General features: G+C 49.0%; 201 protein-coding genes, 1 other RNA gene, 2 pseudogenes and 1 riboswitch (2 of these 205 running past the window's edge). Of the genes and pseudogenes, 88 read left to right on the top strand and 116 right to left on the bottom strand.

Going from position 1 to position 230,686, the window contains the following annotated elements; genetic code table 11:
• Positions 1-206: the 5' end (the start) of an N-acetyltransferase gene (locus tag ACJJIO_RS07010; protein ID WP_444910570.1), read on the bottom strand. 220 nt of this gene lie to the left of the window's left edge; 206 of the gene's 426 nt are visible here — the first part of the coding sequence; its start codon is at positions 204-206; its stop codon lies beyond the left edge, outside the window.
• A 141-nt stretch (positions 207-347) separates the two neighbouring features.
• The gene (locus tag ACJJIO_RS07005) at positions 348-959 is read right to left on the bottom strand and encodes a TetR/AcrR family transcriptional regulator (protein ID WP_444887253.1); all 612 of its coding nucleotides are present in this window, start codon (positions 957-959) and stop codon (positions 348-350) included.
• 138 nt (positions 960-1,097) lie between these two features.
• Between ACJJIO_RS07005 and ACJJIO_RS07000 the strand changes: the two genes are divergently transcribed.
• The 3 genes from ACJJIO_RS07000 to ACJJIO_RS06990 all read left to right on the top strand — a co-directional run bounded on the left by ACJJIO_RS07000 (position 1,098) and on the right by ACJJIO_RS06990 (position 4,701).
• Positions 1,098-2,174: an MBL fold metallo-hydrolase gene (locus tag ACJJIO_RS07000; protein ID WP_444910569.1), complete on the top strand. Its 1,077-nt coding sequence runs from the start codon at positions 1,098-1,100 to the stop codon at positions 2,172-2,174.
• Positions 2,175-2,512: 338 nt separating this feature from the next.
• Positions 2,513-3,307 (top strand): SDR family NAD(P)-dependent oxidoreductase, encoded by a 795-nt coding sequence (locus tag ACJJIO_RS06995; RefSeq protein WP_444910568.1) that lies wholly within the window; start codon positions 2,513-2,515, stop codon positions 3,305-3,307.
• Between the two features lie 554 nt (positions 3,308-3,861).
• Entirely contained in the window at positions 3,862-4,701 is an 840-nt protein-coding gene (locus ACJJIO_RS06990; protein WP_444910567.1) for an alpha/beta hydrolase, read from the top strand.
• A gap of 171 nt (positions 4,702-4,872) precedes the next feature.
• On the opposite strand, the gene ACJJIO_RS06985 is transcribed toward ACJJIO_RS06990, so the two are convergent.
• From ACJJIO_RS06985 to ACJJIO_RS06955, 7 genes are all read right to left on the bottom strand, one after another.
• The gene (locus ACJJIO_RS06985; protein WP_444910566.1) at positions 4,873-5,784 is read right to left on the bottom strand and encodes a copper resistance protein B; all 912 of its coding nucleotides are present in this window, start codon (positions 5,782-5,784) and stop codon (positions 4,873-4,875) included.
• A gap of 291 nt (positions 5,785-6,075) precedes the next feature.
• A complete protein-coding gene (locus ACJJIO_RS06980) occupies positions 6,076-6,870 on the bottom strand; it encodes a copper resistance protein B (RefSeq protein ID WP_444910565.1) in 795 nt (264 codons plus the stop codon).
• Positions 6,867-8,615: a copper resistance system multicopper oxidase gene (locus ACJJIO_RS06975; protein ID WP_444910564.1), complete on the bottom strand. Its 1,749-nt coding sequence runs from the start codon at positions 8,613-8,615 to the stop codon at positions 6,867-6,869. Before ACJJIO_RS06975 ends, ACJJIO_RS06980 begins: the two co-directional genes overlap by 4 nt.
• A 9-nt stretch (positions 8,616-8,624) precedes the next feature.
• Complete coding sequence (locus tag ACJJIO_RS06970) at positions 8,625-9,116, bottom strand: DUF411 domain-containing protein (protein ID WP_444910563.1); 492 nt, start codon at positions 9,114-9,116, stop codon at positions 8,625-8,627.
• A 115-nt stretch (positions 9,117-9,231) separates the two neighbouring features.
• Positions 9,232-9,570, bottom strand: a complete 339-nt coding sequence (locus ACJJIO_RS06965) for a hypothetical protein (RefSeq protein ID WP_444910562.1) — start codon at positions 9,568-9,570, stop codon at positions 9,232-9,234.
• A gap of 177 nt (positions 9,571-9,747) precedes the next feature.
• The gene (locus ACJJIO_RS06960) at positions 9,748-10,545 is read right to left on the bottom strand and encodes an oxygen-binding di-iron domain-containing protein (RefSeq protein WP_444910561.1); all 798 of its coding nucleotides are present in this window, start codon (positions 10,543-10,545) and stop codon (positions 9,748-9,750) included.
• A gap of 13 nt (positions 10,546-10,558) precedes the next feature.
• Positions 10,559-10,960 (bottom strand): pseudoazurin, encoded by a 402-nt coding sequence (locus ACJJIO_RS06955; RefSeq protein WP_444910560.1) that lies wholly within the window; start codon positions 10,958-10,960, stop codon positions 10,559-10,561.
• A gap of 306 nt (positions 10,961-11,266) precedes the next feature.
• Here ACJJIO_RS06955 and radA point away from each other — a divergent pair, with 306 nt between their 5' ends.
• Genes radA through ACJJIO_RS06935 form a run of 4 tightly spaced genes read left to right on the top strand, consistent with a single transcriptional unit; the run spans position 11,267 to position 15,264 of the window.
• On the top strand, positions 11,267-12,661 hold the full coding sequence (radA, locus tag ACJJIO_RS06950; RefSeq protein WP_444910559.1) for a DNA repair protein RadA: 1,395 nt from the start codon (positions 11,267-11,269) through the stop codon (positions 12,659-12,661).
• 5 nt (positions 12,662-12,666) lie between these two features.
• Positions 12,667-13,494: an ABC transporter substrate-binding protein gene (locus tag ACJJIO_RS06945; protein ID WP_252083382.1), complete on the top strand. Its 828-nt coding sequence runs from the start codon at positions 12,667-12,669 to the stop codon at positions 13,492-13,494.
• The gene (locus ACJJIO_RS06940; RefSeq protein WP_252083381.1) at positions 13,484-14,473 is read left to right on the top strand and encodes a FecCD family ABC transporter permease; all 990 of its coding nucleotides are present in this window, start codon (positions 13,484-13,486) and stop codon (positions 14,471-14,473) included. Before ACJJIO_RS06945 ends, ACJJIO_RS06940 begins: the two co-directional genes overlap by 11 nt.
• A 2-nt stretch (positions 14,474-14,475) precedes the next feature.
• Complete coding sequence (locus ACJJIO_RS06935; RefSeq protein WP_444887241.1) at positions 14,476-15,264, top strand: ABC transporter ATP-binding protein; 789 nt, start codon at positions 14,476-14,478, stop codon at positions 15,262-15,264.
• Positions 15,265-15,275: 11 nt separating this feature from the next.
• Here ACJJIO_RS06935 and ACJJIO_RS06930 read toward each other — a convergent pair whose 3' ends face one another.
• Positions 15,276-16,373, bottom strand: coding sequence for a YHYH protein (locus tag ACJJIO_RS06930; RefSeq protein ID WP_444910558.1), 1,098 nt, complete (start codon positions 16,371-16,373; stop codon positions 15,276-15,278).
• Between the two features lie 42 nt (positions 16,374-16,415).
• Positions 16,416-16,793 carry a hypothetical protein gene (locus tag ACJJIO_RS06925; RefSeq protein WP_444910557.1) on the bottom strand — a complete coding sequence of 126 codons (378 nt, stop codon included), beginning with the start codon at positions 16,791-16,793 and terminating at the stop codon, positions 16,416-16,418.
• 151 nt (positions 16,794-16,944) lie between these two features.
• Positions 16,945-17,108: riboswitch (cobalamin riboswitch) on the top strand.
• Between the two features lie 126 nt (positions 17,109-17,234).
• On the opposite strand from ACJJIO_RS06925, the gene ACJJIO_RS06920 reads away from it, so the two are divergent.
• From ACJJIO_RS06920 to cobO, 3 genes are all read left to right on the top strand, one after another.
• Positions 17,235-19,034, top strand: coding sequence for a TonB-dependent receptor plug domain-containing protein (locus ACJJIO_RS06920; RefSeq protein ID WP_444910556.1), 1,800 nt, complete (start codon positions 17,235-17,237; stop codon positions 19,032-19,034).
• Positions 19,035-19,158: 124 nt separating this feature from the next.
• Positions 19,159-19,977, top strand: a complete 819-nt coding sequence (locus ACJJIO_RS06915; RefSeq protein ID WP_444910555.1) for an alpha/beta fold hydrolase — start codon at positions 19,159-19,161, stop codon at positions 19,975-19,977.
• Between the two features lie 74 nt (positions 19,978-20,051).
• Positions 20,052-20,666, top strand: coding sequence for a cob(I)yrinic acid a,c-diamide adenosyltransferase (cobO, locus tag ACJJIO_RS06910; protein ID WP_444910554.1), 615 nt, complete (start codon positions 20,052-20,054; stop codon positions 20,664-20,666).
• 101 nt (positions 20,667-20,767) lie between these two features.
• Here cobO and ACJJIO_RS06905 read toward each other — a convergent pair whose 3' ends face one another.
• Both ACJJIO_RS06905 and ACJJIO_RS06900 read right to left on the bottom strand, forming a co-directional pair.
• Positions 20,768-21,835: an AraC family transcriptional regulator gene (locus tag ACJJIO_RS06905; protein WP_444887235.1), complete on the bottom strand. Its 1,068-nt coding sequence runs from the start codon at positions 21,833-21,835 to the stop codon at positions 20,768-20,770.
• 736 nt (positions 21,836-22,571) lie between these two features.
• Entirely contained in the window at positions 22,572-24,173 is a 1,602-nt protein-coding gene (locus ACJJIO_RS06900; protein WP_252083373.1) for an AbgT family transporter, read from the bottom strand.
• A 362-nt stretch (positions 24,174-24,535) separates the two neighbouring features.
• Here ACJJIO_RS06900 and ACJJIO_RS06895 point away from each other — a divergent pair, with 362 nt between their 5' ends.
• Both ACJJIO_RS06895 and ACJJIO_RS06890 read left to right on the top strand, forming a co-directional pair.
• Positions 24,536-25,237 (top strand): glutamine amidotransferase-related protein, encoded by a 702-nt coding sequence (locus tag ACJJIO_RS06895; protein WP_252083372.1) that lies wholly within the window; start codon positions 24,536-24,538, stop codon positions 25,235-25,237.
• A 564-nt stretch (positions 25,238-25,801) separates the two neighbouring features.
• A complete protein-coding gene (locus ACJJIO_RS06890; RefSeq protein WP_444910553.1) occupies positions 25,802-28,789 on the top strand; it encodes a TonB-dependent receptor in 2,988 nt (995 codons plus the stop codon).
• Positions 28,790-28,882: 93 nt separating this feature from the next.
• Here ACJJIO_RS06890 and ACJJIO_RS06885 read toward each other — a convergent pair whose 3' ends face one another.
• Positions 28,883-29,203 carry a hypothetical protein gene (locus tag ACJJIO_RS06885; RefSeq protein WP_444910552.1) on the bottom strand — a complete coding sequence of 107 codons (321 nt, stop codon included), beginning with the start codon at positions 29,201-29,203 and terminating at the stop codon, positions 28,883-28,885.
• Positions 29,204-30,323: 1,120 nt separating this feature from the next.
• Between ACJJIO_RS06885 and ACJJIO_RS06880 the strand changes: the two genes are divergently transcribed.
• From ACJJIO_RS06880 to ACJJIO_RS06870, 3 genes are read left to right on the top strand one after another with little or no spacing between them, the layout of a single operon-like run.
• Positions 30,324-31,511 carry an HlyD family secretion protein gene (locus tag ACJJIO_RS06880; RefSeq protein ID WP_444910551.1) on the top strand — a complete coding sequence of 396 codons (1,188 nt, stop codon included), beginning with the start codon at positions 30,324-30,326 and terminating at the stop codon, positions 31,509-31,511.
• Entirely contained in the window at positions 31,511-34,255 is a 2,745-nt protein-coding gene (locus ACJJIO_RS06875) for an ATP-binding cassette domain-containing protein (protein WP_444910550.1), read from the top strand. Before ACJJIO_RS06880 ends, ACJJIO_RS06875 begins: the two co-directional genes overlap by 1 nt.
• Entirely contained in the window at positions 34,245-36,383 is a 2,139-nt protein-coding gene (locus ACJJIO_RS06870) for an ATP-binding cassette domain-containing protein (protein ID WP_444910549.1), read from the top strand. Before ACJJIO_RS06875 ends, ACJJIO_RS06870 begins: the two co-directional genes overlap by 11 nt.
• A gap of 780 nt (positions 36,384-37,163) precedes the next feature.
• Here ACJJIO_RS06870 and ettA read toward each other — a convergent pair.
• The gene (gene ettA / locus ACJJIO_RS06865; protein ID WP_444910548.1) at positions 37,164-38,828 is read right to left on the bottom strand and encodes an energy-dependent translational throttle protein EttA; all 1,665 of its coding nucleotides are present in this window, start codon (positions 38,826-38,828) and stop codon (positions 37,164-37,166) included.
• A 181-nt stretch (positions 38,829-39,009) separates the two neighbouring features.
• Here ettA and ACJJIO_RS06860 point away from each other — a divergent pair, with 181 nt between their 5' ends.
• The 5 genes from ACJJIO_RS06860 (at position 39,010) to fnr (ACJJIO_RS06840) (ending at position 44,469) form a co-directional block, all read left to right on the top strand.
• Positions 39,010-40,116 (top strand): enoyl-CoA hydratase/isomerase family protein, encoded by a 1,107-nt coding sequence (locus ACJJIO_RS06860; RefSeq protein WP_444910547.1) that lies wholly within the window; start codon positions 39,010-39,012, stop codon positions 40,114-40,116.
• A gap of 57 nt (positions 40,117-40,173) precedes the next feature.
• A complete protein-coding gene (gene mmsB, locus ACJJIO_RS06855; RefSeq protein ID WP_444903192.1) occupies positions 40,174-41,082 on the top strand; it encodes a 3-hydroxyisobutyrate dehydrogenase in 909 nt (302 codons plus the stop codon).
• 382 nt (positions 41,083-41,464) lie between these two features.
• Positions 41,465-42,163 carry an OmpW/AlkL family protein gene (locus tag ACJJIO_RS06850; RefSeq protein ID WP_444882803.1) on the top strand — a complete coding sequence of 233 codons (699 nt, stop codon included), beginning with the start codon at positions 41,465-41,467 and terminating at the stop codon, positions 42,161-42,163.
• A 124-nt stretch (positions 42,164-42,287) separates the two neighbouring features.
• Positions 42,288-43,670, top strand: a complete 1,383-nt coding sequence (gene hemN, locus ACJJIO_RS06845) for an oxygen-independent coproporphyrinogen III oxidase (RefSeq protein WP_444910546.1) — start codon at positions 42,288-42,290, stop codon at positions 43,668-43,670.
• A 70-nt stretch (positions 43,671-43,740) separates the two neighbouring features.
• Positions 43,741-44,469: a fumarate/nitrate reduction transcriptional regulator Fnr gene (gene fnr / locus ACJJIO_RS06840; protein ID WP_444887226.1), complete on the top strand. Its 729-nt coding sequence runs from the start codon at positions 43,741-43,743 to the stop codon at positions 44,467-44,469.
• A 110-nt stretch (positions 44,470-44,579) separates the two neighbouring features.
• Here fnr (ACJJIO_RS06840) and ACJJIO_RS06835 read toward each other — a convergent pair whose 3' ends face one another.
• Entirely contained in the window at positions 44,580-45,584 is a 1,005-nt protein-coding gene (locus tag ACJJIO_RS06835) for an adenosine deaminase (RefSeq protein ID WP_444910545.1), read from the bottom strand.
• A gap of 25 nt (positions 45,585-45,609) precedes the next feature.
• Between ACJJIO_RS06835 and ACJJIO_RS06830 the strand changes: the two genes are divergently transcribed.
• The 3 genes from ACJJIO_RS06830 (at position 45,610) to fnr (ACJJIO_RS06820) (ending at position 47,689) form a co-directional block, all read left to right on the top strand.
• A complete protein-coding gene (locus ACJJIO_RS06830; protein WP_444899792.1) occupies positions 45,610-45,765 on the top strand; it encodes a hypothetical protein in 156 nt (51 codons plus the stop codon).
• A gap of 73 nt (positions 45,766-45,838) precedes the next feature.
• On the top strand, positions 45,839-46,675 hold the full coding sequence (locus ACJJIO_RS06825) for an SDR family oxidoreductase (RefSeq protein WP_444910544.1): 837 nt from the start codon (positions 45,839-45,841) through the stop codon (positions 46,673-46,675).
• A 282-nt stretch (positions 46,676-46,957) separates the two neighbouring features.
• On the top strand, positions 46,958-47,689 hold the full coding sequence (gene fnr, locus ACJJIO_RS06820) for a fumarate/nitrate reduction transcriptional regulator Fnr (protein ID WP_444910543.1): 732 nt from the start codon (positions 46,958-46,960) through the stop codon (positions 47,687-47,689).
• Positions 47,690-47,786: 97 nt separating this feature from the next.
• On the opposite strand, the gene ACJJIO_RS06815 is transcribed toward fnr (ACJJIO_RS06820), so the two are convergent.
• Together ACJJIO_RS06815 and ACJJIO_RS06810 are read right to left on the bottom strand one after the other, a co-directional pair.
• On the bottom strand, positions 47,787-48,227 hold the full coding sequence (locus ACJJIO_RS06815; RefSeq protein WP_444910542.1) for a SpoIIAA family protein: 441 nt from the start codon (positions 48,225-48,227) through the stop codon (positions 47,787-47,789).
• Positions 48,228-48,267: 40 nt separating this feature from the next.
• Positions 48,268-48,843: a hemerythrin domain-containing protein gene (locus tag ACJJIO_RS06810; RefSeq protein WP_444887222.1), complete on the bottom strand. Its 576-nt coding sequence runs from the start codon at positions 48,841-48,843 to the stop codon at positions 48,268-48,270.
• Positions 48,844-48,906: 63 nt separating this feature from the next.
• Here ACJJIO_RS06810 and ACJJIO_RS06805 point away from each other — a divergent pair, with 63 nt between their 5' ends.
• From ACJJIO_RS06805 to ribA, 12 genes are all read left to right on the top strand, one after another.
• Positions 48,907-49,089, top strand: coding sequence for a hypothetical protein (locus ACJJIO_RS06805; RefSeq protein ID WP_444910541.1), 183 nt, complete (start codon positions 48,907-48,909; stop codon positions 49,087-49,089).
• Between the two features lie 507 nt (positions 49,090-49,596).
• Entirely contained in the window at positions 49,597-50,865 is a 1,269-nt protein-coding gene (gene glyA / locus ACJJIO_RS06800) for a serine hydroxymethyltransferase (RefSeq protein ID WP_444910540.1), read from the top strand.
• Positions 50,866-51,017: 152 nt separating this feature from the next.
• Positions 51,018-51,485, top strand: coding sequence for a transcriptional regulator NrdR (gene nrdR, locus ACJJIO_RS06795; RefSeq protein WP_252083353.1), 468 nt, complete (start codon positions 51,018-51,020; stop codon positions 51,483-51,485).
• The gene (ribD, locus tag ACJJIO_RS06790) at positions 51,482-52,627 is read left to right on the top strand and encodes a bifunctional diaminohydroxyphosphoribosylaminopyrimidine deaminase/5-amino-6-(5-phosphoribosylamino)uracil reductase RibD (RefSeq protein ID WP_444887221.1); all 1,146 of its coding nucleotides are present in this window, start codon (positions 51,482-51,484) and stop codon (positions 52,625-52,627) included. The genes nrdR and ribD overlap by 4 nt, the downstream gene beginning before the upstream one ends.
• Positions 52,627-53,289 carry a riboflavin synthase gene (locus tag ACJJIO_RS06785; RefSeq protein ID WP_444910539.1) on the top strand — a complete coding sequence of 221 codons (663 nt, stop codon included), beginning with the start codon at positions 52,627-52,629 and terminating at the stop codon, positions 53,287-53,289. The genes ribD and ACJJIO_RS06785 overlap by 1 nt, the downstream gene beginning before the upstream one ends.
• Positions 53,290-53,388: 99 nt before the next feature.
• Positions 53,389-54,501 (top strand): bifunctional 3,4-dihydroxy-2-butanone-4-phosphate synthase/GTP cyclohydrolase II, encoded by a 1,113-nt coding sequence (gene ribBA / locus ACJJIO_RS06780; RefSeq protein WP_252083351.1) that lies wholly within the window; start codon positions 53,389-53,391, stop codon positions 54,499-54,501.
• Positions 54,502-54,566: 65 nt separating this feature from the next.
• Positions 54,567-55,037 carry a 6,7-dimethyl-8-ribityllumazine synthase gene (gene ribH / locus ACJJIO_RS06775; protein ID WP_152454910.1) on the top strand — a complete coding sequence of 157 codons (471 nt, stop codon included), beginning with the start codon at positions 54,567-54,569 and terminating at the stop codon, positions 55,035-55,037.
• Between the two features lie 65 nt (positions 55,038-55,102).
• The gene (gene nusB, locus ACJJIO_RS06770) at positions 55,103-55,546 is read left to right on the top strand and encodes a transcription antitermination factor NusB (RefSeq protein WP_152454909.1); all 444 of its coding nucleotides are present in this window, start codon (positions 55,103-55,105) and stop codon (positions 55,544-55,546) included.
• A 10-nt stretch (positions 55,547-55,556) separates the two neighbouring features.
• Complete coding sequence (thiL, locus tag ACJJIO_RS06765) at positions 55,557-56,504, top strand: thiamine-phosphate kinase (protein WP_444910538.1); 948 nt, start codon at positions 55,557-55,559, stop codon at positions 56,502-56,504.
• A 46-nt stretch (positions 56,505-56,550) separates the two neighbouring features.
• Complete coding sequence (locus ACJJIO_RS06760) at positions 56,551-57,039, top strand: phosphatidylglycerophosphatase A family protein (RefSeq protein WP_444882791.1); 489 nt, start codon at positions 56,551-56,553, stop codon at positions 57,037-57,039.
• 16 nt (positions 57,040-57,055) lie between these two features.
• Positions 57,056-57,691, top strand: a complete 636-nt coding sequence (locus ACJJIO_RS06755; RefSeq protein WP_444887219.1) for a retropepsin-like aspartic protease family protein — start codon at positions 57,056-57,058, stop codon at positions 57,689-57,691.
• A 17-nt stretch (positions 57,692-57,708) separates the two neighbouring features.
• Positions 57,709-58,326, top strand: a complete 618-nt coding sequence (gene ribA / locus ACJJIO_RS06750) for a GTP cyclohydrolase II (protein WP_444910537.1) — start codon at positions 57,709-57,711, stop codon at positions 58,324-58,326.
• Positions 58,327-58,464: 138 nt separating this feature from the next.
• Here the strand turns inward: ribA and ACJJIO_RS06745 are convergent, their stop codons facing one another.
• Together ACJJIO_RS06745 and pulA are read right to left on the bottom strand one after the other, a co-directional pair.
• On the bottom strand, positions 58,465-59,739 hold the full coding sequence (locus ACJJIO_RS06745; protein ID WP_444910536.1) for an amidohydrolase family protein: 1,275 nt from the start codon (positions 59,737-59,739) through the stop codon (positions 58,465-58,467).
• 151 nt (positions 59,740-59,890) lie between these two features.
• A complete protein-coding gene (gene pulA / locus ACJJIO_RS06740; protein WP_444910535.1) occupies positions 59,891-63,217 on the bottom strand; it encodes a pullulanase-type alpha-1,6-glucosidase in 3,327 nt (1,108 codons plus the stop codon).
• Between the two features lie 590 nt (positions 63,218-63,807).
• Between pulA and rsgA the strand changes: the two genes are divergently transcribed.
• The gene (gene rsgA, locus ACJJIO_RS06735) at positions 63,808-64,929 is read left to right on the top strand and encodes a ribosome small subunit-dependent GTPase A (protein ID WP_444910534.1); all 1,122 of its coding nucleotides are present in this window, start codon (positions 63,808-63,810) and stop codon (positions 64,927-64,929) included.
• Positions 64,930-65,029: 100 nt separating this feature from the next.
• Here the strand turns inward: rsgA and ACJJIO_RS06730 are convergent, their stop codons facing one another.
• Complete coding sequence (locus ACJJIO_RS06730) at positions 65,030-65,347, bottom strand: DMT family transporter (protein ID WP_252083343.1); 318 nt, start codon at positions 65,345-65,347, stop codon at positions 65,030-65,032.
• Between the two features lie 289 nt (positions 65,348-65,636).
• Between ACJJIO_RS06730 and ACJJIO_RS06725 the strand changes: the two genes are divergently transcribed.
• Positions 65,637-67,712 carry a TonB-dependent receptor gene (locus ACJJIO_RS06725; RefSeq protein ID WP_444910533.1) on the top strand — a complete coding sequence of 692 codons (2,076 nt, stop codon included), beginning with the start codon at positions 65,637-65,639 and terminating at the stop codon, positions 67,710-67,712.
• 71 nt (positions 67,713-67,783) lie between these two features.
• Here the strand turns inward: ACJJIO_RS06725 and ACJJIO_RS06720 are convergent, their stop codons facing one another.
• The 5 genes from ACJJIO_RS06720 to ACJJIO_RS06700 all read right to left on the bottom strand — a co-directional run bounded on the left by ACJJIO_RS06720 (position 67,784) and on the right by ACJJIO_RS06700 (position 74,497).
• Positions 67,784-69,634 (bottom strand): DUF885 domain-containing protein, encoded by a 1,851-nt coding sequence (locus ACJJIO_RS06720; protein WP_444910532.1) that lies wholly within the window; start codon positions 69,632-69,634, stop codon positions 67,784-67,786.
• Between the two features lie 130 nt (positions 69,635-69,764).
• Complete coding sequence (dxs, locus tag ACJJIO_RS06715) at positions 69,765-71,681, bottom strand: 1-deoxy-D-xylulose-5-phosphate synthase (RefSeq protein WP_444910531.1); 1,917 nt, start codon at positions 71,679-71,681, stop codon at positions 69,765-69,767.
• A 94-nt stretch (positions 71,682-71,775) separates the two neighbouring features.
• Entirely contained in the window at positions 71,776-72,669 is an 894-nt protein-coding gene (locus ACJJIO_RS06710) for a polyprenyl synthetase family protein (protein WP_444910975.1), read from the bottom strand.
• A 15-nt stretch (positions 72,670-72,684) separates the two neighbouring features.
• Positions 72,685-72,936: an exodeoxyribonuclease VII small subunit gene (locus tag ACJJIO_RS06705; protein ID WP_444882781.1), complete on the bottom strand. Its 252-nt coding sequence runs from the start codon at positions 72,934-72,936 to the stop codon at positions 72,685-72,687.
• A gap of 82 nt (positions 72,937-73,018) precedes the next feature.
• Positions 73,019-74,497 (bottom strand): DUF7133 domain-containing protein, encoded by a 1,479-nt coding sequence (locus ACJJIO_RS06700; protein ID WP_444910530.1) that lies wholly within the window; start codon positions 74,495-74,497, stop codon positions 73,019-73,021.
• Between the two features lie 801 nt (positions 74,498-75,298).
• On the opposite strand from ACJJIO_RS06700, the gene ACJJIO_RS06695 reads away from it, so the two are divergent.
• Positions 75,299-75,868, top strand: coding sequence for an HNH endonuclease (locus tag ACJJIO_RS06695; RefSeq protein WP_444910529.1), 570 nt, complete (start codon positions 75,299-75,301; stop codon positions 75,866-75,868).
• A gap of 85 nt (positions 75,869-75,953) precedes the next feature.
• On the opposite strand, the gene ACJJIO_RS06690 is transcribed toward ACJJIO_RS06695, so the two are convergent.
• The 6 genes from ACJJIO_RS06690 to ACJJIO_RS06665 form a co-directional block, all read right to left on the bottom strand.
• Positions 75,954-76,958, bottom strand: coding sequence for a D-alanine--D-alanine ligase (locus tag ACJJIO_RS06690; RefSeq protein ID WP_444910528.1), 1,005 nt, complete (start codon positions 76,956-76,958; stop codon positions 75,954-75,956).
• Positions 76,959-76,962: 4 nt separating this feature from the next.
• Positions 76,963-77,871 (bottom strand): penicillin-insensitive murein endopeptidase, encoded by a 909-nt coding sequence (gene mepA / locus ACJJIO_RS06685; protein ID WP_444910527.1) that lies wholly within the window; start codon positions 77,869-77,871, stop codon positions 76,963-76,965.
• 76 nt (positions 77,872-77,947) lie between these two features.
• Positions 77,948-79,021, bottom strand: coding sequence for a histidinol-phosphate transaminase (hisC, locus tag ACJJIO_RS06680; RefSeq protein ID WP_444910526.1), 1,074 nt, complete (start codon positions 79,019-79,021; stop codon positions 77,948-77,950).
• Complete coding sequence (locus tag ACJJIO_RS06675; protein WP_444910525.1) at positions 79,018-80,055, bottom strand: FHA domain-containing protein; 1,038 nt, start codon at positions 80,053-80,055, stop codon at positions 79,018-79,020. Before ACJJIO_RS06675 ends, hisC begins: the two co-directional genes overlap by 4 nt.
• The gene (locus ACJJIO_RS06670; protein WP_444887207.1) at positions 80,046-81,344 is read right to left on the bottom strand and encodes a S1C family serine protease; all 1,299 of its coding nucleotides are present in this window, start codon (positions 81,342-81,344) and stop codon (positions 80,046-80,048) included. The genes ACJJIO_RS06675 and ACJJIO_RS06670 overlap by 10 nt, the downstream gene beginning before the upstream one ends.
• 108 nt (positions 81,345-81,452) lie before the next feature.
• Positions 81,453-83,234: a trans-sulfuration enzyme family protein gene (locus tag ACJJIO_RS06665; protein ID WP_444910524.1), complete on the bottom strand. Its 1,782-nt coding sequence runs from the start codon at positions 83,232-83,234 to the stop codon at positions 81,453-81,455.
• 534 nt (positions 83,235-83,768) lie between these two features.
• Between ACJJIO_RS06665 and ACJJIO_RS06660 the strand changes: the two genes are divergently transcribed.
• On the top strand, positions 83,769-84,272 hold the full coding sequence (locus ACJJIO_RS06660; RefSeq protein ID WP_444910523.1) for a hypothetical protein: 504 nt from the start codon (positions 83,769-83,771) through the stop codon (positions 84,270-84,272).
• Here the strand turns inward: ACJJIO_RS06660 and ACJJIO_RS06655 are convergent.
• From ACJJIO_RS06655 to ACJJIO_RS06635, 5 genes are all read right to left on the bottom strand, one after another.
• Entirely contained in the window at positions 84,269-86,818 is a 2,550-nt protein-coding gene (locus tag ACJJIO_RS06655; RefSeq protein ID WP_444910522.1) for a protein kinase domain-containing protein, read from the bottom strand. The two genes, ACJJIO_RS06660 and ACJJIO_RS06655, sit on opposite strands and share 4 nt — an antisense overlap.
• 364 nt (positions 86,819-87,182) lie before the next feature.
• A complete protein-coding gene (locus tag ACJJIO_RS06650; RefSeq protein ID WP_444882770.1) occupies positions 87,183-88,157 on the bottom strand; it encodes an FHA domain-containing protein in 975 nt (324 codons plus the stop codon).
• 635 nt (positions 88,158-88,792) lie between these two features.
• The gene (locus tag ACJJIO_RS06645; RefSeq protein WP_444910521.1) at positions 88,793-89,359 is read right to left on the bottom strand and encodes a YceI family protein; all 567 of its coding nucleotides are present in this window, start codon (positions 89,357-89,359) and stop codon (positions 88,793-88,795) included.
• Positions 89,356-89,967 (bottom strand): cytochrome b, encoded by a 612-nt coding sequence (locus tag ACJJIO_RS06640; RefSeq protein ID WP_444910520.1) that lies wholly within the window; start codon positions 89,965-89,967, stop codon positions 89,356-89,358. The genes ACJJIO_RS06645 and ACJJIO_RS06640 overlap by 4 nt, the downstream gene beginning before the upstream one ends.
• Positions 89,968-90,239: 272 nt before the next feature.
• On the bottom strand, positions 90,240-90,905 hold the full coding sequence (locus ACJJIO_RS06635) for a hypothetical protein (protein ID WP_444910519.1): 666 nt from the start codon (positions 90,903-90,905) through the stop codon (positions 90,240-90,242).
• A gap of 357 nt (positions 90,906-91,262) precedes the next feature.
• Between ACJJIO_RS06635 and ACJJIO_RS06630 the strand changes: the two genes are divergently transcribed.
• Together ACJJIO_RS06630 and yihG are read left to right on the top strand one after the other, a co-directional pair.
• Positions 91,263-92,771: a dipeptidase gene (locus ACJJIO_RS06630; protein ID WP_444910518.1), complete on the top strand. Its 1,509-nt coding sequence runs from the start codon at positions 91,263-91,265 to the stop codon at positions 92,769-92,771.
• 122 nt (positions 92,772-92,893) lie between these two features.
• Entirely contained in the window at positions 92,894-93,799 is a 906-nt protein-coding gene (yihG, locus tag ACJJIO_RS06625) for a 1-acylglycerol-3-phosphate O-acyltransferase, YihG family (RefSeq protein ID WP_444910517.1), read from the top strand.
• A 100-nt stretch (positions 93,800-93,899) separates the two neighbouring features.
• On the opposite strand, the gene ACJJIO_RS06620 is transcribed toward yihG, so the two are convergent.
• Positions 93,900-94,337, bottom strand: a complete 438-nt coding sequence (locus ACJJIO_RS06620; RefSeq protein ID WP_252083321.1) for a host attachment protein — start codon at positions 94,335-94,337, stop codon at positions 93,900-93,902.
• 378 nt (positions 94,338-94,715) lie between these two features.
• Here ACJJIO_RS06620 and ACJJIO_RS06615 point away from each other — a divergent pair, with 378 nt between their 5' ends.
• From ACJJIO_RS06615 to fghA, 6 genes are all read left to right on the top strand, one after another.
• Positions 94,716-95,144, top strand: a complete 429-nt coding sequence (locus tag ACJJIO_RS06615) for an Hsp20/alpha crystallin family protein (RefSeq protein ID WP_252083320.1) — start codon at positions 94,716-94,718, stop codon at positions 95,142-95,144.
• A gap of 65 nt (positions 95,145-95,209) precedes the next feature.
• The gene (locus ACJJIO_RS06610; protein ID WP_252083319.1) at positions 95,210-95,626 is read left to right on the top strand and encodes a CBS domain-containing protein; all 417 of its coding nucleotides are present in this window, start codon (positions 95,210-95,212) and stop codon (positions 95,624-95,626) included.
• 166 nt (positions 95,627-95,792) lie between these two features.
• Entirely contained in the window at positions 95,793-96,368 is a 576-nt protein-coding gene (locus ACJJIO_RS06605) for a PhnA domain-containing protein (protein WP_444882765.1), read from the top strand.
• 189 nt (positions 96,369-96,557) lie between these two features.
• Positions 96,558-97,604 carry an AraC family transcriptional regulator gene (locus tag ACJJIO_RS06600; RefSeq protein WP_444903164.1) on the top strand — a complete coding sequence of 349 codons (1,047 nt, stop codon included), beginning with the start codon at positions 96,558-96,560 and terminating at the stop codon, positions 97,602-97,604.
• 153 nt (positions 97,605-97,757) lie between these two features.
• Positions 97,758-98,891: an S-(hydroxymethyl)glutathione dehydrogenase/class III alcohol dehydrogenase gene (locus tag ACJJIO_RS06595; protein WP_444903163.1), complete on the top strand. Its 1,134-nt coding sequence runs from the start codon at positions 97,758-97,760 to the stop codon at positions 98,889-98,891.
• A gap of 12 nt (positions 98,892-98,903) precedes the next feature.
• Positions 98,904-99,767, top strand: a complete 864-nt coding sequence (fghA, locus tag ACJJIO_RS06590; RefSeq protein ID WP_444887199.1) for an S-formylglutathione hydrolase — start codon at positions 98,904-98,906, stop codon at positions 99,765-99,767.
• A 99-nt stretch (positions 99,768-99,866) separates the two neighbouring features.
• On the opposite strand, the gene ACJJIO_RS06585 is transcribed toward fghA, so the two are convergent.
• The 3 genes from ACJJIO_RS06585 to ACJJIO_RS06575 form a co-directional block, all read right to left on the bottom strand.
• On the bottom strand, positions 99,867-100,298 hold the full coding sequence (locus ACJJIO_RS06585; protein ID WP_444910516.1) for a hypothetical protein: 432 nt from the start codon (positions 100,296-100,298) through the stop codon (positions 99,867-99,869).
• A 576-nt stretch (positions 100,299-100,874) separates the two neighbouring features.
• Positions 100,875-102,137, bottom strand: coding sequence for an NADH:flavin oxidoreductase/NADH oxidase family protein (locus ACJJIO_RS06580; protein WP_444910515.1), 1,263 nt, complete (start codon positions 102,135-102,137; stop codon positions 100,875-100,877).
• A complete protein-coding gene (locus ACJJIO_RS06575) occupies positions 102,127-102,786 on the bottom strand; it encodes a TetR/AcrR family transcriptional regulator (protein ID WP_444910514.1) in 660 nt (219 codons plus the stop codon). Before ACJJIO_RS06575 ends, ACJJIO_RS06580 begins: the two co-directional genes overlap by 11 nt.
• A gap of 393 nt (positions 102,787-103,179) precedes the next feature.
• On the opposite strand from ACJJIO_RS06575, the gene ACJJIO_RS06570 reads away from it, so the two are divergent.
• The 3 genes from ACJJIO_RS06570 (at position 103,180) to ACJJIO_RS06560 (ending at position 106,508) form a co-directional block, all read left to right on the top strand.
• Entirely contained in the window at positions 103,180-103,368 is a 189-nt protein-coding gene (locus tag ACJJIO_RS06570; RefSeq protein ID WP_444910513.1) for a hypothetical protein, read from the top strand.
• Between the two features lie 197 nt (positions 103,369-103,565).
• The gene (locus ACJJIO_RS06565; protein WP_444910512.1) at positions 103,566-105,767 is read left to right on the top strand and encodes a S9 family peptidase; all 2,202 of its coding nucleotides are present in this window, start codon (positions 103,566-103,568) and stop codon (positions 105,765-105,767) included.
• A 303-nt stretch (positions 105,768-106,070) separates the two neighbouring features.
• The gene (locus tag ACJJIO_RS06560; protein WP_444910511.1) at positions 106,071-106,508 is read left to right on the top strand and encodes a rhodanese-like domain-containing protein; all 438 of its coding nucleotides are present in this window, start codon (positions 106,071-106,073) and stop codon (positions 106,506-106,508) included.
• 78 nt (positions 106,509-106,586) lie between these two features.
• Here ACJJIO_RS06560 and katG read toward each other — a convergent pair whose 3' ends face one another.
• Positions 106,587-108,857: a catalase/peroxidase HPI gene (gene katG, locus ACJJIO_RS06555; RefSeq protein WP_444910510.1), complete on the bottom strand. Its 2,271-nt coding sequence runs from the start codon at positions 108,855-108,857 to the stop codon at positions 106,587-106,589.
• A gap of 534 nt (positions 108,858-109,391) precedes the next feature.
• Here katG and ACJJIO_RS06550 point away from each other — a divergent pair.
• A complete protein-coding gene (locus ACJJIO_RS06550) occupies positions 109,392-111,380 on the top strand; it encodes an alkyl/aryl-sulfatase (RefSeq protein ID WP_444910509.1) in 1,989 nt (662 codons plus the stop codon).
• Here the strand turns inward: ACJJIO_RS06550 and ACJJIO_RS06545 are convergent.
• The 10 genes from ACJJIO_RS06545 to ACJJIO_RS06500 all read right to left on the bottom strand — a co-directional run bounded on the left by ACJJIO_RS06545 (position 111,291) and on the right by ACJJIO_RS06500 (position 122,494).
• Positions 111,291-113,333, bottom strand: a complete 2,043-nt coding sequence (locus ACJJIO_RS06545) for a DNRLRE domain-containing protein (RefSeq protein WP_444910508.1) — start codon at positions 113,331-113,333, stop codon at positions 111,291-111,293. The two genes, ACJJIO_RS06550 and ACJJIO_RS06545, sit on opposite strands and share 90 nt — an antisense overlap.
• A 79-nt stretch (positions 113,334-113,412) precedes the next feature.
• On the bottom strand, positions 113,413-114,054 hold the full coding sequence (locus ACJJIO_RS06540) for an Lcl C-terminal domain-containing protein (protein ID WP_444910507.1): 642 nt from the start codon (positions 114,052-114,054) through the stop codon (positions 113,413-113,415).
• Entirely contained in the window at positions 114,051-115,634 is a 1,584-nt protein-coding gene (locus ACJJIO_RS06535) for an ethylbenzene dehydrogenase-related protein (RefSeq protein ID WP_444910506.1), read from the bottom strand. The genes ACJJIO_RS06540 and ACJJIO_RS06535 overlap by 4 nt, the downstream gene beginning before the upstream one ends.
• 227 nt (positions 115,635-115,861) lie before the next feature.
• Positions 115,862-116,464 carry a glutathione S-transferase N-terminal domain-containing protein gene (locus ACJJIO_RS06530; protein WP_444910505.1) on the bottom strand — a complete coding sequence of 201 codons (603 nt, stop codon included), beginning with the start codon at positions 116,462-116,464 and terminating at the stop codon, positions 115,862-115,864.
• A gap of 76 nt (positions 116,465-116,540) precedes the next feature.
• A complete protein-coding gene (locus tag ACJJIO_RS06525) occupies positions 116,541-116,792 on the bottom strand; it encodes an HP1242/YdcH family protein (protein ID WP_252083304.1) in 252 nt (83 codons plus the stop codon).
• A gap of 511 nt (positions 116,793-117,303) precedes the next feature.
• Entirely contained in the window at positions 117,304-117,996 is a 693-nt protein-coding gene (locus ACJJIO_RS06520; protein ID WP_252083303.1) for a TetR/AcrR family transcriptional regulator, read from the bottom strand.
• Between the two features lie 206 nt (positions 117,997-118,202).
• Entirely contained in the window at positions 118,203-119,222 is a 1,020-nt protein-coding gene (locus tag ACJJIO_RS06515) for a cytochrome d ubiquinol oxidase subunit II (RefSeq protein ID WP_252083302.1), read from the bottom strand.
• Positions 119,215-120,609, bottom strand: a complete 1,395-nt coding sequence (locus ACJJIO_RS06510) for a cytochrome ubiquinol oxidase subunit I (protein ID WP_252083301.1) — start codon at positions 120,607-120,609, stop codon at positions 119,215-119,217. The genes ACJJIO_RS06515 and ACJJIO_RS06510 overlap by 8 nt, the downstream gene beginning before the upstream one ends.
• A 199-nt stretch (positions 120,610-120,808) precedes the next feature.
• Positions 120,809-121,363 carry a GbsR/MarR family transcriptional regulator gene (locus ACJJIO_RS06505; protein WP_444887187.1) on the bottom strand — a complete coding sequence of 185 codons (555 nt, stop codon included), beginning with the start codon at positions 121,361-121,363 and terminating at the stop codon, positions 120,809-120,811.
• A 174-nt stretch (positions 121,364-121,537) separates the two neighbouring features.
• Entirely contained in the window at positions 121,538-122,494 is a 957-nt protein-coding gene (locus ACJJIO_RS06500; protein ID WP_444910504.1) for a DUF1853 family protein, read from the bottom strand.
• 216 nt (positions 122,495-122,710) lie between these two features.
• Between ACJJIO_RS06500 and ACJJIO_RS06495 the strand changes: the two genes are divergently transcribed.
• On the top strand, positions 122,711-123,613 hold the full coding sequence (locus ACJJIO_RS06495) for a bile acid:sodium symporter family protein (protein WP_444889416.1): 903 nt from the start codon (positions 122,711-122,713) through the stop codon (positions 123,611-123,613).
• Between the two features lie 7 nt (positions 123,614-123,620).
• Here the strand turns inward: ACJJIO_RS06495 and ACJJIO_RS06490 are convergent, their stop codons facing one another.
• On the bottom strand, positions 123,621-124,310 hold the full coding sequence (locus ACJJIO_RS06490) for a Crp/Fnr family transcriptional regulator (RefSeq protein ID WP_444910503.1): 690 nt from the start codon (positions 124,308-124,310) through the stop codon (positions 123,621-123,623).
• A gap of 81 nt (positions 124,311-124,391) precedes the next feature.
• Here ACJJIO_RS06490 and ACJJIO_RS06485 point away from each other — a divergent pair, with 81 nt between their 5' ends.
• The 3 genes from ACJJIO_RS06485 (at position 124,392) to ACJJIO_RS06475 (ending at position 127,469) form a co-directional block, all read left to right on the top strand.
• Positions 124,392-125,159 (top strand): class II aldolase/adducin family protein, encoded by a 768-nt coding sequence (locus tag ACJJIO_RS06485; RefSeq protein WP_444910502.1) that lies wholly within the window; start codon positions 124,392-124,394, stop codon positions 125,157-125,159.
• 217 nt (positions 125,160-125,376) lie between these two features.
• A complete protein-coding gene (locus ACJJIO_RS06480) occupies positions 125,377-126,303 on the top strand; it encodes a glycosyltransferase family 2 protein (protein ID WP_444882743.1) in 927 nt (308 codons plus the stop codon).
• A gap of 269 nt (positions 126,304-126,572) precedes the next feature.
• Positions 126,573-127,469, top strand: coding sequence for a glycosyltransferase (locus tag ACJJIO_RS06475; protein ID WP_444903147.1), 897 nt, complete (start codon positions 126,573-126,575; stop codon positions 127,467-127,469).
• Between the two features lie 38 nt (positions 127,470-127,507).
• Here the strand turns inward: ACJJIO_RS06475 and ACJJIO_RS06470 are convergent, their stop codons facing one another.
• From ACJJIO_RS06470 to ACJJIO_RS06460, 3 genes are all read right to left on the bottom strand, one after another.
• Positions 127,508-129,889: an autotransporter family protein gene (locus tag ACJJIO_RS06470; protein WP_444910501.1), complete on the bottom strand. Its 2,382-nt coding sequence runs from the start codon at positions 129,887-129,889 to the stop codon at positions 127,508-127,510.
• 17 nt (positions 129,890-129,906) lie between these two features.
• The gene (locus tag ACJJIO_RS06465; RefSeq protein ID WP_444910500.1) at positions 129,907-130,671 is read right to left on the bottom strand and encodes an OmpW/AlkL family protein; all 765 of its coding nucleotides are present in this window, start codon (positions 130,669-130,671) and stop codon (positions 129,907-129,909) included.
• 252 nt (positions 130,672-130,923) lie between these two features.
• Complete coding sequence (locus ACJJIO_RS06460; RefSeq protein WP_444910499.1) at positions 130,924-131,877, bottom strand: LysR family transcriptional regulator; 954 nt, start codon at positions 131,875-131,877, stop codon at positions 130,924-130,926.
• A gap of 112 nt (positions 131,878-131,989) precedes the next feature.
• Between ACJJIO_RS06460 and ACJJIO_RS06455 the strand changes: the two genes are divergently transcribed.
• From ACJJIO_RS06455 to ACJJIO_RS06440, 4 genes are read left to right on the top strand one after another with little or no spacing between them, the layout of a single operon-like run.
• A complete protein-coding gene (locus ACJJIO_RS06455) occupies positions 131,990-132,211 on the top strand; it encodes a hypothetical protein (protein ID WP_444903144.1) in 222 nt (73 codons plus the stop codon).
• A gap of 2 nt (positions 132,212-132,213) precedes the next feature.
• Positions 132,214-133,143: a sodium-dependent bicarbonate transport family permease gene (locus ACJJIO_RS06450; RefSeq protein ID WP_444910498.1), complete on the top strand. Its 930-nt coding sequence runs from the start codon at positions 132,214-132,216 to the stop codon at positions 133,141-133,143.
• A 6-nt stretch (positions 133,144-133,149) separates the two neighbouring features.
• Positions 133,150-133,641, top strand: coding sequence for a 5-(carboxyamino)imidazole ribonucleotide mutase (gene purE / locus ACJJIO_RS06445; protein ID WP_286036982.1), 492 nt, complete (start codon positions 133,150-133,152; stop codon positions 133,639-133,641).
• A gap of 5 nt (positions 133,642-133,646) precedes the next feature.
• A complete protein-coding gene (locus ACJJIO_RS06440) occupies positions 133,647-134,747 on the top strand; it encodes a 5-(carboxyamino)imidazole ribonucleotide synthase (protein WP_444910497.1) in 1,101 nt (366 codons plus the stop codon).
• 20 nt (positions 134,748-134,767) lie between these two features.
• Here the strand turns inward: ACJJIO_RS06440 and mnhG are convergent, their stop codons facing one another.
• From mnhG to mbhE, 7 genes are read right to left on the bottom strand one after another with little or no spacing between them, the layout of a single operon-like run.
• Positions 134,768-135,118, bottom strand: coding sequence for a monovalent cation/H(+) antiporter subunit G (gene mnhG, locus ACJJIO_RS06435; protein WP_444910496.1), 351 nt, complete (start codon positions 135,116-135,118; stop codon positions 134,768-134,770).
• Positions 135,099-135,434, bottom strand: coding sequence for a cation:proton antiporter (locus tag ACJJIO_RS06430; protein ID WP_444910495.1), 336 nt, complete (start codon positions 135,432-135,434; stop codon positions 135,099-135,101). The genes mnhG and ACJJIO_RS06430 overlap by 20 nt, the downstream gene beginning before the upstream one ends.
• On the bottom strand, positions 135,434-135,907 hold the full coding sequence (locus ACJJIO_RS06425; protein ID WP_252083285.1) for a Na+/H+ antiporter subunit E: 474 nt from the start codon (positions 135,905-135,907) through the stop codon (positions 135,434-135,436). The genes ACJJIO_RS06430 and ACJJIO_RS06425 overlap by 1 nt, the downstream gene beginning before the upstream one ends.
• 2 nt (positions 135,908-135,909) lie before the next feature.
• Positions 135,910-137,430, bottom strand: coding sequence for a Na+/H+ antiporter subunit D (locus ACJJIO_RS06420; protein WP_444910494.1), 1,521 nt, complete (start codon positions 137,428-137,430; stop codon positions 135,910-135,912).
• Positions 137,427-137,801: a Na+/H+ antiporter subunit C gene (locus tag ACJJIO_RS06415; protein ID WP_252083283.1), complete on the bottom strand. Its 375-nt coding sequence runs from the start codon at positions 137,799-137,801 to the stop codon at positions 137,427-137,429. The genes ACJJIO_RS06420 and ACJJIO_RS06415 overlap by 4 nt, the downstream gene beginning before the upstream one ends.
• Before the next feature lies 1 nt (position 137,802).
• Positions 137,803-138,222, bottom strand: coding sequence for a Na+/H+ antiporter subunit B (locus ACJJIO_RS06410; protein ID WP_252083282.1), 420 nt, complete (start codon positions 138,220-138,222; stop codon positions 137,803-137,805).
• On the bottom strand, positions 138,219-140,504 hold the full coding sequence (gene mbhE, locus ACJJIO_RS06405; protein ID WP_444910493.1) for a hydrogen gas-evolving membrane-bound hydrogenase subunit E: 2,286 nt from the start codon (positions 140,502-140,504) through the stop codon (positions 138,219-138,221). Before mbhE ends, ACJJIO_RS06410 begins: the two co-directional genes overlap by 4 nt.
• 688 nt (positions 140,505-141,192) lie before the next feature.
• Here mbhE and ACJJIO_RS06400 point away from each other — a divergent pair.
• Positions 141,193-142,350, top strand: a complete 1,158-nt coding sequence (locus ACJJIO_RS06400; RefSeq protein ID WP_444910492.1) for a flavohemoglobin expression-modulating QEGLA motif protein — start codon at positions 141,193-141,195, stop codon at positions 142,348-142,350.
• Between the two features lie 25 nt (positions 142,351-142,375).
• Here the strand turns inward: ACJJIO_RS06400 and ACJJIO_RS06395 are convergent, their stop codons facing one another.
• The 8 genes from ACJJIO_RS06395 to ACJJIO_RS06360 form a co-directional block, all read right to left on the bottom strand.
• Positions 142,376-143,071, bottom strand: coding sequence for a pirin family protein (locus ACJJIO_RS06395; RefSeq protein WP_444910491.1), 696 nt, complete (start codon positions 143,069-143,071; stop codon positions 142,376-142,378).
• A 230-nt stretch (positions 143,072-143,301) separates the two neighbouring features.
• Positions 143,302-144,198, bottom strand: coding sequence for a LysR family transcriptional regulator (locus tag ACJJIO_RS06390; RefSeq protein WP_252083278.1), 897 nt, complete (start codon positions 144,196-144,198; stop codon positions 143,302-143,304).
• Between the two features lie 609 nt (positions 144,199-144,807).
• Entirely contained in the window at positions 144,808-145,779 is a 972-nt protein-coding gene (locus ACJJIO_RS06385; RefSeq protein ID WP_444910490.1) for a glutathione S-transferase family protein, read from the bottom strand.
• Between the two features lie 78 nt (positions 145,780-145,857).
• Complete coding sequence (locus ACJJIO_RS06380) at positions 145,858-146,289, bottom strand: DoxX family protein (protein WP_444910489.1); 432 nt, start codon at positions 146,287-146,289, stop codon at positions 145,858-145,860.
• 165 nt (positions 146,290-146,454) lie between these two features.
• On the bottom strand, positions 146,455-147,192 hold the full coding sequence (locus ACJJIO_RS06375) for an OmpW/AlkL family protein (protein WP_444910488.1): 738 nt from the start codon (positions 147,190-147,192) through the stop codon (positions 146,455-146,457).
• A 290-nt stretch (positions 147,193-147,482) separates the two neighbouring features.
• Complete coding sequence (locus ACJJIO_RS06370) at positions 147,483-150,503, bottom strand: DUF2339 domain-containing protein (protein ID WP_444910487.1); 3,021 nt, start codon at positions 150,501-150,503, stop codon at positions 147,483-147,485.
• Positions 150,504-150,722: 219 nt separating this feature from the next.
• The gene (locus ACJJIO_RS06365; RefSeq protein ID WP_444910486.1) at positions 150,723-151,286 is read right to left on the bottom strand and encodes a DUF4166 domain-containing protein; all 564 of its coding nucleotides are present in this window, start codon (positions 151,284-151,286) and stop codon (positions 150,723-150,725) included.
• A gap of 49 nt (positions 151,287-151,335) precedes the next feature.
• Positions 151,336-151,695, bottom strand: a complete 360-nt coding sequence (locus ACJJIO_RS06360; RefSeq protein ID WP_252083269.1) for a hypothetical protein — start codon at positions 151,693-151,695, stop codon at positions 151,336-151,338.
• Between the two features lie 337 nt (positions 151,696-152,032).
• Here ACJJIO_RS06360 and ACJJIO_RS06355 point away from each other — a divergent pair, with 337 nt between their 5' ends.
• Both ACJJIO_RS06355 and ACJJIO_RS06350 read left to right on the top strand, forming a co-directional pair.
• Complete coding sequence (locus tag ACJJIO_RS06355; RefSeq protein WP_252083268.1) at positions 152,033-152,434, top strand: thioredoxin family protein; 402 nt, start codon at positions 152,033-152,035, stop codon at positions 152,432-152,434.
• On the top strand, positions 152,427-153,128 hold the full coding sequence (locus ACJJIO_RS06350; RefSeq protein WP_444910485.1) for a cytochrome c biogenesis CcdA family protein: 702 nt from the start codon (positions 152,427-152,429) through the stop codon (positions 153,126-153,128). The genes ACJJIO_RS06355 and ACJJIO_RS06350 overlap by 8 nt, the downstream gene beginning before the upstream one ends.
• Positions 153,129-153,310: 182 nt before the next feature.
• On the opposite strand, the gene ACJJIO_RS06345 is transcribed toward ACJJIO_RS06350, so the two are convergent.
• The gene (locus ACJJIO_RS06345) at positions 153,311-154,435 is read right to left on the bottom strand and encodes an alkene reductase (protein ID WP_444910484.1); all 1,125 of its coding nucleotides are present in this window, start codon (positions 154,433-154,435) and stop codon (positions 153,311-153,313) included.
• 36 nt (positions 154,436-154,471) lie between these two features.
• Complete coding sequence (locus ACJJIO_RS06340; protein WP_444910483.1) at positions 154,472-155,962, bottom strand: aldehyde dehydrogenase family protein; 1,491 nt, start codon at positions 155,960-155,962, stop codon at positions 154,472-154,474.
• A gap of 142 nt (positions 155,963-156,104) precedes the next feature.
• Between ACJJIO_RS06340 and ACJJIO_RS06335 the strand changes: the two genes are divergently transcribed.
• A complete protein-coding gene (locus ACJJIO_RS06335; protein WP_444910482.1) occupies positions 156,105-157,010 on the top strand; it encodes a LysR family transcriptional regulator in 906 nt (301 codons plus the stop codon).
• 196 nt (positions 157,011-157,206) lie between these two features.
• Here ACJJIO_RS06335 and ACJJIO_RS06330 read toward each other — a convergent pair whose 3' ends face one another.
• Complete coding sequence (locus ACJJIO_RS06330) at positions 157,207-158,025, bottom strand: hypothetical protein (protein ID WP_444910481.1); 819 nt, start codon at positions 158,023-158,025, stop codon at positions 157,207-157,209.
• 576 nt (positions 158,026-158,601) lie between these two features.
• Here ACJJIO_RS06330 and ACJJIO_RS06325 point away from each other — a divergent pair.
• Positions 158,602-161,409 carry an Ig-like domain-containing protein gene (locus ACJJIO_RS06325; RefSeq protein WP_444910480.1) on the top strand — a complete coding sequence of 936 codons (2,808 nt, stop codon included), beginning with the start codon at positions 158,602-158,604 and terminating at the stop codon, positions 161,407-161,409.
• Positions 161,410-161,627: 218 nt separating this feature from the next.
• Here the strand turns inward: ACJJIO_RS06325 and ACJJIO_RS06320 are convergent, their stop codons facing one another.
• The 3 genes from ACJJIO_RS06320 to ACJJIO_RS06310 form a co-directional block, all read right to left on the bottom strand.
• Positions 161,628-162,932 carry a TolB family protein gene (locus ACJJIO_RS06320; RefSeq protein WP_444910479.1) on the bottom strand — a complete coding sequence of 435 codons (1,305 nt, stop codon included), beginning with the start codon at positions 162,930-162,932 and terminating at the stop codon, positions 161,628-161,630.
• Positions 162,933-164,556: 1,624 nt separating this feature from the next.
• On the bottom strand, positions 164,557-165,753 hold the full coding sequence (locus ACJJIO_RS06315) for a hypothetical protein (protein ID WP_444910478.1): 1,197 nt from the start codon (positions 165,751-165,753) through the stop codon (positions 164,557-164,559).
• A gap of 25 nt (positions 165,754-165,778) precedes the next feature.
• Complete coding sequence (locus ACJJIO_RS06310; RefSeq protein WP_444910477.1) at positions 165,779-166,663, bottom strand: hypothetical protein; 885 nt, start codon at positions 166,661-166,663, stop codon at positions 165,779-165,781.
• A gap of 696 nt (positions 166,664-167,359) precedes the next feature.
• Between ACJJIO_RS06310 and ACJJIO_RS06305 the strand changes: the two genes are divergently transcribed.
• Positions 167,360-167,638 carry a transposase gene (locus ACJJIO_RS06305; RefSeq protein ID WP_444910476.1) on the top strand — a complete coding sequence of 93 codons (279 nt, stop codon included), beginning with the start codon at positions 167,360-167,362 and terminating at the stop codon, positions 167,636-167,638.
• A 97-nt stretch (positions 167,639-167,735) separates the two neighbouring features.
• Here ACJJIO_RS06305 and ACJJIO_RS06300 read toward each other — a convergent pair.
• Positions 167,736-167,958 (bottom strand): annotated as a pseudogene (locus ACJJIO_RS06300) (IS3 family transposase); the annotation flags it as partial.
• Between the two features lie 120 nt (positions 167,959-168,078).
• Positions 168,079-168,330 carry a hypothetical protein gene (locus ACJJIO_RS06295; protein WP_444910475.1) on the bottom strand — a complete coding sequence of 84 codons (252 nt, stop codon included), beginning with the start codon at positions 168,328-168,330 and terminating at the stop codon, positions 168,079-168,081.
• A 360-nt stretch (positions 168,331-168,690) separates the two neighbouring features.
• On the opposite strand from ACJJIO_RS06295, the gene tenA reads away from it, so the two are divergent.
• Complete coding sequence (gene tenA / locus ACJJIO_RS06290; RefSeq protein ID WP_444910474.1) at positions 168,691-169,356, top strand: thiaminase II; 666 nt, start codon at positions 168,691-168,693, stop codon at positions 169,354-169,356.
• 697 nt (positions 169,357-170,053) lie between these two features.
• Here the strand turns inward: tenA and ACJJIO_RS06285 are convergent.
• The 3 genes from ACJJIO_RS06285 to ACJJIO_RS06275 form a co-directional block, all read right to left on the bottom strand.
• Positions 170,054-170,647 carry a hypothetical protein gene (locus ACJJIO_RS06285; protein ID WP_444903121.1) on the bottom strand — a complete coding sequence of 198 codons (594 nt, stop codon included), beginning with the start codon at positions 170,645-170,647 and terminating at the stop codon, positions 170,054-170,056.
• Positions 170,648-171,040: 393 nt separating this feature from the next.
• On the bottom strand, positions 171,041-171,322 hold the full coding sequence (locus tag ACJJIO_RS06280; protein WP_444910473.1) for a hypothetical protein: 282 nt from the start codon (positions 171,320-171,322) through the stop codon (positions 171,041-171,043).
• A gap of 436 nt (positions 171,323-171,758) precedes the next feature.
• Complete coding sequence (locus ACJJIO_RS06275) at positions 171,759-172,211, bottom strand: nucleoside deaminase (protein WP_444910472.1); 453 nt, start codon at positions 172,209-172,211, stop codon at positions 171,759-171,761.
• A 1,059-nt stretch (positions 172,212-173,270) separates the two neighbouring features.
• Between ACJJIO_RS06275 and ACJJIO_RS06270 the strand changes: the two genes are divergently transcribed.
• A complete protein-coding gene (locus ACJJIO_RS06270; protein ID WP_444910471.1) occupies positions 173,271-174,347 on the top strand; it encodes a competence protein CoiA family protein in 1,077 nt (358 codons plus the stop codon).
• Between the two features lie 64 nt (positions 174,348-174,411).
• On the opposite strand, the gene ACJJIO_RS06265 is transcribed toward ACJJIO_RS06270, so the two are convergent.
• The 3 genes from ACJJIO_RS06265 to ACJJIO_RS06255 form a co-directional block, all read right to left on the bottom strand.
• Positions 174,412-174,747: a hypothetical protein gene (locus tag ACJJIO_RS06265; protein WP_444910470.1), complete on the bottom strand. Its 336-nt coding sequence runs from the start codon at positions 174,745-174,747 to the stop codon at positions 174,412-174,414.
• Entirely contained in the window at positions 174,711-175,076 is a 366-nt protein-coding gene (locus ACJJIO_RS06260; RefSeq protein WP_444910469.1) for a hypothetical protein, read from the bottom strand. Before ACJJIO_RS06260 ends, ACJJIO_RS06265 begins: the two co-directional genes overlap by 37 nt.
• Positions 175,077-175,236: 160 nt before the next feature.
• Positions 175,237-175,437: a hypothetical protein gene (locus ACJJIO_RS06255; RefSeq protein ID WP_444910468.1), complete on the bottom strand. Its 201-nt coding sequence runs from the start codon at positions 175,435-175,437 to the stop codon at positions 175,237-175,239.
• A gap of 259 nt (positions 175,438-175,696) precedes the next feature.
• Here ACJJIO_RS06255 and ACJJIO_RS06250 point away from each other — a divergent pair, with 259 nt between their 5' ends.
• From ACJJIO_RS06250 to ACJJIO_RS06240, 3 genes are all read left to right on the top strand, one after another.
• The gene (locus ACJJIO_RS06250) at positions 175,697-176,209 is read left to right on the top strand and encodes a hypothetical protein (protein ID WP_444910467.1); all 513 of its coding nucleotides are present in this window, start codon (positions 175,697-175,699) and stop codon (positions 176,207-176,209) included.
• Between the two features lie 2 nt (positions 176,210-176,211).
• Positions 176,212-176,406 carry a hypothetical protein gene (locus ACJJIO_RS06245; RefSeq protein ID WP_444910466.1) on the top strand — a complete coding sequence of 65 codons (195 nt, stop codon included), beginning with the start codon at positions 176,212-176,214 and terminating at the stop codon, positions 176,404-176,406.
• Between the two features lie 152 nt (positions 176,407-176,558).
• Positions 176,559-176,771, top strand: coding sequence for a hypothetical protein (locus tag ACJJIO_RS06240; protein WP_444910465.1), 213 nt, complete (start codon positions 176,559-176,561; stop codon positions 176,769-176,771).
• Between the two features lie 703 nt (positions 176,772-177,474).
• Here the strand turns inward: ACJJIO_RS06240 and ACJJIO_RS06235 are convergent.
• Entirely contained in the window at positions 177,475-177,645 is a 171-nt protein-coding gene (locus ACJJIO_RS06235; RefSeq protein ID WP_444910464.1) for a hypothetical protein, read from the bottom strand.
• Positions 177,646-179,165: 1,520 nt separating this feature from the next.
• Between ACJJIO_RS06235 and ACJJIO_RS06230 the strand changes: the two genes are divergently transcribed.
• Positions 179,166-179,864: a hypothetical protein gene (locus ACJJIO_RS06230; RefSeq protein ID WP_444910463.1), complete on the top strand. Its 699-nt coding sequence runs from the start codon at positions 179,166-179,168 to the stop codon at positions 179,862-179,864.
• A 225-nt stretch (positions 179,865-180,089) separates the two neighbouring features.
• Entirely contained in the window at positions 180,090-180,566 is a 477-nt protein-coding gene (locus ACJJIO_RS06225; RefSeq protein ID WP_444910462.1) for a hypothetical protein, read from the top strand.
• Positions 180,567-180,682: 116 nt separating this feature from the next.
• Here the strand turns inward: ACJJIO_RS06225 and ACJJIO_RS06220 are convergent, their stop codons facing one another.
• From ACJJIO_RS06220 to ACJJIO_RS06175, 10 genes are all read right to left on the bottom strand, one after another.
• Entirely contained in the window at positions 180,683-180,931 is a 249-nt protein-coding gene (locus ACJJIO_RS06220; RefSeq protein ID WP_444910461.1) for a hypothetical protein, read from the bottom strand.
• 361 nt (positions 180,932-181,292) lie between these two features.
• Positions 181,293-182,093 carry a hypothetical protein gene (locus ACJJIO_RS06215; RefSeq protein ID WP_444910460.1) on the bottom strand — a complete coding sequence of 267 codons (801 nt, stop codon included), beginning with the start codon at positions 182,091-182,093 and terminating at the stop codon, positions 181,293-181,295.
• Positions 182,093-182,461, bottom strand: a complete 369-nt coding sequence (locus ACJJIO_RS06210) for a hypothetical protein (protein ID WP_444910459.1) — start codon at positions 182,459-182,461, stop codon at positions 182,093-182,095. The genes ACJJIO_RS06215 and ACJJIO_RS06210 overlap by 1 nt, the downstream gene beginning before the upstream one ends.
• Before the next feature lie 15 nt (positions 182,462-182,476).
• The gene (locus ACJJIO_RS06205; RefSeq protein WP_444910458.1) at positions 182,477-182,701 is read right to left on the bottom strand and encodes a helix-turn-helix transcriptional regulator; all 225 of its coding nucleotides are present in this window, start codon (positions 182,699-182,701) and stop codon (positions 182,477-182,479) included.
• 121 nt (positions 182,702-182,822) lie between these two features.
• Positions 182,823-183,686 carry a hypothetical protein gene (locus tag ACJJIO_RS06200; protein ID WP_444910457.1) on the bottom strand — a complete coding sequence of 288 codons (864 nt, stop codon included), beginning with the start codon at positions 183,684-183,686 and terminating at the stop codon, positions 182,823-182,825.
• Positions 183,687-183,790: 104 nt separating this feature from the next.
• Entirely contained in the window at positions 183,791-185,020 is a 1,230-nt protein-coding gene (locus ACJJIO_RS06195) for a tyrosine-type recombinase/integrase (protein WP_444910456.1), read from the bottom strand.
• Between the two features lie 185 nt (positions 185,021-185,205).
• Positions 185,206-185,595: a transfer-messenger RNA gene (gene ssrA / locus ACJJIO_RS06190) on the bottom strand.
• 156 nt (positions 185,596-185,751) lie between these two features.
• Positions 185,752-187,098 carry a sodium-dependent transporter gene (locus ACJJIO_RS06185; protein ID WP_444889457.1) on the bottom strand — a complete coding sequence of 449 codons (1,347 nt, stop codon included), beginning with the start codon at positions 187,096-187,098 and terminating at the stop codon, positions 185,752-185,754.
• A gap of 39 nt (positions 187,099-187,137) precedes the next feature.
• Positions 187,138-187,617: an SsrA-binding protein SmpB gene (gene smpB, locus ACJJIO_RS06180; protein WP_152454820.1), complete on the bottom strand. Its 480-nt coding sequence runs from the start codon at positions 187,615-187,617 to the stop codon at positions 187,138-187,140.
• Between the two features lie 15 nt (positions 187,618-187,632).
• On the bottom strand, positions 187,633-189,051 hold the full coding sequence (locus ACJJIO_RS06175; RefSeq protein ID WP_252083247.1) for a sodium-dependent transporter: 1,419 nt from the start codon (positions 189,049-189,051) through the stop codon (positions 187,633-187,635).
• A 193-nt stretch (positions 189,052-189,244) separates the two neighbouring features.
• Here ACJJIO_RS06175 and ACJJIO_RS06170 point away from each other — a divergent pair, with 193 nt between their 5' ends.
• Positions 189,245-189,685 carry a type II toxin-antitoxin system RatA family toxin gene (locus tag ACJJIO_RS06170; protein ID WP_444910455.1) on the top strand — a complete coding sequence of 147 codons (441 nt, stop codon included), beginning with the start codon at positions 189,245-189,247 and terminating at the stop codon, positions 189,683-189,685.
• Positions 189,682-190,029: an RnfH family protein gene (locus ACJJIO_RS06165; RefSeq protein WP_252083245.1), complete on the top strand. Its 348-nt coding sequence runs from the start codon at positions 189,682-189,684 to the stop codon at positions 190,027-190,029. The genes ACJJIO_RS06170 and ACJJIO_RS06165 overlap by 4 nt, the downstream gene beginning before the upstream one ends.
• Positions 190,030-190,031: 2 nt before the next feature.
• Here the strand turns inward: ACJJIO_RS06165 and ACJJIO_RS06160 are convergent, their stop codons facing one another.
• Complete coding sequence (locus ACJJIO_RS06160) at positions 190,032-190,376, bottom strand: outer membrane protein assembly factor BamE (RefSeq protein ID WP_444903117.1); 345 nt, start codon at positions 190,374-190,376, stop codon at positions 190,032-190,034.
• Positions 190,377-190,653: 277 nt separating this feature from the next.
• On the opposite strand from ACJJIO_RS06160, the gene fur reads away from it, so the two are divergent.
• On the top strand, positions 190,654-191,064 hold the full coding sequence (fur, locus tag ACJJIO_RS06155) for a ferric iron uptake transcriptional regulator (protein WP_252083243.1): 411 nt from the start codon (positions 190,654-190,656) through the stop codon (positions 191,062-191,064).
• Positions 191,065-191,106: 42 nt separating this feature from the next.
• Here fur and ACJJIO_RS06150 read toward each other — a convergent pair whose 3' ends face one another.
• Positions 191,107-191,712 (bottom strand): 1-acyl-sn-glycerol-3-phosphate acyltransferase, encoded by a 606-nt coding sequence (locus ACJJIO_RS06150; RefSeq protein WP_252083242.1) that lies wholly within the window; start codon positions 191,710-191,712, stop codon positions 191,107-191,109.
• A gap of 265 nt (positions 191,713-191,977) precedes the next feature.
• Positions 191,978-193,648 carry a DNA repair protein RecN gene (gene recN, locus ACJJIO_RS06145; protein WP_444910454.1) on the bottom strand — a complete coding sequence of 557 codons (1,671 nt, stop codon included), beginning with the start codon at positions 193,646-193,648 and terminating at the stop codon, positions 191,978-191,980.
• Between the two features lie 231 nt (positions 193,649-193,879).
• Between recN and grpE the strand changes: the two genes are divergently transcribed.
• The 3 genes from grpE to dnaJ all read left to right on the top strand — a co-directional run bounded on the left by grpE (position 193,880) and on the right by dnaJ (position 197,948).
• Entirely contained in the window at positions 193,880-194,521 is a 642-nt protein-coding gene (gene grpE / locus ACJJIO_RS06140; protein ID WP_252083240.1) for a nucleotide exchange factor GrpE, read from the top strand.
• A 123-nt stretch (positions 194,522-194,644) separates the two neighbouring features.
• Positions 194,645-196,597: a molecular chaperone DnaK gene (gene dnaK / locus ACJJIO_RS06135; RefSeq protein ID WP_252083239.1), complete on the top strand. Its 1,953-nt coding sequence runs from the start codon at positions 194,645-194,647 to the stop codon at positions 196,595-196,597.
• Positions 196,598-196,823: 226 nt separating this feature from the next.
• On the top strand, positions 196,824-197,948 hold the full coding sequence (gene dnaJ / locus ACJJIO_RS06130; protein ID WP_252083238.1) for a molecular chaperone DnaJ: 1,125 nt from the start codon (positions 196,824-196,826) through the stop codon (positions 197,946-197,948).
• A 132-nt stretch (positions 197,949-198,080) separates the two neighbouring features.
• Here the strand turns inward: dnaJ and ACJJIO_RS06125 are convergent, their stop codons facing one another.
• Positions 198,081-198,536 carry a hypothetical protein gene (locus tag ACJJIO_RS06125; protein WP_444910453.1) on the bottom strand — a complete coding sequence of 152 codons (456 nt, stop codon included), beginning with the start codon at positions 198,534-198,536 and terminating at the stop codon, positions 198,081-198,083.
• Between the two features lie 238 nt (positions 198,537-198,774).
• Here ACJJIO_RS06125 and dapB point away from each other — a divergent pair, with 238 nt between their 5' ends.
• The 7 genes and pseudogenes from dapB to greA all read left to right on the top strand — a co-directional run bounded on the left by dapB (position 198,775) and on the right by greA (position 207,332).
• Entirely contained in the window at positions 198,775-199,590 is an 816-nt protein-coding gene (gene dapB, locus ACJJIO_RS06120; protein WP_444910452.1) for a 4-hydroxy-tetrahydrodipicolinate reductase, read from the top strand.
• A 149-nt stretch (positions 199,591-199,739) separates the two neighbouring features.
• Positions 199,740-200,156: pseudogene (locus tag ACJJIO_RS06115) on the top strand (ATP-dependent zinc protease family protein); the annotation flags it as partial.
• An 84-nt stretch (positions 200,157-200,240) separates the two neighbouring features.
• Entirely contained in the window at positions 200,241-201,179 is a 939-nt protein-coding gene (rimK, locus tag ACJJIO_RS06110; protein ID WP_444885930.1) for a 30S ribosomal protein S6--L-glutamate ligase, read from the top strand.
• 54 nt (positions 201,180-201,233) lie between these two features.
• A complete protein-coding gene (locus tag ACJJIO_RS06105; RefSeq protein WP_444910451.1) occupies positions 201,234-201,947 on the top strand; it encodes a YfiR family protein in 714 nt (237 codons plus the stop codon).
• A gap of 333 nt (positions 201,948-202,280) precedes the next feature.
• Entirely contained in the window at positions 202,281-203,429 is a 1,149-nt protein-coding gene (carA, locus tag ACJJIO_RS06100) for a glutamine-hydrolyzing carbamoyl-phosphate synthase small subunit (RefSeq protein WP_444899884.1), read from the top strand.
• Between the two features lie 112 nt (positions 203,430-203,541).
• Positions 203,542-206,769, top strand: coding sequence for a carbamoyl-phosphate synthase large subunit (gene carB, locus ACJJIO_RS06095; protein ID WP_444910450.1), 3,228 nt, complete (start codon positions 203,542-203,544; stop codon positions 206,767-206,769).
• A gap of 86 nt (positions 206,770-206,855) precedes the next feature.
• Complete coding sequence (gene greA, locus ACJJIO_RS06090) at positions 206,856-207,332, top strand: transcription elongation factor GreA (RefSeq protein ID WP_252083232.1); 477 nt, start codon at positions 206,856-206,858, stop codon at positions 207,330-207,332.
• 66 nt (positions 207,333-207,398) lie between these two features.
• Here greA and ACJJIO_RS06085 read toward each other — a convergent pair whose 3' ends face one another.
• From ACJJIO_RS06085 to ACJJIO_RS06015, 15 genes are all read right to left on the bottom strand, one after another.
• Positions 207,399-208,277: a hypothetical protein gene (locus tag ACJJIO_RS06085; protein ID WP_444910449.1), complete on the bottom strand. Its 879-nt coding sequence runs from the start codon at positions 208,275-208,277 to the stop codon at positions 207,399-207,401.
• A 495-nt stretch (positions 208,278-208,772) separates the two neighbouring features.
• Positions 208,773-209,663: a hypothetical protein gene (locus tag ACJJIO_RS06080; RefSeq protein WP_444910448.1), complete on the bottom strand. Its 891-nt coding sequence runs from the start codon at positions 209,661-209,663 to the stop codon at positions 208,773-208,775.
• 273 nt (positions 209,664-209,936) lie between these two features.
• Complete coding sequence (locus tag ACJJIO_RS06075; RefSeq protein WP_444910447.1) at positions 209,937-210,965, bottom strand: hypothetical protein; 1,029 nt, start codon at positions 210,963-210,965, stop codon at positions 209,937-209,939.
• Between the two features lie 582 nt (positions 210,966-211,547).
• On the bottom strand, positions 211,548-212,570 hold the full coding sequence (locus ACJJIO_RS06070; protein WP_444910446.1) for a hypothetical protein: 1,023 nt from the start codon (positions 212,568-212,570) through the stop codon (positions 211,548-211,550).
• A 447-nt stretch (positions 212,571-213,017) separates the two neighbouring features.
• Entirely contained in the window at positions 213,018-214,043 is a 1,026-nt protein-coding gene (locus ACJJIO_RS06065; protein ID WP_444910445.1) for a hypothetical protein, read from the bottom strand.
• Positions 214,044-214,721: 678 nt separating this feature from the next.
• Positions 214,722-215,753: a hypothetical protein gene (locus tag ACJJIO_RS06060; protein ID WP_444910444.1), complete on the bottom strand. Its 1,032-nt coding sequence runs from the start codon at positions 215,751-215,753 to the stop codon at positions 214,722-214,724.
• Between the two features lie 247 nt (positions 215,754-216,000).
• Positions 216,001-217,032 (bottom strand): hypothetical protein, encoded by a 1,032-nt coding sequence (locus tag ACJJIO_RS06055; RefSeq protein ID WP_444910443.1) that lies wholly within the window; start codon positions 217,030-217,032, stop codon positions 216,001-216,003.
• Positions 217,033-217,282: 250 nt separating this feature from the next.
• Entirely contained in the window at positions 217,283-218,317 is a 1,035-nt protein-coding gene (locus ACJJIO_RS06050; RefSeq protein ID WP_444910442.1) for a hypothetical protein, read from the bottom strand.
• Positions 218,318-218,681: 364 nt separating this feature from the next.
• Entirely contained in the window at positions 218,682-219,710 is a 1,029-nt protein-coding gene (locus ACJJIO_RS06045; protein ID WP_444910441.1) for a hypothetical protein, read from the bottom strand.
• A 485-nt stretch (positions 219,711-220,195) separates the two neighbouring features.
• On the bottom strand, positions 220,196-221,143 hold the full coding sequence (locus ACJJIO_RS06040; protein WP_444910440.1) for a hypothetical protein: 948 nt from the start codon (positions 221,141-221,143) through the stop codon (positions 220,196-220,198).
• 684 nt (positions 221,144-221,827) lie between these two features.
• Positions 221,828-222,379 (bottom strand): hypothetical protein, encoded by a 552-nt coding sequence (locus tag ACJJIO_RS06035; protein WP_444910439.1) that lies wholly within the window; start codon positions 222,377-222,379, stop codon positions 221,828-221,830.
• A 42-nt stretch (positions 222,380-222,421) separates the two neighbouring features.
• Complete coding sequence (locus ACJJIO_RS06030; RefSeq protein WP_444882677.1) at positions 222,422-223,294, bottom strand: CsgG/HfaB family protein; 873 nt, start codon at positions 223,292-223,294, stop codon at positions 222,422-222,424.
• 30 nt (positions 223,295-223,324) lie between these two features.
• Positions 223,325-223,744, bottom strand: coding sequence for a curli assembly protein CsgF (locus ACJJIO_RS06025; RefSeq protein ID WP_444910438.1), 420 nt, complete (start codon positions 223,742-223,744; stop codon positions 223,325-223,327).
• Complete coding sequence (locus ACJJIO_RS06020; RefSeq protein ID WP_444910437.1) at positions 223,744-224,172, bottom strand: CsgE family curli-type amyloid fiber assembly protein; 429 nt, start codon at positions 224,170-224,172, stop codon at positions 223,744-223,746. Before ACJJIO_RS06020 ends, ACJJIO_RS06025 begins: the two co-directional genes overlap by 1 nt.
• Positions 224,169-224,762 carry a helix-turn-helix transcriptional regulator gene (locus tag ACJJIO_RS06015; protein ID WP_444910436.1) on the bottom strand — a complete coding sequence of 198 codons (594 nt, stop codon included), beginning with the start codon at positions 224,760-224,762 and terminating at the stop codon, positions 224,169-224,171. Before ACJJIO_RS06015 ends, ACJJIO_RS06020 begins: the two co-directional genes overlap by 4 nt.
• 778 nt (positions 224,763-225,540) lie before the next feature.
• Here ACJJIO_RS06015 and ACJJIO_RS06010 point away from each other — a divergent pair.
• The 3 genes from ACJJIO_RS06010 (at position 225,541) to ACJJIO_RS06000 (ending at position 228,972) form a co-directional block, all read left to right on the top strand.
• The gene (locus tag ACJJIO_RS06010; RefSeq protein ID WP_444910435.1) at positions 225,541-227,022 is read left to right on the top strand and encodes a hypothetical protein; all 1,482 of its coding nucleotides are present in this window, start codon (positions 225,541-225,543) and stop codon (positions 227,020-227,022) included.
• 184 nt (positions 227,023-227,206) lie between these two features.
• Positions 227,207-228,010 (top strand): glycerophosphodiester phosphodiesterase family protein, encoded by an 804-nt coding sequence (locus ACJJIO_RS06005; protein WP_444910434.1) that lies wholly within the window; start codon positions 227,207-227,209, stop codon positions 228,008-228,010.
• 50 nt (positions 228,011-228,060) lie between these two features.
• Complete coding sequence (locus tag ACJJIO_RS06000) at positions 228,061-228,972, top strand: MBL fold metallo-hydrolase (protein WP_444910433.1); 912 nt, start codon at positions 228,061-228,063, stop codon at positions 228,970-228,972.
• A gap of 116 nt (positions 228,973-229,088) precedes the next feature.
• Here the strand turns inward: ACJJIO_RS06000 and ACJJIO_RS05995 are convergent, their stop codons facing one another.
• Positions 229,089-230,686, bottom strand: the 3' portion of a protein-coding gene (locus ACJJIO_RS05995) for an efflux RND transporter permease subunit (RefSeq protein WP_444910432.1). 1,513 nt of this gene lie beyond the right edge of the window; only the last 1,598 of its 3,111 coding nucleotides appear in the window; its start codon lies off the right edge, out of view — the gene reads right to left on this strand; it ends in the stop codon at positions 229,089-229,091.

Below are 230,686 nucleotides of genomic sequence, written 5' to 3'. Positions count from 1 at the left end.
GTATTGTCAGCTAGAGAGTAAAAGCCGGATATTTTTGAGTGTATATCATAGATATATGTTTCTGAACTCGGTATATAGATGTCGCGCATAATATCTATTTGAGACTCCCAGAAGTCAGCTGCGATAAAATTATGCGCCCTAATGGAGGCTTTTAGCCAAATATTTAAGATGGGCTCTATGTCGTTTGGGTTGTAGCTTCTAATCATTGTCAGTATATATCCTGAGCCATTAAACCTAGGCTCAATAGCCTAAGGGAAGATTAATACGATATTGACATGCCTGATTCATTTTTGCAGTTGAGTTTCCTGGGGAATCCTGATTGCTATTTAGAGCTTCCAATCTGAGTATTAAACCTGATAATGACTCAAAAACATCTCCGCAGTACGCTCCGCCAGTGCGGCTTGTTCGGTTGAGCTAGGCGGGCCGGAGAGTTGTAACATCTGTGGCCAAAAACAGCTTCCCTTAATTAAGTTGTGTATCTGCCCGCTGGCGATTTCTGGGTCCAGTGGCTTCAGTCGACCATCGGCTGCGGCGGCTTTAATCCAGCGTTGTACGCCGGTTTCATGGGCTTTGTATTTTTCCATTTCCTGACGCAGGGCTTCCGGCTGGTGGAAGAAGTAGTCGAAGGCCATACGGTTTAGTTCAATATACTGCGGGTTACAGATAGTTTTAATTTCCAGCGCCAAAAGCGTGTGTAGCTGAGCATAAAGGTCGCTATCCGGGTTGTAGTCACAGCCTGGGGATTGGGTTGCCTGCTGCCAGAGCTCGCCAATCAAAAACATCACCAAGGCTTCCTTGCTGGCAAAGTGGTTATATACCGTGCGCTTGGACACCTGGGCGCGGGCTGCCAGCTCATCCATACTGGTTCCCTGAACGCCCAGTTCCTGAAAGGCCTGCTTAGCGGCATCAATAATGGCCTGGCGCTTAATTTCGCTTCTGGTCGGCTTCTTTTCACTCATGTGACTCTCGATATCTCTGCTTGCGTCAGGAAAGCTACCTGGCGGGGAATTAATCTAAGTGATTAATTTTACACTAACTGGTTTACTTTTTCTTCTATCGATAATAAACTGCACTGTATAGTTTACTTGGTGGTATCTATGAAGAAGCGCTGGTGGTTATTACTAGGAGTGATAGGTATGTCCGTTGGTCTATTTAATAGCTGTGCTACACAGCCGCAAAAGTTTCAAAACACGGAGACCGTTTATAAAGCGGGGCTGGGTAAGATGGTGGACATCATTGCAGCCTATGCCCGTGCTGACAGGGCGGCACCGGTACCTAGAGCACCTCTTCCCCTACAGACGATCACAAAGGAAATACTCACAAATAATGAGGGTCAGCCCACGATCTATCGCCTGGGGCACTCATCCGTTTTGATCCATCTTGATGGGGAGTTTGTGCTTACTGACCCGGTATTCAGTGAGAGGGCTTCACCAGTACAGTGGATGGGGCCGAAACGTTTCCACCCGCTACCTTTGTCTCTGCAAGATTTGCCGGCGTTAAAAGCCGTAATAATCAGCCATGATCACTACGACCACCTGGATAAAACCAGCGTGCGCACCCTGGATAAGAAAGTTGAACGCTTTGTTGTCCCTACAGGGGTAGGCGATTACTTACGGGATTGGGGAGTCGCTTCAGGCAAGATTATCGAGCTGGCCTGGTGGCAGTCCTTTTCATTAGGCAGTCTGCAATTGACGGCCACTCCGGCGCAACACTTTTCCGGGCGCGGCCTTACTGATAGGGACAGAACCTTGTGGGCCAGCTGGGTAATTGCAGGACGCGAGACACGAATCTTCTTTAGCGGTGATAGTGGTTATTTCGGTGGCTTTCGGGAAATCGGGGAGCGTTTCGGGCCCTTTGATCTAACCCTGATAGAAACCGGTGCTTACAACGATCTGTGGAGTGAAGTCCATATGCTACCGGAGGAGAGTGTGCAGGCTCATTTGGATTTGCGTGGCCGTGCCATGGTTCCTATCCACAACAGTACTTTTGATCTTGCCCTGCACGATTGGTTTGAACCCCTAGAGCGCGCGTCAGTGGCCGCAGAAGCTCATGGGGCAACAGTTCTTACGCCTGTTATCGGTGCTCCGGTGAATGTGCGTACGCCCGCCCCGACACAGGCCTGGTGGAGGAAGTTTATAGCTGAAGGGCAGATCGATCTGGCTACTCAACCATAAATACGGTCTTGCCAATTCAGTTGAGTTTCTTTCAAGAGGGAAGTGCAGATGGATAAACAATTTGTATTCATAACCGGAGCTACGAGGGTTATGGGCAAGGGCTCTGACTGAGTACGGGCCGTAAAGGGTTTTTTGTCTACACACCTGCCCGATGTCGGGATTGAATGGGCGACCTAAAGGATCAAGATACTGCCCCCTTTAAAAATGGATCTCACTCGCGAATGGTTTGGCGATCGTATTTGCAGCCGGATGCTTTTATCAATGTTGCGGTAAGAGAAACTCACAGGCCGATATTTTCCTAAATAAATAGGATTTGAGTTGTATTGGGATAGTAGTAAATGAAATCAAAGACTGTATTAGTTACGGGAGCTTCTTCGGGAATCGGCGAAGCATTTGCGTATGAATGTGCTAAAAGAGGTGCAAACCTAATTTTGGTGGCTCGATCTGAAGACTCCTTATCGAATATCGCAACAAAAATTAATGAATCATACCCAGTAGATACAAGCTTTATTCCTATGGATTTAAGCGTGGAAGGATCTGCGCAAAAGCTCTTTGATAAAACTAAAGAGATGGGTATTGAAGTTGACATTCTCATTAATAACGCAGGTTTTGGCAAGTGGGGAAGCTTTGAAAGCTTCACTCTTGAAACCTATAGGGATATGTTGCAGCTGAATATTAACACCCTTACAGAGCTTTGTTACTTATATCTACCAGAGATGAGGCTTAAAAAAACAGGCGGTATCATTAATGTTGCCTCTGGAGCAGCCCTGATGCCGGTACCTTATGCTGGCGTCTACTCTGCATCCAAAAGTTACGTACTGAATTTTTCGGAAGCTCTGCACAATGAACTACAAGGAACAGGTGTAACAGTAACCTGCCTTTGCCCCGGTGGAACCAAGACAAACTTTGCTGAGGTGGCGAATAATCAAGTCAAGGTGGATGAGAGTATTTACGAAACTGCTGAGTACGTCGCTCAAATAGGGCTAAAAGCATTCTTCTCCAAAAAAAGTTATGTACTGTCAGGTAAGCAAAAATGGGCACTTGTTTTACTTTCTCGACTATTGAGCCGAGCGCAGCTGCTGCGTCTATCTGGGAAAGTATTTAAGCGTATTGTAAGTAATGAAAAGACATAAAATTTCACTATTTTACTAGAGCTGGATTATCCACTTGGCCTTGCTGTGGGCCTTATTGATAATCTGGAAGGGTTGTATTCCTGCTGACTCTGGTGCGTCAGAATACTGGGTTGCCGCTGAGTGGTATTTTTACGCTTCAGTTAGTAAAGGTTGCCTAAATTTCCGGGGTTAAAATGGTGATTCAATATTTTCTTGTAGCTGGTAACAGTAGTTTTGGGTATTGGATTTAGGCTATTTGAGAATCGGGTGTGTCGCCATATTCAACGCGTAGAGTAAAGATTAGAGTGGATCCTGGGTAAGTTGTCTCAAAAGATACAATGATGTCTTATTTTGCAAAGTTGTAGGATGTTGTGTTGGTTTATCTTTACTTGAAGCTATGAAAGGCTACACTCCGCGAATTTTTTGTTTTTAAATAAATGTGAGTTTTATGCCTATCTATTTACATGGCTATTAATTTTTGTGTCTAAGTTGACATTATGGTTTGCTCTGAATTAAAAACTGGGGTGTCGCTGATTGCATTGGTGATAGTAATTTCATTCAGCTAGGGAAAGTTTATGCGAATATTATTGTCAACGGTTGTTTTTATACTTGTCGTTTCTGTGGGGGCGGTGTCTGCAGGAACTGCCGAGCCAGTCTCTTTTACTCGTGGCGAAATATTGTCTTTTTATTACCAGTCAGACCTCTTGGCGCGTCAGTATCAAATTGATGTTCTATTGCCAAAAGAATACGATCCGGAGAACGATACCGTTAAATATCCAGTTGTTTATATGGTGGATGGTTATCTCGATTTTCCAATGATGGCTCCAAATTTCTTCAAGCAGAGTGTAACAGGAAAGATTCCGGCTTTTATTTTTGTAGGTATTGATTATGTTGATGATAGTTTGGGGAAGTTACGGCGTCTCGATTTGACACCAACTGCTGTGGAGATGGATGGGGAGATTCAGGGGGGTGGTGCGAATCAGTTTCTTGAGTTTATTAACGAAGAGTTAAAGCCCTTTATTAGCAATGCTTTCCATGCAGATCAACAGGATCAGACCTTTATGGGACATTCTCTGGGGGGATTATTTGCTCTTCATACTTTGTTTACTCAGCCAGATAGTTTTCACCGTTATATTGTAGCAAGCCCTAGTATCTGGTGGGATGATAAAGTGATTTTTGCCGAGGAACGAATTTATGCAGAAAATAATATAGATATGGAGAAGCATATATTCATGTTTGTCGGTAAGGAAGAGGGATTTATGGTGAAGGATATGAAGCAATTTGTGCGCAGGTTAGAGTCGCGCAATTATCCCAGCCTTAAATTGTCGAAAAAGGTATTTAAGGGGGAGAATCACCTAACGGTTCCAGTGGTGGGTTACAATATCGGAATTAGGGAAATATTTAAAGAAGATTAACGCTTTAGTTGCACGGTTGATCTTTTTGGCGCCTCTGTGAGTTGTTCTTATTATCCTGTTTGATGTTAGGCAATTAAAGATTTAAGGTTCATAGGATGAAGAGGATAGCTTTTCAGAGGTGCCGCTATTATTAATAGTACCAATTTTAGCTAAGGGGGAATTAGCTTTGGTTTATAACCAAGCTCGAAATCCCAGAACCCACACTGTATCGTATACTTTTTCTCCCTCTTCGCGTTCAAAATCTGCAGTTCTTCCGATATTGCGATATTGATGTATGCCAATATATGGGGAGAATTTTGGATGAAATTCATAGCGTAAACGTATGCCAATTTCTATTTCAGATAGACCAGACCCTCCGTCTGCACTTTTGTCATTTTGCCCAAAAAAATCAAATTCTGCACGGGGTGCTAAGCTAAACTTTTCTGAGAGTTTAAATGTATAAACCCCTTCTATACGAAGGGCAGTGCTGCCGCTTCTACCAAGGAAAAGTACAGCGTCCATTTCAAATGAGTAGGGGGTCTCGCCAATAATACCAATTGCAAACCAATTGCGGCTGGTATTCTCCAGGTAAAAATCATGACGAATTCCTGCGAGAATATTCCAATTAGCAGAAACTGCGTGGCTGTAAATGCCCCATAGCTCATTCTCCTCCGTCTCCCCGTTGGAGCGCTCGTAGTCTACTTCTGCGGATAGCTTGCTTTGGTCTGTACCATAGCTGATATCCCCCTCAATGGTGGCTCCGTTATTACCTTGTAATTCAAATTGATCAAGGCTGAGCTTGGCGATGGGTTTGTCTTCTCCTAGGGTTGCATCATTGTTACTTCCAGATGTGGAGTGATACTGAAGGCCATGATGTAAATCCTCTTGGGATTGTCCTTCGATAGCCAGCATCCCCATTAGTAAGGAAATAGTAATCGCTGGAGTTATTGATACTTTACGTAGAAGAATTTCACTTGCGTATCGTCTGGATTCCCGTTTATCCCACATAGGCTTGGTGCGACCTATGAGGTTCAATGAGGAGAAATCTTGCTGCAGATATGGTGAGTGAATAAAGTGTAGAGCTGAAGTGTTTATGTGCGACACTTTTTGCCCTTTCTATACCATTTTTTCCTGATGTAATAATTTCATACATTTAATAGAAGCTGTTTCAGTATTCTGCCATTTTATAAAGTTTTGAGCTTGCTTGTTGTAAGGAATATTTTCCAGTATAAGCACATTGTCTTTCTAACCTTTCAAATTTGATCAAATCTCTCTATTAATGAATCCTAAGAAAAAGTGTGAATTACAACTGTAAGCCAAGAAAATTTCTGGTTTCCTGCTGCTTTTACTTGGCGGATAGTTTGTTGTGAACAGAATGTTTTATAGAACAGGGAGCTAGAACCAGGCGCGAAAACCGACAACCCACACGGTGCTATACACCTTTTCCCCTTCTTCACGGGCAAAATCTGCGGCATTGCCCACAACTCGTTCATGGTGAACGCCGACATAGGGGGAAAATTTAGGGTGAATTTCGTAGAGTAGGCGCAAGCCTATTTCTATTTGAGACAATCCACTGCCACTGCCAGCGATTTCATCATTTTGGCCAAAGAAATTCAGCTCCAGGCGCGGAATAAGGCTCACTTTTTCTGCGAGCTTTGCATCATATTCCCCTTCCAGGCGAAAAGCTGTACTGCCGTTCCTTCCCAGAAATAGCACTGCATCCATTTCTAATGAGTAAGGGGTTTCTCCAACCAGCCCAATCGCCAGCCAATTGCGGCTGGTAGTTTCCCGCTGTAGGTCGTGTCGGAAGCCGGCGAGGAAATTCCAATCTTTGGAAATGGACCGGCTGTAGACCAGCCATCGCTCATTTTTTTCCGTTTCTCCTCCTCCCCGCTCAAAGTCTACTTCCAGCACTACTTTATTGACGTCATCTCCATAACTGAAATCGCCTTCGATTGCCGCGCCGTTCATACCGCGCCGTTCGAATTGGTCAAGGCTGAGTTTGGCTACCGGCTTGTCCCCCTCCCCGGCCATACCATTGTCCTCTCCAGCGACTGATCCTTCTGAGGGGGCTTGGAAGCTGTGGTGCTGGTCTTCCCGATTTTGCGCTTTAGCTGCTTGAAAACCCAGTTGCAAGCACAGGGTAACAATTATTATCACTGTCGCTTTGGTACAGAGAGTGCGCCTCATACCACGCGCACCTCTCGGAAAATACCGTATGTGCGATAAAGCATTTGGCAGTGTAATGCCCAGCGCCCCCGGGTATCTGCATTTACCAGGTAACTGATCTTGGCACCGGGCTGCACCATCACCGTGTGCTTGCGAGGTAGATACTCTCCGTCACCAGTTTCCAACTCACTCCATAAACCGTGCAGGTGCATGGGCTGGGTGAGTAGGGTGTCGTTCACCAGAGTGATACGTAGACGCTCGCCATAAGCCAATAATATTGGTGTGGCGTTTTTATATTTAACACCGTCAATGGACCATAGGTAACGAGCTGGATTACCGGTGAGATGTAGTTGTAGTTCTCGCTGCGGTTGGCGTTGGTCTAATGATGGTGTGAGACTGCGAAGATCCCTGTAGGTTAGGATGCGGCGGTTGTAACGCTGCTGGTGTTCACGGAGTCCAACACCGGGATCATCCATTCCATTTTGGGGAGCGAGCGCGCGCAGGGCTACGCCATGCCCCTTTTCTGTTGGCTGGTGGATGATGGGGCTATGGCTTCCCAGGCCAGCGGGGGCCAGTTTGGCATTGCCTTCTTCTGCAGTGGGCTGTCTATCAGCAGCTCTAGCACCACTGGCACGGGTGAATCCCATATCGCGCTTATCGAGAATAGGGATTGGATCCATGGGGGGAACTTCGGCAGAAAGACTCTGAGCGGGCGTTAAGGTACCGCGAGCGTAACCGCCGCGATCGATCGCCTGGGCAAAAAGGGTGTAGGCTCTGTCGCCACTGGGCCTAACTACCACATCGTAGGTTTCCCCAGTACCTAGGCGGAATTCATCCACTCTCACCGGCTGAATATTCTGGCCATCAGCAGTCACCACGGTCATATCCAGATCGGGAATGCGTAGGTCGAAGATTGTCATGGCAGAGGCGTTGATAAAACGCAGCCGTACTATCTCACCGGGGGTAAATAGGGCACTCCAATTGTCTTCCGGAGTTTGTCCATTGATCAGGTAGCTGTAGGTGTAGCCTGTGACATCAGACACATCTCGATCAGACATGCCTGCGAAGTTCCATGGGTGTCGTTCACGCCAGGTTTGCTCTATGCCTTTCGCGCGTACATCTCGCCAGAGATCTGTGGTGGTGCGGTGGCGGCGCCGGTTGTAATAGTGGCCATCTTTCTTCAGGTTTGAATAAATCCGCTGGGGGGATTCATCGCTCCAATCGGAGAGCAACACTACATAGTCCCGGTCATAGGTCACCGGGTCTCCCCCAGCTGGATCGATGACGATAGCACCGTAGAGTCCCTGCTGCCTCTGGAAGCCGGAGTGACTGTGATACCAGTAAGTTCCGCTTTGTGTGACTTTAAAGCGGTATCGAAAATTTTCCCCGGGCCTAATACCGGAGAAATTGAGCCCTGGTACACCATTCATAGGATTGGGCACCCTGATGCCATACCAGTGAATGGAAGTGTTTTTATCTAATTGGTTGAGGACATTGAGAGTGACAGTTTGCCCCTCGTGCCAGTGCAGGATTGGGCCGGGAATAGAATTGTTAACTGAAATTGCGTTGCGGGGTTGTCCGGTCAGGTTGACTGCCCTTTGGTCTACCTGCAGGGAGAAATTCTCGCCAGTTAAAGTCGTGGGAGGGGGGACTCGCGCCCTGGCGGGGGTAGGGGAGCCGGGCAGGCCCAGCAGGGCCATGCCGGCGCTGATTCCGGTTACAAAGGTGCGGCGCGAAACCGAGCCGCACCGCGGAGGTTTTGTCATCGACAGTCCTCAGAACTGTTCTCCGGCCGCGTTGATTTCTGCATAAACCACGCTGCTGCCGTCCTTGTTTAACCGCATTACCTGGTAGGGGGTAAAGCGATCGCCCATCTCCATGCCAGGGCTTCCGAGAGGCATACCGGGCACAGCCAGCCCCAGCGCACCCTTAGGCGGACTTTGCAAAAATTGCTGAATCAGCTTGGCTGGCACATGCCCTTCGAAAACATAGCCTTCCTTGGACACACTGGTGTGGCAAGACTGGTAGCGGGGTTCGATTCCGTGCTGTTTTTTGACGCCGTTGAGGTCATCGACATCCTTTGCCACCACTTCGAAGCCGCTATTGCGAGCGTGGTCCACCCAAACTTTGCAGCAGCCACAGGTAGCGGATTTATAGGTCGTTAGGTTTTGCGCTTGAGGTTCTTTAGGCTCGGTGGGTTCGGCACAAGCACTGAGGGTTAATGTAGTAACAAGCGCGGCAATTGCGGCTAAAAAAGATCGGTACATGGAATTACTCCTGTCATTCATATCAACTGACCCACCACATCGTCAGCGCAGCATAGGTGCAGCTAGTGGCGGGCAAAAAAGATTTATCGGCGAAATTTACTGCTGGAGCCGAGGCTCAGGTGGCAATAGGAGGCCGCAGGGCGCTTTCCGGATCGGGGGAAGGTTTAAATACTGTGTAAGCAGTTGCCAGGGAAATTGCCCGCAAAAAATTCGGGATATTGGCGGAGATTACGGCGAGGCTATTGCTCAATCCCGGGCAGCAGCCGCATTCGATACCACAGTCACCGCGGTGCTCACTGTGGCAATCATCGGCTTTATCCGCTTCGCAGTGGCCCTGTTCGCTGCTTTCCATGCTCAGTATATCTGCAGGTTCCGCACAGGGCACGGCCGATGCTAGGCCGGCGAAGGCCAACAGCAGTATCAGCAACAAGGTGCGAAGGTAGGCAATATACATAAAGCAGCCCAGGAGAAGTATGCCGGTCAGTGTATGTGTGGGCAGCAGGGGGCGCAAGCACAGCGAGAGATTGGAGGAGGTTAAGGGAAAGCGTCCCGCTCTCCCTTGGTTTTATGCCTGTATTGATTCGGAGCCTACAGGGTTATCGCTTGTAAATACTGTCCTCGAGACAGGTCTTTAGGGTTTCCTCAGAGGCAAGCGATAGTCCTGATGTCGCAGCAGATCGGGTCCACATTCCAACCGCTCCAACCAGCTCAGGAAGCCTTCCTTAACTTCTTCAGATGCAAAATAACCGCCGTGTTGAGGCACAATCATGGCCGGATTCAGTTCTCGCACCATTTTCACCCACAGACGACAGGCCCAGTTGCCTCCCATATAACGCTGGTGGAAACCTTCCATGGATGGAATATGCGCATCAAAATCGATGACTTCGCCCTCCTCTCCACCGAGAGAGGCGCCCACATCACCGGAAAACAGGATGCGGCTAACCGGGTCGTAGAAACTGAAGTTGCCGCAGGAGTGCATAAAGTGTGCGGGCAGGGCCCAGATTTCGCTGTCGGCAAAAGGCAGCACCTCGCCCTTGTCACTGATGGGAATGATACGATCCTGCCAACGTTCACTACCGGCACGTGAGGCGACAAAGCCAGACACTAGGTGGGGCAGGAAGCGCGACCACAGTTTGGATACCGCTACCTTGCAGCGCGAGTGCAGCATCCAGCGTGGCAGTGAGGCAATGATGTCCGGGTCCTGGTGCGAGGCCAGGATATATTCCAGGTCACTCAGGTTCAGGTGGCGGCTGAGTTCGATGGTTAGGGGTGTGTAGGTGAGATCACCGCCGGGATCAATCAGCGCACCTTGGGTGCCGCGGCGAATCACAAACTGGTTGGCCTGCACTCCATCGCTGCCATTCTGTTCTTTAACCAGATCGCAGAAACGCGCAACCAGGTGAGGGCCTTGCTCAAATAAAATGTCCACGCCGCGGCCTCTCTTATTTAATTAGGTCAAGGTACTGGCTGAGGCGCTCCTTGTTGACGGCGATACGTTCACTCATTCCTTGAGCGTGTTTCTTGGCATCTTCCAGGTTGCCGGCCTGGCCTACCTGAATTACACCGACCATGCCCAAGGGCAGGTGCGGATCGCACTGGTACAGGTAAACGCCTTCCTTATTCAAGGTCACACTGACTTTCTCGCCCATGCCGCCATTCCAACTGTCGCCATCGGCTGGGGAGAGTACGGAACGGCTGTTGTGTGCCATATCGGTGGGCAGGAAGGTGACAGTATCGCCCACTGCAACGTTTAGGAACGCGGGTTCGAAAGTCATCATGCCGTCCTTGCCCTGGTTCAGCATCTTAACTTCGTGATCTGCTGCCAGGGCGGACGTCGAGGCCATGACGAGTGCGAGAAGCGCACTGCGAAGAGTAATAGACGACATATTTACTTCCTGTTTTGAGTAGTCGGTGATGTTGTAATGACTCTGCCTATAGGAGGAGGCGAGACGCGCCGGATATTAGCCCGGTGAAAATACGAAGAATTGATCTAGATCAATCGCGCAGATCCCAGAGAAAGTGGGAAAAAGTGCCAATACACCACTTGGGTAAAGGAGAGTCATATCTGTCTGTTAAGCGCTGCCCTCTGAAGGGAGATAAGGGGTAAACTGTGCGCCAATTTGACTGGGTGACGCTTTGGGGGAATAACCTTGGCTGCTAAACGCAAAACTGCCTATGTGTGCAATGAATGTGGCGCTGACTATACAAAGTGGGCGGGGCAGTGCAGTGCTTGTGGTGCCTGGAACAGTCTTTCTGAAGTGCGTTTGGGGCCGGAGCACAAAGACAGCCGCGCGGCCAATTTCACCGATGCCCAGAGTGGCTATGCCGGCGCCGCCGGTGCAGGCAAGGTGCAGAAGCTCTCGGAAATCGACCTGAGTGAGCTGCCGCGTATTCCCACTTCCGCCTCGGAACTCGACCGGGTGCTGGGGGGCGGCCTGGTGCCGGGTTCGGTGGTGCTGATCGGCGGTCATCCTGGGGCCGGTAAATCCACGGTATTGCTACAGACTCTGTGCCACCTCGCTACTTCAATGCCGGCGCTGTATATCACCGGTGAAGAATCTCTTCAGCAGGTGGCTATGCGCGCCAAACGCCTGAGTCTGCCCACTGATTCCCTGCAGCTCCTCAGTGAAACTGATGTGGAGCGCATCTGCCTGGCGGCAAAAGAAGTCAATCCACGCGTGATGGTGGTGGACTCTATCCAGGTGATGCATATGAGCGATGTGCAGTCCGCTCCGGGCTCGGTGGCCCAGGTGCGTGAGAGTGCTGCTTACCTGACCCGCTTCGCCAAGCAGACTGGTACTGCGCTGATTTTAGTGGGCCATGTCACCAAAGACGGCAGTTTGGCAGGCCCCAAGGTGCTGGAACATATTATTGATTGCTCCATATTGCTCGAAGGTACTCACGACTCTCGCTTCCGCACCCTGCGTGCCCATAAAAACCGCTTTGGAGCGGTGAATGAGCTGGGGGTATTTGCCATGACCGAGCAGGGCCTTAAAGAAGTTTCTAATCCCTCCGCTATTTTCCTGCAGCGCGCCGAGGAGATCGCCGCGGGATCGGTGGTGACTTCCGTGTGGGAGGGCACCCGTCCGCTGCTGGTGGAACTGCAGGCACTGGTGGATGACAGCAGCCTCGGTAATCCGCGCCGGGTGGCGGTGGGCCTCGACCAGAACCGCCTGAATATGCTGCTGGCGGTGCTGCACCGCCATGGCGGCGTCTTGGTCGGCGATCAGGATGTGTTTATCAATGTGGTAGGCGGCGTCAAGGTAATGGAAACCAGTGCCGACCTGACTCTTTTGCTGGCAGTTGTTTCCAGCTTTCGCAATCGGGTGTTGCCGCGGGATCTGGTGGTCTTCGGTGAGGTGGGACTTTCCGGTGAGATCCGCCCCGTGCCCTCGGGCCAGGAGCGCCTGCGCGAAGCCGCCAAGCACGGTTTTCGCAAAGCGATAGTGCCCGCCGCCAATCGCCTGAAAAACGATATCGAGGGTATGGAAATGCACTCGGTAAAAACCCTGGCGGAAGCCCTCGCCGTGATCGACATGAGCTGAGTCGGATGAGTACCCGTACGTCCAGGCGTCATCTTCTCTGCTGGCAACTATTACTCGGTGCAGTGTTCATTCTGGCCGCGAAAGTCCAGGCCTATGAGCGCATTGCTTCGTTGAACCTGTGTCTGGACCAAGTACTGCTGAACTGGGCACAACCTGCGGATATTGCCTCCCTGACTTGGCTGTCCGCCGCCGAACAGTATCGCTCCCTGCCGATTCCCGAACACGTTCAGCTCAATCGCGCCCGCGCCGAGGAGCTGCTGCCATTAAAGCCAGATCTGGTGCTTGCCGGGCAGTACGGTGCCCAGCGTGCGGCTGAGCGGCTGCAGGCACTGGGTATGAATGTGGTGACCATCCCCGATGCCTACAGTCTGGAGCAGTTGCAACAACAACTCGGTGCTTTGCAAGCCGTACTGGGCCCGCTTCCTCCGCTGCAAGAGCAGAAACGCGCGTTGGCACAACTACTCGATCAGCCCGCTGCTAAACAGCGCGCCAGTGCGGTGATTCTCTCTGCCAATAACATCACTTACGGCAGCGGCATGCTGGAGCACCAGTTGCTGCAGCGCGCCGGTTTTGACAATCTCGCCACCACTCAGGGACTGGCACGGATCAGCCTGGAAGAGGTGATTGCTCTGCAACCGGATTTGTTGGTGTTCTATGGCAGCGAGCAGCATTTCGCACTGGCTTACCTGGCCGCGCGCCACCCGGTACTTCAGCGCTATATCGATAGCGGCCGCACCTATACCCTGCCGAAGCAGCTGAGCCTGTGCCCGGTACTGGCAGTGGTGGATACACTGCAACAGCTGATGGATAAGAGGGAAGCGCTTGTACAATAAAAACGCGGTTTTGTTATTACTGGCGGCCCTGCCGCTGGCCCTGCTCGGGGCACTGGGCAGTGGCCCGGTTTCGGTGGACCTTTCCAATGCGCTGGCTGAGGGCTGGAGTGGCCAGAGCAGCGATGCGGTGATTCTGTGGCAATTGCGACTGCCCCGTGCCCTGTTGGCAATACTGGTGGGCGCTGCCTTGGGGATGGGCGGCGCCGCCATGCAGGGGATGTTGCGTAACCCTCTGGCGGAGCCGGCGCTGCTCGGTGTTTCCAGCGGTGCGGCTTTGGCGGCGGTACTGTTTCTCTATTACGGCGCGGCCTGGAAATCCGGTTGGTTGTTGCAGGCTCTGGCTATTGGTGGTGCCTTTAGCGCGGCGGCGGCGGTGTGGTTGTTGGCGGGGCGCGGCGCCAGTGCCGGACGGCTGGTGTTGGCGGGGGTGGCCATTAACGCTTTCCTATCGGCACTGATTGCACTGGCGCTTAACTATGCGCCGAGCATGTTCGCCATGCAGGAGGTGGTGTTCTGGTTGATGGGCTCGCTGGCCAATCGCGGCTGGGACCAACTGTTTTTGGCATTGCCCTTTTTAGCCGTGGGGGTGCTGTGCCTGTTTTTCACACGCAATTATTTGCGCGCGCTGGCCTTGGGTGAAGACAGTGCGGCTTCCTTGGGTTTCCAGAGCCGCGCCTATCCCTTTCTTATTTTGCTGGGCATCGCCAGTGCCGTGGGTGGTGCCGTGGCAGTAGCTGGCACCATCGGTTTTGTCGGATTGGTGGTGCCGCACCTGGTGCGCCCTCTGGTGCGCCAGGACCCCGCCCGTTTACTGTGGATCAGCGCTTTAGCTGGAGCGCTGCTGTTGCTGCTGGCAGACATTCTGGTGATTAATTTTGTCGGCGCGCAGGAGCTGCGCATTGGCGCGGTCACCGCTTTTATCGGTGCACCTTTTTTCTTCTGGCTGATTTTGACGGCGCGCAGGGGGCAGTGGTTGTGAATATGGCTAGTGAGAAAACCATTGAGGCCGCCTGCGTTGCGCTGGAATTGCAGCGAGGGCGCAAGAGTGTCCTGCAGGGAATCCATTGTGCTTTTAAGCCCTTCGAGCTGACCGCCGTGGTGGGCCCCAACGGCGCCGGCAAGAGCAGCCTGTTGCAGTGTTTATCGGGCGTCTTGTCCCCCGATGCGGGTCATGTTGAGCTGAATGGTCTCGATGCGGGGCAATTGCCGGCATCCCAGCGCGCGAGGCTGGGGGCTTTCCTACCGCAGTCGGAAACTCCGGCCTGGTCTCTCAGTGCGGCGGATATGGTGGCCTTGGGTTTACTGCCCTGGGGACGCCTGCCAGATCGGGAGCAGAGAATTCAACAGGCGTTGTTATTGGTCGATGCGCAGGAGTTTGCCCAGCGCCCGGTCACTCAATTATCCGGTGGCGAGCTGCGCCGCGTGCAATTGGCCCGCCTGTTAGTGGGGCGGGCACCGCTGCTGATCGCCGATGAACCCACTGCGGCGTTGGATATCCGTCACCAACTTCAGCTGATGCAGAACTTCCGCAGCCTGGCCGACAGTGGCAAAACCGTGGTGTTGGCACTGCACGACCTCAGCCTGGCGGCGCGCTTTTGCGATCGGATTCTCTTGATGCTGGATGGAGAATTGTTAGCTCAGGGAACACCGCAACAGGTACTGACTCCGACGTTGATTGGCGAAGCCTACGGGGTGAGTTGTGAATTCCGTTGGCGCGACGGTATCGCAGACTTTGTACCACTGGATTTGCTGCGAAAATCCAGTGGCTAGAAATTCCTGTCTCAGCCAAATCGCCTGCGCGGGGGCTGTGGCCGCCCCATTGCGGGTCCGCGGCGGAAGTCCTCGGAGGGTGTTCCTTTGTAGCAGCGCGGAATTATTGGCCACTCCTCAGTAAGGAAATAGGCATAGATACCCTGGGGAAAATCAGGGGTGCGCACAAAGCGGCCATTGCACTCATCGAGGGAGCCCGCCCCTTCAACATATTCGTAGTCCGCCACAAAGGTGCCGTCGTAATAGCCGCCAGGTTGCTTGTTGCTTGTTGGCCGATGTCCAGATTTCACCCGATAGCTGGAGTGCATTTTTACTACATCAGTCTCCTCATTCATGCCATCGCCATAGCCATATAGTGCGTAAATGGGAAAACCATCTGCGGCCCAACCAATCAATGGTGAATGCTGCTGCGGGGTGACTTGTAGTCTTGCCAATAGTCCGGTGGGCAGACCGTGATAATGGTAGGCCCCGTTGGGCTGTACATGGGCGTAGTTGTCGTCAACGCCGAGGGGAACCGCACCGGAGAGCGCCTCATAGCGCCAGAGGCCGCGATTACCCAGGTACCACTCTGCGGCGCTGGGATCAAAGGGCACGCCGTTAATGCCAATACCAAAATTTTGCAGGCTTACTGGTGTGGATTTTTTTGCCAACTTGGGGGCTGCGGGTACTCGGTATTTGTAGCGTTGGGTTTCGATTTTGTGGGGATTGCCGGAGTTTGGGAAGGCACCGGTTTTATGGGTGGAGATACCGTTGGCTTCAATCACCCGCCAGGGCCCCTCGATTGTGACTTTAACGCGGCTGGTGGTGATTGGGTTGTGGTCGGCGGGAACCATATATTGTAATCCCTCCGACTGCACCACCCGATGCCTGCGCGCCGGTGGTCTGCCGTTAGCGCGCTCTTGAGAAGGGATTCTGGCAATAGCCAATGTGCCCGTCACACAGACCGGAGCCTGATCTTCAGATAAGCGCAAGCATTGGCCGCTACTGTGACCGATGCTACAACTGGAGCCGGAGGTTAACCCTTGGCAGGCTTCCACGGTTGTTTCCGGCAGGTGTCCCAGAGCTGCCGGGGCGACACAGGTGAGGCCCACTAATAGCCACTTTTTCATACTGCATACTCGAACTGCGAGGCCCGCAAGGGCCCCAATGATTTACTCGTTATTTTCTTTCCGATCTTTGCCCGGTCTGTGGCCTTCCATTTTTGTGGGAACACACACCAGTTGCTCTTCTCTAGGGGGCATGCGGCAAGTGCCTTCCAGGGTACCGTGCGGCGTTTCCACTTTGCAGGCATCACCCTTCGACATGGCCTTGCAGGCATCAAAGGCTTCCTGAGGAGGTTTGCGTGGCTGTGCGTTTGCAGAGGAAATCATGGCCATTAGGGCGACAGATAATAAAACCTTGTACATGGTGCTCTCCATTGAAGGCAGCTGGACAGCGCCTGCACTGAAGAGCAGGCGCGTGCGATTAGCGGCGGCCAGTATCCCCCCTTCCTGGGAGGTGTTTTTTAACCAGCCGCTGATAGCCAACATAGTTCAGGAATGCGCAAGGAATGTGGATTTTTGGTAAAGAAGTGTGCAAGCGAGTAAGGGCTGAGTGGTGTTTGAAAAACAGATTTTTATTGAAAATTACCCCGTGGATTTAACGTCTCACTTTCGCTGGGGAAGCGCCAGCCACGCTGTTATACTTGCCGCCGCTTTGGGTGCCCAGCAGTGTATTTACACTTGGCTGGGGTAAACGGGAAGTCCGGTGATGTGTATACAGAGTCCGGCGCTGCCCCCGCAACGGTAAATCATTTTTCTTTGCAAAATGATAAGCCCGATACCGGCCCTCGGCACTAAGCCGGAGTTTTTATATCTGGCCTCGAGGATAAAGCGGAGGGCTTTGTCTGGTCAGTGTGCCCGCCTGGGTTGCGCACCGATTGTACTCACCCTCCCTCAATCCGTTTTTCAGTTCGAGATTGGGGAACCACAATGAAAAAAACTTTATTAGCCGCTGCCGTCTTTGCCGCGGTGCAACCGCTATTGTCTGCGGCTGCGGACCTGGAAGAAATCACCGTGACTGCCAGCCGTCTGGATCTGCCCAAGAGCCAGCTGGGTGTCTCTGTTTCAATTCTTAATGCTGCCGATATTGAGCGATTGGGTTATACCAGCCTGCTAGATGTGATGCGCACTCTGCCAGGTGTTGCTGTCAGCAATAGCGGCGGAGCGGGTAAGGTCAGTTCCTTGTTTATCCGTGGGGAAAGTAATTTCCGCACCCTGGTGTTACTGGATGGGGTGAATATTGCCGACCCGACGGGTTTACAGGTAAGCACCCAATTGCAGCACTTGCAGGTTAGCGATATTGAGCGTATTGAAGTCCTGCGCGGGCCCCAGGGCATGCTTTACGGTGCCGGCGCCGGTGGCGTGATTAATATTATTAGCAAAAGGCCTGCTGAGAGTGTTAACGCCAGTGCCTCTGTAGAGGTGGGTCGTTACGGAAGCCAGAACACCAGTGCGAACCTTGGGGGAAGCATTGAATCCTGGTACTACGATTTGAGTGTTTCTGACTATTCCACCGATGGTTTTAATGCAACCGAAAAAGATTCTTCTGGTGAGGAAGATGGTTACGATAATTTTACCACCAGTGCACGTCTCGGTTACCAGATAAATGAAAATCTATCTCTCGAGGGTCAGTACCGCAAGGTGGATACTGAGACCGAGTACGACAACTGTTTTTCGGATTATCCTAATGATTGCATGAGTCGCTTCGACCAGGAATTTTTCATCTTTAGTAGTCATTACCAGTTTGCCAACTGGAATCATATAGTAAGCCTTTCTCAACAGGAGATTGACCGCGAAGAGGGTATCAGCCCTGGGGCCTTTCCATTTATAACAAGTGGTGAAATTCGTGAGGCAAATTATATCGGCAGCAATACCTTGAGCAGTGGAAAACTACTGTGGGGCGGAGAGTATGAACAGCAGAAATATGCTACAGAATTTGCCGATGAGGTATTGGAAAGTACTGGCTTCTTTACGGAGTGGCACAGTGATTTCGCCGAAACAGTTTTCTATACCCTAGGCTACCGTCGCGATAGCCTGGAGACTGAGGATCACAATAGCTGGCGTGTCTCTGCAGCTCTACCTGTTTCTCTAGGTGATGATCAGCAGCTTAAGTATCGCGCGAGTTTTGGAACTGGTTACCGTGCTCCGAGCCCGTACGAATATACTACCAATGCTTCTTTGGGGGCTGAAACCAGTCGTGGTTATGAGTTGGGTCTGGAATACCAGTGGGCACAATTATTACAGGCTGAGCTGACCTACTTCGACCAGGAGATCAGCGATGCTATTTTTTATAATTACACAACCTGGTCTTATGAGCAGGATGATGGTGATAGTCAATCTGAGGGGGTGGAACTGTCCTTGGGCGGCAACCTTAATAGCAACCTGGATTGGTCTATAACTGGCACTTGGCTGAACTCAGAGGACTTCACAGGCGCTCAGCGTGGCGGAGTTCCCCAGAGGGTATTTAACTTCGGTCTCAGCCAACAATGGCTGGGAGATAAGTTGACTCTGAGTGGTAACTGGCAGCGGGTTGAGGATCGTATTGATGGTTATACCGGAATTGCTCTGGAGAACTACAGTAAGGTTGATCTGAATGCCGTCTATCGGGTCTCCCCCAATATGCGGGTTAATCTACGCGGTGAAAATGTGTTGGACCGGAACTATCGCGAAGTTGCGGGTTATTACACAGCAGGCGCAGCAGTTTATGCCGGTATAGAATTTAGCCTATAAAAATGTTTGGAGAGATAGCCCCTTGGGCTATCTCACTGTTCACTCTCTTCTAACGATTCAATCCCGGTGTTTCTCTTCCCGGCGGCTACTATTGCAGCGTCTAGTTTTTTCCGGGAGCTATTTTGTGGCGGTATTTAGTAATGATGGCGTGGAATTGCATTTTGAAGTTCGCGGAAGGGGCCCGCGCTTAGTGTTTCACCCTGGTACCCTCAGTGATCTCAGAGCAGCCCCGACTATTTTCGACTCCCCGTTGGCGAATCGGTTTGAAATCTTAACCTTTGACCCCCGTGGCATCGGTCAGTCTAATTCACCCATCGATTCTCCCAATATGGCCGATTACGCCCTAGACCTTAAACGACTGATGGATCATCTCGATTGGCGGGATGCGCATCTACTGGGAGAATCATTTGGTGGCATGGTCGCTCAGGAATTTGCATTGCAATATCCCCAGTTGGTGCGAAAACTGGTTTTATTGGTAACCAGCTCCGGAGGCCGCGGAGGCGCTTCATTCCCGTTTCATCAATACGATATTGAGGCTATGAGCCTCGAGGAAAAAGTGAATCTATGGGTGACTGCAGGCGATAGCCGCCTGCAAAGTGCCGATGGTATACATTCAGAATCAGCACTCTGTGCTTTTTTAAGTAAATATTATCGCCAGGTCTGCGAACTGGCGGCAAGCAAGCCTGACGGAGCCCAGTGCCGTATCCGACAGCTTCAGGCGAGAAAAGGCCACGATACTTTTGCTCGCCTACCGACCCTGGAGGTAGAAACGCTGATCTGTGCCGGGCGCTACGATAGTGTCGCCCCTTTTGAAAATCAGCGGGCTTTATTTCGGCAGATTCCCAATTCGCGCTTGGGCATTTTTTCCGGTGGCCACAATGTTCTCTGGCAGGATGATCTGATTTGGGATTTTATTTCTGCATTTTTAGCAATGACAGAGTGAGAAGCCTCTGAATAACGACGCACACTTGAGTGCAATCTGCACGCTCCCTTTACTTTAAATGTTTGATGGTCTTTATGAGTTCAGAATCACAGGATAAAAAGAGTCGACATAAGTCACGTATGCAGAACCGTAAAAAAATTGTGGATGAGGCGGTTTCTAAAGCGCTGGAGGAGCGCGGCATAGTGATTCTCTATACCGGCGATGGCAAGGGTAAAACCACTGCGGCGATGGGCACGGTCACACGTGCCCTGGGCTTCGGTTACTCTACCGTGGTGGCTCAATTTATTAAGGGCACCTGGGAGTGTGGAGAAAAGAATCTTCTAATGGGCGCCGCCCACCCTTTACAGTGGCATCAAATGGGCACTGATTTCACCTGGGAAACCCAGGATTTTGAGGCCGATAAAGCTGCGGCAATGGCACTTTGGGAGAAGGCGCGGGAGGCGTTGCGGGATGAGCGAGTTTATCTGGTGGTTTTGGATGAGCTCACCTACGCGCTGAATTACCGCTGGTTGGACAAAGAAGAGGTAGTACAGGCGATACAGCAGCGGCCCAGGGAGCAGACGGTTGTCATAACCGGGCGTGGGGCCAAGCAGTACCTCAAGGATGTAGCCGATACTGTGAGCGAAATGTGTTCGGAAAAACACGCATTCAATACCGGTATTGCCGCTCGCAGAGGCATAGAGTGGTGATTGTGAAGTCGTGCAATGAGTAGAAGCTTTGAATAGAGGAGCTAAATAGAGACTTAAGCTGAAGCAGGGTTTACGCAGCCAAAGCCTCTTGTCAGCAGTGCTTATTCGACTTCAGCCAGCTCTTGTGCGGCTTCGCGGGCTACTATCTGTGCCATCAGCTGGCGTCTGACTCGCATTGGGGTGGTGGCAAACCAGCGATAACAGGCGCGGTTGAAAGAGCTCTGTTCGCGATAGCCCAGCATATCCGAAATCTGGGACATGGGGGGTTGTTTACCGCTTAAATAATACTCTGCACGTTCCCGGCGAATGCGATCCAAAAGATCCTCAAATACCAATTCCCGGTCCCTCAGCCTGCGCTGTAGAGTACGCTTGTGCATACCCAGCTGATTGGCGACTTCTTGTAGGCTGCACCTTTTTAAAGGCATCAGGCAATAAATCAGCTGCTGCACCTGTTCCACCAAACTGGCTTCCCCCTTTTGCAGAAGCTCTTCGATATAGGTTTTCAATAGTGGACGCAGGCTGGGATTGCATTTCTCTGTAGGTTGCAGCAGGGAGCTGCTATTCAGGATAAATGCATCAGTTTCTTTGCCGAAGTGTACGGAAACCCCAAAGAAGTTTTCGTAATGGTCATGTACGGGGCGCTCGGCTTTTAGGTGAACACTTTCCAGCTGAAAATTACTCCCACAAAGGTGTTGTAGAGCTACCAATGAAACACCGAGTAGAAACTCGCGGGATTGTTGCTGGGGGGGAGGAGCGTCCCCGGCAAGCTGAGCTTCCAGGTCATCGATACACAGAAAACTTAGATGCGTGTGTTTCCCCTTTTTTGTGAGTTCAACTCGCAGATTATAGGGAGCATTGCCTAGCTGTTTTATCGCTGTGTTAAGGAATTCACCCAAAGTAAGGGACTGTAGTACAGCAGCCCCAAGAGAACCCAGTGCGGCAGCGCCCTGACTGTAGGCAAGACGCAGTCCAAAGTCGGCGCAGTTCAACTGGCTAGCGGTCTTGTTCAGCAGCTCAGCCACTTGATCTAGTGCCAGATACCCATCAAGGCTCTCAACCTGGTGGGGGTTAATACGGGAGCTGATCAGCAGGGCTTCAGGGCTACCTTTTAATTGGCTCACCAACTCGTAAAAGCCTGTTAACAGGGTCGTTCTTATTTGTTGAGTCAATTTTTATAAATCCTGTGAATCCCCTGGAAAAATTACTTTTATACATTTCCCAGGTGGAGAAGGGTTAATCCAGCGGAATAGATCGGATCTGGGCGGACGCCAAAGATAAAAAAGAGCCATATGGCTCAATCTGTTTATCTAGTGAAGGCTTCTTTTCGACTGGTTTAAAGGACAGTCTCTCTGGCCAGGGCCTGCTCTGTGTCGACGTCCTGTAATGTCGGTAATGGAGGGCAATAGCAATCTTTACCCTTCAAAAGGGCAAGGTAGGGCACAACCACGGTGCTCGTCCTGAGCGGAAAAATGAATGATAGTTAGATCAGGGCAGGTCTATGCTGGCGATAATCCGCGTATCGATCTCCGCAAAACGTTATTACTGCGTAATGTTACTCGTTTTATTTAGGTGTTTTAAAGGCCAAAGATAACTTGGGGATACTTCCCGGAAGTAGCCCCTTGGGAAATAAGTCTTTTTATTGTTATTTTTTAGGTATTTTATCCCTAAATTTTTAATTTAAGTATTTTTTGTTTTATGACGACTGCGTCACTGGGAATATAAATTTTTTAGTCTGGACGGATAAAAAATTTAATATTGGCTCAATGGTACCAATTATATCAGGGGTCGTGGAGGATTAGATGAGACGCTCGAGATCTTTCAATTACAGAATTGAGCTTAAATGTGCATATTTCTTTCACAATTGAAAAGGCCCGCTAAAAAGCGGGCCTTTTCAATAAGTGGGTTTTAGCCACCATAATAAGTTGCTGCACCGGGACCAACGGGGAGGCCCAGGGCAAATACCCAGATATAGAACAATGCAGTCCAGCCAACAAAGAAGAAGATGGAGTAGGGGATCATTGTGGCGATCAGTGTTCCCATACCCAGATCTTTTTTATAGCGGGCGGCGAAGGTGATGATCAGACCGAAGTAGCTCATCATCGGGGTAATGACATTGGTGACCGAGTCGCCAATTCGATAAGCAGCCTGTATCACCTCAGGCGCATAGCCCAGCAGCATCAACATAGGCACAAAGATTGGAGCGGTAACGGCCCACTGTGCTGAGGCACTACCCAGCATCAGATTCACAAATCCGCACATCATGATAAAGAACAGGAATAGCAGCGGGCCTGTCAGGCCGATGCTCTGCAGGGCATCGGCGCCCAGTACGGCGAAGATAGTCCCCAGGTTGGTCACCTTGAAGAAGGCGACGAACTGCGCGGCGAAAAATACCAGCACGATATACATACCCATGCTGTTCATACTTTTGGCCATGGCATCAATGACATCACGGTCATTCTTCATGGTGCCCACCACCTTGCCATAGACAAAGCCGGGGATAGCGAAGAACACCAGGATAAGGGACACAATACCTTTCAGGAACGGCGAGCCGGCTACCAGGCCAGTTTCCGGGTTGCGCAACACACCCCACTCGGGCACAACCGTCAGGGCAAATACCGCGGAGACAGCCAGAACCGCAAGACCAGCGTACTTAAGGCCGCGTTTTTCATCGTCGGTAAGCGTACCAAGTTTGTCCTGACTCAGGTCAACGGAGGCCTCGTTGGGATCGTACTTACCCAGCTTGGGTTCAACGATGGCCATGGTGACCCAGCTGCCAACAATGGTGATCAGGAAGGTACTGACGATCATAAAGAACCAGTTCACTTCCGGGCCAACGCTGTAAGTTGGGTCAATCATATGGGCTGCAGATTCGGTGATTCCCGATAGGAGTGGGTCCACCGTCCCTAGTAGCAGGTTAGCACTGTAGCCCCCAGATACGCCGGCAAAGGCAGCAGCTAAACCGGCAAGGGGGTGGCGGCCAAGAGAGTGGAAGATCATGGCGGCGAGAGGAATAAGTACTACATAGCCAAGTTCAGAGGCTGTGTTGGAGATGATGCCGGCGAATACCACGATCACGGTGACTGTGCGCTTGGAGGCTTGCAGTACCAAGCCGCGAACGGCGGCACTCAACAATCCAGAGTGCTCGGCGATACCCACTCCAAGAAGGGCTACGAGAACGGTACCCAGTGGCGCGAAGCCAGTAAAGTTATTCACTAGACCGGTGACGATCATCCGGAGGCCGTCGCCACTTAATAGATTGAAGACCTCAATTACCCCATCGGGATCGCGTCCCGCAGCACCCACCGGGCGTGGGTCTGCTACAGAAAGGCCAAAGTAGGAGGCTATACCGCTTAGAATCACCACACCCACAGCAAAGAGCGCAAAGAGTGTAATGGGATGGGGGAGCAGGTTGCCGAGCCATTCCACCACATCCAGGAAGCGGGTAAAGGCCGTTTTGCGTCCGGGCGGGCTATCCTGCTGGTCGCTGGGGGAGGTCGTTGTGGTCATTGTGTGTCCTCAATTTCGTTGGCGAGTAGCCCTAATTGCCTCTGGGATACCCGTTAGCCCAATAATTGGCTGAAAAATGTGCTAAGTGCGCGATCATACACAAAAGTCCTTTAGGTAAGAATGCCCGCACCGGAATGTTCTTGGTTAGTGGGTCGGCAAAGTCGGAAAGCGAAAAGCCCTACGTGGAAGAGGGCTATATTGGCAGGCGGCGGGAAATGAAAAGCACCTATGGGTAGGGAGTTGAAGCTTAAGAGCTGGTATTTAACGTTTTAGATGACTTGTTCAAGCGACAGACAAGCCGCCTTTGCATTCCCGAATATGCCATAATCCGAAAACTCAGCAGTCAACCCAGCGGTGAAATAATGAAGATTGGAGTTTTAAAAACCGACGATGTGCGCAAGGAGCTGGTGGGCGAATACGGTGAATATCCGGAGATGTTCGCAGATCTATTGCGCAGCCAGGACCCCACACTGGAGTTCTCCACCTATGAAGTGCAGCACGGCCAGTACCCGGCCCAGGTCGATGAGGTGGATGCCTACCTAATTACCGGCAGTAAAACCGGTGTCTATGATGACAAGGAATGGATTCCTCCACTGATGGACTTTGTGCGCAAGCTGCATGACCAAAAAAAACCAACTATTGGAATCTGCTTTGGTCATCAGCTGATTGCTCAGGCACTGGGTGGAAGGGCTCGCAAATCTGATAAAGGTTGGGGTTTGGGAGTGCATTCCTATGAAATGCAGGAAACCCCCTCCTGGATGTCGGAGCCCACGAATAGCTTCAACCTGTTGGTTACTCACCAGGACCAAGTAGATACCCTTCCTCCAGGCGGTCGAGTACTGGCTTCCAGCGAGTTCTGCCCAATGGCGATGCTCCAGGTTGATGACCACATGCTTACCTTCCAGGCCCACCCGGAGTTTACCAAACCTTATTCCAATAGCCTGATGGAGTTACGTCGAGAAGCTTTTGGTACAGATGTGGTGGAAAAGGGCCAGGCCTCCCTGCAAAACGATATTCACGAGAATATGGTTGCAAAATGGATGCTGGAGTTTTTACGTAAGTAGCTTTATTCAAGGGGTAGATAATACTGCCCCTTGAGTTCGCCATCTAGTTTTAAATATTCTTCCTTCTTCCTTCTTCCTTCTTCCTTCTTCCTTCTTCCTTCTTCCTTCTTCCTTCTTCCTTCTTCCTTCTTCCTTCTTATTCTTAAATTGACAAGATGAATTGATGATCATCTTTCTGATGATTTAGTAAAATCTTCTCGTTTATTGATTTAGACCTGAGACGGACTATCTCTGCCTCCCTTTCTTTTTCTCTCGTGATGATTTTAAGTCCTGTTTGAGTGTTTATTTGCGTCGCTTTTAATGCTTTTAAATCATTTTATTAATTTATTTTTGTTGGGGAGGTTATAGGGGTCGATTTTGTGGCGTTAATAATATTTTTCATTTTAAATAAATTTTCATGCCTGTTGTGTTGGCTGTTTGAAGGGGAATAATATGGCTGTTTTGGTTGGTTGAATCAATATTTTATTAGAGTTGATAATGAGGTCGCTGGGGGACGATCATCGGTTTAAGTAAAGCTTGTAAATAATAAATTATAAATTTATTGATAATCAAAAGGATGGCTTTATGAAGAACTTCAAGCGAGTGCTGCTGGCTGCATCTATTAGCTTGCCGGTTATTGGGGGGCAAGCGTTGGCAGCAGGCAACGTGAATGGGTCTATTGATGGGACAGTTATTAGTAGCAGTGGTAACGACCTGAGTGGCGCTACAATTATCATAGAAAATGATAAAAATGGCTTTAGAAGGACTATGTCCACGGGTGAGGATAGTGACTTCCGTGTGAATTTGCCCACAGGCATCTATAAGGTGACTGTTCAGAAAGATGGCTACCAGCCCGCGGTGGTTGAAGCCGTTGCCGTTTCAATAGGTAGCTCTACCAAGTTGGATATACCGTTGATATTGGGAGATCTGGAGGAGGTGGTTGTAGTGGGGGAGGCGATTCCCCAGATCCGCACTGGCACGGCAGAATCTGCACTGAATATAGGCTTGTCAGATATAGAGATGTTACCGGTTGCTCGTAATATTGAATCGGTTGCTTTATTGGCTCCTGGTACTGTTTTAGGTGATTCTGGGTTTGGTGAAGATAAGGATCTTATATCGTTTGGGGGGGCTTCCGTAGGAGAAAACGCCTATTACATTGATGGCCTCAATGTCACTAATTTCCGCAACGGGTTGGGTGGATCATCGGTACCTTTTGAATTTTATGACCAGTTCCAAATAAAAACGGGGGGGTATAGTGCTGAATTTGGTCGCTCTTTGGGGGGAGTGTTCAACGCCGTTACCAAGAAAGGCTCCAACGAATTTGAATATGGTGTTGTTGCCTATTATGAGCCAGCAGCCTTGCGTTCAGAAGCACCGGACTCTCTCTCTGCAGATGGGACTCTCTATGACTTAAATTCGGAAAATGAGGAGTCCAAGTACACAACAGATTATTATGTTAGTGGCCCTATCATTCCGGATAAATTATTTTTCTATGTCCTTTACGAACAGCAGGAAACGGTTGAAGAATTCACTACAAGAGGGAGTCCAAGCAGATACAACGATAGAAGTATTGATGATGATTTCTGGGGAGTCAATTTAACCTGGAATGTAACTGATAATCATATCCTCTCTTATATGCAGTTTTCAGACAAACGCACCAGGGAAAATGATCAATTCAATTACGACTATTTTAATAGAGATAAAAAAGAGTATACGGGCACTAAGTGGGATAAGCGTGGCGGAGATAACTGGCTGGTTCGTTATGATGGTCAGATAACAGATAATTTCAGTGTTTCTATGCTCCATGGCCAGAATGAATACTCACTTACTACAATTAGTACAACTGATATGGAGTGCCCGTATGTAAGGGACTTTAGTGCCGGTGCTTTACCTGGAAATACGGATGACAGACCTGGCTGTCAAGCTAGCTCTAGAATTCAGTCTGGAGGTGATGAAAGGGTAGCTGATCGTATCGATTTTGAGTGGGTGATTAATGATCACACAATACGCTTCGGCTACGATCAGGAAACTAACTCCTCTTCGTCTAAAGAAACTTATTCTGGAACAGGTTTTAGGGAAGATGGGGGAGTGTTTTACACTTATGATTCATATAAACCTGGTGTAGAGCTTCCCAATGGCACGGTGGTTGACAATGTAAATGGTGATGGCTCTCTTGTTCATATAGTCTCTTATCGGGTTGGCGATGTAGAAGGGGACTTTGAGGTTGAGTCAAAAGCTTTTTATATCGAAGATACCTGGGATATTACGGATACACTTACTTTAAGTGCAGGAATTCGTAATGAAACTTTCTCCAATTTTAATGGAGAAGGCGATACTTTTATTGAAATTGATGATCAGTGGGCGCCACGGCTAAGCTTCTCTTGGGATCCAGGTGGTGATGGCGAGTCCAGAGTATATGGCAATTGGGGTCGTTACTTTATGCCTATCGCTTCCAATACCAATGTGCGCTTATCTGGCGGTGAATTGGGATTTGAAAGGTATTTCATTTTTGATGGTGAATACGATCCGAAAACATATGCCCCTACAAATGTTGGTGCCGATGGCGTTCCTACATCTGAAGAAGTTGGATCCGCAAGGGTAACTTCAGATGGTAATGTGCCGGATAGTGCTCAGCTCTCGGATAAAGACCTCAAGCCTATGTATCAGGATGAGTTTATTCTTGGTTATGAGAGGCTTTTTGCTGATGACTGGACATTGGGAATTAAAGCTACCTATCGTGATTTAAAATCACATATTGATGATGTGAGTATTGACCATGCGGTAGATGCTTTGGGATATGAGCACACTGGTGATGGTCATGGTTATGTGCTTGCAAACCCGGGAAGTGATATCACCATACCTTACGATCGTTATGGAACGGGCCAGTTGGAAATGACAACATTTTCGGCTGAACTGCTTAACTATCCAGAGGCCAAAAGGACTTATAAGGAGTTAGAATTTTCCGCGAAGCGCGCCTTTGATGGTATTTGGGGTTTAAATGCGAGTTACACCTGGTCTCAGAGTAAGGGGAATAGTGAGGGGTACGTTAAGTCGGACAACGCCCAGGATGATGCTGGGATTACCCAAGATTTTGATTTCCCCGAGTTGATGGATGGAGCCAACGGATATTTGCCAAATGATCGTACTCATAAAATAAAAATTTATGGGAACTATCAGGTGATGGAGAATCTTTTGTTGGGGGCTAATTTTCTTTTGCAATCAGGACGTCCAATTAACTCCTTTGGTGCTGGCCATCCCAATGGAACCCCGGCTTATGGAGATACTTATTATGTGACTGACTCAAATGGAAATCTTATTAAGACAAGTCGAGGCAGTAGAGGGCGAACTAGTTGGGTCAATCAGATAGATTTATCCCTTGTCTATAGTACTCGCATTGGTTTGGCTGATGTGGAGCTTAGAGCTGAGGTCTTTAACCTGCTTGATGCGGATGCTGAAACAGAGGTTTATGAGTTTGCTGAGTCAAGTCCCGGTGTGTTAGATCCAAGCTGGGGGGTAAATCAAGAATATCAAGTCCCTCGGTATTTTCGCTTTGGGGCAAGTGCTAGGTTCTAGCTAAAATTTGTTGTAAGTTGATATTTTTTGCTGGAGGTCTTCTATAAAAAGAAGGCCTCCTTTATCGAGAGTGTTCATGTTTACTCTCAAGGCCTAGTTTATGCTGGATAAAAAATCATCATCCACCATTTGAATCCTTACTCCGATAGGTTCGTCAATCTGAAATATACTTCTAGCCGTATTATCTAGCTCAATGGCCATGCTTTGTATCACCTCATGAGTGCGATGAGGTGTTCTATTACAGAGAATTTCGATATAACAACCGGCCGGCTCAACCTGCTTGGATTCGATCACGATAACTGGAATCTTTTCTCCCTCTGCTTCCAAGCGCTTGGTGACTATCTCATTAAAGATATTGGCTGCAGAGTCAGGAATTATCTTCGAGACTTCTACAAATATTTTACAGCTGGACATATGCGGGATTCCTAGTATCTCTATTGAAGAGGCTCTCGCTTCTTCGTGCAGCTAATATACAGTTAGTGTAGCTGTTAAAAAATGAGCTGCTAATTTTACAAATCTATTAGGGTATCACTGGCAATATAAGGGTCATTAATGGGGGCGCTGTGCACTGTTGTTGTATATTTAATTTTCTAGTTATTTTGGTTTTTGCCCAGTGTCTGCTTGAATGAAAAAGAGGGGTGTAGAGTTTTACTGTACGCGATGTAAGTGCAGTCTAACCCTGATCCAACAAGCTTCGATATATTTACAGAGTCTAGATAAGTTCTAACTGGATAGGGTAAGGTGGCTCTCTACCTAAGCTATATCATTCGGATTTGTTATATCAAAATTGGAGGCTGAGGTAGGCATAAAAAATTGGCTGCCCCGAACTAATAGGCTATTAGCGAATCTCTGGGCCCTGTTTTCATGGCAGCTATTTATAGAAGCAATGGCTCACCTGAGCGGTAGCAACATTGTGATAAATCAAATGCTGAATACGCTCTCTTAATTTATCAGATAAAGTGGAGGTTGTGATCCCACCAAGGCCGTGCCCCACTACCAGTATTTCTTGTAACTCCTCCCCTGCTATCAGGTTGACTATATCGTCAAAGAAAGTATTGATACCCACTTTAGTGGAAAGGAGGTGTTGGCACTCACCTAGGCCTGTTTGGGTTAGGCTAAAGACCCAGCGCGAGCCTTTGATTGACTTTAGATCAGTACCAACCACTATGAAACAGACCGTGTATCAGTACCAGGGTTTTTGTAATTGGCTGTAATTTTATCGTCAATCTACTCAGTATAGAGCGCAGAAGTCCTCAGATGGCCCCAGAGGTATTGCTTGATATCCTAATTTCAAATATCTAAAGAGGGGTGAGTTATCAGCCCTTGCCTTTTTCGATATTTCCAGGCCTGCTTGAGCTGTTATCACGGGTTTGATAGTGATGTGAAACTTCTCCAGCAAGTAAAATTTCTTCGAATTTGACTATCAGATAATAGAGAATTAGATTTGGCGCCGCGGCACACAGATCACACTGGTTTCGCATAAATACAATGAATATCTTACTCGCCTTAACTGGTACAAACAGGGTGAATCCTATTGCCAACTCCGTTTATTCAAACTTCCCGCGCGATCAACTCCGACTCAATCTACTCTCTAGCGCTGATAAGCACATTAGGGGTATTTCTATTACTGGGCTGGGGGATATGGTTTTTTTTTAAAGAAATCACGGTTTATAGCGTTAGTGACCAGGCGAGACTTGAACAAGAGCAGAATACCGTACATGTCAGCACTCAGAGTACAGGAAGAGTAGTTGCTATTACTGCCTCGTTGGGAGATACCTTGAGAGAAGGAGACTTGCTAATAGAGCTGGATACCAGGGCATTTGATTTGGATCTAGATGGTGATTTTCGAGTATCTCAGAGCCTCTCGGATCAATTACTGGCAATAGAGCGAGAAGAGCGTTTACGGGATAAAAAATTTACTGAAGACGACAAGGCTTTAAGTGATCAGCTGAAGCTGCTCCAAGAACAGCACAAACTTCAGATGAACAACCAGCAGATTCAGGCAGATGTGGCGGAGCGCTATGAACGCTTGCTGAAGAAACAGCAAAGCTCTGAACTTGATTACCTTGCAGCTAAACGTACCTATCAGCAAATGGCCATGGCCACTCTCGCATCGAAAGCGGCAATAAGAGCAACCCATGATCGCCGGGAGCAATTGGCTAGCGAGTATCAGTTATCCATGAGTGAATTGGAACAGCGTCGAGCAGATCTACAAAGACAGCTGGCGGAGGTGGATACTCGCATTCAGCAGAGCACCTTGGCGGTAGATGAACAGCGTCTGCGTGCGCCTATCTCCGGTAAGCTTGCTTCACTGGCGGATATTCAGGAAGGGGAGGTATTAGTCGCAGGGCAACAGATTGCCACACTACAGGCTGAGGGTAATATCACCGTACAGGCGTTTTTCTCTCCTGCCCTTGCTTTGGGACATATTCGTTCAGGGCAGAGTGCGCGAGTAAAATTAGATGGGTTTTCCTGGGCGCGTTATGGTCAGTTACAGGCCCGTGTAGAGCGGGTCGCTAGTGCTGTGCAAAAAGGAAAGATTCTCGTTGAGTTATCTCTCCGTGGAGAGATTCCCCCACAGTTGCCGCTATTGCATGACCTACCAGCAAGGGTAGAGATTGCCACTGGAGTAAAGACACCATATCAGTTGCTATTGCAAAGTGCTGGCGACTTCTTATCAGGCCAAGCAGAAAGTAGTGTAAATTCGTTGGAGACCCTGTAGTGAAGGGACAAGTTCGCTGGTTGGTTCCCGAAGTTGTGCAAACTTCCAATATGGATTGTGGCCCTGCATCCCTTAAGAGCTTGCTTGAAGGCTTTGGTGTAAATGTACATTACGGCCACTTGCGTGATGCTTGTCAAACTGATGTAGACGGCACTTCTATTAATACCCTAGAGAAAATTGCAGTTGAGCTGGGGTTGGATGCGGCACAGATGGTCGTGCCCAAAGATCACTTGCTGTTAGGTTCAGCAGGCTACTTGCCGGGGCTGGTGGTAGTGCGCTTGCCCAATGGTAATACTCACTTTGTTGTGGCTTGGCGTAATCACCGAGGAATTATACAGGTTATGGACCCAGCCTCGGGAAGACGTTGGCCCAGTGCGCGACACTTTCTCGATGAGTTGCATATCCACACTATGCGCGTTCCGCCGCAAGGGTGGAGAAGTTGGGCTGGAGGAAAAGATTTTATCGATCCCCTGCAAGAGCGGATGGAACAGCTGAGAATTTCTAAATCCATCAGCGAAGTAATGTGTGAGCAAGCCTTGAAGAAAGGGGACTGGCTCTCACTGGCTTTTCTAGATGCCAGTGTAAGAATGTTGGCAGCGCTCGTTGGCTCTGGTGCGGTGCGACGAGGGGCAGAAACAAGTGCATTGTTGCAAAGGCTGATAAGTGACTTTTCAGAAGACACGATTAACGCTTATCAACTAGTGCCACAGAGCTATTGGTGTGTACGCCCTTCCAGTTCTCCCGGCACTGAAGAAGTTGACACAGTTGAGCTTAGACCAGAGCTGTTGGAGTTTAGCGGCGCCGTAATAGTCAGCGTAAAGGGAGTACGTGAAAGGAAAGAAATCAAACCTAAATCGGAGGCTCTAAGCAAAGCTTTACAAGTACAGTCAATAAGCCCACTCCGTCAGTTATGGGAGTTTTTGCGAGAGGATGGTTTGCTTGCCCCGAGTATCGTGATGCTAGCGATGTTCGCTGCGGTGCTTGGTGTGATGGTTGAGGCACTGCTATTTCGAGGTTTGATCGATATCCACTCGGAACTAGCTACGGAGGTGCAGCGAATCGGCGCTGTCACTTTATTACTGGGATTTATGTTGACACTCATACTTGTGCAATGGCCGATGACCAAGCTACAGTTAATTATTGGTAAGCACTTGGAAAATCGTTTTCGCATGCGCTTTCTTTCCGCATTGCCGAAAATACCAGATCATTTCTTTCAAAGCCGCCCAACCTCAGATACCGCAGAGAGAGGTCATCGTATAGCAGCTCTGAGAGAGTTGCCTTTACTGGGGGGAGGGATACTCTTCAAAGGGTTGTCACTGCTCACAACAGCTATTGGTATCGTTTGGATAGCGCCCACAACCGCGCCTCTGGTGTTATTAATAACGGGGTTACAGGTAGTTATTCCTCTGCTATTTCAGCCAGTACTTAGTGATCATAATATGCGTGTCCAGACCCATACTGGCGCTCTGGCTAGATTTTATATGGATGCCCTGCTGGGAATAATACCAATTCGTACACACGGTGCTGGAGAGTCTGTTCGCCGTGAACATGAAAGTTTGCTCACCGAGTGGATTAAAGCAGGCTATTCCTCTTTGTGCTTCCAGCTTAATAGCCAAGCGGTGCAGCTGATTGTGAATGGGGTTCTCACTTGTGTACTGGTGATTTACTGTGTTCAGACCCTAGGGGCAAATCCCTACTTACTTCTGCTTATTTATTGGGTATTGGCACTACCGCCACTGGGGGAAGATATCGCACAGTTAATGCGGAGCTACCCTCGTCATAGGAATACCTTGTTGAGAGCTTTAGAGCCGCTGCAAGCGGTTACGGTTGGTGCTAGTGAAGAGCCTTTTAATGATAAAAGGGTTCAACCTTTAAAGGCGCCTGTATCATTTCGTTTTGATAATGTCAGTGTTAAAGCCAGTGGTAGAAGTATTCTTAAGAATATTAATCTGAATATTGCCTCCGGGGAGCATGTCGCCATTGTTGGTTCATCTGGTGCTGGCAAGTCAAGCTTGGCCGGTTTATTGTTGGGTTGGCATAACCCTGAGAGTGGAATCCTATTGCTAAATGGCGAGAAATTACAGGGTGAATTACTGTGTCGTTTTCGTCTAAGTTGTGCTTGGGTCGACCCTGCAATACAACTTTGGAATAGCAGTTTGCTGGATAACCTAAACTACGGTAATAACTCCTCTTCCTCCTTGTTCCCAACACTGCAACAGGCTGATCTATTAAACCTAGTTGCCTCTTTGCCTGAAGGTTTACAGAGCACCTTGGGGGAAAGTGGTGCGCTTGTCAGCGGAGGGGAGGGGCAGCGCGTGCGATTAGGTCGTGCCCTAGGCCGAGAGTCTCCAGCTTGTGTCATTTTAGATGAGCCGTTTCGCGGGCTAGACCGCGGGCAACGCCAGCGCTTACTTGCTCGTGTAAGGCGAGTATGGAAAGACACCACCTTAATTTGCATCACTCATGATATTTCAGAAACCAAAGATTTTCCTCGCGTATTGGTGGTAGAAGATGGGCAAATTATTGAGGATGACGCACCCGCAAATCTGGAAACACAAACTGAATCTCGTTATGTCCAACTTCTTACAGCGGAAAAGAGACTCTGGCAAGAGTGTTGGCAAAGTGCCGATTGGCGCCATCTGCGTATGGAACAAGGGCGAATTACTGAGCTTCAATCTGCAATAAAAAAACGGGCTCAAGATAGAGGCGCTGTGCAGTCTCAAGAGGTGCATAGTGAAACCTGAAGCTTCCATAAGCAAGCTGCGCCATCTCTGTTGGCCTACTGCCCAGCTAGATGGTGCAGTGAAAGCCTTGGCTCTTCATAGCGGCCTTGAGCCTGCAGTTCCTGACTCCGAAAGCAAAGCGCAAGTATATTGGGATACAGATGCTCGCTTACAGTTACAGGCAGAAGCTTTCGATTTAAATATTGAGCAAGTTAACTGCAAATATGGGGAGTTGGAGCAGATGCTGGTTCGGGCCGCACCAGCCTTACTGCGTTTGCGCTTTGCGGAGGGGGAATATTTCATTGCTTTGTGTGGTGGTAATCGTCGTTTTTTACATCTTCTTACGCCATCACAACAAGTCGTAAAGCTGCGTCCAGGTCAAGTGTTGAGAGTACTAACAAGCGCACAAGAAACACCTCAGCGTCAACGTATTGCACGCCTACTGGACAGTGCCGAAATAGTTGGGCGGCGGCGTAAAAAAGCCACCGAGGCATTATTACGAGAAAATCTAGTAGGGCTAGAAATCGATGATTGCTGGTTGTTGCGGCAGCCTTCCCACCGCTCTTTTTGGCAGCAGCTGCGCCATCATCGCCAGCATTTGCGCTTTCTAAGTATGATCACCTGCCACACAGTACAAGTACTCTTGTTTATAGCCAGCTGGTGGTTGATAGGTCGTGCTGTTCTTGATGGCCATGTAGATAGTGGCTGGCTGGTAGCCTGGGTATTATTACTGATAACACAGATCCCCCTTTCACTCTTAACTGCTCGGTTACAAGGTTCCATATCGCTAGAAACTGGTGCTCTGTTGAAGCAGCGCTTACTCGCCAGCGCTTTGCGAATAGATCCAGGCAAGGTGCGCCATATGGGGTCGGGACAGATACTTGGGCGTGTTTATGATGCAGAAAATATTGAAGCCAGTGCGCTACAGGCGAGCTTTATGCTACTACTCGGTGGTGTAGAGCTGGTATTGGCTTTCATAGTGCTACAGCTAAGTCTTGGAACTCCAATATCGTTGGGGATTTTGACCATATTTTTACTTATAGCCATCGCTTTAGGGCGTGCCCAGTATTTGGCTCGTCAATACTGGACTGGTCAACGTTTGAGTATGACCCACCGTCTAATTGAGAAAATGCTTGGCCATCGGACTCGATTGGCACAGCAGAAACCTTCGGATTGGCACCGGGGGGAAGATCAGGAACTGGAAGAGTATTTGCGAAGTTCTACGGCAATGGATGGCAACATGACTCGGCTCGTCGCATTTTTGCCACGTTTCTGGTTGCTATTGGGTATAACTGGCTTGGTGCCTGTTTTTGTCAATAGCAATACTGAGAGTGGGCAAATTGCTGCGGCTTTGGGGGGGGTACTGCTTGGATATCGCGCAGTACTGAAAGGCATGACAGGGTATTCCAGTGGACTCAGCGCCCTGGTGACTTGGGAAAAAGTGCGTGAACTTTTTTCCTTGGAGGCTGCTTTAAAGCGGGGCGTTACCTCTATCTCATTGGCCAATAAAGTTCATTCAGACATACAAGGGCCCAAGCAGCCATTGTGCTATATCCGTGACTTAAGTTTTAATTACCCTAATCAAGACAAGATGGTCTTAAAAAACTGTAAGCTGAGTATTTATCCCGGTGATCGAGTAATTTTACAGGGGGCTTCTGGTTCAGGTAAATCTACTTTTGCAAATGTGATTGCCGGTATCCAAAAGCAAAGAGAGGGTATATTACTTATTAATGGGTACGATAGAACCAGTATTGGTGCTGAGTATTGGCGCAGGCTGGTTGCATCAGTACCACAATTTCATGAAAACCATGTACTTGGCGATTCTTTCTTATTTAATTTATTAATGGGTGATGAATGGCCACCAAAGGCGGAGAGTGTTCGTAGAGCCTATAAAGTTTGTGATGAATTAGGTTTGACTCCACTGATTAAAAAAATGCCTGCAGGGATGTTACAGACGGTGGGAGAAATGGGATGGAGATTGTCTCACGGTGAGATGAGCCGCTTGTTTATTGCACGGGCACTTTTGCAGAATTCTGAGTTGTTGGTACTGGATGAGAGTTTTGCAGCTTTGGATCCAGATAATTTAAGACGATCGTTTCATTGTGTGCAAAAATATTCGAATAGCTTAATTGTGATCGCTCACCCATAATTTTTGGTTAATTGTGGTGTGATTGAAGAAGGCGGGTTAAGCTATGACTATCTAGCATGTGTATATCTGCTAGATAACTTTTTAGAATTAATGATAAAAGGAGCAGGCGTATGTATACTGAAAGCGATATCCAGGTAGGTCCTATAGGTGGTATCGATCCTCCCGAAGAGATTTCTTTCTTCGCTGTATAATTTGCAGTGTGGCCAGAGATAGATAATTTCTCTTCTTTGTTAATTGGAGGAAGTTTTTCTCTGGCCTTATCTTATACGCTATAATATAAGTTTGTAGTTTTTCAGCGTTGATTTTTTGATTGAGATTTACATGAAATGCAAATCTCAATATTATATTTCACTACTGGTGCACATGGTTTCTATACTGTCATTGTGGTGACGCTTGACAGCCTTATCTTCTTGGGCAATAAAAGTTTCAATATCTCAATCTCATGGATCTTTTTTGTCAGTCCATAAGAAAAAACGTCTGCGAAAAATATATATTTCGGTGTGGTTACTTACGATTGATTAGTGATTATCAAGTACGTAGCTGATGTCGAGCTTTCGCAATTACTTGATGGATTTAGCATCCGTTTGATCGATGCTTTTATTAAATTCATAGTTTACAAGTACATTTGCAAAGGCTCTTTCTGTGAACTTTAGTATCTTCCCTGTATTACTTGAGGTCAGCGTCTTTAACAGTCTTTACGGGACACTTATCAATATTAACGCGACTATGGTTTAGTTTTCTTAGATTGTAAAAAAGCCCGCATAATGCGGGCTTTTTTGATCAAGTCTTCAGCTTCTTATAATGCATCCTATGCGGTGCGGCATCCTCGCCTTTGCGCTGCACAAAGTCTTCGTGGTACTCGGTGTAGTTACCTTCAAAGAAGACCGCTTCACTCTCACCCTCATAGGCGAGGATATGGGTGGCAACGCGGTCCAGGAACCAGCGATCGTGCGAGATCACCAGGGCGCAGCCTGGGAAGTTGAGCAGGGCTTCTTCCAGGGCGCGCAGGGTTTCGATATCCAGATCGTTGGAGGGTTCGTCCAGCAGCAGTACGTTGGCGCCCTGCTTGAGGGTGTAGGCCAGGTGCAGGCGTCCGCGTTCACCACCGGAGAGTTCGCCTACGCGCTTCTGCTGGTCACTGCCCTTGAAGTTAAAGCGGCCAACATAGTTGCGCGAGCCCACTTCGTAGTTGTTGATCTTGAGCATATCGTGGCCGTCTGAGATGGCTTCCCATACGGTCTTGCTGTCATCCAGATTCTCACGGCCCTGCTCAACGTAGGCGACCTTAACGGTTTCACCGGTCTTGATCTCGCCGGAGTCCGGCTGCTCGGTGCCACTGATCATACGGAACAGGGTGGACTTACCGGCACCGTTACCGCCGACGATACCCACAATTGCGCCCTTAGGCACGCGGAAAGACAGGTTGTCGATCAGCAGGCGCTCGCCGAAGCCTTTGCTTACTTCTTTAAACTCAATCACATTGTCGCCGAGACGCTCGCCGGGCGGAATGTAGATTTCGTTGGTCTCGTTGCGGGCCTGGAAGTCCTGGGACTGCATTTCTTCAAGGCGGGACAAACGGGCCTTGTTCTTGGACTGACGGCCCTTGGGATTTTGACGGGCCCACTCGAGTTCCTTTTGCATGGCTTTGGCGCGGGCCTGTTCGCCGCGCTGCTCTTGCTCCAGGCGCTTTTCTTTCTGTTCCAGCCAAGTGGTGTAGTTGCCTTCCCAGGGGATGCCGTGGCCGCGGTCCAGTTCCAGAATCCAGCCGGCAACATTGTCGAGGAAGTAGCGATCGTGGGTGATGGCTACCACAGTGCCGGTGAAATCGTGCAGGAAGCGCTCCAGCCAGAATACGGATTCTGCATCCAGGTGGTTGGTGGGCTCATCGAGAAGCAGCATATCCGGGCGGGACAGCAGCAGGCGGCACAGGGCCACACGGCGCTTTTCACCGCCGGATAGGTTGTTGACGTCTGCATCCCAGGGCGGCAGGCGCAGTGCGTCAGCGGCGACTTCAAGGCGGTGCTCCAGGTTGTGGGCGTCCCAGGCCTGGATAATGTCTTCGAACTGTTGCTGTTTCTTGGCCAGGGCATCGAAGTCCGCGTCGGGCTCGGCATAATCGGCGTAGACCTGTTCCAGGCCGGCGAGGGCGTCAATGGCTTCGCGTACACCGTCCTCTACGTTGCCGCGCACGGTCTTGCTGGCATCGAGTTGCGGTTCCTGGGGTAGGTAGCCGACCTTGATGCCGGGCATTGCGCGGGCTTCGCCGTTAAAGTCCTGATCGACCCCAGCCATAATGCGCAGCAGGGTGGATTTACCTGCGCCGTTGAGACCGAGTACGCCGATTTTGGCGCCGGGGAAGAAGGAAAGGGAAATGTCCTTCAGAATTTCACGTTTGGGGGGCACTACTTTGCCCACCCGGTTCATGGTGTATACGTATTCAGCCATTTGGGGTTCCGTAACTGGGTGTTGCAATCGCTCAGATTTTGCGCGCAACTTATCAGTTTGCGTAAAAAGTGCAACCGCGCCGCAGAGCATGTCGCCGTTGTACTCGCGTGTGGCTGACGTTGAATCTGATCTGTGCTTAACTGCGACGCTAATTAGTACAAGAGCAATAAGACAGATAGCAATGGATCAGGACTCCCCGGTGTTGTTCTCCCGGCGCGGCGCATTGGCGATCGCGACCCTCAACCTGCCCAAGGCGCTTAATGCGCTCAACCTGCAGATGATTGATCTGCTTTCAGCGCAACTAGGTCAATGGGCGCATGACGATGACGTGGCCGCTGTGTGGATAGAAGGCAGTGGAGATAAAGCCTTCTGTGCTGGGGGCGATGTGGTGGCGCTGTATGAGCAATCGGCCGCCTACGGTGAGACGCCGGAATATAGTTACACGACTGAATTCTTCTCTCGTGAATATCGTCTCGATTACCAAATACACACTTATCCGAAGCCAATCGTGGTCTGGAGTGGCGGTATTGTGATGGGCGGTGGTATCGGCATTATGGCAGGCGCCAGCCACCGTATTGTGACTGAAACCACACGTATGGCGATGCCGGAAATCACTATCGGCTTATTTCCCGATGTGGGTGGAAGCTGGTTCCTGAACCGTATGCCGGGTCGCCTGGGGCTTTTCCTGGGGCTGACAGGGGCCCAGTTTAATGGGGCCGATGCCCTGTTTGCCGGTATGGCCGACCGTATTATTGCCCAGGATCAGCGCGAGCCCGTGTTGGCGGCGCTGGCGGCGCTGGATTATTCGGCCAGTTGTGCGTTTAACCACCGCCTTGTAAGCGATTGCCTTAAAAGTTGCGAACTCTCCCCATTGCAGCGGCCGGAATCACAGCTGCGTGAACACTACGATCAGATCCAGCAGCTTACCGACTTTGCCAGCCTGCCTGAGGTTTGCGCGGCAATCAGCGCCTACCAAGGAGTGGATAAATGGCTGCAGCGCGCCGCCACTACTCTGGCTGGTGGTTCGCCATTGACCCCCTGGGTGGTGTGGGAGCAGTTGCGTCGTACGCGCCACTTGTCTCTAGCCGATGTGTTTAGGATGGAGCTGATTCTCGCGGTAAACCTCTGTGCCAGTGGTCATTTCAAGGAGGGGGTGCGGGCTCTATTGATTGACAAGGATCGCACACCAAAGTGGCGGCCCCTTAGCCTGGAGGAAATTAGTCCACAACAGTTGGAGAGCTGTTTTACTGCTCCCTGGAGCAGTGCGCATCCGCTTGTGGATTTATAACGCGACCCGGGCCGCTTTACGCACGGGATACCAACAACAAAATATGGAGTGGCTTTTATGGAAAAAATAGCCTTTTTTGGTCTGGGGAATATGGGCGGCCCTATGGCGGCCAATCTGGTGAAAGCCGGTTTTAGTGTGGCGGCTTTCGATCTCAATCCCACGGCTCTGGCGCAGGCGCAAGAAGATGGCTGTAGGCCCTGCGACTCCCCAATGCAGGCGGCTGAGGGGGCTTCCATTGTAGTCTCGATGTTGCCCAGTGGTGCGGCGGTGAAAGGGCTTTATCTGGGAGAAGAGGGGCTGCTGAACCGCCTGGCTGAGAATACTCTGATTATCGATTGCTCAACCATCTCTGCAGAAGATGCCCGCCTGGTGAATGAGGCCGCATCTGAGCGGGGCCTACTCGCCATTGACGCGCCAGTTTCAGGGGGTACCGCGGCAGCTCAGGCTGGCAGCTTGTGTTTTATGTGTGGAGGTGAAGAAGCGGCAGTAGATGCTGCGCGGGCGCCGTTACAGGCGATGGGCGCCAAGATTTTTCACGCCGGCTCGGCTGGGGCAGGGCAGGTGGCAAAAATTTGTAACAACCTGCTTCTGGCTATCCATATGACCGGTACCGCCGAAGCCCTGCAGTTGGGGGTCGACAAAGGCTTGGACCCCAAGGTTCTAAGCGAGATCATGATGCAGAGCTCTGGCAACAATTGGTCTCTGGCCAATTACAATCCCTACCCAGGTGCTATGGAGAATGTACCTGCAGCAAATGGTTACTCTGGTGGTTTCACCGTGGCGCTAATGCTGAAAGACCTGGGGCTCGCCATGGATGCCGCAGCTACCAGTGCCTCTTCCACGCCTATGGGGGCTCTGGCAAAAAACCTTTATCAGCTACATGGAGCCAGTGACGAAAACCAGAAGTTGGATTTCTCCAGTATCCAGAATATGTTCCGCCGCCCGGCAGGTGGTCTGACCTGGTAGATTTCTAGCTTCCGCGGGCTCCCTCCTCAGTTGATTGTTTCTGGCCAGTACCGGAGAGGGAGCTTTGCTTCAGTGTCGCCTAACGTTAAAAATTTGGACCAGTTCGCAAAATTGGCAATAGGTACCAATTACTAGCCCCCTAGCCGTTCCTTCATTACACCCCTATCGCTATCTTCGCTGCCCCGCTCGGAAGGCCATCTGATGATTGGCCAGACAAGCGTTATGGGTAATACGCTGCTTTTAATTCCGCGAAATTCTACAGCTTGATTTGGATCAAGCTCACTATTGCGGCCAGCGGTTAACCTGCCTGCGACTTGTGATTGTGCCTGGAGGGGGCCTTCCAAAGTCGGGAAAAATGCTAAATCGCTATATGGAGAAGTTAATGAATCGTATAACTGCTTGTGCGACAGCCGCCCTGACCGCCGTACTTTCTGCACCGGTACTGGCCTACGAAGAGGGCAGCTTTATTTTGCGCGGTGGTATGGCCACAGTAGCGCCCGACACCAGTTCCAGCGCACTGTCTGCGAATGGGAGCAAGATTGGTAATACTGGGGTTGATGTGGACAACGGCTCAGCCCTGGGCTTGACCGGTGTGTATATGTTCCGCGATCACTGGGGAGTGGAGCTGGTTGCAGCAACGCCTTTTAGTCACGATATCGAAGTTGTTGGTGAAGGCCTTGGCAACTTTGATCTGGGTGAAACCAAGCATTTGCCACCCACTCTGTTAGTGCAGTGGTACCCAATGGATACTCAATCCACAATCCAGCCCTACGTAGGACTGGGGGTGAACTACACCGCTTTCTTTGATGAGGAAGTTAGCAGCACCGGTAATGCCACCCTTAAAGGCATTGGCGCAACTGGAGATTCAAAACTATCTCTCGATAATTCCTTCGGTCTGGCGGCTGAAGCGGGTATCGACTTCGCCTTCGGCGCAGATCAGCGCTGGTTGTTTAATATGTCTGTGTTCTGGATGGATATTGATACCGACGCCACCGTAAAGGTACCTGGTGTGGGTAATGTCACCGCTAAAGTAGATATCGATCCGCTGGTTTATATGGCGGGTCTCGGCTACCGCTTCTAAGGTGGCAGCACTCTAGTTTTGGAGTGTGGCAGTCGTTGCGGTTTTCCCCGTGGGAGCTCGGCGACTGCCTTTTAGTTTGTGCGGGAGGCTGTCGCAAACAATTGATTGAGGTTGTGGAAATATGATGCAAGAGACTAAAAGCACTATAGGTGGCCTATCAGAACAACTGTTATCCCGATACAGTGGCCCCTGCCCGCGCTACACCTCTTATCCCACAGCCGACAGATTTAAACCTCTGGATGGCAGTATCAAACCTTGGGATGCACTAAAAAATATTCGCAGCTTATCCCTGTATGTGCATATCCCCTTTTGCCGTTCTCTCTGTTATTTCTGTGCTTGCAACAAGGTAATTACTTCCCAATACGGTCTCGCCTCCAGCTATCTGGATAACCTCTTGCAGGAAGCTCGCTGGTATCGGGACAAGGTGGCACAGGTACCGGTCACCCAGTTGCACTTGGGAGGTGGTACACCCACATTTCTCAGCGATGGAGATATGCGCCGCTTGATGGAAGGACTGGGTGAGATTTTTGATTTACGCCCAGGCGATGGAGTGGAGTACAGCATTGAAGCCGATCCACGCACCTTGGAGCTGGAGACCTTGGATACCCTAAGAGAGCTCGGATTTAATCGCTTGAGCCTGGGCGTGCAGGATTTTGATATCGAGGTGCAGAGATCCATCAACCGAATTTGCAGTGCCGACCAGGTGACTGAATTAACGGTTGCGGCGCGTGAGCGGGGATTCGAATCTATCTCCTATGATCTGATTTATGGTTTGCCCAAACAAAACCTCAGCAGTTTGCACAGCACCCTGGATAAGGTGCTAGATTTACAGCCGGATCGTATTGCCCTCTATCACTATGCGCATTTACCCCATCGTTTTAAAGCTCAGCGTCTTATCGATACGGAACTTATTCCCTCCGCCTCAGAAAAAGTAGCAATGCAGCTGGCTGCGGTAGAGCACTTGGGCCAGGCCGGTTATGAATTCCTGGGTATGGACCATTTTGCCCGGCCGGGAGATGAGCTGGCCAAGGCCGCTCATGCGGGGATGTTACAGAGGAATTTCCAGGGCTACACATTAATGCCCGCCGATGCGTTAGTTGGACTGGGGGCTTCCGCAATCAGCTACAGCCGTAATGGTTTCTGGCAGAACCTGCACCGTCTGAAAGAATATACCCAGGCCGTCGCTGAGCGGGGTAATGCTTCGTGTCGCGGCTGGTTAATGAGTGATGAAGATAAGTTGCGTCAGTGGGTTATTACTGAACTGATGTGCCGGTTAAGCCTGGATAAAACTGAGGCTGAGCGTCGCACTGGCGTACCTTTTAATCAATACTTTTTCCAGGAACTCAAAAGGCTGGAACCCATGTTTGAGGATGGTCTTATTTATCAGGATGAAAAAAAGATCACCGTCACGGAGCAGGGGCGCTGGTTTGTACGCAATGTTGCCTCGGCTTTTGATATTTACTTACACAGTCAGCAAACTGATACGCAATATTCTCGTGTTCTTTAATGTTCTACAGGAGACGATTGTCTTCACAGCGGGTACAATAGCCGCAAATTAGTTTACCGACTGGTTTAGTATGATGGATTCCTCAGTAGCGGTTAGTTGCAGCAACTGCTCGGTTAGACGTTTATGCCTGCCTGCGGGGTTATCTCAAGCAGATATCGATCGACTAGAGCAGGTTACGCGACGTAAGAAAATTGTAAAAGCCGGTGAGACCTTGTATCGCTCCGGTGATCCTTTTGCAAACCTTTACGCTATTCGTTCAGGCAGTTTTAAAACTGTGGTTATCGCAGCGGATGGCGATACGCAGGTCACTCACTTTGCCCTGCCAGGTGAGCTGTTGGGGCTGGATGCCTATAGTAGCCGCGTACACCCCAGTTACGCTGAGGCGCTGGAAGACAGTAGTGTCTGCCTGTTGCCCTTTACTCAGTTGGAATTACTGGCTAATCAGGTCACCGCGTTGCAGCAGCAGATTTATAGTATTTTTTCTGAAGAGCTGCGCCAGGAAAATGATATTTTAATGCTGTTGGGCAAGCGATCGGCTGATACCCGCTTAGCGGCTTTGCTGATTAATATTTCCAGCCGCTATGCTCGTCGCGGTTATTCGCACAGTGAATTTGTGTTGTCTATGCCGCGCACAGATATTGCCAACTACCTTGGATTAACTGCAGAAACCGTAAGTCGATTATTTTCGCGTTTTCAAAAAGAAAAGCTGATCAAGGTAAGTGGTCGGGCGGTGGAAATACTGGATATGATCAGTCTCAGTGAACTGGCCGGAACCCATTACGGTTACGATGAAGACTGATTAAGCACTCTATCAGAGTTTGATAAGCTTAGTTGATTAAAAGGGCCCAGGCTAAATAATTAGCAGGCCCTATAAAATTTTTCAAATTATTTACGTTAGAGTTGCCTTAATTAAATAGCGGCGATGACCTCGGCCCATTTTCGTTGTTGGTCTTGCGAAATATAGCTGGCCTTAAAGCTGTTGATAGCCAGCTGTTTTGCCTGTTTCTTGGTCATGCCAAGACTTTCACTCAGTGCTTGGTAATTGCGGTTTACGTAACCGCCGAAATAGGCCGGATCATCGGCATTTACCGTGACACAGAGCCCGCGCTCCAATAACTGTAATATGGGATGCTGGCTCATATCGTCGTAAACACACAGTGCGGTGTTGGATAGAGGGCATACAGTGAGGGGAATTCCCTGATCGATAAGTCGCTCAATCAGAGCCTCGTCTTCCACACAGCGCACGCCGTGATCTATGCGGCTTACATCGAGTAAATCCAGGGCCTCTTTAATATATTCAGATGGCCCTTCCTCCCCCGCATGAGCGACCCTCTCCAGGCCTAATTCTTTAGCCATGGCAAAGACTTGCTGGAATTTGCTGGGGGGGTGTCCCAGTTCTGAGGAGTCCAGGCCAACACCCTTAATAAATTCCAGGTAAGGTTTGGCGGATTCCAGAGTAGTGATGGCCTCTTCCTCACTCAGGTGGCGCAGGAAGCAGAGAATCAGGTGGCTACTAATTCCCCACTCAGATTCGGCATCTTTTAGAGCGCTGTGGATGCCCCGAATAACCACACCGATATCAATACCCCTTTCTGTATGGGTTTGGGGGTCGAAGAAAATTTCAGTGTGCACAACATTATCTTCACGACAGCGCTGCAAGTAGGCCATGGTTAGATCGTAAAAGTCCTGTTCATGGATAAGGACCGAGGCTCCCTGGTAGTAAATATCCAGGAAGGACTGCAGGTTGTGAAACTTATAGGCAGCCTTAATTTCCTCAACACTGGAAAAGGGGATTTCAATTTTATTGCGCCGGCTAAGCTCGAACATTAGTTCTGGCTCCAGCGAGCCTTCAATGTGCAAATGCAGCTCTGCCTTGGGGAGAGTCTTAATAAAATCCAGATCGGCGATGCTCATAGTAATAACTGTATTGGAGATAAGTGTGGGAGCTGTTACCCGGGCCGGAGGCATCGATTCAACAGCCGGAAAAATTGGCGGTAATGGTAACAGCTTCTTCCTTATGGCTGAAAAGCCATTCACTAACCTGCCGGCCCGGGCATGGCTGGTGAAGCCGCAAGACTATAATAATGTAAACTAGACGGTTTACTTTGTGGGTTAAAGGTGTAACATACACCAGGCAGTGTACTTTTTCTGAGTGTTGGAGTGGGTCTATGGGCAAAGTAGTACTGATTACGGGAACATCGACAGGTTTGGGACAGAGTTTGGCCACCAAAATGGCGAAGTGGGGGTATGTTGTCTACGCCACCATGAGGGGTTTGGACAAAGCGGGCCCACTGCTGAAAGATGCCGGGCTTGGGCACAAGCTCAACGTTTTAGCGCTAGACGTGCAGGATGCAGGAAGTATTCAACATGCTGTGAATACCATTATTGAGGAGCAGGGGCGTATCGATATTTTGGTTAACAATGCCGATGCCGGCTTTGTGAAAACCACCGAAATGGCCTCAGAGGCAGAGACACAGTGGGTTATGGATGTGAACTTCCACGGGGTAGTGCGTTGCACCAAGGCAGTACTCCCCCATATGCGAAAGGAACGCAGCGGTCGGATTATCAACATTTCTTCTGTGGGTGGGTTAGTGGGGCAGCCGTTTAATGAACTTTATTGTGCTGCCAAGTTTGCTGTAGAGGGGTACACAGAGGCTATGGCTAGCTATATCCAGCCCAGCTTTAACATTCAATTCACTGCGGTTGAACCTGGCGGCATTTACTCTGAATTTGCCAACAGTGTTTTATCTCAACTGCAAGTGGATGGTGGTGTGCCAGAAGGAGATTACCAGGGCTTATTCGAACAATATATGAGTGGTATCCAGAGGCGCACACCAGAACAAACGGCCCGTCTTTATCAGAGTGCCGGGCAGGTGGCGCAGGTAGTTTTAGATGTTGTTGAAAGTGAAGATCCACCGGTTCGGGTCCGTACTTCTCCTTGGGCCAATGAATTTTGTGCAAAACGGATGCAGATCCAAGTGGTAAAGCTCAGCAGAAAATGGTGATAGATACCCTGTTATCTGCCAATCAATGATTTACCGAAAAGTTCATTGATTTCGCAGGCCTTTGTTTATTTAGATAAGCCCAGAAGTACCCGCTAGTCATTATTTCCATGTAGAAGAGTAATGTCTGAAATTGTGTAAACGTAGTATATATTAGTCCGTTATTTTAGAAAGATGGTTAGCCTCGATACTAATTTTTTAATATTTAGTGTTTTATTTCTGGGTGGCGACGCTTTTCAATAATACCGTTACAATTTTCCTATATTGTTAAACGGCGATTTGGGTATGGCTGATTCACCAGTGGCAGTAAGTTGCAGTAATTGCTCTGTCAGGCGTCTCTGTTTGCCTGCGGGCCTGTCTCTGGCAGAGATTGATCGCCTCGAACAGGTCACTGGAAAAAAGAAGGTCATTAAGGCCGGAGAACCTCTGTACCGGGCAGGCGATTCATTTCAAAATCTCTACGCGATTCGCTCTGGCAGTTTTAAAAATGTAGTAATTGCCGCAGATGGTGATACCCAGATAACACATTTTGCCCTGCCGGGAGAATTACTTGGCCTCGATGCTTATAGTACCCGTGTTCACTCTAGCTATGCCGAGGCGTTAGAAGACAGCAGTGTCTGTCTCCTGCCTTTTGCTCAACTGGAAGTACTGGCGCAACAGGTTCCGGCCCTGCAGCAACAGATTTACAGCATTTTTTCCGAAGAGTTGCGCAAGGAGAATGAAATTTTAATGCTGCTTGGCAAGCGTTCTGCAGATACTCGCCTTGCCGCATTGCTTATGAATATTTCCAGTCGCTATGCCTGTCGAGGTTATTCCCCCAATGAATTTATCCTTTCAATGTCGCGTACAGATATTGCCAATTACCTAGGATTAACTGCAGAAACGGTGAGTCGTCTGTTTACTCGTTTTCAAAAGCAGGGGGTTATCCAAGTAAATGGCAGGGTAGTGCAGATTCAAAATTTACTGGGGCTTAGTGAAATAGCGGGAACCCACTGTGGTTATGAGGGCGAGGTTTAGAAGTCTTTGAAGTGGCGAAAATTTTCTGGAAAGGATAAGGGTTTGAGCATTAAAAAATAAAAAAGGGGGCGAAAACGCCCCCGGAATCCACTACTTATCAGGAGTGTGTGGAGAAAGCTAATTCCTTTTCTGGACCTTTTTTCTCTACTTCTTCCGGTGCTTGTGATAGCCAGTCCATGGCCTCGTGCTGCTTCTCAAAGTAACGCACTTCGCCACTTACAAACCATCCTCCAACTTTGGTGGCCAGCTGTTGCCAGCCTTCATCCCCAAGTACAGCAATGCGGCAGAATTCATTGCCATGTTTAAGGGTTAGCTTGAATTCATCCCAAATCGCGTGCAGACCCCAGCCCTCAAAATCCCGCAAGTCAATCAGCATTTGTACCTGTGGTTTTTTAACGCCCTCAAGAGCATACTCTAGCAAAGGCGTTATATATTCGTAGTCCTCATGGGTCAACTGCCCAACAGCTTTGATATACAGGAAGAAATCATCATCAATTCTCTCCATGCCAATGGAGATTCCGTGACGCTTGATTTTCATGTCTCCTCCTTTTTATAGTTTGTGGAATGACCCGGTCATCTTAAGCAAATACTTGTGAGGGTGTTTCTGGTTGAGTCAGATATTCGCGTAAAGATTCATATACATTTCTGGTGTTTTTATCGAAAAAGGGATCTTTTAACTGCTTTACCTGCTTGTATATTTGTTTCCAGTCTTCTACCTGTAAATATTGCTCTATTTGAGGAAAAATCGCAGAATTTTCCAGCTCAATATGATTCCGCTGTAACTGCAAATAGCTATTACTAGCTCCTTGTAACACTCTCCTCTCAACCATGGCGTCATTGGCTACGGCATAGAAAAGTGCACACATATGCTTGGTGGTTGCAGCAATTTTTTCGTGCTGCATCTGCGCTTCATAAATAGCACTTCGGTCATGCACAGGTTTGGTCAACAAGCGAGCAAGAATCAAGTCTTCTACCGGATGATGATATTTATCTGGGTAAACAGAAAAATAATCCAGTGCGTCAAGAATCAGAGAGAGGGTGTTAGGGTCTCGCTCATGAGTTCCAAAAAGGTCCTGTAGCAAGCGCTCAAAGGCATTGAGCATTTGCTGCATATTTTTATGGTCTAAACAGAGTTGTCGGTAGATGTTGTTCATCCCAGACCCCCGCGATCAGTTTCGAAGCTTATTGTTGCCAGCAGACTCAAGAGAGGAATTGATGTGGATCAAGTAGCGAAAAAAAAAGTGGTACAACCTGAGGATTTTGACGCAGTAAAGAAATTAAAGGGCACCATTTTTAAAAATTATCTAAAACCAGTTATCGAGTTAGAGTCATACAAAGGCTGTGAGATAACGAAATTGGGCTCAAGCCATGTTAATTGCCACGCAGGGTTTGAGTATTAATTCCTCATTTTTATTTTGGAGGCTGAGTGCTGTGGTGCACTCTAATTACGGGGGGCAACGGTTAAATCAATAGGAGGATAGGCCATACATTATTATTGGTGTCCTACCGGTCCACACAAGCTGATGACGGTGGGTATAAGTCACTGGTGTGAGAATGAGGCAGTGACTGGTGATCCTAGTATGGTTTTGATGTTGGCTTAGCTTAAGGGCCAGCAGTGACAAGGTATTTGAGTAAAGCAAGCTTTTAAAGAGGTGGCTTATGAGTCCGGCCCCTGAATTGCTCATTTCTAAGGCAATCAATAGTCGAAAACACGGCTAACTGGCCGGGTTTTGGTTTTCGCGCAATCCCTGTGACCTTGGTGTACAATGCGCGCCTTTCTAAAATGCTCAGGATTCTTTGAGTAGTCAGTGGGGCCTGTTGGCGCCTGAGGCCAAGTTGCAAGGCCTGAGCACAGTGGTACCGAGTTACACCAGTCTCTACTCAGCCCGCATTACCGAGGGAACACCATGTTTGATTCATCTGTCACGCTCGCTTCTTACGATCCCGAAATCTGGGAAGCTATCCGCGAAGAGGATTCTCGCCAGGAAGACCACATTGAGCTGATCGCCTCCGAGAACTACACCAGCCCACAAGTCATGGAAGCCCAGGGCAGCAGCCTCACGAATAAGTACGCAGAAGGTTATCCGGGCAAACGCTACTACGGTGGCTGTGAGTATGTGGATAAAGTGGAAACCCTGGCGATTGAGCGCGCCAAGGCGCTGTTTGGTGCGGATTACGCCAATGTACAACCGCACTCTGGCTCCCAGGCCAACTCGGCGGTATATCAAGCCCTGTGCACCCCCGGCGACACCGTGCTAGGTATGAGCCTGGCTCACGGCGGCCACCTGACCCACGGTGCCCGCGTCAACTTCTCTGGCAAAATCTACAATGCGGTGCAGTACGGCCTGAACCCGGAAACCGGTGAGGTGGATTACGAGGAAGTGGAACGTCTGGCTCAGGAGCACAAGCCCAAGATGATCGTGGCCGGTTTTTCCGCCTACAGCCGCGTCATGGATTGGGCGCGTTTTCGCGAAATCGCCGACAAAGTGGGTGCCTACCTGTTTGTAGATATGGCCCACGTAGCCGGTCTGGTTGCCGCTGGTGAATACCCATCGCCGATTCCCCACGCCGATGTGGTGACCTCCACCACTCACAAGACCCTGCGCGGACCGCGCGGTGGCATTATCCTGGCCCGTGCCAACGAAGAGATCGAGAAAAAACTGAACTCCGCGGTATTCCCCGGTGGTCAGGGTGGCCCGCTGATGCATGTTATCGCGGCCAAGGCGGTTTCCTTTAAGGAGGCCATGAGCCCAGAATACAAGGATTATCAGAAGAAGGTGGTAGAGAATGCCCGCGCTATGGCGGAGACTTTCCTCGACCGCGGTATCAATATCGTTTCTGGCGGCACCGATGACCACCTGATGCTGGTGGACCTGATCGGTAAGGAATACACCGGTAAAGATGCCGATGAGGCCCTGGGCAATGCCAATATCACGGTGAATAAAAATGCGGTGCCTAATGACCCGCGTTCTCCCTTCATTACCAGTGGACTGCGTGTCGGTACTCCGGCGATTACCACGCGCGGTTTCGGCGTGAAGGAAACCCAGCAGCTGACCCATTGGATCTGCGATATCCTGGACGCACTGGAAGGCGGCGATGTTGAAGCCACCATCGCCGATGTGAAGCAAAAAGTTCTGGAGATCTGTGCACAGTACCCTGTGTACAAGAAAGCCTAATTTAGCTTTGCTGGAAAAAGCGGCTCGGTGAGCCGCTTTTTTTATGGCTGTATCACAGTGTGCTGCACCGCAGCGGTGCGTGGTGCAGTCACAGGGGGCAACGGCTGTGATAAACTGCGGCCCATTTTCCATTCCCCTGGGGACGATCCCACATGCACTGTCCTTTCTGCAGCGCAGAAGAAACCAAAGTAGTCGATTCCCGCCTGGTGGCGGAGGGCGATCAGGTGCGCCGCCGGCGCGAGTGCCTCGAATGCCATGAACGTTTCACCACCTTTGAAAGCGCAGAGCTGCTGTTGCCCAGGGTGATCAAACAAAATGGCCAGCGCGAGCCCTTCAATGAAGACAAATTGCGCGCGGGCATCCAGCGCGCGGTAGAGAAGCGCCCGGTCAGTATCGAGCGGGTGGAATCCGCAGTCTCCCAAATCAAGCATGCACTGCGCGCAACGGGTGAGCGCGAGTTGCCCGCAAGGGCCATTGGCGAGCTGGTTATGGAGCAGCTGCGCGAGCTGGATGAGGTCGCTTATGTGCGCTTTGCCTCGGTGTATCGACGCTTTGAAGATGTCAGCGACTTCAGTGAAGAAATTGAGCGCCTGACCAGTAAGGAAAACCAAACGCAATGAGTCAAATGGCTGTAGAGAGTGCCCAGGCACTGATGGGCCGCGCTATTCAGCTGGCGGAGCGCGGTCTCTATACCACTATGCCGAACCCCCGGGTCGGCTGTGTGATCACCGATGCTAATGGCAAAGTAATTGCCGAGGGCTGGCATAAGCGTGCTGGAGAACCCCACGCTGAAATAGAAGCCCTGCGCGATGCAGGCGAGCGGGCCCGCGGCGCCATCGTCTATGTGACCCTTGAACCCTGTAGCCACAGTGGCCGCACAGGTCCCTGTGCCGAGGCACTGGTACAGGCCGGTGTCGCCCGCGTGGTATACGGTATGGAAGACCCGAATCCCAGGGTTGCCGGAAGCGGTTTACAGAAACTACGCGATGCGGGCATTGAGGTAGAGGGGCCAGTGCTGGAAGAGCGCTGCCGCGCGCTCAACCCGGGTTTTATCAAGCGTATGACTTTGGGGTTACCCCTGGTGCGCAGCAAATCTGCGATGAGCCTAGACGGCCGCACCGCCATGGCCAGCGGTGAATCCAAATGGGTTTCGGGCCCGGCTGCGCGCGCCGATGTGCAGCGCCTGCGTGCGCGCAGCTGTGCAGTGGTAACTGGCGTAGAGACTGTGCGATTCGACAACCCGAATCTCAATGTGCGCGCCGATGAGATGGCGCTGGAGCTGCTCGAAGCGGAACAGGCTGCAGAAGTTCAGCCCCTGCGCGTTATTGTCGACAGCCAGCTGCGTACGCCGGCAAAGGCCTTTATTTTGCAGGGGGACGCCCCCACACTGGTGTGCACTACTGAGCGCGCCGATCCAGAGCGTCGTCAGCGACTGGAAAACGCCGGTGCCGAAGTTGTTGTTTTGCCTCAGGACAAGGACGGTCGGGTAGACCTGCTTGCCCTGCTCAAAGAGTTGGCCCGACGCGAATGCAATGAAGTACTGATAGAAAGCGGTGCGATCCTTTCCGGTGAGTTTCTCTACCGGGGGCACGTAGACGAATTGATTGTCTATCTGGCGCCCAAGCTGCTCGGCAGCACGGCGCGGCCGCTGTTTGAATTGCCCATCGAGCGTATGGGCTCGGTGCTGCCGATCACGATTACCGATATGCGCGCGGTCGGCCACGACTGGCGCATCACCGCAACCACGGATATCGAGCGCTGATGTTTACTGGAATTATTGAGGCGGTCGGCGAGATTGCCGATCTGCAGCCGCGTGGTGGGGATCTGCGCGTGCGTGTTAGGAGCGGCAAGCTGGACCTCGCCGATGTGCAGCTTGGTGATAGTATCGCCACCAGCGGCGTCTGTCTGACCGTAGTGGAGTTGCCCGGTGATGGCTACTGGGCGGATGTTTCCGCGGAGACGCTGGATGTCACCAGTGTCAGCAGCTGGAAGCGCGGGGATAGGGTCAACCTGGAGAAGGCATTGACCCCACAGACCCGCCTTGGCGGCCATATTGTCAGCGGCCATGTGGACGGTATCGGCGAGGTGGTGTGGCGTAAATCCGAGGCCCGTGCCGAGCGTTTTCGCCTACGCGCACCGGATAATCTGGCTCGTTATATTGCCCACAAGGGCTCGATTACTGTCGACGGTACCAGTCTTACCGTGAACGCGGTGGACGGCGCTGAGTTTGAACTCACCATTGTGCCGCATACCCTGCAGGAAACGATTATGCAGGGCTACGCGGTTGGCACCCGGGTCAATCTTGAGGTGGACTTGATCGCACGCTACCTGGAGCGCCTGCTTCTCGGCGAGGAGGCGGCCAAATCCAGCGACGGTGGTATGACACTCGAATTTCTCGCCCAGAACGGGTTTTACAAGCGCTAGCTGGCTTTATCCCGGCATGCCGCGCCAGTGAGGGCGGGTGAGTGTAACTGCAGGGAAAGCCGCTCAATTTGCAATTGATTAATTTATCCAGAGTTAGCAATGGAATTAAATACGGTTGAAGAACTGATCGACGATATCCGCCAGGGCAAAATGGTGATCCTGATGGACGATGAGGATCGCGAAAACGAGGGTGACCTGGTGATGGCGGCGGAGCAGGTGCGCGCCGAAGACATCAACTTTATGGCTACCCATGCCCGCGGCCTGATCTGTATGCCCATGTCCAAGGAGCGCTGTGAGCAGCTGGACCTGCCGCTGATGTCGCGGGATAACGGTGCCCAGTTCAGCACCAACTTCACCGTCTCTATCGAAGCTGCCGAAGGGGTGACCACCGGTATTTCCGCTGCGGACCGTGCACGTACCGTGCGCGCCGCCGTCAATAGAAATGCCAAACCCAGCGATATCGTTCAGCCCGGACATATTTTCCCGATTATGGCCCAGCCCGGTGGCGTACTGAGCCGTGCCGGTCATACCGAGGCCGGCTGTGATCTTTCCCGCCTTGCGGGTTTCGAGGCGGCGGCGGTAATCGTGGAAATCATGAATGACGATGGCACCATGGCACGCCGCCCGGATCTGGAGAAGTTTGCCAAGGAGCACAATCTTAAGATCGGCACTATTGCCGACTTGATTACTTACCGCGCGCTCAACGAGAAAACCGTGGAGTGTGTGAACGAGCGCAAAGTGCGCACCGAGTTTGGCGAGTTCAAGCTGCGCACCTATCTTGACAAGGCCCGTCGCGAGCGCCACTTCGCCTTTATCAAAGGTGAGCCCACGCCGGAGGAGCCGACCCTGGTGCGCGTACATGTGGGTAACACCCTGCGCGATGTACTCACAATTCAGCGCGGTGATGAAAAATTTGTCCCCTGGACTTTCCGCCGCGCCATGCAGCGCATCGAGAAAGAGGGCAAAGGTGTGGTGGTATTGATCTGCCATAACGAGACCACCGAGGAAATCGAGGAGAGTATCGATTGGCTGATCAGCGGCAAGCAGCAGCGCCCCAGCCAGGACCTGGTGTACAAGCAGGTGGGTACTGGTTCGCAGATACTGCGTGATCTCAAGGTGCGCAAGATGCGCCTGATGAGTGCGCCGTTTAAGTTCAGCGCTATTTCCGGTTTTGAACTGGAAGTGGAAGAGTACTTGAACGTCGAAGAGTAATAACAGAATGTTTCCCGGCGCATTTGAAATGGCACGGGTATGGAAAGAAATACGGATTGGACATTATGAGCAACATTCAAGTGATTGAAGGGGATTTTGTCGGCAGTACAGGTAAGTACGCGCTGCTGGTGAGCCGTTGGAACAGCTTTGTGGTTGAGAGCCTCAAAGACGGCGCCCTCGATACCTTGCGCCGCAAGGGCATCAAGGATGAGGATATCACCATCTATTACGCCCCCGGTGCCTTCGAATTCCCGCTGGCCGCGCAAAAGCTGGCGGAAACCAAAAAATTTGATGCGATTATTGCACTGGGCGCGGTGATTCGTGGCGGCACTCCGCACTTCGAATATGTCGCTGGTGAGTGCACCAAAGGTCTGGCTCAGGTATCCCTGAATACCGGTATTCCGGTGACCTTTGGTGTGTTGACTGTGGACTCCATTGAGCAAGCTATCGAGCGCTCCGGCACCAAGGCTGGCAACAAAGGTTGTGAAGCCGCCGAAACCGCCCTGGAAATGGTTTCCCTACTCGGCAAAATCTAATTGCCACAGCGCCGGCCAGTTGCGTCGGCGCTGTCCATTCTGAGAAGTATCTACCGGAAAAGACAATGACCGTAACTGCATCTGCCCGCCGCAAGGCGCGCCACTACGCCATGCAGGCGCTCTACCAATGGCAAATGGCCGGCGCCAGCCTCAATGCGATTGAAGCCGAGTTCCATACCGACAACGATATGAGCAAAGCCGACGTGGAATATTTCCGCGATATCTTCCACGGGGTAGCCAAAAACCTCGACGAAGTGGAAGGCGCTTACTCCTCCCATCTGGATCGCAAAGTGGAAGATCTGGACCCGGTGTCCCGCGCCCTGCTGCGCATGGCCACTTATGAACTGAAAAACCGCATCGATGTGCCCTACAAAGTAGTGATTAACGAAGCAGTGGCACTGGCGAAAAAATTCGGCCCCACCGACGCTTTCAAGTTCATCAACGGCATCCTGGATAAGACTGCTGCAGACCTGCGCGCTGCGGAAGTGGCTGCAGACAAGAAGTCCTGAAGTCACGCTTATGGGAACTGCGCCGGGCGAATTTGAAATTATCCGCGATTTTTTCGCCAGTGCTCCTGTGGGCGAAGGGGTTGCTCTGGGTATAGGTGACGACTGCGCTCTCCTGCAGGCACCCGCCTCGGGGCAGCTGGCCACCTCTATGGATACCCTGGTGGCAGGCCGCCACTTCCCCGCTGATGCGGACCCTGCTGCTATTGCCGCGCGTGCACTCAGGGTTAATCTCAGTGACCTGGCGGCAATGAATGCGCGCCCGCTCTGGTTTACTCTGGCCCTGACCCTACCTGACAGTGATGCAGTTTGGTTGCGCAAATTTGCCGATGGCCTGCTGCAGACCGCGGCACAGTTTGGTGTTTCTTTGGTGGGGGGCGATACCACTGCGGGCCCTTTGTCGATCACCATTCAGGTGATCGGACACACGGAATCGCCACTGCGCCGAGATCTTGCCGGCCCCGGTGATCACGTTTATGTCAGCGGTCCTCTAGGTGCTGCTGCCGCCGCTCTGCCGGTGGTGCTGGGAGAGCAGCGGGTGAATGCCGATGTGCAGTTGCAGTGTGAACGCGCCTTCTATTATCCCGAACCCCAATTCCCTGTGGCTGCGGCGATTGCCGAGTTGGCCAGTGCGGCTCTGGATATTTCCGATGGTCTGCTCGCGGACCTGGGACATATTTGTGAGTCCAGCGGTGTCAGCGCTGATATTCATCTGGAGCGATTGGCCGTTTCTCCCTTGGCGCAAACTCTTGCCGCAGAGAAAGCAATGGCTCTGGCTACAGGCGGTGGCGATGATTACCAACTCTGTTTTACCGTTCCCCAGCAGCGGGTTGCAGATTTGGACCAACTGGGCCTGAAAGTAACTGCTATCGGCACCCTCATTGAGGGCAGTACCGGGGTGCGCTGCTGGCATAATGGCAACCCTTGGTCGCCAGCGGTCACTGGCTATCAGCATTTTTAAATGGTATTGGCCCGGAAGTGCCGGTGGTGGCTTTGGAAATAAGACAATGAGAATACATAACCCCAGTTTTTCCGAGCTTTTGCGCGATCCTACTCTGTTGCTGGCTTTTGGTTTTGGTTCGGGGCTGGCACCCAAGGCACCGGGTACTTTTGGCACTCTGGTTGCCATACCTTTTTGGTGGCTGATGAAAGATCTCCCCCCATCTTGGTACCTGGGAATCCTAGTGGTGACGGGTTTAGTGGGGTGTTATTTATGTGGCGCTGCGGCAAAGAAGCTCGGTGTACATGACCATGGGGGCATCGTTTGGGATGAGATGGTGGGCTACTGGCTCACTATGTTTATGGCCCCGGCTGGATGGATTTGGGCACTTTACGGTTTCGTACTTTTTCGCCTGTTCGATATCGCCAAGCCACCGCCCATCGGTTGGGCAGATCGGCGGGTACAGGGTGGCGTCGGAATTATGCTCGACGATATACTGGCCGCCGTTTATGCGGCTTTAATATTGCAAATAACCGTGTTTTTTGTAGGGGCTTAGCGGATAGGGATTATCGATGCACAAGGCATTTTGGCTTCTGCTGGGGTTACTGGTTTCCAGTACAGCCTGGGCACAACAGGTACAGCTGAAGGGTTTGTTTGGCGATAGCGCCATGCTGGAAATCGATGGCCGCCAACGCATTCTTAAGGCAGGCCAACAATCACCGGAAGGGGTTGGCCTGATTGAATCGACGACCAGTTACGCGCGTGTTCGCGTGAATGGACGCGAACAGAAGCTCACCCTGGATGCGCCCATCGCCGCAAGCTATGCCCAGGCTGAGCGCGCCGAGGTGCGCTTGATGGGAGATAGTCGTGGCCATTTCAATACCGATGCCTGGATTAATGGGATGCGGGTTCCGGTGATGGTGGATACTGGAGCGACTACTCTGGCAATCAATTACCCCACCGCCCAGCGTCTGCGTTTAAATCTTAATGGTGCCAAGCGCATACCGGTGTCGACCGCCAGTGGTATCACCAGTGCTTATTTGATCAATCTCAGCAGTGTCACTATCGGTGGCATTAAATTGCACAATGTAGAAGCTACCGTGCACACTGATAACTTTCCCCAAGTGGTGCTTCTGGGAAACAGTTTTCTCGGCCGGTTAGATATGGAACAGCAGAGGGGTGTGCTGATACTGCGCGCCCGCAACTGACGTGAAGAGGTATTAAGTTGACCATTCGTTATGTGGAATCCTCAAAGCTGCCCACTTCCTGGGGTATGTTTGAAATGCACGGCTTCGAGGAAGTGGAGACCGGCAAGGAGCATGTGGTGCTCACCATGGGGGACTTCGATACCAGCGAGCCCCTACTGGCCCGCATTCACTCGGAATGCCTGACCGGTGATGCCCTGTTTTCCCTGCGTTGCGATTGTGGTGCCCAGTTGCAACATGCCATGCACCGCATTGCCATGGAAGGACGTGGAGCTATTTTCTACCTGCGCCAGGAGGGGCGTGGCATAGGCCTGTTAAACAAGATCCGTGCTTACCATTTGCAGGATTGCGGTGCGGATACCGTGGAGGCCAATGAGCAGCTCGGCTTTGGCGCCGATATGCGGGATTATTCAATTCTGAAAGCGATGATCGACCACCTGGGTATTCATGCCATTCGCTTGATGACCAATAACCCGCGCAAAGTAAAAGCGTTGGAGGACTTGGGTATTAATGTGACTGAGCGCCTGCCGCACCAGTCCGGGCGCAATCCCCACAATGCCAAGTATTTGTCCACCAAGAAAGGCAAGCTTGGCCATTTGATTGAAAATGAGGATGAGGAAGGGAAAGAAGAAAAATAACTTTTAACCTCCTTCAGGCACCCCCACAAAAAAAGGCCGGATAATCCCGGCCTTTTTTTGTGGAAATTAATTAAAGCCGAGCTCGAGTATTTGAAGTTCGGCTTTGAATAATTCAGAAGCTCCAAAAATATTGGGCTTCTAATCTTTAAAGACCTTGCCACCTTTCATCACAAAGTCCACGTCTAAGAGTTCCTCAATATTATCCAGTGGCGAGCCATTGGTGGCGATAATATCGGCGTACTTACCGGACTCAATGGTGCCCAGTGAATCGCTCATATCGATCAGGTCGGCGGCGTTAACGGTAGCGGACTGCAGGATGGCCATATTGTCCATACCGGCTTCACTCATCAGGACCGCCTCGCGTGCATTGATGCCGTGCTTGGATACACCTGAGTCGGTACCGAAGGCAATTTTTACTCCGGCATCGACCGCTTTACGGAAATTGCCGCGCATGTCTGTGCCAACACGAATGGCTTTTTCCTTCTGAGCTTCAGATAAGACATCGGTATTTTTTGCCAGCTGTACCACGGTATCGCCGGCGAGAAGTGTCGGAACCAGGTAAGCGCCGGTTTCTTTAAATAGCTTATGGGCGCGGGGACCTGCGTAGGTGCCGTGCTCAATACTGTCTACACCGGCCTCCAGTGCGGCGATAATGCCTTCTTCCTGGTGCGCATGACTGGCTACTTTGCGACCCATGCGCTGGGCTGCCAGGACCACCTCTTTTAGCTCATCGATTTCCATCTGCTGGCCGGTACCTGTAGCGCGATCGGTAAGTACGCCACCGGTAGAGGTGATCTTGATAAAGTCAGCGCCGTATTTGATCGTATGACGGGTCGCGCGGCGGCAATCATAGGGGCCGTCGCATACCGTTCTGGTTTTATCGTCATGCAGTGCCATTAACTCGGGGCTGACTCCACTGATATCTGCGTGCCCTCCGGTAATACCCACTCCGCCGGCTGCGATAATACGTGGGCCATCTACCCAGCCATTATTGATAGCATCGCGCATCGCATACATTTCTTCACCGCTATTACCCGCATCGCGTACAGTGGTAAAACCTGATTTCAGAATACGCATGCCAAACATTTGCGAGCGCATTTGGGTCAATGGCATGGACATCTTTAGGGCTTCGGAATCGTTTTTGGGGCCCAACTCAGTTTGCAGGTGAACGTGCATATCCATTAAGCCCGGCATTACGAAGCTGTCCTTAAGATCAATGACTTCGGCATCATCTCTGTTCACATAACCAGGGCGGATGGAAGTAATCCTGCCATCCTCGATTATTACGCTTTGCTCTTTTAAAGGTTTTTTACCGGGAACAGTGAGCAGTGTGCCTGCGTGGATAATGGTTTCTGCCAGTACTGAGGAAGAGAAAAGAGTCGCTGCGATACTGCTGAGAAGGAAACGCTTCATGATTTGTACACCTATTTATTATTTAGGCACACGCTAAATCAATCTGCGGAATATGACAATTGCGAGCTGATTACTTGGTGAGAGCCGGGAAATAGTTTCTAAAAAATGAAAAAAAGGCCGGAAAATCCGGCCTTTTAAAATTTATAAAGAATTAATATCTACGGCGTGGTTGCACAAATACTGCGGTAGTTCGGCCGGGTAGAGTAAAGGTGCCGCTGCTCCTATCAAATTTTACTTTGTGCAGGCGTGAGTCTACTGATCGGCGCTGACGTGGGTGCTTGAACAGGTACTCACCAATAAGGTTTTCGCTGGTAAATTCCAATGATTCGTCATCGCCATTAAACAGCACCACAATACGTTCAAAGCGGCGATCGATGCTGCCACTGGAATCTGATAACTCCATCACAATCAGCCCAGGAATCTGGTCGGGTCCGGTGTTGAGGAAATTGAGGTGTGCCTCTACGGACTCTGCATCAGACAAGCGGAACAGGGGAGAGCTGTTGCGAATCGCCAGCTGCTCGCGGAATAGAGCGGAGCTCCACAAGCGGTGCCGGCGCTCGGGAGCCAATTCCGGGTTTGCCAGTAAAGGTTGCATCAGGGACCAGTTATCTTCGTTTTTATCTGCAATAGGTAAACCCGCACCCCAATTATCGGTGGCGAGGCTGAAGTCCAGTGCATTAAACCAGTCACCGGAGTTGTAACTGTCCCGATCCATCGACTTTGAGCGCAGGAAATCCTGGCCTGCGTGGATAAACGGCACTCCCTGGGCGAACAGAACCAGGGAATTACTGAATGCCTGGATACGCACTCGTTCAGCCAAGTCGGCGCTGTCGCTGGCTTTGATCTGTACTCCGTCGAACAACGTCTCGTTGTCGTGGGCGGCAATATAATTAATGGATTCCTGCGGGTCGGCGGTATAGCCGGTGGGTTGGCCGTTATAGACCAGCTCGCTGCCGGTAATGATATTGCCGTTGGCATCTTCAAAAGGATAATCCGCCAGGTTGCCGGCGAGGGAAACGCGGACTTTATCTGCCAGGGTTAGCAGTGTGGCACGCTCATCTTCTCCCTCAAACTTGCCGTTGCTGTCGGTGAACAGACCGGTACCAAAGCCCTGCTCCTCAAAGCCTCCGAAGGGGTTGCCGCCACGCACGGAATCGCGCAGGCGATCGTTAAAAGTGCCGATACCGCTGCCCGCCATATTGCCCTGGCGGGCCTGTACAAAGCGAGCATCGTCAGCCACCTCGCCAAAATTCCAGCCTTCACCGTACAAATAGATAGCGTTGCCATCGACACCATCGGCTGCCGGGGTCAGTGATTGCAGTGCCGCTTGCGCCTTGAGGATATTGTCGAGGCTGTGGTGTCCCATCAGATCGAAACGGAAGCTGTCCACCTTATAGGACCGGGCCCAGTTGACCAGGGAATCGATCATCAGCTTTTCCATCATGGCGTGCTCACTGGCGGTATTTGCGCAGCAGCTGCTCATCTCCACTCCGCCCTCCAGATTACGGCGGTGGTAATAGCCGGGGACGATTTTATCGAGTACGGATTTGTCGTATTGGCCATAGGAGCTGGTGTGGTTGTAAACCACGTCCATCACCAGTCGCAGGCCGGAGTGGGATAGCCCTTGCACCATTTGACGGAATTCGCGAATGCGCGCAGGTCCATCGGGAGCGCTGCTATAGCTGCCTTCGGGGACCGTGTAGTGCAATGGATCGTAGCCCCAGTTAAAGCCATCGGTATCGCGAACAGAATCTACCTGGGCCTGCTGCTCGCTGCTGTCCGATGCGTAGTCTGAGAGGTCCGGGGTTTGCTGCTGCTGCGTGCGATCCTCATTGACTGTGGCAAAGTCAAAGGCCGGCAGCAGGTGGATATGGGTGAGGCCGGCGCGGGCCAGTTTATTGAGGTGGCGCATGCCGTCGCTGTGCTTGCGGGTGAAAGCCTTGAAGGTGCCGCGCTCTGCTTCGGGGACAGTTTGATCCGCAATACTGAAATCGCGTACGTGCAGCTCGTAGACACTGATATCTTCCGGCTGGGTTAACTTGGGCTTGCGCAGGCGGTCCCAACCGTGTGGCTTCAGGTCCCGGTCATCCAGGTTGACGATCTGGCTTTTGCCGCTATTGATGGAGAGGCTCAGGGAGTAGGGGTCGGTGACCAGGTTGGTTTCAATCTGGCGGCTGAAGTAGGAATACACCTCGACCTCGTAGAGGTAAAAGCTGCGGTCCCACTGCTTATCGACATTGGCACTCCAAACCCCGGTAGATTCATCGCGCAGCATGGATACCACGTGATCGGCGCTATCGCTGCTGGGGTCTGTAAACAGGTGCAGCTTTACTGCCCTTGCAGTGGGTGCCCAAAGATCGAGCTGGATTCTCTCCTCGCCGACACGGGCACCGAGTTCACCGTCGTAGTAAAAGCGATCATCGAGCGCACCGGCCATCTGCACACCAGTCGCATCCAGTAACGTGTCCTCCGCATCGTAAGCAGCGAGGGCGAGTTGCTGGGTGACCAGATCACTGATGGAAGCCTGCCCCGGCAATTGCCAGGCACTGAAACTGGCCAGGTGCGGGAATTTTTGTTGGGTGCTGTCGGGCAGGGTGACGAGAGGGGTGAGATCGATGGTGCCATCGGAACGGATATCACCGTCCTCCAGTTTTAGCTCGGCGCTGTTGCTGTAGTGCAATTTAACCTTGGTGCCTTCCAGCACCTGGATATCCCAGGCAAAGCTGCTGGTATCCACCCAGTGCGCTTTATCGCTGCTCAGGTCACCCTTGGCGAAGCCATCACTGCTGACGGTGACTTCTTTACTATTCGAGTCAAAAGCAAAGTAGATTTCGTCGTAATCGGCGGCCACGGTAAAGCTGACGTTGGCTCCATTGTTGCCGTAGCTCTCCTCCCAGCCTTCGTGCAGGGCTACCTTGAATTCATAGGAACCGGCAGGCAGCGCAGAGGTGATGAAGGTGTGGGTGCCATCTCCATCGGCATCCTGCATCCAGCTGCGCAGGCAACCGGGTTGCCAGTCTCCCGGGCACCCCAGCAGGGATTGGAAGTTGCCGGCTACAGTGGCGACCACGCTATTGTGGTTGTCGGTGATCCAGTGACTCTCGTGGTCGTAGATAAATTTAACTTCGCGGGCCTCATCCAGGCTAAGGGAAATATTACCGCCGTCCCGCTGGCCGCCCCAGCCATAATTCTCATCCCAGCTGTTGTTGAGAGCGGCCTTGTACTCCCAGTTGCCGGCGGGTATCCAAAAGCTGCCCTGCCATTTGTCGTCTTCGCTGTCATGGCTGAGCAGGGTGGCGACACAACCTGGTTGCCAGTCGCCATCGCAGCCCAGTTGGCTTTGTAGGTTGCCGGGAATATTGACCTCTGTGGGGTCTGGTGTGTCAGATGCCCATACCGGTATTTGGATGGAGCAGAAGACTGCCCCCAGAATCAGCCCGGCCTTTGTGCCGGGCCCTGTAAATTTTGTTGTTGGCATAGCGCTTCCCATTTTTTGTTGTACTTGTTGCGGTTCTCTCAGTTGGTATTGAATCGCAGTCACGCATTGACGGCCTCCCACCCCGAGGAGGTGGAGGTCTGGGGGAGGTGGTTGGGGGTGTCATAAAACCTTTATAAATTCGTCACTTGGTGGAAACACCCGCAGGAGAAGATGCTTCCCGAGTAAACGTGATGGCGAAAGAAAAAGCCGGATCTATACTCAACTGATCGGGTTATAGTGAGTCGAGAAAGGTGATGCACTCGCTGTAATCGGATTCGAAGGCCGGCTTTTGCCGGCTTTGCTTTTTGTGGCGGGGCAATTACTGAGAGGCTTCCCGGGATTATCCTTGCTCCTACCCCCTGGTAGTGCTAATTTGCCCATAACCCGCCAGGTACTATGGCGGAATCCAGAACTCAATAACTGCGGAGGATGATTGATGATTGTTGCAACCCTCCGTCGGGTCCAGTAGCAGCCTCCAGCTGCCCACGCCCGGCGATAGATTCCTAGACGTCGGGCTTTCCCTGAGAAAGCTCTGTTGGCCGCGTATCTGCGGTCGCTTGGTGCTTTGTTGCGCCCAGAGGGTTTCAATTTTGAGTAAATCTCACTTTACCCGCCGGTCTGTTAATAGATTCGGCACTAAATCCCCATCTATCAAAATTGAGCGGGAAGCTTCTCCGCTACAAAAACTTGGTTGGAAGTCTTTTTTCCAACAGCAGCTGACACTCGACGAACTCGAACAGTGTTTGCCGCTGCGGGTTATGGCTGTACACCGCAGTCGCCTGGAATTGGCCGGCGAGAAGGGGGCTGTGTCCCTTCCCCTAACCGGGAGTCTTGTGGCTAATTTGCCGACGGTGGGGGATTGGTTGTTGTTAGAGAAGAGCAGTGGATATTTTATGCGTTTGTTGAGCCGTAGCAGCCAGTTTGAGCGCATGGCACCTGGGGGGCATCAGGTGCAGATGATCGCCGCCAATGTCGATAGTGTTTTTATTGTTTCGTCCCTGAATGATGACTTTAACCTCTCACGCATTGAGCGCTATTTGGCTCTGGCGCGGGAGTCCGGTTGCCGCCCACACTTGATACTGACTAAGGCCGACCTGTGTGAAGATACTGCCCCTTTTCTTCAGGCTTTGCGCCCATTCGGTGAATTACCTGTTGCAATGGTAAATAGCCTGGATCGAGAAAGCGTGGCACAGCTGCGCCAGTGGTGCTTACCTGGGGAAACTATCGCGCTGTTAGGTTCTTCTGGAGTGGGTAAATCCACTTTGCTAAATGCGCTGTCTGGCGAATCCCTGGCTGAGACTGGGACCATTCGCGAAGCCGATAGTAAAGGGCGTCACACTACACGGAAACGCTCTCTTCACTCCCTGAGTTGGGGAGCGCTGTTACTCGATAGCCCTGGAATGCGGGAGCTAGGATTGGTGCATGTTGAAGATGGCGTGGCGGAGACTTTTTCTGATATCGAGGCCTTGTCCAGAGAGTGTCGCTTTTCTGACTGCCAGCACCAGTCAGAGCCAGGCTGTGCGGTACAAGAGGCAATAACGGGCGATTCGCTGGATGATCGGCGCTTGCGCAATTGGCAAAAACTGCAACAGGAACTAAGCCGTAACGGTCAAACTCTCGCGCAGAAACGGGCAGGGGAGAGAGCGCTATCCCAGATGTATCGATCTGTGCAAAACCAGGCGCGTAAACGTAAGTATCACGGAGAGGATTGAAAAAATGACTGCCTCTTTTTTTACACCTCTATTTTTTTAAGCGCTATTTAACCAGGCTTTGAAGGGCAGCATTCGCTGCCCTTCAAAGCCTTTATACAAGCTAACGAGCCAGTTTTAATGTGACAACCCCGACGATAATTAGCAGTACTCCGAGATATCGTCCGAGACTGGCTGTCTCACCAAAGAAAATGACTCCCATCAGAAAGGCACCGGCCGCGCCGATACTGGTCCAGACGGCATAGGAGATGCCAATGGGAATCTCTCGCTGGGCCAACCACAATAAAAACCCACTGAGGCCAATAAATACGACCGCCATTACAACACCCAGCAGGCGAGTCGATGTCTCTTGGGATATTTTTAGCCCCAGCACCCAGCCTATTTCACAAAGACCAGCCATTAACAGATAGAACCAGGCCATGCTTTTCCTCTTTAAAGGGTAATTTTTAAAAAATCTTATTTCGACCTCCTCTTGGAGGTTAGGTCGGAGAATAGCTATCTGCCACTTTGCCTAGAAGTTAGGAAAAATAGATTGACTAATTTGTAGATGACGCTTTTTTATAGCGTGTTTTTACTTCGGTATAGCTTTTGACAGGGAGCTTGATAGCTTAATGCGGAAGGAGACTTTGAGAGAAGTAGGGGGAGAGTGGGAAAACCCTGCCCAGGTCCTGTATGGTGGACTGATACTGAAGGAAAAATAAGCTGGAAGCATGTTAATAAAAACCAAGAGCCTGGTGCTAATACTTTTGTCGGTCAGTCAGGTGGCTTTGTCGGATTCGGCGAAAATAGAGTCGGTCGTTGTCACAGCTAGTCGTGTTGAGAAACCGTTTCAGGATTATCCAGAAAGTTTCTCCATGGTTGATCGTTTCGAGTTAAAGCTGATTAAGCACAATCATATCCAGCAAAGTTTAGTGCGAGTTCCTGGGGCCAATGTGGCAAGGGGTAACGGCCAGGAATATTTACCCGCATTGCGTTCGCCAGTACTGTCTGGGGCTGGAGCCTGTGGCAGTGTGCTGACAATGGAGGATGGCATCCCTCTGCGAGCACATGGATTCTGCAATATAAATGAGTTGTTTGAATCCCATAGTGAAATGGCTCAGAGAATTGAAGTTATTCGCGGCCCAGCCAGCACCCTGCATGGTTCCAATGCTATGCATGGTGTCATGAATATTCTGAGTCCGGAAATTGAAGAAAATACCAAGGCCTTTTCTGGCATTTTAGGCTTTGAAGGTGGTCCTCACGATTACTATCGAGCCAGTATTTCGGCAGAATCTAACCTTTCTAACAAAGGCAGAGTACGAGCAGATCTTTCCCTGACATCTGATAGTGGTTATCGGAACCACTCTGGTTACGATCAACAAAAGCTCAGCCTTTTACACTCTGTCACTACAGGGAAGACACAAATCCGTTCTCGTCTGGCAGTCACGAATTTAAATCAGGAAACAGCGGGTTATATCGAAGGATACAATGCCTATCGGGATGATCAGCGGGACAGGGAAAACCCGAATCCAGAAGCATTCCGCGATGCCTCCGCGGTACGGCTTTACTCCATTCTCGATATTGATTTGGGCTTGGGAAAAAAGCTGTCACTGGCCCCTTATCTTAGAAAAACAGATATGCGTTTTCTGCAGCATTATTTGCCAGGGCAGGCGTTGGAAGAAAATGGCCAGGAGAGTATCGGCTTGCGGAGTAGCTATCTTTTTAGCTGGGAAGGCAACTTGGAAGTAGTAATGGGGCTAGATACAGAATTTACTCAAGGCTACTTACGAGAACGCCAAAAGGATCCAACTGAGGGATCAGATTTTTTGCGGGAGACTATCCCTGTAGGTAAGCACTATGACTATCAAGTAAATGCTTACAGCGTTGCTCCTTTTACTTTGGCTACCTGGAATGTTACCGATACTTTAAAGCTTTACAGCGGTGTACGTTTTGAGTCGGTACAGTATGACTACAACAATAAAATGCTTTCTGGCCGTACGGCCGAGGATGGTCTCCCTTGTGGCTTTGGTGGCTGTAGGTTTAGCCGGCCAGAGGACCGCAAAGACAGTTTCCAGAACTGGTCACCCAAACTAGGAGCTACTTACGATTTCACATCAGACCTGCAATTATTTGTCAATATGACTCAAGGATATCGGGTTCCCCAGGCAACAGAACTTTACCGTTTACAGCGAGAACAAACTGTTGCCGAATTGAAGTCCGAGCAAATCAGCAGTATTGAATTGGGGGTACGAGCTATTAAGGAAAACCTTTCTTATGAGCTCGTCGCTTATGGAATGCGCAAGCGCAATGTGATTTTTCGGGATACGGAGTACTTTAACCAATCTAATGGGAAAACCTCACATCGCGGTGTAGAGATGGCTCTTGGCTATAAATTTGCCCAGGACTGGCGACTGGAGGCTTCTTCCAGTTATGCGGAGCACCGTTATCGAGATGAGCGAGAGCTGCAGGGAGTATTACTGGATGGCAATCTTGTGGATTCAGCTCCCAGGGCTTTCGGTAGCTATCGCCTGCAGTGGCAACCTCGGCAAGGTATAAACGCTGAACTGGAGTGGTTGTATCAGGGGCGCTATTACACCGACCCCCAAAATCAGCATGAATATTCTGGGCACAACTTATTGAACCTGCGAGCCCGGTGGGAATTCGATCGTTGGGCTCTCTCAGCAAGGATGTTAAATCTAACCAATAGGGCTTACGCAGAGCGAGCGGACTATAGCAGCTTTGCTGGGGACAGGTATTTTCCTGGGGAGCCACGCGCAATCTATTTATCTGTATCTTCAGAGTGGTGATTTGATTAGAGGGTTTTTAGCGGAGACTTCAGTCATAAAAAAGGGCAGGAAATACCTGCCCTTTCGCTTATCTAGCCCGCAGAGATTTGTGATGTTATAGGGGGAGTAACCTGGGCCGATGCAGAGCCCTGGCTTTCAATCCAGCTGTTCATTCGTGTTTCGAGAATATTTAAGGGCAGGGCACCGGCGCCAAGAAGGGCATCGTGGAAGCTGCGGATATCAAAATTATTGTCGAGTTCCTCTTCTGCTTTTGCACGTAGCTCCTTAATTTTTAATTGCCCTAATTTATAGGCCAGTGCCTGTCCAGGCCAAACCAGGTAGCGATCAATTTCCACGGTGACATCGTGCAGAGGCTTGGCACTATTTTCCATAAAATAGTCAATTGCCTGCTCACGGCTCCAGCCCAGCTGATGCATGCCTGTGTCTACAACCAGACGCACGGCGCGCCACATATCGTAGGTCAGCGCCCCAAACTCGCTGTAGGGATCTTTGTACAAACCCAGGTCATAACCGAGGCTTTCGGAGTAGAGGCCCCAGCCTTCCACAAAAGCGGTATAGAGAGCCATGCGTCGCAATGGGTGAATATCAGCTTGCTCCTGGGCCAGGGCAATCTGTAAGTGGTGGCCAGGCATTGCCTCATGTACCGTCAGCGCTTCCATTTCCCATTTGGGTCGACTGGGCAGGTTGTAGGTATTGGCAAAGAAGATACCCGCGCGGCCGGCTTCGTTGGAGCCAGGCTGGTAATAGGCTGTGGTCTGTGACTGCTCCGAGTAGCCGGGAATGGGTTTAACTCCATAGGGCAGCCTGGGCAAGGTACCAAACAGGGCGGGCAGCTCGCTATCGATGCGCTTGGCAATATCCCGGTAGTCTCGTAACAGGGCCTCACGGCTGGTGTGGTAAAAGCGTGGGTCAGTGCGCAGGAATTCTGTAAAGGCCTTGAAGTCACCCTGGAAGCCTGTTTTCTGCATGACAGCTTGCATCTCTGCACGGATACGCTTCACTTCGGCCAAGCCTATGCGGTGGATTTCTTCCGGGCTAAGGTGAGTGGTGGTGCTCTTTTCTACTTTGTAGGCATACCAGCGCAGGCCGTCTGGGCGACTGCTGAGGGCGATGCCTTTCTGTGCTTCAGGAATGTATTCCCTTTCGATAAATTCCGCCATGTCTCGCCATGCCGGTAATAACTGGCTTGCGTAGATGGCGAGGGCGCGCTGGCGCAGGCTTTTTTGTTTCGCTTTGGGGATGGCGCTGGGCATTTCCGCAAAAGCACTGAGTAGAGGACTCTGCTCGGGAGTTGTGGGGATCAGCGCGCGGATCTGCCGGGGTAGATCACGCAGAGTGATTTGCGGCGGAGTAACCCCTTTTCTTAATCCCTGCTGCATTAGCGTCTGTGTCTGTGTTACCAAAGTTGGTAGCTTTGATAGGCGTGCCAGAATATCTTCGTAATCAGCAACCGTACTGCGCGGCATACTGTTGAGTACATTCGGCACATCGAGCTGGATACCGCTCATATGGGTAATGGGTTGTAGATGTTCGGGGAACTGGAAGCCCTTCACCCCACCGAGCAAATCCTGGTAAAGCAGTTGGTAGTCCAGTTGTTGCTGCTCGGGTAACTCGCTGACATCGAGGTTGCGGGTAGCACCTAAAAGTTGACGAGTCTGTTCTTGTCGAGCCTCAATGCCTCTCTTTGAGTTGTCTACCCAGCGATCATTTTGCCCTGGATAGCCCTCATAAGTGGCCTGGCTGGGAAAGCTTTCCATAATCCAGCGATAGCGCAGATCCTGTAGGGCCACCAGTCTTTCAGAGGCATTCTCTTTCGGCAGCGCCCGATAGGCCTTCTTAAAATCTTCCTGTTCCATAGCGGTTGCATTGAGGCTGGCGAACAGACCGATGGATGCGACAAGAGTTTTCTTGAGTAGTGACATCTTTCCCCCAAGGCGTGCGGAAATTGATTGATAGAAGGGCGCTAGGTCACGCGGTATCGTCAAATCAATAGTAAGCGGCTGAGTTGTGGTTCAGGACCCGATATCCCAGATGGTTATCGGGCCCTTACGGTTAGTTTGCGGCTGCGGCGCGGTCGTTAAAATTGTGCCGGTTAAGCAGCTGCAGGCGCCGGCGGATTTGTTCCTCAATGCCGCCGGCATCGAGGCCTATCTCTGCGAGTAGGTCTTTGTGTTTGCCGTGCTCAATAATGCGGTCCGGCAGGCCCAGTTGCAGTACGGGCAGGGTTCGCGCAGAGCTGTTGAGATACTCCATAACGGCGCTGCCAGCACCTCCGGCGACGGTATTTTCTTCGATGGTGACCAGCAACTGATGGCTGTCGGCCAGTTCATCAATCAGCTCTTCATCTAATGGCTTGACCCAGCGCATATCGGCGAGAGTGGCGCCCAGGCGCTCAGCCGCTGCCGTAGCGGGAGCGAGTAGGGTGCCGAAATTCAAAATGGCCACGCCGCTGCCTTTACGCAGTAGGCGGCCCTTACCGATAGGTAACTCGCGCATCTCTTCTTCTATTGCGGTGCCCATACCGGTACCGCGGGGATAGCGCACAGCGGCGGGCCCCTCGTACTTGTATGCGGTATAGAGTAATTGGCGGCATTCGTTCTCGTCGCTGGGTGCAGCGATGGCGAGGTAGGGCAAGCAACGCATAAAGGTCAGATCGAAGCTGCCTGCATGGGTTGGGCCGTCTTCACCTACAAGGCCGGCGCGGTCGATGGCGAAGGTGACATCCAGGTTTTGGATAGCAACATCATGCACCATTTGGTCATAGCCGCGCTGTAGGAAAGTAGAGTAAATGGCCACAACCGGCTTTTGGCCCTCGCAGGCGAGGCCGGCAGCAAGAGTAACGGCGTGCTGCTCGGCAATAGCTACGTCTTGGAAGCGTTTTGGAAAACGCTTGGAAAACTCTACCATGCCAGAGCCCTCACACATGGCGGGGGTAATTCCGATTAGGCGCTCGTCCTTTTCGGCGGTGTCACACAGCCACTGGCCGAAAATATCCTGATACTTGGGCAGCTTCTTCCTGCCCGGCACAGCCACCTGGACTTTGCTCTCTGGCTCCAGCTTGTTCAATGCGTGGTAACCCACCGGGTCGGCTTCAGCCGGACCAAAGCCTTTGCCTTTGGTAGTGGCGATATGCAGTAGCTGGGGACCGGGCTGGCTGCGCAGGTTGCGCAGGGTGTGCACCAGATCGTGCATGTTGTGCCCATCCAGTGGCCCAACGTAGTTGAAGCCCAGTTCCTCAAACAGAGTGCCGGGTGTGATCATGCCTTTAACATGCTCTTCGGTGCGGCGCGCCAACTGCCAGGCCTTGGGAATAGCCGATAAAATCTTGCGGCTGCCCTCGCGCATATTGAGATAGGTTTTGCTGGCAAGAATCTTGGCGAAGTAGGTAGCCAGGCCTCCGACATTTTTAGAGATCGACATGCTGTTGTCATTGAGCACAACCAACATATCCCGGCCTGTGTGAGATGCGTGATTGAGTGCTTCGAAGGCCATGCCAGCGGTCATAGCGCCGTCGCCAATCACCGCCACGACTTTGCGCTCGTCGGGGGAACCCAGGGCCATTCCCAGGGCGGCACCGATAGAAGTACTGGAATGCCCCACGCCGAAGGTGTCGTAGGGGCTCTCACTGCGCTTGGGGAAGCCTGACAAGCCGCCTTGCTGGCGCATGGTGAGCATCTGCTCGCGGCGGCCGGTGAGTATCTTGTGAGGGTAGGTTTGGTGGCCCACATCCCAGACCAAGCGGTCCTCTGGCGTGTTGTAGATATAGTGCAGGGCGATGGTCAGCTCCACCACACCGAGACCGGCGCCGAAGTGTCCGCCGGTTTGGCCGACACAATACAACAGGTACTCGCGCAACTGGTTGGCGAGTTCGGGCAGTTGGCGTTCATCGAGTGCGCGCAGCTGTGCCGGCTCGTCAATGACGTCAAGCAGCGGCGTATGCGGGCGTGTGCGTGGAATTTCTTCGAGCATCAAACGGTTCAATTGCTACAGATGGTATTAGTGAAGGGGATTGTATGCCTGTGAAGGGCATATTGCATCCCAATGACGGGGTAGAGATCCCGACTTAGTGGCCGCGTTGGACGATATAATCGGCCAGCTGCTTCAGTAGTAGTGTATCGCCGGGCAGTGTTGAAAGGGCACTTAAAGCCTCCCCGCGCAAGCCCTGGAGCTTCTCTTTTGCGCCTTTGAGCCCCAGTAGGGAGACATAAGTCGGTTTGTTGAGAAGGGCGTCTGCGCCCTGAGTTTTACCCAGAATGGCAGTATCTACTGTGACGTCAAGGATATCGTCCTGTACCTGAAAAGCCAGGCCAATGGCTTCTGCGTAGAGGGTTAGCGCTTCCAGTTGGTCGCTGGTAGCACCACCGTGCAGCGCGCCCATGCGCGCACTAGCGCGAATAAGGGCGCCAGTTTTCAGGCGATGCATCGCTTCTAGTTGTGCTAGGGTGAGGGTTTTATCCACAGAATCCAGGTCGATGGCCTGACCTGCAACCATTCCCCGGCTGCCAGATGCCTTTGAGAGCTCCGCAATAAGTAGTAGCTTCAATGCGGGTTCGGTGTTATCGGCCAACAGCAGTTCGAATGCCTGGGTTTGTAGTGCATCACCGGCGAGAATAGCGGTGGCCTCGTTGTAGGCGATATGGCAAGTGGGACGGCCCCGGCGCAGATCGTCATCATCCATGGCTGGCAGGTCATCGTGCACCAGTGAATAGGCGTGGACGCACTCAAGGGCAGCGGCGCTGGCGTCGCATCTGGCAGGATCAAAATCCACCCCACGGAAGACCTGGGCACAGGCGTACACGAGTGCTGGGCGCAGGCGTTTGCCAGGGCCCAGTGCGGCATAGCGCATGGCCTCAAAGAGCTTATTGGCACCGGGAATAGATTCTGTCAGCGTGTCGCGGAGACGGCTTTCGACACGCTGAGAGGAATCCTTGAGGAATGCACTCAGCTCGGCGGGCAGGGTAGGGGAGCTCACTTAGGAATCGCCTGAGGAGTTATCGGCTTCGAACGGCAACTCGCGAATACTACCGTTCTCCTCCATCAGCATTTTGACCTTTTGCTCGGCGCTGGCGAGTTTTTTCTGGCACTCACGGGTGAGTTTGACCCCTTGTTCAAAGTCGGCCAGGGCCTCCTCCAGGGGCAGGTCTCCTGCCTCCAGGCGTTCTACTAATTCTTCAAGAGCCTCCAGGCTCTGTTCAAAACTTGCCGATTTTTTCTTTGCCGCCATAGCATCGCCTCGTAATTGCGGGGCAACCTTAGCCGCTGGCGCGGCAGGGGTCAATTGGCATGGAGTAAGGGGTAAGAGGGAGTTATTGCAAAGCTTCCCTTGAAAGCAGGTAGTGGGCCAATGCTTTTTTCTGCTCCTCGGTGAAATCATATCTGGGCATCGGGGGGGTTGGCGTATCAAAATAGTCCGCCAGGCTTTGCACGGTGTACTTTTTGTTGAGCCCTGCTAATGGTACCTGTTGCTGGTGGCACTGCGCACAATTGTGGCTCAGGTATAGCGCTCTTCCCTCGCGCGCGGCGGTGGCATCGGTTGGTGGTGGTTTTTTGGGTACCCTAGGTGTGGTAGGTGTTCTCTCCGCGGATAACTTTACTTTTTGTGGGGTAGCGGTGGGTGAGAGACGATAGATGGCCCCCGCGTAATCGTCTGATATATAAATATTGCCCTTGCCATCTTCGGCAATTGCCACTGGCCTGCCAGAAACCTCCTTGCGGTTGTTGCTGAGGAAGCCCCAGAGGAAATCCCGCTGGGTGATTTTCCCGCCTTCATCCCAGTGTAGAGATACCACTTTGTAACCATCTTTCACGCTTCTGTTCCAGGAACCGTGCAGTGCTACTAAGGCAGCGCCGCGATAACCTGTCGGTTGTTCCGGACTTCGCAGGAAGCGGATGCCTAGAGGGGCATTATGTGCGGCGAACTCGTGTACAGGGGGGAGGGAAGCGGCAATCATTTCTTTGATGGTGGGGTCTTCATCGTCGATAAAGTCCGGGTCCGGTACCCGGTCACCATAGGCATAGGGCCAGCCGTAGAATTTTTCGGCTTGGATAAGGTTGAGCTCATCGGGTGGCAGGTTGTCACCCAGCCAATCGCGACCATTATCTGTGGCATAGAGGCCGCCATCTTTGGGTGACCAGTCAAACCCCACACTATTGCGCAGGCCGTTGGCGAATATTTTGAGGTCACTGCCATCGGGACGCAGGCGCATAATACTGGCGCGTCGACGATCTTTTTCTACACAGACGTTACAGCTGGAACCGCTACTGAGGTACAGCCAGCCATCCGGTCCCTTTTCAAGGGTTTTGGTCCAGTGGCCGCTGTCTGCCAAGCCTTTGACGATTCTCTGGTAACGCCCTGCCAGGCGGGCATCGGAGTGATCAAAGGGCACTCTGCCTACAGCATCGCTTTCCGCTATATATAGCCAGTTCTCATGCAGTAGAAGTCCGTGTGGGCGGTTTAAGTCTCCAATTAAGATGCGCTGGCTGTCGGCGCGTCCATCACCGTTACGATCGGGGGTTAATAGGGAAACCTGTCCCTTCTTGGGTTGGGATACGAGGATATCCCCCGAACGGGTTATTGCCAGCCAGCGAGCATTGGGCACATTATCTGTAAATAGTTGTAGTTGATAGCCAGTGGCGGCTGTTAAATTTTGAGTGACCTCCTGCTCGCTGGTTTTCGCGCCTCCAATGATTTGGCGCCAGGGAACGCTAATACCCGAAGAGACTGCTGTGAAGGCGCTTGAAACAACGGCGCTGAAGATAAGCAAAAAAATTAGCGTATATTTCAACGTCTTTTTCCCTGTTTCGATTGAACTTGAAATAAAGGTGTTTATAGTGGCCGCGCTCATGCACTGAGCTCCGTTTTAGCACAGTGTACTCATCGAGTCTCCCTCTCATTTATTAAAGAAATATTTCACCTTGTGAGATATGTCTTACATAAAATTCAGCAGATTACCCCTACTCTTTTTTCGCCTGATGTCCATAATTAACTGGCAGGGACGCAAAAGGGACTGCAACTCTGCGGCAAAGGATAAAAGGAATGCGCCGCTCGCCCTAAGGATATGGGCACCATCCTGTGAGACGCACCGCCCGGGCCGGATTGCCTGGGCGGTGTTTTACATGCTCGAAGACTTTATATTTGTTCAAATAACTTTTAATAGTAATTTTTTACTTAATCTTCGCTCTCTCTAATCGTTAATTATTCACGGTCGTTACTTTTTGTAAGGCAGGTCTGCTTCTATCTGGAATTTGTAATATTTATCCGCTTTAATGATGAGAGGTCGGCCATTATTGCTCGGGCCGGTGGAGGATGGCGCATTCAGCAATCAATCATTAGCAGTGCCCGTTTACGCTCTGGCATTCTCTCACTGCCGGACTCTTGTCCTCTCGCCATTGAAATCATCAGCGGGTTATCGCCTTTATCACTTTAACGCCTTATCCAAACTGGACTCTCATGTTCAGGCTTATTTGTCTATCTCTTTCTTCCAGGCAGCTTGTCAAATCAGATATTTGAGTGCCGGAAAAGCATCCGCTTGGTTAGTTGTAGTAGTAGGCCGGTTTCTTCTGTCTAACTGCGGGGAGGCGAAGTCATGCAAGCACGCATTTTGCGCCTGAATTTGGCGGGACAGCCATTGGACTGGCTCACTTGGCAGGAGGCTTCCTGTTTATACGTCCGGGATCTGGTTACCTGGTCTTTGGGGGGCATAGTACGGAGGGTAAGGGGCGGGTTTAATCGGAATGGAGAGCGTTCGGCCTTGGATCTGGCATCAATTATCGCCTGTGGCGGTGCTCGAATGGCGCGGCCACGCAACCGTCCGCCGCTTACAAACCGCGCACTTTTTTTTCGTGATGTGCACACCTGCCTCTACTGCGGAAGTATTTTTAAGTCAGCTGAGCTAACTCGAGATCATGTTATCCCTGTGTCGAAGGGAGGGATGGACTCTTGGGAAAATGTGGTCACAGCCTGTCGCCGCTGTAATCAGCATAAGGGCAATTTTTTACTTGAAGATATTGATATGGAATTACTGGCTCTGCCCTTTTGTCCCAATGCTGCAGAATATCTGGCTTTGATTAATAGTGAGCGGATTCGCGGGGATCAGATGGAGTTTCTGCGCAGCCAATTTTCCCGTAGACGGCAACAGGATTGGTTGTTGCACTAGTTGTGTTTCGTTTACTGACATTAAAAAAAGGGGCTATTGCCCCTTTTTTTAATGTCAATTTTCTGAGTGGGGTTCAAGGTAGTATTTATTTAAGCGATTGTTTTACCGCGGAACGAATTTGACCCGTCAGATATTCAGTAAAATCATGGCCATGGTTTTGCATCATTTTGGGGAACATAGAGTTGGGGGTCATTCCGGGGAAAGTATTGACTTCATTTAGGTAGAGTTCCCCTTCGTCTGTTAGGAAAAAATCGATGCGAGAGAGATCTTTCAGCTTTAGGGCCTTAAAAGTACGTATCGAAACTTCCTGAATCCAAGCCAATTGCTCTTCGCTCAGACCCTCAGCTTTAATAAACGTCTCGGCGCGACTGCCTGCGGCATATTTTTCCTTATAGGTATAAAAAGTATCTGCTGGCGCGCGGACCTCACCGGGACGAGTGGCTATGAGCTCTTCGCCATAAGTGTAAACTGCCACCTCGAGTTCGCGGGCATTGAGGGCTTTTTCTACCAATACATAGGATGAGAGGGTAAAGGCTTCTGCGATTGCATCTTCCAAATCTTCCTTATGGCTGACTTTAAAGCAGCCCACCGAGGAACCCTGGTTTGAAGCTTTGATAAAGACCGCTTCCCACTCTTCCAGTGCGGCGTGGGCCTTACTCAACTCTTCAGCCTCCAGGCTGTGTAGAAACAGATAGGGGGTGTTATCGATCCCTAGCGCGCTCAGCCACATTTTCGTTTTAATCTTGTTAAAACAAATTTTGCTCGCCTCCGGTGCTGAACCGAAATAGGGGATGCCGAACATCTCGAGTTGGGATTGCAGGTCGCCAGTTTCTCCTGGGTAACCGTGAATTGCTGGGATAACGTAATCGACATCCCAGGCATTGCCGGCTTCATCGCGAATCTTGCCATCGTAAAAGATATGATAGACGCGACCTTCTTTATCAGTCAGGCAACCGCTAGCATCCATCTCAACTCGCATCAGGGCGATATCTTCAGATTCGGCCAATTGTCCTTCAATAAAATCTGCGGTGCGCAAGGACACTTCGTGCTCGCTGCTGCCACCGCCGCAGATAAGCAAGGTGTTGATCATAAAGTTATTCCATCGTGGTGCCAGCTGGAGGTGCCAGTAAAACCTGCTGGCACTGCTGCGGCATCGTCTTGGGTTTGGGTTTTGTCGGCTGGGCCTTAGTGCCGTTCAGTATTGCGTAGAATTCTTCGCTGAACCACCAGTCCAGGTCATTCCCGCAGGGTGTGGTGCGCACTGGAGCCTGAGGCTTGCAGTCACTGCTGCCGGCCGGGCAGGCAAGCCGCACATGAAAGTGGTAATTGTGTCCCCACCAGGGGCGTACTTTGCGCAGCCATTCATTGTCGGTGCCCGAAATTTCACATAAGTGACGCTTGATGGTGGGATGGACAAAAACCCGCTCTACCCGCTGATCCTCTGCGGCCATACGCAGGATCTTGGGGACTCGTTCGTCCCAATTTTCTTTGACCAAGCGATGTTCGCGGGTATCGGCCAGAGGTATCGCGGAGATATTATCGCGCTCCCACTCTGTCAGTGCCCGCTCTGCAGCGCGCTTGTCTTGTGAAAACCAAATATCCACATCAAGGCCGGTCTGATGGCTACTGTGCCCTCCACTGCCAAAGGGACCACCTCGCGCCATGGACATATCGCCGATCTGTATTCTGCCGAGGTTATTCCGTGCGACACTCCGGGAAAAGTCCTTGAGGAAGGCGATGGTGTCCGGGTGGGCGAAGTGGCGATCGCGGCCGGTGCGCACCAGTTGATAGCCTTCGCCACGTAGAGGCAGGGTTTCTCCTCCTGCGAGGCAGCCATTGGTATAGGTGCCTATGCTGGCTGGGTTCTGTGCGCTGGGGCTCTCACTCTCCTCCCAGGGGTTGGCCTGGGCCTGATAGCTCAGGATGGCGGTGGCTAGAGCCAGAGCGCTGGCGAAGAGCTTGGTATTGGCGAACAGTTTGGGGCGATTAAATAAGAGAGACATAAATCCCTAGTTACCGATAAGTCTGGTGGTCGGGTTGCGCTGGGCGCGGACCCGACGAGTATAGACTGACAGTTTACTAGCTCTGTGACGCAAGTATCTCTTTACAGTTCCCTATCAGTTGGTCCATTTCCTGATCTGTGCCAATAGAGATACGCAGGTATTCACTGATACGGGGCTTATTGAAGTATCTCACCAGAATGCCCAGCTCGCGCAGCGCCAGGTAGAGGGCCTCGGCACCAGGGGCAGGGGGCTTCGCCAGGATGAAATTCGCTTTGGAAGGTATAACTTCAAACCCCAGTTCAAGCAGTGCCTTTTCTGTGCGAGAGCGTGTGGCGACAACCTTGCTGCAGTTGTTTTCATGCCAGGCCCTATCGCGGATGGCTGCAGTAGCCACTTCCTGTGCGATGGCATCGATAGGATAAGAATTGAAAGAGTTCTTGGCGCGCAGCAGCCCCTCAATCAGGTGTTCCTGCCCCATAGCAAAGCCGAGGCGCAGACCTGCCAGAGCATAAGACTTAGACAGGGTGTGAATGACCAGCAGATTGGGGTATTGCTCGATCAATTGGGTGGCACTTTCCCCCCCAAAATCGATGTAGGCTTCATCAATGATCACCACTCGCTCTGGTTGTAGCTGCAGTAGTGCTTCAATTCTATCGAGTGATAAGTGGCGTCCTGTCGGGGCGTTGGGATTGGGGATAATAATTCCAGCGGCAGTACCCGAGAAATCCTCTACATTGAGACTAAAGTCTTCTGAGAGGGGAATACTGCGGGACTCTATGTCGAAAAGCTGGCAGTACACTGGGTAGAAGCTGTAGGTGATATCGGGAAACAGTAAGGGTTCGTTGCGGCGGAAAAAACTATAAAAACTCAGCGCCAAAACCTCATCAGAACCATTACCGACGAAAACCTGCCTGTCATTCAGTCCATATCGCGTGGCAATGGCTGCGCGCAACTCACAGGACTCTGGGTCGGGATAGCGACGCAGGGCGTCGGCAAAATCTTTCTGTGCCAATAGTGCCAGTGCTCGGGGCGAAGCGGGGTAGGGGTTCTCGTTGGTGTTCAGTTTAATCAGAGTTGTACCGCTGGGCTGCTCACCGGGAGTGTAAGGTTCCAACTGTTCCAGGCCGGGGCTCCAAAACACTGTATTCACTGCTCTACCTCTACGTTCTCGTTTTCTGCGGAAGAGCTCTCCTTGCTCTCATTTTCCGGCTCTTCTTTTTTGATAGGAATATCAAATAGTGCGGCCGAACCGGTGATAAATTCCTGCATGGGCACCGGTTTACGCAACAACATATTATCGTATTTGAGCTCAGTGGAGAGCGCCGGTGTTTCTCGGAAGTCATCGATCGAGCTGATCGTTTCCACCAGACTGAGGCCTAAAAAGCCGAGCGGCAGTACTAGTGCTACCGCCCAGCGCCAGGCGCGCCCTAGGTTGGTGGCCAGATAACAAGCGCACCAGAGCATAGTGGGCAAAATGACAGCGAGTACCAGGAAGTCCAGAACCTCCATGGTATCCCCTATGGCGAAGTTGTAATTCAGTATACTGCCTAACCACTCCCAGACGGCGTAAGTGAGTACGCCCATAGCGGCGATGGAAAGGTGGGCAAAAAAGTGTGTTTCGTGGCGGACCACCCTGCCTACAAAAGCCCAGGCACCCGCATAAATCACCAAGCCAATCACCGCACTCACTAAGATGTTGACTGCGATGGTCCACTGATAAGTACGCGCGTAGCCGAGGTAGCTGAGCAGTACCGTGGACAGAGCTACGGCGAGTACCAGGAGGGTAGCGTACAGAGGGTTGGATAGGCTGGCAAACAGATTTTCCAGCGAATGCAGAGGGGTGGCCTCGGCAACATCGTCATCGCAATTAAATATTCGTAAGCGCGACTTACCACATTGTATTAGATCCCCAGAGGTAATCTGATGGGAGGAAATCTCCCCCGGCTTAACCGATCGGTCTTTCAGATTCCCCAGTAGCTGGCTGCCATTCACCGTATTCAAATCGTGCAGAATATAACTGCCATCTTCTTCCCGACGAATTTCTGCATGGCGCCCATCTGTGTGGATGTCTTCCAAGATTGCATCGTTGCTATAGGCGCGGCCCAGGGTGAACTTTTCACCTTTCATTCGGTAGCGCACCTGCACCCGGTGAGCGCGGTTGAGTTCTTCAATTATCAGTGCCATTGGATTTCGCTCGTGAACTTCTCGGCAAAGGCGTCGGCAGACTCCCGGGTAAAGCCGGATAGAGTAAAGTGGCTGACCAGCGCGCGATTCTTCTGGTCCACGCTGAGGCTCAAGAAAAAGATATCGTACAGATCGGGGAAGTTTTTATAGCGTCTTACACAGTAACTGGTGCGGCTAATTAGCGGTTTTTTACTGCGCTCTGGTTTGGATACGGGGCCATTGCCATTGCGCGGCTGGGAGGTAAAGTTCTGGCGGCAGCGGAAGTTGGTGACATCCTCTTCACCGGCACTGTTGCCAGGATAAAAAGTGCTCATCTGATGCTCGTATTCCGCATAAAAGCGTGCCGGTAGAAGACCTTCAGATTCGAGCCAGAAAAACTCGTACTCCACTCGACCGGTGTTAAAGTCGTCGGAGAGAAAAATCACATCCTGCCCAGTACAACCTTTATCGATGCGTTTAATAGGATTGTCGCTATCTTCCTCACTGTTGCCCCAGCACTTAATGGCGGGCACTATTTCCCCAACAACCTTGGCCTCGCCGAGGGAGCGGCGCTGCCAGTCCGCCTCCAGTATGGAGTCGATAATACGCTGTTGATTGTCGAGTAGCTGCTGGTAGGTGACCTTTTGTAGGTCCAGTGCTACATTGCGTTGATGGAAGTGCTTTAACAAGTTGATCAGTTTATCCACCGGAACCAGGAAGCTTACCTGGTTACCGGCAGTTGCCACATTGATCCCCACTACTTGGCCGCGAGTATTAATAGCCGGGCCACCACTCATGCCGGGATTAATAGAACCGGCAAAATGAATACGATCGTAAAAACTGCCTCCGGCGATACCGTTGTAAGTGCCTGGGATCAGGGTCATCCCAAGATCCAGAGGATTACCGAGGGAGACTATGGTTTCGCCTTGCTTTGGGGTTTCGGTGGCGAGTTGCAAGTATTCTTTGCCGGGCTTGTCCTGGCGTAGTAGCGCCAAGTCATTGACGACATCGATATCCAGGAGCTCCAGGGTGCCCTTGGTGCCATCGGTTGAAAGATATTCCAGTATATATTTATCCGGATCGCTAACTGCTTGCGCGACAACGTGGTAATTGGTGGCGAGTAGACCATCGGCGGAAATCTGGAATCCTGAGCCGAGCCCGGCTTTCGAATTAGAAGATTTTTCAATTAAGCGTATTTGATAGAGGCTACCGCGATAGTCGCTGTAAAGCTGCTCATATCCCTGTGCCAGCGCCAGAGTTGAGAGACAGAAGAGCACCCAGGCCAGAAAGTGGGCAGAAAAATTCGGCATTTTGTTTGATTAAATTATGGACAGAAGCGGTGATACTACGGGATATAGGGTAGTGCAACAAGCGGGCCACGGCAGGGGATAATTACTGTGCGCCCGCTTTTCAGATTTTTATAGGTAGTCGGTGATTTTCGGTTGTGCTTCTACAACTTTTTTATGTGATTCCAGATAGAAGCGGGTGAAGGTAGCATCCGCTTCCTGCGGTGAGATAAAGCCCTCACTAAATCCAGGGCTGACCGGGTCAAGATGTAAGCGCGCACAGCTGATCACATGAGCCGCTAGCTGAGCCATATTTTCATCTCCCACCGATATTCGGATTGTGGTTGCGAATATACCCGCCGCTTCCATGGCCTGAGGAGAAAGTTCGGAGTGAGAAGTAAGAGCGGGGCAAAGTACCATGGTATTGGTCTGCCCCAAGCTTACCATCTGTCCAAACGCGGGCTCCAGCGCATCGAAGAAACTCTTGAAAGCCTCAGTGGGAATCTGTGCCGCTTCCATATCAATACTAAATAATGGGGTTGGCAGCTGATAGCGCATCAAGGCTTTGCGTAGCTTCGCGTTCGGATGGCTTTCCACCGCATGGCTGTTCACACGAATTTTGCTGTGACTGGCGAAGAAATGGCTGAGGCACTGGGTATTGATACACTTGGTCAACATACGCATTTCCAAAGTGCGCATACCACAGTGCACCTCCCAGGCTTTATCCGCATCTAGGAAAGCGCCTTTGATGTAATACACATCCCAGAACATGCACTGATCCCAGTTCAGCCCCTTGGCACTGTCGCCCTTGGGAATAAACATACGGTGGTTTTCCCCAATCACCACGCCAGCGGTTGCGGCACCGGTGCCGCCAATGTCTTTGGTGTAGGAGTGCACAACAAAGTCTGGACGCTCCTCGCGATCTTGGCGTCGCAGTGGTTGGTAGAGGAAGGGGGTGGCCAGGGTGGCATCCAGGCTGATCAGAATATTTTCCTGGTGTGCAGCCTTACAGATAGCGGGTACGTCCAACATGATACCGTGGGGGTTGCAGGGCGATTCGATATAGACGTGGAGCTTGGAGCCTTGCTGAAGGGCATCGGCGTAATCTCGCTGTGTGTCGGCCAGTAGTTTTTCGAAGTCTTTACCGCTGGTGCCGTCAAACCAAACCAGCTGGATCGCCAGTTTGTCTGGTCGAGCATAAAAATCCTGTAAGAGCTGGTGTACGCCGCCATAGATATTGCGTGAGACGATTAAAATATCGTCGCGGCGCAGCTGATTGGAGAGTAGTGCGTCAATGGCGGCCATACCGGAATTGAAGTTCCAGGCCATATACTCATTGGCTGCCGGTCCGCACTCCAAATCCACAATGGCGTTGGCCAGGGAGATAGAGGTGGGGTTGAGTAGGCGAGAGTAAATATCGTGGCTGGGTTCACGGCCGCGGAAGGCGTCGTCTACCCACTCGGTACAGGCATAGATATAAGTGGCGGTGCGTGCAATCACCGGCGTAGCAGAAAAAATCGCCGGGATATTATCGAACAGTGGGTAGCCACCTCGGGTGGTGATATTGAAATCATCTCCCTGCAGACTCTGAAAGCTGGCGCGCAACGGATTTTGAAGGGTGTCCAATAATTTTGCCAGCTGGAAACTCATAAAGCGTTTGGCATTGAAGTAGGCAATTTTGTCGGACCGATCCAATCGGTTCAGGGTTTCGCTTATCTGGCCCCACAGCTGATTTAAGTTGCCCTGTGCCTGATATAACAGCGCCGCAGTTTGCTCCAGTAAACGCCCGTGCTCTGACTCCTGATCAATACAAAAATGCTGGAGTTGCTCCCGAGCAAGCTCCGCAATATTAGTGGCCTCGGTGCTGTTGCGTCGGGGAGAGAGAATTTTTACATCTTCGAGATTCGCTTCCATCGTATCCTCATCAGGTGATTCTTTTTGTTATTAGATGACTCTAACAGCCTAAGAGAAAGGATAAAATACTTGGCGTGTAATTCCTTGTAATTGGCCGTGATAGACCTGTAATTCCCGAATTCGTAAAGTAGCTACCAGTTGAGGGGGTACGGGAGATTGTGAAAGCGGTTCCCTGCCACGGATGGGCAGCCCCCACAACATTTCGGATGGATTTTGTATTCTCGCACTGTCGGAGGTGCGAGAAGCGGGAAGAATCAGCGCAAGCTGAGCGGACAAGCTGGAACCGACGGGTGCAGAGTCTTAGTCGGACCTTGTGGATGAGCTTGCCCGAGGCACGGATGCCAAATTTTGCTCTTGATAGTGTTGTTGTAACCGTCGATGGTTGGGACCATCATTCCGGGCCGGCAGTGGCTATACTGCCGGCTTTTTTTCAGAGCTGAACTGGTTATCATGACGCAGTCACAGACGTATTTTACACGAATAAAAACGTCTTAGGATGACACCAAATAACAAATGCTTACAAGGGGATGAACGATGAGCACTTGTGCCGATTTACCCGTACTCGAGTGCGAGGTACCTGAAGAGGGCTTGAAGCTGGATCTGGTTTTGCGGCCCAGAGAGCAAAAAGATGGTGAGCCGCAGTACTGGCCGCTGTTTAATGCCGATAATCCGGAGGAGCATTTTGGCAATATGCGCTTCAAGATCCACAAGGGTGGTGTGGTTGTTCTGAGAATTACCCTGGATTTATCAGAGGTGTCGGGGCGCGAGTTGGAGTTTGTGCGTTACCAGCAGAGCCAAAAGTTAGATGGCATTATTGCGCTGAGCCCGGATTTTCGGCACCAGTTCCGTGCTCGCGCCAGGCAGGTGGATGGGGATTACACCAAGTTAATTATTAAAATCAAGGATAAAGAGCAGATTCCGGATCGCTTTAATTTCCTATGGATGTGTGTCGATCCAGAAACGGGGATGCACTTTGTTTCCGGAGACCCCGAAGCTGGTGTTGACCCTGTTCCTGGAAAGGGTGGTGAGGAGCCCTAAGGACATATGGTCGCTAGTGTTTTCTCTGATCCATGGGATTGGGTGCAAAGTTGCTTAAGTGATGGAAGGTTAAACCACTTCGCATCCATTCCCTGGTTCAGCAGTTGTTCAATATGATAATTTGCGGACTGCCATTCCCCGGCAAGTGCATAAACTTGCGCCGCGTAGTACTTTATATAAGTGCTATCAGGCGACTCTCTTAGGAGTTCTTTGATTAGACTAATAGAATTGGCTGTTTCGCCTAAATAGCCAAGTGCTAGGGAACGGAACTTTTTTGTTTCGAGGTCTGTAGCTTCTGAAGTGAGTTCCATTACCTTTAAGAAGTGCTCTTTAGCACCCTCTTCGTTTAGGAGCATCAAGTGGGTTTCTGCAATTTGTAAATGCATTTGTACATTTTCGGGAGACGACTCTAAAATATCCATATAAACATCTAGTGCTTGTTGATATTTTGATTGAAAAAAAGCAACTGTGCCCAGGTTACCTTTTGTTCTCCAGCTTCGGTTTTCCTGAGGGATGGCTAGTATGGCTTTCTCAGCAAGATTGAAATTTCCATTCTCAAGCTCAATAACTCCTAATAGTGCGTAGGTGGGCCAATACTTTGGGGAGCCTTGAATTAGCTCAGTTAAAACTTCTTTGGCTGCTTTATAATTGCCTGTTGCCATTTGATTGATAGCAACTAAATATAGATTATTTGAGGATGGGTTGAGCTCTGCGGCTTGCTTGGCGTAGTCTAACCCTTGAATATAATCCCCTTGTAGATACTGGAAGCGAGAATACTGCGCGAGTAAGTGTGATGAAGGGTGGCCTTTACTTTGTAGTTTTTTTAATATTGTTTCAAACCCCTTTTTATCTGCTGTGACAGACATCAGAGCCAGCTTCGCTTCAAGAATGGTAGTTTCATAAGATTCCGACACCTCCGCATTGGCAAGAATTCTGAGGGCCTTGGTAAGAAACTTTCTATCGTTTGTGTCGCCGTAGCTTGTAAGAGCCATGCGTGCATATAAAGAATAAAGGTTTATATTCCTAGGGTATTTAAGGATCAAATCCTCAACGCCAGTCAAGTCAAGGCCTTTTGCGGAAGCACTAATTCCATACATGGCAAGCGTTGTCAGATAGATGTCATAATCTGCCGGCTCCATCTTACTGTCATTTATCGCTCCTTCATGATAAGCGTTAGGAAAAAGCTCCTGTAAACTGTTGCCAACCGTATATTGAGCTTCCTGTTGCTTGGAGCTGAGGAAAACAAAACCGGTTTGTTTTTTGACTTGTGAGTCTGCTGGGTTGATTCGCTGCAGTTCGATATTACAGCGAGATTGCATACAATCCAGGCGAGCGCGAAGAGCATCAGTAACCCCCCTGTCCTTCAGTTTTTGTAACTGCTGTTCAAGGCTTAAGTTTTGGGAAGGATTAAAACTGAACAGTGCGCTGGATTTAAGCCGGGCGGGAGTACCCATTAATGCTTGACGAACCATTGCCTTGATCAGGGTTTCCTGGTCTTCACCACCACGCACCTCGCCATTAAACTCCACGGGAAGGATTGCGATATACTGTGGGGGCAATTGCATAAAAGTGCGCCAACCCCAAAATATGCTTAATCCAAGTAGGGCTATACCGGTTAATACTGCGGTAATACGCCCTCGTCTCCTACGTGGCTTAATTAATAGCTGGGTGACAGTTTCCGAATACTGTTGAGTGTCTGCATCAATGCCATGCTTTCTCACCAGCTCCAGGGCCTCAAAAACTCTTTCCGCGGACTCGGGTCTCTGTTCTGGGCGCTTGCCCAATAGTCTGTCTAATAGTGCAGCTAAAGGTTTGGGGATCTCCGGCCAGACCTGTTGCGGTGGAATATGGGGCTTACTGGTAATTTGCTGGGCAAAGGCCAGTGCACTCTTATCGCCACGCTCAAACGGTTTGTGCCCGCAGAGTAATTCATAGGCGATACTGCCCAGGCTAAACAGATCGCTACGGGCATCTAGGGTAGTACCCTGCAGCTGCTCAGGAGACATGGCCTGCACGCTGCCGGCGATATGGTCTTCTCTGGTGAGTTGCTGGTCGCAATCGAGAGCTTTGGCGATGCCGAAGTCGGTGATCTTGGCTACACCATCATTGGTGACCAGGATATTCTCAGGTTTTAAATCCCGGTGGATAATCCCCAGGCAGTGGGCCTTGCCCAGCCCTTGGCAGATCTGCATCAGCAAATCGAGTTTCTCAGCTAGCGTGGCGGTACGTTCGCGTATCCACTCTTTGAGGGTAACGCCTTCAACCAATTCCATGACCAGGGCGATATTATGGTCTTCCTCCAGGACATCGTACAGACGTACAATGTTGGGGTGGTTCAGTCTGGCTAATAATTGTGCTTCGCTGCGAAAACGGGCTTCGGCGGAGTTGCCTGTCATATCAGAGCGCAGTTGCTTGATGGCGACTTTGCGCCCCAGCTTTACGTCTTCAGCCAGATAGACAACACCCATACCACCGGCGCCAAGGGTGCGCTCTACCCTATAGCGACCTTGATATACCTCAGTTTTCTCCAGCGCAACTACGTCCATTGTATTTAGTTCTTTTCGGATGGATAGGGGATTCTACCCGATAGTACATTTTCGTGAAGCTATCTGTCTCCATTTCAGAGGAAATGGTTCACGTTATTCCATTTCTTTTGGATTGCCATCGGTTGCAAAAAGAGACGTGCCTAACGTCTATAAAGTCTTTATTTTAAGGAAAGAAATGCGAGAGTTTCAGCACGTGAACCTTTAAGGTGAGTTCACTCTGGCGGAAAGTCATATATGTCAAGAAAGGCTTTGCTGTTTATAAAGGCAAACAACGGGGGCATAAGATCCGTACCTTTAGCGTGACTGCTATACGTACGGATCGATTCTTTTGAGCTACGAATAGCGATAAGGCCTAAGCTCCAAATTACGCTTCCTGCAGCTCAGTCTTCGCTTCCAATTGAGTGCCTTTATAGATTTCAAACTGGTGGCAGCCTAGGCGGATTTCCCAGGAGCGTCGCTCTACTAAGTTTGAGGTATCTACGGCATCTGGCAAGGATTCAGAGATCTGCTTGCGTGCGCGGAAAATCTGGGTGTTCAGGTGGTTGACGGTGATGCCCAGTTCGTGAGTGGCTACCTGGATGGAAACCCAGCCTTGGGAATCTATATCCATGTCATTTTGCATATCACGGAAGCGTGCTCGAGCCAGGTACAGCAGCAGGTAGTTGTGAATGCGTGCGGGCAGGGACTGCTTCATACCCTCTCGCTGTAGCTGCAGTTGTACATGTTCCTCGTGGGAGCTGACAGAGAAGCGCAGGCCGAAATCTGTAATGGATAACTGCTGTAAAGAGAGTTCTTTGGTTGCCCCTTGGTTGTCGGCGAGAAACAGTTGCCAGCTCTGCAGGCCGCAATCAATACGATCCCCGTGATTGACCATGCTCTTGCTGCCCCCTTCGCCGGTGCTACCGGTAAACTCGTATTGCCATTGGGCGGTAACGGGGCTGAAATGCAAGCTGGCGAGGGGCTCGCTCTCGTCCGGCAGTAGGTGGTATTGCTCCAGTAGCTGGGCTTCACCAGTCTTCAGGTCAATCAACAAGTTTTCCGGGGCATCGAGATTCTCGACAATCCAAGCGGGGTTATTGACTCGTCCGAAACAGATCTTGTCGCCGGTTTGCAATGGGTAGCTCTTGGCTGGAACCAGTTGCTGGCCATTTAACCAGGTTCCATTGCGACTAAGATCGCGAATATTCCAATGTGTGCCGGTCCACTGAATGGCCGCGTGAATACCAGAGATTTCGGCACTAGTGATACGGGTATCCACGGCTCCTTGACGGCGGCCGATGGTGTGGTGTGCCATCAGGTATACGGGTTGGTCCCTATCTGGATGCTGTAAGCAAGCCATTATCTTGTCCTTTTTCTCCGGGTTGCGTCGGGCGCTGAGCTAGAGCTGCTTGCCAGAATTGTTGGCAGTTCAATGCTGCAGATGGGATTGCTCACTCGGCAGCAATAAAAAGTAACCTACAAGTGCTATTGTCCAGATTCTTTGAGATTCGCTCTACAAGGCCAAGAGAGTTTGGCTATTTCCCCCTCTAAGGGAGAAGTGGGCGCTCACTAGGGATCTGGCTGTAAATAAGTTTGAGGTTCTTTATACCTACTGTGGAATGATTGTAATCACTGCTACTACTAATGGTTGCTATTTTCACTGAAAAACTTTGCTGTCGTCAAAAGTAGCGTAATAGTTTGTGCTTACTAATTGTGAACTGGTTAAAATTTTAAGTGCTTGCAGTTTCTTTATTGCCATCTGGGCTAGCTGTCAGATGTCTTTTCTCCAGTATTTAGCTAAAGCTGAGAGATTCTTTAAGTATTAGTTTTAGGGAGCTGTAGGCCATTTGGCACTAATCTAATGGATCTGTTAGCGCTTAAAAATGCCATTTTTGCGGCAGTTTCTGCCAAGTGGTGTTAAATGGGTACTTGAGGGATAGGAGCCCGATTTGTTGTAAATCGGGCTGTCAAAGGAATAAGAGTTTCTAAATAGGTTTAGATACGGATGCCTTCAATATCCAGAATCATTTCAACCTTCTGGGAGGCTGGGCCCAGATTGTAGTCGATACCGAAATCCTTCAGATCAAACTCTGCAGTGCCACTGAAGCCCTGACGGTAGCCACCCCAGGGGTCCTTACCGCCCCCAATGTTGGTAACGTCGATAGTTAGCGGCTTGGTTACCCCACGCAGGGTTAACTCACCTTTGAGCAGTGCCTTTCCGTCTTTTGTTGGTTCAAAGCTGGTGCTTTTGAAGGTTGCTGTGGGGAATTTTTCCGTGTGGAGGAAGTCGGAACCGCGCAGGTGCTTGTCGCGCTCGGCGTGATTACTGTTAAGGCTGGTTACGTCGATATTGACGTTTACTGTAGATTTTTCCGGTGCCTTGTCATCATAAAAGAATGAACCGTTGAAATCGTCAAAACGCCCATAGAGCCAGCTATATCCCAGGTGTTTAATGCGAAACTGGACGAAGGCATGGGCGCCTTTGGTATCGATTTTATATTCCGCCGCTTGGGCTGTGGTGCCGAGCAGGGCAGCGAAAAGAAGGGCCGTGAGCTTCTTCATAGGGAGATTTCCTTTTTTGTGGTTGTAACTGTGTTTTGCTTATTCAAACGGGTGGGCATGCCTGATAGCCCAAGCATCCTGCGAAGTGTTACGTCCCTGTCGAAAAAATGATGCTTCAATGCCGCCAGGGCGTGAAGGCTGACCAAGATGATCAAGGTCCAAGCCAGAATTTCGTGAAGGCTCCCGGCAATGTCTTCCTGATTGGGAATGCCCTGGATAGTAGCCGCTACGCTAAACCAACCGAATACATCAATGGGGCGTCCATCGGCGGTCGATATCAGGTAACCCGATAGCATAATGGCCAATAGAAGCAGGTAGATGAGGTTGTGTATGCCACTGGCAGTGAGTGCTTGCCATCGAGGCGTTCCTGGGGCAGCCCTGGGGGTGATATTCACTGAACGCCACAGTAAACGAAGCACCAGAGCAATCAATAGCAAAATTCCTATGCCTTTATGGATGCTGGGGGCCTGCTGATACCAGGGGTCATAATAGGACAGCTGGCGCATCCACCAGCCGAGTACAAAGAGGCCTATGATCGCTGGGGCCATTAGCCAATGCAGCATAATCGCGACCCAGCCGTAGTTATTTTGGTTGTTACGAGCTTGCAAGCTCTTTCTCCAAGTGTGTTTATTGATCGGGTAAATAGATGAGGCTTCAGTATGCTGGTTTGATTAGCCTCGAATCCCGCCAGGGTTTTTCTTTCTGCTTGAAGAAGGTCTGGAGAGGCTACATTCGCATTCACCCCGTTAGCGGATTATAACTTGGCGCTAGGGTATCGTTTTTGTTGTCTATGACCAATGCCTGAAGGGAATCTTTGCGAGAGAGATCAATTAGGCTCAGGTGACGAATAAAAGAGACAGAAAGCACGATAATTGTGCTGTTAGTGGGGGCGGCTCCGGTTACCCTCACGTTCTGCGGCAAGAAGAATGCGCTCGCAGGCCCCTCTGTCCAGGGCTGTAGATCGCTGTGCCAGCTGCTCAGCCAGCCAGCTGGTGGAGTGATGTTCGCGGTCCAGGGCTAATTGTTCAAGCTGCCAGATCACGTCGAGCATTAACTGCCGCTCCAGTTTGTCTTCAGTTTCCTGGCTGGAGAACAGCCGTGGCTCTAGCATCTCCAAGTCGCTGCGCTTCAATACCAGCTCTGCCAGGCTAGGGTACCAGCGGCCACTGAAGGGCTCAGGGCGTTGATGATAGTCAAATGTGATGCGCAGGCGATTGCCCTCGGCGTCCTCGAGTAGAGGGGTGTCTTGCTCATAAGCGGGTAGGGCGGGGCTGTGTCGCAAGATACCGACAAGGGCCCGCCAGTCACTGCGGTTCTCTGAGCACAGGCGCAGTGGCTCAATCAATTCTCTCTGCCCCTCGCGATTGAGAAAGGTCAGTTTCTGCCCCGGACGATACCAGTAGAGATCGAGGAGCTTTTCCTCGGCTAAATCTGCAAGATGGATGCTGGTTAGGGGTTCCTCCGCTAGGGCGCTCAAGTGGCTGACGGCCTGCTGGACACTCAGCCATTGCTTGCGATGGAAATGTTTGCCATTGGACGTGGTCATGCGCTGCTCCAGCCTCGCGTTAAGCTCCCCAAATTTTAGCAACCCTGAAAAACCACTATAAGTGGCTTATAGGCTTGGCAAGTGATAAGTGAAGTCATATTTGCTGGCTATGATCCAATCAAGCCGTGAATTATCGCCAGATTTATTCAACTGTAGGAATATTAAAGTGGTGCTGATTGAGGAGGCCTGGGAACACCTATTACATTGCCAGGATATTAGTTTAGCAGTGGAGCATTGGTATAGGTTCGGCTCAGGAAACTGTGACTGGAGATTATTAACACAGAGACTGGGATGAATTGGTGGGTCATGCCAATGGCTGGAGATGTACAATGGCACTTTTATTTACCTGGGGTGCTTATGAAGTTACGAAATGCTCTTTTACCGCTGTTTCTCTCTGCAACCCTGTCAGCACCTGTTGTCGCTGGTGTGTCTTCTCAGGCACAGGAGACTTCTGACTATGCAGTTGAAAAATATGAAGAAGCCATGACTGAGACCTTAGCGAGCTTGGTACGCTTTGAAACGGTAGCTCGCGAAGACCTGCCTTTGGAACGCAACCCTGAGTTTAAAGGCTTCAAGGACACTCTACAGGATAAGGCTCGGGAGCTGGGGCTGGAGTATCAGGATTTCGGCCATGTTGTGGTAATTGCCCTGGGTGAGGGGGCAGAGAAAGTGGGTATTGTTACCCATGGGGATGTCCAGCCAGCCAACCCGGCCAAGTGGCAGAAAAGCCCGTTTATGTTGGATGCGGAAAGTGAGCCAGGCAAGCTGATTGCCCGTGGCAGTGAGGATGATAAAGGTCCGATCGCTACGGCCCTTTATGCTATGAAAGCGATTAAGGATCAGGCGGTGCCCATGAAGCGCAGGGTTGAACTTCTGATCTATTTGGCGGAAGAGTCTGACTGGGAGCCCCTCAAGGAATTCCTGAAAACTTATCCAATCCCTGCCTACAACATCACCATCGACGCTAATTATCCGGTAGTGACTGCCGAGAAGGGCTGGAGTGAGGTGCAAGTCACCACTGCTGGTGTACTGGCAGCGAACTTCGATAAGCCTTATATAAAAAGTTTCTCAGGTGGCTATTTTCGCAGCCAGGTGCCGGATGAGGCGCGTGCTTTGCTGGGAAATGTTAATGCTGAGCTAGTTTCGGCTATCCGCGCGCGCGCCGCTCAGAACAAGCTTGTCTCATATGAGTTTAAAAGCGGTAATGGCAGTTTAGAGGTATTGGCCCGCGGTGTGGCTACCCACAGCTCAGAGCCTGAACATGGGGTAAACGCGATCGCCTATCTTGCGGATGCGCTCAGTGTGTACGATTGGCCCGCCAATGCCGCTGGTGCGACGGTGCACTATCTGAATGACTTGGTGGGCACAGGGGTCCTGGCTGAGAAGTTTGGCAGTATCGCTTATCGCGATGCATTTATGGGTCCAATGACGGCGGCAGTCACCATGGTGAAAGAGACTGACTCTGGACTGATCAGCCACCTCAACCTGCGTCGCCCCACAGGTAAAACAGCCCCGCAGCTAGAAAAGGAGATTGACTCTACCTTGGCCGAATGGCAGGAACTTTCGGGTATCACATTGGCAGATACAAAAGTGATTTTGGGGAACCCCTACCGAGTAGACGATGCTCCTCACGTGAAACCTTTGCTAGAAGTTTTTCGTCATTTCACCGGTATGGAAAAGGCTGAGCCGGTCGCGATTGGTGGTTCCACCAATGCCAAGCTATTACCTAATGCTGTGAGTTTTGGGCCCTCTATGCCTGGAGTTGCTTATTCCGGGCATTCGGAACATGAATTTATTACCGTTGAACAGTTTCGGCTGAACCTAAAAATGTATACGGCGATGATGATTGAGGTGGCTAACCTCTAGACTGGTGAATCTGCGAGTTGTTGAATAAGAATAAGAATGTGGGCGCCAGAGTTTACTATGTAAAATCGGTTTTCTCAGGCGTCCGTTAGGAATCTCTTTTACCACTATTTTAGAAGCATAAGATGTTAAATTTTCTTCCCTCGGCAGTGTTGTTGGTATTGGCTTCGGTGTTGCTGGTCATCAGCACAATCCTTTGCTTTATTCCCATTTTGTTTTTTGTTGTAGTGCGATTGATTTTTCCTTTTTCAGCGCTGCGCAAAATCTACACATCCATTTTTATGTCGATTGCTGAAGCCTGGATTACCATGAATAAAGGCTGGATGAAACTTACGCAAAAGACAGAGTGGGATGTGAAAATTGGGGGGGAGCTGAAAAAAGATGGCTGGTATTTGGTAACCTCCAATCACCAGAGCTGGGTGGACATCTTTGTACTACAGTCAATTTTTAACCGAAAAATCCCTTTCCTGAAATTTTTTATCAAGCAGGAGCTTATCAAGGTCCCTGTAATGGGGATCTGTTGGTGGGCTTTGGATTTTCCATTTATGAAGCGTTATAGCAAGGCATATTTGGAGAAGCATCCGGAAATGCGCGGCAAAGATCTGGAATCAACCAAAAAGGCTTGTGAGCGCTTTAAATTAATTCCCACCAGTATTATGAATTTCCTTGAAGGTACGCGTTTTACTCAGGAAAAGCATGATAGGCAGGGTTCACCTTTTAACTATTTGCTCAAGCCCAAGTCTGGTGGCATTGCTTTTGCTATGCAAAGTATGGGGGAGCAACTTAACCGCCTGTTAAATGTAACCATTGTCTACCCAGATGGTATCCCATCATTTGCGGATTTCCTTGGGGGGAAAGTTAAGCGCGTAGTCGTTCGGGTGGAGCAGATTCGCATACCAGATAAATTTTTTACGGCTGATTATATGAATGATCAGGTATTTCGTGCTGAATTTAATCATTGGGTGTATAAACTTTGGCAGGATAAGGATCAGTTGATTGGGAATCTATTGAGTGATTCAAAAGGGACTTAAGAGGCACAGGCTAATTTTATGGCGAATGCTACTTAAGAAGGCTTGAGGGGCTGTTTTTTCAGCCCCGCCTTCCCAACAGATTTCCTCAATGAGGAATCAATCAAAGCCAGATGGGTAGCTGAGCACGAATTTCATCTGGCTGGCTGTCGACCAGGTTTTTACCGGTCTCTCCGGCAACGGTGGCACGAGTGGGCGTTTTCAATGCATCGCGCAAGCTCCCCACCATATAGGGTTCAGCCACAATATATAACTTTTCAAAGCGGCCTTCTTGGCGCCCACGCTCCAGTGTATGGGCAATTTTCCTGGCAAAATCTTCACCACTGCGGCGGTGTAGATTTGCAAAATTTCCCATCGCATGGCGGCCCTGGCCGTAGCTGTCGAAGCTGCGTCCAGGTGCATCGCTATCTATTTCGCGTCCTGATAGTCGGGACTCTGGATGGAGTAGGGCTTGAATTTCATGGAGGTTGCCGGCGCGTTTTTGTGCTTCAAATATTCTGGCTTGCGATTGGTTGGCCACAAGAACCCATGCTAAAGCCATGAGCGTATCCTCATTCTTTTACTCTCTCTTATCCTAGTTAATTTCAGCGCCATCCACTATCTGTCTGGATTTAATTGGGTAACTATCTGTTTTTTTTTCATTTTCCAGAATATTGGAGAGTTAATTGTGGATAGAGGAGTGGGATTTGCCTGCGATGCTTTTCGGTTCATTTCGTAGAGCGTTATAGATTTTCTAAATAGATGAAATCTAAATATTCACAGTTGTCTTTATGCCTTTTGTGATGGTTATTGCAGGCACATATTCCTACCGAATGGCGTGAGATTACCTAGAATGAAATCAAGATGTGAGAGGCGCAAGCCGGATCCATGGGTCTAGCTTGCGCCTCTTGCGACATAGCGGTAGATGGAGGTTGTAAGTATGAGTCTGATACCCAGAGGTTCCCTGCTGGATCTGGATAATATGTTTGAGCAGATGTTGTCACCTGGCCGCGCTATCGGCAGTGAAAGGGAGGGATTTTTCTCGCCACGTATTGACGTGAGTGAACGGAAAAACAAATATGAAATCAGTGCCGAACTGCCAGGTGTTGGTAAGAATGATATCAATATCACTTTGGAGAATGGAGTTTTAACCCTAGAAGCGGAAGTACATCGCGAGATCAAGGAAGAAAAAGATGGCCGGATTCTGCGACAAGAGCGCCGTTATGGCAAATTCCTGCGTAGTTTTAATCTGGGGGAGGATGTTCGAGAAGATGAAATTGATGCGAATTTCAAAGATGGCATTCTGACGCTGACTGTCCCCAGACACGAGGGACATCCGCCACAGAGAAAGCGTATCGAAGTGCACTGATTTTTTCATGCGACGGGCTTCCGTCGCTTTAAAAGTATGTTTTCAGTATTAGTTGAGGTAAAGAAATGAAAGTGAAACAGGCAATGCACCAGGGTGTGACCTGGTGTACACCAGATACCTCTCTACAGGAATTGGCAAAAATCCTGCGGGACGAGGATATCGGAGCGGTTCCCATCGGTGAAAACGATCGATTAGTGGGTATGGTAACCGACCGAGATATCGTATGTCGCGGTGTTGTGCAGGGAGGCAATCTTTCTTCCCTAACTGCCCGTGATGTAATGACTGAGGGCATTGAATGGTGCTGGGAAGAGGATGACCTTCTCTCCGCGGTACACAAAATGGAACAGCAGCTGCTACGGCGAATGCCAGTTCTAAATAGTGAGAAGCGCATGGTCGGCATTCTCAGTCTCGGCGATATCACCTCAGCCATTGCCAGTAAGCAGGGTGGTCACTTCGCCTCTGCGGTTTCGGCTCACCACTAGTTTCCGTAGCCCCATTATGGGGCTTAACTTATTTTTCTGGGCCCTGTGAGGAGAATTCTCCGATGGGGCCCAGTCTTATTTTACTTTCTTATTGATTCATAGGTTCTGGTAGGGTTGCACGAATTAGCGAGTGAGGGCGTATACTCCGCACTTTTTGAGGTAATCCATGGCGGTCAGTCAGGAACAGCTGCTTCAGCGCAGTGGTGGTCAGTGCGAACTCTGCAAAGCTCAGGATAATTTGGAAGCTTATGAACTGCCGGAGTCCCCTGTCGGGACGGAGGGCCATTTACTCCTGTGCCAGACCTGCCGCGATCAGCTGAACAATCCAGCCGAACTCGACAGCGCTCATTGGCAGTGTTTATCTGACAGCATGTGGAGCCAAGAGCCGGCGGTGCAAGTTTTGGCCTGGCGGCTTCTCAAGCGCCTGTCTACGGAAACCTGGGCGCAGGATTTACTAGACATGCTTTACCTGGATGACGATCTTCTTAACTGGGCCCAAGCCGGCGCACTACCTCAAGCGGGCGACATTCTTGTTCACCGCGACAGCAACGGCGTGCAACTGCAGGCAGGTGATAGTGTGACCATTATCAAGGATCTGGATGTAAAAGGGGCCAGTTTGGTGGCCAAGCGCGGTACTGCAGTTCGTGGTATCAGTTTAACGGATAACCCAGAACACATTGAAGGGCGTGTCGAGGGGCAGCGTATCGTTATTCTGACTAAGTTCGTCAAGAAAATTGGTTGAAACTCTATTGATTGCCAGCTTTGGATATAGGACTAGTTTACGAAGGGAAGGGGTGTTTCCTGTCACATTTCAGTCTTGTGAAAGATTACTGGAATAAATTTGCCCTGTTATCATCCCTGGAATACTTCCCTAGGACTTTAACCGCCTGGCATTGCCCGTAGATCCCAATGCTAGCTGGTGCGCATGGCTATGGCTGTGGTTGTAGCTGTGACAGGCAGTGGAGATGGATTGATGAGCCCAACCTATGAAATTCGCAGCGGCACCCTCGCGGGTTTCAACACTCTGGTTCCCCAGTTGGGCGGAATACCTTCGGATTTGCTCGCTGAGGTTGGCCTACCCGCGGATTGTATGCGTCGCCCGGATATCTTGATTCCAATCTCTACTCTGATCGACCTGTTAAACCTGTGTGTGCGTGAGCTGCAATGCAATGACTTTGGCTTGCGGCTGGCGGAGCAGCAGGGCCTGCGTATGCTTGGAGTGTTGGGTAAGTTGGTGCTCAAAGAGAAAGACCTGGATGCCGCGCTGAGTGCCAGCCACCGCTACATGGTATTACACAACCAGGCTGATCACTGGCGAATAATTGAGCGCGATAGCAGACTCTACGCTTATCGCATTAGCCATTATGAAGGGCTTGGAGTTACTGAGCAGTACAGCGAGCTGGCCTTGGGCGCCGCCTGCAGGCTATTTAGGGAGTTGGCTGGAGCGGATATTCGCCCGCGCCAAGTGCATTTTTGCCATGTACCGGTTTCTTCACTCCAGCGTTACCGTGAGTACTTTGAAGCTGAGGTATTTTTTGCCCAGGAATATGATTGTCTCGTGTTTGATGCTGAAGTGTTAGAAAGGCCTTTGAATGCGGCTAGTGAGGGATTGATGCAATATTTTGAGGAATTTACCCAGTTGCTCATTCAGGGGCAAAGGGGGGATATAGCGAGTCAAGTGCGAACGCTGATCTTGCAGACATTGGGGGCCCAACAGCATAACCTGGCACAGGTTGCCCAACTGGTGGATACCCCTGTTCGAACTTTGCAGCGCCATTTACGTGCTGCCGGCACCTCTTTCAAGCAGCTTTTACAAGAAGCGCGCATGGAAACGGCTCGATGGCATTTACGGTCCTCAAATATTGATATTGCTCTACTGTCGGCGAGCCTTGGTTATACCGATACCAGTGCCTTCTCCAAAGCTTTTCGCACTGTGCATGGGAACTCCCCCTTACAATGGCGCAAGCTACAACATTGATTTTTACTTCTAGGTTTTTCAAAGGGTATTTACCCGGCAGTGTCCCGCCTCATTTCAGTATCCTATTTTGTCCTTCCCTTTTTGCCTCATAAATACTGGCAGGCTATGCTGGGCACCTGTTGATTGAAACAACGACTAGTAAGGAATAACACCATGGGTGCAGAGACGATTCGCTGTAAAGCTGCTGTGGCCTGGAAAGCGGGCGAGCCGCTTTCTATCGAGGAAGTTGAGGTGATGCCGCCGCAAAAAGGCGAGGTACGTATCAAGCTGACGGCTACCGGGGTCTGCCATACCGATGCTTTCACACTTTCGGGGGAGGATCCTGAGGGTGTCTTCCCTGCGATCCTTGGCCATGAGGGAGCGGGTGTTGTGGAGTCGGTGGGTGAAGGAGTTACCGGCTTAACGGTTGGGGATCATGTTATCCCGCTATATACCCCCGAGTGTGGCGAATGTAAGTTTTGTTTGTCTGGCAAAACGAACCTCTGCCAAAAAATTCGAGCAACCCAAGGTAAGGGTTTGATGCCGGATGGCACCACGCGTTTTTCGATCAATGGAAAGCCCATCTATCACTATATGGGCACCTCCACTTTTTCTGAGTATACGGTATTACCGGAAATCTCCCTGGCGAAAATTAATCCCGAGGCGCCGCTTGAGGAAGTTTGTCTTCTTGGTTGTGGTGTCACTACGGGGATGGGAGCGGTGATGAATACCGCTAAGGTAGAAGCGGGTTCAACCGTGGCAATCTTTGGCTTGGGTGGAATTGGCCTATCGGCAATTATCGGGGCCAAGATGGCGGGTGCTGAACGTATTATTGGCATTGATATCAATGAAGATAAATTTGCCCTGGCAAAAAAACTCGGTGCGACAGAGTGTATTAACCCCAAAAATTATGAACAACCCATCCAGGAAGTCATTGTCGACCTTACCGATGGTGGAGTGGATTACTCCTTCGAATGTATTGGTAATGTAAATACTATGCGGTCTGCGCTGGAGTGCTGCCACAAAGGTTGGGGCGAGTCTGTAATTATTGGCGTTGCCGGTGCGGGTCAGGAAATCAGCACGCGCCCCTTCCAGTTGGTTACTGGTAGGGTGTGGCGCGGCACTGCATTTGGAGGAGTGAAAGGTCGCTCTGAACTTCCGGATTATGTCGAGCGCTATCTGGCCGGGGAATTTAAGTTGGATGACTTTATTACCCACACGATGCCCTTGGATAATATTAATGAGGCCTTTGATTTGATGCACAAAGGCAAGAGTATTCGCAGCGTCATTCATTACGAAAACGTTTGAGTGGGATAACCTATGTCAATTGAGCTTGTCAGTAGCACCAGATCGTTTGATGGGTTACAACAAGAATACCGGCACCGCTCCGCTGTGTTGAATTGCACTATGCAGTTTTCTATTTTTTTGCCTCAGGGTACAGACAGCGAAGAAGGGCATCGCTATCCGGTGCTTTATTGGTTATCGGGCCTGACTTGCACCGATGCTAATTTTAGCCAGAAAGCGGGCGCCCAGCGTATGGCTGCAGAGCTGGGTATTGTGCTGGTCATACCAGATACCAGCCCTCGTGGAGAGGATGTTGCCGATGATCCCTCCTACGACCTTGGCCAGGGAGCAGGGTTCTATGTGAATGCCACTCAAGAACCCTGGAAGCAGCACTACCGTATGTATGACTACATAGCGGCTGAATTACCGGCGCTAATTGAAGGGCATTTTCCGGTAAGTAAGAAGCGCGCCATCAGTGGTCATTCCATGGGAGGTCATGGCGCCCTGGTTATTGGCTTGCGTAACCCTGAGCGATATACCTCAGTTTCAGCATTTAGTCCGATCTGTAATCCGATCGCTTGCCCCTGGGGAGAGAAAGCGTTTGGTGCATATCTGGGCGCGGATACAACCTGCTGGGAAGGTTACGATGCGAGTGTTTTAGTAGGGCGAGCGACAACGCACCTCCCGATACTGGTCTCCCAAGGCGATGAAGATCAATTCCTTGAGCAGCAGTTACGACCCGAGGCCCTGCAAATGGCCGCCGAAGCTTGTAGTTATCCTCTGCGACTGGAGCACCATGCTGGATATGATCATAGCTACTTCTTTATCGCCTCATTTATTGAGGAGCACCTGCGTTTCCATGCGGATTACCTCTTGAGTAACGATAAAATTCCTGCCTAAAGCTGCTGTCATATCGTTTAGAGCTGCGCTGCAACCGGGCACTTTATAATTGCCCGGTTGTAATACATGAGCTTTTTATCGAGCTTATCTGGGTGTCTTTCACCTATCTGATTGAGCGGCAACTGCACGACATTCACCGTGAATCTCTGCCCGGCCTTTCTCGAAAGTCTGTTCAATCAGGAACCAGCCGTTAGAACAGAATCCATTTTCATTTGTGAGGAGTTCCACCCTCGCCATTGCCATTTTCTTAATATCGCCTGAGTTTGATTGACTGTGGCCAGGTTTACCAGAGCTGGGTTTGCCCCTTGCTGGCTTACCCTTACCGCCCATTCCGGGGCCACCGTTATGTTTACTGCCGTGGCTTCCATCGTCATGGGGCGCTGCCCCCAGGCTTGCCTTATATACAAAGCGTTTGTGTCCTAGTTCAGTGATGTTAGCAACAAAAGATTCGTTAGTGGGAACCTTAGGCGTGGAGCTACAGCCGAAGATGAGCAGGGAAGCTCCCATAGTAGAGAAGAGGTTAGCCTTCATTGTTGTTATCCTGTGAGTCATTCGTTTCCAGTATGACCTTTGCCCTGTACTAACGTCGGTTAAGCAGAGTAAACAATTGTTAAGGTCAATCAATTCAACAAGGTGTTTCTTTCTTAGGGGCCTTTACCGGATATTTTCTTCTTACCTAAATAAGTTACTCTTGAAATCTGTGTTTTTATATATGCGTAGAGGTCTACCCAGATTATTTTTACTCTAATCTATGGCTTGATAATGGGATAAGGGCCTAAAGAATAAAATAATTTTATAGTTCTATGACGATTTATAGAGGAGAAATAGAGAGCAGATTTTCGGGTTTGATTTTAGGGTGCACAGTGTCTCCTCGGCAGCTGGAGAGGCCTATTTTTCTGACGCGCTAGGAAATTGTCCTCGGTTACAAAGACCTGTAGAAAAGTTATAATCTGACAACAAAGTGTGGCACAAGCATATAAAAATGCTTTTTTCAACGAATTCGCCCTGGTATTGGTCGGCGGCGGCAATACGTCCTTGTATTGTCTCACTTATCTACTGTGATTTACGGTGAGGAACTATAGTTTTCCTAGGCGCAATAAAGTTTTATCAGGCTCGTCGTCTCTGAAAAGAAAGCAATCCGACAGCAGTCAGCGTTTTTAATACTGAGGTCCAAGCACTCATATTTGGTTTCGTTGGCTTTCCTTTGCCAATAAGGGCCAGCTGTTGTTCGTACCAAGTGACATCCAGCATAGCCATAAAATCCAGTCTGGGAATACCTGTGGTGAGCTTTTTCAATGTTATCTTATGGTTGCCATCCGATAACAGTTTGTGCGATAGCCGTGGGTCAATCGCTAATGGGCGGGCTAGGCCGATCATATCCACGGCATTTGATACAAGGGCGGCCTCCATGGCAGCTGCGGAACGGAAGCCACCGGTGACTACGACAGGAATTTGCAACTGTGCACGTGCCTTTTCTGCATAATCGATAAAATAGGCCTCTCGCTTGATAGTGCTTTCTTTCACATTGGCACCAACCATACTTGGGTTTTCATAATTGCCGCCGGAGATTTCAATTAAGTTAATACCTTCATCCTGCAGGGCTTTCAGAACCTGCATGGATTCCTCTTCACTGAACCCACCTTTTTGAAAATCTGCTGAATTGAGTTTTACGCCTACCGGAAAATCTTCACCAACCGCTTCGCGAATAGCGCTATACACCTCGCGTAAAAATCGTAAGCGATTTTCTAAGGTACCTCCCCACTGATCATTTCGCCGATTGTGGTGAGGGGATAGAAACTGATTGATCAGATAACCATGAGCAGCATGTATCTGAATCCCAGTAAATCCAAGTTCTTTCGCCTGTGCTGCGGCCCAGGCAAATTTTTTAATGATAATTACTATTTCATTTTCAGTGAGTTCTCTCGGGCGGTTGAACGTTTTCTCTAAGCCATTAGCCAATGGAATTGCAGAAGGTGCGACGGGTTCGGTACTTAAAAAGTTGGGTGTTTGCTTGCCTGGATGATTTAATTGCATCCAGATTTGTGTACCGTTTTGGCGCCCAGTTTGGGCCCATTTCCGGAACAGGGAAAGGTCCGACTTCTCGTCTAATACCACATTCCGCGGCTCACCCAGAGCTGTTCGATCAACCATGACGTTGCCGGTGACCAGTAAACCTGTGCCTCCTTCTGACCATGTGCGATATAAGTTTATCAGCTCCTCGGTGGGGGCATGATTGGGATCCGCTAATTGCTCACTCATAGCAGATTTAAACAAGCGGTTTTTCACACTGGTTCCCGGCAGAATACTCAGTGGACGAGCGAGAGGTGTAGCTCGATCGGTGTTTTTTAAGGCGTTGATACTATTTTTCAAAATGAATGTCCTGCCTGTAAGTTTTAATACTGGCCAGTGTTTGTTCCCCTTGTTGCGTCACCAAGGTGCTAAAAAACGTCCGTAGCTGTCTGAGTAAATCATTGGGATCACCGGATACCTGGTATTGCAGAATACTGCCCTGCCAAACGCTATAACACAGTGTCGCAAGGTTATCGGCGGGGACGTCACTGCGTAGATCTCCTTGATCTTGTGCCAAATGTAATATCGACTGAAGATTTTCCAGCCACCTGTGCTCTACAGACTCAATGGCTTCACGGCAAAGAGGACTGGCCTGGGCTACCTCGGCCGACATCGCGCCGAGTAGACAGGCACAAGACTGACCAACTTTTACTTTGTTTTGAATACGGTTATGAAAGCAGCACCAGAGCTGGATCAAGCCAGGTGCCTGATTGAGGTTTATTATCGTCTGCGCTAGTTCCGCATCAATCTGCTGGCCGTAGCGGTGAATAATGCTGGCTACGAAGGCCTCTTTACTGGGGAAATAGTTGTAGAACGAACCTTTGGGTACACCTACTGCATCCAAGACCTGCTTGATACCAGTGCCGTGATATCCCTGGCTGGTCAGCATCGCGGTGCCTGCTTCTAACAGTGCTTCTTTGGTGTTTTCGCTTTTACGTGGTCGAGCCATGAATATTAGACCGGTCGTATATTAATTGGTGGTCAATATATGACCGATCGTCTTGGAATGCAAGAGGGAGTGTTTTGTTTTGGTATTTTCTAGGCTAGGGATCAGGAAAAGGTTGCTAATATGGGGAGATTGGCCCCGACGGCCTATTAATCATTGGCCACACACAATAGTTTACTGAAATCGAAAATACTCTTTCAGAATAAAATTTATTCAGGGATTTTGAATCAATATAAAGCTTTTTGTGCTCTTTAATTGGTTATTTTTGGTTTAAATTACCTGCTTTGGCAGGGGCGCTACTCTTTTCATCGCCGCATACTGAGATGGTTCCTCTATCAACTTGCCTGCTCCGACTATAGAGTCTCCCACAGAGTTAGATAAGTAAATGGATCGATTGTGATTGAGTTCGCGGTGGAAACTGGGAAGGGCTGCGACCTGGATATCTTTGGCGGCAAATTGTTATGGAAGGAGGTGAGAACTGTTTTAATAGAAGAAGTAGGTTGGTTCTTCTTATTGATTTTGTTTCGCCAAAAGCCAGCCCCAAGATTGTCTTCAGGCACTGCGAATATCGATGATGCAGAGTAAATGACGGTAAAGTAAAACAATTGCAGAAGGTTTGATTGTCACTCTGTTAAATTCAGAAAGAGAGCTTGATGCCCTCCGTTATCTGGAGATTACATTGTAGAATTCAAGGACTTTGTTGCTTGCAGAGAAAGTGGTTTAACGCCTTTCTTAACGCAGATTTGCGCCTAGCATAAAACACTAAAACAAAGAGCCCTTCTATGAAAAGAAAACTGCTTGCCCTACTTAGCTGTACAACCTTTGCGGGACTCTGTTCCGCGGATACGTTGACTATTGAGCGAATATTCTCCGATCCGGCCCTTGGAGGCACAGCGCCACGTGCCCTTGAGTACTCTCCCGATGGTAGTCGGGTAACTTTTCTGAAGGGGCGTGATGAAGACTATAACCGTTACGATTTGTGGGAATATAACATTGCCGATAAAGAGTCCCGTATCCTGGTGAATTCCGATAGCCTGCACAGTGGTCATGAGGAATTGTCCGATGAAGAAAAAGCCCGACGCGAGCGCCAGCGAATTTATGGCAGTGGCATTATGGAATACAGCTGGTCGGAAGATGGTAAGTCCCTGTTATTTCCGTTAGCTGGAGATGTTTATTACTACGGCCTGGATAGTAAATCCGCGCGGCGCTTAACTGAAACTGAAACTTTCGAAACCGATGTGCGGGTTTCCCCTAAAGGGCGTTATGTTTCTTTTATTCGCGACCAGGATATTTTTGTTGTTGACCTAAAAAATGGTAAAGAGCGTGCATTAACCAGTGATGGCCACGGGCCTATTAAAAATGGTATGGCCGAATTTGTTGCTCAGGAAGAGATGGGGCGCATGAGCGGATACTGGTGGTCACCAGATGACCGTCATATCGCCTTTCTGCAGGTGGATGAGTCTCCGGTGGATAAGGTGACTCGCAGTGAAATCTATGCTGATCGCATTGACCTGATTCAGCAACGCTATCCCGCCGCAGGGAGAGCGAATGTAAAAATTCAGCTGGGCATTCTGAATGTAGAAACCGGTAAATCCCGCTGGGTAAGCCTTGGTAATGAGCAGGATATTTATATTCCTCGCGTGCAGTGGGCGCGCGATAATCTACTGACTTATCAATGGCAGTCCCGCAATCAACAGAAGTTGCAATTGCGTGCTTTTGATCTGAAGACGAACACTGGTAATACCCTGTTGATTGAGTCCAGTGATACCTGGGTAAATTTGAGTGATGATCTTCATTTCTTGGAGAATAAAGATCAATTTATCTGGTCTTCAGAGAGAGATGGTTTTAAACATCTCTATCTCTATGATCTAAGTGGTAAATTGTTGAATCAGATCACTCAGGGTGACTGGGTAGTGGATGAAGTTGAAGCGATTGATGAGAATCAGGGCCTGGTGTATTTCACCGGGCGTAAAGATACTGTGATAGAGCGACATTTGTATCGAGCGCCATTCAATGGGGATGGAAAGATACAACGTATCTCTAGCAAGAAGGGAATGCATGATATTGAGTTTTCCCAAGATGCCTCGGGTTATATCGATAAATTTTCCAGTGTAAATACCCCGCCTCAAGTAAGCTTGCATAATGCCAGTGGCGAACTAACGACCTGGCTGGAAGAAAATGCGGTTATTAATGGGCACCCTTTACACCCTTACAAAGCTGGTTGGATTACTCCTGAGTTCGGTACCATTGAATCCCCTCTGGGGCATCAGCTTAATTATCGACTTTATAAGCCAGCTAATTTTGATGCATCAAAGCGTTACCCGGTTATGGTTTATGTCTATGGTGGACCCCATGTTCAGGTAGTTACCAATAGCTGGGATAAAGCCTTTAACCAGTTTATGGCCCAGCAAGGGTATGTCGTTTTTTCTCTGGATAATCGAGGTTCTGCTAACCGCGGAACGACTTTTGAGAACCCCATTTTTAAAAATATGGGTAGCCCTGAAGTTGAAGATCAGGTTACTGGAGTGAAATTCTTGCGCACACTACCTTTTGTTGATAGTGAGAATATTGGTATCTTTGGGCACAGTTATGGGGGCTATATGGCTCTTATGAGTATGTTTAAAGCGGGTGACTATTTTAAGGCAGGTGTATCCGGTGCTCCTGTTACCGATTGGTCCCTTTATGATACCCATTATACTGAGCGTTATATGGGGAACCCCGATACCGATGCGGATGCCTATCAGGCTTCATCAGTTTTTCCGTACACTGAGGGACTTAAGGGCTCCCTGTTGATTTATCACGGTATGGCGGATGATAATGTCTTGTTTACTAACACCACCCGACTGATCAAACAGCTACAGGATAATGGCCAGCAGTTTGAATTGATGACCTACCCGGGCAAGAAGCATAGTTTGCGCGGTAAACAAACTCGGATTCACCAGTACAGAATGATCAGAGATTTCTTTGATCGACATTTACGTTAAGACAGCTAATTTTAGTTATATTATTTTCTGTATATCAGGACCCCAGGCAAATAAAGCTTGGGGTTTGATCAGTGAAGTACTGATATCATCCTTATCCCTTCTACATTTTTTGTACCAAGTCTCCAATCATCCCAAGAACATCTCTATTTGTCTCATATGGTGTTCAATTATTTTTGGTGATTGATATTTTCTGTTTACTTTCTTTCTCATGGATTATGTTGTTTGAGGAAATTGGGAGTGCAAATAATCTACTAAGTGATTTTTGGTGGATCTGTTCAGGAATATATTGGGTTAGGGTGAATTATGTTGAATAGAATTGGTGGTAGATTTATTGTATTAGCTGCATTAATAAGTTTTTTTGGATGTGCTGGTGTTGGAACTGAAAAAGAGATGCCGTCACAGGAAGTAAGTCGCGAAATGGTGGGAGTTGAAGCAGGACTACTATCTGCTTATATGCAGGACCAATCCCTATTGACTCTAGTTGATGCGCGAACAGTGGGGGAATTTGAGGCTGGACATGTAAACGGTGCAATTAATGTCCCTCTAGGTGATTTCGATGAAATGAGAGAGCATTTAACAATAGGTCTTGACGAGATGGTATTGGTTTACTGCAAAAGTGGCACACGGGCAAAAAGATTGGCAAATAAATTATTTGCAGTCGGCTATAAGGATGTCAGAGTTATATCATCGCACCAGTTGAAATTTATTGAAGGAGAAATAATTTTTGCAAACTTGGATTAAAGTTTGATGTGGCTAAAAGAGACAAGGTAAACCGGCTGATATGCTGGTTTACCTTGAAGTAATTATCGTAAGAACCATTTACTGACTAGCTGTGTCAAAACGATCCAGATTCATTACCTTAGTCCAGGCTTTAGAAAAATCCTGCACGAATTTCTGCTGAGAGTTATTGAAGGCATAGACCTCAGCGACTGCTCTGAGCTCGGAGTTGGAGCCAAAGATTAGATCTACAGGGGTTGCCGTCCACTTTACCTTACCGGTTTTGCGGTCGCTACCCTCATAAACCCCCTCTGCTTTATCGGATTTTTTCCATATTGTGGACATGTCTAGTAAGTTGACAAAAAAGTCGTTAGTGAGTATTCCTGGTTTATCGGTAAAGACGCCGTTTTTCGATCCATCAGTATTGGCGTTCAGCGCGCGCATACCGCCAATCAAAACCGTCATTTCCGGTACAGTGAGGGTCAACAGGCTGGCGCGGTCCACCAGCATCTCGGTGGGTGTACGGCTATTATTACTGCTGAAATAATTGCGAAAGCCGTCGGCTGTGGGCTCAAGCATGGCGATGGAATTAACATCAGTCTGTTGCTGGCTTGCATCGGTACGACCGGGCTTGAAAGAAACGCTGATCTTTTGCCCCCCATCCGCAGCTGCTTTCTCAACAGCGGCAGTGCCACCGAGAACAATAAGGTCGGCGAGAGAGACTTTCTTACCCCCAGATTGGGCATTGTTAAACTCTTGCTGAATTTTTTCTAGCTGTGCTAGAACCTTGGCAAGTTCCTCTGGGTCATTGACTGGCCATTGTTTCTGGGGATCCAGCCGTATACGTGCGCCATTTGCTCCTCCACGCATATCTGAGCCGCGAAAAGTCGAAGCAGAGCCCCAGGCCGTTCTTACCAGCTCAGGCACGGTAAGGCCAGAGGAGAGGATTTTCGTTTTAAGTTGGCCGACATCATTGTCATCTATTAGAGGGTGATCAACTTTTGGTACTGGGTCTTGCCAGATCAGATCTTCTTCGGGAACTTCCACACCCAGATAACGCGCTTGTGGGCCCATATCGCGGTGAGTCAGCTTGAACCATGCCTTGGCGAAAGCGCGTTTAAATTCCTCAGGATTTTCCTGAAAGCGCTTGGCAATTTCCCGGTAACTGGGATCAAACTTTAAAGATAAATCGGTGGTAAACATGATTGGTGCATGCCGCTTGTTTTTATCAAAAGCGTCTGGCACCAAGTTGGCCGCAGCTTGATCATCGGGGATCCACTGTACTGCACCAGCGGGGCTCTTGGTTTTTACCCAGTTAAACTTGAATAAATTATCCAAGTATTGTTGGCTCCAGTTAATAGGAAGGGCCGACCAAGCCCCTTCAAGCCCAGAGGTCATTGTGTCATCGGCATTACCCTTACCACACTTGTTTTTCCAGCCCAGTCCCTGTTGCTCAATTGGGGCTGCTGCCGGTTCTGGGCCTAAGCAATCGGCTTTTACCGCGCCATGAGCCTTGCCAAAAGTATGGCCACCAGCGATCAGAGCAACCGTTTCTTCATCGTTCATGGCCATACGGGCAAAGGTTTCACGAATGTCGATAGCCGCAGCCTTGGGATCAGGATTACCGTTAGGACCCTCTGGGTTTACATAAATCAATCCCATCTGAACGGCCGCCAGTGGTCTTTCTAACTGGCGATTACCGGTGTAGCGCTCATCGGCCAGCATCTTTGTTTCCGGGCCCCAATAAACCAGATCTGGCTCCCAGTCGTCTATACGGCCACCGGCAAAGCCGTAGGTCTCAAATCCCATGGATTCAAGAGCAACGTTGCCAGTGAGCACCATTAGGTCAGCCCATGATAGATTGGCGCCGTATTTCTGCTTGATAGGCCACAGCAGGCGCCGTGCTTTATCTAGATTGGCATTATCTGGCCAACTATTCAGAGGGTCGAATCGCTGCTGCCCCCCCCCTGCGCCTCCGCGTCCGTCGTTAACCCGGTATGTACCTGCGCTGTGCCAGGCCATTCGGATCATAAAGGGGCCATAATGCCCATAATCCGCAGGCCACCACTCCTGGGAAGTTTTTAACAGCGTTTCAATGTCACTCTTTACTGCTTTGAGATCCAGTGTTTTAAAAGCCTCGGCATAATTAAAGTTTCCTCCCATGGGGTTAGACTTTGGGGAGTGTTGCCGCAAGGGGCGCAGATCCAGCTGGTTGGGCCACCAGAATTGGTTTGATTTAGGTTGGAAGTCCTTTGGGCCCTGGCGGGTGACGGGATCGGTCACTACCTCCTCCTCAGCAGAATACGTATTTGACGCCAATAATGACAGTGTGATGAAAAGAGCGGTACCAAGTGAAGCTCTATAGAATCGCATTGCAATCATCTCCATACGATAAGGAATGCAGATTACAGCTTTTTAATTTGGTCTTTCTTACGAATTTAAAGAGGTATATAGCCTATATTGGCGACGTAATTTTTGCGAGCTTTGTCGGACCAAGCAGCTGAGAAAGAGTTTTATTTCCAGTGGATGATAAATAAATAATATTGGCTAGCGTGGTTTTTTGGGGGCGATATTGGACGTTATCCGTATTTATCTATCGTGATTTTATAGGTACTAATCACCTTTGTCTTTGATGAATAATTTCTAAGGATTAAATGTAATCTATTTGGTTGTTAAGCTTCTTTAAAAACTTAATTGTTGAAAATGACGAAATAAATACGGGTGCCTAGCACTATTTTTTAATATTGGTGGCTTTTATGATGTGTGAGCGATAGCTTCTTTGGGAAGTTAAAACAAGACCACCTCAATACGCAGAGATAAGCTGTTGCGTTCAGGTGTGCTGGCCCATGATTCTATTTTCTTATTCTAGGGCTAAGCCTATGGCAATGATTTATAAGGAGATTCTGTATGCGTATTTTTTTTATTTTTGGGGTGCTTTGTCTTTTATTGATGGCTTGTGGTGAATATTCACAAAAAGCGACCAAACATTCTGAGGAACTGAATGCCAAAGTTAAGCCGGCGAGTAAAGTTACCAAAGCGCATAACTTGTCTGTAGCGAAGCAATTGCCTTTCTCCAATGACTTGGATTTCCGCCTAGCCAAACGTGGGTTTATTGCCACGATTCCGGGAGCACAGGTTACAAACGCTATGGGAAGAGAGGTCTATGGACTGGCTCAGATGCAATTTCTAGATGGGGCGCCAAAGGATACAGTTAATCCGAGTCTTTGGCGGCAGGCTCAACTTAATGCTTTGAACAATGGGTTGTTTGAAGTTGTTGAAGGGATTTACCAGGTTCGCTCACTAGACCTAGCCAATATGACCTTGATCAAAGGGGAAACGGGATGGATTGTTATCGATCCCTTAACCTCTATGGAGACAGCTGCTGCTGGCTTGGCCCTGGCTAATAGGGCGTTAGGCAATAGGCCTGTTAGCGCTGTAATTTTTACCCACAGCCATGCGGATCATTTTGCCGGTGTAGCGGGAGTTCTCACCATGCAACAGCTAGCCGAAGGAAGTGTGGAAATTATCGCGCCTGACGGATTTTCCGAGGAGGCAATCAGCGAGAATGTCCGCTCGGGCAATGTGATGCAGCGGCGGGCGCTCTACCAATTTGGGGACCTGTTACCATCCAGCCCAGATGGATTTGTGTCCTCGGGTCTTGGCAATCGCGTGTCTGATGGAGAGCACGGTATTGCAACGCCTACACAGTTGATTCCCGAAGAAGGGGCAGAGATGAAAATAGATGGTGTAGATATCATCTTTATGAGCACCCCTGGAGCCGAAGCTCCCACTGAGATGGTCTTCTTCTTTCCCCAGTTTAACGCCCTATGTATGAGTGAGATTGCCAATCACACTTTACATAATATCTATACGCTTCGCGGTGCTAAAACTCGGGATGCGCTGGCGTGGAGTCGCTACATAGAGAGAGCCATGGAAAAATTTGGTGGAGATACCCAGGTGGTTTTCAGTAGCCATCACTGGCCCACCTGGGGAAATAGTGAGGCGCTGGATTACCTAGTAAAGCAACGAGATCTCTACAAATATATTCACGATCAGACTCTACGCCTGGCTAACCATGGCCACGACATGATCGAAATCGCCGAACAAATACAATTGCCAGAGGCGCTCTCCCACACCTGGGCTAACCGGGGTTATTACGGTACGGTCAATGTGGGCGCAAAAGCGGTGTACAACCGTTATCTAGGATATTTTGATGGGAACCCTTCCAATCTACACCCACTCCCTCAGGAAGAAGCCGCGCTTCACTATGTAGAGTATATGGGGGGGGAAGAAGAAATAATGAAACGGGCACGGCAGGATTTTTCCCAGGGAAATTACCGTTGGGTGGCGATGGTGTTAAAGCACTTGGTTTTTGCTGAGCCAAAAAATCAGGAGGCACGTTATTTATTGGCGGATGCTTTCGAACAGCTGGGGTATCAGGCGGAGTCTGGAATTTGGCGCAATTTTTATTTAAGCGGTGCCAGGGAGTTACGCCACGGAGTTGAGTTCCGTGAAGAGATGCAGCCGCCGGAAGAAATTGTAGCGCGGGTGCCTCTACAACTTTTATTCGATGCCATGGCGGTGCGCCTTAATGGGGAGAAGGCGGCGGAAGCGGATATCCGCTTAAATATTGAGATGACGGACAACAAAAATAAATACTTAGTGGTCGTTAAAAATGGAGTTTTACACGGTTATCCAGATCGACACAGTGAAGATCCCTCAGCGAGTTTGGCACTAAGTAGCACCGACCTGCGACTGATGTTCAGTGGTTTGGTCGGTGCTCCCACCATGATCAAGGAGGGGCGCTTAAAGGTGCGCGGCAATCCCTTGGCTTTGATCCAGTTTGGCAGACTCTTCGATAAGTTTGATAGGAACTTCAACCTGGTGACCCCTTAATTGGGAGATGCCGGGCAAGGTGGGCAACAGTTTGTCGGGCCTCATATCACCCGTTAGTCGTTGCGGTATGAGTCCCTGATAAGTGGAAGCGGCCGGCTTCGCTTTTAGAGCAAAATTGTTACAAGTAGCCTCAACTTTGAGTGCCGGTGACATGCCGCTTTCCTTGGAAGTGAAGTCCACACCGTTAATACCAGTGCGCGCGGCAATAACAAGCCCGGTATTTATACCGCTAAGCCAACTATTGAGAAGCCCGGAAGACAGAAGATCGATACTTTCTAAACCCTTATAAAAAGGCACAAAGCTCTCTGCCAGATTGCCACGTACCGATGAGCCCCCCACAGAGTTCCAGGTGGCGTTTTCCTCACTCCAGTTATTGGCGGCCTGGTAGATACCGAAAGTGCTACCCGATCGATTCGTGACATTCAGCTGCAGAGTGGCAGAGCTGATAGAGGAGCAGCCGGAAAGACTGCCTAGATCAAATTTAATCAGTGTGTAGAGTGTCCCATAGGTGTGGTCACTCCCATCGGCCAGTAGTCCTTCGGGGTCATGGTTAAAATTACTTGATGCGTAACGGGAGGAGATAAACACATCATCGCTTATTGGTAGGGAAAAGCTGCCGTTACTATCTGAGCTCTCTTGAATCACGGTGCGGCCAGCGTTATTAGCGATCAAATTCATGGATTCCCCCAGGCGGTTGGCGGTCCACCAATTCACATTATCTGGCAGGATGAGTGGATCGGCGGCACGCGCCTCCCGAGTCAGAGTTTCTGCAGTGTCATCGAACTGTGCAGTGCGCACTACCAGTCCACTTTCACTCACCTGGATGACCTTAAACTGCTGGATACTGGCCATGTCGATGGTCCAGGTTTTGGCGTCGTTAGCGGAACGCGCTGGAGCGCCCCAACTCCCTTCCCCCACGTAAACGGTACCGCCGTTATTGGTGGTAGAAAAGTTAATGCCACTGGGTATCACGGCCTCAGTCATTTTGGTGAGATGAGTATCGGATTCCACCACCAGGTTCATCGCATAGTCGTAAAATGACTGCGCCCACCAGTTAAATAAAGTGGGATTGTCAGACTTGCCGCTGTAATGGGGGAACATGGGCTTGTGATATTGGGCGAGACGCCAGCTGGCGGCGCTGCCATAGCTGGATAAATCGCTCGACAGCCAATTATTCATTGCGCTGGCGTAAGAGGACCATCCACTATTCTGAAACTGGCTATTTAAGGTGTAAATACGCAGTAAAGGTGACACCTGCACGGCACCATAAGTGTCGCTGGGCGAACAGTCTCCATCGCCATTAAAATCCACGCCGAAGACTTCGCAGATGGTCGAGTAATTATCATCTTCGTGATTGCCGTGAGTGGGGATCAATGGGTAGATTCGCTTGTAGCTATAACCATCAATCGTATCGCTGGAGTAAGTCAACTCCCAGTCGTCGAGGAATTCTCGCATTTCTGAGGCGCTATTGGCATTGGTGAAGTCGCCGCCATGCATCACTGCGAGAGGGCGTATTTTAGCTAGCAGAGTATTTCCCTGGCGACGAGTGGTATGTCCTGTGCGGGTATCACCACCGGCAATTACTACAAAAGGCGCGTTTTCTGCTGGAGCTGTCCTAAACCAAAATCGCTCACCACAGCCATTTTGGTCACATACACGAAAATAAACAGGAGAGTCCGCATTCAAATCTTGCAGGCGTACAAAATGGCTGGTGATACCGCTATCGAATGTTTCGCTATTGCTGACAAATGCGCTGTTCCAGCTGCTTTCATTGGTGGAGTAACCGTAGCTGACATAGGGATTACTGCTGTTGCCATCTGGAGAAAAACCGATGACAGCACTGCTGGAAGCATCGCCATCCCAGGCAAGGCGGTAGTGTTTGGTGGCGGCACTGACGTTGACTGCCAGCAACAATGTCGAAATAGTGAGAGCGGGGCCTATATATCGTCTCATTGCGGAAATTCCTCTGCAAAGTTGGGACTTTTTGTGAGAGGCCACCGCCTGGAGGGGGCAGGTTGGTGGCGCGCAGGAATTATTGGGGAACGATGTGACAGATGCTTGAACGATTGGTTACCAAGCGTGTGAAAGCTGCATTGCGATAGGGAATTGTGACGGTTTGCCCATTTATAAAATTGACCGCTGCGCCACCGACTTTTAGATAGGAGTAGATGCCTTCGAGGGGGAGGTCGCCATCACTGGTCCAGTAATCACCGCGCTGGGTTTTGGGGAAGTATCCAGTTTCGATACTGGGGCTTCCCGGCTGTGCGTCTGGAGCCACCAGTGAACGCAGTTCGCTGGAGGAGGGCAGGCGCCAATGTTTTGCATCACAGAGTTGTTCCCGGTTAGTGTGCCGGATTAAATCCTCTGTGTCACAGCGCTCTGCTTCGAAATAACAATCTCCATTATTGGCAACGCCCTGATTGTTTAATAGTCGCGAATAAGTCCAACGTCCATCGTGAATGTCCTCACTATCTGTCTTGACCTCCCACAGCAGACCGCTGCGGCTATCGCAGACACAGGACCAGGGGCCCTCCCAGGTATCCATTACTTTTCCCTCAGCGCTCACTTTTAGAAGGTGGTATTGCTGCGGTTTTGGAGCCTGTGGTGTGTGGATAACGGCAGCACCAATCAGACAGGCGGGGAGAATAAAAATCAAAAAGAATCGCGTGATCATAGCGCTTTACTCAGATTCAGTTGGATGGCTCTGGTATGACGGGTGTGGGCAACTTGTGCGCGATCAAATGCGGAAACCCACAGGCAGGTGCCATCTTCGATAGAAATGTCCAGGGGAGAGGCTGTATTTAATTTGCGTACAAGCTCTAGCGACCAGTATCCATCACGCCAAATACCTTTGGCTCTAACATCCGCACGATCACCCTCGAAGCGATTGGAGGTATAAAGTACCGAAGGCATAAGAGTACCTGGTGCTATCAGGTCGCTTTCTGCTGAGTAAGGTTGGTAATCAAACCAGGAGATGGTCCAATCAAGCTCCTGGCCTTCTTTAACATTTTGAAAGGGAGCCAATACATTAGCATCACTAGGCAAGCGTTTAGGAGTGATGCCAGTGGGGGAATACCATTTCCAGTTCAGTAAATAAGCACCGGATTCCTTTGCATCCTGTTGGTAACCTGCGGTGTAGCGGCGTTTACCTGCACGCACTTTATCTGGCGCGCCGATAAAATTGTCATCCGCCAGATACATTTTATTAGTGCGTACTGCTTTCCAGTGCCAAAGATCGTGAAGTTGCCCCGATTGGCTGTAGTGATACCCCTTGCCATGCCAGTTTGATGGCTTGTTTGCCAGTGGTGAACGTCCGAGATGGGCGGTGCCAGCACCTCCGAAGTCACAGTGACTGGAAAGTAACAAGGCAAATTTGTCTTCGTAAAAATTCTTTTCATCAAAATTCTCAAAGCCTTGCTGCTTGATCTTCCAACCTTGATCCGTTTTTTTCAGGGGTAAATGAGTCAGGCTTTCTGTGGGATCCTGCCAGGAAATATGAAAATAAATCTCCTCACCATTTTGCAGAGCTTTGAGATGCACATCAGTACGACCCTGATAAAAATTTGCGCCGCCATCGGTACTGATTTTTAGTGGCTGAGCTTTTGCCCATTGGGGTTCATCGGCATGGCCATCAATATCAATGATCGTATGTATAGGAATTGAGGTTACCGGCAGTTGATAATAAGAAAATTTGGTCAGAAGCAGCCAACCGCCGAGCAGAAAGATGGGCAGCAAACTACATAGCAATGCCAGTTGAACTCTTCTGTTTGTGGCTGGCTTGAGGATATAGAGAAGAGCACTTTGCCCGAACTGCAGTAGATAAACGCCTGCGTGTAGAAAAATATAGACGCTGAGTCCAAGCGCGGCGAAAAAATGTAATATTCGGACCAGTGATAACTGGCCTATCCCAGTAAAGAGCAGCCAGCCACTGGCCAACGAGATGCCAATGAGGCTAATGCCCCCCCAGGTGACTACTCGGTGGTAATTCCATTGTTTATGAGCGCATGATTGTTCAATTCGATAAAGTCGAATAGCATTCGAGTATAAATAGGAAAGGGCAACTAGCGAAAGCAGGAGTGCAGAGAAGAAATGTACACTGTGTACCTCTCCCTGGGGCAGCAGTTCTTCAATTGAGGCAATGGCGGGTTTAGTGAGTGTGGCAATACGCAACCCACTGAAAAGACTGCAGATCACTGCTATTGCTAATGCAGCATGCAGCAGTATCCACATGGGGCTTTTTGATCTGTCAGACATAATTAGGCCCTAAAAAAGCCCACAGGCTATCGGCGGGATATGACAGTTTAGAGAAACTTATGTGGCTCTGAGAAATGGTTAAAACTCATTACTCCGCCAAAATGCAGTCTTTGCTAGAAAAGTGATGTAGGGAGATACGTTGAAAATATTTAAGTCATGCTTAATTAAGTTGAAATTGCAGGCAGTCTTGGCGACGCTAAGTTTTACTTACAGATTTAAGAGCTAAGTTAGTCGCGTAATGGCGTTATTTTGAAGCTTTCTCGTACTTCGAGGATTTCTGATAGGGCGCTTAGTTGTGGCCTATCTTTGCGCCAGTTGAAGTCTTCGTGCCGAAAATCTAGGTATGAAAGTGCTGAGCCGAGCGCAATTTGTAGAAGACAAAATGTCTGGGGAAATTGAAGGACTCTGGCTTCAAAAAAATCCAGGGTACGATTGATTGCACTGTTGTAGCGCTGCCACCAAAATTCTGAATGAAGCCCTTCACGCCCGCGAATTTTCTCTACCTGTCTGTGAACCAAGATCTCCATTAGACCTGAGGACACACTATAGAGTGTTTTTAAATTCCAGTCATTGTCTATCGCAGAGCTGAGGTGGCCATCTCCAAGTTGTTTATCTAGGAACTCACAGATCACTTCGCTATCCATAATAACGTTGCCGTTATCTAAGGTCAGGCAGGGAACTTTACCTAAAGGATTACTGGATATTAAATCATTTGTATTGTGAAAAGGGTGAGAAAAAACTTCATTAACGCGGGAGTGTAACTTGAGTTCTTCTATAACAATTCGGGTTTTTCGGGCAAAGGGGGAGGAGTAAGTCAGAAAGAGTTGCATAACGGCGCTTAATCACTCAGCCACTCTATATGGTCGGCATTGGTGATGAGGCGCCGCTAATTTTGCAAAATAACTACTAATGATGGGGAATGACATCAGTAATACGGTTATAGAGGTGTTGTTTGAGATAGGCGCGTTGTTTTTTTAGTCTTGAATAGTGATCGTCATCAGTGCCGATGCCACTATCCTGTAGTCCTCTAATTTGTTTATCCAGTTTTCGATATTGGTCGTTATCTAGCTTGAATTCTACGTCATTCCTGATCAGGTGCTTGATAGTATCGGCGTACTCGGGAAAATCCAACTCCAGCTCATGCGCGGCTATGGACATAGAAAACCTCCCCTCCATTCAGTTAAAGCATCAAGGGTAATATTAGTTTGTGAATTTAAAGTCACAAAAATCACCACCAAGAAGCAGACTGGGCTGCTAATCATTGGACGATGATTTACCCCCGTTGTTTCAAGCTGATAACGTATTAGGCGGCTAATTTTTAGGTGTGAAAAGGTTGTTCAATTATAGGATTTCTTGAAGGCGGTATTCTTTATGAAGAAAAATTCTAACAAAAGAAAATTTTAGAATGCCAGTTTTTTTAGAGAGTATGCTTGTGATTGATCAGAAGTTTACTCTGAGTGTGTCGTTTATGACATTGTAAGGCGAAAGCGATGGTGAAATGTTAATGGCTTTCAGTATTGCCGCATTCGTAATTTTTATATTGATAAAAAATGAAATTTAACTAATTGGAAGTTTTGTTGGCTGGGTACACAAAAAAGCCTGGCAAATATTATTGCCAGGCCCTAGGTGTGTCGATATTATCTAAATTTTAATTAATAAAATTTAGGCTTTATGCAGAGGCTTCTAATGGAGCAAAGCGCAACTGACGTCTTTGCAACAGCTCTCCGAGATACAGCTTTAAGTAAGCTGCAGCGGCACGCTTGCCCTCTGCGGCGGCTTCCTCGGTAATTCTTCCGAAACGCGAGTATGCCTGGGAACAAAACGAATCATTGATATTGATGGCGCACATAAAACGGTCGCGCCAGTCCTGTGATGGAGGCAACTCAAATTCACGAGACAGATTCTTAATCAAGGTATCTGCCAAGCGCCAGTTGTTTTCCATCTGTAATTGACGTAGAGCCCAGCTGGACTGTGGCCCGTAGTGTACTTTGAGTGCGGAGATATTATCTTCGTAATAACTACGCACTAAGTCGCACAGGTGGTAGAGCATATCTTGCCAGCTATCCGCTGGTGAGAAATCAGAGTGCCCCAGTACCACATCGCCAAATGACTTGTAGTGACGTTCCGCCAGAGCGGTAAGGCTGGCATCTACGCTTGGGAAAAAGTGGTACACGGATGCAGCTGGGACCCCAGCTACCTGGCTCAGATTGGCTAGACTTATGTCCGTGGAATCCTGCTCGGCAATGAGGGTTTCCAGCGCGTCGAGAAGCTTTTCATACTTCTCACGGCCGTTTTTACGTTGTGGTTTGCGCGGACTAGCAGTGTCGCGCCGGCTAATAGCACGTCGATCGATTTGGTTCAAATTCACCTCCCCTTAGACAAGCGCAGTTGGCAAGCGCCAGAAGTGCGCTTTACTTCCTTGTAAAAAATTGTCTTCTGGAATTGATGATTATTATCGTACCAATTTCGGGGAGCAAGGGGATTTTGTTCGAATTGTGGGATAGTTCCGCGCTGGCGGATTAATTTTGATCAAGTGTTACTATCCCACACAATTCGAAAAAGGTTGTGCTAATGGTAGTGAAGTTCGGAAGCTTTACCGCGAAACACATAGTACGAGAATGCCGTATAGATCAGTATGATCGGCACTACAATCAGGGCGCCCACTAAAATGAATTTCAGTGAAGCGGTGGCACTGGCTGCCTGCCAGATATTCAGCTGCCCAGGCACTATGTCGGGAAAGAAGCTAAAAGCCAGGCCGATAAAGCACATCAGAAAAATAGTCACTACCAATGTGAAGGGCAGCGCACTGTGCCTATCGTTGGCTTTGGGTAACCTGGCCAGCAGGAGGTCATTAAAAATAAAAGCCAGAAAACACAGGGTGGGTATCAGGAGTACGAACATCACCAGTGGATAGCTGAACCAACGATCAAAAACGGCTGGATTGACCAGTGGATTGATCGTGGAGACTGAGACTACGCCAAGGAGAGTCGCCCGCCCAGCCCGACGCGCCCAGCGTACTGCCCGTTCCTGCAACAGTGACTCGGTTTTCAATACCAGCCAGGCCGAGCCCATATAGCTGTAGGCGGCAGTTACCCCCAGGGCACTGACTGCAGAGAAAAGCTGTGCCTGCCAGCCAGGCTGGAACCCCATCACATATTGCCCCAGCATATAACCCTGGGCCAGGCTGGTGATTATGGATCCTGCTTTAAACGTCCTGTCCCAAGCGAGCTTATGCCCCACGGCTGCTTTGGCGCGAAAGTCAAAAGCCACGCCGCGCAAAATCAGCCCCACCAGCATTATCGCTGCTGGTATATAGAGATGCATCAGCACTAGGTTGTGGGCGATGGGAAAGGCGATAAGCAGCAGGCCGATGGCGAGCACCAGCCAGGTTTCATTGGCATCCCAGAAAGGACCAATCGAGGCAATCATGGTGTCCCGCTGGGGCTCGTCTTCCTTACCCAGGGGGAGGAGAATACCCACCCCAAGGTCGTAACCATCCAGAATGGCGTAAACCAGTACTGCTAGACCCATTAGGCCGATAAAGACAACGGGTAGCCAATAGGCTGCGGATGATGCGGCCTCATTCATGGGATTCCCCCTTGGATTGCTCTTGGGTGGATTTCGGTAGGTTGGTCAGGCTGCCACCGGCGAGAGGTTCTTTGGTTTCAAACTCCTCCACTTTGACAGATTTCAAAGCCATTACTTTTAGGGTGTGAATATAGGCATAGAGCAGGATGACATAGACAAGCAGATATAGGGTGAGAGAGAAGCCCACATGGGAAGGTGGAATCTGGGTTACGGCATCTGCGGTTTTGAGAACCCCGGTCACAAGCCATGGTTGCCGACCAATTTCAGTGACATACCAGCCTGCTAAGGTGGCTACCCAACCCGCGAACGTCATTCCTACCAGGGTTTTGAGCGCCCAGTTGGGTAGCTCTTTGCGCCGCCAGAGGAGGTAGCAACCTCCCCAGGCGACAGCCAGCATTAATATCCCCATACCCACCATAATTCGGAAGGCGAAGAAAACGGGTGCAACCGGCGGATGATCATTGGGGAATTCTTCGATACCTTTTATTTCTCCATTTAAATCATGGGTCAGAATAAAGCTGGCCATTTTGGGGATAGCTATCTCGAAATGATTGGTCTTCTTCTCACCATCGGGTATTGCAAATAGTAATAGTGGCGCGCCCCTTTCGGTCTCCCATACTCCCTCCATTGCCGCCACTTTCTGCGGCTGGTACTTAAAAGTGTTAAGACCGTGTAGGTCGCCGACAAAAATCTGGATTGGAATAAAAACAGCTGCCAATACCAACCCGGTTTTTAGTGCTAGCCGCGGTGCACGCTTTGGGTCACCTTTAAGTATCCGGTAAGCAGAGATACCTGCGACAAAGAAGGCTGCAGTGAGACCCGAGGCCAGTAGCATATGAGTGAGGCGATAGGGGAAAGAGGCATTAAAAATAATAGCCAGCCAGCTCTCGGGGTAGGCGACACCATCTCGTAGTTCAAAGCCGGATGGGGTCTGCATCCAGGAATTGAGTGCAATGATCCAGAAGGCGGAAAGTGTGGTGCCAATAGCTACTACAAAGGCTGAGAAGGTGTGAACTTTGCTGGGGACACGATTTATTCCAAACAACATGATACCTAGAAAAGTGGCTTCCAGAAAAAAAGCGGTAAGCACTTCATAACCCAAGAGAGGCCCGGCGATATTGCCAACCCGTGCCATAAATCCTGGCCAGTTGGTACCAAATTGGAAAGACATAGTGATGCCACTAACGACACCGAGCGCGAAGGTTAGGGCAAAGACCTTTACCCAAAAACGATAGGCTCTCATCCAAACAGGATTATCAGTTTGGTCGTAGCGAAGCTTGAAGAAAACAATAATCCAGGCGAGGGCTATTGTGATGGTGGGAAAGAGAATATGAAAACTGATATTGGCCGCAAACTGTATTCGGGAGAGGATCAGAGTATCTAGCATGGGAGCCTCTGCTGGTCGGACTAATTTATTAACCAGATAACCGGGCGACTCTTCCTGATAGGCCCGGGGGTGCCCGTTAAACACCATTGCAGGAGTATGGACCCACGGTGTTTATTGAGCGGCTGCCGACGTTGTGTCGGCGGCGGTTTATCCTTTTACCGCCTGTCTTGGTTGCCCAGCGGGCAATTCAGGTATAGGTTTATTCTGGAGCCTTTCCTCCTGTCATTTTACTTTTCAGCTCCAGTAGCTTGACGATGCCGGAGCCCAGTTTCATTAGCTTGAGTAAATCGTCGTGTTCCAGCTTGCTCAGGGTGTTGGCAAACTCTTCAAGTAATTCCAGCAGACTGTAGACTTCTTGAATTTTTTCCTGGGCCTGTGCTTCTTGTTCATCCTGAGGCTCATTGAGCAAGAGCTGGCGCAATAGGCTCAGGGTGGGGTCCAGTTCACGTTTACGTCGCTCTTCAAATACAGTTCGAGCAAGCTCCCAGATGGACCCTGCAGCGGTGAAATAGTCTTTTCGGTCACCTGGCTGGTGCTGTAGCTCAACAAGGCGCCAGGCTTGCAGTTCTTTGAGGCCCATACTCACATTGCCGCGACTGATCTTCAGTGCCTGAGCCAGCTGCTCGGCATTTAGGGGGGAAGGGTGGATGGTAAGCAGGGCAAACATCTGGCCCACGGTGCGATTAAAACCCCACCGGCTGCCCATTTCTCCAAAGTGCAGTACAAAAGCCTGGGCTTGACTGGATAGTTTCATTATCTTCTTAAGTTTCAGAAATTTCTGAAAATTGTAAATATAAATTGATCCAAGTCAATATATAATTGGAAAAATTTTGCTTTAAGTTTTTTGCTGTGGGCTTTAGATAAGTAAATTGGTAGGGAGGGCGGGCCCACAAGTAGTGGTAGGCAGAAAGTGTTTTCTCTCAGGACGTTATGGGTGTTTCTGTGGGAATGATGCCTGTGCTCTACGCGGCCAGTCGCTAGGCACAATAAAGCCGCGACCCATTTCACCTTCTTGGCCCATAAGAGCAAAACATAGAGGCTTATCAATTGCTGAGCTCTGAAGTCCGGCCATAAGTTGCTCAAAAGAGACGCCGTGGGGTTCTTCCCATTCTATTGATGCTAGCCAGGCTTTTTTGGGAAGTTGGAGCCAGCGCAGGCCTGCTGAGATATTTCCTTGAGTGGCAAGGTTTCCGAGGGTTTCCAAGTCGGTCCACCAATTACTATTGCATAGTTGTTTCAGATTACCCCCAGCTGTCCGATTACCAAGAGTTGGTAATCGGTTAAAGAGTCGGCCTGGCATCAGCGTCCACTGCCGATCAATATAAAGCTCCTGAGCTTCTAATAGAGTTTGTACGGATTGTTGCTGGATGAGAGGCAGTTGATGTTCCGCCATACGCTTTAATTTGATATCCAGGCGATCCTTGAGGCCTGGGCCAACCCAGAAGCCGACGGGCTGAGCGAGGTAGAACTTCACCGCAACCTCCCAGTGCTCGCAGCGATTACTGGGTAGGTGATGAACCACAAAGTCCAGTTCGCCGAGAGTTCTACCCTCAATACGCAGGGGCAGGTTCTGGTGCAGCAACTGGTAATCTGGGTGGTATTGAAAAGCGAAAGACCAGAGTCGCTCAAAGTAAACGCCAAGCCGGTTGGTGGGTTTGTGTCGGTCGCCTTCAATCAGGTATGTTTCGAGCTTATCTATTAATTCTTGTTTGACTTCTTTGTGGGAAAAATAAGTGTGCAATTGGTTGCGGCGAGCCATAGGTAGCCATGGCAGGTCAATGGTGCTAGTTGATTTGTCACTAGTATCAACAATATCGCTACTGCCCAGGGACCAAAGTAGGTTGGACCAGTCATCTACAATAGGGCTGGGAAGTCGATTGGTCATATAAACCCTGTTAGCGGCAAAAAAGCGCTCTGATTCTACCAGAATCGGCACTTGACTTGGGACTGTGCTAGGGTTCATCTTCCAGAGAGATATTTAATAATAAAACTGCTGTCCCCCTATATCTCACCTCGTGTGGATTACACGTTTTTGCCAAAGCGTAATCTACATGGGATATGGGGAGATATAGCCAGACAATAATAAAAAGAGGAGGTGAATGTGGAATCAGGGCCTATGATCTCGATCGGTCTACCCATCGCACTGTTTATCATTATGGTGGGCATTGGAATGACCCTGACCGCCAGGGATTTCCACCAGGTGACGGTAAAACCAGGTGGGTTAGTGGTGGGCACACTTGCCCAGATTGTACTTATGCCACTTGTGGCTTTTGTTCTGTGTTGGGCGCTCAGTTTACCCGCACCGATAGCTGTGGGTTTGGTGATTATTGCAGCCTGCCCGGGTGGAACGACCTCAAACCTTTTTACGTTGCTCGCTCGCGGTAATGTAGCGCTCTCCATAGTGTTAACGGTTTCGGCAAGCCTAATTACGATTCTGACCCTGCCATTCTTCACCAATTTTGCCCTGCGCCAATACTTTGGAGCAGAGCAGGAAATCGTTCTCCCTTTTGCCAAAACTGTCGCCATGTTATCGGTGATAGTCTTGCTGCCCGTGGTGATTGGTATGTTGATACGGGCTTGGAACCCTCATTTAGCCAGCCGCGCTGAGGGCATTGTAAGTATTTTTGGGGCGCTGGTACTGGTCATTTTAGTGGTGGGATTGGTGTGGGGTATGAGAGACCGGATTGGAGAGCTCATGCTGTTGGCCGGCCCCTCTACAATTTTGCTGAATTTACTGGGGGTGTTGACTGGCTTAATCATCAGCCACTTCAGTGGGCTTTCCCGGCGGGATGGTCTGGCAGTAGCTACCGAGCTGGGCATCAAGAACGGGACTATTGGTCTCATGGTGACCCTCACACTGATGCACTCCAGTGAAATGTCGGTGCCTTCAGCCGTATATGGAGTACTTATGTTTCCATCGGGGATGTTGCTTGCCTATTATGGCCGCAAGAAAGCGCGCGAAGCTGGTGAGGCAGACGCGGCGCAAGCTGGCGAGGTCGGATGAAATCCTCTCAGTCCAACAGCTTTATATAGGTATCCAAGTGCGAGATATCCGGCACACTGATGCGACCGTAAGAGCACTCTATTAGTCCCTTGGATTCAATATTCTTTAATACCCGGTGTACTCCCTGCCGGGTCATCCCCATGGTGTTGGCGAGTAGTTCTTTGGTGAGGCGGAAACTGGTTGGGCCACTTTTTTCGCCGCCGTTGTGCATTTGGGCCATAAAAAGCAGACGTCGAGCAATTCGCGCTTCGGTACCACGTAGTACGTCGTCCTGGATAATGGACATTACTGTCCAAAGCCTGAGGCTAATTTGTTCCAATGCTATTGGGTAGGCTTCGGGGTGTTGTTTCATTTTTGCCCTCAAGATTTCACCCGGAATATCGACTACAGCACAGTCAGCGTGAGCGCATGCACCAAATACTCGCGGAGTGCCAGGGCAAAATACGGTATCACCAAACCAAGCTCCACTATCTAAAATCGCAAGGGTCGCTTCGCGCCCGGCAAAATTACTGGAGCATATTCTTACTTGTCCTTCAGCGATAATTGAAAGGCGCTCCTGATGGGAGCCCGAAGGGTAGATACTATCACCCTGAGAAAAGTACTGGCATTGTGCCTGTTGGGCTAAGAATTCTCGAGCCTCACCGGGTAGGCCAGCTAGCAGTGGGCATTTATCAAGGAAACTAACGTTTTTATTCATTTGCCAAGTGTAAACAATTTGACAGTGTTTACAGCAGGGATGATTCAGAATTTGAGCTCTAATAAAGCTGGGGAGAGGACGATGAAACTGGAAACCATACCTTCACTTGAGGGACGTGTTAGCGATGAAGAGTGGCAATTACGTATAGATTTGGCTGCGGCTTACCGATTGATCGCCTATTTTGGGTGGGACGATACTATTTTCACTCATCTCTCTGTACGTATTCCTGGGCCAGAATCACACTTTCTTATTAACCCTTTTGGGATGTTTTTTGACGAAATTACTGCTTCCAGTTTGGTAAAAATCGATTTGCAGGGGGAAAAAGTGGATGAAAGTGCGGCAATGGTGAATCCTGCAGGGTTTACTATTCACAGTGCAATTCATGAAGCGAGGAAAGATGCCCACTGCGTTATACATACCCATACTACTGCTGGGGTAGCTGTATCTGCTCATGCAGAGGGGTTACTGCCAATCTCGCAGCAATCACTATTTCCCCTTTCAAGTATTGCCTACCACGACTATGAGGGAATTGCTGTGCGCAAGGATGAAAAGTCACGTTTGGTGGCTGACCTGGGATCAGCGAACTATATGATCTTGTGCAATCACGGACTGTTAACCTGCGCTTCTACTATTCCTGATACCTTTTTAGCAATGTTTATATTGCAGCGTGCCTGTGAAATTCAGGTCACAGCTCTTGCTGGCAACCCACCACTCACTCCGGTGCCTCAGAATATTGTGGATAAAATAGTGAGTGAAGGAGATATGGTTACCAGTAATCAAGGGGGGCTATTGGCTTGGCCTGGATTTTTAAGGCGGCTGGATAGAGTTAACCCTGGGTATACTGAATAGCATCTGTCCCAAATGCCCTGAATGTGATTTTAGGTTCTATATTTCAGGGCATTGATCAAAAATTTAAGATTTAAACTGGATGCTGGGGAATTAAGCGCCACAATGAAAGGAACCCTGATTTAGACCTGGCTAATGGACTTTACTTTCAACAAAATGGAATTAATGTGGGCTTATCGCCACCAATGAGTCCTCGAAGGCTAATCAACGGTATTCCAACATGCTCCAGTACTTTCTTAAAAAAAGATTAAAAAAACATGACTCTAATAATAATTTAAAGGTGGAGTCTCTGGTTTTAGGTCATCTTCTAGGCTTGAAGGCTCTAAATTGTGAGTCATCCGGCGTTGGCAATGATAAGCCGCATAATATTGTCGTTTCGCTGACTTCTTATAATAAGCGTATTTATGATGTTTACTTATGTATAGAAAGCCTTTATCAACAATCCTTGAGAGCAGATGCAATAATTCTATGGTTATCCTTACGTGATTTCCCCGATAGGAGATTACCTGAGATACTTCGAAAACAGCAGGCTAGAGGCCTACAAATTCATTTCGTGGAGAATGATTTTGGGCCTTATATGAAATATATGTATGCCTTTGATATGTTTCCAAATAGTCTCATTGTCACTGTGGATGATGATGTGCTTTATCCTTCAGATACTATCGATTTACTATATCAATCTTATTTGAGAGCTCCCTCACATATCCATTGCCATAGGGCACATAAGATTCTGTTAAACGGAAAAGGGGAATTGAAACCTTACGAAAGTTGGCGCTCTTATGGACTAAATAGTGAGCCATCTCCTTTCCTTTTTGCTACGGGAATGGCTGGGGTTTTGTACCCTCCGGATTCATTACATGAGGATGCTTTCAATAGTAAAAAATTTATGGAGTTATGTCCTGCTGCTGATGATGTTTGGTTGAAGGCGATGAGTTTATTGCGAGGAAAATATGTTACTAGGGTTCCAGACTATCGATACTGGAGGGAACGCTTTCTTACTATTCAGGGGTCACAGATTCAACAGTTAAAGGAGATCAACTTGAGAGGCACAGGTGGTAATGACTGCAAGATTAAAAGGGTGTTTTCAGAGTATCAATTACTTGACTATTTACAGGAGCGAAATCAGCCTGTTTTAAGTCCTCACTAGGGGGTGACTTGGGTGAAAGACTAGAGCTGCCCCAGATAGGGGTAAGCTACTCAAGCACTTTTTTTTAGGTGAAAGAAACTGCCCCTCGGCCTTTAATTGGGTTTTTGTCCTAAATATGGTGTTTGAGTGGCCATTGGCTGTGGCATCTGGCATAATCTGCCAAGTTTGTACCCACTTCCGCCCTCTTCTCTTTTGATGGTGTTCCCAAGCTGAGCGGATTGCTGTTCGGCTATTCGGTACAATAGGTTGAGTTTGCTGGATGGCCCTGAATGTTCCAATATTTTTTAAAGAAGCGCTTAAAAAAGCACGACCTAAACAATAATTTGAAGTTGGAAGCGCTTGTTCGCTGCCAGTTGCTTGGTCTACACGCTTCAAGCAATACAGATCTTGGAGTGGGAAATACTAAGAGAGATAATATCGTTATATCTCTAACGTCCTTCGATAAGCGAATCCACGATTTATATTTGTGTATTGAAAGCCTTTTCCAGCAATCCCTTAAGGCTGATGCAATTGTTCTGTGGTTGTCTACCAAGAACTTTCCAAATAAGACTTTGCCCGAGACCCTTAAAAAGCAACAGCAAAGAGGGCTGCAAATATTTTTTGTTGAGGAAGATCTGGGACCCTATAAAAAATATGCTTATGCTTTTGAAAGATTTCCTGACAGCCTGATTGTTACTGTTGACGATGATGTTCTTTATCCGCCGGATATGATTGATTTACTTTATCAGGCATATGAAAAAGATCCATCCAAGATTTATTGCCACAGGGCTCATCGAATGCGTCTAGATAAAAAAGGAGCACTACTGCCTTATGGAAGTTGGGAAAGTAGCATAAGGGACACAGAGGCATCTCATTTAGTCTTTCCAACAGGCATGGGAGGGGTTATGTATCCTCCAAACTCTTTACATAAGGATGCGTTTGACCCCGAAAAATTTATGACCTTGTGCCCAAATGCAGATGATATTTGGTTGAAGGCAATGAGTATTAAAAGCGGGACTTTGGCTGCGCGTATTTCTGATTCCCGTAGCTGGAGACATCGCTTCTTAATGATTCAGGGCTCACAAGAATATGCATTAATGAAGGAAAATCATAAGAACCGTCAGGGGAATGATTGCAAAATTAAGAAGGTTTTCTCTGAATATGACATCTATGATTTGTTAAAATAGTAAAAGATTGAATTGTCGTTGAGATTAGAAGCTAGAGTCTACCATTTATAACGAAATCCAAGCTCCAGCCCTCCCACAAAACTGTCCCCAATACTCTCCAGGCCGCTGCTGAAAAATAATTCGGTATAAATGGAACAGTGGTCCCCGCATTCCTCATAGCTAGCCCCCATTCTTAAGTCTGCATACCAAAAGTCTGGTTTTTGGTAGAGGCGGGCTCCAGAAACGACCAAGTCAGTTTCCTGATTGAGATTTAGAGTGACTCCAGGAGTTACATAATAACCAAAGCGCTCTAGAGGTAGGGAACCGTACATATTTCTACTTGATTTTCGCTGGCTTTTACGCTTTTCGAAAGTGGTGCCTAGGCGCAATAAAAACCCATTATTATTAATGTCTCCTACTTTTACTTCGTAGGTATCTTCGAAATCCTCAGCTTCCTCAGAAGTATAAATAAGTTGTGCATGGGGGGTAATAGAATAATAATCATAGAGCTTGAAGCTCCACCCTCCTTCTACAGAAAAGCCATAACCATAGCCCTCACTGCTATTACGAAGAGTACGTAGGTCTTTTGCGTCAAAGTCAAAGTCAAACCAACTTAGCTTAAACTGAGTATCCAGGTATAGGCCTTGGTAGCCATACCAGGTTAAATAGCTACTGACCCCATATGTTTTGGCATCTATATTGCCATTACCAAAAAAAGATTCTACTGTATTTCTTGAATCGCCATAGTGCAAAGCCAAACTAACAATAGGTGTGGTGTCAAGAATTAATAGGTTGAGAGGAAAGTCGATACCAAACTGAAATTGATAATAAGTTTGATCCCAACTTGCCCAGGTGGTGGACTCTTTGGGAGTTGTAGTTATATAGCGTGCGCCATTACGTAGCCATAGTCCCTTGCGATCAATAGCGGTTTCCAATGAACTGGTGTAATCGGTGTTATAGACGTCCCGATAACTGCTACCAACCCAATAACGATTGCCTACACGACTCCGCAATGTGGAGGGGATATTTAAAGAGCGCAGCACTTGCGGAAGGGTTTCATACATTACCGCAGCGGGCTGCCAGCGAATCATACCGCCTTTGGGAAGGCGGCTTGAATTACTTACCGTAGAACGTAGATACCAATTACCATCCTCATTTCCAGTTTCGTCACTGTGGTGCAGGGTATAGGCGTATGCTCCACCAATAGTCGCTGGTTGCTCATCCTTGGTAATGTAGTCGCCGTTTAAAATAAAAGCATCTTCAGTAGAGTCACCCTCGATAGAAATTAGTTTTATTCCATTGTCTTGGGTGCGTGCGCCAGTGCCGTTGCGATTATAAACGGTTATATAAGTTGATCCGCTGGTATCCCCTCTGATGATTAGCTGGTCACTGCTGGCAGAGCTGTCATTGAGTGCTACATCTAACCACAAGCGTCCTTTGTCGCCGCTATAGTGTCCATAATTATTATCACTATCTTTTTGAATGATTAGAGTGTTGAATTCTTTATTCGCCAGATCGATAGTACCGTCGTTAGCTACGTTGCCGGTAATTCTATACTCTTTGGCATCTATAAAAGTTTGGCCGCCCCATTTGATGTGTAACCCTAATGGATTGTTTTCAGAGTCTTGGCCGCCGCCAACATTTAAACTGCCCGTTAAAATAATTTTTGAACTACCCCAAACAACAACACGTTCCCAGTTGGTTAGTTTGTTGCCATCCACACGGTAGTCTAGCTTGAAAATCAGTGTGTCGATATCCCCATCTTCTGCACTGAGATCATCACCACCATTTAAAATTGCATCACCCTCGAAAGAATAGGAGTCAATGACTAAGGTATCTGACCCATAGCCACCGCGTATCTCATTGCTAATTCCCTCATCCCAGTGGATGTAATCATCTCCCCCGCCGGCATCCAGGTAATTAAAAATGAAACCTCCATCCAGAGTGATTTGGTCGTTACCTTCACCACCCCAAACATGAAAGGTGAGTCCGTCTAAAATTTGGATATTATCGTCACCAGCTCCGCCATAAATACCCCCGCCATTGAGGTAGTTACCAATGTCGCTACTGCGATTATCCAGTACGATTAGATCGTTTCCATTTCCGCCAAAGACAGAATCTTTAACTATTGCCCCTTTCACATGAATGGCATCGTCGCCATCGCCACCGAAGACGCTAGTGATCGTGCCGCCATTTAAATCCAAAGTGTCATTGCCGCTTAGTGCATCGACATCGGCCTCTTCTGCATCATTATCTTCGTCACAGATTATTTGATCTGCGCCATTGGTACCCGTATTACTCGGAGTACACTGCGCAATGGCTTTCAAGGGGAAAATAATCACTAGTGTCAATGCGGGAGAAAAAAGTAAAGCATTAATCCACTGGCGGACGAAATAGTTTGATTTATAGTTTTCCATTGGGGTGTCTGCACTAAGTTTCATTTACAGAGTTCCGCCATTCAGAACTTGGTGCCAATGCCAACATTGATGATCCAGGGGTTGTAATCGAAGTGTGCGTAGAGGCGGTCTGATCCTAACTCTGTGGGGAAGTTAACTGTGGGGTCGGTATCTGATAAGTAGTAAAGAGCCGCCAGATTAATTAACAGAGGATAACGAAATTGACGGAAATCTAGGTTGAAGTCGATTCCCCCTTGAAGAGCCCAATCCCAGGAATGTCCCATATTAAGATCCCCGGGCGCCACTGACATACCTGAGTCCATCAAATATTCATCAAATTGTCGGCTGATAGAAACTGTATGGTAATCGGTATAGTTAATACCGGCGCCAAAATAGGGTCTAAAAAAATAGGATGGATCGAGAAAATACCAGTTAGCAAAGGCGAGAGTGGTTGATACCTTAAAATCCCCCAGTTGAATTTGGCTGCTGCCTGGGTTGCCAGTAAAGTTGTCGAGGGTCACATCATAGGCAGCACTGTTGATGTGCATCAGCTCGAACCCCAAGCGGTCTGAGGGGCGCCATACTCCGGAAATTTGCCAAGTTTGTGCTGTGTCTATTTCCCAGGTCGAATTATATAAGTCCCATTGTTGTAATACGCGGTATTTCAGTGAAGTTCCGGCATCATTAGGAGCAACATAACTGAGCCCGAAGCGAACTATAAATTCACCCCAGTCAATGTTGCGCCAATCTTCCTGAGCTTTAACACTGATTGTGCTTGTGGCTAAAAGGAATATAAAGAGTCTGAAAATTATTCCCTGGATTTTCATCGTTATACCTTTCTGTGAAAATCGATGACGGCCGGCGCCATTTATTGTTTCTCGTTGCATTAGATAACTGGTGATTTTGGACTCACCAATAGGTATCCAAAAAGTAGCAGGATTCGGCAGGTGCAGAGGAAATTTGACGAGTATTAAATCGGGATTTTTTGGTGGAAGATTGGCTATCAGCCAAGAGGTTTAACCTGTGTGCGGAGTTAGCCAATTCAAATACTGAATTTTTCTGTGCTTTTACACTATGGATTATTGATTGGGAGATAGAGGCCAAGCGATACCGCTCTCTACCGGTACCGTCTCAAGGTTGCGGGCATACTCAAGAAATTCTGCGGCGGCAGGAGATAATGGACGGGACTTTCGCCTGGCCAGATACCAATGGGTAATAATTGGCAGTGATTCCACTTCTAAAATTGACAGGCCGGAATGGCCGCCAAATGCGAGAGTATGTTCGGAGAGAATAGATACCCCGAGCCCTGACATTACAGCGTGCTTTATCGCTTCATTACTTTCGATGGTCATGCGAATATTGAGGTCGATATGTCTCTCCTGTAGGAAACGCTCAATGGCGTGACGGGTTCCAGAGCCCTCCTCTCGCCGCAGGAAGGGACCGCTGGCAAACTCTTCAAGGGGAATTTTTTTTCTACCTGCTAACGGGTGCTTCTCCGGTGCTATGGCCAACAGTCGATTGGGCAGGAATTCCACCAATTCCAGATCAGGGTTTTTGGGAGGATGGCTGAACACATAAAAATCATCCTCATCCTCACTGGTGTAGTCGATGATCTGCTGACGATTACCCACGCGAAAGAGAATATCCAACTTTGGATGCTGCTCGTAAAATTCGCCAATCAGGTGGGGAATAAAATATTTGGCGGTAGTGACGACTGCCAGTTGTAAACGCCCTGTTTCTAGACCGCGCAGTCTGGCTAGCTTTAATTCCAGATATTCATAGCTCTTGAGGATTTCTCGGGCACTGTCCACCAGAGTCTGTCCGGCTTCAGTGAATTGCAATTGCTTGCCTACGGCGTAGTAGAGGGGCAAGCCTACGGCACCAGACAACTTGGCCAACTGCATGGATATACTGGGCTGAGTCAGGTGCAGCGCTTTTGCGGCGCCACTGATACTACGGTGTTCATATACTGTAAGTAAAACCTCCAACTGCCTGACAGTGCCGATGCGGGAGTGAGCTCTGCTGGATAACATGATTTTTCTTATTCATAGATAAAAGATGATAGTTAGCATAATCATTATCTATTTTTATCTATTGGTCTACCTAGGGATAATGCGCCCACTTCAATCTATAGGGGGCCTCTGCATGCACAAGTCACAACTTTACTTTGGTACCTTGGTAGGACTGTTAGTTATGTCCATTGGATGGATATTGGTGCTGGTTGGTATTGATGCCGCCGCACTAATGGTGGTGGGGCTGGTGGTGGTGCTTGCCAATGTGGGGTACGTGCTAATGAAGCGTGTTCCCCAGAAAATTCGAATACCCCTATCTGAACTCCGTGATCGCTCCAAGCGCGGGAAGCACTGATCATGCAGCTGGATGTTGTAGTTGGTTTCTTCATCCTTGGGGCTCTGGCGCAGCTGGTACGTAGTGATTTACGCCTGCCCACCGGTCTCTACCAAAGCTGTGTGATCTTTCTGCTGCTGGCTATAGGGCTCAAGGGTGGGGCGGCGCTCAGTACTTATTCCGCTTCCACCCTGATTCCTCAATCTCTCGCAATTTTGGCCTTTGGTGCACTGCTTCCTTTGTTGGCCTTCCCGCTTCTCTATTGGATAGGCAAATGGAGTCGGCTGGATGCAGCGGCTACTGCAGCCCACTACGGGTCGGTCAGTGTGGCAACCTATGCTGTGGCGGTGGCCCTGTTGGAGGCGAAGGGTATCGATTATGAAGCCTATTTCCCCTTATTTGTTGCCCTGCTAGAAGTTCCGGCTATCGTGGTGGGAATTCTTCTAGCACGGAAATCGATGCTGAACAGCAACAAGGGGCGCCTGGCTCATGAACTGACTTGCAATCAGGGGGTTCTTCTCCTGCTTGGCGGGATCGCCATCGGCGCCTGGGCCGGTGAGCGCACTGCAACAGTAATGCCTTTCTTTGGCCAGTTATTTCACGGTGTACTGGCTCTTTTTCTGCTGGAAATGGGCAGAGTCGCGGCGGCGCGACTGGCAGATGTGCGCGGGCAGGGTGCGTTCTTGCTGAGTTTTGGTATATTTATGCCCCTGCTAGGCGGTGCAGCCGGGGGTGCCCTGGGAGCATTACTGGGGTTGTCGGCGGGAGGAATTTTCCTGCTGGCAGTACTCGGTAGCAGCGCCTCCTATATCGCGGTGCCCGCAGCTATGTCTGTGGCTCTGCCGCAGGCCAATGCCAGCGTGTCCATCACACTGTCCCTGGCGATAACGTTCCCTTTCAATGTCCTGGTGGCGATTCCCGTCTACCTGGCGTTTGTTCAACATTGGAGTTAGCCGCAAGTGAAATCACTGCCCTTTGAAAAAGTCACCATCGTTATGGGGTCGCGATCGGATTGGCCCACCATGGCCAATGCCACCAAACCCTTGAACGAGCTGGAGGTTCCTTTTGCCACTGCGGTTGTGTCCGCTCACAGAACCCCCCAGCGTCTGGTGGAATTCGCCAGTGAAGCCCACAAAAACGGCACCCAGGTGATTATTGCCGGAGCTGGTGGCTCTGCCCACCTGCCGGGAATGATTGCCGCTATGAGCCCGCTGCCAGTGATTGCCGTGCCTGTTGAAAGCCGTTTTATGACCGGAATGGATAGCCTTCTTTCCATCGTGCAGATGCCCAAAGGTATCGCCGTAGCTACCCAGGCGGTAGGTGCCTCTGGGGCTTATAACGCGGGCCTGATGGCGGCACAGATGCTCTCCCTGGGCGATGCTGAACTACAGGAGCGACTGATCGCTTGGCGCGAGCGTCAAACTGACCAGGTTCCGCTAACGGTGGAGTGAAGTCAGTGAGTGAAGTAACCAGACATATCGCTATTGTCGGCTGCGGGCAGCTGGCGCAGATGATGGCACAAGAGGGTAAGCCCCTCGGTATTACATTTAGTTTCCTGGCGGAGAAGGGCGAGGACGCGGGTTGTGTTGAAGGTCTCGGCACAATAGTCAGGCTGGATGAGGCGGGCAGTGGCGAGGATTTATTTCAGGCACTTGGTTGCCCTGAGGTGATTACCGCCGAGCGTGAGCAGGTGGATGTGGCGCTGTTGAGAGCGTTGCAACGCTTCTGTCCCGTTTACCCAGATCCCCATGTTTTTGAGAAAGCCCAACACCGCTTGAGAGAGAAGCGGGCACTTACTGAGAGTGGTCTTCCGGTTGCGCCTTTTATGCCGGCGCAGGGGCGCGATGAATTACTGAATGCCTTGGATAAGCTCGGTTATCCAGCGTTTATCAAGAGCTGTGAAAATGGCTATGACGGTAAGAACCAGTGGCGGGTGAAAGATGCAGCAGAGCTGCAGGAAGCCATAGAAGAGGCCAAAGATCTGCCCTGCGTGGTGGAAGCCTCGGTAGATTTTTCCTGTGAGGTTTCCCTGATCGGTGCCCGCTCTGTTTCAGGGGAAGTAAAGACTTACCCACTAACTGAGAACTTGCATCGCCAAGGTACGCTGTTACTCTCCAAGGCGCCTTATCAGGATGAGCAATTATTGGCCAGTGCCCGTGCCTATTTGCAAAAGCTGATGGATGACTGGGACTATGTGGGCGTACTCTCAGTGGAGTGCTTTGTCACCAGTGAAGGCTTGCTGGTGAATGAAATTGCGCCACGGGTCCACAATAGCGGTCACTGGACTTTAGTGGGTGCGGACACCAGCCAATTTGCCAATCACCTGCGTGCGATATTGGATATGCCACTGGGTGACACCGAGTGCCCACGACCCGCTGCCATGGTCAATATGCTTGGTGTGGATCGAGCGCCAACAGGCAAGAATGAGGGCGTTTGGCTCTACGGCAAGACGCTCCGTCCCGGGCGTAAGATGGGCCATGTGCTCTTAGTGGATGACAGTTCAGAAGAGCTGGCTCAGCGCTGTGAGGCGATGATTGCCGATCTCTATCAGCAGTAACTAACTCACCTGGGCAGGATCTACTTTAAGTCCCTCTTCGGGTTTTTGAAGCGGGGACTGGCGGTCCTGCCTCGCCACATAGGGGTGCCTACCCGATAGGCCGCTCGCGCAATCATATGCACCCCGATGGGCACAGTGAAGAGCAAAAATAGCAGCGCCGCCACTGCGCGTGCGGTTACTTGGGTATCGTGGAACATTGCGGCTACGCCCCCCAGTAACAGTCCGCAGCACAGGGTGGCGGCTTTGCCCGAAGTGCTCATGCGAGTGTAGAAATCCGGCATTCGTAACAAACCCAAAGCCGCACTAAAACCGAATAGGCTGCCCACTAGCAAAAGGGTAGCAATAAAAACCTCATCGAATACCACTGCCACTTCCCTCTTGCAATACGGTCTTTTTTCCGCTTTTCTCGATAAAGCGGGCGAAGGCGACACTCACCAGGAAGGCTACCAGTGCCAGGGCAATGGCCGCACTCAGATAGGCTGGCTCTCCCGAGGCAATCGCCAACAGAGCGCAATAGGCCACTGCAAGAATATTCAGCACATCGAGGGCTACAACCCGGTCTGCCAGTGTTGGACCGAGAAAAATTCGCATAAAACACATGGCCAGAGCCAGTAATAAAATGAGTGATGAGACATTAATGGCCGCTACGATTAGCGGCGCGTTGATATCAACGATAGTACTGTGCATCAGGAAAACGCCTCCCGCACGCGTTTCTCAAATCCCAGATGAATTTCCTCACGAAAAATATCTGGGTCATCAACGAACATAGTGTGTACCAAAAATTCAGAGTTATCCGGAGTGATTTCCAGAACTACCGTTCCCGGTGTGAGTGATATTAAATTCGCCAGTATAAAAATCTGGGTTTGATCGGTTATTTCTAGAGGTAGCCGCACTACCTGTGGACGACTTTGTAATTTTGGTGAGAACACCTCCAAGACTGCACGTAAACTTGAAAGTACCAGTTCCTGTAGAAAAAAACTGCCTAGGCGGATTAGACGGGGTAGACGCTGGAAGTACTTGGTTCCCTCAGGGATCTTGGGCGAAACCCGCAATGCCAGATAACCGACAAAATAACCAAAACAAAAGTTTGTCAGTGTCGCATTACCGGTCAGGGCCGACCAGCTAATGGCCAATATTAAATTGAGTAAAAATACGCGCATAATCAGTGGTTCCCCGCGTATTGGGTTTCCATTCCCAGTACTGCCTCAATGTAATCACTTGGATTCAACAATTCCCCTGCCGCGGCCAGTGAGTAGTCGATTAAAGGGCCCGGTACCAGCCCGAGCACTAGAGTGATCAGGGCTAGTAATGCCACCGGCAATAGGCGCTGGTAGCGATCCTGCTGGGGAATATTCTTTAAACTCTGACAATAGTCCTTCGGGTGGTCCTTTAAAAAAGCTTCCGCCCAAATTTTGCTCATGGAAAACAGGGTCAGGGCTCCGGTAATTAAGGCCACGGCCACAACCCAGTAAGCGTCTAGATCTAGGCTTGCCTTCAATAGCAATAGTTTGGCCCAGAAACCCGACAACGGTGGAAAACCGGCCAGGCTGAAGGCGGCGATAAAGAAAAAAACAGAAAGCAGTGGACTGGCCCGATAGAGGCCTCCAATCTGGCTTAATTCGTAACTGCCTGTCAGGCGTTTGGCAGTACCACTGATAAGAAATAAATTGGTTTTGGCGACGATATTATGAATGGTATAAAAGATCGCTCCGGCCAATGCCAGTGGCGTATCGAGTGCCAAGCCCAGTACCAAGAAGCCAATCTGGCTGATGATATGGAATGCGAGAATTTTACGAAATTCATAATGTGCAGCTGCGCCCAATACGCCGGTGAGCATGGTCAATAATGCAGTGCCCAGCAAAATAGTGTGGGGGAACTCCAGCTCACTGGGAAAAATAAGAGTGAAGGTGCGGATTAAAGCGTAAACCCCTACCTTTGTAAGTAGGCCGGCAAAAACTGCGGTCACTGTGACAGGTGGTGCATGATAAGAGGCGGGCAGCCAAAAAAATAATGGAAAAATGGCAGCTTTAATACCAAAGGCACAGATAAATAACACCGCCAGAGCAGAAACAGCAGTGGGGTTATCCACAGTGGTTAAAGAGACATGCAGCTGGGCCATGTTCAAGGTGCCTGTTAGCCCATAGGTCATGCCGATAGAGGTCAGCATTAGCAATGTGGAAACTAGGTTAAGTGCTACATATTTAATTCCGCCATCCAGTTGAATACGATCTCCACCAAGCACCAGCAATGCGAAAGAGGCAATCAGCATCACCTCAAACCAGACATACAGGTTGAATAAATCTCCAGTAATAAAACTACCGCAAACTCCAGCCAGTAATAACTGGAAGAAACTATGAAAGCCCAGTTTAACCCGGTATTTCCTGATATCAGAGAGGGAAAAGACCGATACACAGAATCCAACGATACCGCTAATCAGTAGCATAATGGCGCTCAGCCGATCTGCGACTAGAGTGATACCGAATGGCGCAGCCCAATCTCCCATCTGTGCCGCACGGGTGCCGCCTGTTTCCACCAAGTACAGAATGATAAAGGTCACACCGAGTAGAAGTGTGCAGCCAAAGACAGAAATAGCACCACACAGGCTCTTTCGCCCTCGCGCCGGAAAAGTGGCGAGTGCGGTAAGGATTGGTACTAGGAAGGGTAGGGCCAGTAACCAACTCAAGGGGATTTATCCCTCTTGGGCAAAACCGGCTCGGCAATACGCATCGAATCCACATCCAGGGTGCCGAGTACTTTATAGGCCTGAGCAATCAGGGCCAGAGCAAAGGCCAGTAGGCCAAAGCCAATCACAATGGCGGTAAGGATTAATGCCTGAGGCAAGGGGTTGGAAATTGGCCCAGGGGCAACTTCCATGCCTTTTGGAATTAGGGGAGGGGCGGCGCGAGTGACGCGCCCCGCGACAAATATTGCCAAGTTGGCGGCATTGCTAATGAGTATCAGCCCAAAAAGATAATGTAGTAAATTTCTGGCCAACATCAGGTAGACACCGGTAGCGATCAGAATGCCAACAACGAGAGCGAGTGGACCTTCCATCTTAGTTGGACTCCTCCAGGGCAAAAATCAGGGTCAACACAGCGCCGAGCACTGCGAAATAAACCCCGATATCAAAAATCAGTACATTGCTAATAGTGATTCCGCCAGTATTTTTACCACCGGTAATCTGCAGCCACTGTCCTGAGAATGGCGCTTCACCAGAAAAAAGGCCCAGCATTCCGGAAACTGCGGCAATGAGTACACCGCTCGCAGCCAAAGTGCTCGGGGGAATCTTTAGGGCACTCTGTGCGGACTCCATGCCCCAAGCGATGGCAAATAAGGCAAATGCGGAGGCGGCGATCAAGCCAGCAATAAATCCTCCTCCTGGATAATTGTGCCCACGCAGTAACATATAGATAGAGAACAATAGAATCAGAGCTACCAGTACTCGGGTTGCGGTTTGAAGTATCAGGGAATTCATTGCTTACCTCGCCGCAATTGATGGCCTAGCAGAGTGACTGCAGCCACAGCCGCAGTAAAGACCACAATAATTTCTCCAAATGTGTCCAGTGCTCGAAAGTCCACCAAAATGACGTTGACGATATTGCGGCCGTGGGCTTCCGGAACCGATGCTTTCTCAAAAAACTCGGTGGTTGGGCTCTCCAGAGGTGTCTGTAGTACCGCAAGTAAGCTGAAGGTGACCAGTAGACCTAAAACCGCGCCGAGGGTGGCATCTCGTGGGCGGAACAATACCTTGCGACCGGGATTAAATACCGGTAGGCGCGGCAGGATTGCCGCAACCAATACCAGGTAAAGGGTTTCTACTAGTAGTTGGGTAATCGCGACATCCGGTGCGCCAAGAAATAAGTAGATCAGGGCAATTCCCACTCCTAGGGCTCCCAGGGCACAGATGGCAATAAGTGGCTTGCGCGCCGAGCCCGCCATATAGGCCCCTCCCACGGTCAATAACAGGGCGGCCCATTCCTTTAGGTTGAGACGTGGCCAAGCGTATTCCATAGGAAATTGTCCACTGCGTATCAGGGCATAAGCGAGGGCCAGGGACACAGTGACAAAAATTACTGTTAGGTAACGCCGCATAATACCGTTTTGTAGTATACGGGTTTGTAGTGCGGCAAAGGCTTTGAGTAAATCCAGAGATTTATCCCACAACTGATCGGCATTGGTGGGCGCATATTTGAAATCCCAGGCCAACCAAGCACGCATGCGTCGTAAGCCCAGATACATGGTGACTCCTAAAACAAAAGTGAGAATACTCATCAGCAGGGGAATATTAATGCCGTGCCATAACTTAAGCTTGATGGTCTCTGGGATTCCCAGAATTGCGCTCAGTGCCGGTTCTACCAAGCCGCCACCAACAAGATCTGGCGCCATACCGAAAGTAAGGCCCAAGCCACTTAAAATTAACGGGCTAATCCACATGCCCAGTGGTGCTTCTTGAACATTGGATATATGTTGCGGCTTTTTTTTCCAGAACGGTTTGATCGCCACCATTCCCGCTACGGTTACCGTGACGGCATTGACAAAAACCGCCACTGTGGCAACCAGCGCCGGTTCTGAGGCCACTGCTAAAGCGCCTTCATATTTAAGCTCTTTGCCGATAAATCCTAAAAAAGGTGGAAACCCGGCCATGGAGAGAGCCGCCGCTGAAGCCGCAATCACAGTAATATGCATTGAGTGACCGAGTCCGCCCAGTTTGTTGAGATTGCGTGTGCCGGCCTGTTTGTCGATAATGCCCACCACCATAAACAGCGCCGCTTTGTAGAAAGAGTGCACGATAAGAAAGGTAATGGCAGCGGCCACAGCCGCCGAGGCATCGGAGCCCAGGAACATGGTCAGGGTACCTAGCGCAATCAGGGTGGTATACGCCAGGGCCAACTTCAGATCGGTTTGTCGCAGCGCCGCCAAGGCCGCTACCGCTGCCGTAGCGGCACCCGTACAAGTCAAAATCCATTCCCAATACTCGGTATGTGCTAACACTGGATGCATACGCGCGAGCAAGTAAATACCAGCTTTTACCATGGTGGCGGAGTGAAGATAGGCACTTACTGGAGTAGGGGCGGCCATAGCATTGGGCAGCCAGAAATGAAAGGGTAGCTGTGCAGACTTACAAAAGGCGCCTATTAATATCAGTATTAAGATCGGTAAATAAAGAGGGCTTGCTCGTACAGTTTCACCGGTAGCCAATACCTGGACTAAATCGAAACTCTCTGCCAGAGAGGCGAGTAGTAGTAACCCAACGAGTAGGCACAACCCACCTAGTGTGGTGACCAGCAAGGCTTGTAAAGCAGAGCGACGTGCAATGGCGCTGGTGTTGTTATAGCTAATTAGTAGATAGCTGGAAATGGTTGTTATTTCCCAAAAAACAAATAGGGTAATTAAGTCTCCCGCCAGAACCAAACCCAGCATCCCCACCATAAAAAGGTAGAGGTAAAAGTAAAATCGGCGCAAATCAATGTCGCCGCGCATATAAGCGGCAGCATAGATGGTAACAAAAATTCCAATGCCACTAATTAACAGGGCAAAAAGGAAACTCAGGCCATCGACATAAAAACGCAGGTCAATTCCCAGTGCTTCAACCCAGGTAACGCCAAAGGAGAATTCCTTACCGGCTGAAATATCCGGCATATGCACCATTAAGATAATGGTGAAAATAGTCGGAAGCACAGGTGAGAGTAGGGATATCCATCTCCCTGGCGTAGCCTGATCGATTTTGCGACCTTCCGTGTCGCCCACTGCGCCCATCAATACATCCCCGATTGCCTCGATCTATTTTAGGAGGGAATTGGCAATAGAGCTGGCGCGGAATCTTAGTATCGAGATTATTATGTTCCTGTCGATTGGAATGCTTTGCAATTGGCACGTATCGAGTTGAATGGAAATTGCGACTAGCTGCTTCTATATATGCTTTTCAGATGAGCCTTTTAAAAAGTAATTTTCAATCAGATAGTTGGAAATAATTCTTATTAGAATTGTTTAAAAGCCTGGAGAGGGTATCCGTCAATTACAGAATCTAAGGTATTTAGGGGGGCAGGTTGAATATCTCGGTGAGTGCCGGTTTATTCGACTAAGAAATTTATCTTACCTAGAGTCAGGTGTTCTTCTGAGGGTATGACTTTGCGCCATATTGCATAAATAGAAGTAGGGTAATAATTTGATGGTGGAATACCTGCTATCGAGGGAGTCTCTGACAAATTGCGTAATACCTCTGCAGGCCCTGAATTCAGCGGATGTAGCCTTTAAAGCCTGCTCTTCGGGGCTTTCAGAGCGATTCACACTTTGTTTTGTGTCTTCTTGAAATATCTAGACTCACCTGTGAAGCCGCGTCTTGATTGAGAGCCGCTTTGAAAGCTAGAGGCATCACAGAATTATTTAGTGCCTCCCTGGGTAGTTGGGCAAGATAACAACTTCACTAATCTCATAAATATTATGGTTGAAGGATGCAACTATGGATCGGTCACTTAACGAACATCCTGAGCTAAAGATTCTAGATCAAGATTTATTTGAGTTGGTGCGTGGGGTGGAAATTCTTGCGGCAATTGAGCCAAGAAATTTTCGGGCAATGAAAGAAGAGTTTTTCTCGAAGAAGTTTTCCATTAATCCTCAGTTTGTATACCGTGAACAAAAAATGGATATATTTCAGCGCAAACGGCTGCTTTATGCCCTTCCAGTCGAATCCCTGCCAGATGAGGATCTGACTCAGCTATATAGCGATATCATCGAATCTTATGTCGATAAATTGGATCAGTTTCGCTCTGTGGGAACGGATGATTTTGTTTATAACTCCTTGCGTTACTTTGGAGAGCCCACAGATAAGGATGTAAATAATGCCAATTTTATTCTGCACTTGCCTGATGATTTGGAATCTAGTGATGATCGGTTTCTGAATGCTAATGAGATGATGCAGTATCTCAGTGACTTCGCTAATAGACAGGGCTATAGCTACGATATTTTCATCGATGATCATATGATTGCCAATGCTTTGGTGGCTGGTAGTACGATTAAAATCAACTCCCATGCCAATATTTCGGAAACTGAGGTATCTGCGTTGGCTCACCATGAGCTGGGGGTTCACCTGGTCACCACTCTTAACGCCCGTAGCCAGACGCTAAAAATTCTAGAGTTGGGTTGCCCGGTCAATACAACTACTCAGGAAGGCTTGGCGATTCTGTGTGAGTACCTGGCTGGATACCTCACTCTGCCAAGACTAAAAGTATTGGCCTTGCGGGTGGTTGCGGTGCAATCCATGTTACAAGAGAGGGATTTTAAACGTACTTTTATCCTGCTCAAAGAAAAATATCAGGTGGAGGAAAATCTAGCCTTTACGATTACTACCAGAGTCTATCGAGGTGGCGGCTTCACCAAGGATTATCTTTATCTACAAGGTTTTCATCAGATGTTAAATGCCATGGAAAACTGTAAGAATTTTAATAACCTTATGACTGGTAAGGTTTCAGTAGAATATCTGCCTCTTGTTTCTCGGTTGATTGCTAAAGGCTATCTGCATGCACCACATTTTATCAGCCCTGCGATAAAAGAACCGCAGTCTATTGATCCCGTTAAACGGTTTATTGCCCATGCGATTAAATAATTTTTTTAGAGAGTCTTACCTAAATTCAGTTGGCTGGTAGGTCAAACCACAGGGCCGTGATGCTATTCTTTATCGCTTTCAGTTGTAGTTGTTTCTTGAATAAACCCAGGCCGTCCCCTGAGGCCAGTATAGATTTATCATTTACACTGGCCTCACCTTCAATGACATGTAAGTAGCCGGGCCGCTCATGGGTTTGTATTGTAATGCTTTCTCCGGTATTTAATTGCAAACGGTATAGACTGGTATCCTGATGTATGGAGAGTGTGTTTCCGCTTCCATCGGGGGTGATAAGCGCAGTCAGCTTATCCCGTTGTGGGATTGACTGCTGTTCGTAACTGGGTTTTATGCCTCGGCGATTCGGTTCAATCCAGATTTGCAAAAATTTAAGCTGCTCCGTTTGTGAGTGGTTGTATTCCGAGTGAGTGATGCCGGTTCCCGCACTCATCCTCTGAATCTCTCCAGCTGATACGACCAAACGGTTACCCTCACTGTCTCTATGTTCAATCGCACCCTGCAAAATGTAGGATATAATCTCCATATTCCGATGGCCATGAGTATCAAATCCTGCACCAGGTATAACAGTGTCATCATTGATAACACGCAGTACAGAAAACCCCATATGATTAGGATCGTAATAATGCCCAAAAGAAAAGCTATGTCTACTGTCTAGCCAGCCAAAACGGGCTCTACCACGTACTTGTGAGGGTCTGTAATAATACATAACCTGATCCCTATTAATAAGATTGGTTGTGATGATAGGGCTATGATAGATAATGGTTACGAAAACAAATATTGGATAAAAACGGATAAGTAATTCGCCTTAATCGAATGAATGGCCTCCAACTTAACATTCGTCTATCCCGTCTTTCCATGCTAAAAAAGAGAAAGCGATAAAGAAATATGGATCTATGGAGAAGAAAGGAAGCAGGAAAAAATGAAGAATAAGCACTATTACTCAGAGGCTGGCATCTCCAGGGTTAGTAGGCGCAGTTCTCCAATAAATTCCCGAGCCACAGGTCCAAGCTTATCCTGGTCTTTGAAGTTTATATAAAAACTGGTGGAACGTGTCCCACCTTTTTTTAAGCGAAGCAGCTTCAGAGTCCCATCATTGAGTGAGTCAGCCACCAGTGGCATAGGCAGCCAGGCAAACCCCATGCCCTGGGTGATTAAATCTAGAGATGCACGCAAACTACCTACTTTCCAGCGTTGCTCTGCTCCCAGCCAGCCGGAATCCCGGTTTGTTTGAATCGCCGAATCCCGCACAATAATCTGCCGATAGGATTTTAGATCTTCAAATGTCAACTCACGGTCAAACTGGAGTAGTGGATGTGCATTGTGAGCCACGGCCACAAATTTGATACGGCAGATTTCATCGTTGAGGCTGTCATCCATGGTAAAGGCCGAAAGGCCCAGGTCTACGAGTCCTTCCTGAATTAATTCGTTGGTACCGGATAAAACAGTATCCACAATATCAATATTGACCTGAGGGTAGATTCCAGATACTTTCTCTAAAGCCTGGAAGACTACCTTCTGTGGAAAGGCTCCATCCACCGCAATGCGTAACTCCGATTCCACCCCTTCACTCAGGCTATCGGCAATAGCCTCAATACGAGATACCTCTTCCAGTAGGAACTTGCCACGACGCAGCATTAATCGACCAGCTTCAGTAAGTACTACCTTACGCCCCGATACTTCAAACAGCTTAACACCGAGTGCGGCTTCCAAGTTCGTTACCGCATGGTGAATACTGGATTGGCTCTTGTGAACCACCGAGGCTGCCTGATTAAAACCGCCAGCATCTACAACGGCCTTGAACATCCGCCATTGCTCAAGGGTAGTCTTTTGCATGAGTTTTCCCTCTCCTGAGAGCCATTTCAGAAAGGCTACTTTATTCCTTGACTACACAGAATGATAGTGAAAATTATAGGCGGTACTCCTGTGAAGATTTTAAAGTAGTTATTTCTCCGGCTTGGTAAGGCGCTATGAAAGAGAAAAAAGTCGGTATCTCCTTGTGTTGTATCTTTACACTTGTTGTCCAGGGGAGGAGAGAATGAGCGAATTAGCGGTTTTGTTTTTGAATGCATCAAAGCCAGTCGGATGAAAAGCAAGATAAGCTCTGATTCGAGTATGGTATTGCTCGTGTCACTTTTGAAACAGATATAGAGAAAAGTTGAATACTCTGCTATTGATATTGAAAAAATTTGTTGCTTTACCGTATTGGTCTTGGCTAAATCTCAACGTCTTATATTCTCTGGCATATTAATCTTTGTATTCCGTACATGGAAAATCTCGAAATTAGCTTGCTCAGTAATTAACTCTGTGAGTTGTAAACTATTGTGACGTGGTTTATCTGCAAACAGACTCACGCTTTAAGACCCCAAAGTAAAAAGGAGGCCGCGTTGCGGCCACTGTAAGGATATGTGGATAAGTGTGCAGTAACGGCTTTTTGGGCTAGGCTTAACCCCGATTGTGAGGGTTGGTGTAATCGATATCTGGTCCCACTGGAACTATCTGAGTTGGATTGATCATTGTGTGACTAAAGTAGTAATGCCGCTTGATATGGTGAAAGTTCACGGTCTCTGCAACTCCGGGCCACTGGTATAGTTCGCGTACATAATTGCTGAGGTTGGGGTAATCCTCAAGGCGTTGACGATTACACTTGAAGTGTCCGTGATAGACGGAATCAAAGCGTATTAGGGTAGTAAATAACCGCCAGTCGGCCTCAGTGATTTTTTCTCCTACTAGATAGCGCTTTTGACCTAAAATATTCTCTACCCGATCCAGGGCATCAAATAAATTTGTATAGGCTTCTTTATAAGCTTCCTGAGTGGTGGCAAAACCGCTTCGGTATACGCCGTTGTTGATATTTTCGTATACTAGTTCATTGATGGTATCAATTTCTGTTTGTTTTTCCTCAGGGAAAAAGTTCTGCGTATCCCGGCTAATTTCATTAAATGCTTGATTAAACATACGGATAATTTCTGAAGATTCATTGCTGACAATACAATTTTGCAGCTTATCCCAAAGTACTGGCACAGTAACGCGACCAGTGTAATCAGCTTTATTACGTGTATATAACTGATGCAAGAACTGATAGCCAAATAGCGAATCACCACTGCTGCCCTCATCGGTATTAAAACTCCAACCATGTTCAAGCATATCCGGGCTGACTACAGAAACACTGATGTGCTCCTCCAGTTTTTTTAACTTGCGGAAAATTAAGGTTCGATGAGCCCAGGGGCAAGCCAGAGATACATATAAATGGTAACGCCCGGATTCCGCCTTAAAGCCACCTCTACCACTGGGGCCTGCGCTGCCATCACGGGTAATCCAATTGCGCAGTTGAGCAGCTTCTCGCTTAAACGATCCGCTGGAATCTTTGGTGTCATACCACTGGTCTTTCCAGTGGCCGTTGACTAATAGTCCCATGTTTCTCTCCTGAATCAGTGTTTGTGCTAATCGGCCCTGAGGTAGCTAGGGCGAGATAAAAGTATGTTGGCTAAATTATCAAATGGTATTTTTACGCTTATCGATGCTTAAGCGCCCGGCGCCATGAGCGGCCAGTACCAGGAAGCCGCCAGCCATGGCCAGGTTTTTAAAGAACATCAAAAATTGCATCTGATCGGCTAAGTTATGGTGATACAAGGCCGCGGTTAGCAGGCTGAATGCCGCAAATGCCAGGGCGGCAAGGCGAACATGGAAGCCGACGATCAATGCCAGGGCTCCGCCAATCTCAAATAAGATTACCAGTGGCAGAAGGAATTCTGGCAGGCCGCCCATAGCCAAGTACTGGGCGCTGCCCTCATAGTTCTGAAGCTTATTCACTCCCGCTAGTATAAAGATTGCTGCCAGGCCGATACGCCCACTGAGGTCGGCGATGTCTGCAAACAGATTCGAGTTTGTACTTGTCTGGGATGTGGATAAAGTAGAAGTGGTCATAGGGATGCTCCTCAAAATGTGAATAAGTGGATAACACTGGGTTTTGGCTAAGTAGTCGATGTCTTTAAGGAGCAGTTTAGTGATATTTAATAGAATGAAAATTGGTATAAATGGGCTTATTCATTCTAATAAATAGAAAGAGGGGGCTGTGATGTACTGAACACCTCAGAAGTGGTAGCCGATACCCAGGGAGTAAACAAATGGGTCTATATCCACATTCACCCGAATGTGAGAGCTATCATCAGCTCCAGAGTGAAAATGGATCTTTGCCTTGGTATCAATATCCAGATACCAAATAGCCGCGTTAAACAACCAGCGGCTCTCCCTGCCAAAGGCGACATCTATACCAACCTCCCCGGCAAGTCCCCAGGAGTTGTCCAGCTTGAGTCTTGCCCGTGATTCAGCTCCGAGAACTGTCTCAAAGTAGTTCTGGGCTACACGGTTGATATGCTCGCTGAAAAAATGGGTGTAATTTACTCCAACACCAATGTATGGCTGCACCCAGGATTCTGTGCATACCGGGTACCACTGCAACGTGAGGGTAGGAGGTAGGTGTTTGATATCCCCCAGGCGAACCCTGCTCAGAGGTTCCCCGGTATTCGGGTCTGGCAGGCCACTCACCTTAAGGTCGTGCTTGAATGGCAGTGCAGCCAAAAGCTCCAGCCCCCAGTGATTGGCGAATAACCAGGTGCCTGTAAAGCTCACGGAGTAACCAGTATCCACGTAAACTCGTGTATCAGGCAGTATGGTGCCATTTAGGCGCAGATTGTCGGAATCGTCGTTGGGAGCTACTGCAGCGGCGCCAACACGAATTATAAAGTCTCCTTTTTTATACTCTGCCAAAGCTTGGCTACTAAAGAGTAAGGCGGCAAAAAGCGTTATTGCCAACTGAAGCCGTTTCATTTCTTGCTTCCCTGCGCATTTTATCGAAATGGAGTTACGCATTCAGTGTAGTTGGTCGGCAAATTGGCGGTTGGGGTAACGCGTTCTTTGATGTGATAAGACGTCTTTAGCAGGAATATATAGATGGGATCTGTGCCAAGCCTTTGTAAGTATTGCTTCAAAAGATAGAGCATATGGAGTTCTTGTATAACCCCACACAAATCATAACTAATTTAACAACTGTAAATAGTAATGGGCCTAAAAAGGCCCATTACATTTTTGAGATAAGCTGATCAGTATTTTTGGTATTTTCAATTTCTGGGGGTCAGAAATTTCTGATACTGGAATGCAGCCCCCAGCATGCACAGCCCCACCAACATACAGACCACAATCTTTTGTATCAGGGAAAAGTCCTGCATATCCCACAGTACAATTTTTAGTGCAGCAATGCCGAACAACATGAGTGAGAGCTTCAGTAACTTTTTGGTATCAGGTTTTAGGGTTTGGAATAGTAGCAGTGTTGCATGCACCACCAAGGCAAATGATATTGCCGGTAGCCACATGGTTTCCAGCACTTGGGCCAGCAGAGCAATATAAGCTGGGATGGTTGTAAGGTGTAGCACCCACAGGTTAAACATCCTGCGACCGGGCCATACGGCTCTATTGGCGAAAAAGCGCTGATAAACCAGCAGCGAAGCAATTCCCAGGGCGACCAGGTTATACAGTCCCAACATTGGCGCCTTAGCGGAATTGGCAATGACCGCTGCAACTTGTAACAAGGTAATAAACTCAAACAGGCGCAGACTTAGCATATAAAGCGGGGTCAACTGGTTTCGCAGTGGCGCTAATTGGGGTTTAAAAATATACAGACCGGTGAAGTACAGCTGGCATAGTAAAAGTGCCAGTGCAAAGTCACGGCTTAGCGCGTAGCTAATAATAAGTAGCGTTGCCGCAAGATAGTAAAAGGCCAATGGAAAGAGTGGCTTAAGTGCCCGGTGCAGGGCCAACCGCCAATCCTGGCCGACCGGCTTCCGCCGCAATCCCAGGCCGATCCACAACAGTGCAGCCATTGATACCAGCCCCAACAGCAACCCACTCAAGGCAAACCCTTGCCAGTTGGCGAACTCCTGCAGGGCACAACTGATTATTGCTACAAAGCTTGCCCCTGCGATTAAGATGCGCAGTTCCTGTTTCAATACCTCCAGCTTCAGGCGTGTATAAAGTGCCAGGGCGATAGCGCCAGACAGCCAAACGGCGATGGGGAAGTAGTCGTTGGCCTTATAAAGTATTGTTGGTAGGAAAAATATTGGCACCAGAGCGTAAAACAGCTTGCGCAAATTGAGTGCCAGAGAGAAGCCAGTGGATTGCATATCCAGGTGTTTATACAGAGCCGCAATCATCCACAAGCTAAGGAAAGCCTCTACACTAGCGATCTTTCCATAAGGTATTTGATCGTAGAAATGCAAGTTACCCACAATCGATGCACTCGCCAGTAGTGGGATAAACAGCAGTAAGTAATGGCTGAGTCCAAACCATTCACTAAATGCTGAGCCAGTGCGCTTGCCGTGCCAGATTAAAAAGCCCATCGGTAGCAAGGCAAGCAGCCACATACCCTGGGGCCAAAGGATGCCAACAGATAGCAGAAAGCTTGCGGATAAAAACACCACAAAAGCGTTATCTGCGAAAGAGGTTAAATGGTGCTCTCTAGGAGTAATCCGATCTGCGCAGTGCTGCAACAGTCGGGTTAATGCAAAGGCAGCCGCACAGAGCGCCAACCAGTTACCCCAACCAGCATCTGCGCTTAATGACAGCAACATTGGTGCGGGAACAACGCCACCAGCTACCCAGGTCAGAGCTTGCCACAGCATGGTAACGCCAGCTGCAGATAGGGCGATGTACCCCTCGCTTCTTACACTGATAAAACCAAAACGGGCACCGAGAAAAATCAGCAACAATCCCTCTAGACACCAGACAATCCCCAATAAAGCGGGACTGCACAACGCAAGGATCGCCAAGCCTGCCAGTAATCCACCGTGTAGCAGAGCCATATTCTGTACAACACGGGCGGAAATGCTGGTGGCGTTGTAGCCAAACAGCCAGCGTGAATAAATAGCCAGTGCTATCCAGGGTAGAAGGTTCAGTAACCACACAACACCCAGCGCGTTGCTGCTGGGTGCCAGGGACCAGCAGATGTGGATAAACAGCACCAGATTTGCGGCAATAATAATCAGGCGCCTTCGCTCCAGCCCTTTGGACTCTATCAATTCAGCGCTTAGTCCTCGCAGAGCGTAGTGGGCAAAACCATAAAAGAAGCCGTGTAGTATTAGTAATGGCCCCCAGGTAGATGTAGCCTCATCCAGATTTGAGACGGAAAACTCCAGCATGCCTGCGCTCAGTACCATGGTTACGATCGCAAGCTGTGGCCAGCGTATTTGCCTGGACAAATGCAGCATCGCCATGGCGAGAGCCAATAAATAGCTGAGATAAACAAGTGCGGAAGGATCAAAATGATTCGCCACCAAAGGCATGGTGGCGCCGCCCAGCAGTGTGACCATGGATACCACGCGTGTCTCAAACAATAAAGCCAGTAAGTAAGAGAGCCCCGTTGTCACCACCAACAGGCCGACCCCAACAGCAATAGGTACTAATTGATAGTAGGGCCCGGCAAAGTACCCGCAGAGGTAGAGAAGAATCACCCCAAGCGCTATCAGCCCAGAGCCGTAGTCCGCCATATGGGGCATACGCCGGCTGAAAGTCACACCGCCAAGAGTTGTGGCTGCTGCGACAACAAAGCCCAGGGTAACCTTACCGGCGGGGCCCAAATAGTTATTGAAAGAGAACTGCAGCAAGTAAGCAAAGCCAAAGACCAGTGCCAGTATGCCGGCAGCGGTCATAAAGAATACCGGGGCCTTACCCTGGCGCTGGTAATGGCGATAAAAGTTTGCAAGGGGCTCCCACACGCGATTCAGTGGTTCTAGAGCTGGTGCCACTAGGCTAGCTAATTCCTCCTGCAACCAGGGTGTGACTACTGATACTTTTCTGTTTTCTTGTGGAATTGATTTGGATTCAGCAGACGCGGTTGTAAGGGGTATGTTTGCTGGCTGGGTTGGCTCAATGGTTTGCCGGGACTCCGAGGGGGAGCCCATAAGTAGGGCTAAATCATCCTCTAATCCAATAGTGTTTTCTGACAAGGCATCTTTGTTTTCTGTATTGCCTCGCTTGAGTTGTGCCTCAAGGGCGGAGAGTCGCCTTTCGAAGGTCTCCAGCCGACGCCGGTTGTCACGTTCCAGTAGGGCTAGTTCAGCCCGGAGCGACAGCAGTTCACTTTCCATAACTTGCTCTTATCGTTTTGGTCGAGACTATCCCGTGTCTGTTTTTACAACAAGTCCCGGGGGAGCCTCTGAAAACCCTGTAGGCGGGTCTTGAAGACTACAGCTGCCTTGCAAAGGGCTATGGCCATTCGCTGCAAGCTGTGCCTAACACCTGCAGTTTTCAAAATCTGCAGAGATATTACGGAGTTATTCAGGGGCTCCCTAGTGAACTGTACGGGTTTAATCGATCATTTTTCCATCGTCTTTCTTTAATGTACCTGAGTAGCCAAAGATAAGGCCCAGCAATGGCAAGGAGATTTTTATTTCAAATTGGTAGAGCCCATTCACAACGGCTTTTCCAGCGGAAACCCTGGGCCTGAATATTGTTGGAATAGGAATACGAAAAAGTGACACAGATTGCTGTATCCATTGCCAGTTGCCACCCTCTGTTGAGACCCCTAGCTGTATTTTGACCGGGCCAGTGGATTCCACCCAGTAACCACCTTGTTGGTAGGTCTTTACTGGCTGGAACTCTGAGGTAACAGTATGGGTTCTGGCAAAAGTGCGGGACCAAGTCAGTTTTTCTGGGGAGTGATGGATGTCTACAGAAAAAGGCACTTTGCCAGCTGTCGTTGGAGCCCCTAGCTTGTGCGCCATTCGCCGACCAATCCAGCCGGCGACGCCGGAACCAAAACGGATATCCACTTCCCCATACAGCTTGGCACCTTGCGTATGCAGGTGCTGCAAAAGTGGATTCAATTCACTAAAACTAGGCCCAAACCAGTTGATGACAGCAGTATTCACTGGTTAATACTTAAAGAAATCACTAGAACTCTTTTGTTTTCTGCAGTGTTCAAGCTTTAGGGCGAACCACGGCTCGCATTGCGCAGTAAATGGTTTTATCACCATCCTTAACCAGCACTTCAGAAGACTCAGAAATCACCTGGGATACAACGAGGTCTGAAACACTAACCACCTCCATTAGCTCTTCCTTGCAGCCTGCAATATTGGCGGCATTAGAAATGGCAGAATCGTAACTGGTTTTGTGGGAGAAACCTCTCTCTTCCTCACCGCGGCGGCTGCGTTGAATACTTTGATAAGCCTCTTTGCCCGCATCCACGGTATCGCCAATAACACGGCCCGGTTTGACTTCGAGTTGCATGCAGGAAGCGGTGGCAAGAGTAATGGCTATAAGGGCAAAAAGTTTGTTCATTTTTCGATCTGAATCCATTTGACATTGAATACTGACGTAGAGCTTTGAGACACGCTTGTTACGGTCGCAAAAATTACCCGCGGGATCTTATAGGGATATTGTCAGCAATCAAGTGACTTAGTGGGTAGATAGGCCCAACAGATGGTTAAGAACAGCCAGTCAATAAGTGAAGCCTGAGATTTGTCACAGTTCTCAGATTTTCCGGAACAGGTGAGGTTGCTTATATTCAAAGCTACCGGGTGTAAGAAATTTACTAGCTAGTACGACAAATCTAGGTAAGCAGCCAAACTTGCCTATTTATTGAAATTTTCAACCCTTCACTTGGGATATTACTAGCATGAAAGTATTTCACCGCACCCTGTTCTTAGCTATCTTACTGCTCTCTATGCCCTTCGCATCAGCCGGAGAGCCCTTCTCCGAAGAGCGCTTCAAAGAGCTGCAAGCTGCCAAGCAACCCGTATTGATTGATGTACGGGCTGACTGGTGCCCTACCTGTAAGAAGCAGGGCATAATTCTTGCGCAGTTCCAGGAAGATAACCCCCAGTGCGGCCTCACAATCCTTAATGTGAACTTCGACAAGCAAAAAGAGTGGGTAAAGCATTTCCGTGCGCCCAGGCAGTCAACTCTGCTGCTCTATCGTGGGGACAAGCAGGTGTGGTTCAGTGTTGCTGAAACACGCGCTGATGTTATTCGCCAGAATATCTTTAACTCAGTTAAGGCCTGCGGCGAAAATGCTTGAAGTCAGCGCCATCCCCCTGGCCTTGATTGCGGGCACACTTAGTATTCTCTCCCCCTGTGTTTGGCCACTGGTGCCAATGGTGGTTGGTGCCTCCAGCAGCGCTGGGCGCTGGGGGCCTTATGCGCTCGCCATTGGGCTCAGCTTGTCATTTGCCCTGGCTGGAACTGTGCTCAGTTTCTTGTTGGTCTCTTTAGGGCTGGACCCAGAGCTATTTCGCTATATTGCTGCAATCCTGCTTGTGGCCGTTGCCCTTATTCTGCTGATTAAACCCCTTTCCGACTGGGTGACCCTGCGTTTGTCGAAAGTTACCGCTGGGGCGAGCATTACTGGTGATGGCGCCTGGGCCGGGCAGTTTGGTATCGGCTTTCTCACAGGAATCATCTGGTTGCCCTGCGTAGGTCCCACGCTAGGTGCAGCAATCGCGCTTGCTTCCATGGGCCAGCAATTAGGCCAGTCATTTATGGTGATGTTTTCTTTTGGGCTTGGTACCGGCGCTGCGCTACTGGTGGCAGGCGGGCTATCACGGAAAATTTATAGCCGCTTATCACCATCAGTTGGTACTTTTGCTGTTGGCGGTAAAGTAGCACTTGGTACCATACTTTTGTTGCTTGGGATTATGGTGTTGAGTGGCTTTGATAAAGTCCTGGAAACCTGGGCTTTGAACTGGATTCCTGAGTGGACTTTTAGTTTTTAATAATCATCTCAAAATAAATCACTATTTAGTCGAGGTGTCAAAGCGTCTAATAGTTATTTTAGTGTCTAGAAAAACACTGAAAATCACCTCAGGAATCCAAGAAGTTTTACTAGTAAATTTAAAGCCCCAGTAACCTTCAATTACTGGGGCTTTTTTATGTCCTGTTAAGGAACTATTAAAAATTATGGCTGGTAAGAAGGGTAATCGGTATAGCCCTCATCGGTACCGCCATACATAGTTTCTGGGTCAACCTGATTGAGCGGCCAATCATTGCGAATACGTGAGGGAAGATCCGGATTGGCAATGAAAGGGCGGCCAAAACCAAAGATATCTCCGTTACCCGCCTGCAGCACCCGCAAAGCCTTCTCTGGGGAATACTTGCCGGCATACATGATGCGCCCGTCAAAGATCTCTCGTACTTCCTGGTAGAAATTCTCAGGTAAATCCGGTGCGTTCTCCCAATCCGCTTCTGCTAGTGATAGATAGGCAATTCCCGCCTCGTTCAACAGTTTGATAGCTTCGATATAGGTTGTGTGTGGGTCACTCTCCACCAGGCCAAGATAAACACGGTCTTCATCGGTACTTTCAAACAGCGGAGCAAATCGAACGCCGAGTCGATCATTGCCTACCTCTGCTGATACCGCTACAACAATCTCTTTGAGGAAACGCAGTCGGTTCTCCAGGCTACCGCCATACTCGTCATCGCGTTGGTTGGTATGCTCAGAAATAAACTGGTTTACAAGATAACCATTGGCACAATGCAGCTCAACGCCGTCAAAGCCTGCTTCCAAAGCATTGCGTGCTGCCTGGGCATAGAGTTGCACCAGTTCTTTAACTTCTTCTGTTGTCAGTGCACGAGGCTCACTGGGTTCAGCCAAAGCACCTTGCCCTGGCCCTGTCTCAATAAATACCTTTACCGCATCTGCTCGGATTGCAGACGGCGCAACGGGCGCTGCATTGCTGGGCTGTAATGAAGTGTGAGATACTCGCCCCACATGCCAAAGCTGCGCAAAAATAATACCGCCTTGATCGTGTACGGCTTTGGTCACTTTTTTCCAGCCTTCTATCTGGTCCTGTGAATAAATTCCGGGAGTCCAGGCATAACCCTGGCCGCGGGGCTCAATTTGCGTGCCCTCTGTAACCATAAAGCCTGCACCGGCACGCTGAGCGTAGTAGTTGGCCATTAAGTCATTAGCGATGTTGCCAGGTTGTGAACTACGCGACCGGGTAAGCGGCGGCAGCACAATGCGGTTTTTCAGGGTGTAAGGGCCCAGGTTGATTTCACTGAATAGTGCTTCGTTTTTCATAACTACTTTCCTGCTAAAAGCTTATTACAGTGAGGCTTAAAAAAGACCGTAGGGCTTTTCATTAAGACTGATAAAGATATTCTTCTTCTGCGTGTAGGCATCAATCATCGATTTATGGGTTTCACGCCCAATACCTGATTTCTTGTAACCGCCGAACGGTGCATGGGCAGGGAGTTCGTGATAGGTATTCACCCACATGCGGCCAGTTTCCACGGCTCGTGCAACACGCAGCGCACGGTTTATATCCTGAGTCCAAACAGCGCCAGCCAAGCCATAATCGGATTGGTTGGCCATCGCTATAACTTCCTCCTCAGAGGAGAATGGAATCACTACCACCACAGGGCCAAAGATTTCCTCCTGAGCCACTTTCATAGCGTTGTCGGCATGGGTAATAATTGTCGGCTCAATATAAAAACCCTGTTCTAATCCCGGCTTTTGTAATCGCTTACCTCCAGTCAGGATTTTTGCACCTTCCTCTTTGGCGACATCTATGTAGCCAAGAATACGGTTCATTTGCGCTTCACTGATCTGGCTACCCATCTGTGTGTTGGGATCCATCGGATCGCCGACATTCACGGCTTCAAACCTGGCTTTTAGTTCCGTAGTAAAACGCTCAACAATATCTTCGTGCACAAAAAGACGGGCACCAGACTCACAGACTTGTCCCTGGTTCAGCAGGATAGACAGGGCTCCGCCCTCCAGTGCTTTTTCCCAGTTTGTGTCGGGGAATACGATATTGGCTGACTTGCCACCCAGCTCCAATGTAGCTGGTACCAATTTATCAGCCGCAGCTTTGGCCACGTTATAGCCGATGCCGGTAGACCCGGTGAAGGCCAGCTTCGCGACTTTAGGGTGATCCAGTAAAGCCTGGCCCGCTTCTGGGCCTACGCCGGTGACAACGTTCACCACACCATCTGGTAATACTTCTTTGAAAATCTTGGTCAGCTCCAGCAGGGTGGATGAAGTCATCTCGGATGGCTTAATCACTACGGTGTTACCGGTTGCGATAGCGGGTGCAATCTTCCAGGCGGCCATCAGCAGAGGGTAGTTCCATGGGATTACCTGACCGACTACACCCATTGGCTCGCTGAATACCAAGCTCATGGTTTGATCATCAATCATCACCGCTTCGTCGCTGTGAGAGCGGATAACCCCTGCAAAGTAGCGAAAGTGGTCTATGGCCAGTGGGATATCAATATTTGAAGTTTCGCGAATTGGCTTGCCGGTTTCCAATGCCTCAAGGTGGGCGAAGAATGCTTTCTTTTCTGAAAGCATGTCTGCAATTTTGAGCAGTGCATCCTGTCGTTCAATAGCGGAGGTAAGTTTCCAGGTGGGAAACGCCTTTTCTGCCGCAATGACAGCAGCATCGACATCACTTGAATCGGCCAACGGTATGCGAGTCAGTAATTCGCCTGTAGCAGGATTGAGGCTGTCCATCGTACGCCCCGAGTTGCTATTAACCCATTCACCACCAATAAATAATTTATAAGATTCCTGAGGAGCAAAGCGCTTAGTGGGTCGGCTCATATCTATCTCCAGATAATTAGAAGAGTAACTACTTGGGCTATTAAATAGCCCCAGCCAGATGTGGCTGTGCCTTACGATGGTGGGAATAATAGATAGGCAAAGATACAATTAGAAACAACTACTCTTTGTCCTGGTTACAAATATGAATGGTATAAGTCGGTTAGACCTGAAACAGCTACGTATATTGGAAGCGCTACTGCAAGAGAGAAACCTATCGCGGGTAGCGGAAAAGGTAGGGTTAACTCAGCAAGCAATCAGTGAACAGCTGCGTAAGTTGAGGGAAGTATTTGATGACCGTCTGTTCATTAGGCAAGGTAACGGCATGGTGCCCACTCCTATTGCCGAACAACTGGGCGGTAGGATCAGCAGTATTTTAAAGGATGTAGAGTCACTGCTGACCCCAATAGCTTTTGACCCGGCAACCTATAAGGGGGTTTTTAGCATTAGCGCCACAGACTATGCGATTCAATCGGTACTACCCCAACTACTAGAGGTTGTCCGTAAATCTGCCCCAGAGCTTAAAGTTATCGTCAGGGATTTTGAAACAGATAACCTAAATCAATTAATGGTTGCCGGCGAGATCGATCTAGCGCTCACTTTCCCTGATTTCATCCCGGATGACCTGCCTTACAAACTGTTATTTGAAGAGCAACATGTCTGTATTGCAGGAAAAAAATCTCCTCTAAAGGGCAGATCATTAACTTTGCCTGACGTAGCCGAGCTTCCACAATTGATTATTTCGCCTTCTCGCCCGAACTTGAGAGGGTCTCACGATGAATGGTTTGCTATGCAAGGACTAAAGCGCAATATCGTAATGTCAGTACCTTGCTTTTCAGCCGCACCAGATATTATTGCTGCCACTGATACAATTGCTTTTTACCCTTCAAGATTGCTGCCCAATAAGAAAGTGATTCCTCTCAATTTGGATACACAAACCCCAAAATTTGAAGTCATTGCAGCATGGCACAGCCGATCTAATCACGGCCAGCTCCATATGTGGGTAGTTGATCAGCTTATGAGATTATTTAAAAGTGAGATTTCACAATAAGTGGCAATATTCTGGAATTATCGATTCCAGGATAAGGTGTCGATTTCTCGTCTTAGTGAGCAGCTCTCCGGAATGAAGAGCTGCTCACTGTAGTAGTAAATCAAAGCTTTGAACTCTCAGTTGGCTCAAGCAATTTCTCTATAGTTATGCGTGGGACTGGTTATAAATCGTTACTCGCTTTTCTATATGGCCACTCTCAAACAGAATTATTTGATTCCTTAAGCTCCGCCTGACACTCTTCGATCTTCTTGTTTTGGCCAATCAAACTGCGGCGTTTGAACCAGAAAATTATGGCACCTAATGGGAATCCTGCGGTAAGAATTAGTGGAGCATGCTCACTTGCGGATACCGCTCCGCCTCCAAAAAGCTGGAAGCTGAGGAGCTTTATTTGGTAAGCCCTAGTGGTCCAGTTAAGCTTGATTGCCCCGACACTAAATAGGATAAATAGTATCCATAACCATTTGCGCTTTTGTAGTGGTGTTCTAATACAGACTACTAGCGTTATAAGGATAAATATTGGGGAAATAATGGTCATCGCCAGCACTAAATAGTGTAAATGGGATTTGTCGGATAAGGTGAAACGGTTCAATTCCTTTTGTGATGCCAGTGTTTTATAAACATTAAGCCCTATAATGGTAGTCTTTCCCTCCGATCGCTTAATTGCTGCATTTGCCAAGGCCCAGCCACCTTCAAAGTGATACTCGAAGATGAAATTTCCAATCCAAGTGTCATTGGTGGCTTGTGCTTCTGAACCAATTAGCTCAGTGGAAAGCAGGTTCCCCTCTGGAAGGTGGCTGAGCATTTTTTCAAGTAATTCAGGTGTGAGTTCATCAGCCAGCTCTGGATCGACAAGACTTATCACATAGTCGGAATCCTTTTGCATAAATCTGCCAATATAATTTTGGGCGAAGTTTGCATCTTCCTGTGATATCAAGCTGTTCTCCGAAAGCTCGGCAGAGGTCAGTTGAGAATAGATTAATATGGTGAATACGAGGAGTTTCAGAATGCACTTCATTGTTACTTCTTAATAGTACGAGGGTTATAAACTAATGGTTGTCGCCAAATGGTAAATTCCTAGAGGCTGCCATGCCGAGGTGAGCTTTCAGCAGTACATAGTGGGTAAAGGTGATATCCAATAGGAATGTGCGCATGATAAAGCTGGTATTCAATCATGCCAACTGGCTACAGCTTAAGGGATAACTTAATTAGTGGCGGAACCTATATTCACTAAACCTGTGTCGTCACCTTCTAACGGAAATAAGTAAAGAGTTCGTTGTGATAGATAAAGTGGCATCTGTGTACAACTTATGAAACTTACCGATCGCGAGATTACTACAGCAATATAAATCTTAAATGGCTTGATGCGTCGAAAGCATCTAAGAGGAGTAAGGATTTAAATAGTCACTATTGGCATGAAGGTTCAAAAACACAGGAGCTTCTGCGAAGAGATATATTTTCTGCAGAAGAATATCAAGTAAGTGCCGAAAAATGCCGAATACTTTATAGGGAGGAGTATGGCTAGAGGTTATATCGCTGTTGGTATTCAAGGCATCATAAGAATTATAATGATCCTTTAAATAGGGAGCCGAATATGAAGCAGTTTTTCGGAAAAACATTGACAACAATTTTACCACTAATTTTTTTGTCAGCCTGTAGCGGAGGTGGTGGAAGCGGTTCGAGCGATGGTGGTTCGAACAGTGGCAGCCCCAATAGTCCATCCAATCGTACGCCCGTGTTCTTATCCGCAAGCGAAATAGCCTACGGGGAAAATGGTTCCGGTGCTCTACTCACACTATCGGCTAGTGACGCCGATGGAGATAGTATCAGTTACAGAATTATAGGTGGTGAAGATCAGTCCCGTTTTTTGATTGAGAATGGAAACCAGTTACGTTTTGGTTCTGCACCGGATTTCGAGAATCCTGCCGACTCAAATGGAGATAATGTCTACCGGATAACGGTCGAGGCCAGCGATGGTAACGGCGGCCAATCAACCCAGGAAATTGTAATTACCGTTGTTGATGTTAATGATGGCGCTCCCAAGTTTTCTTCCGCAACAGAAGTCTCGGTCGAGGAAGGTGTGAGCGATATTTTTTACATCGCTACGGCTGAGGACCCAGATAAGGACGAGGTCACATACTCCTTAAGCGGCGGCACCGATGCTTTACTGTTCTCTATTGACTCCGCTAGTGGTGAACTTCGCTTTAACACTGCCCCAGATTTTGAGTCGCCTGCGGATAGAGACGAGGATAACAATTATCAGCTGTCCATCAGTGCCTTCGATAGCGAAGGGGTTGCTAACCAGCTTTCGTTGCAAGTCACTGTAACTAACCTGGCCACTCTTTCAGCTCGAATCGATTTCCCGACCGGCGGTGCCAATATGGGCGGGAAGCTTTCCAGCGTCGCTCTTACTGCCAGGGTGTTCGACCAGGAAAGTGGTGAGAATGCCTCTAAGCAATTGGTTAACATCCTTCTCGATGGACAGTCACCGACTGTGGATACAGCTTCTCCGTCAACCTGGTATCTCGATACTCCAATTAGTGAAGGTAGAAATTCTTATGCTCTCTCAAGCCAGTTCGTCACTGGTGAAACGGTTCAAGAATCAATCATCGTCAAGAACGAGCTGTCAATCTCGTACCCAGTAGGTGTTTCCTATGACAACTTTTACGGAGGCTGGTATTTCGCCGACGCCTTTTTAGGAACGATATTTGAGGTAGGCAGTACGCGTCGAGTGATTTCTGGGCCATCGGTTGGTTCAGGCCCGACATTCGATCCGATCGATATGGAACAAAACTTCCCTGAAATACGCAGCAATCCTGCCAATGACTACTTTATCGTATTAGATGATAACGGGAGTATCTACTCTGTCCAACGCGACAGCGGTGACCGCACGCAATTGACCAAATGGGTATCGGGAGACCTCACCTCACTGACCCTGACGGGCTCTGGAGGTGAAGCTTACACCACAAGAGCAGCGGGAACTTATGGAGAGATTATTAAATTTGATCTGTCGAGCGGGGATTACTCCGTGATATCCAGCTCAAACTCATCATCCCCGACGGGTACTGGTGCAGATATGGTGTACCCGAAGGGGGTTGCATTAGATGAGGCGAATGGACAGCTGTACGTGGGTGATGATAGTACCGACTCTATTCTTAGGATAGATATTGCCAGCGGCGATAGAACGACAATAAGCGGTAATGGTATTGGTGGTGGTGAACCTGTCTACCAGCCAATGGATTTAATCGTCGATTTTGATAGTAATCAAATTTATGTCGCCAACGGTAGCGCCCAGAATATTCTGCAAGTGGATATTGCAACTGGTAATCGATCAGTTGTAACTAGTTGGACTAAAGGTAAAGGGTTGCGACTTGAAAACCCTTGGTCAATTGGCCGGGGGGCTGATAGCGATCGTTTGCTGGTTTCTGGAATTCTTATCGATCCGGTGCTCATGTCCGTTGACACCAGTACTGGTGATCGTGCAGAAATTTCCTCCAACCATGTCGGGACGGGACCCAGCTACAGATGGCACGATGTGAGCTATAGTCGTTCGACCGACCGGTTATTGGTGGTCTCCCAAAGTAATCACGCAGCTGCGGAAATAGATTTGCAGAACGGCAACCGTACCATTGTGTCTTACTTTGATCCGAACGACTCGCCGCGCGTGGTAGCGTCTACAATCGTTTCCGGCGCGTCAGGTCGCAACGCCTATATATTCGATGAATACTCCGATCGATTGCTCAAGATTGATCTAGAAAGCGGTGAACCCGAGGTAGTCTCTGCTTCAGATATAGGTGAAGGTCCTGAGTTCTACGGTCTCGTAGAGGCTATGGAGTTGGATGCCACTAACAATCGTATGCTTTTATTACAGGCCTCAGGGCTGATGAGTGTCGACCTTGACAGCGGTGACAGGGAAATTATCTCCGATAACTACACTGGCTCCTCGCCCTTCTTTGACTCCGTCGAGGGCTTAGCACTGGATCTCGTTAACAACCGAGCCTTTGTCAGCGATTCTCGAGTCGGTGATATCGGAGGCATCTGGCAGGTGGATCTGGCTACTGGCGACAGGAAAATTATTGCTGCGCCAGTGCACGGTGGTACCACAGACCAGATTCCTACTGACGTTGTCTTGGATCCAACTGGTAACCGTCTTCTGGTAGGTACTGAAAGTGGAAGTCTGGTAGCCATCGACCTGGATGGGTTTTCACAATCAACCCTCTCCAGCGGTAAGGGGTGTGATAGCGACTGTCGAGGTGGTGGTGTTGCAGTGGCAAGTCTTGACTCCCTGACCATTGATGCAGATGGCCGCAGAATCTTTGCCTATGACAATGGTATGTTTGGTGTCAGAGGAGTCGTTGTTATCGACTTACGTTCTGGCCAACGTGCACTAGCTTCCAAATAACGAGCAACAGGGTCCCTGCTCTAAGGGGCCCTATTTCTCTATCCTGAAATGTGGATTTTAATTTTTCTCAGAGACTATAAAGTGGTTCTCAACCAATACTGTAATTTCTACTGGGATGGCAGTATGCCTATGTCGACTTTGTAAGCTTCCAAATAATTTAATTACTTCTCTGCATTCAATATTGGGTAGCCTAAATTCTCCTAAACTTTTTTCTTGGCTTATCTATTTTTTAAAAAAAGCTCAGCCACTTCCTTTTTAGCGGCAACAACATAGGTAATCATCAGGTTCCCTTGATTAACATCGGTCAAGTAATCGATATCCCTGTGCACTGCCTTCAAAATGGAAAAGTTATCGGTGTCGAGATTGTATGACCACAGCTGATCGTCTCGATTGATTGAGTAAATCACATTATCTTCGATAACGAATCGCTTTTCGCTACCTTGATCAACCAGCTTCTCGATAAGCTGGTCTTCCGCGGCGCCAGGTTGCCAGAAGCGGTTCATATGGTCCATATAGATCAGCCGGCCATCTTTAGTCCTCTGGGCCCAGTTAACTTGTTTTTCATTGATAAACCTGGTCCCAAGGCTATCTAAATCGACCTCTGCAAACTGTGTAATCCCTTTAATCATCAAGGATAACAATACTGAATTATCGATACTGTCCCACTGGAAGAGCTGATCAATCGGCGCATTCAGGGGCAAGCCCTCTACACGGCCATCCAAGAAAATTTTATTGAGCTTGTTATTGGCATTTACCAGGATACTTTTTCCATCGGCAGACCAATGGATACCGTCGATATTGGTATCGATTGAAAGCTGAGATACCTGCCGTAAATCACTGCCATCAGTTACCCACACCTGGTCTTCACCAGAGCGTCTGGAGGTAAATGCAATCAAGTTGCCATTGGGTTGGAAAATGCCGTCAGCTTCCCCGGAAATCGACCGTGTGGCGCTTGGGTAAATTGTGCTGACATCTTCTTCTGAAGGTGTGGTGGTAGCCCCAGGCAGGTTTAGCGGTATCGAGGCAATATCACTATCGTATTGCCCTTGAATAACCAGTGCCCTATGTCCACCTGGATGAAAGTCTGGAGAGCTGGCGGATTGGTCTAGGGGTAACTGAATTTTACTGACCTTGCCATCATAAGTGAGTGAGAAGAGCCGTCGCCCTGTACTAAAGATTAACTCATCCTCTCTCGATGAAAAGTTAGGGGAAATGGCTCTGTGTTCAGATATCACATCTGGATAGTCAATCGGAAGGCTGGTTAAAAGCACCCCCTTAGAATTCAGCATATCAATATAAAGCTGGCCATCTTGATGATAGCTGGTGACGGCTATTAAATCGTCATTGATTGAATAATCAAAGTGGGCTAGGTTTCCCTCTTCCTGGTCATAAAGTACCTGACTCGTGTTATCTCTCACTGAATATTTGATTAACCGCCAACGATCAGACTCTTTATGCAAAATAGCGAGGTCATTGTTGTTTAACCATGCCGGATTCTTAATGGCCGAGTTTTTACAGCGCATTAATACACTTGGCTGTTGCGGACTTACTAATGCCTCTTGGAAGTCCAGGCTTACCAGGTTGTAACAGGTATTCTGGGTTAGCGGTATGGTATAGTCTTCTTCCGGTGCTGTCTTATCCTGTGGAATAGAATCATCATTCTGCCAAATAATAAGAATTGGTTCATATAATGGGAAAGGAAGTGCTCTAAGTATATGGCCTACACACCCACCAGGAAATATACATACAATTCCCGTAGATTGGGATAATGATATTAGGCGTGGTTATGATGGCTGGGTTTTATCAGAGGGTACACCTTATCGTCATATGTTAGACCGGGGAGGAATATGTAATACCGTTGGAATGGTTTTGAAAAGTGGCCCAAACGGTTCTGTACTACCCTGTTCAACGTATTAGTGTGAAAGAAAGAGAGCCAAATTTAATCATTCGTAAGATTTTTTATTATTTAGCTGTGGGCTATGTTTATTTGTTTTCTCTGCATTGGGTGATGAATTAGACTTGAAAGATAAATTATTTTCTGGAAGGGGCGGGGCTGAATAAATATTTCCTATTGCATTTAAATTCTACCGGGAAAAAACGTCTTGTTGAAGATGAATCTATTTCTTTTCATGATTCGAAATTAATCGCAAAGTGTTTGGCTAGATTTGGTGGCGTCGAAACTCCATCTGGGGTATCAAATGAGAATTTAGGCATAAGTCTTTCTAAGGAAAAAAATAATAACATGGTAACTTTGTCAACATCAAAAATTTATGGTTGGGGTTTGCGTTGCTTTGTAAATAATGATTTAGAAGTGCTAAGTGTTCAATAATTAATAAAGCTCAATGGTATTTCTTTTTTTCGGGTTCAGTAATAGTTTAGCGCTATTAGTAATTGGGAGCTATCATGGAAGATTTATAGTTGCCTATAACCGTTAGATGGGGTTTTGCAGTTGGATGAAAGTAGTTCTTGATGCCATATTTTAGTTTAATGTGTAGTAGTCCAGACTTGGCCTGTCAGTTACCGGTTTTCAGAAGGTGCTCTGATAGGTCAAGTTCAGTTTACGAGTTTTTCTTTGAGGTTTTTTTGTCCTGATGAGTGTGGTCATTGTTGTACTATGTGAACCATTCATCCATCCTCTTTTGAGGATCCTCTATAGATCTTGCGGCGCAATGAGGGTTAGTGGAGTTCCTGAAAAATGGTTTTATGAAAGCGCTCACAGATACTGATCGTTTGTGTATGTCTGGTTGTTGTCTTGATATGTTCTATCTCGTTCATGCTCAGGTATAACTAATAATTTGGTCTAATTCTAACTAAGAAAAGACATACATTTATTAACGTAGCACATCGCTCAGTTTCCGCGTTTATTATGCTTGCCGATAGCTTAGTTCCGTAAGCTTGCTCAAGGTGAGGCCTTTGTTTTCTATTATAATATACAGCTCTCGAGTATTCACCGATGCGAGTTGCTTCAGCAGTCCCGCAATTGCCTCCAGTAGTGATTAGCCCTCTCAGGTTGTAAATCAGGTTTTGTCAATTTTCACTTTGTTGGTAGTAGTATGTTAAGGTCCATCGCTTGGTTGGGAGAGATGCCGAATTTGCCAGCTAAGCTCTCCCTTTTCAATTGAACTTATTATCCGAAGGCAAGAAAATTTATCCAGCCCAGTGTTTATGCCCATTGCCCCAGGTGTTTTCTTTAACACCGAACACATTTCGGATATAGGAGCTGGTGTGCTTTTTGGCGTCCTTCCCCACTATATAGCCCAAAAGACCAAATCCACTAATAATTGCTATGTTCGCTGCTAAGTTTGGTGAAAGAAGATCAACAGTTTTGTGTACAGAGGCTATCGCTTTTTCCACTTTATCGAATCCGGTAGCTGCAAGGAGGCCACCTGTTATACCACCGCCAACAGTAAATTTAGATCCAACTACCATAGCTCCATCTATCGCAGCTTGTCTTGCATCGGGATTTTTTAAATCCATTCTATTATGTTTTGATCCTAGCCAGCGTATACCCGCAGTTTCACATAGCTCTTTGAGTTTTTTCTCTTTTGTGTTTTTCCCCCGGGGATTAGAAAAGAAAACGCTTTGATTCTCCAGGGTATTTTGCATAGCAACCAATCTAGAAACGCTTGGCTGCTCAATCAGGTGTTGTAGAGCTTGAGCAAATGTGCCAGCGCCTTCGCCGTGTACTAGCCAGTTGATGGTGGCATTATTTGTCTGTGCCTGTTGGATAAGTGCAGCAAGTTTTCTACTATTGGATTTGGTCGAATGATCACGGTTTTGCCAAAATAGAGAGTAGTGTTTATTCCCTATATTTAGATCTTTGGGGTTTAGGGCGGCTTTGTAGGCAGGCACTATATGTTTAATAAGTAATCGGCCTGCCTCTTCCTTATCATCAAACGAACCACTAACTGCAGCGTAATGGGCATTATTCCAACGGTGATTGTAATCCATCGATCGCAATCGCCTAGAGTCAGTTGTCCATTCTTGCGTTATTCTATCTATTCTCACCCGGTAAAGTCCCGAGCTTTGATCTGTGTTATCTAAGGTATTGTCGCTGGTGACAGCAAGGAAGTGAATGCGAACATCACCTTGCGGAGTAATCAGGTAATTAATTTTTGCTCCGTCTATCTCTAAGTTTTTATTACTTAGACTTCTACCTCCGGGGGTCGTTGCTAAACTATAGATAGCTCTTATTAAATTGGTTTTATAGTAGTTGCCAATATACTCATTCTTAATTGTCATCCAAGTGTCGTACAATTGTGAAGATATGAATACATTGCGGTTAATATTAGGACTTTCACCGCTGTTGACAACGGCAATCCAACGAAGTGTATTATTTTTCATAGCTTGTCCTTGCTTAATGTAAAAATTAATCCAACCAGTCTGGCGGTGGGCTACCGGGCTTGATGATAATTATATCTTCATCAAATTCACCACCTCTGTGCCACTCTGGATAAACCCAGGGCTCAAGTTTACGTTTAGTACTAGCTTTGTCATTCGGTCGCTGTCGTTGTACTTCAGCAAGTTGTTTTTTTATATCTATACCAAGCTGTAAGCTAACGCTATTACAAACTGCATCGCGAATACTATTCATAGCTACTAAGCAGTGTTTAGCTGGGGCATAGCCTAGATACCTAAAATTGAGTGTTAGATAGTGGGCTCTATCAAGAGGAATAAAGAAACTACTAGTAAAGTAGGTTTCATGATGGGGATTTTTTGTCAGAATTTCTGGAGAATTAAGGCGATGTCTCTCAAGAAAGATTGCTGTAACCTCACCTAATTTATAAAGTTTCCAATTAACAGGAGCTTTTTGCACATGATCGTTAGGGTTACCAGGGCCCCAGTAATATAGGCAACGCATAACAACCTGTTCAAAGTGCTTGGGATTTAAGCAGCTCATACTGTGGGGAAGGGTGTCGTGGCGATTTAAGATTAGATTAAAATCAATAGTGCCAATGGGACGGCTGCGCCAGATAGGTCCAAAAAGTTCCCAGCTTCGTTCCATTAAGCACTGCCTGGCAACACCTTCACGCTCCATGTCTTCGCAATCACTACCATCATTATAATCACTATCGTCAAAAATATTAATTTTTTCAGGGTAGTTCAATTTGAATTCTGCAAAGCTATCGTGACAAGTGTGAGGAGGGAGAAAAAATTTAACGCGGTTTCCTGAGAGATCAATGGAAATCTTCTCTCTTTCATTGCGATGTGGTATATAGGGATGTCGGCGGGAAGCAAACAGACGCTCTAGCATTTTGGAATAAATCCTTTGAGTACTTGCTAAGCATTATTCTAATCGACGAATATTTTTGATACATTAAAAATCTATCATTAAATTGAGATGTTAGTCACATAGAGATACCAGTAAAGAGAAATTTCTTGCACGCCCGTTTCAATAATTCCTAATGACTACCCTTATTAAGCAATAAGTCATAATTAGCTGTATATAAATGTAGTTGCACCGTTGATATGGAAGGGAATCTGTTATGGCTTGCAACAGGGTGTAGCTTCTGAAGAGTATTTTTCTGCACCTATTCCCTAAAATGTACGGCACTGAGGAATAGTACTTCTGTCCAATCTGTTGATGACGCTGGCTTCATGGATTTTGTTGCGCTTACTGCGAGTATGAAAAACATCGACACCTCGGTTATCGCAATCTTTAACAATGTGATTGGCACCGACGTCAGGCTTCGCTTATCCCCCAGTACGATTTTTGACTTCCCAAAGCTCCCCTTAAGGTCCGGCTGCTTGATATGTTTCTGATCACCTAGATCAGGAAAGGTATTTCCTTTATGAAGCTAGCTTGTTATTTGGGTATCACTCGCTATGCTGCTAGGCACTTGAAGCAGAGGTTCATACAGGTAATGTTGGAGCGGGGCCAGCGGTATAAGTTGTCCGGTCTTATTGAATTAGATAACGGCTATCCCGGCGGCGAGCATACCGAATTTAAGTGTGGTGCAGAGCCAAGGGAAAAAATTCCCTTTTCAGCTGCAGCGCAGAGATCGCGAATGGGCATTCATGCTTCAATACCATTAAAGAAGCTGGTTGTTTGCATAACCATATTGTTTACGGCACTGCTCAATTTTCTGTCGAGAAACCTGAGTTCTATTGGATGAATACGCTATTTGGTAATTCTAAGAGTGCATCGCGTGACACCCATCATGCGATTAGCCCGAAGATACTTAGCGATGTTTGGCAGAATTACAATATAGATTTATTCTGGAACTAGATTTATCGGTATTCATCCCCAGTCTTGTTTACGCTTCTGTGTAGTGGTCAACTATTTCCATGCAGTAAGTTAAGTTTTTCTTCCGCTTTTGTAGTAGTATTTCAAACGCTTTGCAGTCCAGTTTCACAGGCTCCTGCTCACTAAATCGGTCTATCCAAGAGAGCGGTAGACTTTTTTAGTATCCCTTTCTCCCTTTCCAGGTGATTTATACGGGCTTCAAGCTCCTGAATTTTCGGCTGCTTAGTGGTAAGCGCTCTACTTGCAGGCGTCTCTCCACTCCGCTCTGCCTCTAGTTGCTTCACCCAACGGCAGATAGCCGTCGTAAGTAATTTCGCGCGGCTAGGAAGGCCCCCCAACTTTTCTTCACCCCTGTTGGGGTTGCCCACTCCCGATACCACCCTAATATTTCTTAATAATTTGGGCCTGAGCAGTCCTCATGTTTACTGCTTGCTCTCCCGGCGCTCCAGGTCTTCCCGACCGCACTCGATTAGGTTTGCCCATTCATCGGCAAGGTAAGCCCCAATAACTGCCAGCTCTTGGCTGGTGGCGTTGCTCTCGGATATCAGGCTAATACTTTGGAAAAGGGTGCGTAGCTTGTTTATTGACTCTAGGCTGAAATTTGCGATATCGATTGAACGATCAAGGAAGTTATCTGCTTGAGGGGTAAATGCGACTGGGGCTTGGTTTACCATGGCTTGGGCTCCTTGTATAAGTGAGCCGCTGCCCACGATGTTCCAATCTCAATTGGACGACGGGCTGAATGGGTTAGAACTACCGTTACAAGGGAACGGCGGGCACAAGGCCCCCCAAAGCGCCCACCATAATATGCGGGTGGTTGCTAATTTAGTGCCCCAAGTACCAAGTACCAAGTACCAAGTACCAAGTACCAAGTACCAAGTACCAAGTACCAAGTTTAGCGGTGACTCTTATTCATAATCATCTTTAAGATCTCACGAAAGGTGCTGAATTTCTGTAAAGCAGCTTCGCATTGTGAGCTACAGTGGTCATAAAGTTATCTAGGATTTTTCGGGTCCCTTTAATCGGATGCCAAAATGACGCATCAAGACCTTATTGCCGGCTGCCAGAAGGAATGGGATCTGTTTGTTCATCACCCATTCGTTAACCAACTTGGCGATGGTAGCTTAGACAAGACCTGCTTTCAGCATTACTTACAGCAGGACTACCTGTATCTGATTCAATATGCTCGCGCCTTCGCTCTTGCGGTATTCAAATGCGAGAATCCCGCACAAATGCGGGCCACCATATCGTCATTATCCAACTTGATAGAGCATGAATTCAGCTTACATATGGACTATTGCCTTGAGTGGGGTTTACAGGAGTCTGACGTTATGGATATCCCTGAAGGGTTTGCTACGGTTGCTTATACCCGCTATCTAATTGATGTGGGTTTACAGGGAGATCTGGCTGATCTTTATGGCGCGCTAGTACCCTGTGCGCTGGGTTATGCGCACATTGGCCAGTTTCTTTCTCAGCGAAGTAGTAATACGACAAAAAGTAATCCTTATACGAAGTGGATTGAACTCTACTCAGGCCCTGAGTGCCAGAAGGCGGCCAAATTAACTACAGATTTTTTTAATGAGTTGATTGCCGAAATACCTAATGAATCACATCGCGCCAAGCAACTTCAGAAACATTTCACTACGGCTACCAGGATGGAAATTGCTTTCTGGCAACAAGGGCTTGATCTATCAACTTGAGTCGAATAATAGCTTTTCAGCTCATAGGCAAGGACAAGTAAAAGTTGCGTGATAAAAAAGTTGGTTTAGCTGTAGAGAGTAAAAACGCCTTACTTGAGGGTTTGCCCCACCCAAAATGAGTTATAGGTTTTTAGGGTGTGGTACAGGTAATAAAAAGGCCGACCTTGCAATTGACCTTCTTCGATTTGATGGAGATGACGGGAGTTGAATCGTTTGCTGTAGCTATCGTATTTGCACGGTTTTTATTTGGTTTAATCATAAAAGCCGAAAGAAAACCCCAACACTAAAGCAAAGTAATCCCCCATTTAGCGCGTGATTTATCTGGATCAACTGTGCCCTAGGCTCTCTCTATGTGTCATGCCTCAGCAGGCATTCTTGGGGCGCTTACTGATGTGAAAAAAACCTTTATCGATGTCAACAATTGTCAACAGGCGAGCGGCCTCCTTGATTGTGGATAAACCTTTCTCTCGTGTATAAGTGCATCACATGATCGATGGTTGAGGCTTTGTTCTTTTTGAGGTGAGTGGCTAAGTGGTTTCTTTAAGGTATTTTTTTAAGTTGGTTAATGGGTAGAAATGTGGGTACTCCTAACACAATATTGATCTGACCCCGCTTATTTAGAAGGCTCCGACAGGCATTGAGCCTGCCGGATGAAAAACGTCCAGCACCTAGCAAGTAGCTAATAGGGAAATCGAGACTATCTATTGCTAGTCACTCTTTTAGAGCCGACGTACATTGCAAATAACCGAAGGCCGATGGAAATTAAGACAAGCATACTTGGCGCAGTATAAGCGGGCATTGCCTTTAATTGGGTGATATCTCTTTGAAGGGTTATCGTTTGATGTGGATTGGACTGGTGCTTTGGAACCTGAATGACGTTTTTCTTAAGTAATTTATCGAACGACTCGATTTCTCCCGCAAGCATATCCAGGAGTTCCAACTCGGTCTTGCCGTCCCATGGTAGCTGTTTCCTATATGCGTCAACTGCTTTACCAAGCTTGTTCCATTCTTCTGCGAGGAAGGCTTCAAGTGATGAGAGGGTCCTAAGCTTCGAGTTCATGGATTGATTGGCTCGGTAGGCGTTTTGTCCATGAGCGCCACTCGCCATAATTCCACCAAAGTGCTGTACGTTATGTTTGGCAGTATTCAGGTTCCGGCTGATTAAGCTGAGTTGATCCAAGGTGTGGACCAGAGTCTGATCAAGTCTCGGATCTTTATCCTTAATCGCTGCAAGAGCGGTATTAACCAGTCGACTCACCTGTATCTTGGTTGCATGTTCGTTGATAGACATACCCTTTTATCCTCGTAAATCCATTGAAGAATGTGTTCCACCTCTCTGATTTGAGATGAATGTGCCACATTCAATTTTTTCCTTGATGAATACGCGAATTCTAAATCAAATCTGCCGAGTGTCGTGGTCGAATAGAGTACGAGCCATTGCACGGAAGCCGTGGGCAGTCATGGTTTGATTGTCATGAGTGCAGTCCTCACACCATTATCAGGCAGTGGACGGCTCTGGCATCGAGCTGATGGGAAAACATATTTGCCATGGCCTGTTAGCGGCTCCAGTTCTTGCAGTAAGGCTAGAGCCTGTTTAGCAAGAGGAATAATGTGTGGCGGGTCCATTTTTATCTTTTCGCTGGGCAGTTCTATGTGCTTGCCATCCCAATTGATTTCCGCCTACTCAAGTTTTCGTAATTCTCCAGGGGGGCAGAATAGGAGAGGGGGATAGTTTTAGGGCTGCTCTTACTACTGGGGAGCCCTGGTATTCGTCTATGGCTGTTAGTGGGTGCCCAACTTCAGCAGGGTCTGTAATTGCTGTCAGATGCTTTTTCTTGGTGGCGGTGAGTGCGCCGGCCAAGTCTGTGGTGGGGGGACGGTCGGCCCTTCCGGTATTTGTAGAGCCAGTATGCACGTTGGTACAAGATGCAGCTGTCAGCTCCCCTTCCAGACATGCCAGTAACAATGCCCTCGTAATACAATCGGGCACCCAGAGTTAAAAATATAAGAAGTAGAGCTCGGCTCCAGGTTTGTCTTTGCAAAGATGATGGTATCCGTTATTGATGGGGTGTATAACATATTCCATTAATAGTTTATAAGGGCTAGCTTTTTAGTCTATAAATTGAGCTGAAATTTCGATCTAGGTTAGTTGTGTACCTCAGGTTAGGGCCCATATCTGGTGGCTGTTGCAACCTTCACCGATTGGGCCTACTTAGCAATTATCAGGTTGACTAGTTGTGTGTCAGATTGGTGCTGAGTAGAGGGCCGTGGAGCTTCTCAAGCAGAATTGAATTCTTGAAAGCCACAGTGTAAACATCAAAAGTATCAACAAAATCTCAATCTATTCTAGTAATTTGGTTTATTGGTGGGCCATTACAAATATACTTTGTAGTTAATGGTTCCTACTGGCCAATATCTTCATGCCAGATTTCAGGATGTTGCTGAATGAATTGATTCATCAGACCAATACATTCAAGATTATTAAGAACAACCAAGCTTACACCTTCAGATTTGAGTAATGATTCATCACCTAGGAATGTTTTATTTTCACCGATAAATATATTCTTAATTCCGAATAGACGTATGGCCCCACTGCACATTGGGCAGGGTGATAAAGTCGTGTAAACGGTGCACTTTTGGTAATCTGTAGAACATAATTTTCCCATATTTTCCAGTGCGCTCATTTCAGCATGCTTGATAACACTGTTTTGCTGGACGTGTTGATTGTAACCTCTGCCGATAATTTCACCATTCAGTACTATTACACAACCGACAGGAATTCCTCCCGTTGCTAAACCTTTTCGTGCCTCATTAATGGCTTCTTGCATGTAAGCGTCATGGTTAGCTTCACTCATTACAGCTCTCTGTTTTAGGTATTAAGAATATTTTAACCAAAGAATGTTGAGCATATTATTAATACATCATTGCATTAGTGAGCTACCGACTAGAATCAGTGTAAACAGGCGCTAGGTTGAGCTATGTCGGCGATATTTGGGGGGGGCTGAAAGGGGACTCAGTGAATTGGCGATATGTTTCATAACTTGATTCTTCATCGCTGTGAGTTGCTAGAATGTGTCTTCCTTGCTGCTAATGATCACGCCTTTTTGCAGATGATTTAAATAACTTCTTTTCAAACAGATGTTTGGATTTTAGGGGCTGATTTTAGAGGCTATAGAAAGATAGGCCGGTAAATTTACGTGTCATTAAAGTGACTGGAGTGATCGTCCTAGATTTGTGAGCTGGCCGGTAACCCAGTGGTTTTTAATTGGTTTGTTTAGTGCTATCTAACGGGATTCTTGAATTGTTAGTAACCTGAACAAACGCTAATGGTGAGCTTTTTGAGACCGTCAATATTCGCCATCGATAAGCTATGCCAAAAATTTTCGTCGGAGGAAGATTGAGTAGGGAGTCGACCAAGCAATAAAAAGGCCAACCTTGCGGTTGGCCTTTTTCGATTTGGGGATGGCGGGAGTCGAAAAATAGCTATAACTCTATGATAAATATAGGTTAAATATTTTCTGCTTTTCAAAACCCGTCAATAAACCCGTCCACTAGAGCAAAGTAACCCCCAGTTTGGCGCGTTAGTCACCTGCCCCTGGTTGGCCCACTATGGATGCGCTGGCAGGCTTCCTGGAGTCCTGTACTGATGCGAACAAAACCTTCGCTGATGTCAACATTTGTCAACAGGAGAGCGCTGCTCCTCTTTGTGCTGGTGCTCTGTTCCGGTCTGACCCCGCATAAACCTTCCTGGCAGTGAGATAGCCCTCAGATAAGGCGAGGCAACTGATTGTGGAAAAATCTTCCCCTTGATGGTGCCTAGTTTTTTTAGTCAATAAAAAAAGCCGAGATTCTGGTTTCCCAGATGTAGTTTCAAGATGAGCTTATTTGTAATAATTGGCGACAGATAAGGGATTATGAGTCATAGGGTTATGAGTACACTAATACCATTTGCGATAAATAGGGAAAGTGGCGAACTTTGTGGTGTTGAGGATGTGCCGCGTGGGCGCAGCTGTAATTGTGTCTGTCCCTCTTGTGGGCAGAGCGTTGTCGCTAGGCGTGGTGATAAGGTGGAATGGCACTTTGCTCATGACAGTCGTGCCGAGGTAGTAGCTGAAAAAGAGTGTGACCTATCTTTTGAGTCGGTTTGCGCTCAAATGCTTAGGCAAATGTTACTTAGTTTAAAAAATGAGCCCTTAGCCCTTCCTGACTACATTGGAACTGTGGAACTAGTTAGAGATGGGAAGCCATTCGAAAAATCGATGCTGATAACTGGGGCTTCGAATCCTGTTGTCAGTGAGTACAAAGAGTTTTCTATTCCTTATACGCTCGTGGCAGCCATACAAAACCATGAACTACTCATCGATGTTATTTATAGAGAGCGTACTGGGATAACTTTGGAAGACTACCCTGGGAAAATAGCGGGTCACCTTGAGTTGGATGTGTCGCAATATGCAACTCTAATCGAGCGTAAGGGCGCAAGCGGAACCACTTATAAGGCTGCTCTGAGGGGATGGATAAGAGAAGAGCTTATAGCAAAAAAATGGCTCTATCATGCCAATGAAGAAAAAAAACTTGAGAGCCTTACCGCAACGCTCAAATCAGAAATCGAGAATGAACTCTCTGATTCGAAACAGTGGTCTGATTCAGGGGGTGGGGTAAATGAATCCATGAATGCTAATAATGAAATTTTTAAGCGTCAGAAAAGTGGTTATTCAACGGACCCTAACTCTAAGTATACCCATGAGACGATGAGAAGAAGAGCTAAAGAAAAGGGCAGTAGCTTCAGGCTAAACCTAGAAGATAAAGAATTGAATATCAAAAAGTGCTGCCTATCTTGCAGATTACAGTTTGTCACAAAGGAATGTCCTTTATGTTTTCCTGATGAGAATACACGGATATTTTGCTCGCGCTGTAGAAATCATTATGCTGGAAATTCTTGCCCGAGATGTGAAGCTCTAGCTAAGAGTGAGCCTCAGGTTTTCTCAGGCTAAGGCCCATATCTGGTAGCTGTTGCAGCCTTCACCGATTGGGCCCGCTTCGAGGTCGTCAGGCTGATTAGTAGTGAGTCAGGTCGGTGCTGAATAGTAGGCCGTCGAGCTTCTCAGTCTCAACCACGTCTTTGAATGCGTCGGTGCAGTAGATGGTTATATAGGATTCCTTACTCCTAAATACCGGAACATCCTTCAGCTTGTCTTTATAGAACTCAATACCTGATAACAGGTTCCCATTCTTGCTGACTGAGCCGGGCGCTACTGCGCTGAGGTCTTCAGCAATTGTCAGGGGATTTAATAGGTAGAGCTTGGCCCCCTGGTGAGTGCAGGGGAGAAACTCCCCAAAGGGGTCTAGAACGCCCTCTACGGCCTGATAAGCCGATTCATGCAGTTTTGCCACTTGGAAAGCGTAGGAATAACAGGAACCGCGTCATCAATACTGAATTTAATCTCTAGAGGCACCCAGTCTTCAGCGTACTTGATGGGCTTAGTATCGATTACAAAATCATCATTCCGGCGCTTATCTTCAACTTCATCCGGGTCGAAGTAGGGGGCCATGAATTCAAAGTCACTTTGTAAGACTTTGTAGAATGCTGTCGTTAGCATTCTTGGCGACCCTATAACAGGGGGCTCATTCTCTATGTAGACTGGATTCTCTCGGATAATTTGCTTTGCCTTTTTCCTGATTACTTCGGGGGTCAAAGGCTGCCTTTGCTTCTTGTTGCTCATGGCCGAGGCTGCTTATTTTAATCACGCATCCCGCGGTCTTTGTTTGGTGGCGGAATCAACTGACTTGGGGCGTATTGCCAGCTTTTCAGGAGTAACCAAGTCCTTCAGTCTCTCTTTAGCCTCTTGCATTGTTTTTACTTCTTGTTTTTACTTCTTGTTTTTACTTCTTGTTTTTCTGGCATGTCTTGTCCTCTTCGGCTTCCTGTTCATCCAAAATTTTAGGGTCTGTAATGAAGTCTGGATTTCCAATGATGGTGACATCATCAAGGGTGTCATCCTCAAGGATATGCTTATTTTCCCTTATGGAGGATTTCATTTCCTTTATTCTTTGATTGAATTTTTTTGACTTTTGCATATCCATTTATATTTCTGAAGTGTAGAAAATCCATGCTGACTGATGTTACATGGCAGTCCGGTTTGTGTCCTACATATCGGACCAAGCTTCTATTAAAAAGGGTCATTAACTGTACTGTAGTGAGGCATAGGAAGATTTTATAGTTAAAAACTAAATTGCACCTTCGTACAATAAAAATAGCCAAGTCATAGTCGCTGGATATATTGCCGGGCAAAGTAAGTGTGCCGTAGTATCCCTCTTGATTAATAAAGCGGGAAAGGATTCGATGCTCGCAACACATCAAGATGCTGAAAGGCGTTATGGAGCAATTAGAACTCAGGTATTGGCGGTGGCTGAGGAGCTAGTTAAGGTTGATTATCCAGGGTTAAAACTCACAACTATCAACGAGGCGGTTTTAAGGGCGGCTAAAGGCTGGGAGTCTCACCCTAATCGACGTATCAACTGGGATTGGACCGAGGTTTATCCTGAAATTAAGTTCCGCTACCCCAAGCGCTTTGAGTGCGCTGTATGGAATAGGGAGTCTCTTGACGTTTTATCATTTGGCCGTCCGACCTACACTAGTGGTAGTCTTCGGTTAGATTTCGTCGAGGCCAGCCCAGTTAAGCGGAAGCACTCGGTATTTAATATTATTATTGTTGCGATGCGGACCTATGCAGAAGTGCTAGGGGCAAATGAGCTTCGAATCATGCGCCCGATTAATGATGTAGTGAAATCTTATTATGCAACGTATGGGTTTACTTATGTTGCCAAGGGCGATTATCTATTCAAGAGGATTTAGTTATGGGGAAGGTCACTGATATCCGTGATAAAAAGTCCCGGAAGCCTGTCTCTGTAGAAGAGGCTGCTAAACGTGCATATAGAGAGTTTTATAGAAAAATCCCGGTAGAAGATGAACCGCAAGAGCTAATTTCGGGCAAAACTGATGCTGAAGGCCGTATGGTGCTAGAGGATGACGACGATGAAAAAACCGAGTGATAAGAAAGACCCCAGGCACTTAAGCCTAGCCGAGAAGCAGATAGTTCCGCTACCAGAAGAGGTAGACCCAAAAGACGTGGCAATGAGAGTGCGGATTGTTGCCTTTCAGCACATGGTTAAGGTAAAGCACAACACTCGGAACAAGTAGCAGATTGCTTGTAAAACGCAGTATGGCCGGTGAAACGCACCCCCCAAAAGGGACTCGAGAATACGAGAAGTGGAGAAAGGAGTGGTCAAAGAAGCGAACTGAAGAGCTGCTTTCCGCTGATTGTGATTTTGACCAGGTAGGGCTTCTAAGTGGTGGCAAGCGCGCTATGCGTGACGAGAATCCGGACGAGAAACCTAACCTGAAAGAGGCTGAATAACCCTTTTAATGACGACCCACCTATGACGTGCTGGAGGTGACCAGCCGTTAACCCGGATGCCGGTATTTAGACCAGCTCCTCGGCTCTTTGGGGGCCTCTTGAAAACTGGACATATTTGCACAGTTTCTCTCCAATCGAGGCCCTTGGTTTGAAGTGCATCCCCATCGATTACTGTATAAGCAGCCAGTATTTTTAATCCCGAAGATTTACCCTCTTTACCTGCTGAGCTAATGACCGACAGTTGTGGATAAACCTTTGCTCCAGGTCTAAGCCAGAATTCTAGCTTAGGTCAAAAAGTAGTCGGTTTAGTTGGGTGTGGCAGCCCATTTGGCTAAGTCATCTTGGGGTATTCGGAATATCGAAGGGGGTATTTAGGAAAGCTAAAAAACCCCGTTAGGAAACCTAAAGAGGGGTATTTAGGAAACGCGAAGGAGAGTAATACATTACTGAGTAATACATTAGAGAATAATAATACTGGAACAAATCCGGAAGTTGACTCTGTTGAATCCGAATTTAAGCGGCCTTGAACGACCCGACACGCTGGCACATTAACCCCCTGAAACCAGTCCCAAAAACGGACCACGAATCTAAAAAGAAACTAAAAGAACCTAAAAATAATATTACAGGATTGGATTTTTCGTCATGGCCAAACGAGCCAAGCGCAGAAGTTCTTCGAGATTGGAAAAAAGTTCGCAAAGCCACGCTAACCCAAACCGCTGTTAACCAGATTGCCACGCAGCTCCACCTGGCCAACCAACACGGCTACAGCGTTGACCACTGTGTCTCGCCGTTTGCTGTGAGCGTGAGCGGTGAGGATTCCAGTTCCAGTTGCGGCTGAATCATGAAAACCAAGGGAAAAAGATTCCCTGTGCAACGCTCTCCGTTTGCCGTCGCCCTTAAAGCTGCCTCTAAGGCTTCCTGATGGCTTTTATCGCTTAATTGGTATGATGGGGTGGGTAAGGATTAAAGCCCAACAGCGAGCCTCTGAGGTGCGTTTTCGAGTGTTGAAGGTGCAGGCGCAAAATCCATCGCGTGATGTTTGATTTTCAAGCTTGTACGGCAGTGCCAGAATCGGGTGGCTCCTGGGTTGCGCACTCTCAGACTGGTTACTTAGTCCAGTATTTACTTTGTTATATTCTTTACTTTGTTGTGTCGGATTTACCGTATCTGGATTATCCGTATCTGGATTATCCGTATCTGGATTATCCGTATCTGGATTATCCGTATCCGGTTTTTCAGGAAGTGGATTGGGGGAAGCGGGTCTGCGTTTGGATAGCGTTGAAACTGCCTAACTTCAGCTCTGCTTGAACTGTCTCTTGGCTTTTATCTTTCTCGATCATCACTAAGGCGGTTTTAAGCGCTCCTGCCGGGATTTATTTCTTTCTTGGTGCGATGGGGTGGCTTGTAGTTAAGGGCTGCGAAAAACCCTCTCAAGTGGCTTCAGCGCGATTTCGCTAAATTCACCTTTTTGTGCTGGTTTGTATGGCTGGGGGGTGATTTTCAAATCTCCCAGTGAGTGCAAGCCCAAGCGGGTTTCTTGCTCGGTGTTTGGTTGCCAGTGAGCCTTAGGTGAATTGGCAGATTTATTTTGAATTTTGTTTAACCTGCAAGGTAGGTTCATTGACTGGTTCAAAGAGTGACTGGTTCTGGGTGACTCTGTGTCACTACCTAGTGAATCTCTGTCACTACCCAGTGACTCTGTGTCACCACCCCCAGAGCGGTCGATAAGTGCAGCCAACCCCCACAAACGACTTCCAAAAAACCTTCACTTTAGCCATCACGCAACGCTATTCAGGTGTTTTGGCCAAGGCGTTGAGGGTTGAGGCTCTTAGATATGAAATCCAGAAAGGTAAGCACTAGGCGCACACCCCGGGCACATTGGTTTCAATCCCGCCATTTCGGCGGGTTAGGGCTTCGACCGTGCATATACCTTGCGCGCACCGAGGCAGCCTCAAAGGGTTGCGTTTGAAACGTGACTCCTGACTCTGCTAGCGCGCGTACTGGTCGCAAAACTCTGAGAAGGTGGCAATGGGGCGCACCCTCTGCTGCAAGGGCCTGTGTGGCTACCTGAGCCGTTTTGCTGGCCTCGGGGATATGTCGGTACTGAACATATCTTAACGATGCGTAGGTAGTGCCTGTGGTTCTAAGCAAATACTCCGAGAGATTGGCTTTATTGGCACTTCGTACACTTAGAATCTGCTGTTTGTCAGGGCTAAGCTTTCACTTCTTCAAATCACAGTTGCCCGCCTGAGGATTTTGTCAGGTCTCGTTAAGTCGATTTGTTATTTCATTCCCATTATTCTTCGTGACAACTAACTGCGAACCCTCATCGGCTGTATGGGGGAGCAGATTCAACTAACGCTTGATTTGTTAGTAGGTAGGATTATCAATTGCATGGACATTTTGGACGAGCTTAAACGATTAACGGCGGATGATAAGCGTGAAAGCATACTTTCTTCGATAAACAACTTTAAAGACTGGGAAAGCAAAGTCGGACCCTTGCTAGTTGATGACCCAGAATGCAAGCGTAGGTTTGAACTCTCAGCGAAGCAGGCTGAAGATTATTTTTTGATTCTCCGTGATTGGTCTCATAACTCTATGAGGGACGCTTTCCGTATTGCAGCTCGGTTCACAAGAGAGATGGAGGTCAAAAGTATTAGAGGAAATGCCCTTAAGGGTAAATCAGGGAATTCTGTATACGTTAGCCAAGAGAGATTGAAGCAATTAGAGGTATTGAAATCTAAATTTGATTATTCGCGATTAATTGCACTCCTTAAAGAGATTAATCTTGCGTTTGAAAATGAGATGTTTTTTTCAGTGGGATGCTTAATCAGGTCAGTTTTAGACCATGTCCCCCCTGTTTTTGAATGTTCAAACTTCAAGGGAGTTTATAGTAACTACTCAGGCAGTCGTTCCTTCAAAAGCTCAATGAAAAACCTAGATGACCAAATAAGAAATATTGCGGATTCATATCTCCATACCCATATACGAAACAAGGAGTCTATCCCAGAGTCTCAGCAAGTAGATGTCCGTACATTGCTTGATAGGCTGCTAGAGGAAGCAATCCGCATTGAAAGTGCCAGACACACCTAAAGGCACTGCTCAAGGACCTCTGCGGCCCCCTGAGCTATTTTATTGGCCATGGGGGTGTATTGGTATTGACTCGCCTCAGGGGCGCTTAGAGGCCACCTCAGTATTACTCAGTAATTCTCCGGGCCAGGCAGCCCCTTATCTTTTTTCAAAAAATCTGTATCCTTTTCAACATTTACTTATACAAAAGCCCGCACTTTACTAAGCCGTAAAATACAAGGAGGTAAAATGAGAGAAGTAAGGCTCCTCAATAAACCGAGAGCGCCCCTCCAACCTGTCATGAGAATGATGCATTCAATCAGTCCGCTGAGTATCATCACCCTCTCTGTAGTTCTTTTAGATCTACATTTACTCAAATATTGGAGTACCGGGGATTCAGGTTGGGTCGTAGCATTTGGTGCGGTCCCTATAGTCCTTGGGATTTTGCTTGTTTTTTCTTATTCATACCCCCTGGAGGAGGTGGAGAAGCTGTTGAGCAGTTGGGATGAAGATTCAATCATGGTGGGTGCTAGCTTTAATGCGGAGTTGATGCAAGGTAATAGTCAAGTCCGAACAATAATCCAAGGCCAAATCACGAAAATTAATACAAAGTACTTGTGTATTCTGGTTTCTATATTTTTTACAATCACTGGAACATTAGTTGCGGGCTATGCTGGTTTTCTTCCAGATAATTTTTTTCCCATCAGCCCACCGCAAACATTATAAGACTGCTCAGGCACCTCAACTTTTCTCAACTATTCCGCATCCCTGTTGAGGCTGCCTGCTCCCAATACCACCTTAATTTTTCTTAATACTTCGGAGCTGGGGTGGTCCCACGCCTACTACTTGTCCTCCAAGCGCTCCAGGTCTTCCCGCTCGCAGTCGATAAGGTTTGCCCATTCATCAGCAAGGTGGGCGCCTATAACTGCCAGCTCTTGGCATGTGGTGTTGCTCTCGGATATCTGGCTGATGCTTCGGAACAGGGTACGAAGTTTATTCAGCGATTCCAGGCTGAGATTTGCGAGGTCAAGGGAGCGAACAATAAGGTTGTCAGCTTGAGGAATAGATACAGCTGGGGCTTGGTTTGCCATGGCTTGGGCTCCTGATATTGGGTGGGCCGCTGCCCTTGAGGTTCCAATCTCAATTGGGCGGCGGGCTGACTGGGTTGGAACTACCGCTATCAGGAACGGCGGGCACAAGGCCCCCCAGAAAGCCCACCATAACAGGGTGAGACCATAGAGGTCTGGGCACAAAAAAACCGCATACAGGGTAGGCGGCTTCGGGGCGCCTGATAGTTTCGGGGTTCCAATCCCGGTTACGGATTTTGCCGCAACGCCTCAAGTATGCTTGCTCAGTGTAAAGCCTTTCAATGCCGGACGTCGAATGTGATGCCAATATTTAATTAAGCAGTTTGACTGCTTAAGTTTGGAGGGAGCACCCAAAACTATTAAATCACCCCGCGCGCTCATAACAGGCTAACCATTCCTCATTAGTCTGTTCTTGGGGGGGAATAGGTGTTCCCTTATCCCCGCGTTCCCTTATTACCGTATTACCGTGCTTTTTTTCACCCGTAGTTTGAATTGGCTGTATTCCCCGTGGTTGCTGGGTTTTCTGGATTTCCTTGTCCGGAAGTTTTGTCCGGGAGTTGTCCGGAAGTTGTCCGGCACTTGTCCGGGAGTTGTCCGGCAGGTTCACCCCCATTAACTCCAGTAAATCGGCGTTGCATAGTGAGAGTGGGCGGACATCACTCAGGCGCTCACCATCTGCCGCCGTACCGGTGAAAACCAAGCCGGCAAGTTTGCCCATGTAATCGTGAAAGGCACTTAGACGCCGCGGCACAGGTAAGCCCGTGGATAACCAGAACCCGTAGAACTTGAAGCGAGTTGTTATCCGGAATTGTCCGGCGGGCAGGGGGGAGCCTTTCTTACCGTGCTTGGTGGTCCTGTTGCGTCGTGTCTCGACGTTGAATACGGAATAGCGCTCGCTGCCATCAGTTAGGTTGCGGAATTGCAGGGATACACCACCGCGCTTGCTGAGGCCATAGTTCCCCACTGAATAGCTGACATACTCCAGGGGCTCCATACCGGCTAGACAGGCTGCTTCGGTGATAAGGGGCCACTCATGTTCGGAAAGCCACTCAGCGGGCACAGGGTGGCCACTGGCAGGGGTTAGGGTAAGGCGGCCACCATTGACCGCCACACCATCACCACGCGCTAGAAGCCGTTGTAAAAGCTCTCTAGCAGATTCAGCCATTAGCCCTCCAGCAACTTAAGGGAGCCAATACGTTGACGCTCGCTATCAGGCAACCAGTAAACGCCGTGACGTCCTGCAATGCCATCGCGGTCTATATGCCCCTCCATTCGGCATTGAATGCTTATTCCACGCTTTCTGAGCTGCATGATTACGTTTGGGCCGTTGCTGGCCCCCGTCACTCTGTCGAGCCTTTCCCGGCTGCATGGGCCGGTGAGCAATATTTCCAGTGCTCGTGCCTGGCGGGGTGATAGGGGACGCCAAATCTTACTGGCTGAGTATTTTGTGGTTTGGGTGTTGTTGTTAGTATTGCTTGGCTTATCTTGTGTATCGGGACCGCTCTGTGCCGGGGCGGTTTTGATTATCTCCATGGTTATCTCCCCCCCTTAGCAGCATTCGGCTTCATTGATTAGCTTTTGCTTCAGCTCAAGCAGGTAGGCCCCTTCCCACACTGTGGTCTTTGGTCCTAACTTTGTCCCTCGCTTGGCTTTGCCTGTTTTGGTCCAGTTCCACCAGGTGGATAAACCAATGGAATAGAACCGGGCGCAATCTCGAGCCCGGTACATGGCGGAAGGGTTTATGGATTGTTGGTTGAGTAGGTTGGTCTGCACGTATCAGCTCTCCTATGGGTTTTTTGAGGCTGATACGTAAGATATTGGGCAATTACGGGTTATTGAACAGTGGGCTTATCTAGCTGGATATGAAAAAAATCTACCTAGATTTTGAAGGAGATTAGCCTACTTCCTCAGTTGGAGTTCGATGTTTATTTTGTTTGTTTGCTTCACCCAAGACTTCGCCTAATTTTGCTTTTGAAATACCCCTGAGGCCGCCATATTTATCTACCAGTTCGGTGATAATGGTGGACTGGTTGGCATTGCGGCTTTTTGTTATAGATAGTTCTTTCAGTGCCCAGATGATATTTATCAAGCTTCTTCGTTCGGTTGGGCCCAAGCCCTCAATTACATCCTCTTGGGAATGAACTTTTTGAGTCTTATTCTTTAAAGGTTGAAACTGAATCAGGTCATCGGGGTTGACCGCAAGCTGACCAAAGGAAACCTCCTCAACAGGCTGCTGAAGCCATAGTTGATTGGGGTTAATTTTCAGGTGCTGCTTTGCTACTGCTTGAAGAACCTCTTCATTTATTAGCTTCCCGTCAGGAGTCGTAGGTTCGCGTCCAACAATTATGGGGGCTTCTTTTTCATTAAGAAGCGTTAAGTCCCAGCATTTTCGCTTAGTTGAGAAAGCAGAATACCTACCCCCTGTAACTAAGTCGTATAAAGCGGATTCGGCAAAAAGGCAGGCAGTTTCCTCGTTCAAGGCAAAAGCTCCAGGGCCTTCTTCGAGATTGCTACTACCATCCCAGATTATTAATTTCCCTGTTAAAAGCTCATCGGTAAAAGGGTCGGAAGTGTGGACGGTTACCGAAATCCGATTTTTCTGGTAGTGGGAGATGTGGTCAACGAAATAACCGGGCGGCACTAAATAGTAAATTGGTGTTTTAAGCTCCATTATTGATTCCAAAAGCGCTTTGAAATCAAGATTCAGATATTTTGTTTGTATGTCGTGAATTAGTACTAGAGACTGCCAATCTTCCATATTCTCCCCCTTCGAGAGACACCCTTTCATTTAGATTCAGCGCCAGGCCACTAAGGGTTGTGGCCTTTCGGGAGCTACCCTAGACGCTGAAATTCGATTGTCCGTTATCGATTACTAAAGTTCGCTGCGATGACATTCCCTGCTTTTTCGCTAGCTTTGAGGCTGTCGAGGTAATCTGCCCACTTCTGCATCATTGCTGCCCGTTGTTCTAAGTGCTTTGTACGGTTATAGGCGCGGCCCAGTGTATCTTTCACCTCATGAGCTAGCTGATGCTCAATGTAATCCACACGAAAACCTAGAACCTCATCCAATAAGGTCCGGGCCATGGCGCGGAAGCCGTGGGCGGTCATGGTTTCGTTGTCATAGCCCAGTGACCTGAGCGCAGTCCTTACCCCGGCATCAGACAATGGGCGGCTCTGGCCTCGAGCTGATGGGAAGACATATTTGCCTCGGCCGGTGAGCGGCTCCAGCTCCTGCAGTAGTGCCAGCGACTGCTCTGCAAGAGGGATAATGTGCGGCTGTCCCATTTTCATTTTTTCGCTGGGCAGCTCTATTTGCTTGGCCTCCCAGTTAATTTCGGCCCACTCCAGTTTGCGTAGTTCTCCAGGGCGGCAGAATAGGAGAGGGGATAGTTTGAGGGCGGCTCTCACTACTGGGGTGCCTTGGTATTCCTCTATGGCGGTTAGCAAGCGCCCAACTTCAGTGGGGTCAGTAATAGCTGCCAGATGTTTCTTCTTGGTGGGGGTGAGTGCGCCGGTCAAGTCTGTCGTGGGGTCGCGGTCGGCCCTTCCGGTGGCCACGGCAAAGCGGAATACCTGGCTGGCTACTCGCTTTACCCGGTGGGCAGTCTCCAGGGTTCCTCGGCTCTCTATACGGCGCAGGCACCGCAGCACTTCCGGCGGGCTTATCTCGGAGATAGGACGCTTACCCAAATAGGGCTTTAGGTCACGCTCTAAAGCGAGGGTGGCGCGGTCCTTTGATGAGCTGGATAGGTGCGCCATCTTGGCGGCGAACCACTCATCGCTCACGGCGGCGAAGCAGTTGCGATTGGCTTCCAGGGCGGACTCTTTGCGGGCGCGTTTTATATCGCGGGGGTCGACACCTTCGGCAACATGCTGGCGGGCTTCATCACGGAGTTCGCGGGCGCGCTTCAGGCTTACATCGGGGTAGAGCCCAATTGCCATTTCTGGGCGTTTGCCATGCAGGCGGAAACGGAATACCCAGCGCTTGGCCCCGGTCGGGGTCACTTCGATTGCCAGCCCTTTCTCATCGGACTCAATGTACTTCTTCTCGCGGGGCTTGAGGGCGCGGACCTTGGTGTCAGACAGCGGCATAGCTCACCTTCCATGGAATTTGGACGGGTTGGACGGTGGCACTACTATCAACCCGTCCAATAACCCGTCCACTTGAGGCTGGATTTGGACGGGTTAGCTTAGATTAACTGGGATGGTCCAGATAAGCAAAAACCCCGGAAACTCTAGGTTTGCGGGGCTTTTGAGGGCTGTCTGAGACAGCAATTTGGTGGAGATGGCGGGAGTCGAACCCGCGTCCGTCAGCACTCTGCCAGAGGCTCTACATGCTTAGCTCCGTCTATTGATTTAACCCATTACAGCCCGGCGGTCAGGACGTATAGGGCGATCCCGTAAAGTGTTTAACCGCTTGCCCACGAGTATGGCTTGCGGCGATCCAGTTCTGTATAACAGTCTACAGCGCGATACTGGAACCTTGCTGAAGACTGCTAAGGGACGAACCCTTAGTTAGTGCTTCACAAGCTGCTTACGCAGCGAGTTGGGCACCGTAGTTGTCGTCGTTGGCAACTAATAAAATACAGCTTTGGATTAACGTGATTCGCTGCCATCACGGCATGCACCCAAGGTTTCGTCACCGGCGTCGAATCCAAGTCATCCCCGATAAGAAACACTCTCGTGTGTCATCTAAGTATACCCCAAACTCGGCCATTGCAATAAATTTTTATGCGCCAAGGATTTTTGGGAACTTTGATCAGGGGCAGGGGGAAAGCGGGGTGCCCCGGCAGCAGTGGCCGCCGGGGTAGTTAGAAAAGGCGTTACAGTATCGATTGGGCGAAGGCTACCAGGATCAGCAGTGGGCACACGATGCGCACATACCAGGGCCAGATCTTCCAGAACAGGGTGTGCTCAATATCTTCGTGGCCTTTCTTCAGCTCGCTCAGCAGCTGGTCGCGGCGCCAGATCCAGCCGGCAAAAATACACAGCGCAATACCCAGCAGGGGCTGGCCGTATTCAGTGCTGATGCTAACTGCCAGTCCAAACAGGCTGTCGAAGTTGTAAATAATGGTGCTGCTGATGGCAAAGATCACCAGGCCCACCCCTGGGGTGGCAATACGGCGGGGGATGCCCAGGTTCTCAATAGAGAAAGCCACCGGTACTTCCAGCATAGAGATAGAGGAAGTGAGGGAGGCGATCACCATCAGGGCAAAGAAGGCAATGGCGACGAATACACCAGCTTCGCCCATGGTATCGAACAGCGCTGGCAGCACCTGCAGGATCAGGTTGGGCCCGGCGATGAGGGCACCGTCTGCAGCGAAGATCTGGGTGCCGGCTTCCTGGGCCACATACATGGCGGGCAGGATCAGCAGGCCGGCGGTGAAGGCGATCCCCACGTCGATCAGAGTGACCAGGGCGCCGAGGCGCGGCAAGCTCTCTTGTTGGCTCAGGTAAGAGCCGTAGATCAGCATGGTACCCACCCCTAGAGACAGGGAGAAGAAGGCCTGGCCCATGGCAGAGATCAGTAGCTTCGGGGTGAAGTGACTGAAGTCTGGCATCAGGTACACCTCCAGGCCGGTAAAGGCACCGGGCTGGGTGAGTACATAGGCGATCAAAAGCAGCAGCAGGATAATCAGCGAGGGCATCAACAGGGTGGACCAGCGCTCAATGCCCTTCTCCACACCGCTGGCAATAATCAGCATGGTGAGGCCACTGAAGATCGCGGTAAAGATCAGGTTGCGCTGGGTACTGTTTTCTGTGAGCCATTGGACGGCTTCCTGGGCGCCAAACAGGGCAGCGAAAGGTTCGGCCAGGTGGGCCACCATCCAGCCGGCCACAATAGCGTAAAAACTCAGAATCAAAGAGGCTACCAGGATGCCGCCAAAGCCGGTGAGGCCACCGAAGAAGCGGCTCACAGGGCCAATAGAAATAGCCCGCAGTGCCTGCACCATATTGCGCCGCGCGTAACGGCCAATGGTAAGTTCGGCCATCAGCGCCGGGTAGGCGAGGGCGAAGGCCAAAAACAGATAGGCCACTACAAAGGCGGCGCCGCCGTTGCTGGCGGCTTTGGTGGGGAAGCCCCAAATGTTGCCGAGACCAACGGCGGACCCGGCGGCGGCCATCAAAAAGCCAATATTCGAGCTGAACTGTCCTCGCGGTGCACTCATAGTAAATCCCGTAATTATTCTTCTAGTTGTCTCTGTGCACTACTTGTGCGTGGCGCGCATTAGGCGCTGCTTTTCACGGTTCCAATCCCGTTTTTTCTCGGTTTCGCGTTTGTCGTGCATAGCCTTACCCTTGGCCAAGCAGATTTCGCATTTGACCAAATGGCCCTTCCAATACAGCGCGGTGGCAACCACGGTGTGCCCCTTTTGCTCCACGGCGGCGATCAGCTTGGACAGCTCGCGCTTGGTGAGCAGCAGGCGACGGGTGCGGTCGGGCTCGGTCACATAATGGGTGGAGGCGCTGGCAAGCGGCTGGATATTGGAACCCAGCAGCCAGGCTTCGCCATTTTTAAAAATGACATAGCTGTCGGTGAGCTGGGCCTTGCCCTCACGACAGCTTTTCACTTCCCAGCCCTGCATCTCAACGCCCGCCTCAAACTTCTCCTCTATGAAGTAGTCGTGACGGGCCTTCTTGTTGAGGGCGATGGTATTGGATGTTTGCGCTTTCTTTTTCTTGGCCATGAAAACTTCTAGTGACTAGATAAAACTGTGTCCAAAAAACTTCAGGGCCACGGTGTTGATAAAGATCAACAGCAGTATCAGAGGGATAAAGGTGCCCAGGGAGAAGTTTACGTATTTTTGTGAGAAAGAGCCGGCAAAGGCGGAGTCGCCTTCCTGTAGCTCTTTGTCAAAGTTGGCTTTCTTCCATTTGTAGATCACAAACAGACACACCAGCAGGCCGTTTAAGGGCAGGATGGTGTCGTAGAAAATGATCTCTACCAGGTCGAAGAAGGACTTGTTAACGCCGGCCAACTGTACAAATTCAGTGAACCAGTTGACCATGCCAAAGGAGACGGCGCAAGCGATGGCCAGTACAAACTGTACTCCGGCAACCCAGTAAATGGCTGTTTTACGCTCCATATCGCGCTCGTCGCGCAGGGTGGCGATGGGTACTTCAATAATGGAAACCAGGGACGTGATCGCTGCTACCAGAACCAGGAAGAAGAAGATTGCAGCCACGGCACTTGCGCCGGCATAGCCGATGCTGTCCTGTAGGGCAAGGAAGATCTTCGGTAGGAACAGGAAGATCATTCCGGCAGAGGACTCGCTTAATTCGGAGGGATCAATCTGCGGGTTGAAGTGGAAAATACTCGGCAGAATCAGCAGGCCCGCAGTAAAGGCCACCATGGTATCGGTAATGGCAACGGCGCGGGAGGAGCCGGGGATAGAGTCCCGCTTCTTCATATAAGAGCCGTAGGTGATCATGATGCCCATACCCAGAGACAGCGAGAAGAAGGCCTGGGCCATGGCTTTGCTCACCACGTTGCCATCAATTTTGCTGAAGTCTGGCACCAGGTAATACTTCACACCGAGGATGGCGTTATCCAGGGTCAGGACAAAAATCACCAGGCCCAGCAGCATTACAAACAGCATCGGCATCAGGGTTTTTGCCGCACGCTCAATACCGTCTTTAACTCCCATAGCGAGGATGGCGTTAATAATCAGCATCAGTACCACCAGGTAAATAAATACCTTGGGTGTATTGATAAAGTGGATAAAGAAATCCTGGGTGGCGAGCAGGTTGAGATTACCGGTGACGGTTTCAATCAGGTACCCGAGTACCCACACAGTAACCACTAAATAAAATACCGCGATCATAAAAGGCGTGATCAAGGCTAGCCAGCCGGGGATACGCCACAGGTGTGAACCGTTGGAGAGTTGACGATAGGCACCTACTGGGTCTTTATCGGAGCGGCGCCCCAGAGCCAATTCCGCCATCATAACGGGCAGGCAGATCAGAAAAACAAAGAGGGCATAGACCAGTAGGAAAGCACCGCCTCCGCTCTTGGTGGCCGCTACCGGGAATGCCACCAGATTACCAATACCAACTGCGGAACCAGCTGCGGCCAGGATAAAGCCCAGCCTTGACCCAAAATGCTCTCTCACTGCGGTCATAGTACTCTCGCTATTATTTTTTATCAGATACAGCTTTCGTTTTTGTTATTCCAGCGGGGCCGGGTATGTCCCGCCGGCAAAAAATGCGATTGTTGCAGGAATTCTCTTGCTTGAGTAGCGCCGACTGGCAAAATTAGCGGCCGAACGACAATCCCAGGCGATTTCGCCTGGCGGACTGGATTTGACAACAGGAATGACTGAAATAGAGCGCAGCGCGCTGGTGATGTACAGCGCGGAACAAATGTTTGATCTGGTCAATGATGTGGCCAGCTACCCACAATTTTTACCGGGGTGTCGCAGGGCTGAAATTCTGCATCGGGACGAAGAAACCCTGGAAGCACGGTTGGATTTATCGCGCGCGGGTATTCGTCAAAGTTTTACCACGCGCAATCAACTGGTGCGCCCTACCAGTATGACCCTGACCCTGGTAGATGGTCCCTTCGAAAATTTTACCGGGCACTGGATGTTTACTCCCCTGGCTGAGAGCGCCTGTAAAGTGACTTTTTCACTGTCGTTCTCCATGAAGAGCCGTTTGATCGCCGCCGCCGCGGGTAAGCTTTTTAGTGATCTGGCCAATCAAATGGTGGCGGTAATGTGTGAGCGTGCCGAGGACATTTACGGGAAGCCGCAATGACAGAAGAAAAAATGATTTCGGTAGAGGTGGTTTACGCACTGCCCCATGAACAGCGATTGATGCGGTTACTGGTAAAACCTGGCACTACGGCAAGGGAGGCTCTGATTCGTTCCGGTATTCCAAAAGAGTATCCGGAAGTGGACCCGGATAGTGCCAAGATGGGTATCTTTGGCCAGGTTCTGGGGAGCAAAGGATTGGCGCCGGCAGAGAGCTACGAGTTGCAGCCGGGCGATCGGGTGGAGGTTTACCGCCCGTTGATCGCCGACCCGAAAGAGGCGCGCAAACAACGCGCCGAGAAGGCCAAGCGTATGGCCGAGAAAAAGAAAGGTGCCGAAGACGCTTAGGCTTAGGGCCAGTCAGCCGGCTGCAAGTCACCGCTGGTGGCTACCAGGGAGTCTTCATCAAAATAAACGCTAAAACGCTCCTGGCTGATATCACCCTTCTTGTCGCGAATGCGGTTGACGTAGTCCCAGCGGTTGGGATTGTAAGTGTCTTCCAGCAGCGGGGTGCCAAGAACAAACTGTACCTGGCGGCGGGTCATACCGGGCTTAAGCTGGTCGATCATCTCTTGGGTAATGATATTGCCCTGCTGTACCTCAATGCGGTGCACACCGGGAAACTTAACCAGCGTACAGGCGCCGAGAAGGGCGCAGAGGCTGGCGATGGCGATAAATTTCAGGCTAGGCGGCATTCATTGCTCCATTATGTTCTTTCACACGGCACCTCTCGTACAAATTTTAAACGGTTGTCCGGAATAGGACCCTATACGTAGGGAAAGTTCCCTTCCTCTGCGATTTCCCTCTCTCATGGTGCCTGGGGTTCCGCTGACTCCGTTCGGCATGGGATAATACCCGAAGAGCCGGCTCGCTGACAGGCGGGAATCTGTGGTCTTATTCGGGTATAGACCTTTTCAGTGAGCTGATGCAAGTAAAGACAATTCATAAAATCCTGTCGGGAAATATTTATTCATGTCGAACGAAAACCAGGAATTGCGCAAGGCTGGCCTGAAGGTCACCCTGCCGCGGGTTAAGATTTTGCAATTGCTTGAAAGCACCAGCGAGCAGCACTTGAGTGCTGAAGATGTGTATAAGCTACTGCTGGAAGCGGGGGAAGATGTCGGTCTGGCTACCGTCTACCGGGTACTGACCCAGTTTGAGAGCGCGGGTCTGGTTGTTCGCCATAACTTCGATGGCGGCCACTCCGTATTCGAGCTGGATCGTGGTGATCATCACGACCACATGGTGTGTACCGATACCGGCAAGGTGATCGAGTTTCATAATGAGGAAATTGAGGAACTGCAGCGCCAGATCGCCGATGAGCACGGCTACGAGCTGACAGGCCACAGCTTAGTTCTGTACGTGAAGGAAAAAGAGAAGTAATCCAGTCGGGTGCGGCGTCCGCCGCACCCATCTTATGCCCGCTTACTGCTGTGGCTGGCAGGGTGGCGTGTACAGCTCTGGGAATTTACCGACCTTATCCGCGTAAAACTCCCTTAATTTGTTCAATTCTGCCTCCAGGTTTTCCCCCAGTTGGGCGATAGGGCCGATGCCCACTTCTTTCTTGGAGAAATTGATAAAGCCCAATACCAGCGGCACCTTGGCACTGCGTGCAATATGGTAGAAACCGGACTTCCAGCGCTCACCCAAACCGCGGGTGCCCTCCGGCGGGATGGCAATAACCAGCTCTTTGCGCAGCTTAAACTGGCGCACGGTGGCATCTACCAAGTTGTTAGCCTTGCTGCGGTCTACGGCGATACCGCCAAACCAGCGCATGGGGCCGCCCAGGGGGAACTGGAACAGTTTGTCTTTGCCCATCCACTGCGGAGTCATCTTCAATTTGAGCGCGGCGAGAATAAAGTAGTAGCCGTCCCAGTTAGTGGTGTGGGGAGCCCCGATCAATACATATTTTTTCAGTTTTAATGATTGCTGATCGCCGTTAACGCGCCAGCCGTGAAATTTCAGCAGCAGCTTGGCAACTTGGCGCAGCAGCGGCGTGATAATCGGGGTATTAAAAATCGTTCTCTGCATAAACTCGGCCGATACTACTCAAACAAAGTTAAACAAGCGGCTCAGTATATGGTGACTTCTGCCGCCAGACCCAGTCATATTTGGTCTATTTGTCCTAAAACGGCATTTATCACCGGCAGGCCGGCTATTTTGCCGGATTGTTGGCGGTTATTTATTGATCTGCGAGATATGATTGCCCACCGCTCCATTGAAAGTGATGGGCTGTCCTGTTGGTCAGCTTTGAAACTCGGCTGAAGGGCTGTTCTGAGATTGCCCTGGGGGCAGCTCAAAGGGGCCTGGTCAACATCTCTTCCGCATGGGCCAGTGACTGCGGGCTGGGTTGCCCTCCGAGCATGCGTGCGATCTCTTCGCGGCGCTCGCCGTTTTTCAATTCACGCAAAGCCACAAACGCCTGCTCACCATCACTGTGCTTCTCCACCAGATATTGGCGGTGGGCTCGCGCAGCCACCTGAGCCAGGTGGGTGACACAGATCACCTGGCCGCTACAGCCATTGCGGGTCTCTCCCAGCTGGCGCAGCAGGCGGCCTACTACGTCTCCAGTGGCGCCACCAATGCCGACGTCTACTTCATCAAAGACCAGGGTGGGAGTGCGTGAAGTCTGTGCCGTGACCACTTGAACGGCGAGGCTTACCCGAGAAAGCTCACCGCCAGAGGCGATCTTGCCCAGTGGGCGCGGTGGCTGGCCGGGGTTGGTGGAAATTAAAATTTCCACTTCCTCCAGGCCGTGGCTGCAAGGCTTGTCGAGAGCTTGTAAGGCAAGTTCGACCTTGGCGTGCGGCATGGCCAAATCCACCAGTTGCCGATTGACCGATTCGGCGAGTGTGATCGCTGCCCCACGCCGTAGCTCGCTTAATTTTGCTGCGACTGCCCGAAACTCTTTTTCCAGTTTGCTGCAGGTTTCGGCGAGGCGCTCCAAGGTATCTTCGGTGCCGATATCTTCCAGTTCCTCCTGCAGCTGTCGCTGCAGGGCCGGTAGCTCACTGGGTTGTACACGGTGTCTGCGCGCCGCCTGATAAATAGCACTGAGGCGCTCCTCAACTTCACTGAGCCGCTCAGGGTCCATCTCGAAGCGATCGATATGTCGCGACAAAGTAGCGGTCGCTTCGTCGATCTGAATTCGCGCACTATCGAGCATCTGCGCCACCTCGACCAGGGCCGGCGCCTGTTCGGGCATGGCGGAAAGCAGTTGCAGGGCGCGGTGCAGTTGTTCGGCGATATCGCCCTCACCGCCGGACAGCAGCGCGGCCAGCTGATAGCTGCCGTTAAGAATATCGCCGGCATTGGCCAGCTGACGCTGCTCGCTCTCCAGGGCCTCTATCTCACCTTCGCTCAAATCCAGTTGTTCCAGCTCGCGCAGCTGGTACTGCAGTAGGTTGCGGCGCGCCTCGGCCTCCTCAACGCTGTCGGCCAGATTGCGGTAGCGGCGGTATTGGTCCTGCCAGGTCTTGTAGCGGCTGCGGGTTTCGGCAGCCAGCTCCAGGGCTTGGGCGAACTCATCGAGCAGGCGGCGGTGGGTTTCCTTCTTCAGCAGGGACTGGTGCTCGTGCTGGCTGTGGATATCAATCAGTTGCTCACCCAGGGTGCGCTGCTGCAGCAGTGTCACCGGCTGGCCGTTGATATAGGCCCGTGAGCGGCCATCGGCGCCGATGGTGCGGCGCAGTATCACTTCCTGCCCGCTATCTAGCTCCTGGGATTTAAGCCAATCGCTGGCGTTGGGGTAGCCGGAGATATCGAAGGTGGCACTGATATCGGCGCGGTTGGCTCCAGCGCGTACCAGTTCGGCACTGCCGCGACCACCCAGGGCGAGCCCGAGTGCATCTAGGGTGATGGATTTGCCCGCGCCGGTCTCGCCGGTGAGGGTGCTGGTACCTGGGCCGAACTCCAACTCCAGTTGGTCCACCAGGGTGAATTGGCTGATAGACAGGTGCAGCAACATATAGAGATCGCTTCTGTGTCCTTTCTTGTGGGTGGGTCTGAATACCCAATCAGTGGTTATTTATACAGTATTCCTTTCTGGTTAGCTATAGCGTCAAGCGCAGATTGTCCAGCTATTGCGCGCTAGCGCAAAAAACCACTTGAACTGTGCGGGGATGGCCCCATATAGCCCCCAGAGCCCGCAGGACGGGCCCAACTCATTACTGACAGAGTCGACGCGACGGAGAAAGCAGTGGCCAGAGAGCGCAGCGAAGAAGATCAGATTACAGAGGGGGTGCAGCCGGAAGCACTGGCTGATGAGCACCTGACAGCGACAGACGAGGCGGCTTCCGCGGAGATTGAAGATCCCACCGCGACCGAGCGCGAGCAGGCTGAGCAAGCATTGCACGAAGAAGCCGAGAGTGCCGATGCGCTGCACGATGAAATTATCAAGCTGCAAGAGCAGTTAGTGGTGCAGAAAGACCTCGCTCTGCGCGCCCAGGCTGAGGAGCAGAATGCCCGTCGTCGCGCCCAGCAGGATGTGGATCGCGCACGCAAATTTGCAGTGGAAAAACTGCTGCAGGATTTGTTGCCGGTTGTGGACAACCTGGAGCGCGCCCTCGCCACCATTGATAGCGCTGATGAAAGCAATAAAGCATTGGTGGAAGGTATCGAGCTTACTCACAAATCTTTCGTCGACACCCTGACGAAAAATTCTGTGGAAGTTGTCGATCCAGCTGGTGAGCCCTTCGACCCAGAGTTGCACCAGGCCATGACCCAGGTGCCGAATGGGGAGGTGGAGCCGAACACGGTTCTAGAGGTATTTCAAAAAGGCTATCGCCTCAATGGTCGCCTGGTTCGCCCGGCCATGGTTGTGGTTAGTAAGGCCCCGTAACGGCAAATGCGTGAAACGGCCTTGAATTTCGCTGGCCGGCACCAATATAGCTGACATCAAGAATTATTCGCGCGCTGCATACAGAACAGAGCTGGCAGGGCGTAACAAATGAGGATTTTACAGATGGGAAAAATTATCGGCATCGACCTGGGTACCACCAACAGCTGTGTGGCGGTACTGGATGGTGACAAAGCGCGTGTAATCGAGAACGCCGAAGGCGATCGTACTACACCTTCTATTGTTGCCTTCACTGACGACAACGAAATCCTGGTAGGCCAGTCTGCCAAGCGTCAGGCGGTGACCAATCCCCAGAATACTCTGTTTGCGGTTAAGCGTTTGATCGGCCGTAAATTCAAAGACGACGTTGTACAGAAAGATATCAAGATGGTGCCTTACACCATCACTGAAGCCGACAACGGCGACGCTTGGGTAGAAGTGAAAGGCGATAAAAAAGCTCCGCCGCAGATCTCTGCCGAAGTTCTGAAGAAAATGAAAAAGACTGCAGAAGACTTCCTCGGCGAGAAAGTTGACGCTGCAGTAATTACTGTACCGGCTTACTTTAACGACTCCCAGCGCCAGGCCACCAAAGACGCCGGCCGTATCGCGGGCCTGGACGTTAAACGTATTATCAACGAGCCGACTGCTGCTGCTCTGGCCTACGGCCTGGACAAGCAGGGCGGTGACCGCACTGTAGCGGTATACGACCTGGGTGGTGGTACCTTCGATATCTCCATTATTGAAATTGCCGACGTAGATGGTGAGAAGCAGTTCGAAGTACTGTCCACCAACGGTGACACTTTCCTCGGCGGTGAAGATTTCGACCTGCGCCTGATCGAATACCTCGCAGACGAATTCAAGAAAGACCAGGGCATCGACCTGAAAGGCGATCCCCTAGCGATGCAGCGCCTGAAAGAAGCTGCAGAAAAAGCCAAGATCGAACTGTCCTCCAGCCAGCAGACCGAAGTCAACCTGCCGTATATCACTGCAGATGCCACCGGTCCCAAGCACTTGGTGGTTAAGCTGACCCGCGCCAAGCTGGAAAGCCTGGTAGAAGATCTGGTTACCCGCTCCCTGGAGCCGGTAAAAATTGCTCTGCAAGATGCCGACCTGTCCGCTTCTGGCGTAGACGAAGTGATCCTGGTTGGTGGTCAGACCCGCATGCCGCTGGTACAGCAGAAAGTTACCGAGTTCTTCGGCAAAGAGCCGCGCAAAGACGTTAACCCTGACGAAGCCGTTGCCATGGGTGCCGCTATCCAGGGCGCTGTTCTGTCCGGAGACGTTAAAGACGTACTGCTGCTGGACGTAACTCCGCTGACCCTGGGTATCGAAACCATGGGTGGCGTTGCGACTCCGCTGATCGACAAAAACACCACTATCCCCACCAAGAAGTCCCAGGTGTTCTCCACTGCGGAAGATAACCAGACTGCGGTAACCATTCACGTGGTTCAGGGTGAGCGCAAGCAGGCTTCCCAGAACAAATCCCTAGGTCGTTTTGACCTGGCCGATATCCCGCCGTCCCCCCGCGGTGTACCGCAGATCGAAGTAACTTTCGATATCGATGCCAACGGTATTCTGCATGTACACGCGAAAGACAAGGCGACTGGTAAAGAGCAGTCCATCGTGATCAAGGCTTCCTCCGGTCTGTCCGAGGACGAGATCGATAAGATGGTTCAAGACGCAGAGGCGAATGCCGAAGCGGATAAGCAGTTCGAGGAGCTGGTGCAAACCCGCAACACTCTCGACGGCTTGATATCTGCCACCAAGAAAACCTTGGAAGAAGCTGGCGACAAAGCCACCGCTGAGGAGAAGTCTGCAATCGAAGCGGCTATCAAAGAAGCGGAAGAGGCGGTGAAAGGCAACGACAAGGCGGCTATGGAAGCTGCCACCACCAAGCTGACCGAAGCTTCCGGCCCGGTTGCACAGAAGATGTACGCCGAGCAGGCCCAGGCCGCTGGCGCTGAAGGTGCCGCTGGTGCAGGCGCTCAACAGGGCGAGCAGCAGCAATCTTCCGCTGGCGACGATGCGGTAGATGCAGAGTTCGAAGAAGTAAAGGACGACAAAAAAGAAGGTAAGTAAGCGTTCGCTTGCATTTCCGGTGGCAGCTTTTAAAGTGGCCGCCGGAGAACTTCAGGGGCGCGGCGCCTTCTTTATTAGGCCCCGCGCCCTGTGTTGTTTCAGGTATCCATCAAAGTTTGTACCGAGTTCGCAGTTTGGTGGTGCTCCGCAATGCGGGGCTTGGTTAGAAACTGAGAAGTAGAAAGAGTTTGGCCGTTCTTGATGCCGGACCAGAGAACATAGTTTTATGTCGAAACGCGATTATTACGAAGTCCTCGGCGTCGAGCGCGGCGCTTCGGATGCAGAGCTGAAAAAAGCCTACCGCCGGGTGGCGATGAAGTTTCACCCGGACCGCAATCCAGATGATGCGGAAGCGGAAAATAAATTCAAGGAAGCCAACGAGGCTTACGAGATACTGTCCGATTCGCAGAAACGCGCGGCTTATGATCAATTTGGTCACGCCGGTGTAGAAGGGCAAATGGGTGGTGGCGGCGCCGGTGGCTTCGGCGGTTTCTCCGATATCTTCGGCGATGTATTTGGCGATATTTTCGGTGGGGGCGGTGGCGGCCGTCGGGGTGGCCCGGCGCGCGGTTCAGACCTGCGTTACGACTTGGAACTGGACCTGGAAGACGCAGTGCGCGGTACCACGGTCAAGATCCGTGTGCCAACGCTCGCTTCCTGTAATACCTGCCACGGTTCAGGCGCCAAGCCTGGTTCCTCTCCGCAGACCTGTAGCACCTGTGGTGGCGCCGGTCAGGTGCGTATGCAACAGGGCTTCTTCTCTGTTCAGCAAACCTGCCCCAACTGTCGCGGTCGCGGTACCACTATCTCCGATCCCTGTGGCAGCTGCCACGGTCGCGGTCGGGTTGAAGAGACCAAGACTCTGTCCGTTAAGGTTCCGCCTGGCGTGGATACTGGCGATCGTATCCGCCTGTCCGGTGAGGGTGAAGCTGGCCCCGATGGCGGGCCCGCTGGTGATTTGTATGTACAGGTGGTGGTGAAGGAGCACGAGCTGTTCCAGCGCGATGGCAAGAACTTGTATTGCGAAGTGCCCATCAGTTTTGCTGCCGCAGCACTGGGGGGCGAACTGGAAGTGCCGACCCTCGATGGTAAGGTGAAGCTAAAGATTCCCGCAGAGAGTCAAACTGGCAAGCTGTTCCGCCTGCGTGGTAAAGGTGTCACTCCGGTGCGCGGTGGCGCTACCGGCGATTTGCTGTGTCGGGTTGTAGTGGAAACACCGGTAAACCTTTCTGGTAAACAGAAAGAGTTACTGCAGGAATTTGCCAATACCCTGAGCGAAAAGAAAAATGCACCACGCCAGACCGGCTGGTTTGAAGGGGTGAAAAACTTCTTTGGGGATATGAAGCTTTAACGCTAAGCGAGCATCCCCAATCGCTATTCGACCATCGGTAATTTAGGGCTTATATAGTTGCTTAACGGATGAGCTCTTTTAAAAGTTAAAAGCAGGAAGAATAGCGAAAACTGGCCCGGTATCTCTGCCGGGTTAGTTGGCCTGGGCAGAACGGGCCCTCAGACGGGCAGCCAGTGCCATCAATAATTCGTGTTGAATCTTACCTAACTCCCTCATCTGTTGTTTTTTTAGTATCCCTTCCAGTTCTTTGTTTGCCTGCGCGCTAATCGCGGCCAATTGCGCACCGATTTCCCCGCGCTGCTTAGGTGTTAAGGTCAGTTTAGGGTTGTCCAAAACGCCATAGCGATCCAGTACGGCTTTTTTCTCTGCAAGGCTCTTTTGCAAGATGGGCAGTACTACTTTTTCCTGGCCAGGGGTGAGCTGCAGACGCAGCGTCACCCAATCTGTAATGTCGTCATATTTCTCCCAGAAGTCGGGGTTTGTAGTTTGCTGTTGTGCGGATACGGGCGCACTGCCAAAGGCCAGGGTTAAAGAAATAACCACCACCAATAAATGTGGCAGGTGGTTTGATCGAATCATTAGTCGCATGTTGGCGCTCCATTTACCCCTCTGGCTTAAGCCTAGCATCGTGATTTGTCATTGCTTTCACTCAATTTCAGTTAGTTGGTAATAAAAATATGTTTTGTTATTTCCTCTATGGCTGGAAGTTTTATGGTCAGTTTGGTCCCCAAAAATGATCACTTTTTAAGATTGAGTTTTTGTAGCTGCTTTCTGGTAGGGCGGGGTAAGATTCGCAGCAATATTGGGCGTAGACAGGAGTGTTGATGTGGCAGTAAGAGTAGCGATCACCGGGTTTGGCGGGCGTATGGGAAGGGCCTTGGCGGAGGCACTGCTTTTAAGTGATGAGGCTGAGCTCAGCGCGGCAGTTGTACGGCCGGGCTCCAGCTTGGTGGGGGCAGATGCCGGTGAAGTTGCGGGCCTCGGGCGCAACGGCATCGCCATTGTCGATAGCCTGGATAAAGCCGACTTCGATGTACTGATCGACTTTACCGCGCCACAGGCAACTGTGGATAACTCTGCCTATTGTGCAGCCAACGGACGCCCCATTGTTATTGGCACAACCGGTTTTGACTCTGAGCAGAAAAATCAGGTGCTGGCTAATGCGGGCAAGGTACCGTTGTGCCTGGCCAGTAACTTTTCCACCGGCGTAAATTTGTGCTTCAAGTTATTGGAGACCGCTGCACGGGTAATGGGTGAAGATGCCGATATAGAAATTGTTGAAGCGCATCACCGTCACAAAGTGGATGCGCCTTCTGGCACTGCGTTAAGCATGGGAGAAGTCGTCGCCGAGACCCTGGGGCGGGATCTGGAGAAAGTGGCGATTTATGGCCGCGAGGGCCAGACAGGTGCCCGTGAGCGCGACACTATCGGTTTTGCCACTGTGCGCGGCGGCGATGTGGTCGGTGAGCACTCTGTGATGTTCCTGGCTGAAGGGGAGCGCGTAGAAATCAGTCACCGCGCCAGCAGCCGTCTCTCTTTTGCCCGCGGTGCGGTACGCGCAGCGATATGGTTGATGGGAAATAAGCAATCGGCACGCGCGCCGGGCCACTACGATATGCGCGATGTACTGGGGTTAAATTAATAGGATCACGCAAAAAAATCGGTAAAGGGCGGCCTTTATTCAATAGTTCTAAGGCAGTATTTATACGGTTGATCGATAGGCGAGCCTTATTTTTATAGTGAAAGTCAATACTTCGGGTTTTCGACTCTTTAGGTAAATCAAAAACTTTTTTGAGGATTTTTTGTTTGGAAAAAAAGCTGATTGTCGGCAGTGAAGAATGGTGTGCGTTTCCCGGTCTAGGTATCCCCGCAGTTAAGGCCCGGGTGGACTCCGGGGCTAAGACTTCTTGCCTGCACGCATATAATATTCAGACGTTTAAACGGGATGGTGAGCCCTGGGTAAGCTTTGAAGCGCATCCATTGCAGCACCAGCGTCGGCCGACCGTGCGCTGTGAGGCTCGAATTCTCGACAAGCGCCTTGTACGCAGCTCCTCTGGTGAGTCGGAGCGGCGTCCGGTAATTCGTACCGCGCTTTCCATCGGCGGAAGTGTCTGGGATATCGAATTGACCCTGACCAACCGTGACAGTATGGGCTATCGCATGTTGTTGGGGCGCGAGGCCATGCTCGGCCGCATGATGGTGGACCCCTCGGAGAGCTTCTGTCTGGGTGAACTGCCAAAAAGTCAGCTGGATGAATTTTATCGGGACGAGCACCATATCGCCGGCACCGGCTTGCGTATCGGGCTGTTGGCCTCAAATCCGGATCTTTATAGCAACCGCCGCATTATGGAAGCCGGTGCCGAGCGCGGCCACCGGATGACTTTCCTGGATGTTCGCCAGTGTTATATGAAACTCGATGCGGATGAGCCCGAAGTACATTATCGCGATGGCAGAATTCTCAACAATCTGGATGCCATTATCCCCCGTATTCGCCCCAGTCAGACTTTTTACGGCTGCGCCCTCACTCGCCACTTTGAGAGTCTGGATGTGTTTGCCCTGAATGGCTCTGCCGCGATCAGCCAGTCGAGGGATAAGCTATTTTCCCTGCAGTTGTTACAGCAGAGTGGTTTGAGTATTCCCACTTCAGGCTTTGCCAACTCGCCGGTAGATACCAACGAGTTGATTGACATGGTGGGTGGGGCACCATTGATTGTGAAGTTGCTGGAGGGAACTCAGGGGCGCGGAGTGGTGTTGGCGGAAACCCGCAAAGCCGGCGAATCGGTGATTAATGCGTTCAAGTCACTTAAAGCCAATTTGCTAGTGCAAGAGTTTATCCGTGAGGCCCAGGGCAAGGACCTGCGCCTGTTTGTGATTGATGGCCGCGTGGTGGCCTCGATCCAGCGAGAGGCGGCGCCGGGAGAGTTCCGCGCCAATATTCACCAGGGCGGCACCGCTTCGGTGGTTAAAGTCACAGCAGATGAAAAGCGCATAGCCATTAAAGCGGCTAAAGCGCTCGGGTTGAAAGTGGCTGGTGTGGATATTATTCGTTCGCGTAAAGGGCCGTTATTACTTGAGGTGAACTCCTCCCCCGGTCTTGAGGGTATTGAGAGTGCCACGCGCAAGGATGTGGCCGGTGCGATGATTATGTCGATCGAGAAGGCGCTCAAATGGCGTCCCGTAACAAAAACCCAGGATGGAAGTGCCGACTTGGATAGCCGTGTACCCGAGTAATCGACGGTGAACGGGGCGCCGACGGTGCAAAGCTCGGTGGGCTAACCTTCAAAGGTGGCCGGGCTTTTCGCTGGCGCGCCGTTCGAGCCTCGGCAGTGGTTGATTGCCCAGGTATCCGCCGATAGACACTTTCTGCCGGAACCGCGCCTTCCGCCGGCAAAAGGTGTGAACTCCAGGGTATCAATGACCGTGAAGACACTCTTTGCCAGACTTTCTATCACTCGCTCATTCCTGACGATTTCCCTGATATTGGGCCTGTTGCTTGCTCCCTTGGTACAGGCCGCAGTACACCTTTCGGATACCCCCCTGGGGCGGCGTGTCATGGTGGATTACATCGTGCACTTCGCCTACAACCTGCAGTGGCCGGTCAACGCTTTTGATAATTACAGTGCCCCCTTTAAGGTGTGCTTGATGGGAGGGGATTCCCTCGGTGAGCAGCTGGCTCTGCGCTTCAAGAATCAGCGTATTGATGGGCGCCGGGTGGCGCTGGAGAAAATTGGCTTCAAAGATATACTGCGCGCGCGCAAATGCCAGATTGTGGTTCTTGGCTCTATGGACCGCTCGAGCCTCCTAAAGACACTGGTTACAGTGGAGTTCTTCCCGGTTCTTACGGTGAGCGATGCCGAGCGCTTTGCCGCAACTGGCGGCATGATTGAATTTGCCGATAAAGGCGGCGAAGTGGCGCTGCGCATGAACAAAACCATGCTGGAAAAGGCCGAGCTAAAAATGGGCAATAGCCTCTTTCGTCTCGGGCAGAAGCTGGAGTAAAGAGAAGTTTTTCGTCAGGTTTGGCGTATTTTTGCACTAGCGTCTAGAAGCGAATTCGCGTAGAATCTGCGCCCGAATTTGGGCCGGTGTCGCGAAGCTGAATCGCGCAGCGCGAGCCCACCAAAAAAAGCCGGTGGCAAGCATCGGCCAATATGTGAGAGCCGCGCGTGAACAGATTTTTAAAGCGAGATGAAGCTGCGATGTTTCATCTCGCTTTTTTATGCGCGCGCCAGTCAGGAGCCGCGTGCTCCGAAGCCCACAAACCCCGCCCGGAAGCAGTTCTGAAGATTGGAGTTCAATTTGACTAAAGCTGTCCCTACGTCGGAGGCCTTCATGCCCCACAACTTTATGCAGAGTACAACTCCCGCACTGCTGGTGCTCGCTGATGGTAGCGTCTTTGAAGGACGCGCAATCGGTGCCCTCGGCAGTTCTGTTGGCGAGGTCGTGTTTAACACATCCATGACCGGCTACCAGGAGATCCTCACCGATCCCTCCTACGCCCGCCAGATTGTGACTCTGACCTACCCGCACATTGGCAACACTGGCACCAACCAGGAAGACGAAGAGTGCGCTGATATCTGGGCCGCCGGCCTGGTAATCCGCGACCTGCCGCTGCTGGCCAGCAGCTTCCGCAACGAGCAGTCCCTGGAGGACTACCTGCGCGAGCGTAATATCGTTGGTATCGCCGATATCGACACTCGTCGCCTGACCCGCCTGCTGCGCGACAAGGGTGCACAGAGCGGTTGCATCGTTGCCGGTGACAATATCGACCGCGAAGAAGCCCTGGCCAAGGCCAAGGAATTTGCCGGTCTGAAAGGGATGGACCTGGCCAAGGTGGTGAGCACCAAGGAAGCCTACCCCTTTAGCGAAGGTACCTGGGAACTGGGCGAAGGCCATAAGGCCGCGCCGGAACAGCCCTTCAAAGTTGTGGCTTACGACTTCGGTGTGAAGCGCAACATCCTGCGCATGCTGGTGGATCGCGGCTGTGACATCACCGTAGTACCGGCGGAGACTCCGGCTTCCGAAGTACTGGCGATGAATCCCAACGGTGTATTCCTGTCCAATGGCCCCGGTGACCCCGAGCCCTGTGAATACGCGATCACCGCTATTCGCGAAATCCTGGACGCTGGCATCCCCACCTACGGCATCTGCCTGGGCCACCAGTTGTTGGGCCTGGCGGTGGGCGGTAAAACTGCCAAGATGAAGTTCGGTCACCACGGTGGTAACCACCCGGTACAAGACCTGAACAGCACCAAGGTGATGATCACCGCGCAGAACCACGGTTTCGAAGTGGACGCCGACAGCCTGCCGGACAATGTGGAAGTCACCCACAAGTCCCTGTTCGACGGTACCTTGCAGGGTATTCACCTGAAGGACAAGCCGGCCTTCAGTTTCCAGGGACACCCGGAAGCGAGCCCGGGCCCACACGATGTGGCGCCGTTGTTCGACCACTTTATCGATTTGATGAAAGAGCGCGCCTAAGGGCGTAGCCGCCCAGGGTCGGGCAATTAACCGCCGCTTTTGCGGCGGTTTTAACAAGAAACGAATGAAATTTAGCGCAGCCGGCCTTAGCCGGTAGTAGAACGGAAGAAAGATGCCAAAACGCACAGATATCCAAAGCATTCTGATTATCGGCGCAGGCCCCATCGTGATCGGCCAGGCGTGCGAATTTGACTACTCCGGCGCCCAGGCCTGTAAGGCGCTGCGCGAAGAGGGTTACCGGGTGATCCTGGTGAACTCCAACCCGGCCACCATCATGACCGACCCGGCCATGGCCGATGCCACTTACATCGAGCCGGTGGAGTGGCGCACCGTTGCCAAGATTATCGAGCAGGAGCGCCCTGACGCCATCCTGCCCACCATGGGTGGCCAGACTGCATTGAACTGCGCCTTGGACCTGGACAAGCACGGTGTCCTGAAGGAATTCAATGTCGAGTTGATCGGTGCGGACAAAGACGCTATCGAGAAAGCGGAAGACCGCGACCTGTTCGACAAGGCGATGAAGGCGATCGGCCTGGAAACTCCGCGCGCCAAGATCGTCCACTCCATGGAAGAGGCGAAGAAAGTACCGGAAGAGTTCGGCTTCCCGGTAATTATCCGTCCGTCCTTCACCATGGGTGGTTCCGGTGGCGGTGTGGCCTACAACTGGCCGGAGTTTGAAGAGATCTGTAAGCGCGGTCTCGACCTCTCCCCCACCAACGAACTGTTGATCGACGAATCCCTGCTCGGCTGGAAAGAGTACGAGATGGAAGTGGTTCGCGATAAGAACGACAACTGCATCATCGTATGTTCCATCGAGAACTTCGACCCGATGGGCGTACACACCGGTGACTCTATCACCGTGGCCCCGGCGCAGACGCTGACCGATAAGGAATACCAGCTGATGCGCAACGCCTCTATCGCGGTACTGCGCGAGATCGGCGTTGAGACTGGCGGCTCCAACGTACAGTTCGGCGTCTGCCCTAAGACTGGCCGCGTGGTGGTGATCGAGATGAACCCCCGCGTATCCCGCTCCTCCGCACTGGCCTCCAAGGCCACCGGCTTCCCGATCGCCAAGGTCGCGGCCAAGCTGGCCGTGGGTTACACCCTGGACGAGCTGCAAAACGATATCACCGGCGGTGCTACTCCGGCGTCCTTCGAGCCGTCTATCGATTACGTTGTCACCAAGATTCCGCGCTTCACCTTTGAGAAATTCGGTGAAGCCGATGCGCGCCTGACCACCCAGATGAAGTCTGTGGGTGAAGTGATGGCGATCGGCCGTACCTTCCAGGAGTCCATGCAGAAAGCCCTGCGCGGTCTGGAAGTGGGCAGCTTCGGCCTGGAAAGTAAAATTGACCCAAGCAAAGACGGCGCTGAGACCCGTCTGCGCAGTGAACTCTCTGTTCCGGGTGCCGAGCGCATCTGGTACGTGGGCGACGCCTTCCGTATGGGCATGAGCGTCGGTGAAGTTTACGACCTGTCCGGTATTGACCCCTGGTTCCTGGTACAGATCGAAGAGCTGATCAAAATTGAAGAGCCGCTCAAGTCACTGCCTACCTCGGCGCTGACCACTGAGCAAATGCGCTTCCTCAAGCGCAAAGGCTTCTCCGATCGCCGCCTGGCGGATCTGCTGGGGGTGAGCCAGAAGACTGTGCGCGAATTCCGCCACAAGCTGGGTGTATTCCCGTCTTACAAGCGCGTGGATACCTGTGCCGCTGAGTTCAGCACCTCCACTGCGTACATGTACTCCACCTACGATGAGGAGTGCGAAGCGCAGCCGTCCGACAAGAAGAAAATCATGGTACTCGGCGGTGGCCCCAACCGTATCGGCCAGGGCATCGAGTTCGACTACTGCTGTGTACACGCCGCCCTGGCGATGCGCGAAGACGGTTACGAGACCATTATGGTCAACTGTAACCCGGAGACTGTTTCTACCGACTACGACACTTCCGACCGCCTCTACTTCGAGCCGGTAACCCTGGAAGATGTGCTGGAAATTGTTGCCAAAGAGAAGCCGGAAGGCGTGATCGTACAGTTCGGTGGTCAGACTCCGCTGAACCTGGCGCGCTACCTAGCCAACGAAGGTGTGCCGATTATCGGTACTACCCCAGAGCAGATCGACCGCGCCGAAGACCGCGAGCGTTTCCAGCAGATGATTATGCGTCTCGGCCTCAAGCAGCCGAAGAACGCCATCGTGCGCTCTGTCTCCGAAGCCATCCAGGCGGCGAAAGACGTGGGCTACCCGCTGGTTGTGCGCCCGTCTTACGTACTGGGCGGCCGCGCCATGGAGATCGTCTACAAAGAAGACGAGCTGCTCACTTATATGAAAGAAGCGGTACAGGTTTCTGACGAAGCGCCGGTACTGCTGGATCACTTCCTCAACGCTGCTATTGAGGTGGATATCGACGCGGTATCCGATGGCCAGGACGTAGTGATCGGCGCCATTATGCAGCACATTGAACAGTGTGGTGTTCACTCCGGTGACTCCGCCTGCTCCCTGCCGCCTTACAGCCTGCCGGCGGATGTGCAGGACCGTATGCGCGAAGAAGTGAAAGCCATGGCCCGCGAGCTGGGCGTAGTTGGCTTGATGAACACCCAGCTGGCCTACCAGGATGGCGAGATCTACGTGATTGAGGTGAACCCGCGCGCTTCCCGTACCGTACCTTTCGTCTCCAAGTGTATCGGCACTTCACTGGCGAAAGTGGCTGCACGCTGTCAGGCGGGTATCAGCCTGAAAGAGCAGGGCTTTACTGAAGAGATCGTTCCGGACTATTACTCCGTTAAAGAGTCTGTATTCCCCTTCAATAAGTTCCCCAAAGTGGACCCGATTCTTGGCCCAGAGATGAAGTCTACCGGCGAAGTGATGGGCGTAGGCGCCACCTTCGCGGAAGCCTTCGACAAGGGCCTGGTTGCCGCTGGCGATCGCCTGCCGGAGTCCGGCCGCGTATTTATCTCTGTTCGTGACTTCGACAAGGCCGATGCAGTGGGCGTTGCCCGCGATCTGGTGGAGCTGGGCTTCGAGGTGATTGCCAGCCGTGGCACCGCCAAGGTCTTGCAAGAAAACGATATTCCCGTTACAACCGTCAACAAGATGAGTGAAGGTCGCCCGCATATCGTCGATATGATTAAAAACGACGAGATTGCACTGGTGGTAAACACCACCGAAGGTCGTCAGGCGATTCGCGACTCTGCGGATATCCGCCGCAGTGCCGAGAACCACCAGGTGTGTTACACCACCACCCTGGCAGCGGCCCAGGCCATGGCGATGGCCATGCGTCAGGAGCAGCCGCTACAGGTTCGCCGCCTGCAAGACCTTCACCAGCGTGTGGTAAAGCTGTCTTAATCATCTAAAAACAATCCGTCATTTCCGACCGGGCCTTGTGGCAACACAGGGCCCGGTTGCGTAGTAACAATAATGGAGGTCCCACAGTGAACCGGGTACCAATGACCGTTGAAGGCGCGGAAGCGCTACGTTCAGAGCTGGATAATCTGAAAAAAGTCGAGCGCCCTGCGGTGGTAGAGGCCATTGCCGAAGCACGCGAACACGGTGATTTGAAGGAGAATGCCGAATACCATGCGGCGCGGGAAAAGCAGGGCTTTATTGAGGGGCGTATTCAAGAGATTGAAGCCAAGCTGTCTCACGCCCAAGTGATCGATGTGAAGTCGATTGAGCCCAGCGATAAGGTAATTTTTGGCACCACGGTAACGATTATTCACCTGGATGACGATGCTGAAGTGACTTATAAAATCGTGGGTGACGATGAAGCGGATGTGAAAAAACAAAAAATCTCAGTGAACTCGCCGATTGCCCGCGCACTGATTGGTAAAGAAGTGGGGGAAGTCGTTGTTGTGCACACGCCTTCCGGCACGGTGGAATATGAAATCGATACTGTAGAGCATCTATAAAAAGATCTCTTAGTAAGAAAAAGGGCGGCCAGAGGCCGCCTTTTTTCTTTGGGGCAGGAGCAGTTTTTACTGGTGAACGAAACTGTTGTTACTGTCGCCATGTTGGTGAACTTTGGCGGTTTCATTGTAGCCAAATTGGGCTACTAAGCTGTTGTTATGTGAACCAATCTGAGTGACTTCTGCATAGTGGTTTTCGCCTATTTGGCCTACATAGACATCATTGCCATAGCCAACCTGCATGGTTTTACCGAAGTGGTGGCTTCCGGCCTGAGAAATATCCGCTTCGTTATACCAGCCATCTTGATACATATAGGCTTCATGGTTATGGCCGATCTGACGGGAATCAAGATCGTTGTGTCCACCACCTGCCTGAATCAAGTGAGCCTTATGGCCTTCACCAACTTGAAGAGCATCAGCTCGATTCATTTCGCCAACCTGTGAGAGCATGGCTTCACTGCCATAGCTGCCTACTTGAGTAACAGTGGCATAGCCGTAGTCGCCGTTTTGTAAAATGGTCGCTTGGTTATTAGCGCCAGACTGTTGATAAGTCCAGGCGGTATTTCCGTGGCCTTCCTGAGCATGGTAGGAGAAGCTATGGTGCTCATCAAACTGGAAAGTTAAGGAACTATTGTCGATACCCAATTGTTCACTCACAGCGGTGTTGCCAGATCCCCCATTTTGAAAGGCATTGGCATAATTACTGTAGCCATCCTGATATTGAAGAACCGTGCTGTGGTGTTCATGAATCTGGATACTAACCGCTGTATTGTATCCCCCGTGTTGTTCCTGATCAGCCAGGTTATGATGGCTACCGGGGCCGGCCTGATCAATATAACCGAGTTGGCCCATACCGTTTTGATCCTGGTAAGCGGTATTGTTATCGGCTATGGCTGCACCGCTGATTACAAAAGCAATAGCGGCAGCGATTGGGGTTAAAGTCTTCATGAGTATCTCCATTACTACTAGAAAAGAGCATCGCGGTTGGGGTTCAGTATCTACCGGCTGAGCGTAAGCACAGCGTAATTCACCCAAGTATTTTGCAGTAATTCGCTAGACGGTATTTAGCGGCAAACTATAAATTACTCAGATATACACTCGCTGTAAGTGCCTGTGCAAAAAGGTAGAATCGAAGGGAAATCAAAGATAGGAAATAGCTGGTTCATTCTGATTGGCATCCCTGTTACTGCTTAGGAGTCCATAAGTTCGTTCCGTCTATATTATTGTTGCTTCAGTGACTAAGAAAAGCCATAGGATAGAAGTTTCATTTACCTGGGAGATAAGTTTTAGTCGGAAATAATGATAAAAAAATTAACAATGAAATTTGCTTTTAATGGGGAATACATACAAGTGCTCAGGGGGAGGGGTTTATTGGGGGTAAGTAAATAATTACAAATGCCAAAGATCGTTCCTGATCTTTGGCATTTGTAGGGGGAGCAATGTTTACTGATGTACTATAGCTGTGTTGCCGTAGCCGGTTTGGGTAATATTTGCAGATTCAGAGAATCCGCTCTGAATAACTGTAGCCGTATTCATACCACCAGATTGATTGACCACAACCAAATGGCCTCCACCCATGGCACCACCCCCTGACTGCATAATCGTTGCCCGGTTCATGTAGCCATCTTGAGTCACAAACGCACTGTTATACCAGGAGACTTGAACAATCGTACTGTAGTTGCTTTCTCCCCTTTGGACAATATCAGCCTCATTGTGCATATCGGCCTGGGTTATTTCTGCGGTGTGAGAAATACCAGATTGAGAGATACTGGCATAGTGTCCGGTGCCCTCTTGTCTAATTATGGCCTCGTGATAAGAACCATCTTGGAATATATAAGCTTCAGCATTGAAGCTGGCATACTGTCCAACTAAAGCGCCATGGACATTACCAATTTGCTCAATAACAGAAATGTTATCACTTCCCAAGTGTTGATGAATCTCTGCTTCATTCCCAGCGCCATTTTGGCGAATGGTTGCTTGGCTATTTTGAGTAGCAATTTGGTAGGTATTGGCACGGTTATCCATACCAACTTGGTAAATCAGAGCATTATTACCGAAGCCCCCCATTTGCAAGCTGTAAACGTCATTGAGTTTTCCCTCTTGAACTTGGTGTATCAGGCTGTCGGTTACATTGGTCTGGACAGACTCTACATTATTGAGGTTGCCGTTCTGAGCAATTTCTATGCTGTTGTCGATAGCACTATTATCAGATTGATCAATCAACACCTGATTGTTATTGCCACTTTGTTCTAATGACGTTGAATTCCCCGCTGCATGTGTAAGTCCGCCATAAGATATCATTAATGCCAGCGACAGAACTGGAAACTTCCTCACTTTCAACTCCTGTTTACTGCTGTACCCATTTTGGTTCAGTGTGTTTCTGGACTAGCTATACGTTCACCATTTTGAAGGTAGTAGCTTGCTGATTTAACTTTAGCCTAGCTGGTTGGGAAAAAAGGCTATTGGCGTTGGGTACTTTGATTTGTGAATTTTACTTTTATAGAGGAGAGAGGGATTTAGGATCTTCAAAAAAGAAGAGTGGAATGAGTTTGATGTCTGCTTAAAAGCTGGCCCGTTCTAGGCCAGCTTTTAGTTGTTTCACTTGTTTTATTGAACAAGCATAAAGACATTGCCGTCACCAATTTGAGTGGGCGCAATGTTATTACCGTTAGTTTGCTGTACTACAGAAATAAGGTTGGAATTGCCAATCTGTGTCGCCTCAAATATATTACTGCTACCACTTTGAGTAATAAGCGTTGTATTCATGTTGCCACCGGACTGAGATATGCTTGACATATTCATATTACCGGATTGGTCGGTTGCCGCGTAATTATCTATGGTTAACTGCTTGGTAACAGAGTGATTGTTATTTCCTGTTTGGTCGACAATAGCTATATTGTTTTCCCATTCCTGTATAATATCGCTCACATTGTTACTTCCAGGTTGAACAACGTGAATCTGGTTACTCCTGCCTTGTTGATTGGAGTGAGAAGTATTATTTGAGCCTCCAACTTGAGAGATTAATGCGCTGTTCATGCCGCCGTATTGGGTGGCATTGATTGTATTTAAATTACTGAGTACCTGTACAGCGGTTAAGGTATTTCCGCCAAGAGTACCTCCTGTTTGAGTAATAGTTGCAAAGTTTGTGATTCCGTCAGTCTGATTTATGTGAGCAATATTGGAACCTTTACTTTGAGTTATGGTTGCAAAACTTGAGTTGGTGTTCGTTTGATTTATTGTTGCTAACTGCGGTGCAAAGCCACTTTGAAAAATTTCAGCGGCTGAATTATTGACAGATGCTTGGCTTGTGACGGCTTCGTGCTTGTTGTCAATTTGTCGGATCACGCCAAATGAATTAAGGGCATTATCCTGTGAGGACTCTGCCTTATTCATATTGCCTGTCTGTCTATGGCTAATAACGCTATTGTTGCTGTGATTTGTTTGTTGGGAAGAGGATTCATTAAAATCACCATTCTGATCGATGATAATGGTATTGAAGTTTACTGTTGGGTCTTGAAATGGAAAGGCTAGGTTCCCGTTACCATTCTGATTGAGAAATATATTATTAGATGCCAGTGCACCACTTGAGGAATAGGCTATTAATATTCCAGCTGTAATCGAGGTATATTTCTTCATGGATTACTCCTTAGAGACATCAAATCCAAGTTGTGGGAAGGGTGACTTACAATATGGTCATAGAAATACAACGAAATTGTTATCTTTATAATGAAAAACAAGTCGTATTATTTTTAGCATAAGATACATCTCTCGGCTTCAAGTAATAACTGCAATTTTCTTATGCTGTAGGAAGATCATCTGCAGCCTATAAAAGCTCATTCGTAACATTCTATCCCGTATGCTCGGCGTACCTTTAAAAGCCTGTATTACATACATCTTTCGACTGATCAATTAGGGATGCTTCTCCAAGAATTATGCAAATGCTTTTCGAGAGCGTCCGACTTTCTCAGGCTGTAAATTTGATATTGTTCCTTCTTGCTCAGTTGGTATTAACTCATCAGTGTCCTTCGCTTGATCGGGTGAGATGTAAGCTCTAACAGATGAGCCTCCTCTAACTAATTACTCTATTTATCCGAAACCAAGTTAATTGGTGATGGTAAATAAAGAATTTTTGATTTGTTGAGTTGGTTTACAGATAATTTTTACTGATTTTTGATAAAACTGGCCTGGGGCCAGCTTTAACTTCTTTAAGTAAAATGTTTACGGGAAGGTAAAAATATTACCGTTGCCGATCTGGTGAACTTCCATTACGCTGCCATTATTTTCCTGTACCACAGATATTAAGTTGAAATTTCCAGTCTGTGTTGCTCTAAATGCGTTGGAATCGCCGCTCTGGGTTATAAGATAAGTATTCATGTTGCCGCCTGACTGGGTAATAGTAGAAATATTCATATCACCTGATTGGACAGTTACAGAAAAGTTATCGATCGATAGTTGTTCAACAATCAGGAAGTTGCTATTTCCCGACTGGTTGACAAAAGCTATATTATTCTCCCACGTCTGTAAAATTTCACTAGTGTTGTTATCACCTGACTGTGCGACGCTAAATTGGTTTCCCCGCCCTCTCTGTTGTGAGAGAGACATATTATTTGATCCGCCTACTTGCGAGATGGATAAGCTATGCAAGCCACCATCTTGATCGGCAACGATAGTGTTGAAATCACCATTTACTTGTAAGGTCGTAAGAGTATTCTCGCCAATATCTCCTCCTACCTGGTTGAAAAAAGCAGTGTTAGAAGTGCCATTAAACTGATTTACTGAGGCAAAATTGTGACCGCTATCTTGATTTACCGTAGCAGAACTTGAGGTGACGTTACTCTGGTGGATAACTGCAATTTGTGCCACGGGGCCGCTTTGATGGATGGTGGAACCTGAATCAAGTGTTGAAATTTGAACAGAAGTGGCTTCGTGATTGTTGCCCACTTGATCAATAAGGGAAAATGAGTTCGATGTATTTTTTTGTTGTGATTCAGCTTTATTCATATCACCAGATTGAGTGTGGCTAATCGCGCTAGAGTTGGTGTTGTTAATTTGCTCAGGATAGGACTCATTAAAGTCTCCAACCTGATTGATAATGATAGTGCCGTCGATTACAGAGGCATCTTGAACTGGTGCCGCCAGGTTTCCAACACCATTCTGATTTAGAATGACGGTATTGGCTATGCTGTTACTCGCAGCAAGAGCTATGGTTATTCCTGCAAAAATGGGGTTGTAAATATTCATTAGTCACTCCTTTATGATATCGTCCCTAGCTTGAAAAATATTTGCCTTAGGGATGATATCTAAACAGCATCGAAAACTTTCGTAAAAGTTGCTGTCCTTAGCGTAGGAGAGATTACTCAAGGTTTTCTATGGATATAAAGAAGAAGGTAATCCTCTTTAAATCATTAATAGTTACATATACCTTATGAATATCCGTATTCCATTAGTCTAATTTTGGAGGAGTAGTGCTTATTCACAATGAGAGATTAATCTCATTCATCTAAGAAGAAAGTTTATATTCTACTACCGTTGGTATTTAAGTACTTTATAATTTACAAGCAGAGAATTATCGGGCCGGTCTACGAATAGCAAAGCGATAATCTAATATGCGTCTTTATCATTTGAGTGGGCTAGTGATGAAAAAGCTGGCCCATTAAGGCCAGCTCTATTGGATTTTAGAAGATGATATTACTGGACCAGCATAAAGACATTGCCATCACCAATCTGGGTGGGTGCAAGCACATTGCCATCGGTTAGCTGTACTACTGAAATTAGGTTTGAGTTACCGATTTGAGTTGCATCAAAGAAGTTATTGCTTCCGCTTTGAGTAATGAAGGTTGTATTCATGTTGCCACCAAATTGAGAAATGGCGGATATGTTATTATCACCGGACTGAACGGTTGCAGCAAAGTTATCTATAGTCAGCTGTTCAGTGAAAGAGAAGTTATTATTTCCTGACTGATTTACAATAGCTATATTGTACTCCCATTCCTGCCAGACTACACTCGTGTTGCCATTGCCTGACTGTGCAGCGTTAATCTGGTTTCCTCTTCCCATTTGATCTGACAGGGAAGTATTGCCGGAGCCACCTATCTGTGAAACTAATGCACCATTTAAACCGCCATATTGAGTGGCATTTATGGTATTGAAGCTACCGAGACTCTGTATCGCAGTTACACCGTTACCGCCAACATTGCCACCGGTTTGAGTGACAGTAGTGCTATTAGCAACACCACCAAATTGGTTCACGGATGCAAAGTTAGGGCCTTTTTCCTGATTGACCGTTGCAAAGTTTCCAACCACGAGGGTCTGGTTAACAAATGCTTGTTGCGGTGCAAAGCCACTTTGAAAGATTGATGCACCAGAAAGACTAGAGGAGAGTTGGGTGGTGGTGGCTTCGTGATTGTTGTCCACTTGGTTAATAAGTGCAAATGAACCAGAGGTGTTATCCTGTTGCGACCATGCCTTATTCATATTGCCGACTTGGGTGTGGCTAATAAGACTGTTACTAGTATTATTTGTTTGCTCAGGATAAGATTCGTTAAAATCTCCAGTTTGATCAATGATAATAGTGCCATTGGTGACAGTCGCTTCTTGAACTGGCATGGCAATATTGCCTACACCATTCTGATTTAAAATCACAGTGTTGGCCATGGCGCCACTGGTGGCAAGAGCCATTAATACGCCTGCTGCAATTGGGGTATATTTTTTCATTGGATGCTCCTTAGAGAAATTAGATTTAAGTTGAAACTTATGCTGGAGAAAATATCAAAGCAGCATCAAAAAGAGGTGTGGAAGTTTTTTCCTGGCAAAGGAAAAGCCTCTGAGGGGCTTACCTGATTGGTCGATGGGTAATCCTTTCCTTTTTTGAGTCTGGAAAAATTCATGTCACACTCATGTATATCAGCTTGATGCTGAGTAGAGTCTTGTATTGAAAAAGTAAAACAGCTATAGGAGATAAGTTTCGATAGTTTAGGAAGAAAGTGTGTTTTATGCTGAGGTGATGGCTTAAATGCCGATGCAGAGAGGGTTTTAGATTAGAGGTTATTTGGTTACTAAAAATGGTTGGATGGTTGCTTCTTGATTTGCGTGCATTAGCTATAGGAGGTTTTTCTCAGTAGGTGCCAGCGACGCCTGTTAAAAAGTCAGTTAAATTATCAATTTTTAGGTGTGTCTATTTTGTGAGGTGCTAAAATAATATCCGCAGGTAATTGAGCTTGTGATTAATTGCTCTCCCCTGTTGCGTTTTCTATTTTGGGTATGTTGGTTCGGATTGATGTCTGTGTATTGGGTGAATTTATTTTTTTTTGGATGTTGTCTTTTTCTTTTTAATTGTTGTGGGCAAAGCCGCCCCGGCTTGGGCCGGCTTTGCTATAAGTAATTAGGCTTGTATTATTGAACTAGCATAAATACGTTGTTATCTCCAATTTGTGTTGGCGAAAGCATATTGCCATCTGTAAGTTGTGTTACAGAAATATAGTTATAGTTTCCTAGCTGTGTGGCATTGAATATATTAGAGTTTCCCATCTGATCTATATAAGTTTCATTCAAATTTCCGCCTGATTGAGAAATGCCTGATATATTATTGTTGCCACTCTGGTTGAGTGAAGTATGGTTATTCATGGTTAACTGTACAGTTGTAGCTATATTTCGGTTTCCTATTTGGATATGGTTAGCTTTATTGCCATCCGATAGCTGTGTTATTTCGCTTAAATTGTTTTCACCGCCAATATGCGAAACTTCAGCATCGTTATTTCTGCCTTCCTGGTGGGAAATAGATTTATCACCGGATGAAAATATCTGCGAAACGGCAGTCAGATTAGAGCTGCCTCTTTGAGTTGCTTCTATAGAGTTAAAGTTAACTGCTGACTGAAACGCGGCTAAAGCATTATTCCCTGAACCCCATCCTTCTTGGTTGATGGTAATAGAGTTTGCATTAAAACCTAATTGGTTAACCGTAGCTTGGTTAGAGCCTCCTTTTTGGGTTACTACTGCAGTACTTCTTGAAGCTCCCATTTGAAAAATTAGGGCATATTGAGCCCCGAAACCACTTTGATTAATTTCGGTAGATGAACTGATGTTTAGTTGTTGAAAGCTTTCGGCATAATGATTGTCCCCTGACTGGGTAATAATAGAATCATTAAAGAGGTTTGTTCCTTGAAGTGATATCGCAGTATTGTTGTTGCCGCGCTGTGTCTGTTTGATCGAGATATCGCCCATATTTCTTGCTTGTATGATGTCTACGTAGTTATTGTCACCAATTTGAATTTGTTTGATATGACTATTTGAATCTTCTGGATTTTCTAGGATGCCCATGGACATATTTCCAATACCGTTCTGGAAAAGGACGTAGGTGTTAGCTATGGCTTCACTGGCAACGATTGCCACAATTACGCCAGCGGCAATGGAGATATACCTGTTCATCAGTTACTCCTTAGAGAAGTTGGGTTGAGCCAGAAAAATTTTTCAATAAATATGTCGCTTCATAAATGTCGAATACCGGCTAGAGCTTTGCAGGAAAAACTTACTTGTCATTAAGTTGATGGTTTCTCGGTCGTTTAGGATAGTATTCCAGTTTAATCTATTAGAAAATTATCCTTGCCAAAACAGATGTGAGTGAACAAAGCTGACCCAATTTTGGTCAGAATTGCTGCAAGTAATTAGGCCTGTATTATTGAACAAGCATAAATACGTTCTTATCTCCAATTTGCGTTGGCGAAAGCATGTTGCTATCTGTAAGTTGTGTTACAGAAATATAGTTATAGTTTCCTGTTTGTGTAGCATTGAATATATTAGAGTTCCCCATCTGGCCTATATAAGTTTCATTCAAATTTCCACCTGATTGAGAAATGTTTGATATATTGTTGTTGCCACTCTGGTTGAGTGAAGTATGGTTGTTCATGGTTAACTGTACAGTTGTAGCTATATTTCCGTTTCCTATTTGGATATGGTTAGCTTTATTGCCATCCGACAGCTGTGTTATTTCGCTTAAATTGTTTTCACCGCCAACATGCGAAACCTCAGCATCGTTATTTCTGCCTTCTTGGTGGGAAATAGATTTATCACCGGATGAAAATATCTGAGAAACGGCAGTCAGATTAGAGCTGCCTCTTTGAGTTGCTTCTATAGAGTTGAAGTTAACTGCTGACTGAAACGCGGCTAAAGTATTATTCCCAGAACCCCATCCTTCTTGGCTGATGGTGATAGAGTTTGCGTTAAAACCTAATTGGTTAACCGTAGCTTGGTTAGAGCCTCCTTTTTGGGTTACTACTGAAGTACTTCTCGAGGCTCCAAATTGAAAAATAAATGTATCTTGATTTCCAAAACCGCTTTGAGTAATTTCAGTGGATGAGCTAACGACTTGTCGTTGTACACTTTCAGCGAAATGATTATCACCTATCTGGGTAATAACAGAATCAACAAAGGAGATTATGAGTTGAACTGATCTTGCAGAATTGTGGTTGCCAAGTTGTGTCTGTTTAATCGATAAGTTGTTCATGCTTCTATCTTGTGCGGTAAATGCGGAATTATTATCTCCAATTTGAGCTTGTCTAAGATAGCCGTCTGCTTCTGGAGTATTTCTATTTAGGGCCGTGGACATATTTCCAGTGCCATTCTGGAAAATTATGTAGGTGTCGGCTATGGCATCACTAGCACCGATTGCCACAATTATGCCAGCAGCAATGGAGATATACTTGTTCATGAATTACTCCTTGGGGACGTTAGGTTGAGCCAGAAATATTTTCCAATAAATATGTCGCTTCATAAATGTCGAATACCGGCTAGTGCTTTTCAGGAAACAAAACTTAGCTGTCATTAAGTTGATGGTTTCTCGGTCGTTTAGGATAGTATTCCAGTTTAACCTAGTAGGATATTGTCCTTGCCCAGACAGATGTGAGTGAACAAAGCTGACCAGATTTGGGTCAGCTTTGCTGCAAGTAATTAGGCTTATATTATTGAATAAGCATAAATACGTTGTTATCTCCAATTTGTGTTGGCGAAATCATGTTACCATTTGATAATTGTGTTACAGATATATAATTAGAATTCCCTATCTGTGTCGCATCAAACATATTTGAGTTTCCGGTCTGGCTTATATATGTTTGATTAAAGTTTCCGCCAGATTGAGATATATATGATATGTTATCGTTGCCAGGTTGATATACTTCAGCCAAATTCTCAATAGTTAGCTGTTCAGTCATGGCCACGTTTCCATTGCCGGACTGATAGTGAATGGCTAAATTACCCTCCCAGAGTTGTGTGATATCACTTAAGTTGTTGTCTCCTGGCTGAGTGACATAAACTTCGTTGCTTCTCCCTTCCTGATAAGAGAGAGAAATATTGCCAAAACCAGATGCCTGTGAAACGATGGCTTCATTAAAGCCACCCCTTTGCGAAGCATCTATAGAGTTAAAATCACCATTTTCCTGTAGCGCAGATATTACGTTATTTCCAAAGAAACCCCCTTCCTGAGTGGTGGTGACAGAGTTTTCGTTACTGCTCAACTGGTTGACTGTAGCTTGGTTCGGACCACCTTCCTGGGTGATAATTACAGTACTTCCTGAAACCGAATTTTGATAAACCTGAGCATGTTGAGGCCCAAAACCACTTTGGGTAATTCCTATTCCTGAAAAGTCGGTATTTAATTGCTTGGTATGGGTATAATGGTTGTCATCACCCTGAGTAACTCTAACATTTGTGGAGGAAGCATTGTTTTGGATTGATTCTACAATGTTATTGTTGCCTAGTTGCCCTTGCTCGATCCTACTATCTTGAGTATTGCTCTCTTGTTCCGCAGTTGCGTAGTTGTGGTTACCTATTTGAGCCTGAAAAATAACACTATCGGTTACGCTAGGGTCACTTTGGTCACCGGTAGCCATATTCCCAGCGCCATTTTGTATGAGGATGTAGGTGTTGTTCGCGGCTATGACTCCACTGGTCGCGATAGCCATAATTACGCCAGTGGCAATGGGGGTATACCTGTTCATCAGTTACTCCTTAGATAAATCAGGTTTAGTTGAAAATATTTTTCCAGCTAAAAATACTACAGTATAAAATACTCTTGCGGGCGAGATTTTTCTTACAAAAAGAAACTTAATGCTGTTTAATTGAAAATAATCAATACAGAAAATACTCCAATTTATAAATTTCTTTGGTCAGTATGTCGCTTTGTGAATATCGAATACCGGTTAGAACTTTGAGAAAATATAACTAGCTGTCATTTAGTTGATATCTTCTCGGCTGTTTTGGGTAGTATTCCAACTTGACATATTGGGGCGTAGTCTAGCCAATTGTAAGTCAACAAAGCTAACCCTATTTGGGTCAGCTTTGCTGCAGATAACTAAGCTTGTATTATTGAACAAGCATAAATACGTTGTTATCTCCAATTTGTGTTGGAGAAATCATGTTACCATCTGATAATTGTGTTACAGATATATAATTAGAATTTCCTATCTGTGTCGCATCAAACATATTTGAGTTTCCGATCTGGCTTATATATGTTTGATTAAAGTTTCCGCCTGATTGTGAAATGGTAGATACATTTTCGTTGCCAGGTTGATACACTTCAGCATAATTCTCAATAGTTAATTGTTCAGTGGTAGCCACATTTCCATCACCTGATTGGTAGTGTACGGCTACGTTGCCCTCCCAAAGTTGTGTAATATCACTTAAGTTACTGTCACCTGGCTGTGTGACGTAGATTTGGTTACTTCTACCTTCCTGGTAGGAGAGTGAAATATTACCAAAACCAGAAGCCTGTGAAACGATAGCTTCATTAAAGCCGCCCCTTTGCGCGGCTTCTATAGAGTTAAAATCACCATTCTCCTGTAGTGTGGATATTACGTTATTTCCAAAGTCACCTCCTTCCTGAGTGGCGGTAACAGAGTTTGCGTTGCTGCTCAGCTGGTTGACTGTAGCTTGGTTAGGTCCACCTTCCTGGGTGACAACTACAGTACTTCCTGAAACAGAGTGTTGATAAACCTGCGCATGTTGAGCCCCAAAACCACTTTGGGTAATTTCGGCAGATGAACTGACAGCATTTTGTTGGTGTGTGTAGGCATGATGGTTATCATCGGCCTGAGTAATAACGGCATCTGTAAAAGAAGCATTATTTTGATATGACTCAGCTGTATTGTTGTTGCCGAGTTGTGCTTGTTCGATCGAACTGTCATTTGTATTATTTTCTTGTTCGGCATTTACGTAGTTGTTGTCACCTATTTGAACTTGGCTAATAAGGCTGTCTGTTACAGTTGGATCACTTTGGTCACCTGTGGCCATGTTTCCAGCACCGTTCTGGAAAAGGATGTAGGTGTTGGCCATGGCTCCACTGGTTGCGATAGCCATAATTACGCCAGCGGCAATTGGGGTATACCTGTTCATCAGTTACTCCTTAGAGAAATCAGGTTTAGCTAAAAAGCTTTTTTTTGCCAGAGAAAATATCAATACAGCATCAAAAATATTTGTGAGTTAACTCTTCCTGGGTAGAGGAAAAATTTAAGGGTGTTTAATCGAAGTAATCAATTGGGGAAGAGTTCCCACTATGAAATTCTTTAATAGACATGGCACCCTCGTGAATATCAACTTGATGCTGATTAGAGTGTTGTAGGAAAAAAATGATGCAGCCATGGGAGATTAGTTTTAATAAACTAGGAAAAAAGTGTGCTCTTTTGGGGGGCGGCTAATTGAGTGACAACTTAACCGAGGGGGATTTGTATAGTGCTAAAATTGATTTAGTCTGACGTCGATTTAACTTAATTAAATTGTTACTCTGTGGTTCTGGGAAGTTTCCTTCAATTAGATAGAAAAAAGGCGGCCAAATAGCGGCCGCCAAAGGATATTCTCTCTCTAAGGAACTACAGTAAGAGCTACTGTAGAATGAAGCCGACGTTGAAGGCTCCAGCTTGATTTGCTACGGCGGTTTCATTTAACCCAAACTGGATTGTGGTATGAACGTTTGCGAGCCCAAGCTGCGAGGTCGCAGCATCATGACCTATACCTGTTTGGGTGATGGTGGATACGTTAAGAATTCCAGCTTGAGCGGAGAATGCATCGTTGAAAGCACCAACTTGCGCATGTGCAGAGAAGTTACCAAAACCAGCCTGAAGCATCAGTGAGTCGTTACCTAAGCCTGCTTGAAGAACGAGAGCATTATTTAGGATTCCGGCTTGTGAAGAGTTTGAACTATTCAGTAAACCTGATTGTGCATGGGTAGCAATGTTAAGAGTGCCAAGTTGATTAGCAACCGCGGTATTTCCAGCAGCAAAAACCTGGGCAATATTAGCAATGTTAAGAGTGCCAGCCTGATTGGCAACTGCGGTATTTCCAGCGCTAAGAATTTGAGTTACTGTTGCAAAGTTTGCAGTGCCTAATTGGTTAATGGCTGCAAGATCCAGGGTTGATGCAGCTTGAGTTACCAAGCCAAAGTTAACATCTCCAGCTTGATTAATTAGTGCCGCTGATGCAAAGGACGCGGACTGATCTGTAATGCCGACATTTCCGTCACCTACTTGGGTAATAGAGGCAGCATTCAAAGCTCCGCCACTTTGTATGGAATCGGCACTGTTCAGGTTGCCGGTTTGAAAGTGGTTGATAACATTGGTGTCACTGCCGAAAGTTTGCAGTGCGTTAGAGTCATTGAAGTTGCCAATTTGAGTTTGAACAACCAGGTTATTATCGACACCCGGACCTACCTGGGTAGATGTAGCCACGTTACCAATACCAGCTTGGTTTTGTAAGGTGGTGTTACCTGCCGCAAAAACACTGCCACTTGTAGCGATAAGAATTGCAGCTGCGATTGGTGTTAACGCCTTCATGCGATACTCCTTTACTCTTGACGTTTTGATCCAGCACGCACAGTGCTGAAATTACTGACATCATCCAGATGTCATGGATTCACAATGCAGGATTCCTAAATTCCTGGAATAGCTACATCGTTGAATTCTGGCTGAATAAAATAATCAGCGATTAATACTTCAAAATGCTAATTTACTTGATTGGCTTAACTACTCTTGTGCCTATGGGGAGGTATGGTGTCTCCCAGATACTACATTGGGGACCACTCTTGAGAGAGGGCCAGTTTGGCTTTGAGAAATTGATCTCTAAACAACCTAATGTCTGCATGACAAAATGTCCAAGAGGTGTAAAACAACATTTGATCAGATATGTAATGAGTTTTGTCTGTAAAGCGAAGATACGCTATAGGACATAAGTCACTAATAGATAGGAATATAGTTCTTTTGTTGCGGTTTGATTTTTAATGTGTGATTTAGTCTTCAAAAAAATCAGGTTTCATAGGGGGATGATCTGCTCAAATGGTTACTACTTTAGTTTTTACGCAGATAGATCGTTCTGGATCACAGGGTTGAAGAATATGGCAAAAATAGGCTTTTTTCTTCAGATTTATTTTTGTCGTCAAGATGTTTTAATAGGGGGCGGTCAAGCTGGTAACTCTGGCACTTATTTAAGGTGTTAGATTAAGGGGGTAGACGTGCGTAATTTCAGTCAAATTGTCGGATGGAAGTAGTGGTCGCAGTGCCTATTACCGTTACAGAGGTGTGTAAGCCATGACCACTTTGATAGATATTAACCTTGTGTAGCATACCAATCTCTTCCACATGAGCACTGTTCTGTGTGCCAAACTGGGAGATGCCTGCAGAGTTACCTGCACCATATTGCTCAATATTAATCAGATTTTCATAGCCAACCTGAATCAATCCACTCAGGTTTTGTTCCCCTATTTGACGTGAAAGTACAATGTTATTTTCACCTGCCTGTGTTACAGAAAGACTGTTTCTATTACCATCTTGATGAGCAGAAGTATAATTAGTTCGACCCGATTGCCGTACGTTAACATTGTTCACGCCACCTTCTTGGTTGATTACTGTGAGATTGGAGACTGATAGAAGATTAGCTGCGCTCAATTCGCTGCTTAAGGCGAGTTCACTGCTGGCATCCAAATCAGAAGCGGTACAACTTTTTGTATATCCCCCGGTACACAACCCGATGAATATTGGAAGGGATAAGAGGTGATTTTTCTGACTGCCAAGCATAACTTACTCTACCTCGTTGTGCTGCCTGATCCCAGTTCACTATCACATAATAACGGTGCTGTCGTTTAAATAGTATTGCAGTATGGGATTGTTAATTTCATCGGGATTCGCCAAGGCCCAGGAATTGTGCACAATCCCCTCACTGATCAAGTGAATCACTGCAGATTCCATGGCTGAAAGCATAGCAAGTTGTGCCGGCTCGTTATACGTTACCCCGGCTTCCATTTCCAATAAGCGCCGAAATTTAACATAACGAAATACATCGGCACTGATTGCTTTTGAGTAAACAGTTTTTGATGTCAATACAGAATGTAATATTCTGCCTGAGCGTATATCAATAGCCCTTAGATTGACTGTCACCTGGTCGACACGATATTGCTCATTGGCACCGATGCCAAAGTATCTTGCTCCGGCACCACCGGTTTGAATATTTTGATCGTAGGCGACAATCCCCCCCTCTAAAAGCACATTGGCGGCAATTAGCGTTGGCAGAGGAATATTGTTGTTGACCGGGGCATCGGGCTTAGTAAGTCCGGCGCGTATGATTTTTCGCTCGGTCAAGAGGTTTTGTAAACCTTCCCGCTCCAATGCGATAAACCATCCGGATTCATTGAGTACATCGGTCAACATAGCGGCTCCACCCTGAGTGACTGCAGTAGAGAAGCTGCTATTTGGTGCTGGTTTGTATTGTCCGGTTTGGTCGCGGAAACTATATACCGCAGCCAATATCTTCCCTTTAGGTTCAGGAAGATTCACCAAGTCCCGATAGGTGTTCATTCGTGGAGTCAGCATGGCATCAGTCCGCCCTGGTCCAAATAGGGCATCACCAAGGCTTTTAAATGCTGAGCATCCACCTAGTGTGAGAGTAAACGCCAGTGCGGGCAAGGCTAGGGCTTTTTTTATTGCATTGCGCATTGCCAGTTTTCCTTCCGTGTTGATTCTTATCTAATTCGTGGGGTTGAGTCCACTGACAACGATCTCACTTTTATCCCCTGTACTTCTGTCGGTGATTAGTACCGTAAGAACTCCATCGTTATCGACGATCTGTACGATAAAATCGTCGGTGATCAATTCGCCACTATTACCGTCGCCGACATCTGTTAGTAGTTGATTGAGTAGTCTTGTTTCCAGTGAGTCAGTAAAGCGATCCAGAGCACTTGGTTGTTCGTAGAGACTGTTATGCTTGTCAGGATCTTCATGGCTATCCTGAGATTGCGCGTTTTGCAGTAAGAAGGTCCCATTTAGAGGATTACCGCCAAAATTCGGGTTCACTGGCTCATAAATTAATTCGGTTGCGATTACAGAGCTACATGAGAATAGGGTAGCTACCAGGCTAGCTGGATAAATGAGGTATTTTTTGTTCATTAGAATTCGTCCTTTCCCAAATCAAAATTATCTATTAGGGCACTGCTCACACGATCTTTTAAGACCGCTTGATTTATATATTGGGCTGCTTCATCTGCAAGGCGATGAATATTGTTGGTACTTGGACTGATAAAGCGTCGAAATACAATTTTGTCGTTATAGGTAACCCATATTAAGTTTCCCCAGCGAGCTGAAGGGCGTTCGTAAACTGTTAAATTGTAAGTGGCATCCGGATAGTTAAGATTTCTATATTCACTGAGGTATCTGGCAAAGTCGTGGCCTGTTCGAGTAATAGTTCTGTCGATATTAAACCCGCTGATTTCATCCTCTAACCTTCCTGAGTCCGTGTCTGCAGGAGGAACTCTGGTGTCATCTTGAGCAAATCCTGCAGTTGTGAAGAGAATGAAAATCAGCGGGGTTAATCTCATATTCTCTCTTCCTGGAGATTGAGTTTTGCCCAGTTACTGGCTTGTAAGCGATTCTTTACGCCGATTTTCCGAAAAATGTTATACATGTGATTTTTAACGGTGTGTTCGCTAAGGTGTAGCTTCGTAGCGATGACACTATTGGGTTCTCCCGTTGTTAGCTGCCCCAGGATTTCCTGCTCTCTTCGTGTGAGAGGAAGAGGGGACTGCGAACTATCAGCGTGACTACTTTCACAGCTGTGAATAGCTGTGTTGAGTCTTTGAATAAGTTTTTCCTGGCTGATGTTATTGTCACACAACAAATAAAAACCACTTTGCCGCAGCTTTTCTGAGATGTGGGTTGGGAGGTCGGCAGGAAAGTTAATGAGAATTGCTTTTGGGTGTCTGATTTTTTTTAAATCAGAAAGAAAATCCTTAGAGTAGCTGTTGATGCCAATCTGCCAGCAATCAATGATTATCGCCTCGTAGTGTTGTAGACAGTGCCTTTGTTTTCCTATACAGGCTTTCTCCCATGGCATGGGAATAGACTGAGAAAACAGTGAAAATAAAAGATCGCCCTGAAGGCCGGAATTGCTAAAAAAAAGAACCGGCATATACCTCGTACCTCTCCTTGAAACAAATGGATAGCTCTCAACTCGAAGAGCGAAATCCGTTGTCGACTCCTGTCGTTTAAGTTTCCTGGTTGATCTTTGAAGACCTCAAAAAATATTACTGTTAACGCTAAGTACCTCTTTGTTTAGGGAAAAATAACTCATTTGCTGAGAATTTAGTTTGGAGTGTAGTCGTGGGTGTGAGGTGTTCTGGAAAATATGATGCCTGTTTTTATTTCAAAGTAAGGCGGCTGTGAATGATGTCGTCATTAAATATTATTGGTTGAATTCTATGTGATTGACTGAGTTTTGCTTTTTGTTTTTGAATTTTCGTTGGGTGTGGATGGTCGGGGATAGTTGGTGTGTGTGGGCGTTGCTTTCTTAGGTCCCTTCTTTCTAACGCTTGGTTGTGAATATGTAGCAAATTTAACTCTGAAGTTAAAATACGCGTATGAGTGTAGTTACTTAGTGATTGTTTTTCAGGTGGCCTGTGGAATATGCCACTGATGTAGTCTTTAGATGAGGTTGAAATTTTTTGGTAGGCGGGAAAGTACTGATATGAACACTGGATTATGTTATTCCCAGGGTGAATATTGTGAGTAGTAATGCTGGGATGACTGTGGTCCAATTTTTACCATTAGGAAGCAATAAATAGATAGTGAATCATGCCTGCTAGCAAGTGACGCAATATAGCAACGCAAAGTGTGACATTTTAGGCGATTGTCATAGCTTCAGCTGTTAGGATGTGATATCGCTCGGTTCTACAGGGAAAAGTAACGTCATGAGTCACCTATTTGAGACACTACCGCCCTGGTTATGGGTTAGTTTGGCGGTTATTACATTTTTCTTGGCCAGAGGGCCTGTCCATAGGACTATTTATTCCCTGGCAAGGCTGTGTCATCGCTCATTATTATTTTCTGCAAACGCTGTTGATGTTGCCGGACAGGGCCTACGCGAACGCAATCGAGCGGTACTGCTGGCTAGAGGTCGTGAGGTAACAGAGTGGCAAATTGAGAGGGAGTTTGAGCGAATAGAAAGTAGTTTAAAACGGGATATGGCACAATATCCTACATTGCATCGCCATTTGTGTGAGCAGATGGCAACCATAGATGATGATTATGTGCGTAGTGCAGAGGTTCCTCCAGAGCCATCCAGCTGGGCCCGGGCAATCCGCTCTGTGGCGGAAATTCCTACTCCAGATGATACGGTTGTAGCGGATGTGCTGGAGACTATTAATCACTCTATGCGCAAGGCTGAAAGCAAAGCTCTGGAATCTTATCGGGAGTCTATAAGAGAGCGCCATCAACTACTAAAGCGCATGATGCCTGGTTGGCGTTCCATATTGAAAACTCTGGGAAGAATAAATAAGAGTGTGGAATCTGTAATTTACCGTAGCAAGGTATTGGATGAGCATATGACACGCTACGAGGAGATATTACAGGAGAGTGATCGTAGTTTACGCCTTCTATCCACCTCGTTTTTTAGTCGTTTTTTTATCTCTTCACTGGTATTGTTTTTGATAATGGCAGGGATTTGGTTGAATCATCAATTAATTGCCAGGCCAGTGGCAGAAATCATTGGAAGTAACAGCTTTCTGGGGGGATATGGAACAGCGGATATTGCTGCTTTGGTTTTAATCTTCATACAAATTGTCACTGGTATTGTGGTTATGGAGTGTTTGCGGATTACGCGATTATTTCCTTCGATCTCCGCATTAACTGATTCAGTACGGAAGCGTTTGCTGTGGTTTGGGATGCTTCTACTCTTGTGTATGGCCTCTATTGAGGCGGGACTATCACTCTCAAGGGAGTTACTGTTGCAACAGGATCAGTTGCTTACGGGGTTATCCGAAACGAGCGGTTCTGCTGTTACTGAGGTAAACGCTTACTGGTCTCTCGGGCTCGTACAAATGATGTTGGGTTTCACGCTCCCTTTGGTCCTGGCCTTTATCGCAATACCCTTGGAACAATTTGTTTCTTCTGCCCGCACGGTGTTTGGTAGTGTCTTAGTATTTTTCCTGAATGTGTTATCAGTGGGCTTACGTCTTCTGGCGGTTATTACAATAAATTGTGGCACAGTACTTAATCGTATCTATGACCTAATAATATTTCTGCCTCTTTGGTTGCAGCATACTTATTGGCAGTTTCGTAAAGCTCCAGAATTAGATATTGCATCGGATAAGTCGAAATCACCAGTAAGCCACTCCAATTCACAAATAAATGTTGAGAAAGAAGTGTCTACAGGAGGAGCCGCTAGTGTCTGACTGCTATTTAAGTAATGATTGCTGCCCGGATAAATCAATTTAGCGTCTTTTTATTGATCTTAGGTTTTTGAAATAGATGTCAATGTTACTTATTTTTTTCTTTCTTTTGCTTGTGTTGTTCTTACATGCCCGCTCGGGCATTGCGCCAAAATCAGCATTAAAACTACCTTCATGCAAAGGGCCTATGGTTATCGCACATGGCAATGATTGTGGCAATGGGCTTTTCCCGGGGAATACTCAGGAATTTTTGCAAAATATGGTGATGCAGGGGGTGGATGCTATTGAAATAGATGTTTGGCTTAGTGCTGACGGGCATTTGGTTTTACGTCATGATCCTGATTTGGAAGATTCAACCAATGGTAGTGGGTTTATAGAGGACTTTACCCTGGCTCAACTGCGTAACTTAAATGCAGCTTACCACTGGAGTCGTGATCAAGAATCCTACCCCTATCGACATAAACCTTTGAAAATAATTACCCTGGAAGAGACTTTACAGATAGTGGGTAAGACGCCACTAATATTGGATATAAAAAGTAAACAGTTACGGGCCGCACGACAGTTGAGCGCTTTGCTCGAGCGTACTGGCAAGAACAGTCAGGTTATCGTCTCCTCATTTAATCACAAGGTTCTACTGGAATTTCGACGATTGAGCCCGGAGACGGCGACCGGTTCTACAAGCTGGGAGGCGACCCTTTTATTTTTTGCTCAGTTACTGCGTGCGGAAAGCCTGCTAGCACCCCGTTATCAAACTATGCAATTGCCCATGCAATTTTGGGGGCTCAATGTGGTTTCCAGGGGCACTATGCGTGCGGCGCGTAAGCTTAACCTGCACGTCTCTGTATGGACTGTAAATGGGCGGGCTGATCTACAGCGCTATATCGATATGGGAGTGAATGGTATTGTTACCGACCGCCCGGATGTATTGATGAGTATGTTGCCCAGTCGGGAGCCGAAGGTAGAACCAAAGCTACTTGAACGGGCTTCCTAAATTGAGCAACATCGCAAAAACAATATGACAATAACAACAGAGAAATGTTTATGAAGCAGATTGCAGGTATTGGGGTGCTGTTAGCGTCTCTAATCAGCCCCCCGGTATTGGCGGAAGACCGCTTTGCCAAAGTAGAAATTAGTAGTGAGCCGGTGGCAGGAAATGTTTATATGCTCCAGGGGGCTGGCGGCAATATTGCAGTACTGGTCGGAGAGGACGGCACCTTTATGGTGGATGACCAATATGCGCCACTCACTGCAAAAATACAGAAAGCGGTGGCGGGTTTGGCAGATCAGCCGCTGCGCTTTGTGATCAATACCCATTGGCATGGCGATCATACTGGCGGCAATGAAAATCTGGGTAAAAGCGGTGCCCTGATCGTTGCCCATGAGAATGTACGTAAACGTGTGAGTACCGAACAGTTTATTGAGGCTTTTAAGCGTAAGGTTGAGCCCTCACCGCCGGCAGCACTGCCGGTAATCACTTTTACCGATGCCACTACTTTTCACTGGAATGGCGATGAGGTGAAGGTGCAGCATGTTGGCCCAGCCCATACCGATGGTGACTCTATTGTGCATTTCGCCGAAGCCGATGTGATTCATATGGGTGACATCTATTTTAATGGCACTTATCCATTTATCGATCTTTCATCTGGTGGTTCGGTGGATGGCATGATTGAAGCGATGGACACCGCATTGGCGCTTTCTGGCGAAAACACCAAAATCATTCCAGGACATGGCCCTCTGAGTAGTCCTGCGGAGTTAAAAGTGCAACGGGATATGTTGGAGACCCTGAGGGATCGTATCCAGAAGCTGGTCGATAATGGCCAAAGCCGTGACCAAGTCATTGCTGCCAAACCCACCAAAGATTTTGACGAACAGTATGGACAGGGTTTTATGACACCAGATATATGGACTGGTATTGTGTATGACTCCCTGGCTGCAAAATCCAAGAAGTCTTGATCCCATATTGATGGTGACTATTAAAAGTTGCTGAAATAAAAAGGCCCGGATATTTCTATCTGGGCCTTTTTGTTTAGGGGCTTTCTTGAGCCCGGCTATTAAAGCATCTGTAGTTATCAGGATGCTTGGGGTTCAGCACCATTTAACTCCGTTGGAGTTTCTACTGCTATCTCTGTTTTCTCCTCTCGCACTCGGAACCAAGCTGCATAGAGAGCTGGCAGGAAGATCAGGGTCAAGCCAGTAGCAACGATTAGTCCCCCCATAATGGCGACAGCCATGGGGCCGAAGAAGTCACTGCGTGACAGTGGAATCATCGCCAATACCGCAGTCAGAGCGGTTAAAACGATCGGGCGGAAACGCCGCACAGTGGACTCAATAATTGCCTCCCAGGTACTCAAGCCCTGGCTGATATCTTGCTGTATTTGATCCACCAGAATGACGGAGTTGCGCATAATCATACCGGCGAGGGCAATGGTGCCGAGCATGGCGACAAAACCGAAGGGTTTGCCGAACAGCAGCAGGAACAAGGTAACCCCGATCAGTCCCAAAGGCGCGGTGAGGAAGACCATGGTGGACAAGGACATACTGCGCAGCTGCAGCATCAGTAGGGTGAATACCACCAGGACAAATAGCGGCATACCGGCATTCACTGATTTTTGTCCACGCTCGGATTCCTCCACACTGCCACCAACTTCCAGAAGGTAGCCCGGTGGCAGTTGCTCTCGAATGTTCTGCAGGCGCGGCCAGACTTCATTCACCACGGTTGCGGGCAGTTCTTCACCATAAATATCGGCACGTACTGTGACGGTGGGCAGGCGATCGCGGTGCCAGATAATCCCTTCCTCGAAGCCGTACTCCAGGGTGGCAATCTGGTTCAGGGGGACACTGCGGCTGCTGTCGGTTTGCACCGCCAGGTTACCCAGTTGGCTGAGGGCGTAGCGTTCCTGCTCGTCGCCGCGCACACGCACGTCAATCAGCTCATTGTCTTCGCGGTATTGGCTAACGGTAATACCGGTAAGTGAGCTTTGCAGGGCGCGGGAGAGCGAGGCACTGTTCACGCCCATAGCGCGGGCGCGGTCCTGATCGATATTCAGGTTGACGGTTTTACTGGGTTCCTCCCAATCCAGGTGGACGTTGGTGACCTTGGCATTTTCCCGCACGCGCTCGGCAACCTGACGGGCCAGGCTGCGCACTTCACCAATATGCTCACCAGAGACGCGGAACTGCACTGGATAGCCAACCGGTGGGCCATTTTCCAGGCGGGATACCCGGCTGCGCAGAGTGGGGAATTCCTCCTCCATGGTTTCGATCAGCCAGCTGCGTACCTGTTCGCGCTCCTCTACGTTACGTGTCATCACTACAAACTGGGCAAAGCTGGCCGCGGGTAACTGCTGGTCCAATGGCAGATAGAAACGCGGCGAACCGGTGCCCACATACACCACATAGTTTTCCACCAGGTCGTTTTTATCCAGCAGAGATTCCAGTCGCTTGGCCTGGTACTCGGTGGACTTCAGCGAAGCGCCTTCGGCCAGCTTGAGATCGACTAACAGCTCCAAACGCCCGGAAGAGGGGAAGAACTGCTGGGGCACCAGGCGGAAAAGTGCCAGGGAGCCAATAAAGATCGTCAGGGTTGCCACTATGACAGTTTTGCGGTGGCGCAGGCACCAGGTAATCAGGCGGCGAAAGCGCTGGTAAAAGGGCTTCTGGTAGGGGT

It is taken from the genome of Microbulbifer mixtoriginis (SeqCode) (genome assembly GCF_052467235.1).
Note: the sequence above shows the minus strand (reverse complement) of the source record. Positions and strands in the feature narration are given on the sequence as shown.

Excerpts from the sequence above, each read along its gene's own strand:
- dnaK (WP_252083239.1), top strand. The coding sequence starts at position 194,645 with ATGGGAAAAATTATCGGCATCGACCTGGGTACCACCAACAGCTGTGTG.
- ACJJIO_RS06900 (WP_252083373.1), bottom strand. The coding sequence starts at position 24,173 with ATGACCACAACGACCTCCCCCAGCGACCAGCAGGATAGCCCGCCCGGA.
- ACJJIO_RS06195 (WP_444910456.1), bottom strand. The coding sequence starts at position 185,020 with ATGCCGCTGTCTGACACCAAGGTCCGCGCCCTCAAGCCCCGCGAGAAG.
- ACJJIO_RS06340 (WP_444910483.1), bottom strand. The coding sequence starts at position 155,962 with ATGAGCCGACCCACTAAGCGCTTTGCTCCTCAGGAATCTTATAAATTA.
- ACJJIO_RS06920 (WP_444910556.1), top strand. The coding sequence starts at position 17,235 with ATGAAAAAAACTTTATTAGCCGCTGCCGTCTTTGCCGCGGTGCAACCG.
- ribH (WP_152454910.1), top strand. The coding sequence starts at position 54,567 with ATGAGCAACATTCAAGTGATTGAAGGGGATTTTGTCGGCAGTACAGGT.
- ACJJIO_RS06595 (WP_444903163.1), top strand. The coding sequence starts at position 97,758 with ATGGGTGCAGAGACGATTCGCTGTAAAGCTGCTGTGGCCTGGAAAGCG.
- ACJJIO_RS06330 (WP_444910481.1), bottom strand. The coding sequence starts at position 158,025 with ATGAAGTGCATTCTGAAACTCCTCGTATTCACCATATTAATCTATTCT.
- ACJJIO_RS06485 (WP_444910502.1), top strand. The coding sequence starts at position 124,392 with ATGAAACTGGAAACCATACCTTCACTTGAGGGACGTGTTAGCGATGAA.
- cobO (WP_444910554.1), top strand. The coding sequence starts at position 20,052 with ATGAGTTCAGAATCACAGGATAAAAAGAGTCGACATAAGTCACGTATG.
- fghA (WP_444887199.1), top strand. The coding sequence starts at position 98,904 with ATGTCAATTGAGCTTGTCAGTAGCACCAGATCGTTTGATGGGTTACAA.
- ACJJIO_RS06125 (WP_444910453.1), bottom strand. The coding sequence starts at position 198,536 with ATGCGACTAATGATTCGATCAAACCACCTGCCACATTTATTGGTGGTG.
- ACJJIO_RS06215 (WP_444910460.1), bottom strand. The coding sequence starts at position 182,093 with ATGGCTGAATCTGCTAGAGAGCTTTTACAACGGCTTCTAGCGCGTGGT.
- ACJJIO_RS06060 (WP_444910444.1), bottom strand. The coding sequence starts at position 215,753 with ATGAACAGGTATATCTCCATTGCCGCTGGCGTAATTGTGGCAATCGTT.
- ACJJIO_RS06030 (WP_444882677.1), bottom strand. The coding sequence starts at position 223,294 with ATGCGCAATGCAATAAAAAAAGCCCTAGCCTTGCCCGCACTGGCGTTT.
- ACJJIO_RS06255 (WP_444910468.1), bottom strand. The coding sequence starts at position 175,437 with ATGGATATGCAAAAGTCAAAAAAATTCAATCAAAGAATAAAGGAAATG.
- ACJJIO_RS06745 (WP_444910536.1), bottom strand. The coding sequence starts at position 59,739 with ATGAAGCGTTTCCTTCTCAGCAGTATCGCAGCGACTCTTTTCTCTTCC.
- ACJJIO_RS06380 (WP_444910489.1), bottom strand. The coding sequence starts at position 146,289 with ATGACCACTTCTACTTTATCCACATCCCAGACAAGTACAAACTCGAAT.
- ACJJIO_RS06270 (WP_444910471.1), top strand. The coding sequence starts at position 173,271 with ATGAGTCATAGGGTTATGAGTACACTAATACCATTTGCGATAAATAGG.
- ACJJIO_RS06515 (WP_252083302.1), bottom strand. The coding sequence starts at position 119,222 with ATGAATGAGGCCGCATCATCCGCAGCCTATTGGCTACCCGTTGTCTTT.
- ACJJIO_RS06690 (WP_444910528.1), bottom strand. The coding sequence starts at position 76,958 with ATGATCAACACCTTGCTTATCTGCGGCGGTGGCAGCAGCGAGCACGAA.
- ACJJIO_RS06530 (WP_444910505.1), bottom strand. The coding sequence starts at position 116,464 with ATGCAACTCTTTCTGACTTACTCCTCCCCCTTTGCCCGAAAAACCCGA.
- ACJJIO_RS06935 (WP_444887241.1), top strand. The coding sequence starts at position 14,476 with ATGGCTAGTGAGAAAACCATTGAGGCCGCCTGCGTTGCGCTGGAATTG.
- nrdR (WP_252083353.1), top strand. The coding sequence starts at position 51,018 with ATGCACTGTCCTTTCTGCAGCGCAGAAGAAACCAAAGTAGTCGATTCC.
- ACJJIO_RS06385 (WP_444910490.1), bottom strand. The coding sequence starts at position 145,779 with ATGGGACTATTAGTCAACGGCCACTGGAAAGACCAGTGGTATGACACC.
- ACJJIO_RS06720 (WP_444910532.1), bottom strand. The coding sequence starts at position 69,634 with ATGTCACTACTCAAGAAAACTCTTGTCGCATCCATCGGTCTGTTCGCC.
- ACJJIO_RS06995 (WP_444910568.1), top strand. The coding sequence starts at position 2,513 with ATGAAATCAAAGACTGTATTAGTTACGGGAGCTTCTTCGGGAATCGGC.
- ACJJIO_RS06635 (WP_444910519.1), bottom strand. The coding sequence starts at position 90,905 with ATGACCACGTCCAATGGCAAACATTTCCATCGCAAGCAATGGCTGAGT.
- ACJJIO_RS06925 (WP_444910557.1), bottom strand. The coding sequence starts at position 16,793 with ATGTTGGCTATCAGCGGCTGGTTAAAAAACACCTCCCAGGAAGGGGGG.
- ACJJIO_RS06705 (WP_444882781.1), bottom strand. The coding sequence starts at position 72,936 with ATGGCGGCAAAGAAAAAATCGGCAAGTTTTGAACAGAGCCTGGAGGCT.
- ACJJIO_RS06645 (WP_444910521.1), bottom strand. The coding sequence starts at position 89,359 with ATGAAGAAGCTCACGGCCCTTCTTTTCGCTGCCCTGCTCGGCACCACA.
- ACJJIO_RS06670 (WP_444887207.1), bottom strand. The coding sequence starts at position 81,344 with ATGCCGAATTTTTCTGCCCACTTTCTGGCCTGGGTGCTCTTCTGTCTC.
- ACJJIO_RS06020 (WP_444910437.1), bottom strand. The coding sequence starts at position 224,172 with ATGAGATTAACCCCGCTGATTTTCATTCTCTTCACAACTGCAGGATTT.
- ACJJIO_RS06285 (WP_444903121.1), bottom strand. The coding sequence starts at position 170,647 with ATGTCTATCAACGAACATGCAACCAAGATACAGGTGAGTCGACTGGTT.
- mbhE (WP_444910493.1), bottom strand. The coding sequence starts at position 140,504 with ATGGGCGCAGTGGGCGACACGGAAGGTCGCAAAATCGATCAGGCTACG.
- ACJJIO_RS06395 (WP_444910491.1), bottom strand. The coding sequence starts at position 143,071 with ATGTATTATTACAGACCCTCACAAGTACGTGGTAGAGCCCGTTTTGGC.
- ACJJIO_RS06895 (WP_252083372.1), top strand. The coding sequence starts at position 24,536 with ATGAAGATTGGAGTTTTAAAAACCGACGATGTGCGCAAGGAGCTGGTG.
- ACJJIO_RS06160 (WP_444903117.1), bottom strand. The coding sequence starts at position 190,376 with ATGCCGCCTAGCCTGAAATTTATCGCCATCGCCAGCCTCTGCGCCCTT.
- ACJJIO_RS06490 (WP_444910503.1), bottom strand. The coding sequence starts at position 124,310 with ATGAATAAAAACGTTAGTTTCCTTGATAAATGCCCACTGCTAGCTGGC.
- ACJJIO_RS06970 (WP_444910563.1), bottom strand. The coding sequence starts at position 9,116 with ATGTACCGATCTTTTTTAGCCGCAATTGCCGCGCTTGTTACTACATTA.
- ACJJIO_RS06045 (WP_444910441.1), bottom strand. The coding sequence starts at position 219,710 with ATGAACAGGTATACCCCAATTGCCGCTGGCGTAATTATGGCTATCGCA.
- ACJJIO_RS06585 (WP_444910516.1), bottom strand. The coding sequence starts at position 100,298 with ATGAAGGCTAACCTCTTCTCTACTATGGGAGCTTCCCTGCTCATCTTC.
- ACJJIO_RS06575 (WP_444910514.1), bottom strand. The coding sequence starts at position 102,786 with ATGGCTCGACCACGTAAAAGCGAAAACACCAAAGAAGCACTGTTAGAA.
- tenA (WP_444910474.1), top strand. The coding sequence starts at position 168,691 with ATGACGCATCAAGACCTTATTGCCGGCTGCCAGAAGGAATGGGATCTG.
- ACJJIO_RS06015 (WP_444910436.1), bottom strand. The coding sequence starts at position 224,762 with ATGCCGGTTCTTTTTTTTAGCAATTCCGGCCTTCAGGGCGATCTTTTA.
- ACJJIO_RS06725 (WP_444910533.1), top strand. The coding sequence starts at position 65,637 with ATGTTAATAAAAACCAAGAGCCTGGTGCTAATACTTTTGTCGGTCAGT.
- ACJJIO_RS06730 (WP_252083343.1), bottom strand. The coding sequence starts at position 65,347 with ATGGCCTGGTTCTATCTGTTAATGGCTGGTCTTTGTGAAATAGGCTGG.
- ACJJIO_RS06220 (WP_444910461.1), bottom strand. The coding sequence starts at position 180,931 with ATGGCAAACCAAGCCCCAGCTGTATCTATTCCTCAAGCTGACAACCTT.
- ACJJIO_RS06655 (WP_444910522.1), bottom strand. The coding sequence starts at position 86,818 with ATGGACGTAGTTGCGCTGGAGAAAACTGAGGTATATCAAGGTCGCTAT.
- katG (WP_444910510.1), bottom strand. The coding sequence starts at position 108,857 with ATGCGATTCTATAGAGCTTCACTTGGTACCGCTCTTTTCATCACACTG.
- ACJJIO_RS06825 (WP_444910544.1), top strand. The coding sequence starts at position 45,839 with ATGGGCAAAGTAGTACTGATTACGGGAACATCGACAGGTTTGGGACAG.
- ACJJIO_RS06035 (WP_444910439.1), bottom strand. The coding sequence starts at position 222,379 with ATGCTTGGCAGTCAGAAAAATCACCTCTTATCCCTTCCAATATTCATC.
- ACJJIO_RS06025 (WP_444910438.1), bottom strand. The coding sequence starts at position 223,744 with ATGAACAAAAAATACCTCATTTATCCAGCTAGCCTGGTAGCTACCCTA.
- ACJJIO_RS06835 (WP_444910545.1), bottom strand. The coding sequence starts at position 45,584 with ATGAGCATCGCCGATCTGGATTTTATTAAGACTCTCCCCAAGGCAGAG.
- ACJJIO_RS06965 (WP_444910562.1), bottom strand. The coding sequence starts at position 9,570 with ATGTATATTGCCTACCTTCGCACCTTGTTGCTGATACTGCTGTTGGCC.
- ACJJIO_RS06350 (WP_444910485.1), top strand. The coding sequence starts at position 152,427 with ATGCTTGAAGTCAGCGCCATCCCCCTGGCCTTGATTGCGGGCACACTT.
- ACJJIO_RS06370 (WP_444910487.1), bottom strand. The coding sequence starts at position 150,503 with ATGGAAAGTGAACTGCTGTCGCTCCGGGCTGAACTAGCCCTACTGGAA.
- ACJJIO_RS06510 (WP_252083301.1), bottom strand. The coding sequence starts at position 120,609 with ATGCTAGATACTCTGATCCTCTCCCGAATACAGTTTGCGGCCAATATC.
- ACJJIO_RS06065 (WP_444910445.1), bottom strand. The coding sequence starts at position 214,043 with ATGAAAAAATATACCCCAATTGCAGCAGGCGTATTAATGGCTCTTGCC.
- ACJJIO_RS06005 (WP_444910434.1), top strand. The coding sequence starts at position 227,207 with ATGGTTATCGCACATGGCAATGATTGTGGCAATGGGCTTTTCCCGGGG.
- ACJJIO_RS06355 (WP_252083268.1), top strand. The coding sequence starts at position 152,033 with ATGAAAGTATTTCACCGCACCCTGTTCTTAGCTATCTTACTGCTCTCT.
- ACJJIO_RS06345 (WP_444910484.1), bottom strand. The coding sequence starts at position 154,435 with ATGAAAAACGAAGCACTATTCAGTGAAATCAACCTGGGCCCTTACACC.
- ACJJIO_RS06850 (WP_444882803.1), top strand. The coding sequence starts at position 41,465 with ATGAATCGTATAACTGCTTGTGCGACAGCCGCCCTGACCGCCGTACTT.
- ACJJIO_RS06000 (WP_444910433.1), top strand. The coding sequence starts at position 228,061 with ATGAAGCAGATTGCAGGTATTGGGGTGCTGTTAGCGTCTCTAATCAGC.
- ACJJIO_RS06150 (WP_252083242.1), bottom strand. The coding sequence starts at position 191,712 with ATGCAGAGAACGATTTTTAATACCCCGATTATCACGCCGCTGCTGCGC.
- carB (WP_444910450.1), top strand. The coding sequence starts at position 203,542 with ATGCCAAAACGCACAGATATCCAAAGCATTCTGATTATCGGCGCAGGC.
- ACJJIO_RS06525 (WP_252083304.1), bottom strand. The coding sequence starts at position 116,792 with ATGTCCATAGCCGCGCATGAGCTGGAGTTGGATTTTCCCGAGTACGCC.
- ACJJIO_RS06980 (WP_444910565.1), bottom strand. The coding sequence starts at position 6,870 with ATGAGGCGCACTCTCTGTACCAAAGCGACAGTGATAATAATTGTTACC.
- ACJJIO_RS06665 (WP_444910524.1), bottom strand. The coding sequence starts at position 83,234 with ATGGAAGCGAATCTCGAAGATGTAAAAATTCTCTCTCCCCGACGCAAC.
- dxs (WP_444910531.1), bottom strand. The coding sequence starts at position 71,681 with ATGCTCGAAGAAATTCCACGCACACGCCCGCATACGCCGCTGCTTGAC.
- fur (WP_252083243.1), top strand. The coding sequence starts at position 190,654 with ATGTCGAACGAAAACCAGGAATTGCGCAAGGCTGGCCTGAAGGTCACC.
- ACJJIO_RS06320 (WP_444910479.1), bottom strand. The coding sequence starts at position 162,932 with ATGCGCTGTAAAAACTCGGCCATTAAGAATCCGGCATGGTTAAACAAC.
- ACJJIO_RS06315 (WP_444910478.1), bottom strand. The coding sequence starts at position 165,753 with ATGAAAAATAATACACTTCGTTGGATTGCCGTTGTCAACAGCGGTGAA.
- ACJJIO_RS06260 (WP_444910469.1), bottom strand. The coding sequence starts at position 175,076 with ATGAGCAACAAGAAGCAAAGGCAGCCTTTGACCCCCGAAGTAATCAGG.
- ACJJIO_RS06310 (WP_444910477.1), bottom strand. The coding sequence starts at position 166,663 with ATGCTAGAGCGTCTGTTTGCTTCCCGCCGACATCCCTATATACCACAT.
- ACJJIO_RS06545 (WP_444910508.1), bottom strand. The coding sequence starts at position 113,333 with ATGAGACGATATATAGGCCCCGCTCTCACTATTTCGACATTGTTGCTG.
- ACJJIO_RS06185 (WP_444889457.1), bottom strand. The coding sequence starts at position 187,098 with ATGAGTGCACCGCGAGGACAGTTCAGCTCGAATATTGGCTTTTTGATG.
- ribD (WP_444887221.1), top strand. The coding sequence starts at position 51,482 with ATGAGTCAAATGGCTGTAGAGAGTGCCCAGGCACTGATGGGCCGCGCT.
- dnaJ (WP_252083238.1), top strand. The coding sequence starts at position 196,824 with ATGTCGAAACGCGATTATTACGAAGTCCTCGGCGTCGAGCGCGGCGCT.
- ACJJIO_RS06890 (WP_444910553.1), top strand. The coding sequence starts at position 25,802 with ATGAAGAACTTCAAGCGAGTGCTGCTGGCTGCATCTATTAGCTTGCCG.
- ACJJIO_RS06250 (WP_444910467.1), top strand. The coding sequence starts at position 175,697 with ATGCTCGCAACACATCAAGATGCTGAAAGGCGTTATGGAGCAATTAGA.
- ACJJIO_RS06415 (WP_252083283.1), bottom strand. The coding sequence starts at position 137,801 with ATGGAAGGTCCACTCGCTCTCGTTGTTGGCATTCTGATCGCTACCGGT.
- ACJJIO_RS06040 (WP_444910440.1), bottom strand. The coding sequence starts at position 221,143 with ATGAAGGCGTTAACACCAATCGCAGCTGCAATTCTTATCGCTACAAGT.
- ACJJIO_RS06175 (WP_252083247.1), bottom strand. The coding sequence starts at position 189,051 with ATGACCGCAGTGAGAGAGCATTTTGGGTCAAGGCTGGGCTTTATCCTG.
- ACJJIO_RS06600 (WP_444903164.1), top strand. The coding sequence starts at position 96,558 with ATGGCTGTGGTTGTAGCTGTGACAGGCAGTGGAGATGGATTGATGAGC.
- ACJJIO_RS06755 (WP_444887219.1), top strand. The coding sequence starts at position 57,056 with ATGCACAAGGCATTTTGGCTTCTGCTGGGGTTACTGGTTTCCAGTACA.
- ACJJIO_RS06785 (WP_444910539.1), top strand. The coding sequence starts at position 52,627 with ATGTTTACTGGAATTATTGAGGCGGTCGGCGAGATTGCCGATCTGCAG.
- carA (WP_444899884.1), top strand. The coding sequence starts at position 202,281 with ATGCCCCACAACTTTATGCAGAGTACAACTCCCGCACTGCTGGTGCTC.
- ACJJIO_RS06945 (WP_252083382.1), top strand. The coding sequence starts at position 12,667 with ATGAGTACCCGTACGTCCAGGCGTCATCTTCTCTGCTGGCAACTATTA.
- ACJJIO_RS06615 (WP_252083320.1), top strand. The coding sequence starts at position 94,716 with ATGAGTCTGATACCCAGAGGTTCCCTGCTGGATCTGGATAATATGTTT.
- ACJJIO_RS06430 (WP_444910495.1), bottom strand. The coding sequence starts at position 135,434 with ATGCACAGTACTATCGTTGATATCAACGCGCCGCTAATCGTAGCGGCC.
- ACJJIO_RS06660 (WP_444910523.1), top strand. The coding sequence starts at position 83,769 with ATGAGCACTTGTGCCGATTTACCCGTACTCGAGTGCGAGGTACCTGAA.
- ACJJIO_RS06930 (WP_444910558.1), bottom strand. The coding sequence starts at position 16,373 with ATGAAAAAGTGGCTATTAGTGGGCCTCACCTGTGTCGCCCCGGCAGCT.
- ACJJIO_RS06460 (WP_444910499.1), bottom strand. The coding sequence starts at position 131,877 with ATGTTATCCAGCAGAGCTCACTCCCGCATCGGCACTGTCAGGCAGTTG.
- pulA (WP_444910535.1), bottom strand. The coding sequence starts at position 63,217 with ATGCCAACAACAAAATTTACAGGGCCCGGCACAAAGGCCGGGCTGATT.
- ribBA (WP_252083351.1), top strand. The coding sequence starts at position 53,389 with ATGGAATTAAATACGGTTGAAGAACTGATCGACGATATCCGCCAGGGC.
- ACJJIO_RS06390 (WP_252083278.1), bottom strand. The coding sequence starts at position 144,198 with ATGCAAAAGACTACCCTTGAGCAATGGCGGATGTTCAAGGCCGTTGTA.
- ACJJIO_RS06550 (WP_444910509.1), top strand. The coding sequence starts at position 109,392 with ATGCGTATTTTTTTTATTTTTGGGGTGCTTTGTCTTTTATTGATGGCT.
- ACJJIO_RS06565 (WP_444910512.1), top strand. The coding sequence starts at position 103,566 with ATGAAAAGAAAACTGCTTGCCCTACTTAGCTGTACAACCTTTGCGGGA.
- nusB (WP_152454909.1), top strand. The coding sequence starts at position 55,103 with ATGACCGTAACTGCATCTGCCCGCCGCAAGGCGCGCCACTACGCCATG.
- ACJJIO_RS06470 (WP_444910501.1), bottom strand. The coding sequence starts at position 129,889 with ATGAAACTTAGTGCAGACACCCCAATGGAAAACTATAAATCAAACTAT.
- ACJJIO_RS06070 (WP_444910446.1), bottom strand. The coding sequence starts at position 212,570 with ATGAATATTTACAACCCCATTTTTGCAGGAATAACCATAGCTCTTGCT.
- ACJJIO_RS06475 (WP_444903147.1), top strand. The coding sequence starts at position 126,573 with ATGTTCCAATATTTTTTAAAGAAGCGCTTAAAAAAGCACGACCTAAAC.
- ACJJIO_RS06375 (WP_444910488.1), bottom strand. The coding sequence starts at position 147,192 with ATGAAACGGCTTCAGTTGGCAATAACGCTTTTTGCCGCCTTACTCTTT.
- ACJJIO_RS06165 (WP_252083245.1), top strand. The coding sequence starts at position 189,682 with ATGACAGAAGAAAAAATGATTTCGGTAGAGGTGGTTTACGCACTGCCC.
- ACJJIO_RS06500 (WP_444910504.1), bottom strand. The coding sequence starts at position 122,494 with ATGACCAATCGACTTCCCAGCCCTATTGTAGATGACTGGTCCAACCTA.
- ACJJIO_RS06675 (WP_444910525.1), bottom strand. The coding sequence starts at position 80,055 with ATGGCACTGATAATTGAAGAACTCAACCGCGCTCACCGGGTGCAGGTG.
- yihG (WP_444910517.1), top strand. The coding sequence starts at position 92,894 with ATGTTAAATTTTCTTCCCTCGGCAGTGTTGTTGGTATTGGCTTCGGTG.
- ACJJIO_RS06050 (WP_444910442.1), bottom strand. The coding sequence starts at position 218,317 with ATGAACAGGTATACCCCCATTGCCACTGGCGTAATTATGGCTATCGCG.
- ACJJIO_RS06335 (WP_444910482.1), top strand. The coding sequence starts at position 156,105 with ATGAATGGTATAAGTCGGTTAGACCTGAAACAGCTACGTATATTGGAA.
- ACJJIO_RS06200 (WP_444910457.1), bottom strand. The coding sequence starts at position 183,686 with ATGGAAGATTGGCAGTCTCTAGTACTAATTCACGACATACAAACAAAA.
- mmsB (WP_444903192.1), top strand. The coding sequence starts at position 40,174 with ATGGAAAAAATAGCCTTTTTTGGTCTGGGGAATATGGGCGGCCCTATG.
- ACJJIO_RS06210 (WP_444910459.1), bottom strand. The coding sequence starts at position 182,461 with ATGGAGATAATCAAAACCGCCCCGGCACAGAGCGGTCCCGATACACAA.
- ACJJIO_RS06425 (WP_252083285.1), bottom strand. The coding sequence starts at position 135,907 with ATGCGCGTATTTTTACTCAATTTAATATTGGCCATTAGCTGGTCGGCC.
- ACJJIO_RS06860 (WP_444910547.1), top strand. The coding sequence starts at position 39,010 with ATGGATCAGGACTCCCCGGTGTTGTTCTCCCGGCGCGGCGCATTGGCG.
- ACJJIO_RS07000 (WP_444910569.1), top strand. The coding sequence starts at position 1,098 with ATGAAGAAGCGCTGGTGGTTATTACTAGGAGTGATAGGTATGTCCGTT.
- thiL (WP_444910538.1), top strand. The coding sequence starts at position 55,557 with ATGGGAACTGCGCCGGGCGAATTTGAAATTATCCGCGATTTTTTCGCC.
- ACJJIO_RS06610 (WP_252083319.1), top strand. The coding sequence starts at position 95,210 with ATGAAAGTGAAACAGGCAATGCACCAGGGTGTGACCTGGTGTACACCA.
- ACJJIO_RS07005 (WP_444887253.1), bottom strand. The coding sequence starts at position 959 with ATGAGTGAAAAGAAGCCGACCAGAAGCGAAATTAAGCGCCAGGCCATT.
- ACJJIO_RS06295 (WP_444910475.1), bottom strand. The coding sequence starts at position 168,330 with ATGGTAAACCAAGCCCCAGTCGCATTTACCCCTCAAGCAGATAACTTC.
- ACJJIO_RS06410 (WP_252083282.1), bottom strand. The coding sequence starts at position 138,222 with ATGAATTCCCTGATACTTCAAACCGCAACCCGAGTACTGGTAGCTCTG.
- ACJJIO_RS06455 (WP_444903144.1), top strand. The coding sequence starts at position 131,990 with ATGCACAAGTCACAACTTTACTTTGGTACCTTGGTAGGACTGTTAGTT.
- ACJJIO_RS06230 (WP_444910463.1), top strand. The coding sequence starts at position 179,166 with ATGGACATTTTGGACGAGCTTAAACGATTAACGGCGGATGATAAGCGT.
- ACJJIO_RS06560 (WP_444910511.1), top strand. The coding sequence starts at position 106,071 with ATGTTGAATAGAATTGGTGGTAGATTTATTGTATTAGCTGCATTAATA.
- hemN (WP_444910546.1), top strand. The coding sequence starts at position 42,288 with ATGCAAGAGACTAAAAGCACTATAGGTGGCCTATCAGAACAACTGTTA.
- ACJJIO_RS06480 (WP_444882743.1), top strand. The coding sequence starts at position 125,377 with ATGCTCCAGTACTTTCTTAAAAAAAGATTAAAAAAACATGACTCTAAT.
- ettA (WP_444910548.1), bottom strand. The coding sequence starts at position 38,828 with ATGGCTGAATACGTATACACCATGAACCGGGTGGGCAAAGTAGTGCCC.
- ACJJIO_RS06325 (WP_444910480.1), top strand. The coding sequence starts at position 158,602 with ATGAAGCAGTTTTTCGGAAAAACATTGACAACAATTTTACCACTAATT.
- ACJJIO_RS06955 (WP_444910560.1), bottom strand. The coding sequence starts at position 10,960 with ATGGCCTCGACGTCCGCCCTGGCAGCAGATCACGAAGTTAAGATGCTG.
- ACJJIO_RS06275 (WP_444910472.1), bottom strand. The coding sequence starts at position 172,211 with ATGAGTGAAGCTAACCATGACGCTTACATGCAAGAAGCCATTAATGAG.
- ACJJIO_RS06695 (WP_444910529.1), top strand. The coding sequence starts at position 75,299 with ATGCAAGCACGCATTTTGCGCCTGAATTTGGCGGGACAGCCATTGGAC.
- ACJJIO_RS06810 (WP_444887222.1), bottom strand. The coding sequence starts at position 48,843 with ATGAACAACATCTACCGACAACTCTGTTTAGACCATAAAAATATGCAG.
- smpB (WP_152454820.1), bottom strand. The coding sequence starts at position 187,617 with ATGGCCAAGAAAAAGAAAGCGCAAACATCCAATACCATCGCCCTCAAC.
- ACJJIO_RS06620 (WP_252083321.1), bottom strand. The coding sequence starts at position 94,337 with ATGGCTTTAGCATGGGTTCTTGTGGCCAACCAATCGCAAGCCAGAATA.
- glyA (WP_444910540.1), top strand. The coding sequence starts at position 49,597 with ATGTTTGATTCATCTGTCACGCTCGCTTCTTACGATCCCGAAATCTGG.
- ACJJIO_RS06170 (WP_444910455.1), top strand. The coding sequence starts at position 189,245 with ATGACTGAAATAGAGCGCAGCGCGCTGGTGATGTACAGCGCGGAACAA.
- ACJJIO_RS06465 (WP_444910500.1), bottom strand. The coding sequence starts at position 130,671 with ATGAAAATCCAGGGAATAATTTTCAGACTCTTTATATTCCTTTTAGCC.
- recN (WP_444910454.1), bottom strand. The coding sequence starts at position 193,648 with ATGTTGCTGCACCTGTCTATCAGCCAATTCACCCTGGTGGACCAACTG.
- fnr (WP_444910543.1), top strand. The coding sequence starts at position 46,958 with ATGGCTGATTCACCAGTGGCAGTAAGTTGCAGTAATTGCTCTGTCAGG.
- ACJJIO_RS06225 (WP_444910462.1), top strand. The coding sequence starts at position 180,090 with ATGAGAGAAGTAAGGCTCCTCAATAAACCGAGAGCGCCCCTCCAACCT.
- ACJJIO_RS06990 (WP_444910567.1), top strand. The coding sequence starts at position 3,862 with ATGCGAATATTATTGTCAACGGTTGTTTTTATACTTGTCGTTTCTGTG.
- ACJJIO_RS06535 (WP_444910506.1), bottom strand. The coding sequence starts at position 115,634 with ATGTCTGACAGATCAAAAAGCCCCATGTGGATACTGCTGCATGCTGCA.
- ACJJIO_RS06085 (WP_444910449.1), bottom strand. The coding sequence starts at position 208,277 with ATGAAGACTTTAACCCCAATCGCTGCCGCTATTGCTTTTGTAATCAGC.
- ACJJIO_RS06540 (WP_444910507.1), bottom strand. The coding sequence starts at position 114,054 with ATGATCACGCGATTCTTTTTGATTTTTATTCTCCCCGCCTGTCTGATT.
- ACJJIO_RS06650 (WP_444882770.1), bottom strand. The coding sequence starts at position 88,157 with ATGGCTTGCTTACAGCATCCAGATAGGGACCAACCCGTATACCTGATG.
- ACJJIO_RS06010 (WP_444910435.1), top strand. The coding sequence starts at position 225,541 with ATGAGTCACCTATTTGAGACACTACCGCCCTGGTTATGGGTTAGTTTG.
- ACJJIO_RS06605 (WP_444882765.1), top strand. The coding sequence starts at position 95,793 with ATGGCGGTCAGTCAGGAACAGCTGCTTCAGCGCAGTGGTGGTCAGTGC.
- ACJJIO_RS06885 (WP_444910552.1), bottom strand. The coding sequence starts at position 29,203 with ATGTCCAGCTGTAAAATATTTGTAGAAGTCTCGAAGATAATTCCTGAC.
- fnr (WP_444887226.1), top strand. The coding sequence starts at position 43,741 with ATGATGGATTCCTCAGTAGCGGTTAGTTGCAGCAACTGCTCGGTTAGA.
- ACJJIO_RS06360 (WP_252083269.1), bottom strand. The coding sequence starts at position 151,695 with ATGAACAAACTTTTTGCCCTTATAGCCATTACTCTTGCCACCGCTTCC.
- ACJJIO_RS06630 (WP_444910518.1), top strand. The coding sequence starts at position 91,263 with ATGAAGTTACGAAATGCTCTTTTACCGCTGTTTCTCTCTGCAACCCTG.
- ACJJIO_RS06055 (WP_444910443.1), bottom strand. The coding sequence starts at position 217,032 with ATGAACAAGTATATCTCCATTGCTGCTGGCATAATTGTGGCAATCGGT.
- ACJJIO_RS06075 (WP_444910447.1), bottom strand. The coding sequence starts at position 210,965 with ATGAAGAAATATACCTCGATTACAGCTGGAATATTAATAGCCTATTCC.
- mepA (WP_444910527.1), bottom strand. The coding sequence starts at position 77,871 with ATGTCTCTCTTATTTAATCGCCCCAAACTGTTCGCCAATACCAAGCTC.
- ACJJIO_RS06815 (WP_444910542.1), bottom strand. The coding sequence starts at position 48,227 with ATGAAAATCAAGCGTCACGGAATCTCCATTGGCATGGAGAGAATTGAT.
- ACJJIO_RS06760 (WP_444882791.1), top strand. The coding sequence starts at position 56,551 with ATGAGAATACATAACCCCAGTTTTTCCGAGCTTTTGCGCGATCCTACT.
- ACJJIO_RS06450 (WP_444910498.1), top strand. The coding sequence starts at position 132,214 with ATGCAGCTGGATGTTGTAGTTGGTTTCTTCATCCTTGGGGCTCTGGCG.
- ACJJIO_RS06505 (WP_444887187.1), bottom strand. The coding sequence starts at position 121,363 with ATGAAACTATCCAGTCAAGCCCAGGCTTTTGTACTGCACTTTGGAGAA.
- ACJJIO_RS06975 (WP_444910564.1), bottom strand. The coding sequence starts at position 8,615 with ATGACAAAACCTCCGCGGTGCGGCTCGGTTTCGCGCCGCACCTTTGTA.
- ACJJIO_RS06245 (WP_444910466.1), top strand. The coding sequence starts at position 176,212 with ATGGGGAAGGTCACTGATATCCGTGATAAAAAGTCCCGGAAGCCTGTC.